This window comes from Salipiger bermudensis, assembly GCF_020171625.1.
Taxonomy (GTDB): domain Bacteria; phylum Pseudomonadota; class Alphaproteobacteria; order Rhodobacterales; family Rhodobacteraceae; genus Salipiger; species Salipiger bermudensis_B.
This window is the reverse complement of sequence record NZ_JAIUZY010000003.1, coordinates 445,153-644,351: the sequence shown is the minus strand read 5'-3', so window position 1 is coordinate 644,351 and position 199,199 is coordinate 445,153. Positions and strand designations below refer to the sequence as shown.

Sequence of the window (199,199 nt, the reverse complement as noted above, 5' to 3'; positions counted from 1 at the left end):
TGTCGGCTCTGCATCGACCAGCCGACGACACGACGCGAGAACAGATCGATGACCACGGCGAGATAGGCAAAGCCTTCCTGCGTGCGGATGTAGGTGATGTCGGTCACCCAAACGCTGTCTGGTGTCGCCACTTCAAACTGCCGGTCCAGTGTGTTGTCGACGACCATCGAGGGTTTGCCGCCATACTTCCCCGGTCGGCGCTTGTAGCCGATCTGCGCCTTGATGCCGGCCAAGCTGGTCAGGCGGGCGACCCGGTTCAGGCAGATGCTTTCGCCCTGCTCGAGAAGGTCATCATGCAGCTTGCGATGGCCGTAGACCTTGCCGCTGTCCACCCACGCCTCCTTCAGCATCTCGGTCTGCCGCTTGTCTTCTTGAGCTCGCTTACTCAGCGGTGCCTTCAGCCAGGCATAGAACCCGCTCGGCTGTATGCGCAGACAGCGGCACATGGCCCTGACAGAGAACTGTCCGCGATGCTCGGCCACGAACGCGTATCTCACTTTGCATCCCTGGCGAAATACGCGGTCGCCTTTTTTAGGATATCCCGCTCCTCCGTCACTCTCAGAAGCTCACGCTTGAGCCGACGGATCTCCGCCTCTTTCTCAGCGTCACCGGATGACGCCTTCGCGAACTTCTTCTTCCAGGCGTAGAGCGAATACGCGCTGACCCCGAGACGCTCCGACACTTCCCTGACCGGATAGCCCCGCTCGGTGATCTGCGCGACGGCGTCTCTCTTGAAATCGTCGCTGAACTTGGTGCTGCTCATCATGGCCTCCTCGCCTCAAAATTAGCAAAGAAGGCGTCCACGTTACACGGGGCTATTCAGGATGACACACCTTCCTGTCAGCCAAGTATCTGCCGCCCGGATGGCGGATCGGGCCGTCTTTCATTGCGGACGAGCCGAAGTTTTCGGCAGCCCCTGCGTAAGAGAAGATATGCTCCTCGTGTCGCGGGCGTGCCAAGCATTTCCGCCAGATAAGGGAACCGCGACAAAAACTGCGTCCAGAAACGCTTACCCGCTGCAGGACCAGAAACCGCGGTAGGTCGCCTCGGGGCCGGGATCGAGCCTGAAAGTCAGCTGGCTATCCGAACGCATTGCGTCCACCGGCTCGACGGCCATCTCCAGCCCCTCGGTGCTGTAGGACAGCTCGGCATCGCCTGCATTCAACGAAAGGACGACGCCGTTGAGCTTGGTGACGGCTGCGCTGCCATCGGCGGCGGCAATCAGTACCGGGTTCTCGGTGCGGGTACGGCGGAAGGCGCAGGTCTCTCCCTCGGGCATCGCCTCACCGGCCTCTTCGGGACTCAGCGGCGCCGGATCGAGCGTCGACAGGAGCGTGTTGCTGAGAGCGTCCTGCAGGCTGCCCTGCTGCGCAGGCGGATCCTCGTAGATCTCGCGCACCACGTTGCCCGCGGCGACATCGGCGATCAGCGCGCGCATCTCGGCAATCTCCTTCTTCTGGGCCGTGGCGATGCCGTCGGCGAGCTTGCGCACCCTTGCGTCCTCGATGCCGGCCCGCTCGGAGGTCATGATGGCGATCGAATGGTGGGGGATCATCGCCCGCATGTAGCTTGCGCCATTCACGGTCACCTGGCTGCGCACCAGCCAGAGCGTGCCGGCGAAGACGACGATGCTGCCCGCGAAGATGGCGATATTGACGGCCCGACTGGGATACATCGCTGCCATGAAGGCAAGCATCACGAACGCCATGGTCGCCCCCATGACGATCGCCATGTAAACGCGGGTCTCGCTGAAGAAGACATGCTCGAAAGCGTAGGTGTTGAGATACATCAGCCCGAACATAATCACCGTCGAGGCGAGGATCATGAGGGCGAAACGGGAGTAGGTCATCGGCACCTCCAGGCCTGTCGCTTTTTGGCTCAACGGCCTTCCAGCGCTGGAGGGTTCCCGGAAACTGTCCAAGAGACGGGGAGTGGCTCAGGATTCCGCAATGGCGAGCACTGTCTCAATGGTGGAAACGCAATGCCCGAAGCTCGTGTCTTCCACCTTGCAGGTGCTCATCCGAAGCTTCTCCGGTTGTGACCAGATAAAAATGCGACCTTTGCCCACTGGAAGGTCACGACGCCCAGATGCATTCCGCATCGACGATCATGAGAACACCCGTTTGAACTGGTTGGAGCCCGAGGACGTGCCTCGTTGACGGGAAGTGCAGAAGAGTTTGCCAGTGGGAGAGGCATGGGAGCAAACCCGCCATGGAGTGACATCTTCGGGACCCTTTGGCCGAGCGGCATGGCGTCCGGCGGGCAACCAGAGCGACCGGCAAGTCGGGCGCCGAATATCGCTCAGAGCGGTGAATGACCGCGGCGGCATGACAGGATTGGGAGCCTCTCGCCGCACTGTGTCGAGCCATCACAGCATCAGAGGAACCTCAGGAAATATGCGCGTCATCCAGGGCATCTTGTGGTCCCTCGAGTGCTACGGACTTCCGGAGGCACATATTGGCGCGGCCTTGACTGTCGAGGCGCGCCCCTGCGATATGACCGCATCGGAGGAGGTCCCTTGCGTCTCGTTTGGCTCATCATTCTGCTTGCGGCTTTTTCGATCGGGCCGTTGACCGCTCGGGTTTCAGCTGCGTCGGCGTCGATGCATGACGGCACGTGCTGCCTGACGGAAGAGGGAGACGCCCTGCATTCGGATGGCGTGTGTGCGCACCACACCGCCTGTTGCGCCGCGACCGAAGCATCGCCGCTGCACGACATTGACCTTCCCGGAGTCGGAGCGCTTTCCACCTCCCTTCCAGAGGCAATCTTCGGCAATTCGATCAGCTCCTGCGCAGAGCCACCACCCCCGCGCGCCTGACGCGGTTGCAGTTGCCGGATTTCGTCCGGTCATCCCAGCAATCCAGGTCAGTCAAACTGGCCGCGATCAGGACAAGTCATGAAAAAATACGCCTTTCCCGCCCTCGGTGCCGCCTGCATCGGGGCCATCGGCTACGCCTTCTGGCCCGCCACGCCCGAAACCGCCACGTCGCAGGAGGGCGCCGCCGTGGTGACGGTTACGCGACCAAGCGCCCTTACACCACAGGCCGAGCTCGGCAAACGCGCCTTTGATGCTGTCTGCGCCGCCTGCCACGGTGAGAACGCCGCCGGCAAGATGGGCTTCGGTCCGCCGCTGGTTCACAAGATTTACGAGCCATCGCATCATGGCGACATGGCTTTTCTTGTCGCGGCGCAGCAAGGTGTCAGGGCACACCACTGGGAATTCGGGAACATGCCGCCGCAGCCCCAGCTGACCCAGGCCGAGGTGAAGACGATCATCGCCTATGTCCGAGAGCTGCAGCGCGCAAACGGGATCAACTGAGATGAGCTTCACACGACGCGCCTTCTGCGCCGGACTTGCCGCGGCGCCGCTGACACGGCCCGCATGGGCACAGGCGGAGTCGTCCCGCCTGACGGCGCGCGCGGCCACCGTCCAGCTTGCGCCCGAGGGTTATCCGGCGACCGAGGTCTGGAGCTATGACGGCTTGCTTCCGGGACCGCAAATCCGCTTGCAACAGGGAAGCCGCCTTTCGCGGCGCTTGGTCAACGATCTGGAGGTGCCGACCTCTGTGCATTGGCACGGCATCCGCATCGATAACGCGATGGACGGCGTTGCGGGGCTGACGCAGGACGCCGTGCCGCCGGGCGGCACCTTCGACTATGCGTTCGAGCTGCCGGATGCTGGGACCTACTGGTACCACGCGCATACCAACTCCATGGAGCAGGTCGCGCGCGGCCTCTCCGGCGCACTGATCGTCGAGGAAAGTGCGCCGCCCGACGTTGATCGGGACGAGGTGCTGATGCTCGACGATTGGCTGCTCGACCCGGAGACCGGCAGCTTCGCCGGGAACTTCGGAAACCCGATGATGCGCAGCCACGCTGGGCGCATGGGCAATCTTGTGGGGATCAACGGCCGGTACGACTTCTCGCTCGAGGCGCAACGCAACGAGCGCCTGCGCCTTCGGCTGATCAACGCCGCCAATGCCCGGATCTTCGTGTTGCGGCTCGAGGGGATGAGGGGCTGGACCGTGGCGCTTGATGGCATGCCGCTTGCGCAGCCCGAGCAAGTGAGCGCCGAGATCATCCTCGCTCCGGCGCAGCGCGTCGATCTGATTGTTGATGTCACCGCCGACGAGGGCACGCCCGCCGCGCTGCTCAGCTACGCCGACGATGACAGCTGGCAGGCGCTGGCCGAGGTGTCCGTGACCGGCCGCAAGAGCCGCGCCACGCGCGGGGCACCCGCCCCTCTACCGCCGAACCCGCGTATGGAGGTGACTGGGCTCGCCGATGCGGAAATCCGCCAGATGCGGATGGAGGGTGGCGCTATGCGCGGCATGGCCTCCGCCCGCTTCGAGGGTCAAGACATGGGTTTCCAGCAGCTGGTGCAGCGCGGGCAGTTCTGGGCGCTGGCCGGCCAGGTGGGACTTGGAGATGCGCCTTTTGCCCGCTACGCGCGGGGAGAGACCGCCCGCATCCGGCTGGTCAACGACACCGTGTTCCCGCATGCGATGCATCTGCATGGCATGCATTTTCGCACGGTCGCGGCGGATGGGTCTCTGGGCCCGATGCGCGACACGGTGCTGGTTATGCCGCAGGAAAGCGCGGAGATCGCCTTTGTCGCCGACAACCCCGGTAAATGGCTGCTGCATTGCCACATGCTCGGCCATGCGGGCTCGGGGATGACGAACTGGATCGAGGTGGCCTAAAGGGCCCCCTCGACGGCCGCGGAAGTGAGCGGTGCGGGGACCTCCCCCGTGCCGCCGGACCCACGGTCAGGCCGTGGTCAGCACCCGCAAATTGGTCATCTTAGTGGTCGGCTGATGTCCAATGCGATAGCAGCACGACGGCGATTTGGGTCTGCCGTCCATCAGCGGCAGTGAAAGGAGTTGCCGCTCCGGGGTGGGCTCACGTTTATGGCCCATGCAGCGAAGGTCGGGAGCGAGCCCTTCCACGACGTTTCGCGAAAGTGCCGGTCGCGCCCGGGCTACGCAGTTGCGCCATCGACCATCGACCCTGACCGGAAGGCCCCGGCGATCAGTGCGACGGCGGTGAAACCTATGACGGCGGAGGCGAGGCCCGGCCCCGCCAAGAGACGTCCGAAGAGAGGAGCGCCGACGGTCTGGCCCACGGCGATGGTCAGGAAGCCGACCATGAGGCCGGTTGCAGGCCGGTCCGGTAGGGCGTGAGTGCCCCAGATGAGGTAGACCCCCGTGAGCATCACGTAGGCCGCGCCGAAAACGGCTCCTCCGACGAGCGTAGGGATCGGGCCGAGGCCGAAGCCGACCGACAGGATGCTGGCTGCCATCAGGCTGAGGAAGGCCCAGTGGACGCGGTCGAGACCGAGTGAGCCAAGGAGCGTGCCGGCCCCGGCTCCGGCCAGCCCCCCGATGCCGATGCAGGTCCAGAGAAGGCCGGTTCCGGTCGCCCCCCAGCCCATCTGCTCCGCGACGAGTTGGCCCCCGAAGGACCATAGCGCGGTGCTCGCCGCCCCATCAGGAAGGAGGCGGAGATCAGCCGCAGGACCGGTCCCGTCATCGGGGGAAGGCCACCTGCGCGACCGCCGCCCGAGGCGGCAGGAAGAGAGTTGGCGGACGCGACGGCCAGCGCCAGCGCGACGGCGGCGAAAGCCCCGAAGGCCAATCTCCATTGTCCCGCGAGGCCAAACGCGATTGGCCCAGACAGCGCCACGCCCGCGCTCACACCCGCATTGATCACCGTGTTCGTCAGGTCCTGCCGGCTCTTGTCGACGGCAGCGGCGACCGCGGCGGCCACAGGGCGCTTTGTCTATGAGACTTAGAGATGCAGGCGTGGCCCTCTTGGCGATGCCGCACGAGTTGAGCAGACTTTTCTGACGTGGCGGTGTGTGCGCCTACATGGCGACCGAGCAGTAGTATTCGGCCCAGAGCGGACCTTCGCTGTCCTGGTGGGCGCCGCGGCGCGGTTCCACCAAAGCGGCCAATAGGGCCTCGCCGCAGCATTCCCAGCGATCCAAGGTCGGCAGTGCGGACCTTCCCGCCGTTCGGCGCATGTGCTCGACTCGCGCTGCGCCCGCGAAGTTGCGAAAGAGGCGGGCGGACAACCGACCTTCGCTGCGTCCTGGACGAATGGCAGCGATGTGCATGAAAGCGGACGTGGCTCCTCTGAGATCATGATCCTTTAGCTGCCGGCAGGGCGGGGCGGGGCACAGCGATAGGCCTCGCTGAATTCCTCAAGCTGTTGAAACAGATTACCATGACTTTACTGGCCAACTCTTCTTCTTCGGGCCTGCCGAGCGAGGATGGCGCCGAGCTCGAGAACCCAAGCATCTTCCGATACGGGTTCATGTCGTTCGCCGACATAGAATGTTCACTTGACTCAAAGGTGAGCTCAGGTCCAAGCTTAACAACTATGAGTATAACGTACTGAGACACATAACCTTCCTCGGCAGCTCAGGTCCCGTCATCGACCATTGAATGGCTGAACGTCTGGTGAGGAGAGGTGGAGGCGACCATGAGATTTTTTGGAAGAAACCCCTTCGGTTTGATCGCCATTGCAGCGCTCACGACATGCATCGGCGGCGCCGTCAGCGCACAGGATGACACAAATCCCCCGAACATCCTCGTGATTTGGGGCGACGATGTCGGCATGTGGAACATCTCTGCCTATCACCGGGGCATGATGGCCGGCGAAACCCCCAACATCGACCGCATCGCCGAGGACGGCATGCTGTTCATGGATCACTACGCGCAGGCGTCCTGCACCGCAGGTCGCGCAGCCTTTATCACCGGCCAGTATCCACTGCGCGTGGGCCTTTCGACCGTCGGTCTTCCGGGCGCTCCGCAAGGGCTTTCGGAAGAAGACCCCACCCTGGCGGAAATGCTCAAGGCCGAAGGCTATCGCACCGGCCAGTTCGGCAAGAACCATCTTGGCGACCAGGACACGCATTTGCCGACGAACCATGGCTTCGACGAGTTCTTCGGCATCCTCTATCACCTCAACGCCGGCGAGTATGTCGAACAGGATGACTATCCCGCGCAGGCTTTCGAGGAGGCGGGACTGGCGCAACGCGGCATCATCCACAGCTTTGCCACCGAAGACGGCGGGCAGGAGATCGAGGATCTGGGCGACTTCGGCCAGGACGTGCAGCGCAATCTCGATCAGGACGTGCTGGAAGAGAGCAAGCGGTTCATCACCGAGGCCGCCGAGGCCGATGAGCCGTTCTTCGTCTGGCACAACACCACCCGGATGCACTATCGCACCAACCTCAATGAGCACTACGACGGCATCACCGGCCTTGGAAACGTCTACGCCGACGGCATGGTCGAGCTCGACGACGACGTGGGCGAGCTGCTGGATCTGCTCGACGAGCTCGGCATCGCCGACAACACGATGGTGATGTTCTCGACCGACAACGGCGCGGCATCGAATTCCTGGCCGGACGGCGGCAATCAGCCGTTCCGTGGCGAAAAGGGCGTGGGTGGCTACGAGGGCGGCTTCAAGGTCCCGATGATGGTCAAGTGGCCGGGGCTCGTTCCCGAAGGCAGCACGACAGGCGAGTTGATGAGCATGGAGGACTGGATCCCCACCATCATGTCTCAGCTCGGCAAGCCGGACATCAAGGAGCAACTGCTCGAAGGCGCCGAGATCGGAGACAAGACCTTCAAGGTTCATCTCGACGGCTACGACCAGACCCCGATCCTGACCCAGTCGGGCCCATCCAACCGGCAGGAGTTCTTCTTCTTCACCGAGACGACCTTCCACGGTCTGCGCTATGGCGAGTGGAAATTCCTCTTCACCAGTCAGGATCGCTGGTTCAATGGCCATCAATACGAGATGACCTCGCCGCTGATCACCCGGCTCGACCTTGACCCGTTCGAGCGTTTTCACGACGCCCGGGGGTTCGACGAGTGGCAGGAGAACCATTCGTGGGCAATCGGCCCGGCGCTGGGGCTCGTGAACAATTTCGTGGAGTCCTTCGAAGAGTTCCCGCCGCGCATCGCCAGCTTCTCGACCTCGGTTGAGGACATGTCGCAACAGATCATGGAAGCTGCGCCGCCGCCGCAATAACCGGCAGTCTCAAGCCTTCGGCTGCCACTGATGCTGTGTCTCTCGGCCCCAACGGGCCGGGAGATTTTCGATTCGAGGGGGGAGGGCCCGCTTCGCCGGCCTGCGCAACTCGAGACTTATGGCGAGTTAGGGCTGCAAGCTGTGCGGCGGGGCGCAGACACGTGCCCCAGGTGTGCCGTCGATCCCGGCCCTTTGCCGACCTGCGGCGCACACTTTCTAACGTCAGCTCAGCGGTTCCTGCTTTGAATTCCTTTGCTCCACATCAGAGGATAGAAGCGAAGAGTATGAGCCAGCCCCTTTGAAGTGTTCCACCCACGAAGCCTGAAATTCGATAGGATTTCGGCGAACAGGAGGACTACGGAATGGTTGGAAAGCGAGAGAAGCCGGAAGACATTGTCCCCAAGTTGCGTCAGGTCGAGGTGTTGCACGGCCAAGGCCTGTCGATGGCCGATGCGGTGCGCCAGATCGGGATATCGCAGCACACGTTCTACCGCTGGCGGAAGCAGTATGGCGGGATGGACCGGGCTCGGTTGTCGCGGCTGAAGGAGCTCGAGAAGGAGAACCTGTGGCTGCGGCGGGCGGTATCTGACCTGACGCTTGAGAAGCTGATCTTGACCGAGGCTTTTCAGGGAAACTTCTAAGCCCTTCGCGCCGCCGCGAGTGCGTGGAGCATGTGTGCTACACACTCGGCATATCCGAACGCCGGGCCTGCCGGGTGCTTGGCCAGCACCGCTCCACGCAACGCAAGCCACCACAGGGCCGGGAAGACGAGGCGCGGCTGACCGCCGACGTCATCGAGCTGGCCCGGGAGTATGGCCGCTACGGCTACCGCCGGGTCGCCGTGCTGCTGCGCCGAGCGGGCTGGCAGGTGAACCACAAGCGGGTGGCGCGCATTTGGCGGCGCGAAGGGCTCAGGGTCCCGCACAAGCAGAAGAAACGCGGCCGCCTCTGGCTGAACCCTCTCGTGACATCACTTCGTGATGCACTGCCGGGCAGTGGACGGCTCCTGCGTGCGGCTGAAGCCTGAACATCCCAACCACGTCTGGTCCTACGACTTCGTGCAGGACCGGACCAGTGATGGCCGGGCCTACCGGACGCTCAACATCCTCGATGAATATACGCGGGAGACGTTAATGATCCGTGTCGACAGGCGACTGAACTCCACCGATGTCATTGACGCCCTGACCGATCTGTTCATCCAGCGCGGTCCGCCGCGGTTCATAAGGTCTGACAATGGTCCCGAGTTCATAGCGCAGAAGGTCCGCGACTGGATCGAGCTGGTGGGGTCAAAGACCGCCGACATCGAGCCGGGGTCACCTTGGGAGAACGGCTATTGCGAGAGCTTCAATGCGCGCTTCCGGGATGAGCTGCTAAATGGCGAGGTCTTCTACTCGTTAAAGGAGGCGCAAATCCCCATCGAAAGATGGCGAAAACACTACAACAGGGACCGGCCGCATAGCGTTTTCGGATATCGGGCGCCGGCGCCAGAGGCCTTCATCCCTATAGATCGAAGGCCGACCATGCATTAGCATTTAACCTGGACCACCCGATGGGGGCAGCTCAGGATCGTGCGGTACCGGGGGCTGGCGCGTGCGGCGCCGCGTGCCATCGAAAAGCAGGCGACGGCCATCGCCGCGCCCAGCGCGTACACGAGATAGGTTTGGATCACCCAGCCATCGTTGTCATTGTCGCCGTACTCGTTGCGGCCCCCGATCAGGAAGACCAGCAGGCCAAAGACAACGACCGAGATGATCCCGATGCTCCAGTCCCATGCGCCGAGGTGGACATGGGCGGCCAGGACGGCGAGGCCGATCAATGCGGCTGAAAAGGCGTAAAGCCCGGTGTCGACGATGAGTTCGTAGCGCCCTGCGCCGAGATCGCTGATCGTGTCGGCGATCCAGTCATGGTGGGGAACGACGATGTCCGCGATCAGGATGGACGCTGCAAGCGCCAGGCAGCCGAACATGGCGAACACAGAGAGCGCATAGAGCAGAAGCGGCTGCTCGGCGGCTTCGGCGGACATCTGGCGAGCGGTCTCTTCGGTCGGGCGCATTAGACCTCCTCGTGACTGAAGGACCAACAGTCCTGCGGCCCATTGGTTCACTTCTGATCGACTTGCTCTGATCGCCGCCATTCGCGGCCGCAGGTTTCGCGGCCGGAGCAGGGCGGCAGCAATTGCACGTGAGGGGCAACTGCTGCGCGCGATATCGGCTCGGGCCTAGTGCTCCGGCGGCGCGGTCAGCTGGATGGGCTGAAGAAGAAGCGCACCATCTCGGCGCTCGCATCCGGACCTTTCGGATCGGTGTAGCTGCCTCCGGCCTGCCCCCCGGACCACGCATGTCCCAGGCCCTCGATCACCCAATGCTCGACTGCTTCCGCCCCGTCGGCGTCGTAGGTCGTGCTGAGCCGATAGCTCCGCCCTCCCGCAGCGCGCTCGGCGTCGGTCTGAAGGCTCTGCGCCGGGCCGCCCTCGAGCGCCTGCCGGACGATCGCTGCGCCGTTGGACGGGTGAACGGTGGCGTCGGCGTCACCATGGAAGACGATCGTCCGGGTGGGCGTGTCACGTGGTGCGCTGCCCGCCTCGCGTCCGGCCATCGCCGAGAACGCTGAGGTGACATCTTTTGCAGCCCCCGCGGGCAGACCCGAATGCGCGCCCACCGCGTGGAAGAGATCCGGGTAGGCGCCGCCGAGGATGACCGCCATGGCGGCCCCCGCCGACAGGCCCGCCACGAAGACCTTGTCCGCGGGAATGGCATGGCGGGCGATGACCTCGCGCGTCAGGCCGGCGAGGATGGCAGGCTCGCCCCTGTCGCGCATCTGGTCGCCGCGGCTGAACCAGTTCCAGCAGGACTGTGCGTTGTCGCCGCGCGATTGCTGCGGATAGACGACGACGAACCGGTGCTGCTCGGCCAGGGCATTCATGCCGGTGCCGGCGGCAAAATCCTCGGGGGTCTGGGTGCAGCCATGAAGCATCACCACGAGCCCGGTGATCCCTTCCCGCGCGGAGGCGGGCAAATAGGTGCGGTAGCGGCGCGTTCCGGCGGCGCAGGTGAACGCGTCTTCGGCAAAGGCGGCGCCGTTCGGAATGTCGGCGGGCGGCGTCGCGGGCCCTCCATCGGGCTGCAGGCGCGCCATCAGCCCCGAAAGGGCCGAGCGCATCGTCTCACTGCCATCCCCGTGGGAGGACGCGGTCCCCGATCCGCTCGTCAGGCCGTGCTGGGCGAGGGTTCGGGTCACGAGGTCGTTGGCCGAGGCAAGTCGCGCCGCGCGCGCCTGTCCGGTCGCCGGGCGCCATGCGCCGACGTTGAAATTGATCATCTGGTCCGTCCTTGTGAGAGCCGACGTTACAGGATGCGGTCGGCGAGGGCCTTCTTGATGTCCGCGGAGGCTTGGAGGCTGCCGAGGACGGTGATCGAGCCGATGGTCGCCCGGGCGAGGTCGGGCGTGACGTCTGAGCCGATGCGGGCAAGGCCCACCACCTTGATATGCAGGACCTCGCCGGCCGCGCGCAGCTGCTCAAGCTCCGCCCGGTCGAAGTCCCGAAGGCCAAGCTCCATGGTGTGGCGCTCGATGGAGCGGTCGACGGCCTCTCCATGGGTATCCAATTGCTTGCGGATGGCCGTGCGGATGAAGTCGCTCCGGTTCGAGTAGAACCCTTCCTGCACGAGCAGATCGATGCGACCCAGATCGACAAATCCGAGATTGATGGTGATTTTCTCGTTGTCGGGCTGCTTGCCCCTGAGCTGTCTGATCTCGGCCATCATCCGTTCTCCATCTGCATGGATGGTAAATGGATGTTCTTTCCTGAACCGCAAGAGGCACGGCACATCTTTTCGCGGTACCATCTGCTGAACAGTTGTCTCGAGCACGGGCCTGAGCCTGTTTGCTGGGGCAGACGCGTGCCCGCTTCGCTGCCTGAGAGGTCGCCGTCGCAAAGTCCTCCGTTGCCCGGTGGTTTCTGGCCGCTTGGCCGGGCGCAGACTGGGGCGCGATGATCGACTGCCCGTCCGCATGGCCAGTTCGGGGGGACTTGCCTCCTTCCGCGCAAGGTAAGGCCCCGGGTCCCGAGGGCCTCCGGCCGGAAAGGGAACGGTGTTTCGGTATGGGCGTTCGACTTGTAGCGCGTCAGCGAGGCCCGGCAGGGGACATTCTTGAACGCTGAGTGCTGAACAGGTCGACTGCCGCAAAGGAGGCGATGGATGAAAGGCGAATGGTCTGGCAGGCCGGAACGCGCGACTGTAACGACGGTCCCGAAGGCCGTTGGAAGCGATTTGACGGAACAGGACCGGCGCGGCGTCGTGCGGCGGCTGGAGCCGGACTCATGGGAGCTGTTACGTGCCGCCTGTTCCGAGATACGACTGCTCGACGCGCGCGAGATGCTCTCGCGGGCCGGGGAGAAGCTCGATGTTAGCGCGCTGTTGCTGGACGGGTTGATGGCGCGGTACGTCCGCGGCTCGAACCGGAACGAGCCGCAAAGCGCCATCGTTGCCCTGTCCGTGCCGGGGGATTTCGTCGACCTGCACGCCCTGCCGCTGAAACGTCTGGACCACGATATCGGCGCCTTGACGCCGGCGCGGATCGCGATCTTCCCACACGCCGCGTTGGACCGGATCATCGAACGATCCGCGGATCATGCGCGGCAGTTCTGGGGTCTGACCATGATCGACGCCTCGATCCATCGGCACTGGATTTTCCGCTCCAGCCGCTTGCGCGCGTTGGCCTCGGTGGCCGATTTCGTGAGCGAGATGGACCTGCGGCTGCAGGACGCCCGAGAGACCAAGGTCGACCGCTTCCCCTTGCCTCTTCTGAGGTCCGATTTGGCCGAGATTGCAGGGATCTCTCCGGTGCATGTCAGTCGCGTTTGCCGCGAGCTGCGCGAGAGCGGCGCCTGCACGATCCGGGACGGCTATGCCGAGATACACGACAGGGCGCTGTTGCATCGACTGGCGCATTTCGATCCGTCCTACCTCTACGCCCCCGAAGACTGAGGGCCGTGGCAGGCGAAGACCGCCGCGATCCAGGTGGTGTCCGCATCGCGGCGAATGTCGTGTTCCGGGCGGGCGGCTGAGAGCGCGGCCAGCAACCGGCTTTCGACCTCGGGCGCGCTTAGCGTCGTCTCGGCTGGGCCGAGGTAGCCCGCGATGAGGCACGCACCGTCGGGCGCGAGGCTGTCGACGACCTGACGGATGACCACGTCGAGCGTGTCGGGGGAGAGGTAGTAGAGCACTTCCGACAGCACGATCAGGTCCCATTGACCCTCGGGCCACGCGTCTGGAACCGCGGCAACCTTGAACCGGGCGCCCGGGATACGCCTGGCGCGCGCCCTTTCGACAGCGGTGGGGGCGAAATCAAGCCCGAGAAGGCTGTCGCAGCGGCGCGCGATGCTCTCGCTCATCACCCCGATCGAACATCCGACCTCCAGCGCGCGGGCGAAGCGGCGGGAGGGCAGCAGGGCGAGGCAACGGGCGTATTTCTCGGCCTCGTAGGCGCTCGTCTCATAGTCCCACGGGTCCGCGCTCTCGCGGTAGAGGCGGTCGAAGGAGGCGGCGTCGCGGGTCATGCGGGTATGAAGATCTCATCGGTCGCGACGAAATGCGCGGCGAGGTCCCGTGGCATCCGGAAGCCCGACGGGTCGTCGTCGATCAGCCCGGTCATCTGCGAGACGTGGGCGGCAACGGCGCGCGCCTTGAGGTCGCGGAACGCTGTCGTCTCGAAGCGCCTGAGACCGACACTCGAAGCGCCTGCCACGGGCGGTTGCACCTGTCCCCAGACCGGACAGGCGAACATCGCACAGCCCAGCCGCTCCGCCATCCAAGCCGCCAGTCGCCAGACACGCTGGTGGTCACTGTGCGGATCGCCGTTCCAGGTGGTCCAGATCGCCGTGACGCCCCCGAGATGTTGACCCAGCCGGGCCTCGACATCGCAAAACCCGTCGGGATGGTCCGGCGCCCCCTGATCGGGATAGCCCAGCCAGATGGGGCTCTCGCGCCCGTCGGTGAGGATTTGAACCGCCGTCTCGACCTCCGCCTTGCGCAACGCCGAGAGGGCCGCGGCGGGATAGGCCTTGGAATTGGGGTGCGACATCGCACCATCGGTCACGACCGCGATGTGCAGGCGGTGGCCGGCGGCGGAGGCCGCCGCGATGGCGCCGCCCATCGCCAGCGATTCATCATCGGGGTGGGGCGCCAAGACCAGCACGTCCCCGGGGCCGGTCAGCTCTGCGAGCTGGGCATAAGGCGCGCCTTCGGCCTGCGCGACAATCTCGGTGAAGGTCATCATTCTGCCCAGACCTCGCCGATGGGGGCCTTGGCCGCGCAAAGCGCCGCGCCGACCTGCCGCAGCTTGCCGTCGAGATCCGCCTGCCGCAGGAAGAACCCGAGGTCGCGGCGGACCAGTTCGGCCCGCTGCCCCTTGGCGAAGGACCGGGTGCCAAGCGCACGGTCGGCCAGCGCGATTCCGTCGAGGCAGGCCTGCTCGACCTCCTCCCGCGCGGCGAGGCTGAGCGCGACGGCCTCCGGCCCCGCGCCGGGTGTCTCGACCCGAAGTGCGGCGTCCTCGACCATCAGCCGGGCGCGATGGGCCAGCCCGGCGATCCGGGCCAGACGGTGCAGTTGCGCCTCACCCGGAGAAGCCGTGGCGCTGACGGCGCGACGCACCTCCTCGGCCAGCGCTTCTAGCCCACCGGTCTGAACCGCGGCATAGCGCCAGACGCCACCCTGAAAATGCGGCTCGCGCAGGTACGCATCCGCCGCGCCGAGAGCTTCTGCCGTGAGGCCGTTGAAATCGTAGCTGCCCGAGGCCGTCGCCCGCATTCCCGAGGTGTCCCACGCGCTCGCATCCGCGCGCTCTGGGTGCGTCACCTCCGCGAGGGCAAGGCGCAGGCCATCGACATACTGCGCCGTCACCACCGCATGGCTGACTGTTCCAAGGCCCGAGGCAAAGCGCTTGCCCCCGGCAAGGCGGAGCCGTCCGTCGAGTTCCGCCGAGACGGTGACCGGCGGCGCGGCATCGGCGCCCCAGACGCCGTAGATCGCCCCATTCCGTGCATTGCTGATGTGGCGCTGCACCTGTTCGGGGGTGCCGTAGAGGGTGACGAGTTTGAGGGCGTTCATGTGCCCCTCGGCCAGACGTCCGACCGACAGGCTCGCGCGCCCGATGCGGCGCAGCAGGGTGGCCTGCGCCCGTATCTGCTCTGGACCTCCCTCGAAGGTGCAGAGCCGTGCGAGGATGCCGGAGTCGGCAAGCCGGCGCATGTCTTCCGAGAGGTCGCGGGCGCCTGCATCGGCGTCCAGCGCCCCCTCCGCGACGGCCTTGAGGGCGTCGGCTTCGGTCGGTGTTTCTGTCGCTGTCGCGGGGCCTTGTCTCATGCGGTCAGCCTTTCCATGTCGGCTTGCGCGGCGCGGACCGCCGCGGCGAGACGGGGCAATTCGCGCTCCACGTCCGACAGCCGCATTCGGCGGTGTTCCAGTTCGGCCAGTTGCTTCGCGATCCGCGCCACCTGCAGCGAGTCCGGGCCGAACTGCACCACGCCCTCCCGCCGCGCACGCCGCAGGCGCAAGCGCTGCACCGTCTGGTCGGCGGGTTCGAGCGCGCTGTCCACCATGGGATCGGGGTCGGAGATGCGCTGCGCCAGCGCGTCGGCCATCCCGCCCGGCGCCCGCCCGTCCAGCCGGCAGGAGGTCGAGACGCGCACCTTATGACTATAGCGGACGCGCCAGCCACGATCCTCCGCGAGGGCGGCAAAGGCGCGGTCCTCGTTGCCGGGCAGCGCCGGAATGCCGCCGGTATCGCTATAGAGCGGCATCCGGAACGCGAGGCTGGCGCCCGCCGCCCCGATCCCACCGGGGTCGGGGTCGTGCGCCAGCGGATCGATCAACTGGCGGAGCGCAAGGGTCAGCGCGACGTATTCGCCCTCGGCTGCGCCGCGCTGCGAGATGATCAGGGGCAATTGCGCGAATTCCTCTGGGTCCGGGACAACGGAGCCGCAGATTAGGTCGGCTTGAGTCAGCCCGGAGAGGTTGGCATCCAGCCAGTCCGGAAACACCCGGCTGTCGGCATCGGTGGTGAGCACCACGCCGTCGTCAGTAAGTCGGGGAGCAGCGGCAGCGACCGCCTGCCTGCGCACCGCGCCGACACCCCCCTCCGGGGTGTCGGCCAGATCGAACAGCAGCCCTGCCGTGCCGGTGGCCGCGAACCAGTCCCGGGCACGCGGAAAGGTCGCGTCGTCCGAGCCGTTGACCACCAGCACGAGGCCACCGCGACCCTGCAACGCCCTGCGCGCCGCCTCGAGGCAGGGCACGATGCGCTCTGCCTCGTTTCGCGCCGGCACCGTGATCGCCGCCGACCACGGCGCCTCCGGTCCGAACGCAAGGCTGCGCGCAGGGCAGGGGCGGCGGTTCACTCCGCCCGTTCCCAGAAGCGCAGGGCTTTGCATGCGGCGATGAAGTCGTCCGGCTCGCCCTCGAGGACGAAGACGCCTTTGTCGGTCTCGTCCGGGATGGCGGCAGACCAGAAGCCTGATTTGGCCTCTGCCGTCAGCGCGATGAACTTCATGTGCGCAAACGCGTCGCCCAGGAAGTTCCGGGCACCGTGCATCCCCGCAAGCCGGGCCGCGCCATCCTCGGAGGCGAGGACCGCCACCGCGTCGAACAGGACCGACGGCGCACCGTCGAGCTTTTCGTCTGCGGCGATCGTCTTGCCGCGCGCGGTGGTCACGCCGCCGACCTTCTCGGCGATCACCGTGACCTGCGCTCCGGCGCTCTTGGCTGCCGATTTGAGCGCCTCGAACACGCCGCCGTCGATCCCGTCGGTCACCAGGACACCAAGCTTGCGGCCGGCAAAGCTGTCGGGCGCGTTGGCGAGGATGCTGAGCGCGGGCGACGCCTTGGTCTCGACCACGTCACGCGCGGGCTTGGCGGGGTTCGGCAGGTCTGCCATCCCCAGACCGTCGGCGACGGTTTTCGCAAGATCGCCGTCGACGACCATCAGGTGGCTGACCATGCGCTGCCGGATCGACAGGTGCTCAACCTTCGAGAGCTCGAAGACGAAGGCGTCGGCGATATGCCCTTTCTCGACATCGGTCTGGCTGAGGTAGAACTGGCGGGCCTGACTGTAGTGGTCGGCAAAGGTCTCGGACCGGACGCGCTGCTTCGCCCCCGCCTCCTCGGCCGGGTAGGAGGTGAACCCGCGCTCGGGGTCCTCGCGCGGGCCCTCGCCGAAGCTGTTCGGCTCGTAGTTCGCCCGGCCCTTGGGATTGTGCATCGCCATGTGACCATCCTGTTGCAGGTGGGCAAACGGGCATTTCGGCGCGTTGATCGGAATGTGGTTGAAGTTCGGCCCGCCAAGCCGCTTGAGCTGCGTGTCGAGGTAGGAGAAGTTCCGGCCCTGCAGCAGCGGGTCGTTGGAATGGTCGATGCCGGGAACGATGTTGCCGGTCTGGAACGCGACCTGTTCGGTCTCGGCAAAGAAGTTGTCGACCATGCGGTTCAGCGTCAGCGTGCCGACGCGGCGCACCGGGACGAGCTCCTCGGGGATCAGCTTGGTGGCGTCCAGCACGTCGAAATCGAAGCTCTCGGCGAACGCCTCGTCAAAGACCTGCAGGCCAAGATCCCACTGCGGGTAGTCGCCCTTCTGGATTGCGTCCCAAAGGTCGCGGCGGTGGAAGTCGGGGTCCGCGCCGTTGATCTTGACCGCCTCGTCCCAGAGAACGGATTGCATCCCCAGCCGGGGCTTCCAGTGGAACTTGACGAAGCTCGACTTGCCCTCGGCGTTGACCAGCCGGAAGGTGTGCACACCGAAGCCCTCCATGAAGCGGAAGGAGCGCGGGATGGTCCGGTCCGACATGATCCAGAGCGCCATGTGCATGGCTTCCGGCATCAGCGAGATGAAATCCCAGAAGTTGTCATGCGCCGTCTGCGCCTGCGGAAATCCGCGGTCGGGCTCCTGCTTGGCGGCGTGGATCAGGTCCGGGAACTTCATCGCGTCCTGAATGAAGAACACGGGGATGTTGTTGCCGACGAGGTCCCAGTTGCCTTCCTTGGTGTAGAACTTCACCGCGAAGCCGCGCACGTCACGGGCCAGGTCGGCGGAGCCCTTGTTGCCGGCGACGGTGGAGAAGCGCACGAAGACCTCCGTCTTCTCGCCCACCTCGGTCAGCACCTTCGCGCGGGTGATGTCCGAGAGGTCCTCGGTCAGCTCGAAGGTGCCGTGGGCGCCATAGCCGCGGGCGTGCACGACGCGCTCGGGAATGCGCTCGTGGTCGAAGTGAAAGATCTTCTCGCGGAACACCTGGTCTTCGATCAGGTGCGGTCCGCGCTGCCCGACCTTCAGCGTGTTCTGGTCGTCCGAGATCGGCATGCCGACCTGCGTCGTCATGGTCTCATGATTGTCGTCTGCGACCTGATGGGTTTCGCCGCCGGTGCCCTTGCGGGGGGTGGTGTCGTCTTTCATGGTAAGAACTTTCCCTTTTCAGTCTGTGATGGCGTGGAGTCGGGGGTGATCGGCCGCGGCGGGACGAAGCAGGTCCGCCCATTGATCCGCGACCGGGCTCAACCGGAATTCCGGCCGCGCCGCGGCGAGGGGGCGCAGGCCGGTGGCCTCGCGCCACTGCAGGATCTGCGCGGCGACGGCGGTGCCGTCGGCGGTGTCGATGCATTGGCTCTGATCCGAGGCGACCTCGTCATTCGCGCCGAGGCCCCGGTGAAGCAGCGCCGGACAGCCGACGGCATTGGCCTCGGCGATCACCAGGCCGAAGGTCTCGGCGAACTGGTCCTGCGGGTAGAACAGGCAGAGCGCGCGGCGCATCCAGCCGATCAGGCTGGACGGCTCGAGCCGCCCGAGCGGGATGACCCCGTCCGGCACGGGCCCGGTCGACCATGCGAGGTAACCGGGGTCGGCCACGGCGAGCCGCAGCGCGGGCAGTTGGCGCTTCAGCGCCTCGAACCTGCGAAAGACCTGCCCAAGCCCCTTGTGGGGCGAGGAGGCGAACAGCAGCAGGTCGCGATCGCGCGGCGTGTCGTCGGGGTGAAGATCGTCGGCGATGGGGTTGTGGATATGACCGATGGCGGGCGCATCGGGCCCGAGGAACCCGCGCAGCCAGTTGGCATGGGTGGCAGACACGCAAACGAGCTCCACCCCGGCGGCGCGCAGGGCAGGGGCCAGCGCCCGGTTGTGGCGACCGGGAAAGACGTGCTGCCAGACGATGACCCGCGCCCCGGGATGCAGGCGCGCCAGTCTGGGCGCCACCTTCCAGGAATTGATCACGACGATGGTTCCCGGCGCCTCGGGCAGGGGATGGCTGAGGTCGAGCCCGCCGTACCTGACGCCGCCGGTCAGCGCATCGTGCCACAGCCTCGCGGATTGGCGCACGGTGACACGACGGGCCGGGGCCAGGCGCTCGGCGATGCGCACCAAGGTCGCCTCGGTCCCGCCAAGCCCGCTCAGCGCGCCCGGCGCCCCGCTATAGGGGCGGGGCGCGAGCACATCGACGAAGGTGATCCCGCCGCTCATGCCACACGGTCCCGAGGCGCGGTCAACCGGGCCAGCGCGCCGCGGTCACACAGGGCCGGGTTGGTGCAGGACCGGATGCTGATGCCGGAAAGGTCGATCGGCACCGGATCGACCTCGCGGGTGGCGAACCAGCGGGCCACCGCGTCCCAGACCCGCTTGCGATCGGCAATGCGCTGCGGGCTGTCGTAATCCGTCGCGCCCGCCTGGGTCAGGCTGTCGGGGGTCTCGATCTTGGTCAGCAGGATCTCGGGAATGACCCAGAGCACCTCGCCCGCCATGATCAGCCGGTTGCGGAACTCCCGGTCCTCTTCGATGCAGTCCGAGAATCCGCCGAGCCGGTCAAAGACCGACCGGTGAAACAGGCCGGAGTTCACATGCGTCCAGTCTCCCGGCACGCCGGCGGCCATCTGCAGATTCGGGAAGAAGTCGTCGACGAGGCTGAGGGTGCGGCGGATCTCGACGCGCTCGCCATCGGGCAGGATGAGCTCATGGTGGGACAGCACACCGCCCACTTGGATGCGTGTTTCAGGCTCCCGGCCCGACAGGCGCCAGTTGAGGCAGGGATGCGCGCCGATGGTCTCGTTCCCAAGAACGCGCGCCTGCCGCATGACCTTGTCGCGGTGGGGCAGGTCATCGGAATCGTGGAAGGTGATGGCGTCGGTCGTGCTGAGGGCGATGCCCACGTTCTTTGCCTGCGCGGTGCCGACGTTTCCGACAAGGCTGACGCCGACGAACCGGGGATGATCGGCGTATCGCGCGAGGACGGCGCCTGTCTCGTCGCGGGATCCGTCATCGACCACCATCACCGTGGTCTGGGGGTGCGACTGCCCCAGTGCCGCCTCGATGGCCTGCGGAAGCGTGAGGGCGCGATTGTAGGTCGGAATGACGATCGTGACGCTCGGTGTCATAAGATGGTCCTCAGGCGGTGGCGGGAAGGGCGGAGCGGTAGGCGACCAGTCGGCGGCGCGTGGCGAGGGACAGCGGATAGGGCAGCGCCACGAGGACCGCGCCAAGTGCGGCGGCGGCAGGCAGGTGCGGGATGGCCAGCAGGACGCCTCCGCAGAGCGCCAGCGCAGGCAGCATCGGCCCGACGGCATCGGAAGCCTGACTGACGTCCTTCGCGGTCCGCTGGAAACTGCCGGGCCGGCCCATCAGGGCGTCCACGGTCCCTAGCGCCGATGGCAGGATCATTGCGGCCCGCGCCGTCAATGCCACCCCGAAAGCCCTCACCGACGGGCGGCCGCGGGCGACCATGCCGAGGACCATGGGCAGGCACGCCGAGAGGTACACCAGCACGAGGCCGATCCCCGACAGCGTGACCAGCAGGCGGCTTGCCTCGACGTGGTGCCCCAGCGCCAACGCCGCGCCGCCGCCGATCAGCGTGGCGGTGCAGGGCAGCGCGAGGTTCGTCCAGGCGGTGAGCTGGGCGAAGAGCTGAAGCGTCGTGCGCCCCGGAAGCCCGCCGAAGACGCCACGGGCCGTGTCGATGTTGCCAGCCGCCCAGCGATACCGTTGCAGGCTCAGGCCGCCAAGATCGAGGGGCAGCAAACCGCGTCCGACGATCCGGTCCACGAACCGCCCGCGATACCCCATGCGGTGGAGGCGCAGGCCAAGCTCGGCATCCTCGGTGAGGCTCCGCGCGCTCCATCCGCCGACAGTCTCGAGCGCGGGCCGACTGATGACGCTGAGGGTTCCGGTCAGCAACATCGCCCCTGCGAGGTTCGCCTGCCGTGCGTGGCGCAGGAAATAGTCCGCCAGCTCAAGTGACAGGCCCTGAGCGGGGCCCGCGTCGCCATGGTAGGCCTGCGGGAACTGGACGAAGGCGTCGCCGCCGCGCTGCAGCTCCTGGGCCGCGATGGCTAGGAAATCCGGCGTGACCTCATAGTCGGCATCGACGACGACGACGTGGGTGGCGGCGGGGCTTGTCCGTGCAAGCGCGATATTGAGCGCGCCCGCCTTGGCCCCGGTGACGCCCTCTTCGTGGTAGAAGCGGAACGCGGGGCCGAGGGCGTGGCACAGCGTCTCGACCGGGCGCCAGAGTGCCGGATCGGCGGTGTTGTTGTCGAGCACGATGACCTCGAACTCCGGGCAATCATCCTGCCGCGCGAAGGCATGCAGGGTGCGCGCGACCACGGCGGAGGGTTCGCTATGGGTCGCCAGATGCACGGAGAAATGCAGCCGCTGTGACGCGGCCGGCCGGGGTGCCGCTTCGGGCGCACGGCGCTTCAGGCCAAACCCGGCATGGAGGTTCAGCGCCCCGAGCATGGCCTGCAAAAGAATGGCCATCGCGACCACCGGAAGAGCCAGTGTCGGCAACAGCATGGCAAGCGCCATCAGTCCCAAAAAGGCGCATCGCCCGTCGGGTGGTGACATGGTGTGGTTCCTTGTGAAGCGCGCCACCGTTCGGTGGGAGGCAGCGCTGCAAGGAAAACTGCGGCTTCGATCCAAGGTTCCGGCAACATTTGTTACCTTGCGCGGCTTCGCGCGCACCGCTTTTGGCGCGGCAGAATTTCTCCTGCGTTTTTCGCGCTATACGGGTTTCAGTGCCGTGAGACGCCCGCGAGACCTTTTGTCTTGCGCGCCGCCTGCTGTCTGAAAGGGGGGGCTGATAAAGCCGAAAAGCCGGGTGAGCGAAGAGCGGATCATTCGCTTTCCGGCCGTGCATTGCGGAGCTCTGTCAAGAAAGCGGGCGCTTCAAGCCATGCTCTGAGGGGACGCGCTGGGCACGGAACCGGGAGACGCTCAACCGGAGAGACCGGAAGGAAGGCTTGTCAATTGAGAGACGGAGTCGGTCGCTTTGGGCCTTCGATCACCGGCCCCGGCTGACGACGCTTTGCTGCTCTCCACCGAAATCGCCCGAGAGATGAGCACGGCGCGCGTCGGGCGTTCGCCCAAACTCACGGACCGGCGCAAAGGCCAATCGGGGGCAGGTCGCGGGCGTGGAGGGGAAGGGGCCGTGGCAGGTCACCGACGGCCCGGCCTTTCGCAGGAGATCGGAAGCGTCGGCGAACCTGACGCTTCCGAGGGGAGGGGCGGTCTTACACCGCCTCGTGATTGAGGGCCTCGACCAGGCACAGCAGGGCCATCGACTGGCCGTAGCCCGTCGGCTGGATCGGGATGTCGCGATAGAACTGCAGATCGTGGCCCATGCGCGTGCCATAGGACACCTGTTGCACGACCCCGTCCTTGTCGATGTTGGCGAGGACGGCCTTGAGGGCCTTGATCCCGCCGTCGCGCCAGCGCGCGTCTCCGAGGCCAAGGCGGTGCGCCTTGAGCAGCGCGTAGCCGATCGCGGCCGTCGCGGAGATCTCTTCATAGGAGGTTTCATCGTCGACAAGCGTACGCCAGGCACCGCTTTCGCACTGATAGCTCAGCAGGGTTTCGAGCTGCGACGTCACGATCCACGACAGGAAGCGCTTGGTGGCCGGGTCGAGCTCTGCCAGATCGAAGAGGTCGAGCACGCCGGCGGAAATCCAGCTGTTGCCGCGGGCCCAGCGGGCGCGGGCGAAGTTGTGGTTGCCGTCGAAGGTCCAGCCGTGGAACCAGAGCCCGGTCTCGCGCTCGGCGAGGTAATGGGTGTGCACGAGGAACTGGTAGGCCGCCTCGTCGACGAGCTCGCTTTGGCCGCTCGCCTGACCGTAGCTGGCAAGGAACAGCGCCAGCATGAAGAGCGTGTCGTCCCAGAGCTCGCCTTCGTTGATCTTGTCCGACACATCGTGCTGGAAACCACCGCCCGCGGTGCGCGGGGCCTCGGTGAGCAGCTTCTGCGCCCAGTCGCGCATTGCCGGCTCCCATTTGGGGTCGCGGGTTTCCGACCAGAGGATCGACAGCGCCAGCATCGGCGCTGTCGTGTTCACGTTCATTTTGGGCAGGCCGCGGGAAAACTGGGTGTCGTACCAGTCTTCCAGCAGCGCCCGCGCATCGGCATCCCCGGTCTGTTTCCAGAGCTGCGCGATGCCATAGAGGCCAACCCCCTGCGGCCACTCCCAACTGTCGAAGCTGACGTAGTCCCCCGCTGTGCCATCGAGGTTGGGTTCGTCGAAACGCCCCTCGTCTCGAAGGTTGCGCAGCCCGGAGACGATCAGGGCGATCTTCTCTCGAATGTCGTCTTGCAGGTTCACAGTCTCGGTCATCATGTCGCTATTCTATTCTTCCGGGGGCGGCCCAGTCGGGCGTGCGGCTTACTCGGTTTCGAGGATCTGGGTGAGCACGTCGCCGAAATCGGGATCGTCGCGATACTCATCGAGCAGTGGCATGACTTTCTCGCGGAACGGCGCTTGGTCGGGCTCGACGAAGGTCACGCCCATTTCTTCGGCTTCGGCGCGGGCGTCAGAGATCGCCTCGGCCCAGATGCCGCGGAACGCTTCGGTGGCGTTCACCGCAGCTTCCTTGATGATGGCCTGCTGCTCTTCGGTCAGCTTGTCCATCGCCGCGTTCGAGATCACGAGGAAGTCGGGAACCCGCAGGTGCTCGTCCTGGCTGTAGTACTTGGCGACCTCGCCGTGACGGCCGATGGTCAGCGCAGTGACGTTGTTCTCGGCGCCGTCGATGACCCCCTGCTGAAGGGACGTGTAGATTTCAGCGTAGGGCATCGGGGTCGGGGTGCCGCCCATCATCTCGACCATGCGGATCGAGCTGTTGGAGTTCATCACCCGGATCTTCTCGCCTTCGAGGTCGGCGGGAGTCTCGATCGGCTTGTCGCTGGTGTAGAACGAGCGCGCGCCGCTGTCGAAGAAGGTCAGGCCGGTGAAGCCGCTGCCTTCGGTCGCGGCGTAGACCTCATCGGCCACCGGTCCCGTCATCACGCGATAGAACTGGTCTTCGCTGGTGAAGATGTAGGGCAGGGTGAAAGCCTTGAAGACCGGATCGAAGTTCTCGAGGTTGCCGGCACTCACGCGGGTCATGTCGACGGCGCCGTTCTGCAGCTGCTCGAGCACCTCGCGCTCGGAGCCGAGAACGCCGTTGAGGAAAACGCGGATGGTGACTTCACCGTCGGTTCTCTCTTCCACCTCATCTGCGAACTGTTGCAATGCGGTGCTCGTGGGGTGGTCCTCGGAAAGCGAGTTCGCGAGGCGCAGGCGAGTTTTCGCATCCGCGCTTCCGGCAAACAGGGCCAGCGCTGCGGTCGCGGAAAGGGCAAGTGTCTTGAATGTCATGTCGTCCTCCCTTGGAAAAGCGCCCCCCCTCCAGCGGATGGCGCCGGGTCATCGTCCGGCGTGATGCCGAAGACGCCGGAAACATGAGGATCATGAAAACAAATTGCTATATGTAATTATTTTGCATGCTCGCGTTTTGCTGCTCGCGCTTGGGAAGTGCGGCCTTAAGCCGCTATTATGGTTCGTACTTTTCAGTCATGGCGCGGGGGTGAAGCGAACAGTGCTTGGGCTTTTGGTCTCCCGCTCGCTAAAAAATGCCAAAACCACCACCAGTATGGAATAATTTTTCATGTTGCACGCACGGTTTTCACATCCCAAGGTCGCGCCGGGGCCGCACCGCGGGAGGGTGCGGGAGGAGACCTGTGCCCCAAGGCCCGCCGGAGAGGAGCCAAACACATGCTTTTATTCAAAAAGGGACTGGAGCGCGCGCTTCTGGTCCTGATCTGCGCCCTGCTGGTCATCATGGTCTGCCTGATGCTGTGGCAGGTGTTCACGCGCTACGTGCTGGCGACACCGGCCCTGTTCACCGAAGAAACCCTGCGGTTCTCGATGATCTGGATGGCGCTGCTCGGTACGGCCTACTGCTTCGGGACCCGCAAGCACCTGTCTCTCGAGCTTCTGGTCCATATCAGCCCGCCCTGGGCGCAGAAGACGCTCGGCGTGTTCAACGGGCTGGTGACGATCGCATTTGCCGGGTTCGTCATGCTGATGGGGGGCTGGCACGCCAGCCAGTCGGCGATGTCCCAGCTCTCTCCGATCATGCAGCTCTCGATGGGCCTGATCTATCTCGCAGTTCCGGTCTCCGCTGGGCTGATCATTGCACTGCAGGCGATCAATACGATCCTGATCGCGACCGGCCGCATAAGCCCGGTCGAGCTGCCCGAGGAGGCCGTCTGACATGGATTTCCTGATCGACTACATGCTCGACCCTGCCGGGGCGGCGGTCTCGCTCTTCGCGCTGTTCTTCGGGCTTCTGGCGCTTGGCACCCCGATCTCGATCGCGATCGGGGTCTCGTCCCTGCTGGTCGGCATGGTCTACCTGCCGACCGACGTGATCTTCTTCGTCGGGGCGCAGAAGATGTTCTCCGGGATCGACAGCTTCACGCTGCTGGCCATCCCGTTCTTCGTTCTGGCCGGCAACATCATGAACAAGGGCGGCATCGCCATTCGCCTCATCAACCTCGCCAAGCTGGTGGGGGGGCGTATGCCGGGGGCGCTCGCGCACACCAATGTCATCGCCAACATGCTGTTCGGGTCGATCTCGGGCTCGTCCATCGCCGCGGCTGCGGCGGTTGGCGGCGTGATGGGTCCGCTGCAGGCCAAGGAGGGCTATGATCGCCGGTTCTCCGCCGCGGTCAACATTGCCTCGGCCCCCACCGGCATCCTGATCCCGCCCTCGGGGCCGCTGATCCTGTTCTCGCTGGTGTCCGGTGGCACGTCGATCTCGGCGCTGTTCATCGGGGGCTACGGGCCCGGCCTGCTGATGGGTCTGTCGGTGATGAGTGTCATCACCGTCATCGCGTGGCGCCGCGGCTACCGCAGCGAGGCCAGCACGAGCTTCGGTGAAGCGCTGCGCACCTTCTGGGCGGCTCTGCCGTCGCTGCTGATGGTGGTCGTGGTCATCGGCGGCATCGCCATCGGCGCCTTTACCGCGACCGAAGGCGCGGCGGTTGCGGTGCTCTATTCGTTCCTGCTGTCGCTGCTCTACCGGATGGCCAGCTGGCGCGAGTATGTCGAGGCCCTGGTCTCGTCCGCCGTGACGAGCTGCTCGATCCTGTTCCTGATCGCGGCGTCCGGCATCATGTCCTACGTCATGACGATCGCGGGCATCCCGGACATCATCGCAGAGGGCATCCTGTCGTTCGACAACCCGATCGTCATCCTGCTGGTGATGAACATCAGCCTGCTCATCATCGGGTTCTTCATGGACCTGACGCCCGCCGTCCTGATCTTCACGCCGATCTTCCTGCCGATCGCTCAGGAAATCGGAATTCATCCCGTCCATCTCGGGATCATGATGATCTTCAACCTCGGGGTGGGATCGATGACGCCTCCGGTCGGGAGCGTGCTGTTCGTCGGCTGCGCCGTGGCCGGTCTCCGCATCGATCAGGTGATCCGCCCGATCCTGCCCTTCTTCTTCGCCACGAGCCTTGCGCTGGCGCTGGTGACCTACGTGCCGTGGTTCACCCTGGCGCTCCCGCGCTTCCTCGGCCTCATGTAACCATGATGGGAGACGTCTGATGTCTGCTTTTTCTCTCGATAACCGTCACGCCCTGGTCACCGGTGCCAACACCGGCATCGGTCAGGCGATCGCCGTCGCCCTTGCCCGTGCGGGCGCTGCGGTGACCTGCGTCGGCCGCCGCAGCTGTGCCGAAACCGTCGACAGGATCACTACCGCCGGAGGGCAGGCCACGGAAACGCTCGTCGACTTCAGCGATCCGATGGCGGGCGTGGGCCTCTTCGAGGGGGCCGGGATCGACATCCTCGTCAACAACGCCGGGATCATCCGGCGGGCCGATGCGGTCGATTTCACCGAGGCCGATTGGGACGATGTCATGGACGTCAACGCCAAGGCGGTCTTCTTCACCTCGCAAGCGTTCGCCCGCGAGGTCTTTGCCCGCGGTGGCACCGGCAAGATCGTGAACATCGCCTCGCTCCTGTCGTTTCAGGGCGGCATCCGCGTGCCGTCCTATACGACCTCCAAGCACGGGGTCGCCGGGATGACCAAGCTGCTGGCGAACGAATGGACCAAGAGCGGCATCAACGTGAACGCCATTGCCCCCGGTTACATCGCGACCAACAACACCGAGGCGCTGCGCGAGGATCCCGAGCGCTCCAAGGAGATTCTGGGGCGTATTCCGGCGGGACGCTGGGGCCGTCCGGAAGACATCGGCGAGACCGCCGTGTTCCTTGCCGCACCGGCAAGCGATTACGTCTCGGGCGCGGTGCTGAACGTCGACGGGGGCTGGCTGGCGCGCTGAGGTCTCAGCGCTCGGCAGCGGGCCCGGCGCTCGCGCGGTGGAGCAGTTCGCAGGCCAGCTCGATTCTCCGGGACGGCATGGGAACGCCCGCCGCGCGCAGCTTCACCGTTTCCACCAGAAGATCGAGCGACAGGCTGCCCACGGCCTGCATCGGGATGCGCACCGATGTCAGGGCGGGCGACATGTACTGCCCCTGCGGCAGACCATCGATGCCAACCACGGAGATATCGTCGGGAACCCTCAGTCCGCGGGTCTGCAGCGCCTGAATGGCCCCCGCGGCGAGGATATCCGCCGCCGCGACGATCGCCGTGAACTCCTGACCCGCGCGGAAAGCCTGATCGATCCGGGCCGCCGCGGCTTCGGCGGTCCAGTCTTCCACGTCCAGCTCCAGAGCCCGCTCCGCCCGCGCGCCGAGCGCATCGCGCCAGCCTTCGAGACGCCGCGTGATGGTGCGCCGCCCCGGTCGGCTGAGAAAGGCGATGCGCGCGTGCCCGAGCCGCACCAGATGGCGGGTCGCCAGCGTCGCGGCCGAGCGGTTGCAGGGCGTCACGGAGCTCAGGCACATTTCCGGATCGTCGCCGTTGACCAGAACCGCGGGAATGTTGAGGCCGCGCACGAAGTCGAGCACGGCATCGTCCACCGACACCAGCAAGAGTCCGATGACCTCGTCGGACGCGGCGGCGACGCGCAACTGCTCCATCGCCCTGTCGCCCTGGTAGATGTGGGTCTCGAGGACGATGTCCTGCGCGTCGGCGCGCTCCTGCAGGCCTTCCAGCACGTACATGGTGAATTGGCTGCGCTTGAAATCGATCATCGCCTCTTGCGACGAGACCAGCAGCGCCTTCTTACCCGGCGCCATGCCGGGCAGCGCATAGTTCATCTCGATCGCCGTCGAGCGGATCTTTGCCGCGAGGGCTTCCCGCACGTAGCCATTGCCGCTCAGGGCGCGTGAGACGGTCGCTGTGGAGACCCCGAGCTTGCGTGCAATATCGCTGATCCGGGGGCGGCTGGGGCCTGCCATGAGGGGCGCCTCGCTGTTGGAAACATGCTGAATGTGCGATCCACTGTGCAATAGATTTACATATTGCACAAACGTTTTCCTAGTGGGAAGGCTCGGGACTGAAAGCGCGGGAGGACGCGCTTACGGGAGGATGACGCGTCGCGTCCGGCATTGGCCGACCTGTCGCTGTCCCTCCTCGAACGCAACGTCGCGGGCCGGTGCCCGCGCGCCTGAACGTCGGAAGGAGTCTTTCCATGGGAATGCTGCAAAAATACGGGGCTGGCCCGGATCAGATCGACGCGATGAACACCGATCGCCTGCGCGACAACTTCATGGTCGAAGGGATGTTCGCCCCCGGCAAGATCGGGTTCGCCTACACCCATTTCGACCGCATGATCGTCGGCGGCGCCGTGCCCACGGACGCTCCGCTGTCGTTCGGCGGCGGTGAGGACGTCGGAACCGAGACGTTCTTCGAGGCCCGCGAGATGGGCGTCGCCAACCTCGGTGGGGCCGGCTGGATCGAGGTCGACGGCACCCGCTATGCGCTCGCCAACCGCGATGTGCTCTATATCGGGCGCGGCACCAAGACCGTGACCATGGGCAGCGACGACGCCCAGACCCCGCCCTGGTTCTACATGAACTCGGTGCCGGCAGGGGCCGACATTCCGACCCGCCTGATCACCCGGTCCGAGGCCAAGGTGCTGAACCTGGGCGAGGCCGAGAAGGGCAACGTCCGCTCGCTGGCGATGTACATCCACCCCGAGGTGTCGCCGTCCTGCCTGCTGCTGATGGGCATCACCGACCCGGCCAAGGGCTCGCTCTGGAACACCATGCCGCCGCACCTGCACGAGCGTCGCATGGAAGCCTATTGCTACTTCGACATGTCGTCCGAGGATCGGGTCATGCACTTCATGGGCCGTCCGGACAACACCCGCCATCTGGTGGTGGGCGACGGCGACATCGTGCTGTCGCCGGCATGGTCCATCCACATGGGCGCCGGCACCGGACCCTACGGCTTCGTCTGGGGCATGACGGGCGAGAACCAGGCCTATACCGACGTCGACCCGGTCCAGATCTCGGAGCTGCGCTGAGCCATGCTGACCACCGGAGCCCCGATCCCCTACTGGCAGGTGACCCGGCTTGATGAAGCCGAATACAACGTCGCGGACACGCCCATGGAAGGGGAGATGGATTCCACCTTCTTCCTGACCAAGGACAAGAACTTCATCCCGCACACCTATCCCTGCCGCACCGCCTATATCGAAGAGCGCCGCGGCAAGGAGCTGGCGGCGGAGGATCTTCCCGACTGGGCAGAGGCGCGCAACGTGCTGCCCTTCGGCTCGCCCTTCGTCGATCTCTCGGGCTTCTGGTTCCGGGCCACCAAGGTCCGGGGCTGGGCGCGGACAGCCGTCAAGGCAGAGCAAGGCGGCTTTGCCCGTCTTCGCCTCGGCATTTGTGGTGCCGCACGCGCCTTCGTCAACGGACGGGCCGTGGCGTGGATCTCGCCGGCCACCCGCAACGCCATGGACGAGGTCGAGTTCGACGCCGAACTGACCGAAGGCCACAACGAGATCGCGGTGCAGTTCGAAGACCTCGCGGAGCGCGATGCGGTCATCCGGATCGCCCTCACGTGGCTGGACGGTCCGGCGGCGCAAGCCAGTCACACCTTCCCGGCCTCGGATGATCTGGTGGCCGGCGTCGAGGCGGCGCTCGAGGCCATGCATCTCGACAGGAAACTCTACGACGGGCAGGACATCCACCTGCAACTGCCGGTGCCGTTCCCCGAAGGGGTTCGGGGTCGCGTCCGGGTCGCGGGGCACTTCATGTCGCATGACCACCATGACGTCGATGTCGAGATCCCGGAAGGAGCAACGCAAGTCCGGATCGCGTCGTCCTCGGACTTCCCGGCAGACTACCGGTATTTCGACTTCGCGCTGTCCTGTGGCAGCTTCACGGCGCAGGCGCGTCTCGGCGCCGAGGTCACCTGGCGCAGCGAGACCGGGGCCGCACCCGCAGGCGCGCAGGACCGCATCGCCGAGGCGCTGAACTGGATCGCGCGCCATGGCGAGACCGACACCGAGACGGCGCTGGCCTGTGCTGCGGTGGGCGACGCCGAGGCGCTGACCCGCGCGGAGCAGATCATTACGACCAATCTGCCCGGCATCGAGCGCTGCTTCGACTGTGCCGACTTCGCGCTCGTGCCGCTGCTCTGGACGCGGATCGTCTACGCCGACCGGCTGCCCGCCGCGCTGGTGGAGCGGATCGACGCCGCGACCCTCGACTTCCGCTTCTGGATGGACGAGCCCGGAAACGACGTTCAGTGGTATTTCTCCGAAAACCACGCGCTTCTGTTCCACACCTCGGCCTATCTGGCCGGCAACCTCCTGCCCGACGCGCAGTTCCGCCGGTCGGGCCGCTCAGGACGTGAGCAGAGCCGTGTCGGCTTTGAGCGGCTGACGGAGTGGTTCGATCACTTCGAAAAGGCCGAGATGGCCGAGTTCAATTCGGCGACCTACTTCCCGATCGACCTCAAGGGCATGACGGCGCTGTTCGCGCTGGCTCCGGATGCGGAGATCCGCCAGCGCGCGGGTGCCGCGATCGTCCGGCTGATCACCATGGTGGCGCATTCCGCGCATCACGGCGTGATCACCGGGGCGCAGGGGCGCAGCTACGAGCATTCGCTCTGCGTCGCCGACACGCTCGAGCTGACGGGGCTGGCACGGCTTCTCTGGGGGCAGGGGCAGTACGGCGCGCACGTGAACTGCCTTGCGCAGCTGGCGCTCGCGCTGCGGGATCACGGGCTCGAGATGCCCGACCTCGCCGAGATCGCCAACTGGGAGCGCGAGGACACGGCGCAGGAGTGGACGTTCTGGCAGGGCGAAAACGCCTTCTGCAAGCTCTACCACTACAAGACCTCGGAAACCGCGTTGGGGAGCGCCGCGCTCTACCGCTGGCAGGATTGGGGCTATCAGGAAACCCTGATCCAGGCGCGGATCGGGCGGGAAGCGTCGGCCAGCCTGTTCATCAACCATCCGGGCGAGATCGTTCAGTCCGGCTTCGGACGACCGTCGTTCTGGGGCGGCTCGGCGAGCGTGCCGCGGGTGCAGCAGTATCGGGATCTGGCCGTCGTGCGCTTCGATGGCGTAGCGCCGCAGCCGAACTTCACGCACGCGTGGTTCCCGACGCCTGTCTTCGATGACTGGAGCGTCGACGGGAACCGGGCCTCGGCCAGAAGCGGGCGGGGCGCGATGCTTATCCAGGCATCCGGTCCGTTGCAGCTCATGTCCGAAGGCGGGTCTGCGGGCCACGAGCTGCGTCTGGCGGGGCGCCAGGGCATCTGGATCGTCCGGCTGGGCAAGACCGACGACCTGGCCGGGTTCTCTGCGCAGCATCGTCTCGAGGTGGCCGAAACTACGGACGGCAGCCTGGTGGTCGAGGATGCGACCTATGGCACGGTGCAGTTCCGTCGCGATGGCAAGGTGATCGCCGAGGGCCGGACGCTCGACCCGATGACCTGGACCCTCGAAGGCAACCGGAGCGAAATCCCGCTCTGACGGGCAGGCGCCCGAGGGAAGGCCGCGGCCTTCGCACATCATCGCTTGCTGCGGATCGCGTCTGTGGCAAGCGACACCGGAAAAGCCCGCTGCATTGCGCAGCGGGCTTTCTCATTTTCCAAACCGAAATCCGGTGCGCCGCACATTATATGCGCTGAAGGGCTGGCGCCGCTGGGCAATGTGGAGTCGTGCTCGGGCGAACAGCCTCACCATATGGGAGTCAGGCTCCCCACACGCGTTCTTCGACGCGACGGTGGCGATCAGGCCGCACGGGCGAGCAAGGGGCATGGCGCTGCACAGCGCTGCACAGCGCGCTCCAGTCGCTCCGCTTGGCACATCCGGCCCTTGCACCAGAGCGGGCCCGAAGGCCCGCTCCGAAAGGTCAGTAGTCTTTTTCGAAATAGATCCCGATACCGCTGTCGCCGCCCGTATCGGCCCTGGCGCGGGCCTTGACGTTGCGATTGATCTGGTAGTTCAGGTTGATCGCCGTCTCGCCACCTGAATCGACCTCCACGTCGGTGTAGAGCTCTTCGCTGAGGTACTTGCCAAAGCGCAGCCCGGCATTGCCCTCGGCGTCCGTGGTGACGTCGAAATCATCCAGCCCGAAGCCCCGGCGCAGATTGCCGACGATGCCTTCGCCGCCCTTGCCGGCAAGCGTGTTCACCGCCGCGGCGATGCGCAGCGCCTGCAGCGCGGAAAGCTCGGTCACGTCGCGCCCGAAGAGCAGCAGCGCGAGCACCTCTTCCTCGGGCCGCGAGGGGGTCGAGCTGAAGGTCACCTCGGGCTCCGTCGCCTCGCCCTCGATCGTCACGGTGACCACGGTGCCGTCACGTTCGGCGGTCGCCTCGACCTCGATGGTCGGGACGAAGTCGCCGGTCAGGCGCAGGATCGCGGTGTCGAGCGTCAGGCGCTGGCCGAGGATGTCGAGCCGGCCCCGGATCAGGTCGAAGCGGCCCACCGGCACGATGTCCTGCGAGGTGCCGGTGATCCGCACCCGGCCGCCAAGCTCGGCATCAAGGCCGCGGCCGCGCACGAAGATGCGCGAGGGCGCGCGGATGTCGAGATCGAGCGGCAGGGTGTAGGCCGGGCCGCTTCTGGCGCTCGGGGTCTCGATCAGTCCGGCGCGGGCGCGGGTCGCGCGCACCGCGGGCGGCTCGGCCAGATGGGTCAGGGTGAAGCTGCGGCTGCCCGGCCCGAGGCCGGTCTCGGGGATGCGCAGCTCGGCCTTTTCGATGTCGATCCGGCCCGCGATGGTCGGCCCGGTGAGCAGGGGGCCCTGAACGGTGACACGCCCGCTGGTGGTCGCCTGATAGAGACGGCGATCCTCGAGCAGCAGGTCGCGCATCCTGACCACCAGATCGGCGGTGTAGGGCGTATTGAGCCCGATGGTGCCGGTGGTCTCGAGACGCCCGCCGGTCGAGAGCTGGCCGTTGACGTCGAGCCGGGCCTGCCCGCCGCCGAGATTGGCGGTGAGATTGATGCCGTTGATCGAAATCCCCGGCCCCGGCAGCACCACCTCGGCACCGTTGACCGTCACCGTACCCGACAGCGAGGCCGGCGCGAGGGGTCCGTTCAGGCGCAGGTTCAGCCGCGCCATGCCCGAGAGCAGGTTGGGCTCGGCGATCTGGTTCACCAGCGCCAGCGGCGCGTTGCCGTCGATGGACAGGTTGGCGCTGTCGAAGCTCTGCGCCAGCGTGCCCGAGACCGTCGCCTGTGTGCCGCCCGGGGCGTTGATCCGGGTGTCGACCTGCCATGGCCCGTTGCCATTGCCGCCGATGGTCCCGGTCGCGGTGGCGCGACCCGGAAGCTGCGGCACGATCACGCCCAGATTGTTGAGCGCCACGTCGAAGCGCAGCGCGCTGGCGCCGGACTGGCTCAGCGTGCCGTTCATCGTGGCGGTGATCTGCGAGGTGGTCACATCGAGCTCTTCGACCGTGATGTTGCCCGCGTCGTCGCGCCGGGCAGAGACCACGGCGCTGCCGCTGCCGCCGGCAAGCTTGTCGACGATCTCGATGCCCGTGGCGAGGTTGCGGGTGTTGAGCGTGCCGTCGGCGCTGAAGGCGCCGGTGGTCAGCGTGTAGCTGCCTTCGCCGTCGAAGCTCACCCCGCCGCGCAGGTTCTGGCCAGTCAGCGGCGCATAGGCGGCCAGCGACCCCACCGAGGCGGTGCCGTCGAAGCCCACGGTGCCGATCTGGCCCTCGTCGGTCTTGCGCGCGGTGACGATGCCGCCGGCCTGCGTCTGCCCGGGGCCGCTGGCGGTGAAGTCGAGCGTATAGGCCTCGGCGCTTTCCTGCAGCTCGCCCGAGACCGAGACGCTGCCGGACATGCCGGGCGCGACGGGGCTCAGGTCGGGCAGGGTGAGGTTGAAGGTGGCGGTGCTGCCGTCCCCCACGAGTCGGCCATCGGCGGTGAGCTGGATGCCGGGGCCGTCGACATCGGCGCGCCGGATGGTGATGCCCTCGGCATCGCGCGACACGTCGATCTCGGTGCGGGTGGTGCCGCGCAGAAGGCCGTCGACCTGCTGGATGCCGATCGCCAGATTGGTGGTCTCGAGCGTGCCGTCGGCGTCGAAATAGCCGGTCTCGAGCGCATAGGCGCCTTCGCCGTCGAAGCTGAAGGCGCCGTCGAGTTCGCGGCCCGCGAGATCGGCAAAGGCCGAGAGATCGCCGCCCGCCGCCGTGCCGTCGAAGCCGACCGTCGCGATGCCGCCATCTTCGGCCTTGGTTGCGGTCACCTCGCCGTCGATGCTGGTCTGTGCGGGGCCGGTGGCGGCGAGGTTCAGAAGATAGGCCTCGGCGCTTTCCTCGAGCGTGCCGCGCAGGATGGCGCGACCCGAGAGCCCCTCGGCGCGCAGCCGGGTCAGATCGGGCAGGGTGATGTCGAAGCTCGCCGAACTGCCGGCCTCGAGCAGCGTGCCGCTGGCGGTCATCTCGATGCCCGGCCCGTCGACTTCGGCGCGGCGGATGGTGATGCCATCCGCATCGCGGGTCACGTTGACCTCGGCGTCGGTGGTGCCTTCGAGCAGGCCGTCGACCGCGTCGATTCCGATCTCGACTTCGCGGGTCTGCAGCGTGCCGTCGGCGTCGAAATACCCGGTCTCGAGGATGTAGCTGCCGGTGCCCTGAAAGCTCGCGGCGCCGGCAAGCGGGCGGCCTGCGATGGCGGCGAAGGCCGCGAGATCGGCGGCCGAGGCATCGCCGGTGAAGCCCACCGACACGATGCCGCCGTCTTCGCCCTTGCCGGCGGTGACGACGCCGTCGAACTGGGTGTTGCCGGGGCCGGAGGCGACGAGGTCGAGCGCGTAGGCGTTTTCGCCCTCGTCGAGGGTGCCGGTCAGCGTGGCCTCGCCGCTCATCGCGGGATCGACCAGTGACAGGTCGGGCAGGGTCAGGTCGAACTTGCCACTGCTGGCGCCGGTCTGGAGCTGCGCATCGGCGGTGACGACGATGCCCGGCCCGTCGAGATCGAGGTTGCGCAGGAACGTGCCCAGCTCGGTCCGTGCCGCGGTTGCATCGAGCGTCAGGTCGCCGGCCAGAAGGCTGTCGAGCTGCGGAATACCGGCGGCGAGATCGGTGGCGTTGCCCGCCACGGTGATGTCGAAGCGGCCCGAGATCGGCTCGGCCCGGCCGGAGACACGCACATCGGCATCGCCGCCGAGCTCGCGCCCGGCAAGACCCGAGAACCGGGCAAGGTCCTCGGCGCGGATCTGCAGGTCGGGCTCGATGGTGGGGTCGGCGCCCTCGGTCAGGCCCGAGAACAGCATCTCGCCCTGCACGTCGATGCCGGCGCCGTTCAGGTCGATGCCGGTGATCTCGAAGGGCGAGCCCTGCTGCCAGTCGAACTGCAGCGCGCCGGTCATCGCGTCACCGGTGGCCTCGGCCAGCGAGGCATCCGAGAAGGCCAGCCCCGCCACATCGAGGTCGAGCTGTCCGCGCACCGCGCCGGGCAGGCTGCTGGTGTCGTTCTTGGCGATGATGCCGGTGCCGGTAAGCTGGGCGCTCTGCAGCGACATCTCGGGGCGGTCGAGCCCCTGCAGTGCCAGTTCGAGGCTGAACTCGTCGCCTTGTGAGGCGTCGAAGAACAGCGACAGAGTCGCCTGCTCGACAAGCGTTCCGTCCTGCGCGAAGGCGAGTTGCACCGGGCTGCCATCCTCGGAGGCGATGCGCCCCGACAGGCGCAGCCGCTCAGGCCAGCCTTCGGCACCGATGCGGGCCTCGCCGGCGAGCGACATCGCGGCGGTCTCGAGCGTCAGCTCCTCGAGCTCGAGCGCGCCGCCGGTCTCGAGGATGCCGCGGGTGCGCAGAAGCTGGTTGTCCCCGAGGAAGGCGCGCTGCTCCTGCGGCAGCAGCGGCCGCAGGTCACCCTCGAGATCGGCCGCGAAGCGATGGCCCTGATCCTCGATGCCCTCCAGCGTGATCTGACCGGCGAAGCGGTCCTCGCCATCGGTGGCGAGCGTGAGATCGGCGGTGAAATCGTCGACCACGCCTTCGCCCTGCACCGCAAGGCGGATCGGCGGCGCGCCGGGCAGGCCCATCCGGGTGGTCAGCAGGCCGCCGGAGCCTTCCTCGAGCACGAGATCGACCAGCAGTTCCCGGGTGTCGTTGGCGTAGCTGCCGGTGAAGGTCAGCGCGTCGGTGGGGCCGTTCGCACGCACCACGGCAAGCTCGACATTGCCCTCGCCATCGGCGAGCTGGGCGGTGCCCTCGATATTGAGCGTGACATCCTCGCCGATCACCGGCGCGCCAAGCTCGACCGTGTCGATGGCGAAGCGGCCCACGTTCACCGAGACCGGCAGGTCAGGCAGCGCAAAGCTACCACCGCTGGCCTCGGGGGCGGGCGCGGACGAGCCGGAGGCGGGCAGGCGGGCCAGTTCCAGCCGCTCGGCGCTCAACTCGTCGACCTGAAGCCTTCCGCGAAGCAGCGCAAGGCGGCTCCAGTCAAGCGTGGCATTCTCCAGCGTCAGCCAGATGCCCTGTTCGTCGGCAATGGTGAGGCGCTCCATGGTGGCCTCCGAGCTCAGCGCGCCGCGTAAGCCGCGCACCGTCACGTCCATCCCTTCGCCCGAGAGCGCGTTCTCGATCAGGCGTTCAAGCCGGGTGCCCTCGTCTTCCTCCTGCGCCATCGCGGGCAGGGACAGTCCGAGAAGCAGGGAGAGGAGGAGGAGAAACCGTTTCAAAATGCCTGACCTATGCCAATGTAAACCTGTACCCCTTCGCTTGTGTCGCCCGAGACCGGGCCGGCGACGTCGAACCTGAGCGGACCGATCGGGGTTGAGTAGCGCACGCCGAGGCCGGCGCCCGCGTGCCAGTCGCCCTCGGTGCCGGGGGTGCTGGCTTCGCTGATGTAGCCCGCGTCTGCGAAGGCGACCACGCCCCACGTCTCGTTGATGTCCTGCCGCAGTTCGGTGGACAGGCCGAGGAAGCTGCGGCCGCCGATCTCGTTGCCGTCGAATTCGACGTTGAGCGACTGGTAGGGCTGGCCGCGCACGGTGCCGGCGCCGCCGGAATAGAACAGGAACTCGGGCTGCGTGTCCTCAAGCTCGGAGCCAACCACCGAGCCGAGCTGAAGCCTGCCGGCGAGCACGGTGCTCTTGCTTTCGCCGAAACCGTAATAGCCGCGCAGGTCGGAGTAGAGCCGCGCACCGTGGCCGTCGCCGTCGAGATCGAAGAACGGTGTCAGCTCGGTATCGAGATACCAGCCCGAGGTCGGGTCAAGGTCAACGTCGCGCTTGTCCCATGTCAGCGAGAGCGGCAACGTGAACAGCAGGAACTCGCGCTCGCCAAGATCGTCTTCGGTCTGGGAATAGAGCAGCCCGACACCGATCTCGCCGCTCAGATCGTCGTTGAAGCGGCGGGTGAGACCGGCGGTCAGCTGGGCGGTATCGGCCGAGTAGGTCGGCTCGTTCAGCGCCCCGATCGATGCCTCGAAGAACGCATCGGTCTTGGGGCCGAGCTCGGCGATGGCGGCCGGAACTTCGAGCCGCGCGGTCAGGCTGGCATCGAGCGCGTCGCTGCCGGAGGCGCCGATATCGCTGACCTCTGCGTCGATGCGCAGCCGCTCGGCGCCGCCCCAGAGGTTGCGATGCAGCCAGAAGGCGGTGAGGCTCAGCCCCTCGAGCGACGAGACCTCGGCGCCGAAGCCGAAGCGGCGGGGTTTGTTGTCGACCAGGTCGACGATGATGTCGAGCGTGCCGTCCGCGTTCGGCTGCTCCGCCTCGCGCACGGTGACGCTGGAAAAGGTGCCGGTGCGGGTGAGACGGTTGGTGACCTCCTGAACCTCGTCCGGGTCGAACCTCTCTCCGGTGGGCAGGCCGGCGATGCGGCGCTGCGCCGCGCTGCGCACGGCGCTCGAGCCGTCGGTATCGAGCTTGCCGAAGCGCAGCTGCGGGCCGGGCGTGATGCGCATCGCCACGTCGAGCTCGTTGCTGCGGTGATCGGCGGTGACCTGCTGGCCGGTGATCTCGGCCTTGGCGTGGCCAATATCGCGCCAGCCGTCGACGCCGGCGTCAGCGGCATCGCCCACCACCGAGGCGCGAGCGGTCTTGCCACGTGCGAAGCCCTCTGGCAGCACGGTTTCGGGCGCCAGCGGGGTCAGCTCGGTCCGGCCAAACTTGAAGGAGGGGCCGGTGTCGATCCGAACTGTGACCGTGCCGACGTTTTCGGGTGTGCTGAGAAGCGGGATTTCCGACGCCTCGCGACCGTCGATCAGGATGCTGATCACGCCGCCGTAGTAGCCATTGGCATAGAGCGTCTCGAGCAGGATGCCGTAATCCGAAAGCGCCGCGGCGAGCACGTCCTGTCCCGAGATCCGGCCGTCTTCGGACTCGGCCTCGGCGGCGGCCAGCGCAGAGTTGTTGCGAATTTGCGCGCCCAGGTCGTCGGACATGGCCGGGCTCGTGAAACGAACGTCATCGAGCGCCGCGACGGGGCCGGAGGCGAGGCAGAGGGCGGTGCCGGAGGCGGCAGCAAGACGCCGGATGGTCACTGAAACATTCCTTTCTCGGGCCACGGGGCAGGTCGCCCTGTGGGCGAGATCAGCCCACCGTAACCCAGTGCAATCGTGGACGCTAGGGAAGGCAATATCATCGCGGCCCTCGTCCCGCGGTTCACGTTTCAGCCACCCGTTGAATCGTCGGGCTGTTGTGTCTCGTCTGCATCGCTTGCCCCGTCCCCTTGGGCTGTCTATCCCGGTTTGGCGCCATCTAGCGCGGCGCGGCGGAACGTGAAGGAGACGACATGCCCGACATCATCGTGATCGGCGGCGGAATGGCCGGGGTGAGCGCCGCGGCGGCGCTTGCTGCGGACGCCGAGGTGCTGCTGCTCGAGGCCGAGCCGGGGACGGGGCGGCATTCCACCGCGCGTTCCGCGGCGATCTACATCCGCAACTACGGCAACGCCGCGCTCAGGGCGCTGAACGACCGTGCCGCGGGTTTCTTCGAGGCCCCCGACATCGATGTCGAGGCGCCGCTGCTGACGCCGCGCGGCGAACTGCTGCTCGCAACCGGCGAAGAGCTCGACCTGCTCGAGGACTATGCCGCCGGCAGCGCCGGGCTCGACCGGTTGAGCGCCGCCGAGGCCGAGCGCCTCGTGCCGATCCTCAGACCCGGCCATTTCGCCGCCGCGGTTCTCGAGCCCGAGGCCCGCGACATCGATGTCGACGCGATGCTGCAAGGCTACCTGCGCCAGTTCCGGGCGCGGGGCGGCCAGCTGCGTTGCGATGCGCCGGTCTCGGCGCTGAGCCGCGAGGCGGGGCTTTGGCAGATCGTGGCGGGGGGCGAGACCCACGCCGCGCCGGTGGTGGTCAACGCCGCCGGTGCCTGGGCGGGCGAGATCGCCCGCATGGCTGGCGCCCAGCCGATCCCGATCCAGCCGTGCCGGCGCTCGGCGGCGGTCCTGCCGGCGCCCGAGGGCCACGAGGTCGGCGACTGGCCGCTTTTCGGCTCGATCGCCGAGACCTGGTACGCCAAGCCGATGGGCGGGCAGCTCATGGTGAGCCCCGCCGATGCCGACCCCGTTCCGCCGCAGGACGCCTGGCCCGACGACATGGTGCTGGCCGAGGGACTGGACCGCTACGAGCGCGCGGTGACGGTGCCGGTGACGCGCATGGTCTCGAGCTGGGCCGGGCTGCGCAGCTTCGCGCCGGACAAGACCCCGGTCTGCGGCTTCGATGGCGCGGCAGAGGGGTTCTTCTGGCTCGCCGGGCAGGGTGGGCACGGCATCCAGACCGCCCCCGCTTTGGCCGGGGTGACGGCGGCGCTCATCGCCGGGCGCGCGGCCCCGATCGACGATGCAAGCCTCGGCGCGCTGTCGCCGGCGCGGTTTGACTGAGGGGGCGGGGATGCGCATTTACGTCACCGGCAGTTCCGGCGTTTTGGGCTGCGAGATCCTCTACCACCTGCGGGCCTCGGGCCATGATGCGACCGGGGTCGCCCGGCGCGCCCTGCCGCGGCAGGCGACGGGCCTGCCGCAGATCTCGACCGCCGACGTGCTCTCGCCCGGCTGGCTGCCGGAGCGCGACACCGAGGCGACCATCGTGCACTGCGCCGGGCTCGCCAGCCCGCGGGTGCCGTTCGACAGCTACGCCGAGCTCAGCCGCCGCGAGATCGAGCCGCAGGCCCGCTTCGTCGAGGCCTTGCTGGCGCGCGGCTGGCGCGGGCACATGGTCTATGTCTCCTCCGCCGGGGTCTATGGCGACACCGATGCGCTGCCGATCCCGGAAGACGCGCCGCTCAACCCCAAGTCCTTCTACGCGTTGCAGAAGATGGCGGTGGAGCAAGCGCTGGTCATGCTTGCCAACCGGTCCGGGTTCCGGCTCACCATCCTGCGGCTGGCCAATGCCTATGGCTCGCCGCTGGCGGGGCCGAGCTATGGCGTGGTGACGATCCTGCTCGATGCGCTGGCGACGGGCCGGCCGTTCAAGGTCTTCGGCACGGGGCAGAGCCTGCGCGACTACATCCATGTGTCGGATTTCTGCGCCGCCGTGGCGCGGACCTGCGCGGCGGACCTGCCCGAGCGGGTGACGACACTGAACATCGGCACCGGGCAGGGCACCTCGCTGGCGGATCTGGTGGCGCTGGTGCAGCAGGTCACCGGACGGCCGCTGACGCTCGAGCGCGCGCCGCTGGAGAGCGAGCTGAAATCGAGCGTGCTCGATATCTCACGCGCAGAGCGGCTGCTGGGCTGGACGCCCGCGCTCGGGATCGAGGAGGGGTTGCGCCGCACGGTCGAGGTGATGGGCGGCTGAGCCCCGCCTCGCGCGGAACCAAGGCGCGGCCCGCGCGGCCGCGGCGATCGGATTGGCCTCCGCAAGTCCATCTTCCTCGGATAGAGGCTAACAGCGCGGAATTAAGGCGCGGCACGCGCCGCCGCGCCATCACCTGCCCGCCCCGACGGGCTGGTGATTTGGTGACGCAAGCGCGCTGTGTCGAGATCTTTCGGACGTGACCGCGATAAAACGAGAGGCTCACTGCTCGGTTCACCATCCCGCGGGCAGGTGATGGCGCAGCGACGCAGCCGGGCCCTATGACGGGCGGATTTGCCCCGGCGGGTCATTCCTCCTCGAACGGATCCCACTCGTCCTCGACCTCGGGCAGCGCCTCGGCAGTGGCCTCCATCGCGGCCTCCTCCGGGGTACGGATCTCGACGATCTCGGCCTTGGGGAAGATCGCGAGCGCGGCCTGGATCAGCGGGTGCTCCGCTGCCTCGGCCTTCATCGCCAGCTCGGCGGCGTGGGTCTGCTCCCAGATCGTCGCGCTGTCGCAGCCATTGACCAGAGACACGCCCCAGCGGTTGCCGGTCCAGCGTTGCAGCGCGCTGCCGAGGCGCTGGGCGAGATCGCCGCGGGCCTTGTCGGTCGGGGTGAACTCGATCCGGCCGGGCTGGTAGGCGGCAAGGCGCACGCAGCGCTCGACCTCCATCAAGAGCGTCATGTCGCGATTGGCGCGGATCAGCTCGACCACGTGCTCGAAAGTCGGAAAGCGGGCCAGCGCGTGATCGGCGGCCACCGCCAGCACGGCGTTGCCCTGCGTGGCGACCGGCCCTGAGGGGGCGGGGTGGGTCGGCTGCACGTGGCCGCCGGTCTGCGCCTGTGCGCCGCCGCCGGCCGGGGCATGGGCATAGCCACCGCCACCACCCCCGGGGCCCGGTGCGGGCGGCGGGGGCGTGTCCTGCAGCTTGCGGAGCAGCTCTTCGGGCGAGGGCAGCTCGGCCACGTGGGTCAGCCGGATCACCGCCATCTCGGCGGCCATCATCGCGTTGGGGGCCTGTGCCACCTCGTCGAGCGCCTTGAGCAGCATCTGCCACATGCGGGTCAGCGCCCGCATCCCGAGATTGGCGGCCATGGTCTCGCCGCGGGCGCGCTCGTCGGGCGAGATCGTCGGGTCCTCGGCGGCCTCCGGGGTGATCTTCACCACCGACGTCCAGTGGGTGATCTCGGCCAGGTCGCGCAGCACCGCCAGCGGATCGGCGCCGTCGGCATATTGCTGCGACAGCTCGGTCAGCGCGCCGGGCGCATCGCCGTACATGATCTTTTCGAACAGATCCATCACCCGGCCACGGTCGGCAAGGCCCAGCATGGCGCGGACCTGCTCGGCGGTGGTCTCGCCGGCGCCGTGACTGATCGCCTGATCGAGCAGCGAGGTGGCATCGCGCGCCGAGCCCTCGGCGGCGCGGGTCACCAGCGCCAGCGCGTCGTCGGTGATCTCGGCCTGTTCGGCGGTGGCGATCCTGCGCAGCAGCGAAATCATCACCTCGGGCTCGATGCGGCGCAAATCGAAGCGCTGGCAGCGCGACAGCACCGTCACCGGAACCTTGCGGATCTCGGTCGTGGCGAAGATGAACTTCACATGCTCCGGCGGCTCTTCCAGCGTCTTGAGCAGCGCGTTGAACGCGCTGTTCGAGAGCATGTGCACCTCGTCGATGATGTAGATCTTGTAGCGCGCCGAGGCCGCCCGGTAATGCACGCTGTCGATGATCTCGCGGATGTCGCCGACGCCGGTGTTCGAGGCGGCGTCCATCTCGATCACGTCGACATGGCGGCCTTCCATGATCGCGCGGCAGTGCTCGCATTCGCCACAGGGCTCGGTGGTGGGGCCGCCCTCGCCATCGGGGCCGATGCAGTTCATGCCCTTGGCGATGATCCGGGCGGTGGTGGTCTTACCGGTGCCGCGGATGCCGGTCATGATGAAGGCCTGCGCGATGCGACCGGCCTTGAAGGCGTTCTTGAGCGTGCGCACCATCGCGTCCTGACCGACGAGATCGGCAAAGGTCTCGGGGCGGTACTTGCGGGCGAGAACCTGGTACTTGGGCGAGTGCTCGGACATCGGGGGCCTTCCGGGTGACGGGACGCGCTCAAGGTACGCGCGCGGCCTTCCAAGGTAAACCTGCCCCGGCGCGGAAAAGCGGGCTGAACCAAACCACCGCTCACGGCGTTAGGCGATGTTGGCTCACGATGGCGTGATGGTCGCGCCGCGCCACTCGGAGGATCTGCCCATGCGGCTCAGAGGTATCAGACGCAGCAGCAATATCGAGGATCGGCGGGGCAGGGGCGGCGGCATCGCGGTCGGCGGTCTCGGCGGCGCGGGCCTGCTGCTGGTGCTGGCGATCGGCTATTTCACCGGGATCGACGTGACCCCGTTCCTCGAGGGCAGCACGCAGAGCAGCACCCAGCGCGAGATCTCTCCGCAGGAAGAGGCGGCGGCAGAGTTTTCCTCGCAGGTGCTGGCCACCACCGAAGAGGTCTGGGGCGAGATCTTCCCGCGCGAGGTCGGCACCGCCTACGAACCGCCGGTGCTGGTGCTGTTCTCGGGCACGACCTCGTCGCCCTGCGGGGGCGCCAGCGGCGCGACGGGGCCGTTCTACTGCCCGCTCGACGAGAAGGCCTATCTCGACACCGCCTTCTTCGCCACGCTGGCGCAGCGGCTGGGCGCGAAGGGCGATTTCGCCGCCGCCTACGTGATCGCCCACGAAGTGGCGCACCACGTGCAGAACGAGCTCGGCATCCTCGATCAGGTCAACGCGGCGCGCCAGCGGGCGAGCGAGACGCAGGCCAATGCGCTCACCGTCCGTCTCGAGCTGCAGGCCGATTGCCTGGCCGGGGTCTGGGCCCGCCATGTCGACGGCCTGCTCGAGCCGGGCGACGTCGCCGAGGCGCTGAACGCGGCGCGGATGATCGGCGACGACCATTTGCAACGCAGCGCCGGCCGGGTGCCGCAGCCGCATACCTTCACGCATGGCACGTCCGAACAGCGCGAAAGCTGGTTCGCAAGCGGCTACGAATCGGGCAGCATCGGAGCATGTGACACGTTCAACGCATCGAGCCTCTGACCATGCTGCACGCGCTTCGGGTTCTGGACGGAATTCTCGCAATCTCGCCCCTGCCCGGGGCTGAGGGAGATCTCGTCGGGGACCTGCAGCACGTGGCCGACTGGCGGCCCTCTCTGGTCCTGTCGCTGGTCAGCAGCGCCGAGTTCGAGGCCGTGGGCGCGGGCTCCGTCGGCCGTTTCATCGCCGATCACGGGGCGCGCTGGGAGCATCTGCCGATCGTGGATTTCGGTGTGCCCTGCGCGGCTTTCGAAAAGCGCTGGCCCGAGGTCAGTGTCGCGGCGCGACACGCGCTGCGCGGCGGCGGTCGGGTTCTGGTGCACTGCCGTGGCGGCTGCGGGCGCTCGGGCATGGTGGCCTTGCGGCTGATGATCGAGGCGGGCGAGGCCCCGGACGAGGCGCTGTCGCGGCTGCGGCACGTTCGGCCCTGCGCGATCGAGACCAAGGCGCAGATGCGCTGGGCGATGGCCGCCGAGCGGGACGCGGCGGTGTTCCACAGGCATGGCGACTGAGCTGGGCCAAGAAAATTCGGCGAATTTTCTTGCACCTGGCGGCACCGGTGGGCGCAAGTCATGCGCCTCGAGAGCGGTCCACGCCGCACGATGCTATCGTCTCTGTCTGAAGCAATCGGCTGCACCGCACGCAAGGGCGACGTGCCCCATCCGGACACGCGACATAATTCTGCCGAGGGAGCTGAAGTGAGAGGCTGGACAACGACCCAAGCGGGGCTCGTTACGGCTGCTTCCTTCCGGACCTGACCGGGTTGGCGAGGCGCCTGCCCGCGCCAACCTCTCAAGGGGTCATCTAGGGGGTTCGCGACGGATTCGCAACCCCGGCCCGCAAAGACGAGCCGGGGCGGTGCTCACAGCGTGATGCGGAACCGCGCGAAGCCCGCCTCGGTGTCGCCGGCATCCTCGAGGCTCAGCCCCGGCACGCTGTCGACATAGCCGCGCGCGGCGGGGCCGGTCTCGAACAGCACGGTGGTGTCGGGCAGGGGGGCGAAGGACCAGTTGCCGTCGGCGTTCGGGTTGATGGTGCCCTGCTCGACGATGTAGCGCACGATGACGTCGCGGTTGGTGTCGGGGCCCTCGAAGATGATGGTGTCGCCGGTGCCGGGGAAGCTGCCGCCGCCGGAGGCGCGGTAGTTGTTGGTGGCGATGACGAACTCCATGTCCTCGGTCACCGGCGCGCCGTCGGAGGTCAGGTCGGTGATGCGGTTGGCCTCGGGGGCCACGACCGCGCCATCAGAATCGAATTTCGAGGGCTGCGACAGGTCGATCCGGTAGCTCACCCCGTCGATCACGTCGAAATTGTAGCTCGGGAAATCGGGGTTCAGCAGGGGCGCGTCCTGCGCGCCGGGCTCGATCCGGTTGAACATCCCCGCCGAGCGCTCGAGCCAGTCCTTGAGCTGGGCGCCGGTCACCTTCACCGCGCGCACGGTGTTGGGGTAGAGGTAGAGGTCGGCGACGTTCTTGATCGCGATGTCGCCCGCGGGCACGTCGGTGTAATACTCCGGCCCGCCGCGGCCGCCGGCCTTGAACGGCGCTGCCGCCGAGAGGATCGGCAGCCCCTCGTGCTCGGTCCCCTTGAGCATCTGCTCGATATACCAGGTCTGTGCGTTCGACACGATCTGTACGGACGGGTCGTCCGCCACCAGCGCGAAATAGCTGTAGAGCGGCGCCGAGGTCTTGCCGACGGCGCGGCGCACATAGGCCAGCGTCTCGTCATGCGCCTGTTCGACCGAGGCCACGACCTCGGGCGCATCCTCGACCAGCGCGGTGACCGAGCGGTCCTCGTTGCGTTCGGCGATGGGCCGCGCCTCGGTGGTCGCCGAGACCACGCGCCAGCCCGCGCCGTCGCGCTCGAGCAGCAGGTCGATGAGACCCATATGCGAGCCCCAGAACCCGCCCATCACCGCGGGCTTGCCGTGGATCGTGCCGGCCGCGGCGTCGACGGCGTCGAAATCGGCATAGGTCGGCGAGGGGAAGACGAGGTGGCTGTGCCCGGTCATCACCGCGTCGATGCCGTCCACGCCCGCGAGCGGCACCGAGGCGTTCTCCATGCCGTCCTCGTGATTGGCCGAGCCGATACCGGAATGGCTCAGCGCGATGACGATATCGGCGCCTTCCTCGACGATCTGCGGCACCCAGGCGCGGGCGGTCTCGACGATGTCGCGGGCCTGAACGTTGCCCTCGAGATGCTTGCGGTCCCAGTTCATCACCTGCGGCGGGGTGAAGCCGATCACGCCGACCCTGATCGGGTGGCTGTTGCCGGCCCCGTCGGTGAGCTGACGCTCGAGGATGACGTAGGGCTTGTAGAGCGTCTCGTCCTCGCGCGGGTTGGCGCCGAGGCTCTTGGAGACGTTGGCCAGCACCACGGGGAACTGCGCCCCGGCGGTGGATTTCATCAGGAAGTCGAGCCCGTAGTTGAACTCGTGATTGCCGATGGTGGCGGCATCGAAGCCGACGGCGTTCATCGCGTCGATCACCGGGTGGGTGTCGCCTTCCTTCATGCCGCGCTCGTAGGCGACGTAATCGCCCATCGGGTTGCCCTGCAGGAAGTCGCCATTGTCGAGCAGCATGGAGTTGGTCGCCTCGGCGCGCACCCCGTTGATCAGCGTCGCGGTGCGCGACAGGCCGACCGTGTCGACCGGCTTGTCGGAATAATAGTCATACGGCATCACGTGCACGTGCAGATCGGTGGTTTCCATGATCCGCAGATGCGCCTGATTGGCAGCGGCTCGGGCGGAATATGGGTGCAGTGCGATCAAGGCGGAGCCCGCGGCTGTGCCCGCCAGGAACGAACGGCGGGTGAGTTCGGAAGGTTGGAAACGGGCCATTGGGGCTCTCCTGCTTATAGATGATTCGCTCTTAGTCCAGTTTTCCAACAGCAAGATCACACGAGAAGACAAAACGCCCGGACTCAACCTTCGGAAGAGGCTTCCGTTGGGGAAGCGCTCCCGGGAAACAGGTTTGCCACGTCGCGGCGGGCATGTCATGGAATTCCGTGCACCGACTGGCGGTTGCCGCGGATGTGCCACGGGCGGGCCATCGGGCCGTCAGGGCCGGGGCCGATCGGGCAGGCCCGCCATGGGCCGGCTGGGCCAGGTGCGATGCAAGACAGGGGCAGGGCGACCATGAGACATGCGGAAGAGGTGACATTCGGCGGATCCGGGCTCGACCGGGCGGCGGAGCTGCGCGGCGACATCCCGGCACTGGCGGCGCTGATGCAGGCCCCCGGGGCGCGCACGATCCTGATCTGGCGGGGCAAGGTGCTGATGCGTCAGGACGGCGCCGGCCTTTGCCGCCTGCCGCTGGATCACCCGGTGCTGGCAGAGGCGCGTGGGGAGCCGCTGTTCCTTGGCCGGGACGAGGAGGGCGCGATCTTCTCGCATGACATCTCGGGCTGGGAGCCGGAGGGCGCGGCGCCCGGCGAGGGCGGTTTCCTCGACAGCACCGAGCAGACCCATCCGGCCTGTCCGGGGGCGCAGTTCGTCGAGCTGCGGGCGCTGCTGACCCAGCTCACCCCGCGCGACGCCGAGCTTGGCGCCACCGCCCGCGCGCTCTTCGGCTGGCACCAGAGCCACGGCTTCTGTGCCCGCTGCGGCACGCCGAGCGAGGTGTTCATGGCCGGCTGGCAGCGCATCTGCCCGTCCTGCGGCGCCCACCATTTCCCGCGCACCGACCCGGTGGTGATCATGCTGATCACCCGCGGCAATGCCTGCCTGCTGGGCCGCTCGCCGGGGTGGCCGGAGGGTATGTTCTCCTGCCTCGCGGGCTTCGTGGAGCCGGGAGAGACGCTGGAGGCGGCGGTGCGCCGCGAGGTGGTCGAGGAGGCCGGCATCAAGGTGGGCGCGGTGCGCTACCTCGCCAGCCAGCCCTGGCCGTTCCCGGCCTCGCTGATGATCGGCTGCCATGGCGAGGCCGAGAGCGAGGAGATCGAGATCGATCCCAGCGAGATCGAGACCGCGGCCTGGGTCAGCCGCGAGGAGCTGGCCGCCGCCTTCGACGGCTCGAACCCCGCCCTGCAGCCGGCAAGGCGCGGCTCTATCGCGAATTTCCTGCTGCGCAACTGGCTTGCGGACCGGCTGGATTGAGGCAAGACTGACCGCCAACACACCCACGGGCAGAACGGGGCAGAGAGCAGATGGAATTCACCACCCGCGAGGACATCGAGGCGCCGCTCGAGCAGGTCTTTGCACAGGCCACCGACTTCGATCAGATCGAGCGTCAGGTCATGCGCCGCGGCATCGACGCCCGCCGCACCTCCGAGGGCGGGGCCGGCACGGCCCGGGGCATGAGCTGGCAGGCGACCTTCGGCTTCCGCGGCAAGACCCGCACCGCCGATGTCACGCTGACGGAGTACGATCCGCCTAACGCGCTCAGCTATCGCGCGGTGTCCGGCGGGCTCGAGGTCGTGACGCAGATCGACTTCGTGGCCTTGTCGCGCAGCCGCACGCGCGTCGGGATGAAGATCGAACTGCTGCCCAAGACGCTCTCGGCGCGGCTGATGGTGCAGTCGATGAAGCTCGGCAAGTCGGGCATCGAAAAGCGCTTCCGGGTGAAGATGGCCGAGTACGCCAAGGCGCTCGAGGACCGTCTCAAGCGCGCCTCCTGAGGGCGCGTTCAGGCGTCCAGCTCGATCACCGCGCCGCCCGAGGCAGCGGCATCCTCGCGGTCGTGGGTCACCAGAAGCACCGGCAGGCGCTGGGCCTTGGCGCGGGCGAAGACCAGCTCGCGGACCTGGCCGCGCCGCGCCGCATCGAGGCGTGAGAAAGGCTCGTCGAGCAGCAGCGCGCGGGGCTCGGCCAGAAGCGTGCGCATCAGCGCCACCCTCGCCTTCTGCCCGCCCGACAGTGTCGCCGGATCGCGGCGCGCAAAGCCTTCGAGGCCGATCTCCTGCAAGGCACGTTCGATGCGCGCGCGCCGGGCTGCCCGGCCACGCAGCGAAGGCGGCAGGCCGAAGGCGAGGTTGCCGCCCACCGAGAGATGCGGGAACAGCAACTCGTCCTGAAACAGGATGCCGATGCGCCGCCGTTCGGTCGGCAGGGCGGTGACGTCCTCGCCATCGAGCAGGATACGGCCCGACAGCGCGAAGGCCGGATCGAGCGCGCCGGTGATCGCCGCCAGCAGCGTCGACTTGCCCGAGCCGGAGGGCCCCATCACGGTGAGCACCTCGCCCGGCGCCACATGCGCGTCGAGCGCCACCATCACGCGCCCGCCAAGGCGGATCTCGAGCGTGTCGAGCCTCAGCCCGTCAGCCATGTCTCAGTCCTTTCCGGTTGCGCCAGACCAGAGCCGGGATCAGCAGCGCCAGCGCGAAGGGCAGGAAGGCGCTCGCGGTCTGGGCCAGCGCGGTAACGCCGATCACCCGCCGCGCCCCGCCGGAGGCCAGCGCCACCGCCTCGGTGGTCAGCGTCTGCACCCGACCGCCGCCAAGCAGCAGCGTCGGCAGGAACTGCCCGACCGAAACCGCGCAGCCCACCGCCACGGCGGTCAGCACCGGGCGCAGCAGCATCGGCAGGCGCAGCCGCCAGAACACCCGCGCCGGGCCGGCCCCCAGCGCGTGGCCCACGGTGGCGTGGCGAACGTCCCAGCCGCGATAGGGGTCGGCCAGCGACAGGAACACGTAAGGCAGCACGAAGATCACGTGCGCGGCGATCACGGCGGTGATGGTGCCGTCGACCCCGGCCACCAGCGCGAGGATCTGCAGCCCCGGCAGGAAGGCGATCTGCGGCACGATGAGCGGCAGGTAGAGCAGCCAGAGCGCCCGCGCCGAGGGCCGCAGCCCGAAGCGGTGCTCCGCCTCGAGGCAGGCCAGCACCAGTGCCAGCGCCACGCCGGTCGCGACCAGCGCGATCAGCGCGGTGTCTCCCGCGGGGGAGAGCAACTGCGGCCCCTGCTTCATCCAGCTTGTGGCGGTGATGGCGTCGGGCAGCATCGCGGGAAAGCCCCAGAACCCCGCCACCGACCACGCGCCGAGTGCCGCGAGGCCAAGGATGATCGCCAGCGCCGACAGTGCGCCCGCCCCGAAGGAGAGCGCGCGCAGTGGTGCGTCGCGCTGGGCGCGGCCTCCGGCCTCGATCCAGGCCCGCCCGAGCCGCGCCACGACAGCCTCGCCCAGACGCCAGAGACCCAGCGCGCCCAGCGTCAGCAGCAGTTGCAGTATCGCGCCTGCCGCGCCGCGCATACGCAGCGCGAGGTCGGGGTCGTTCATCCAGCGCAGCACCTGCACCGCCAGCGTCGGCGGCGTGTTCGGTCCGAGGATCAGCGCCACGTCGACCACGCTCATCGAGAAGGCCAGCACCGCGTAGACCGGCAGGCGGATCTGCGGGTAGAGCCGGGGAAACACCGTCTTGAGCCAGCCGGCGCTGCGCCCGTAGCCCAGGCTGCGCGCGGTGGCGAGGCTCTGGCCCGGCCGCAGCGCCGGCAGGGCGGCCAGCGTCATCAGCAGCAGGAAAGGCAGCTCCTTCACCAGCAGCCCGGCGATCAGCGACAGCCCCCACGGGTCCTGCAGGATCAGCAGATCGGGCGGACGCTCCCATCCCAGAAGCTGCGCCAGCGCGCGGGCGATCCAACCCGAGGGGGCGATCAGGAAGGCGAGTCCGAAGGCCGCGGCGGCGTGCGGCACCGACAGAAGCGGGGACAGCACCCGTTCGAGCCAGCGAAACGCCCGGGTGCCCTGCCAGCCGGCGCAGATCAGCGTGGTGAGGGCCAGCGCCAGCAGCGTGGCGCCAAGTCCGGTGCCCACGCTCAGTGCCACGGCGCGTGGCAGGCCCGGCCAAGCGGCGAGCTCGGAAACCGGCGTCAGCCCCGGCTCGATACCTCCCAGCGCCGGCATGATGCCGAAGGCGGGCAGCACCGTGCCCGCCAGCCCGGCACAGACCGGCCCAAGCATGACCAGCAGCGTCAGGGCCGGGGCGCGCCGTAGCAGCGACATGAATTATTGCGCGACGCCGTAGCGCGCGGTCCAGTCCTCCTCGAGCTTGACCATCCACGACGGGTGCGGCTCGGGCAGGATCTCGCCCAGTTCCTCGGGCGACAGCGTCGCCGGGCCGAACTCGATGCGGTCGAAGAGCAGCAGCTGCTCCGGCTCGAGCGAGGTCACGTCGAGCACGGTGCCGAGGCCCCAGACCTCCGGGTCGGCCATGCGGGCCTGCGCCTCGGGCGAGAGCAGGATGTTGGCCACCACCATGGCGCCGGCCTTGGCGTTGGCGTTGTAGGGGATGGCGACGAAGCTCGCATTGCCCAGCGTGCCGCCGTCGAGCACATGGCTACGCACGGTGTCGGGCAGCTGGCCCTTGGCGATGGCGTTGGAGGCGGCGTTGGGGTTGAAGTCGAAGCCGATATCGATCTCGTTGTCGGCCATCAGCTGCAGCATCCGCGCGCCGTTCTGCGGGTAGGCCCGGCCCTGCCGCCAGAGGTTCGGCGTCAGCTCGTCCATGAAGGCCCAGAGCGGCGCGGTGGTGGCCTCGTAATCGGCGTCCTCGACCGGCCCCTCGAGGGCCATCATGTCGGGCGAGAACGCGATCAGCGCCTGTTTCAGGAAGGTCGCGCCAAGGAAATCGGGCGGCTGCGGAAAGGTGAAACGGCCGGGATTGGCCTGCGTCCACGCCAGCAGCGTGGGCATGGTGCGCGGCGGCTCGGCGAGGCGGGCGCTGTCGTGGTAGAACACCAGCTGCGCCATGCCCCACGGGCTTTCCATGCCCTCGGTCGGAACGGTGAAATCCGCGGTGAGGGCGGTGTTCTCGGGATCGGTCAGGGCGCGGTTGGGCAGCGCCTCGGCCCACGGCCCGAACAGCAGGTCCTGCTCCTTCATCGAGGCGAAGTTCTCGCCGTTGATCCAGATGAGGTCGATCGCACCGCCCTCGTCCTTGCCGGCGGTCTTCTCGGCCAGCACCCGGCTCACCGCCTCTGCGGTGTCGGAGAGCTTCACGTGTTCGACCGTCACGCCCTGTTCGGCGGCCTGCTCGCCGATCCAGGCGATGAAGTCGTTGGTGGTGTCGGAGCCGCCCCAGGCGTTCCAGTACACGGTCTGGCCCTGCGCCTCGGCGGTCACCGCGTCCCAGTCGGTGGGATCGGGATCGGCCAGGGCCGGCATGGCGAGCGCGGCCGCGAGGGCTGCGGCGGCAAGCATGGGTTTCATCTGGGATCCTCCGGGGTCACTGCGGTGTTTTGCCAAGTTTTCCAAAGCTTATGGCAACGGCTTATGGCCGGCGTCAAATGACTTTCCGGTGGGGAAGGTTACAGCGACCCGAGGGCGCGGTCGCCGGGTCTCCTACCGGCAAAGCAGGTGGGGCGGGGCGGGCAACATTTCTGGCCGGGGGCGCGTGCTCGGCACGATGGTCAGCGGCGCGCTTGTTCCCGGACGAGGGCGAAAGCCTAACCGGCAGAGCGAGGTCCGCGCCCTCTGCCGCGCATACGCTCGGACGCGAGCCCGCGAGCGCTGGTGACGGCCTCACCAACGCTCACTGAGGGGTTCTAACGGTGCACGCCGTGCCACGGCCGTCCCGTCCAGCGCGCGCCGGGAATATGGCAGATGACCGACGGGAGCGGCGCGCTCACGCCTCGACGGAGGGGCCGTGGCGCGCCACGATGTCCGGCAGCTGGTCGAAATGGTCGAAGACATAGGTGTGGTAGAGTTCCGAGACCGGTGTCTTGCGGTAGCCCTCGGTATAGAGCGCGAAGGGCAGCCCGGCGCGCCGGGCGGTCTCGGCATCGACCTCGCTGTCGCCGATATAGAGCGCCCGGCTGGCGCCGAGGGCGCGGGCCACGTGCTGCAGGGGCGCCGGATCGGGCTTGCGCTGAGGCAGGGTGTCGCCGCTTGCGACGGCCTGTATGAACCGGTCGAGGCCGAAATGGCGCAGCGCGATGCGCGTGGGCGCGTCGGGCTTGTTGGTACAAAGCCCCATCGGATGCCCCGCCGCCTCGAGCCGTGCCAGCGCGTCGACCACGCCGGGATAGAGCACGGTGTTGGCGGGTTCGCCCTCGTAATGGGCCATGAACTTGGCAAGCAGGCGGGCATGGTCGTCAGGGTTCTCGCCCAGTCCGACCGCCGCCATGACGCGGCTGATCAGGTTGGCCGCCCCCTTGCCGATGAAGCTGCGCGTCTGCTCGAAGGTGATCTCGGGCAGGCCCTCGTCGCACAGCACGAGGTTGGTCGCGATGTGCAGGTCGGGGGCGCTGTCGATCAGCGTGCCGTCGAGGTCGAAGATCAGGGCGGTGCGGGACGCGGTCATGGGCTGTCCTTCCTTGGCTTGGCGCAGGGCGGGCGCGTCGGTCAGTTGGGCTTCCACTTGATCGAGCAGCCCATGGAGGGGATCTGCTCCGCCGGTCCGTGCCCGGTCTCGGCGACCTGTTTCATCGCCTCAAAGAGGTCGCGGCGCAGATCGGCCGGGCCGGCCTCCCGGCGCGAGGCGTCGAGCCGGCCGCGATACTGCAGCCCGCCGGCGGCGTCGTAGCCGAAGAAATCCGGCGTGCAGGCCGCACCATAGGCGCGGGCCACGCCCTGTTCTTCGTCGTAGAGATAGGGGAAGGGAAAGCCCTTCTTCGCCGCCATCGCCCGCATGTTCTCGAAGCTGTCCTGCGGGTAGGCCTCGGCATCGTTGGCGCTGATCGCCACGACGCCGATGCCGAGGGCCTGCAGGTCACGGGCATCGCGGATGATCCGGTCGAGCACCGCGAGCACGTAGGGGCAATGGTTGCAGATGAGCATCACCAGCGTGCCCTTTGGCCCTGCGATGTCGCGCAACGTATGGGTCCGGCCGTCCGTGTCCGGCAGCGAGAAGCCGGGCGCGGGCCGTCCGAAATCGCAGAGGGGCGGGACGACCGGCATGGCTCAGGCCGCCTTCACGCGGGCGCCTTCGGCGGCCTCGCGGATGGCGCGCATGTTCTCGCCGTAGACCTCGGGCGTGTCGACCGAGCCGCCCTTGAACACGGCGGAACCCGCGACCAGAACATCGGCCCCGGCCTCGACCACCAGCGGCGCGGTCTCGGGCGTGATGCCGCCGTCGATCTGGATGTGGATCGGGCGATCGCCGATCATCTGGCGCACCTTGCGGGTCTTCTCGACGCCGGAATGGATGAACTTCTGACCGCCGAAGCCGGGGTTCACGGTCATGATCAGCACCATGTCGCAGAGGTCGAGCACATCGGCCACGGCCTCGGCCGGGGTGCCGGGGTTGAGCACCACACCGGCCTTCACGCCCTGCGCGCGGATCGCCTGAAGGGTGCGGTGAATGTGCGGTCCTGCCTCGACATGGGCGGTGATCATGTCGGCGCCCGCCTCGGCATAGGCCTCGATATAGGGGTCGACCGGGGCGATCATGAGGTGCACGTCCATGAAGGTCTTCACATGCGGGCGGAACGCCTTCACCGCCGGCGGGCCGAAGGTCAGGTTGGGCACGAAATGCCCGTCCATCACGTCGACATGGACCCAGTCGGCGCCCTGCGCCTCGATGGCGCGGATCTCGGCGCCGAAATTGGCGAAATCTGCCGACAGGATCGACGGAGCGATCTTGATCGAACGGTCGAAGCTCATGCGCATGTCTCCCTTTGCGCGCGGTCCGCGTCGCGCCCGCCCCGGAAGACGCGGCTGGCGCGAAGGTCCGCCTTCGTGATGGTGCCCGGCGCCAGCGCGTCGAGCAGCCGGTTTGGCCTGCCGCAGCAGCGCCCGGTCGGGCGCAGTGAGTGCGCCTTCAAGGTGCGGCGGCGCGCTCGCGGCCCGATATACGCATCCTTCGCACGCTTGCCACCCTCGGCAAAGACGTAATTCGGCTCCACCGACAGGCTGTCGGGCCTGTCACCGTGGGACACTCGCTGCGGGAGAGGAGGTCGGGACGGTCTTGGCGCGCCGGTCTGTCCGTCGGCACATGTTGACGGAGCGATTGCGCGATCGTTGTGGCTGGCCCGCCTCATCCGCATGAGGATCTCGATCGCCGGCTGTCCGTCGTTCTGCTTCGAAAGCTGGGGTGCGGGCGCCTCAAGATTTTTCGTACGAAAAATCTTGAGGCCAAGAATTTTAGCTAAAATTCTTGGGCGCGCCGTTCAGCCGCCGGGGCCCTTGCGGATGTTGTCGGGCAGCCAGGTGGCGAGTTCCGGGAAGGCGATCAGCACGAAGACCATCACCACCATGATCAGGAACATCGGGATCGCCGCCTTCGCGATGAAGGTCATCTCGTGCCCGGTCATGCCCTGCAGCACGAAAAGGTTGAAGCCGATCGGCGGCGTGATCTGCGCCATTTCGACCACCACCACGATGAAGATGCCGAACCAGATGATGTCGATGCCCTGCGCCCGGATCATCGGCTCGACCACGGCCATGGTCAGCACCACCGACGAGATCCCGTCGAGGAACATGCCGAGGATGATGTAGAACACCAGAAGCGCCATCAGCAGCTCGAAGCGTGTCAGCTCCCAGCTTGCAATCAGGTCGGCAAGGCCGCGCGGGATGCCGGTGAAGCCCATCGACAGCGACAGGAACGAGGCCCCGGCGAGAATGAGCGCGATCATCGCCGAGGTGCGCACGGCACCCATCAGGCTCTCGCTGAAGCTCGACCAGGTCAGCGACCCTTGCGTCGCGGCAAGGATCAGCGAACCGATCACGCCGAAGGCAGCGGCCTCGGTGGCGGTGGCGATGCCCATGTACATGGAGCCGATCACCACCAGGATCAGGCAGATCACCGGGATCAGGAAGCGCGAGTTCTTGAGCTTCTCGAGAAGGCTCATCCTCGGCTCGGGATCGGGGTTGAAGCCCTTCGAGGCGAAGGACATCACCGCCACGTAGCCCATGAACATCAGCGCCAGGACGAGCCCGGGCAGGACGCCGGCCATGAACAGCTTGGTGACGCTTTCGTTGATCGTGACGCCGTAGACGATGAGCGTCAGCGAGGGAGGGATCATCAGCCCCAGCGTGGCCGCACCAGCCAGCGTGCCGATCACCATGGTCTCGGGGTAGTTGCGCTTGCGCAGCTCGGGGATCGACATCTTGCCCACCGTGGTCAGTGTGGCCGCCGACGAGCCCGAGACCGCGGCAAACACCGTGCAGCCGACGATGTTGGTATGCACCAGCCCGCCGGGCAGGCGCGCCATCCACGGGCTGAGACCGCGGAACATGTCCTCGGACAATCGCGTCCTATACAGGATCTCGCCCATCCAGATGAACAGCGGCAGGGCGGTCAGGGTCCAGCTCGAGGACGAGGCCCAGACCTTGGTGATCATGGCGTCGCCCGCGGGGCGCGAGGTGAAGAGTTCCATGCCGACATAGGCCACGCCCATGAGTGCGAGGCCCACCCACACGCCGGAGCCCAGCAGCAGGAACAGCACGAAAAGGAAGATCGCGATCGGGATCATCTGTTCCATGTCACTCTCCCTGGCTCTGATCGACGAGATCGGTGGAGATGCCGTGCGAGCCGGTGACGATCAGGCGCACGAGGTGATCCCAGAAGGCGATGGCCAGCAACACGGTGCCGATCGACATGGACAATTGCGGGATCCAGATCGGCGTCGCGTCGAGCCCCTGACTGAGCTCGTTCCAGCGGTGCGAGATCTGGTTGCCCCGGATGGCGTACCACGCGAACCAGGTCGAGATCGCGGCGCCGAGGCCGAAGCACCAGAGCTCGCCCCACCAGCGCAAGCGCCCGAGCGCGGTGAGAAACAGCGACACCCGGATATGGGCGCCGTGGTTCAGCGCATAGGCGAAGGCAAAGAACGATGCCGCCGCCATGCAGTAGCCGGCATAGGAGGTGGCGCCGGGAAACACCTGCCCGGTCCAGCGCGCCAGCATCTGCAGCACGATGATCGACAGGATCGCGATCAGGAAAAGCGAGGCGATCACGCCCCCGATGAAGTAGAGCGTGTCGAGTATGCGCCTGAGCGCCTTCGCGGCCGCCATGTCCTGTCCCTCGCTGTCGGTTCTGGCGCTTTTGTCCCGCCAGGGCGGGGAGGCGCCTTGTCTTGTGTGGATGGCCCCGAAACAGGGGCAGGCAAATACGGGCCCGCGCCGTGGCAGGCCCGTGATCCGTGTTTCGCTCTCGCGCGGTGGGCGCTTATTCGCCCTTGTAGGCGTCGATGATCGCCTTGCCGTCTTCTCCGGCCGCCTCGAGCCAGTCGTCGGTCATGGTGGCGCCGAGGTCCTGCAGCTGGCCCATCACGTGATCCGAGGCGCGCCCGACGGTCATGCCGTTCTTCTTCAGCTCCTCCAGCGTGAAGGCGGTGTACTCCTTCGACTTGGCGAGGCCGTCGGCGGCGGCGGTCGCGGCGCAGTCCTCCATCACGGCCTTGGTCTCGTCGGGCAGGTCGTTCCACGCGTCGAGGTTCACGAAGACCGCGTTGCGCGGCAGCCATGCGTCGACCTCGTAGAAATGCGACAGGTGCTCCCAGACGCCGCGGTCATAGCCGGTGGCGCCCGAGGAGATGAAGCTCTCGGCCACGCCGGTGGCCAGCGCCTGGCTCAGTTCCGCGGCCTCGACCTGCACCGGCAACATGCCGGTCAGCTCGGCCATGCGCGCGGTCGCGGTGGAGTAGGAGCGGAACTTCACGCCCCGGAGGTCCTCGATGTCCTCGATCGCCATGTCGGTGTAGAGGCCCTGCGGCGGCCACGGCAGGGAGTAGAGGTAATGCAGGTTGTCTTCTTCCAGCGCCGCGGCGACATAGGGCGATGCGATCTCCCAGAGCTTTTCGTGCTCGTCGAAGGAGGACACGAGGAACGGGATCGAGTCGACGCCGTAGAGCGGGTTCTCGTTCTGGTGCGCCGAAAGCAGACGCTCGCCGATATTGGCCTGCCCGGTCATCACCGCGCGCTTGATCTCGGCACCGCCGAACAGCGAGCCCGACGGGTGGGTGACGATCTCGAGATCGCCGCCGGTCCCCTCGGTGACGCAGGCGGCGAAGGCGGCGCCGATCTCGGAGTGGAAGTTGGTGGCCGCGTAGGCCATCGGCATGTCCCACTTCTCGGCCTGCGCCGTGGCGCCGATCCCGGCCAGCGCGGTGGCGGCGAGCAGTGTGTTGATGGTCTTCATGCTGAAAGTCCCTGTTGTTCGTGTTCTAACGTTATTGTGCGAGTTCAGTGAAACCGATCCGGGGCGTAGGGCGCAAGGTTGATGTTCGGGGTCTGGCCCGAGATCAGCTGCGACAGCAGCCGCCCGGTCTTGGGGCCGCCTGTCAAACCGACATGATCGTGGCCGAACCCCATGTAGGCGCCGCTCACGACGGGGGATTCGCCGATCACCGGCAGGGAATCGGACATCGAGGGGCGGTGCCCCATCCACTCCACGGTCTTCTTCCAGGTCAGTCCGGGGATGGCGGCGCGGATCTGCTTCTCAAGGAGCGCGAAGGGCGCACGCGACGGCGGCAGGTCGAGCCCGCCGAGCTCGACGATGCCCGCGAGCCGCAGCCGGCCGTCCATCGGGGTGGCCACGAACTTGCCCGAGGCGATCATCACCGGCGAGCGGGGCATCACCGAGGGCTCGTAGAGCTCAAGATGGTAGCCACGCTCGGATTCGAGCGGTGGCTTGACGCCGAGCTTGGCGGCGAGCGGGCCGGACCAGACCCCGGCGGTCAGCACCGCGGCGTCGCAGGCGATGGTCTCGCCGCCGATCCGTACGCCGCTGACCTTGCCCTTGTCGCGCGCGATGTCGCTGACCTCGCCGATGATCAGCCGGCCGCCCTGCGCCTGCACATGCGCGGCGAGATCCTTCACGTATCGGCCGGGATCGCTGATGCGGCCGTGATCGGGAAAGCGGGCGGCACAGGTCATCTGCGGGCTCCAGATCGGGTCGTAGTCGCGGAACGCCTGATCCTCGAGCAGCTCCCACGCGAACCCGTTCTCCCTGCGCACCGAGAAGCCGAAGGCGTCGGCCTCGTAATCGGCGCGGGTGTTGTAGATGAACACGTAGTCGCTTGGCACGATCCATGATTCAGCCCCGGTCCCGGTGGCGAGGGCAAGGTGGTCCGACAGGCTGTCGCCGATGATCGGGGTCGCCGCCGCGGCCCGCCTGCGGGCGCTGTCGGCATTGGCATGGCGCATGTATTTCATCAGCCACGGCGCGAGTTTGGGCAGGTAGGACCACTTGAGGAACAGCGGCTGGTCGGGATCGAGCAGCATCTTCGGGGCCTTGGCCCACAGGCCCGGCCCCGGCACCGGCATCACCGAGCAGGAGGCCAGCACGCCGCCATTGCCGTGGCTGGTGCCCTCTCCGGGGCCGGCCTTGTCGATCAGGATCACCTCGTGCCCGTCGCGCTGCAGCCAGATCGCGGTCGAGACGCCCACGATGCCGGCGCCGATCACTGCCACTGTCTTCTTCATCTTGCCCCTTTCCACGGCGGCTCCCGCGCCGCCGCCCGTTCCTGCTGCCGGGATCAAGCGCAGCTTCGCCGTGCCTGTCAATCAGGCGAGGCGGGGAAAGGGGCTGGTCTCGGGGGCGGCTCCGGGCGTAAGCCTCGGAAGACAGCACGAGACACGGGAGTTCGCATGAGCCTTGTCATCCCCCCGATGGAGACGCCCTCCATCGCCATCGCCGGCCGCGACGACCGCTTCCCGGTGCGCCGCATCTTCTGCGTCGGGCGCAACTACGCCGCCCATGCCCGCGAGATGGGGCGCGACCCGGACCGCGAGCCGCCGTTCTTCTTCACCAAGCCCGCCGATGCGGTGGTGGCGGACGGGGCGACCATTCCCTATCCGCCGCAGACCGAGAACCTGCATTACGAGGCCGAGCTGGTGGTGGCCATCGGCGCCGGCGGGCGCGACATCCCGGCGGACCGGGCGCTCGAGCATGTCTGGGGCTACGCGGTGGGCAACGACCTCACCCGGCGCGACATGCAGAACGACGCCAAGGAACTGCGCCGCCCGTGGGACCTGTCGAAAGGGTTCGACCGCTCGGCGGTGATCGGGGCGCTGGTTCCGGCCGGCGCGATCGGCCACCCCTCCGGGGGGCGCATCAGCCTGTCGGTCAACGGCGCGCTGAAACAGGACGGCGATCTCGGCGAGATGATCTGGCCGGTCGCGGACGTGGTGGCCTTCCTGTCGGAAAGCGTCGAGCTGGCGCCGGGCGATCTCATCATGACGGGCACGCCGGCCGGGGTCGGGGCCCTTGTGCCCGGCGACACATGCGTCGTCGCCATCGAAGGGATCGGCGAGATCACCACCACCATCGGCCCGCGCGCGTAACCGCCGGACGCCTTTGCATCACACGCCCCGCAGCGGTGGCGGGGCGGCCGCAACCGGTGCGCATGTCGCGCGGCCCGCCGTCCCGAAGGCCCGGCACGCGCGAGTTGACCGGGCCGACAGGGCCACGCCCCTGTCTTCTCTGGTTCGAAAATACCTCGGGGGTGAATTGGCGCTTGCGCCAAGAGGGGGCAGCGCCCCCTTGATCCGCCCGCGCAAACCGCCCGCACGGACCGATCGTGGCGCGATCTCGCCGCGCCACGACATCGCTTTACCAGCCCTCAGGCGGCGATGCTGCGGCTGCCCGCGGCGTCCGGGGCCGGGCTTCGGGCGGCGGCATAGCTCGCAGCGCCCTGTCTCGGCGGGGTGGAGAGCGCGGCGGCGGTCTCGCCGGTTCCGGCGCTCATGCTCGCCACCAAGAGGCTTTTCTTGAAGCTCTCCTGCGCGGCGATGGCCTCGGCGCGGGCCGCGGCGATGTCCTCTTCCGGAGCGGTTTCGGCTGCGGGTGCCTTGCTGGCAGTGTTGGATGCTGCGCCCGATGCGGGGGAGGCGGTCTCGGCGCGGACCGCGGCGGAGCGGTCGGACCGGGCGAGGTCGTCGGCTTTCGCCGCGCGGTAGGAGCTGGCGGTGCCGTTCTCGGTGCCGGCGTTGGAGGTCTTCTGCGCGGCGCCGGTTTCAGTCACGGGCAGCGCCTCGGGCCCGGGTTTTCCGGCGGCTGCCGGCTTGGTCACAGGCTGCGCCGCGGAGGGGGAGAAGAGCCCCGCCGTGGCACTCGTTATCATACCTAGCATTCTATTCACCTTTCTGGTCGCTATGGCGATCTGCCTGAGCGCGAAGCGTGGAGAAAGTTGGGCGACAGATAGACCTTTAGACGCCACGATCGTTTTTCATGCCGAAATTGTGTAGCCGCCGGGCGCGTGTCGGCTGATCCCGCAGCGTGACGCGAGAAACTGCGGGCGAGGGGCAGCGAAAAATGCGTGTATAGCGTGCGCGCGCGGCGTTCCGGGGGCATTGCCAGATTCGAGATTCGACATCGGGCACGGCAGCCGGCCCCCCTCAAAGCACCGCTACATCTTGATAAACGCACAATGACGTGGCGTTTTGCCCCTTGTCTGCGGGCGCGAAATCGGATGTTGGTCCGCCTCATGTCATCGAGCCCGCAGACCTCGTGGTTTTGCAACGCGCAGCTGCGTTATTCACGTAAAGATTGCTGCGGCTCGAATTCACTTTACCTTGGCGAGAAGGGAGCGGACTGCTCTCGACCCCAAGACAGGGAGGCACATGCCATGACGCGATTGACCCGATTGACCCTGACCACGTTCCTCAGCGCCGGCCTTGCCGCAGGCGCCGTGGCGCAGGAGACCCATCCCGAGACCGGCGACACGCTGGCGGCGGATCAGACCTTCACCTACCGAATCCTCGACAACATCTCCTCGATCGACCCGCAGATCGTCGAGGACACCGACGGCTCCGACGTCGTGCGCGACCTCTTCGAGGGCCTGCTGAACCAGGACGAGAACGGCGAACTGGTGCCCGGCGTGGCCACCGACTGGGAGGTCTCGGACGACAAGATGACCTACACCTTCCACCTGCGCGACGATGCCAAGTGGTCGAACGGCGATCCGGTCACCGCCGGCGATTTCGTCTACGCCTGGCGCCGCGCCGCGGATCCCGCCACCGCCTCGCCCTACCAGTGGTTCATCTCGCTGATGTCGCTCGAGAACGGCGATGCCGTCGTCGCCGGTGACATGGCCCCCGAGGAGCTTGGCGTCGAGGCCATCGACGACACCACGCTCGAGGTGCGCCTGACCTCGCCGCTGCCCTATTTCCCGCAGATGGTGGTGCACTCGACCACCTTCCCGTCGCCGCAGAGCGTCATCGAAGAGCATGGCTCGGCCTGGACCAACCCCGCGAACTTCGTCGGCAACGGTGCCTTCGTGCTGACCGAGATGAACCCCGGTGAGTCCATCGTGCGCGAGAAGAACGACCAGTACTGGGATGCCGAGAACGTCATCCTCGACAAGTCGGTGGCGCTGATCATCAACGACGAGAACGTGGCCCTGACCCGCTACCGCGCCGGCGAGCTCGACATGACCGACATCCCCGCCGGCCAGTTCCCGCGCCTGCGCGACGAGTACGGCGAGGAGGCGCACAGCTTCCCGAAGCTCTGCAACTACTACTACACCTTCAACCTCTCCGACAGCGGCCCCGAGGCCTTCAAGGACCCCAAGGTCCGCAGGGCGCTGGCGCTGGCGGTGGACCGTGACATCATCGTCAACAACGTCATGGCCGGTGGTCAGCCCCCCGCCTACGTCTTCACCCCCGAGGCCACCGCGGGCTTCGAGGCGCCCGAGACCGAGCTGGCGAGCATGACCCAGTCCGAGCGTGACGAGCGCGCCCGCGAACTGCTGGCCGAGGCCGGCTACGGCGAGGACAACCCGCTGACCTTCGACATGGTCTACAACACCTCCGAGGCGCACCAGAAGGTGGCCGTGGTGCTGTCGCAGATGTGGAAGCAGAAGCTCGGCGTGCAGGCACAGCTCTCCAACATGGAGTGGAAGGTGTTCCTCGAGGAGCGCGGCAACCAGAACTTCGAGATGGCCCGCGGCGCATGGTGCGGCGACTACAACGAGGCGTCGTCCTTCCTTGACCTGCTGCAGTCCGACTCGGGCTACAACGACGGCAAGTATTCGAACCCCGAGTACGACCAGCTGCTCGAGGACGCGCTGACCGCCGACGACACCACGCCGCTCTACACCCGGGCGGAAGAGATCCTTGCCGAGGACATGCCGGTGATCCCGCTCTACCACTATGCGGGCGTCTACATGATCGATGAGTCTCTGAAGAACTTCCCGGTGAACAACATCCAGTTCAACTGGTACTCCAAGGACCTCTACAAGGCCGCCGAGTAAACCGACCCGAGCGCCCCGCCATCCGGCAGGGGCGCTCGCCCACGGGGACCCCTGACATGCTGATCTATATCATCCGGCGGCTTCTGGTCGCCATTCCGACCATTGCGCTGCTGGTGATCGCCGCCTTTTGCATGATGCACCTCGCGCCGGGCGGGCCGTTCACCTCCGAGCGCCCGCTGCCGCCCGACGTTCTGGCCAATATCGAGGCCCGCTACGGGCTCGACCAGCCGCTGTGGAAGCAGCTCTGGGACTATTTCGTCAACATCGTGCTGCATTTCGATTTCGGCCCGTCCTTCGTCTACAAGGACCGCGACGTGAACGACATCATCGCGACCGGCTTCCCGATCTCGCTGACCTACGGCTCGCTGGCCTTCCTCGCCGCCACGCTGGTGGGTGTCGCGCTGGGCATCGCCGCCGCGATCCGCCACAACACCTGGATCGACTATTTCGCCGTCAGCCTCGGCATCGCGGCGCAGGCGCTGCCCAACTTCATCATGGGCCCGATCCTGATCCTGACCTTCACGCTCTGGCTCGGCTGGCTGCCGGGCGGTGGCTGGAACGGCGGCCAGTGGGAGTATCTCATCATGCCGGTGATCGCGCTCTCGACCTCCTACATGGGCTCGATCGCACGCATCACGCGCTCCTCGATGCTCGAGGTGATGAACGCCAACTTCATCCGCACCGCGCGGGCCAAGGGCCTGCCGCAGCGCTCGATCATCTGGCGCCACGCGATGAAGCCGACGCTGCTGCCGGTGGTCTCCTATCTTGGCCCGGTCTTCGTCTACGTGCTGACCGGCTCGGTCTTCGTCGACCTGTATTTCTCCACCGGCGGCCTCGGGCAGGCCTATGTGAACTCCGCCCTGACCCGCGATTACGCGGTGCTGCTGGGCGTGACGATCCTCTACGGCGCCCTGACCGTCATCGTGAACCTTCTGACCGACCTCGCCTATGCGTGGTTCGATCCCAAGATCCGGTACTGACATGGCAATCTTCGGCACTTCCCCCAAAGCCGCGGAGCTGGCGGACGACATCACCGATTTCACCGCCGTGCGGGGCCGGTCGCTGTTTCGCGACGCGCTCAACCGCTTCCTGCGCAACAAGGCCGCCATGGCGAGCCTCTTCATCCTCGTGCTGATCGTGGGCTTCGTGATCTTCGGTCCGTTCTTCTCGCAATGGTCGAACGAAGAGATCGACTGGGTCGTGATGGGCGACGTGAAGGGCATGGGCGGCCCGTCGCTCGAGACCGGGCACTATTTCGGCGTCGACGACCTTGGCCGTGACCTCTTCGCCCGCACCATCCAGGCGACCCAGACCTCGCTGCTGGTGGGCCTGATCGGCGCCGCCATGGCGCTGCTCGTCGGCACCTTCTGGGGTGTCGTGGCGGGCTATTACGGCGGCAGGCTCGACAGCATCATGATGCGCTTCGTCGACATCCTGCTGGCGATCCCGCTGACGCTGGTGCTGATCCTGATCCTCGTGGTGGCCGGGCGCAGCTTCACGGCACTGTTCCTCGGGCTCGGCGCGGTGTCGTGGCTCACCATGAGCCGCATCGTGCGCGGCCAGACGCTGGCGCTCAAGAGCCGCGAGTTCATCGAGGCGGCGCGCGCCACCGGCGTGTCGGAAGGCACCATCATCTGGCGCCACATCCTGCCCAACCTCGCCGGCGTGGTGATCGTCTACGCCTCGCTGCTGGTGCCCGAGATGATCCTTGCGGAATCGTTCATCTCGTTCCTCGGCCTCGGCATCTCCGAGCCCAACACCTCGCTCGGGCGGCTGATCGCCGAAGGGGCAGGGACGATGGCCTACGGCACGCTCTGGCAGCTGCTCTTCCCGCTCTTCTTCTACGTCGCGCTGATCATTGCGATGTTCTTCGTGGGCGACGGCCTGCGCGACGCGCTCGACCCGAAGGATCGCTGACATGACCGTACTTTCCGTATCCGATCTGAAAGTGTCCTTCGACACGCCCGACGGCACCGTCGAGGCGGTCAAGGGCGTCTCCTTCGACATCGCGCCGGGCGAATGCCTCGGCATCGTGGGCGAGAGCGGCTCGGGCAAGAGTCAGAGCTTCATGGCCGCGATGGGGCTGATGCCCCCCAACGGGCGCGCCACCGGCTCGGTGACGCTGTCGGGGAACGAGATCCTCAACCTGCCGATCGGCAAGCTCAACAAGATCCGCGGCGCCGATGTGGGGATGATCTTCCAGGACCCGCTGACCGCGCTGACGCCGCATCTCAAGATCGGCGTGCAGATGGCCGAGGTGCTGCGGGTCCACAAGGGCCTGCGCGGCGCGGCGGCGCGCAAGCATTGTCTCGACTGGCTCAACCGCGTGCAGATCCCCGAGGCCGAGCGCCGGCTCGACCAGTATCCGCACGAGCTTTCGGGCGGGATGCGCCAGCGCGTTATGATCGCGCAGGCGATGCTCTGCGAACCCAAGCTGCTGATCGCCGACGAGCCGACCACGGCGCTCGACGTGACGGTGCAGGCCGAGGTGCTCGACCTGATGGCGCGGCTGCAGACCGAGCTGGGCACGGCGATCGCGCTGATCACGCACGACATGGGCGTGGTGGCGCGGATGTGCGACCGTGTGAAGGTGATGCGCAAGGGCGCCTTCGTCGAGGAGGGGCCGGTGGAGCGCATCTTTGCCGCGCCCGAGCACGAGTACACCCGCAAGCTGCTCGAGGCGATGCCGCGCATCGACACCGGCGACGCGCCGGGGCAGGTGAGCGGCAAGACGATCCTCGATGTCGACGACCTCAAGGTCCATTTCGACATTCACCAGAAGGGCGGTCTGTTCGGTCACAAGGTGCCGCTGAAAGCGGTGAACGGCGTGAGCTTCTCGCTGCGCGAAGGCGAGACGCTGGGCATCGTGGGCGAGTCGGGCTGTGGCAAGTCCACGCTGGCCCGCGCCGTGCTGCAGCTGATCGAGCCCTCGGCGGGCGCGGTGTCGTGGCTGGGCAAGCCGTTGAACGAGATGGACCGCAAGGCGCTCACCCGCGAGCGCAAGGATCTGCAGATCGTCTTCCAGGACCCGCTGGCCAGCCTCGACCCGCGGCTGACGATCTCGGACTCCATCGCCGAGCCGCTGAAGACCCACCGCCCCGAGATGACCGGGCGCGAGCGCCGCGAGACGGTTGTCGCGATGATGCAGCGGGTCGGGCTCGATCCGATCATGTACAACCGCTATCCGCACGAGCTCTCGGGCGGGCAGAACCAGCGGGTGGGCATCGCGCGCGCGATGATCACCAAGCCGCGGCTGATCATCTGCGACGAGGCGGTGAGCGCGCTCGACGTGTCGATCCAGGCGCAGATCGTGGCGCTGCTGAAGGAGCTGCAGGCCGAGTTCGGCATGTCGATGCTGTTCATCAGCCACGACCTGTCGGTCGTGCGGGCGATCTCGAACCGCATCATGGTGCTGTATCTGGGCCGCATCGTCGAGCTGGGCGATGCCGGCGCGGTCTGTGACGCGCCGCGCCACCCCTACACGCAGGCGCTGATCTCGGCGGTGCCGATCCCCGACCCCGAGGCCGAGCGGGCGCGGGCGCGGATCCGCATCCCCGGCGAGCTGCCCTCGCCGCTCGACCCGCGCGCGTCGCTGCGCTTCCTGCCCTCGAAGCTGAAGGATGGCGAAGAGGCGGTCTACGTGCCACGGCTCCACGACGTGGGCGGTGGCCATCTGGTGGCCGAGCACGACCCGCTCGAACGGCTGCTGGGCCGCGCTGTGGTCTGATCCTGCGGAGGCCCCGTCGACAGGCGGGGCCTTTTCTCTTGAGCTGACCGGGCGGGGCAGGGGAGTCTGATCGCGGGGATGCGGAGTTCCGTATATGGGCCGCCGTCCTAGGACGATGCACCGCTCGGGTACGCATTTCGCAGAGTTCGTGGGATAGCTGCGTCTGGCAAAGGCGGCCTCCGGACGTCCTGTGTGTTGCGCAGCAGTCCCCGATGCCGGACCCGGCACTTCGATCACGGAAATCTTGCTATAAGTCTGTGCGGTGAATGGGTTATCCTTCCCCGACACCTCATCTGTGGACCAGCGCCGGAGCAGACCCTCGACCCAATCCGCGACGTCATCAGATCAGCCAATGCGCCGGGCAATGGCCCCCCGTTACAGGCGCCGTGCGACCGGTGGTGGCCAGTCAGATGACCGGCATCCCATACCGCAGCCCCGCACCGCCCCATTGCCGTGGAGACCTCCGGCCCCCGAGGCGAGATCGCCCTGCCGTTAAGCCCGGGGCCAGCGCGAACCCTGCCGGCTTTGCAAAAGCGCGACCCTCACCACCAAGTACCACTGGACGAACATGCCTTACGACCGCCACTCGAAACTACGATCCCTGCTCACGCCGCTTCTGCTCCTCGCCGGTCTTCTGCTCTTCGGCCAGCCGAGTTCGGCCGCTGAGCGGATCGTCAGCTTCGACAGCGACATCACGCTCGCGACATCCGGCGAGCTGACTGTGACCGAGCGCCTCGAGGTCGCAAGCCAAGGCTTCGAGATCCGCCACGGCATCTTCCGCGACTTCCCGACCGTGCGCGCCGAGCAAGGCGGGCTCGATCGCAGCAGCTTCTCACTGCTGTCGGCCTCGATCGACGGTGCGCCCGCCGAAACGCGCGTGGTGAAGGAGAGGGACTTTGTCCGGGTCTATGTCGGCGACGAAGACACCATTCTGCGCAGGGGGCGACACGTGGTCGAGATCCGCTACCGCACCGACCGACAGGTGCAGTTCGGAGAGGACCGCGACGCGTTGATCTGGAACGTCACCGGCACCCGCTGGAGCTTTCCCATCGGCCGCGCGCAGGCGACCCTGCATCTGCCAGACGGCGCGGGGGCGACGGAGATTGTGGCCCATGCCGGCCCTTACGGCGCCGAGGGCGGCCCGGCCCGGTGGGACGCGTCCGCGGACGGCAGAACGGTCCGGATCGAGACCACGGCGCCGCTGGACCGGCAGGAGGGGCTGACCTTCGACGTGTCCTTCCCGCAGGGCATCGTGGCGCAGCCGACCCTGCTCGACCGCTTGATCTGGAGCGTCCGGGATCGGGCCGCCGACTGGGTGGCATTGCTCGGGACCGTGCTGCTGCTGCTCGGCCAGCGGCTCGTGCAGAGCCTCGTGGGCGGCGCGCCGGCGCCGCATCCGGTCCGCGAGCGCCGCGCCCCGCCCGAAGACGTCTCGCCGGCGCTTGCGGCCTATGTCGCGTATAACGGCCACCTCGGCGACCAGACCATGATCGCCGCAGCCATGAACCTTGGCCGCAAGGGGCTGGTCACGATCGATCAGGACGGCAAGCACTGGTCCCTCGCGCGCACCGCCAAGGCGCCGGGGCCTCTGCCTGCGGGAGAGGCGGCGCTTCTCGAGGCGCTCGAGGCCGCTGGCGGCGGTGTGGAGGTGACGCCCGCGAACCGCGGGGCGGTCGAAACCCTGCTGTCCGCGTTCCGGAGGGCCGTCGAGGGGGAGCATGGCGAGAGCTTCTATCGCTGGAACGGCGGCTGGATGCTGGCGATGGCGATGGCCTGCTATGCCACCGCCGGCCTCGTGGCCTACCTGTGCTTCATTCCGCGCGAGCCGGTCCTCATCGTCGTCGGCCTCGTGCCGCTCCTTCTCACGGGGATCTGTCTCATCCCCGCGCTCGCCCGTGCCGGTCAGAGCCGCGCGCGCGAGGCGGCCTCCGTCCTCGCGCTGGGGCTATCGCTGTCGTGCTTCGTGTGGGTGGTGTTCGGGGTGCTGTCGGGCATCACCGGGATCCTGCCGACCCTCGCCCTGATCGCGCTGCCGGTCTCGTACTGGATCTTCGCGAGCCGGATCGGGCGGCCGACCGAGCTCGGACAGGTTCGCAAGGCGGAGATCGCGGGGCTGAAAGCGTTCCTCACCGCGCCCGATGCGGAGTTTGCCGGTGAAGACCGCCCCCTCGAGCGCGAGGACTTCGAGGCGCTGCTTCCCTACGCCGTGGCCCTCGGCCTCGAGACGCAGTGGTCGCGGGCCTTCGCCCAAGCGTTCGGGGATGCGACGAGTGAGCCGCTGGGCAACCTGCGGTGGTTCCCGTGGTGGACCCTGCACAGCCCCTCCTACGGAAGCCACGGGCTGGCCTCCGCCTGCAACGCGATGAATTCCGGGCTGACCTCCTGCACGAGCGTGTCGACTTCGGGCGGCAGCTCCGGGGGCGGCAGCTATTCCGGCGGCGGCGGAGGTGGCGGCGGCGGGGGCGGCTGGTAGGGCCGCGCGCCGCCTGACGGTCCGGCTTAGGGCGGGCCGCTGCGTGAGCGTCGTCACAAGTGGCCGAGATGTGGGGAGAGAGCGGCGTTGACCCGCTCAGATGCGGTCGCCAATGGGATGTGCGCCGCCGACGTTAAGACCGTGGGTCCAGATGGACATTCCCGGCAGGCTTAGCGCTCAGGCGACTGGCCCGACGACAAGTCTGCCTCGGGCACGGCGTGGTCGGCGCTCCGAGATCCCCGGGCCAAACGCGCCACGCGACCGGCCAGACGAAAGCTCTGCGCTCAAGGGTGGCGAGGCCTGCGCCCCGCCATCCCCGAACTCGACAGGCCACGCGACGGCGCGGCCCGCGCCCTCACGGTGCCGGCGGTTCCTCGACCCACTCAGGGCCAGGTGGCGGGCCGAAGCGGTTCGCCCCCGCCGTGCCGGGGCGGGCCAGCTCGACCAGCAGCCACAAAAGCGCCGCCCCGCTGACGAGAAGCACAAGGGTCAGGGCGATCGAAAGGCCCGGACCGATGAGGTCCTCGGCTGTCGCCTCGCCCATCGCGATCGGCAGGGACAGCGCGGCCAGCGCTGCGGGCCCGGCCCCTGCCACCAGCATCCACCACCCGCGCCGCCCGCGGTCGTGCAGGCGGCGCGACGTCGCCGCAGGTCCGATGACCACGCCGAGCACCGTGACGAAGGTCGTGGCCGAGTAGCCCCCTTCGGAGCTCCTCACGTCGAGCAGGACCGCGAGGCCGAGGGCCACGGCGAGCGCAAGGACGATCCCCCAGTACTCTGCCCGCCGCGCCCGCCCGTCGAAGCGCACGAGGCGACCGGGCCGCAGCACCCGCCGCGTCCCGCTCATGGCGAGACGGCCCCTTCGCCGGACGGCGCCTCCGGCGCGACCGGCTGCCCGTCGCGCCAGAGATCGTGCTGCACCGCGCCGTCGTCGCCGTAGAAGCTGCTGTAGCCGTGGCGCTGCCCGTGACGCCACATCTGGACAGTCCTCACGGCGCCATCCTCGGCGAAGAGATAGGTGGGCCCGTCGCGCTCCCCGGCGGCGAAATCGGCCACCTCGAGGCGGTAGCCGTCGCTGTCGACACGTGTCCAGGTTCCGGTGCGCCGATCCGCCTCGTAGGTGCCTCGCCAGACTTCCGAACCGTAGTTCACGGTCTCCTGCCAATGTCCGGACTTCTGCCCATCGACATAAGTCCCGCCCGTGACCAGTTCGCCCTCCTTCATCTCCTTGTACGGGCCGTCGAGCGTGCCGTGATCGTAGGTCTCGAGGAGGAGGAGTTCATCGCAGCAGCGTGTCATGTGGCGACGTTCCCCGTGCAGCTCGCCATCCGTGTCGTAGCTTTCGTGGATGACGCGACCGTAGCTTTCGGTGCGGATCCAGTCGCCGACGCGGTGCCCGTGTTCATAGCGGCCCTTGTCGAGGGTTTCGCCCTGCCAGACCTTGGTGAACAGGCCGTGTTCCTTGCCGTCGACGAACGTCACGCGCGTCACCTCGCCGTCGATCGAGCCGGTCGCCACGTAAAGGCCTGTATAGTCTCCGTCGATCATCTCGGTCCGGTCGGTCAGGGTGTCGCCCTGTTCTCGGGTGAAGAGGTAGTAGGCGCCGGCCTTGATCTCGGTCTCGACGGTGTCCCCGGCGATCTCGACGGTCTTGAAGCCGGGTTCCTGACCTTCGACCGTCACCGCCTCCCGAAGCCAGATCAGCTCGTCGTCGCGCCAACGGCGTTCGCGCCGGAAAGCGCCGTCGTCGGTGAAATCGACCTGCCGGACGAGCTCACCCTCCTCCGACCACTGCTTTTCGGGGCTGACGGGCGTTCCGCGCTCGAGGGTCCGCTCCTTGCGGAGCTCGCCTGACGGCCAGTACTCCCGCACCGTCCCGTCGAGATTGCCGGCGAGGTACCGGCCTTCCTGAAGGACACGCCCCTCGGTATCGAAGTTGCGGTAGATGCCGTCGCGCTCCCCCGCGCTCCAGTGGGAGACGGAGGCGAGCTGGCCGTCCTCGTGGAACTTCCGTTGCACGCCCTCGAGCCGGCCGTCCACGTAGGTCTCCTCGAGCTCGATCTGGCCGTTGCGGTAGAACTCCTGCCACGGGCCATGCAGCGTGCCCTCCTTCCAGCCCTTGCGCAGGCGGACGTCTCCGGTGTCCCAGTACCAGACTTCCGTCCCGTGCCGGTGGCCATGGCGATAGGGCGTGACCGCGGCCCGACGCCCCTCGGTGTCCCATGTCAGCGCCTCGCCGTGCGGATCGCCGTTCTCGTTGACCGGCACGCGCTGCTTGAGCTCGCCCGAGAGGTGGAAGAGATCGTAATGGTGGGTGAGGTGGCCCTCGCCAAGCTCCGGCTCGGTGTTGCGGACCCGCGCATGAAGGACGCCGTCGAGGTCGCGGATCTCGATGTGGTAGACGCCGTCCTCGGCCACCTCAGTCACCTCGGGCGGCTCGTAGGTGTAGTCGCCCTTCGGGTCGGGGGCGAAGTCCGCGCCGACGCGCTCGGCCGATGCCATCGCGGGAAGGCCGAGGCAGAGGATCAGGGCTGTCGCGGTTCTGCGGATCATTGCGCATCCTCCTCGGTGTCGTCGGTCCGGTCACTGTCACTGTCACTGTCACTGTCGGACGGGCCGGTATAGGGCGCGGGCAGATCCGGGAAAGTCACGTCGAAGCGGCGCGTGACATCCTCCTCCGTCAGCGTCGCCCGCTCGATGCGTACGGGCCGGCCTGTCACCCGCAAGGTCCCGTCGTCAAACGTCGTCTCGGCCAGCGTCGCGTCGCGCGATGCGGCCCCGCCCTCGGGCGCCACCAGCGTCAGCGGGGTCCCTTCGGAATCGACGAAGCGCCAGCGGTCGGTCAGATCGGCCACCGTGGCCGTGCCCTCCAGGCCAAGCGCATCGCGATCGATCAGCCAGGGCCGCTCGGCATCGAGCGCGATCTCCGCCGGCTGCCACGTCACACGCGCCGAACACGCGAGCACGGCGGTTTCGTCGCCTTGGCCATAGAAGTGCCCCCGCCGCCTGTCGTCGGTCCTCAGCTCGAAGATCTGCGAGCCGTCCAGACTGTCGTGCGGTCTCACCACGAAGGCCAGCTCGTGCCCGGCCAGCGGTTCGGCGTCCTCGAGCGTCATGTCGCAATAGGGGGCCTGCAGAGCCGAGAGGCGGAAGCGAAGCGCGGCGCGCTCGAGGCCGTCGGGCGCCGTCGTGTCGAAGGTCGGTGGCGGCCCGTCGCGGAACAGCGGCAGGGGCGTGGGTTCGCGGTCGGGGTCGAGCCGCGCGCCGCGCTCGGTCTGGAACACGACCTGCCGGACCGCCGCGGGGTCCTGCGAGAAGCGGTCGACCCGCAGGGCGATGGTTTGCGGGACCTCGTCGGCCCGCAGCGCAATGTGCAGTGCGGCGGGATCCGAAGCGGCCAGAAGGCGCGCCTGGCTTTCGCTGGGGCTCAGCCAGTCCGGCCCCCGGTCGCCCGCATAGATCTTGCCCTGCACGCCGGAGCCGCCCGGAAAGGACAGGGCAAAGCGGTCGTGGGGGCGTCCGGATATCTCGAGGCTGTAGCCGTCCTCCGACGGGGCGAGGGTGGCCGTCACGCCGTCTTGGGAGACCTCCGCGCGACCGTCGGCGTCGGGACGCAGCGTGAGCACGAACGGCTCCGTCGGGAACCAACGCATCTCGCCGCGCAGCGCGGTCGCGGCGTCGAGCGCAGTCTGCGCGTCACCGAGGCCGGTCAGCCGGGCGAGCGTCGTCGCGCGAAAGGCCGCGTCCCCCTCGAAGGCCGGTATCACCAGGGGTGCGTCGGCGATGAAGTCGATGCCGAGGTCGCGCTCGCCCTCGAAGGCCCGGAGCGGTCCCAGCTCGAACCGGCCGGCGTTTTCGCCGACCTCGATGTCGAGCGGCAGCGCCAGCCCGAGACCGCGATCGAAGGCCTCCGCGGTGCCTTTGGCGTCGGCGAAGATCTCTGCCTCGTCCGGGCGCGGCTCGAGCGGCGCCGGATCGGACGTGCGCATCTCGTTCCAGCGCTCGGGCTCGCGGGCCCAGTCGGCATGGACGGGGCGGTCAGAGCCAAGGGGGGCGATGGCGATGGTCTGGCGCGAGCTGGCAAACTCGCCGTCGCTCATCTCGAACCGGCGGGCGATGGTCATGACCTGCCGCTCCACCCAGCCGGTGTCGCGCTCAATGACCGCGAGCCCGGAGAGCTTCAGCCCCTCGTGGTCGGCGAGATAGCTCACATGCACCGAGGCGTCGCTCACCTCCGTCACCGTCAGCGTGATGTCCGGGATGCCTTCGAGGTCGGTGACCGTCTCCCAGCCTTCCTCCACCGCGATGGCGGTCGGGGCGCCCGGGTGACGCAGGTGGCTCTGCATCTGCTGCACGACGTCCTGCGGCAGATCGGTGTCGCCGTGGGCCTGCACCTCCCCGAGGCGGCCTGTGTCACGCTCCACCGTCGCATCGAGGCCGTTTTGCATGAGGGGCGCCACCTCTCCCCACGCGTCGCCGAGGGCGGAGTTGTAGACCGCGCCGGCGCTCTGCACCGCGAACCAGTCCGGGAAGATCCGCAGCGAGATCTCGTCCGAGCCGAGATCCGTCACACGGAACCGCGTCAGCGCCGAGATATAGGTGGTGTCGGAAAAGCTCTCCTCTCCCTCCCCCGAGCGCACGGAAATCTCGGTGTGGTAGGTGCGCTCCTCCTCGGGAGCGGGGGAGAAGGCGAGGGTCTCGGCGGCGGCGTGACCTGCGCCGAGGCATGTCGCCACACCTGCGAGACAGAGAAGCCGCAAGGTAGATCGCAATGTCATGGATATGTCCCGTTCTTGTTCTTTGGCACCGGGCCGGCGCCGGTCGAAGGCGCCGAGCTCCGTGGCGCGGGCCGAGGCTGGGCGCCGCGCCTATAGAAGCCCCCGATCGCCTTCCAGCGCCCGATTTTGCCTCGGACCGCAGTCCGATGCCGGACCGGACTGCGGTGCCTTGTCTCGTAGGCGGTCCCGTAATGCGTCAGCGGATGCGCTGACCGTTCGCGAGGATGTGTCCCTGATCGTCGACCTCGATCTTCGAGGTCAGGCCGCCGTCCTCGGTCGGGCGGGCGAACATGCCCAGCATCATTCGCGGCCCCATGACCTGGTCCTCGGTCAGGAGACCCAGCTCGACCAGCGCATCGAGCAGCTCGTGCACGCCTTCGGCCCGGAACGTGGCCGCGCCTTCCGGAGCGGGCATTCCGCCGAAGCTCTCGGTGTCCTCGGCGTCGAACTCGAACGCCCCTTCGCCGGTCAGGCGGGCACCGGCGACATCGACGTTGAGAAGGTCGAGCGACACGCTGTCCGGCTCGAAGGGAAGCGGCGACGTGGCCGGGCGCGGCGGGCTGTCGGGGTCCATGACGTTGCTCATCAGGCGCATCGCGCCGCTCACACCAAGCTCGACCGTCGCCGGATCGCGGGCGAGGCGCCCTTGCGGATCGACGATGTTCCAGACCTCATCGTTCACCTTGAGATCCACCAGCCCGAGACCGACCTTGAAGGGTTCGGGGTCTTCCGAAGGCGCGAGCGGGATGTCCCACTCGTAGCGATAGGTGCCGAGGGTCGCATCGATCGGCGCCGGAAGCCGATCGGCTTCTGCGGAGACGGTGATATCCCGCGCCTCGCCGGAATAGAGCATCCGGCCGTCTTCCACGTGCGACATGAACTGGCTCGACGCGAGCTGCCCCGAGGCCGTGACATGATGCTCGGCCTCGGTGAAGGCGAAGTCGTACTCCGATGGCCCGAAGTTGTATTCCATGGCAAAGCCGAAGGCGTTCGTGAACGGGTCGCTGCCCTCGAGCTTTTCCATGTCCGCTGGCAGTTCCAGATGACCTTCCGTCGAGAACGCGTCGAGCGAGGCCTTCGCCGAGACCGTCTCGTCGAGGTCGATGTCCCGCGCGCTGAGGGCGAAGTCCGCACCCTCGGCGCGCAGCGACGAGGAGAACCGCCTCGGATCTCCCTCGGCGGTCGAGAACGAGCCCTCGGGATTGGACAGCGTGAACCCGGCCTCCGATATCTCCGCACCGTCGAAATCCTCGGCCGGGTCGACCTCGAGCGACAGGCGCCCGGCGGAATAGTCGTAGGTCATCGCCTCGGGCGTGCCGCTCACGATGGTGGTCGCATCCTGCTGGCGCAATGTCATGGTCAGGGGCGAGACCTCTGCGTCCTCGTCCTCGGACTCGGTCGGCTGGAGGGCGATCGCGAAGGCGTCTGCGCTCTCGATCCGTACGCGGCCGTCGCCGGTCTCCACGAAGGAGACATCGCCGATCTCGCTCGTGACCTCCATGTCGCCGTCGGAGGCCACCAGCCGCAGGCCGCTCACCTTGAGGCCGTCCTCGGTCTCTTCCTCGGACTCGAAGGTCACGTTGCTGCTGGAGCCGGCAGATCTCTCCAGCACCTCCTGCCAGCTCTCCCAGACATTCTCGGCCGTGACATCGGCCTGTGCCACGCTTGCTCCGACGAGGCCGAGGGCGAGGCTCACGGTGCCGCAGTAGGTCCTGTATGTCATGGAAACATCTCCGCTTTTTGCTCAGTCTGAACACCTGTCCCGATTTGGTTAGACCGGTTCGGCAGCGGAGAACAGAGGGGGCGGCGGATCCATGCCGATCAGGCCCCCGGCGCAGGCCCGCGCCCGGCGTGGCCCGTGAGAGAGCGTGAGATAGGTCTTTCCGGCGAAGGGGGCGCCCGGTCGTCCGCTTGCGCGGTCAGTGGGCCGGAGGTGGCCGCACTGGTTCCAGACGGGCGGCAGGGGTGAATCGCCGCTGCCCTGCGTTCACGCGCTCCGACGATGGCCGAAAGGCGCGCAGAGCTGTCAACATCCGCTCGGCGAGGCCTCTTCTACTCTTCAGGGACCGAGATCGGCGTATCAAGCTCGAACTCGAAGTCGTCGTCGTAGCGGGCGCGCAGGAATTCCATGAACCTGTTGTGAAACTGGCGGGTGTGCTCGTGCGCCAGACGGTCCGCCAAGGCGATGTCTCGTTTTTCGATCGCACCGACCATTTCGTAGTGTTCCGGGTTCAGGAGCGCATCGGTGTCCGAGCGTCGGATATAGTCGAAATGCATGTGCAGAATCCGGCGCCCTTCATCGAGAAGCTGCCCGTAGCTTCGCGCCAGATAAAGATTGCGGCCCGCATTCGCGATGGACATGTGGAAGTCGCGATTGGTGGCCGACATCGCGAGGTAGTCGTTGGCGCGGCAGGCATCGTCGAACGCCTTCGCCAGGGCGCGCATTTTCTTGATGTCGGTCGCGGTGGCATAGCGTGCCGCCAGCCGCGTGTTGATCCGTTGCAGGAAGTCGAGCGCTTCGACGTAGCGTGGAAACTCGGCCAGGTTGATCGGGGCCACCAGCGTCGAGCGGTTCGACAGCATCTCAACCAGCCCGTCGGCCGAGAGCCGGACGAGCGCCTCGCGCACCGGCGAACGCGACATGGCGAATCGCTGGCTGATGCTGGTTTCGTCCAGAGGCGAGCCCGGCTCCAGAGCAAGTGTGAGGATCTCTTTCTTGAGCGTCTCATAGACGTGACGCGCGCCGAGGCCCTTGGCCTGCTTCTGCGTATTCACTTCCACCTTCGACATGAATCCCGGTCCTTAGCTCGATTTTCAGCATCGCTGTAGCGCTGCGCTGATCCCAGTTCAAAAGTATTGACATGTCGACAGCGTGGCGACAAGCTTCCGTGCAGACATTATGTCGACAACAGGGAAAACAATATGAGAAAATTTGCACTGGGCCTGATGGCCACGACCATGCTGACCGGCGTTTCTGCTCATGCTCAGGTCGCGGAAGGCAGCCGTCTGAACACGGTTCTGGAACGCGGTTCTCTCTTGTGTTCGGGTCACAACGGCTCTTTCCTCGGCTTTGCCGAAGTGGACGACCAGGGGACCTGGAAGGGCGTCGACATCGATCTCTGCCGCGCCCTGAGCGCAGGTCTGTTCGGTCAGTCCGACGGCCACCTCGAAATCGTTCCGATCAGCTGGGCGCAGCGCTGGCCGGCCCTGCAATCGGGCGATATCGACGTCGTCATCAAGGTGTCGGGCTGGACGCAAAGCCGCGATACCGAGCTCAACCTCGCCTACTCGACCCCGTATTTCATCGGCGCCTTCCAGGCGATGTCGAAGGCGGATCTGGGCGCGGAGAGCGTCGCCGACCTCGATGGCGGCACGCTCTGCGTCGGCGCCGGGACCTCCACCGAGCGCGCCACCGCCACCTACCTCGAAACCAAGGACATCGAAGCCGAACTGCTGACCTTCGAGAACGGCGACGAACTGCGGAACGCCTATTACGAAGGCCGCTGCGACGCGCTGGTAGAATGGGCGCCGAGCCTTGCCGCGGGCCGGGTCGATGCGCCGGACGGCGCCGACAACCACGTGATCCTGCCCGACGTCATCGCGCTCGAAGCCGAGGGCATCATCGTGCCCGAGGGCGACGCGGACTGGCTCGACGTGCAGAACTGGATGCTGTCCTCGCTGTGGTTCGCCGAGATGGAAGGCATCACCTCGGAGAACATCGACGAGTTCAAGGAAAACCCGCCGTCTGAGACCATCGCCAAGTTCCTCGGCAACACGCCGGGTTACGGCGATCGCCTCGGGCTGGACAACGAGTGGGCCTACAACATGATAAAGGAGGTCGGCAACATGGCCGAAATCTACGATCGCAACATCGGCTCCGGCTCGCCCTACGACCTGCCGCGCGGCATCAACGCGCTCTATAACGACGGCGGCGTCTTCTACCCCTTCATCGTGGACTGAACACGCCCCGCGTCCCGGCCGCACCCCGTCCCGGCCGGGACGACACATTGACCCCTTCCCATGCGAAACCAGTCGAGGAAAAGCACAATGGCGTCTTTCCTGAAGGACAAGCGTGTCCGCGATACAGGCTATCAGGTGGCTTTCGTGGGAGCGATCGTCGCGGTAGTGATCGCCTTCGTCGTGGTCGGCAAGGCGAACCTCGACGCGCAGGGCATGACGTCCGGCTTCGGTTTTCTGGAGCGCTCGACAGGCTGGCGCATCAGCTTTTCGCTGATCGAGTATTCGACCTCGTCACCCTACTGGAAGGCCATCCTCGTCGGCATCCTCAACTCGCTCTTCCTCGGCGCGCTGGCCCTGCCGGTCGCCACCGTGGTGGGGATCGCCGTCGGCGTGATGCGGACATCCGGCAACGGCATGGCCGAGCTGATGGGCACCTGCTTCGTCGAGGTGTTCCGGAACGTGCCGCTGATCCTGCAACTACTCTTCTGGTACACGGTGCTGCTGGGCTTGCCCGCCCCGCGCGATACCGCACCCGTTCTGGGGGTCTTCGCCTTTACCGGGCGCGGCATCTACCTGCCGGGTCTGAACGTGACCGGCGGGTCCGTGGTCCTCGCGGTCTGCGGTCTTGCGGCGGCCTTGGCCGCGCTCCTCTGGCTGCGCAACGGACGCTGGTCCAGGGTCCCGGCGGCGCAGGCGCGCAAGGAGCGCCTGCTGCTGTGGGCCGTCGCCGGGGTCGCCGCCGTGCTGTGCCTGTGGCTTGGCCGCATCCCCGACACGCCGCTGGCCAACATCCCGGAGCAAAGAGGCCTGAACTACAAGGAAGGCATCCGCGTCTCACCGGAACTCATGGCCTGCGTGATTGCCATCGCCATCTACGGGGCCGCCTATATCGCCGAGATCGTGCGCGCTGGCTTCAACGCCGTGCCGCGCGGCCAGACCGAGGCCGGGCACGCACTGGGCCTGACGTCTTGGCAGATCTTCAGCCGCATCCGCATGCCGCTGGCCCTTCGGATCGTCATGCCGACGCTGATCAACCAGTACGTCTGGCTGTTCAAAGCGACCACGATCGGCATCGCCATCAGCTTCACCGATTTCTTCATGGTGATCTCCACCGCCATCAACCAGAGCGGCCAGACCCTTGAGCTGATCGCGATCCTGATGGGTGGGTTTTTGGCCATCAACTACACGATTTCCTTTGTGCTCAATCGCGTGAACGACGCGATCAAGCTCAAGGGCACCCAGCTGAGGATCTGAGCGCATGACCCACGTGATCCCCGCCTCCGTCCCGCAGCCGTCGTTTGCGGAGGCCATCAAGGGCCGGTACTTCTCCACCCGGCGCGATACCATCGTCAGCCTCGTCTTCGCAGCGATTGCGATCTGGCTGGGGTGGTCCCTGGTCAACTGGGCGCTGGTCAACGCGACCTTCGGCGCAGGGCAGGGCGATGTCTGCCGCGAGAACATGCATGGCGGGGCCTGCTGGTCCGTCGTGTCGGCCCGCTGGCGCATCGTGCTGTTCGGTCTCTATCCGTTCGAGGAGCAATGGCGCTCGGGGCTGGCCTGCGCGATCATGGTGATCGTGGCGATCCTGTCCTGCGTGCCGTGGTTCTGGTCGCCGCGCCGGCTGCCGGTGCTGTGGGTCGCAGGCTTCGCCGCCTTCTATATCCTGATGCGCGGCGGCCTGTTCGGCCTGCCCGAGGTGACCGAGCAGAACTGGGGCGGTCTTGCGCTCACGGTGTTCATCTTTGCCGCCGTGGTCCTGCTGGGGATGCCGCTGGCGATCGTCTTCGCCCTGCTGCGCCGGTCCGAGCTGCCGTGGATCGCGAACACCATGGCGCTGGTGATCGACACGATCCGCTCGCTGCCGCTGCTGTCGATCATGTTCACCTTTGCCATCGTCCTGCCCTTCGTGCTGCCGGGCTGGGCCATCGGGGACAAGCTCTACCGGGTCATCGCAGGCTACGCGCTGTTTTTTGCCTGCTACCAGGCCGAGATCATCCGGGGCGGGATGCAGGCCCTGCCCAACGGGCAGGAAGAGGCCGCCAAGGCGCTCGGCATGACCTACTGGCAGCGCATCGGCTACATCATCCTGCCGCAGGCTTTCCGCAACGCCCTGCCTCCGACGATCAATCAGATCGTCATCACCTTCAAGGAAACCTCGCTGGTCACGATCATCGGCTTCTTCGATGTGATGGCGTCGGGCCGGGCGGCCTCCGGCACCGCCGAGTGGAACTTCGCCACCATCGAGATGTACGTCTTCGTCGGGCTGATCTTCTTCGTCTTCGTCTTTTCCCTGTCGCGCTACGGCGCCTATCTCGAGCGCCGCCTGCGCGTCGGGACCCGCTGAGGAGCCCTGAAATGAGCGAACCCGCCATCCGTATCTCTGCCATGAACAAGTTCTATGGCACCTTCCACGCGCTGCACGACGTGGATCTCGAAATCGCCCGCGGCGAAAAGGTGGTGATCTGCGGCCCCTCGGGCTCTGGCAAGTCGACGCTGATCCGCTGCATCAACCGGCTGGAGGAGCATCAGGCCGGGGAGATCGAGGTCAACGGCACGCCGCTGGACGACAATCTCGATCATATCGACGAAATCCGCCGCGATGCGGGCATGGTGTTCCAGAACTTCAACCTGTTCCCCCACATGACGGTGCTGGAAAACTGCACGCTGGCGCCCGTTCTGTCCGGTCGCCTGAACCGGGCCGAGGCGGAAAAGACCGCCATGCGCCTGCTCGAGCGGGTGAAGATCCCCGAGCAGGCGCACAAGTACCCCGGCGAATTGTCGGGCGGCCAGCAGCAGCGCGTGGCGATTGCCCGGGCGCTGTGCATGTCGCCGCAGATCATGTTGTTCGACGAGCCGACCTCGGCGCTGGATCCCGAGATGATCTCCGAGGTGCTCGACGTGATGGTGGGCCTCGCCGAGGAAGGCATGACGATGGTCTGCGTGACCCACGAGATGGGCTTTGCGCGGCGGGTCGCGGACCGGGTGATCTTCATGGCCGAGGGGCGGATCATCGAGCAGGGCCCGCCCGACCAGTTCTTCGACAACCCGCAGAACGACCGCACCAAGGCCTTCCTGAGCCAGATCGTCGGTCACTGACCCGGAACACCAACCACCTGCGCCCGGGCAACGCCTTCCGGACTGTCGAACGGCGCGGCGACCTTCCTGCCAAGAAAAGGACAACTCCATGAGCTACAACGTCAAACTCTCGGGCGTCATGCCTGCACTGGTCACGCCCTTCGATGCTGACAACAAGATCGACTTCGACGCGTTCGGCAAGCTGCTGACCCATTTCCGCGACAGCGGCGTTACCGGCTGGGTGCCCAACGGCTCCACCGGGGAATATTTCAGCCAGACCACCGAAGAGCGCCGCGCGGTTCTGCAATTCGTCAAGGACTTCGCCAATGACGACGAGATCCTGATCGCGGGCACCAACGCGCCCGCCACGCGCGAGGTGATCGAGCAGACCGCGATGGCCAAGGAGATCGGCTATGACAACGTGCTGCTCGCGCCGCCCTTCTACACCCGCCCGACGCAGGACGAGCTGATCAAGCACTACGAGACGGTGCTGGCCGAGGTCGACGTGAACCTCGTGCTCTACAGCTACCCGGCGAAGGACGGCGACGACATCTCGTTCGAGCTGATGGATCACTTCGCCGACAACCCGCGTGTCATCGGGATCAAGGAATCCTCCGGCGTTCTGCAACGCGCCATCGACATCATGTCGCGCTACGAGGGCAAGATTCAGCTGATCTCAGGCTCGGATGACATCGCGCTGGACTTCATGTTCTGGGGCGCGGAATCCTGGATCTGCGGTCCGTCCAACTGCATGGCCAAGGCCTGCTGCGAGCTGGATCGCCTCTACAAGGCCGGTGATCTGGTGGCCGCGAAGGCGCTGATGACGAAGCTCTACCGCGCCATGAACATCCTCGAATCCGGCAAATTCGTGCAAAAGATCAAGTACGGCGCCGAGCTTCAGGGCATGCCCGTGGGCGAATGCCGCGCGCCGCTCGGCCCGCTGACCGAGGCCGAGAAGGCCGAGTTCAAGGAGGCGATGGCGCCCATCCTCGCCATGTGAGCACCTTCGGGGGGCGCGGCGTTTCGCGCCCCACAGTCCTCAAGGGGTCGACCATGACCAAACCCACACTCGTGATCGGCGCCGGCGTCATCGGCGCGGCCATAGCTTTGGAGCTTCAGCGGCGCGGACGCCGCGTGATCCTGATCGACCGGGAGGCGCCGGGGCGCGGCGCCAGCTATGGCAACATGGCGTCGATCGCCGTGACCGAGTTCATGCCGGCCTCGCGCCCTTCCGTCTGGCGGCAGATCCCCGGCTGGCTGCTGGATCCCGAAGGGCCGATCTGCGTGCGCCCGGCGCATATGCCGCGCCTGATCCCGTGGTTCTGGCGCTTCCTTCTGGCCTCGCGCCCGTCGAAGTTGCGCGAGCTGGAAGCGCAGGGCGCGGCGCTGTGTTCGCGGGCCCTGGCGGACACGCAGGAGATGCTGCGCGACCTGGGCCTGTCGGATCACCTGTCCGACACCGGCTGCCTCTCGCTTTATGCCGACGAGACCGAGTTCGCGGCGGATCGCGAGCGGATCGAGATGCTCGACCGGTTCGGCTTTGACTACGAGGTGCTCGGGCACAACCAGTTGCACGATCTGGAACCCGAGATCGACGGGCGGATCACCAAGGCGCTGCTGCTGCCCGACAACCGCACCGTGCGCGATCCGTTCCGCATCGTGACCGAACTGGTCGCGAGGTTCGAGGCGGCGGGCGGCAAAGTCGAGCGCGCCGCGGTCGTGGGCTTTGACCGCTCCGATCGGATTGAGGCCGTGCGGCTGGCGGATGGTCGGCGGCTCGAGTGTCAGGAGGCCGTGCTGGCCGCGGGGGCGTTTACCGCGCGCATGGCGAAGCAGCTGGGAGAGCCGATCCCGCTGGAAACCGAGCGCGGCTACCACACGCAGATCATGGACCCGGGCGTCAGCCTGAATCATTCGATCATCTGGCCTGCCAAGGCGTTCATGGTCTCACCGACGGCGGGCGGCCTGCGCATCGGCGGCACCGTGGAGATGGCGGGCCTCGACACGCCGCCCGACTGGCGGCGCTCGAAGATCACCGTGCGCCGCGCGAAAGAGGCGCTGCCCGGACTGCGGGTCAAGAACAGCACCGAGTGGATGGGGCACCGCCCGGCCATGGCCGACACCGTTCCCGTGATGTCCGCCAGCGCCAAAACGCCGGGCGTCTTCTACGCCACGGGGCACGGCCATCTGGGTCTGACCTATGCCGCGACGACGGCAAAACTCATGGGGCAGCTGATCGCGGGCGACCGGCCCGAGCTCGATCTGCATCCCTATCGTATCAATCGTTTCTAAGGAGAGCGCTATGACCGAGAAAACATGCCTCATCATCGGCGGCGGCAGCGGCATGGGCGCCGCGACAGCCCGTGAAATGCACGCGCGCGGCTACAAGCTGACGCTGATGTCGCCGTCGGAGAGCTGCGAGACCCTGGCCGCCGAACTGGGCGCTGTCGCCCACCGTGGTCGCGCCGAGACGGCGGCGGATACGCAGGCGGTGTTCGATCTGGCGATGTCCACCTATGGCCGCATCGATGCCTGCCTGATCCACGTGGGCGGCCCGCCCAAGGGCGACCTGCTCGACATCGCCGAAGAGGATTGGGACCGCGCCAACGAGATGGTGATCAAGCCGGTCCTGCGCATGGCCAAGCTGCTGACGCCGGTGATGGAGGCGCAGGGCGGCGGGTCGATCGTGAACATCACCACCTTCTCCGCGTTCGAGCCGTCGCTGATCTTTCCGACCTCCTCGGTCTACCGCGCCGGTGTGTCGTCCTTCACCAAGCTCTATTCCGATCGCTACGGCCCGGCCAACATCCGCATGAACTGCCTGCTGCCCGGCTTTACCGACAGTCTCGACCTGCCGCAGAAATACGCCGACATGTCGGCCCTGGGCCGCCTTGCCCGGGCCGAGGAGCAGGGCAAGGTCGCGGCCTTCCTGCTCACCGATGACAGCAGCTACATCACCGGCCAATCCCTGCGCGTCGATGGCGGCGTGACCCGGCACATGTGAGGTTTCCCATGAAGACCCAGATTTTCATCGACGGCGCCTATGTCGCGCCGACCGGCGGCAAGACCTTCGATGCGGTCGATCCGTCGAACAATTCGGTGTTCCACCAGGTGCCGCGCGGCGGTGCAGAGGATATCGACAAGGCGGTCAAGGCCGCCCGCCGCGCCTTTGACGAAGGGCCGTGGACGCGCATGAGCGGCGCCGAGCGCGCCGCCTGCCTGCGCAGGATGGGCGACCTGATCGCCGCACGCACCGATGCGCTGGCCCGGATCGAGGTGCAGGACAACGGCAAGCCGCTGCCCGAAGCGGTCTGGGACATCGAGGACACCGCCGGGGTGTTCCACTTCTACGCCGACCTGGCCGAGGGGCTCGACGGTCACGAGCAGAACGTGCCGCTGGGCATGGAGGGCTTCACCTCCAAGGCGGTGAAGGAACCCATCGGCGTGGCCGGGGCGATCATCCCGTGGAACTTTCCGCTGCTGATGGCCTCGTGGAAGGTGGCCCCGGCGCTGGCGGCGGGCTGCTGCATGGTCCTGAAGCCGTCGGAGCTGACCTCGGTCACGGCGCTGGAACTGGGCGAGATCGCCAATGAGGCCGGCCTGCCGGCGGGCGTGCTGAACATCGTCACGGGCTTTGGCCCCGAAGCCGGGCAGCCGCTGACCGAGCATCCGCTCGTGGACAAGCTGGCGTTTACCGGCTCTGTGCCGACCGGATCGCGGATCATGGCCACCGCCGCCCGCGACATCAAGGCGGTGTCGCTGGAGCTGGGCGGAAAGTCCCCGCTGGTCGTCTTCGCCGATACCCCGGTCGAGGAAGCGGTGGAGTGGATCCTCTTCGGCATCTTCTGGAACCAGGGCGAGGTCTGTTCCGCCACATCCCGCGTGCTGATCGAGGACAGCGCTTATGAGGCGGTGATGGAGCGGCTGGTGGCAGAGGCTCGCAAGATCAAGATCGGGCACGGGCTTGACGAGGGCGTCCTGCTTGGGCCGCTGGTCAGCAAGTCCCAGCAGGAAAAGGTGCTGGACTGGATCGAAACCGGCAAGCGCGAGGCGCGTCTCGTGTCCGGTGGCGGCATTCCCGCAGGTCTCGAAGACGGCTGCTATGTCGAGCCGACGATCTTCGCCGACGTGCCGGAGGATGCCACGATCTGGACCGAGGAGATCTTTGGCCCGGTGGTCTGCGTGAAACCCTTCAAGAGCGAGGACGAGGCCATCCGCCTCGCCAATGACACCCGCTTCGGCCTCGGCGCTGCGGTCATGTCCAAGGATCTTGAGCGGGCCGAGCGTGTCGCGCGTGCCTTCCGCGCCGGGATCGTCTGGATCAACTGCTCGCAGCCGACCTTCACCGAGGCGCCCTGGGGCGGCTACAAGCAGTCGGGTTTCGGCCGTGAACTGGGGGAATGGGGTCTGAACAACTACCTCGAGACCAAGCAGATCACGACCTGGGACGCGCATCGCCCCTGGGGCTGGTACATCAAGGAATGACGAAGCCGCTGTCGGGCAGATGCGTGCTGGTGACAGGCGCGACCGGCTCCATCGGTCGCGCCATCGCCCGTCAGCTTTCGCAGGATGGGGCGCGCGTGGTGCTGCACTATGCGCGCAGCGGCGATGCCGCGCGGACGCTGGCCTCCGAACTGGGCGAGGCCATTGCCATTCAGGCCGATCTGTCGACGCCCGATGGGCCGACGGCCCTGTGGCAGGAGGCCGAGGCAAAGATGGGCCGCCTCGACGCGCTGGTGAACAATGCGGGGCAGTTGACGGCCTCTTCCGTCGAAGATGCGCTGAACGACTGGCACAGGGTCTGGGCCTCCGACATTCAGCTCAACCTGATTGCGGCGGCGGACCTGTGCCGCGCGGCCATCGGCCATTTCCGCAGCCATGGCGGAGGCCGGATCGTCAATATCGCCTCGCGCGCAGGGCAGGGGGGCTACCGGGCCGAGGCGATGTCCTACGGTGCGACCAAGGCGGCGCTCATCAACCTGACGCAGAGCATTGCGCGCGGCTTCGGTCCGGACAACATCCAGGCCGTCGCCATCGCGCCGGGCTGGGTCAGGACCGCGATGTCCGACGCCTATGTGGCACAGCACGGGGCCGCCGCGGCGCTGGCGGGCATTCCGGTCGGCCGCATGGCGGAGGCCGACGAGATCGCGGAGCTTGTCGGGTTCGTCCTGAGGCCTTCGCAGGTGTCGCTCTCGGCGGCGGTGCTGGACGTGAACGGCGCGAGCCAGATGAGGTGAGGCGATGATGCGTTTCAAGGACAAGGTGGCCATCGTGACCGGCGGAGCCGGGGGCATTGGCTCTGCGATCTGCCGGCGGCTGGCCGCGGAGGGCGCGCTGGTGCGCGTCGTGGACATGAACGGCGACGCGGCGGAAGGCCTCGCGCATGAGATCGGCGGCACGGCGCATGACGTCGATCTGACGGACCCCTCCGCCATTCGCGACTTCGTCGACGGCATCGCGGCGGGCGGCATCCACGTGCTGTGCAACAATGCCGGCCTGATGCGGCGCGGCGCGCTGATGGAGCTGACAGACGACGACTGGCAGGCCTCGTTCGCGGTCAATGTCGACGCGCTGTTTCACATGTGCCAGGCCGTCATTCCGCAGATGCAGGCACAGGGTGGTGGGGCCATCGTCAACACCGCCAGCCAGTGGGGCCTGCACCCGGCGCCGGGCCATATCGCCTACAACACCACCAAGGCGGCGGTCGTGGCCTTCACCCAGAATCTCGCGCGCGATTACGCGCCCGACAGGATCCGGGTCAATGCGGTTGCCCCCGGTGAAGTCCGCACGCCCATGCTCGAGAGCAACCTCGCGCGGTCGGGTCGCAGCCTCGACGATCTCAATCGTCTGGTGCCCTATGGCCGGATCGGCGAGCCCGACGAAATCGCCGCGCTGGTGGCCTTTCTGGCCAGCGACGAGGCAGGCTATCTGTGCGGCTCGGTGGTCGAGATCACCGGCGCCCAGGCCGTGGCATAGGAGAGCGACATGCGTTGGACCCGAACCCTGCAAACCGTGGACGTGCACTGCGCGGGCGAGATTGGCCGCGTGATCACCGGGGGCGTGCTGAACGTGCCCGGTGCCACCATGGCCGAGAAGCTGCTGCATCTGAACACGGTGGACGACAGCCTGCGGCGCTTCCTGTGCTCGGAGCCGCGCTCCGGCCCGGCCGGGTCGTTCTGCCTGCTGACGCCGGCCTGCGATCCGGCGGCGGATGTGGGGCTGATCATTCTTCAGCCGGATCAGGCCCATGCCATGTCCGGCTCGAACGCCATGTGCGCCACGACCGCCCTGCTGGAAACCGGCATGATTCCGATGGTTGAGCCGGAGACCGTCGTCACCTTCGACACCGCCGCAGGGCTGGTGCGTGCGGTGGCCCGCTGCGAGGCCGGCAAGGTCACGCAGGTGGCGTTGGACATGCCCGCGTCGTTTCTGGCCAAAACCGGACGGATCGACACGCCCGAGCATGGCACCGTCGGCTACGACCTCTGTTTCGGCGGGGTCTTCTATGCGCTCGTGAACGTGACGCAGGTCGGCTTGACCATCGCCCCGGAAAACGCCCGCGCCTTGGCAACCGTCGGCGTGGCGCTGCGCAACCGCATCGCCGAACAGGAACCCGCCCCGCATCCGACGATCCCGGCGCTGAGCGGGCTGGCCTATGTCATGTTCCGCGACACCGACCCCGACGGAGCGCTGCGCACCTGCACGACGCTCCGCCCGGGCCGCGCCGACCGCTCGCCCTGCGGCACCGGCTCGAACGCCAACATGGCCGTGCAGAGCGCCCATGGCCGCGTCAGCCCGGGCGACGTGATCGTGTCGCGGTCGATCATCGGCGGCGAATTCCGGACCGAGTTCCTCGGGGCCACCGAGGTCGGCCCCTATGCCGCCACCCGCAACCGGATCTCCGGCCAGTGCTGGATCTACGGCATGACGCAGATCGGGCTCGACCCCTCCGACCCGTTTCCGCAGGGGTTCACGCTTTCGGACACATGGGGCGGCTGACGCCCGTTCTTCAGGAGACCAAGATGCTCGACGCAAAACCAAACGATCTGAACGCCTTCTGGATGCCGTTCACGGCAAACCGCCAGTTCAAGGCCAATCCGCGCATGTTCACCGCCGCCAAGGACATGCATTACACCACCTCCGATGGCCGCCAGGTGCTGGATGGCACCGCTGGCCTGTGGTGCTGCAACGCCGGCCATTGCCGCCCGAAGATCACCGAGGCGGTGCAGCGGCAGGTCGCCGAACTTGACTATGCGCCGGCCTTCCAGATGTGCCACCCGCTGGCCTTCGAGTTGGCAAACCGGCTGGTCGACCTTGCGCCGGACGGCATCGACCACGTGTTCTACACCAACTCCGGCTCCGAGTCCGTCGAGACGGCGCTGAAGATCGCGCTGGCCTATCACCGGGCGCGCGGCGAGGGGCAGCGCACCCGCCTGATCGGGCGGGAGCGCGGATACCACGGGGTCAATTTCGGCGGCATCTCGGTCGGCGGGATCGTCAACAACCGCAAGGTCTTCGGGTCGCTCCTGACCGGCGTCGATCATCTGCCGCACACGCATATCCAGGAAAACCGCATGACCCGGGGCCAGCCGGAGCATGGCGCCCATCTGGCGGACGAGCTGGAGCGCATCATCGCGCTGCACGGGGCCGAGACGATCGCCGCAGTGATCGTCGAGCCCATGGCCGGTTCGACGGGCGTGCTGCTGCCGCCCAAGGGCTATCTGCAGCGCCTGCGCGAGATCACCGCGAAGCACGGCATCCTGCTGATCTTCGACGAGGTCATCACCGGCTTCGGCCGTCTCGGCAGCGCCTTTGCCGCCCAGCACTACGGCGTGACGCCCGATATGATGACCACGGCCAAGGGGCTGACCAATGGCGTGATCCCGATGGGCGCCGTGTTTGCCTCCGGCGCGATCCACGATGCCTTCATGCAAGGGCCCGAGCATCTGATCGAGCTGTTCCATGGCTACACCTACTCCGGCAACCCGATCGCCGCGGCGGCCGGCATTGCCACGCTCGACACCTACCGCGACGAAGGCCTCTTCGAGCGTTGCGCCGAGCTGGCGCCCTATTGGGAAGAGGCCCTGCACAGCCTGTCAGACGCGCGTCACGTCATCGACATCCGCAACGAGGGGCTGATCGGCGCGGTCGAGTTGGAGCCGATTGCCGGGCACCCGACGAAGCGCGCGTTCGATGCGTTTCTCAAGGCCTACGACAAGGGCATCCTGATCCGCACGACGGGTGACATCATCGCCATGTCGCCCCCGCTCATCATCTCCCGCGATCAGATCGCGCAGCTGGTCGACACCCTGCGCGACGTGCTGAATTCACTGGACTGATTGATCGGCAGACACACCTCCCCGCCGGTCAGGCTGGCCGGTGGGGGGGCGCCGAGGGTGGTCAGGGCCGTCCGCCGGTCGCGAACCGGCATCTCGCGACGTCAAATCATGCGACTTCTGGCCTGAGCAAGGACGCAAAAATCGCGCTTTATCGTGCTGGCTGCGACCGGGATATGCTGGACGCTGCCACCGGTCATTCTGATGCCGAGAAATTCAGGACATACGGTGGGAGTGTGCGTCAACGTGAGTTGGTGACGCGGGCACAAAGCACCGAAAACAGACTGGACCGGAGCACGCCCGGAGCGGGAAAACTCCAACGGATTTTCAGATTTCAGGGAAGAGACCAAGCAGGGTGACGCAAGTGCTTGGAAATAAATGGAGGCGAGTACCGGAATCGAACCGGTGTACACGGATTTGCAATCCGTCTGGATGTATTGAATTTACTGGTTTTTTCTGTAAACGCGCGCTGTTTGTTCACGGTGAAAGATCAGGGACTTACCGGTCAGATGTAAACCTATTTCCACCGTTCTGCTGGCGAAGAAAAACCGCCGGGGAAGCTGCAACTTCCACCGACGGCAATTCAAAAGTAGGTCTACCCACAGCGTACCGCGTCTTGTCCCCTCTCGCAAGCATCGGGAGGGCGGCATGAGCACCACGCTGACCCATTCCGGCCTGCCCGCAGGCGTTAAGCCGTTTGAGCTGCTCGACATGCTCGCCAAGCTGCGTACGGAGCTGGGCCTGCGCGACGAGGATCTGGCCTATATGCGCAGCCTGTTCAGGCTCGTCCGCGCAGAGGACTTCCTTCCCGGTCGCATCTGTGCCGTTTGGGAACGCGTGGCGGGCTTGGCCGATCGCATGAACTTCCACATCCGCAGGATCACACGGATTGAGACCCGGCTCGAAGAGCGCGGTCTTGTTTTGAGGACCGGCGCGGCGAATGGCCGGCGCTTCGGACGACGCGATGACGACGGCCGCATTGTCTCGGCGGGCGGGATAAACTTCGCGCCGCTCATTGACCGCGCCCCGGAGCTTCTGGCGCGCATCCGGCAGACATCCGTTGCAGCGCAGGGACTGAAAGAGCATCGGAACCAGTTGAACGACCTGATCCGGCAGATCCGGAGCCTGGATGCACCGGAAGCGCTCAACGCCGCCCGTGAAGCCTTCCCACGCCTACGCCCATCTGAGGTCAGGGACGCGGGCCGGATGAATGCGCTCATCGACGCGCTGCAGGTCATTCTTGCCGAGTTTTCGCCAGCATCCGGTCAGACAGTTGAGACCGCGCGGTCGGACAGTTCGGTCCGACCTGATACTGATCCGAAAAAGAAGATCGAAATCTGTAGAACGCAAGCCAGCGTGACGATCACACCTGCGCAAGTTCTCACGTTGGCTGGCGACGACTTGCGGGAAGTCATCGCAATCTACGCTGAAGCGGCTGGAGAGACCTACCTACCGAGCTTGCCAACGATCTTTCTGGCGGCGCGAGAGCGAGCGCAGATGCTCGGCATATCCTGCATGGAGTGGGATGTGGTGCGCGACCAACTTGGCGAGCTAAGGGCCGTTCTCTGCCTGCTAATCGCAGATCGAAACTCCGTTCGCGTGGGGCGTTTCGCCGTGCGCAATCCAGCTGCGGCTTTCATCGGCCTAGCGCGGAAGACCACTCGTGGAGACGCAGTGATTACTGCGCTGATCGCCGAACTTAGAAACTTCACAGGCGGAGTGCCCAGTCATGACCGGTAGGCAAAGAGCAAGGCGACCCATGTCATACGCTGACGCTTCTGACACGGGGCCTTGCGAGGGGTGGCAAGCCTCCCCTTCGAACCCCACCGGCGCGGCCCAAGGCCGCGCAAAAGAGCCGCGCACGGAAACCTTCGTTTTCCGATGCTCGACGCAAGAGAAGGCCGCGCTTCGGGCTAAAGCCGAAGCGGCGGGTCTGCCAGCCGCCGAGCTTCTGCGGGAGGCCCTGTGGGCCACGCAGTCTCGGCGGCGCAAGCCTGCGCCCCGTGTTGATCCCGCGCTCGTTCTGGCTGTGTCCCGCTATGGCGGCAACCTCAACCAGATCGCGCGGTGGCTCAACACGGCGGCCCGCACGGGCCGGGCCAGCGAGGTCGAGGCCTTGCGAGTTGCGGCGGCGCTGGTCGGTATCGAGCGGCGGTTGGCGGAAATCATCGCCCAGCACCGTAGGCCGCCCGGATGCTGATCAAGTTCTTCCCCAACGGCAAAGGCGGCGGCGCGGGGCCGGTCGAATACCTGACCGCCCGCACCGTGCTCGCCTATGACGACAACCGAGACCTGATCCGCGATGCGTCCGGTCAGCCCATGACCGTGACGCGCGAACCGCTGCCGGAGGTCGTGCGCGGCGATCCCCAGGGCATGATCGACCTGATCGACGCCTGCCCGCACAAATGGACCTATCGCGCCGGCGTTGTCAGCTTCGCCCGCGAGGACGCCCCCACCGAGGACCAGCAGCAGGAGGTGATCGACCGTTTCGAGGAGATCGCCTTCGCCAGGCTCGATGCCGACCGCTACGCCTGCCTTTGGGTGCGCCACATCCATGAGGATCGCGTCGAGCTGCATTTCTGCACGCCACGCATGGAGCTCCACAGCGGACGCAGCCTCAACATCGCCCCGCCCGGCTATGAGCGCGCCTTCGACAGCCTGCGCGACCTGATGAACAAGACCCACGGCTGGGCCGACCCCATGGACGTGGAGCGTGTGGCCGAGGTCAAGCCGGTCTCAGAAGCCCCGGACCGCGCCGCCGGGCGCGACGGGCTCCATGCCTGGATCGCCGACCAAATTTCCATGGGGCTGATCGAGGATCGGGCGGGAATGGTCGCCGCCCTGACCGATGCAGGCTTCGAGGTGCCCCGCGCGGGCACGAATTACCTGACAGTCAAAGACCCCGAGACCGAAGAACGATTTCGCCTGAGAGGAGAGATTTTCCATGAAGACTGGAGAGCCGAAGCAACGGCTGAGCGAGAAGCTGAACGCGGACATGGAGCGGATCAGGGCAGAGAACGCCGCCTCGATCGACACACAGTTGCAGAACTTCAGGACCGATTTGACGGTCATTGCCGAAAACGCGCTGGCTACAATCAAGACCGATACGGAAGGCTACCTGCTGCGCGTGAGGAAGCACCTCTTACGGCAGAGCGCGAACGCAGCTCGACCGGAATGGAAGGCTCTGATGTGGCCGATGCTGGTGGCCTGCTGCCTGATGATCTGCACCGGGATTTCGACCTGGTCAGTCATGACATGGCTGACGCCGAACTTGAACACGATGGGGCTCAGGGTGATCGAGCGGCCGGAGGCGGTCTATCTGATCCCGCGCAGCGGTCGCGCGGCGCTGACACGCTGTTCGCTGGCAGGGGAACCCGTGGACTGTCTGACGATCCCGGAGGAGTGAGTGATGGATGGTCTGACGCCACTCGAACGCGAATTGTTGGGCTACGTCGAGCAGTTGACGGAAGCCTCGAAGGCATCCGCGCAGGAATTGACCACCTCTGGGCAGGACAGGCGGACGGAGCTGGATGGGTTACGCGGCTCCATGATCGCTTTACTCAGGTCGCAGCTCTCATTGGTCGAAGCCTTGAACGGCTGGATGCAGGATGGCCCCGACACCGCGCAGGCACCGTCGAAGCTGAAAGACAGCCTGTCGCTCGCCCTGGAGGCGCAGAAGCGCCTCTGGACGCGGTGACAGACGAGATCGAGGAGGACGTGCATGGCCTTCGCCATTGAGGGGCAAATCCAGCTCTCCCCCCGGACACGCAACACTGCACAAGCAACACGTAACACTGAACAGGGGACAGGTAGCACCGGACACGCGACACGCGACACGCGACACGCGACACGCGACACGCGACCGTGGCCACTCAATACCGGACAGTCAACACGCAACAGACGACACCGGACAAGCGACAGGCGACACCGAACAAACGACGGGAGTAACCGTATGATTTATCGAGCTATCTTATTTCTGGCTTTGACTACTGATCCGGTGATGGCGGACCAGATCGAGTTGAGAAATTCCATCCAATCCGCAGAGACCGACCGCTACGGTTGCGCGATCCGCCCGCGACCGGAACATCTGACTTTCCGGTCATTTCGAGATTCATGGCGCTCAGTGGCAGCGGACGACCTCTATAGCTTGAAGCGGCATCAGATGGCGCTGGAGGCCGGTTCTTGCGATTGCGAGGCTCTATGGCCCGACTGGGCGATCATCGAGGACGAGTACGCGGAGCTGGGTTTTGCCGCCCCGACCGCCACCGACAGCCTGCACATCGCATGGTCGGCGGAAGAGTATTTCCCTGTCATTTCCGATCTTCGGGATCGGTTACGTACTCAGTGCCAGGAGCCTGAGTGATGGGTATCGTTAACTTTATCGTATCAGCCGCAGACGAGGGTCTCGAGAAAGTGGCTACCTCGCAGTTCGCGGCGGTCGCGGAGGTCTCCGGCACGATAGTTGTCGGGGCCGCGACCCTCGCGATGATCGTTTTGTTTATCAACATGGCATGGCAAATCCGCCCCATGGACGGGAAAGAGCTGCTGGTCTTGTCATTCAAGATCGCTTTGATCAACACATTCGCGTTCAATTGGGCAAATTTTAACTTCGTCAGCGGTCATATCATCGACGGCCTCGACGAACTGGCTGGGCGCTTGGTCGGCTCGGCAATCGGGGTAGACCTCGCGGGACCCAGATATTTTGCTCTTCGTTTTGACCTTCAGCTCGACAGGCTGGCCGAATACGGCAACTCGGCCACATCGCATATGGGGGCGGTCAGCAAGGCTGTGATGGGAGTCTTCTTCATGGCTCTTCTGGCAGTAATCGGCGGCGCGGCGGGCGCTGTTCTCGTCCTGGCAAAAATGATGATGACATTCCTGATAGGCATCGCGCCCATCATGATCCTCTGCTCGATGTTCCCGGTGACGAAGGACTATTTCCACCGATGGGTGTCTTCGCTGGCGAGTTTTGCCCTTTACCCGGTCGTGATGGCTGGCGTCTTCTCGATGGTCTTCGGCCTGGTGAGCCAGCTGGTCGGCCAGATCGGATCGCCGGATTCTGTCAAGCAGGTTGGAGCGACGCTCCCCTTTCTGGCTGTAGTCATACTTTCGCTTGTGATGGTCGTGGCGATCCCGTTCATCGTGCCGATGATATCGGGCAACTTGCAGGCAGGCTGGGCAGCCGCAACCGTTGGAGGCAGTGTCCGGCGAATGATGCCGCAATCCCGCCCGATGCAGCCGAACCGAATGTCCTCAAACGCAAAGAGCGATGCAAGCCGGAGGATGAACCCAGGAGCGGACGCGACCCGTTCCTCAGCCGCCGCAACAGATCCCCGCCCCTCAACCGGTACAGGGGCCAAGATGCAACGCATGATGGACCGCGCGGAGCGCCTCAGTGCGGATGAGAAGAAGAAACGGTGATGGTTCGACGACTGGCAACTGCGCTGCGTCAAAGGATGCAGTACTTTGCCTTTGCTCGTTTTCATCTTCCCTTAAATATCCTCGGGGGAGCGCCGTCGGGCGCGGTGGGCAGACAGCCCCACCTCTTACTCAACCAAAATGTGGCACAGACGATCGGCGACACCATGGATGCAAGGAACGATTTGGTTGAGAATGCGTGACGATGCTAAGCGGCGCCAGCGTTTGCGTGCATTTGTTCAGTCCCAAGCCGTAGACGAGCTACCTGCCAGAGCGCATCCAGACAGTCACCTCCTGGATGACTGGGTCCTTTATGGACCCAAAGACGCACGGATCGAACGACTGGTGCGCCGCTTGGCGCTGGACCATGGCCTGCGGGTGGCCGATATTGAAGACTTCATCGTCGCCACGCTTGAGCAGCTCTCGGCAGACTACTCGGATGACGGCTAGCCTTCCAAAGTCCTACGAGCCACAGTCGGTGCTCTCCCTGTTCACTTGACATTCATGGTTCCAAGGTACATATCTCGGACAGCTCATCTGCCATGTGTAGAAGGAGTATTCGAGGCCGCTCCGGGAAACCGGCGCGGCCTCAGTCGTAGAATTTGCACAGATTTACGTATCGCGCTCTCTCCTCAGTTTTTCGCGACGGTGCTCACGATCGGTGCAGAAGGCCGTTCTCAACAAAAAGTATCCCGTCCGAGCGGCTAGGATAACCAAGTACTCTTCACGATACCAAAGTAACCAGTTCGTTTCTCCATTGCGGCGGTTCTGCCAGACATCGATATCCCCGCAGACGTCAGCGTTTTCGATCACCCATCTGACCCAGCGGATGCGCTCGCATCTGCGTAAATCGGGAAGTCGGTCGTCCTCGACACGACCTTCGGATATCAGGTGCCAAAAGCAGGCCCATTTACGCTCATGTTCTGGTGCCCGCCTCGCGTTGACTGGATGGCCGCGGAAACTCAAGTCAAATTCAATGATATCTTGCTCAAACACTTGGTAGAGGGCCGCTTCGTAGCGATCCCAGTCACCGTCAAGATCTTCGAAATGTAGTAGGTCTGGTGCACTCATGCCGCGTCACCATTTGGCTGCCAACGCAACAGGTTGAACTTCGTCGCTCCAAAAGAGGACGTTCTTGTTAGAATTTTGTCCCCCAAGCCAGATTTTAGATCGTCGATTAATTGCAGTTTAGCCGGGCTGCCAACCATTTCCCGATTTTCATATGCAATGGCTCCAATTAGCAAGTCCGCAAGCTGAAGGAGAGAGCTCTCGTGCGAGCGAATTTGCTGTACTTTCCTGATCGTTTGATGGTCGAAGTCGTGAATGCTGTTGCAAAGGACATCGTGCAGGTTTCGCGTTTTTTGCGCCCCTTGAGTATCCTTAATGTCGATGTAAACAGAGTACGCGTGAGGTGCAGAGAAAACGTAGCGCAACATATAATAGTACATTTTATAGTACCAATCATCGTGCGTCTGCTCATACGCTTTGTGGTCGAGGATGGATTTATCTGGAATGAGTACGCCGCGAAATCTCACAGATGGGTCATTCAGGAAGAATGCGACAATTTCTCTATAGAAAGACAGAGCGCCAGGAGATACTTTCGTCCATTTTATTTCAAACTCAGGAGAAACTCCATGGCGATCCTTTATGCCTCTTATAGCGCCAGAAACTCTCCTTACGTCAGATTCGTCGCAATAAATCCCCCCAAGTACCATTACCGCCTCCCTGTCATTTTCAAGGTGGCAACTCTCGTCGCAGTATATATTAATATTCTTGAGCGGCATATCTCATCTCGTTGCGCGTTTTTGATTTTTTGGGGTCGAATTTAGCAAGCCTAGCTTTTCACCGCTGACCTTCGCCACCCCGTCACCCAACGTGACGAGCTATTATATCCTCAATGTCAGATGGTGCGAAAGCTACATCCCAACACCAAGTGCCAAAGCCACCAGTTTCATTTACAGCTTTGACCCATTCAGCCAACGCGGACCGTTTAGCTTTGTTTTGAGGGCTATCCTTCCCCTTGATCTCAAGGGCCAAGATTTTCCCATTGGAGTATCTTACGAGAAAATCTGGCACATAGCGCCTGCGGGAGCCGGACCACAGATACTGAACTTGAAAACCAAGATGGTCATTCTTTGCATAGGAAAGAACTTCACTCGATTGTTCGAACAGATTGGCGGCATGCCCTTCCCAAGAAGAGTCCCCAACTAGATGGCTGATATGTGACTTAATAGCAGGAAAATTGGGCTTGGTAGTGTACCAAGTGCGCATCTGTCCCGTAGACCCGATTGGGTTTTCTTCGTCGAATATCGGCGTCAACTTGGTTCTGTTCTGCTCAAACACACTTTGCATAAGGTGCTGAACAACCAGATCTATGTTGAGAGCGATCAGAATGCGGCGCCGTAGAGGATCGGAGTGAAAGAGCGACGGAATTTGCAGCGCTCCGGACTCGATGAATTCCTCGACAATCCGGACGAGCTGCGCGGCAAGCAGATCTTCTGACCCTTTAAAGCTATGATGCAAGCCAGCGAACCCTTTTCGGGCCGCTTGAAACACGAGGCGTTGAAGCCTGAAGCCGTCTGGGAGCTTTTCCAAGTCAATCGAGGAGACTTTGCCTAAGTCCGTTGCTCCGCCTAAAGCAGGGGCTAAGTCCGCGCTGATAGGCGTGGAGGCGGGATCAAGATTTAGCGTTCCAACACTCGACCAGTTTACGGACAGTTCGCGTCGCACGACGGACTCCACACGAACCACGTTCGGCCATTTGATCTCAAGGTTGGCGCGTTCGGGTATAACTTCGATCTGCGTCGTCGGCTTGGGCGGGGGTGGGGCTTCACCGGGGTCCCCGGCTTCTGAGATTGACAGGGGAACACCAAAGACATTCACGTATTCCGGCAAAAACAGACCATTTTCGTCAGTGTCGTAGGAAACGCGGCGAAGCCCCCGGCCGACAACCTGTTCGCACAGCAACTGCGACGTGAATGCGCGCAAGCCCATGATATGGGTGACGTTCTTCGCGTCCCATCCTTCAGATAACATCGCCACGGAAATTACGTTCTGTAGGTTTTGACCGGCCTGACCGCGTTTGCCGACATTGTCGATGATTTCGCGAAGCAGCTCTTCCTTCTTAAGGCTGACCAACTGCCGCTTGCGGGTTTCCGGTATATCAGATGCTTCCACTATATCCTGAAGCCGCTGGTCGTAGGCTTTGTCGGACGTCGCCGATTCACCGATTTCAGCCTTGTCCAGAACCTTCGAGTCCACGCGCAAGGTTTTGTTCGGAGCCTGTAATTCAGGCCAATGCGCATCGCCCTGGTTGAAGTAGTGCTCGATCCGGGCGGCGGTTTCTGTCCGGTTGCAAACCGTCAGCATGACCGGCGGAGAATGATGCCCGGCTTCGGCCCAATCTCTTGCTGTTTCACGCCAATCTGCCCCTAGAAGGGTGTAGGCGTCCTGCACAAGCTTTGGTAGCGCCTCATGAGCCTCCGCCTTGGCGCGGTTCAGATCCTCGGACACCGATTTGTCCCGATAAATGTGGTAGAGCTTTGATTGCAGGGTCTTTGAATCCGGCAACGCATCGTCCCGCACCACCACCCGCGGCGTCTTCACCAGCCCGGCCTCAATGGCGTCGTTCAGACCGAAATCCGAGAGGATCCAATCGAACAGCGCCGTGTCGGTGCTGGCTTTGCCGGTGGGAGCGAAGGGCGTGGCGGAGAGGTCGAAACAACGCTGAATGCGGCGGGTCTTGTGGATACGGTCCAGACCTTCGATCCAGCGTGTGGCCTCGTCGAGGTCGATACCCTGTTCCTCGGCCTGCTTTTTCGAAATCTTGACTTCGGGTGGTTTGCGATAGGCGTGATGCGCCTCGTCGTTGATGACGATGATGTCTTTGTGTGCTGCCAATTTACCGAGGACACGGCGGGTGAAGGCTTCGTCGGATTCCTTGCCCTTCTTGACGACGGACCGATCCTGTTCCTTCAGCGGCATCAGAGTGTGCCAGTTCTCTATCAACACCTCGGCTTGGTTCAGCTTCTGGCGCATCGACTCTGATGGGCACAAATTGAACTCGTCGTAGTAGCTGCCCTCAGACGGCATCAGCACCTGCAACCGGCCCTTCACCGTCAGACCAGGGGCCACAATGAAAACCGCGCGGCTGAAATCCTTGTTCCGCTTCGGATAGGTCAACGCGTTCAGCACCTGCCAGGTGATGATCATCGCCATCACGGTGGTCTTGCCCGCGCCTGTGGCCATCTTGTTGCAGAGCCGCTCCCAGGCTCCACCATCGCCCGGCACGTGGATGCCCTGTTTGTAAGCCTCTGCCCCTTCGACCCACCAGATCAGCGTCTCGATCGCCTCCAATTGGCAGAAATAGAACGGGTGTTGGCGCGCGGTCTCGTCATGCCAATGTTCCAGCAGTTTGCGCGTAACGATGGTTACGCCTAGATAGCCATCATTGCGCCACTGATCCACGCGATCGCGGATCGTATTTACCATGGCCAGCTCTTCAGTGCGCTTAGTGTTGTTGCGAGCATCGAAGACTTCGTAGCTGGCAGGCCGACGCTCCGGCTTGATTTCTAGCTTGCCGCCTTTTCCTTCGACCCAATGCTGCTCTGGCCGCTCCCACGGGCGGTTGATAATCAGGGACATGGCTTATCCCTCCAGCGCGATGATCTTGAGGGATTCAATCCCCCGGTCATCTACGATCTTCACCGCAATTCGCTTGTTGTCACCGGCCTCAAACGGCAGTGACACCGTGCCGTGAAACTGCTCTAGCAGGTCCTCGTCCAATTCGGCCCGAATTGTCTTTTTCAGCCGGTTCCAGCCACCCTTGGCATCAGCCATAGGGAAAAATACCTGATGCGGCATCAGCGAGCGTTGGTCATAATCCGTGTCCAGTGACCACATGGCAATCTGTTTGGTACCGCCACCTTCGATCTCGCCGGTCTTGGGGTTGAAGTAATCGAAACCATGCACCTCGACCTGCCACAGCCCATCATCGCGCTTGCGTACCTCAACCTCGGGCTGACCCATAAGCCAGAAACTTTCATTGCTGGCACGCTTCTTTTTAAGATCTTCGGTAAGAAGGTCGGTGTTCATTTGCACCTTGAGGAAAGTCATGCCGGGCACGTTCATCTCGTCGACATCCTTCGCCGCCTCCGGATCAAAGGTGAAGGCGCAGAACAGCAGGAACTTGGGCTTGGGCATCAGCGTGTAGGCTTCGTTCATCGCTTCTTCGACTTGGCGCTGCTCAAGGGCTGCGTGTTCGGGGCCGAAACTGACCACGACCCGTTCGCCCGTATCAGCGACTGATCCGCTGGCATGCAGGAACTTCGTGCCCGGGATCACCTCGAACTCCGCAAAGCGCATCATGTTGCCGCCCTTACCGCGCACGCCGGTTTTCAGCAGCTCATCGCGCCAGAGCGATTGTCGCGAAGTTTCGCCAGAGCGGGCGACGGTGCTATCAGCCTCTTCCGCTGGCAGACTTTCATCGAGGGAGAGCACAGTGGGGGCAGGCACTGCCTCGACACTGAAGGGGCCGGTGATACGCAGCTTATTCTTGTCGATACCGGGCTTGTCGTAGAGCGTTTCTTGTTCGGCGTGATCGGAGATGGACTGATCCATACGGCGCTGCATGGCCTGACGGGCCTTGTGGAAGTCTTCAAACGGAGACTTCGCCGCTGCGGGCCAGAGCGGCTTGCGATCTTTGTCGAGGGGCCAGTCAAATGGCACCTCCCATTCCTCCAGCACGTCGCCATCGCGGAAGGAGACCTGTTTGCCCTTGCGATAACCTTGGCTGGGCTTGACCGGCAGCGGGGGCGCGGATGTGAGCGCGGCGTTCAGATCGGCCAGCGCCGCCGCGATCTTTGGGTGATCCTCGTCATAGATCGTGTCGATGTCGGGGTTGTTGGCGATGCTCTTCAGCGTGATATGCGGCACGGTTTCATAATCGAACCCGCCCTTCAGCCCTTCATGGGGATAGCGCAGGGCGTAATAGTCGAAACTGGCCGTCATCAGCCGCTGCTTGGCCAGTGTGATCGCCACGCGGGAGGTGTCGCAGGTGATCCATCGCCGCCCCCATTTCTCGGCGACAAAGGCAGTGGTGCCGGAGCCGCAGGTGGGGTCGAGCACCAGATCGCCGGGATCGGTGGTCATCAGGAGGCAGCGTTCGATGATCCGCTGGGAGGTCTGTACAACGTATGTTTTTGGCTCAGCAAAGCCAGTTATCAGAACATCACGCCAAAGAGTGTTAACCGGACTAACGGGGAAATCCTCCAAATACCGACGATACATTGGCGTATTGCCAATCGGGATAATTCGATCCGCCTTCTTAACGCGGCAGATGCCAGTGGTGTTGGATTTCCAGCCGCCTTTGCCGGGCTTGAAGGTTTTCCCGAAAGCGTCGAATTCGAAGAGAGTTGTTTCGCCCGCTGATTGGCTCGTCAGATTGTCCGGAGCAAACACCCTCCAGTCTTCGGCCTCGGAGTACTCAATATCCTTCGCCATGCGTTCTTCCGGGCCAGACGGGCCCTTTCGAGCAAATTTGTATTGCGTGGTTCCCTCCGAGCCGAGAGTTTTGAATGAATAGAGTTGACGATACTTCAGCTTTTCGCGGTCTTTGGCGAACCAGAGAACGTAGTCAGAAACAGTTGCAAGGACCTTCGTTCCGATCGCAGGGCTTCCCGCGCCCGTTGTCTTTTGGGCTATGATCTCCGAGCAGAAATTCTCAGAGCCAAAGATTTCGTCCAGCATTTCACGAACGTGATGCACATTGTCATCCGAAATCTGCACGAACACTGACCCGCTCTCGGTCAGCAGTTCCCGCGCCAGCATCAGCCGGTCGCGCAGATAGGTGAGGTAGGAATGGATGCCCAACTCCCAGGTGTCCCGGAACGCCTTAATCATCTCGGGCTCTTGCGTCAGATCGGCGTCTGACCGGTCCTTCACATCTCGCTTGTTGGTAAATGGCTGAAAATTCGACCCGTATTTGATGCCATAGGGCGGGTCAATATAGACCATCTGCACCTTGCCGCCCATGCTCTCCTTGGTCAGCAGCGAGTTCATCACCAGCAGGCTGTCTCCCGCCACCAGCCGGTTCGACCAACCCTTTTCGTGGTGGTAGAAATCCAGCGCCTGGCGCAGCGGCAGGTTCTCGAACGGGGCCGCGAACAGGTCCGCCTGCCGCCATTGCGCGCTTGCGTCTTTGCCCTTCAGCCGCTTGGCCGCATTGGCGAGGATCGTCGCCGGGTCCACCCGTTCATGGACGTGGAGCGAGACGGTATCGACCTCAAAGCTCGTCTTCTCCGCCTTGCCCGTCCAGTTCAGGTAAGGGGCCTGCAAGCGTTTGAGTTCTTGAAGCGCGTCCTTCATCCGCTCCGGATCGTCACTGGCCAGTGCGTCGTCAATCAGCGTTTCAATCGCCCCCCGCGCGCTGTCAAAGTTCAGCACCGGGTCCAAGTGCGGGTCATGGGCCCAGGTCGATCTCACCCCATCCGGGTCGGTGTCGGCGTGCACCATCCCCACCTCGGGGTTGTTCACCCGCGTCTCGCCATGGCGGTACGAAAGCACCTCGGTCGGCTCATCCGATTTGCGGCTGGCCTTCTTGCGAGTGCTGCTGGTGCTGGTGCTGGTGGCTTTAGGTTCCTTCGCCACGGGCGCGGTCAACTCCAGATCAGCCACATCCGCCCGATAGACAGAACCGCCACGCCCCTTGCCCCGACCAAGGATGCCTTCATCAATCAGCGCGTCCCGTGTTTCGGTATAACTCTCATCGGAAAGGGTCGGGATATGGTCGCGCAACCGAGCCATCATGGCTCCATTTCCGATGGATGAGCCGTCTTCGGGCAAAAGAGAGAGAATAAGGCTGCGGAGCGTGTCGGACATAGAGGCGGTCTCACTAGATATGAAAAGGTATGTGCGCGCCCGAAGGGGGCATCTGGCTATTAGAATGTCTGCTGGTCGATATCTGTATTCTTGCGGGTTAACCGGAGCAGATAATCTCCGACAAAGGCTGCCGTGACGCCCGAGGCAAGTAGCGCCGCCGATAGCACCAGCCCAAAGGGTGGAGTAATACTAGAACTCAAGATGGCAATAATCGCGCCTAAAGATCCGAACCCGATCCCCATGATGCGAAGACGGCCCGCCAATCGATTTACCTGCTGTGCGTATTCCAAGTTCGTTATTCCTCCGCCTCATCTTGAAAGATTGAGAGCACTTCCTTCACTTCCGTTTGCGGGTCTGTTCCCTTTGCAATGGTCTGCTCGAGCACATAACGAGCAATGCGGCCAAACTTTTTTGGCGTAAAGGCTCCCGCCGAAACTTGCTCAAAAAGCGCTGCGGCTATTTCTTCCGACAGGTCGATAAGGTTGTTTGTCGGAACCGTTTCCTCGCCAAGAATTAGCCAGCTCAAATCAACCTGCAGGCGCTCAGAAAAGTCAACGGCTGTCCTCAGTGACGGTTCACGTTTGCCTAGCTCATAGCTTTTGTAAGACCGCTCCGACACATCGAGGAGCGCGGCGCACTTCACTTGGGAGTAGCCGGAAGCTTCTCTCGCTGAGCGCATTCGTGCGCCAATGAACTCCAGTCCCGTTGACGTATGCTTCATTTTTCCCTATCGTGTAAAAAGTTACACCGTTGCGTTGCTCTTAGCCTAGCATCGCGAAATTTTGCACGAGAGGGAAGAGCTGTGTCGAGTTGCTCATTACTTTCACCGCGCGAACTCGCAGAAAAGAGCGGGTGGCCGGAACGTCGGATCAGAAATCTGATGGCCGCACGCCAACTGAAGCACATCAAAATCGGTGGGGCGTTCTATCTGCCGGATGATGCAATCACCGAGTTCATCGAACGGAACATGGTAACGCCAGATGATCGCTGTGAGGAGCAAGGACATGAGTAAGGAGGCGATTGCAGCAGAAATAGCCTTAGTCAGCGCCAGCGAGTTGGCGCAGATGTTTGGCTTTTCTTCTCCAAATGACGCTTTTCGCACATTCTGCCGTCGTCTGGATGTCCGGCCAATCCGTCGAAATCCCAACTACTTCGACGCCAAGCTTGTTCGGTTCAAGCTTGATGCGGCGCAGGGGCTAACATCCGTCACAAGCAGCATCAGTCAGGAACATGACCTTGTAGCAAGAAGGAGAGCGCGCCGTGCCTCGGAGTAATCTTCCTAAAGGTGTCCACCGCGTGCGCCGGGGCACGAAGGAAGGCGTCTTGCACCACTTCTATGCCTGGCGGGGCGGCCCTAAATTCTGGGCGTCAAGAGAACGCGAGCCACGCGATCCAGGCTTCTCGCTGGCCTATGCCGAGGTGATGAATAAGCACCAGCCTTCCGAATACATGACGTCTCACATGGTTGATGACTTCTTGGATAGCACTGCCATGCCCAAAGGGGTGCGCACGAGACAAGACTATCGAAAGTGGGCCTTGCGTTTCGCCGATGAGTTCGAAGAAGACCCCGCCAAACTGTGGGAAAATCCAAGATCGCGGGGAGAGCTGAACGAATGGCGTGCGAAATGGAAAGATTCCCCGAAGCAGCATGATTACGCGGGCACTGTCGCCGTGAGAATATTGAACTGGGCGCGGAATGAAGGCAAAATCTCAGCTCACTACTGTGACCGACTGCACCGTATCTACAGCGTCGATCGGTCCGAAATTGTTTGGACCGATGCTGATCGCCATAACTTCTTGGAGGTTGCTCCCGATTGGGCTGGACGCGTCTTGACGCTGGCTTGCGAAACCGGCCTGCGACCATCTGACTTGGTGCGACTCACGCGTGACAATCTGGAGAAGTTCGATGGCATGGAACGCTTCAGGGTGCGGACCCAAAAACGTGGCCGAATCGCGCACATCCCGGTGACGCCGGAGCTACGCACGCTGATTGACGCGACGCCTTCTGACCAGTCCATACTACTCGTGAACGACCGCGGCAGCCCTTTGAATGCTGTGTCAGCCAGCCGCGCGATTGCTCGATATCGTGAGCGCATCAAGGACAAACTGAGCGATCCATCGCTTCGCTTGCAAGACACACGTGGGACTGCCGCCACACGGCTACTCCGCGCAGGTTTGGCGCTCAATCAGATTGCCAACCATATGGGGTGGTCACTGCGCTACGCGGCATCGGTAATCGAACACTATGCCGCTGTTTCACCCTCAGAAAGCGCCGAGGTTTTGGAGCTTCTTGGGCGAGAAAAGCGGCGTCGCGAGAGCAAAACTGTAAACGCTATTGTAAACGCCCAATGACGGGCAGAACTTGGAAGGTGTTAAGTGCTTGAAGTTAAATGGAGGCGAGTACCGGAATCGAACCGGTGTACACGGATTTGCAATCCGCTGCGTCACCACTCCGCCAACTCGCCAGAGTGATGCACTCTCTAGGACCCCGCAGCGGGGGCGTCAAGCGGTTATGGCCGCATGCGGAAGATTCCTCGGGCGTGGATTGTCTCTTCACCAGTCGCGGGCTCTGCGGTTAGGATTCCGTGCTGTGTTGCGTACCCGGTGCCCGTTTCCGACACCCCGCCTGTCGCGCCCGGCATACCGACAGGTCAGCCGCGATTGTGGCGGAAATAAGATTGTGGAAACCGCCGCAGGGGTGGTCTAACCCTTGATCGAAAAGGTTTTTTGCCCGTGTTGAGGAGTGATCAAACGTGAGTGATGCATATTCGGCAACGTTGAAGCTGCTGCAGGGCAGGTTCATCGATGGGCTCCCCGAGATGCTGCGCCCGGTCAAGGAAACGCTCGGGCGCGAGACGGTCGATCTCGCCGAGATCCACGATCTCCACCGCATCCTGCACGAGGCTGCTGGCAACGCAGGAATGCTTGGGTTTACCGAGCTGCACGGCCTCCTCAAGGAGGCGCTCAGGATGATCGAGACCGCCGAGGCCGAGAACCGCACCCTCACGGAGCCCGAGCGCAATGCCCTGATCGTGGCGCTCGCGGGCATCATGCGGGCGCGGGAGGCCGCGCTTTGAAGCGCTCTTACTGCCTGCTATCGGCGCTGCTCGCCGCACAGATCGGCTGCGCCCTGCCTGCGCTCGCGCAAGGCGCCGGAGAGGCGCCCGCCGCGCAGGGCCGTGCCACCGAGACGCTGCGCCGCACGGTGCGCTTCGACGAGATCGGCTTCAATGCCGGCATCGAATTCCGCCAGCTGTCCGGCGACGCCACGTTCTTTCTGCCGGCGGCGCGTGCCGAGGCCATCGAGGGCGCGATGCTGCGCATCGAGCTCGAGCATGGCGAGAGCCTGGAGACCGAGCGCTTCCTGTCGGTCTCGCTGGCCGATCGCGTGGTGAAGGTGGCGTCGCTCGAGGGCAGCTCCGGTCGCATGACCGTCGAGGTGCCGGTGCCCGAGGGCGCGATCACGGGCGGGTTTCTCAAGGTCACGCTCAGCTATTCCGGCGCGCATTCCGAGCAGCTCTGCATCGACGAGCGGGCCTCGGGCGATTTCGTCTACATCCGTCCCAGCTCGGCGCTGGAGCTCTATGTGCGTGGCGGCGCGCTCGACAGCCCGCTCGACGTGGCGCGGCTGATGCCGCGCAACAAGCGGCTGGTGCTGGACGGGGAGGGGGCGGAGATGCTGCCCTTCGCGATGATGGCCGGTGCGGCCTATGACGCCGAGTTCGGCGCGGTGCGGGTCGGCGGCAGCGACGCCGGCGGGCGGGAATGGGCCAGCGGTGCCCTGGTCGCGGGGCGCGACGGCACCCGTGGCGGCCGCGTCGAGGTCACGGCGGTGGACGGGCGCCCGGCGCTCGCGTTCGGCGGCAGCGATCCGGCGCTCGGCCTGTCGCTGCTGGAAAGCGAGTGGCAGTCCCTGGCGGCGGTCGACGGCATCGCGCCGGTCGCGCTCGGGGGCGCAGACGATGCTGACTCGCAGATCACCTTCGCCGAACTCGGCGCGCCCAGGCTGCGGCAGAACGTGGTCGGCAGTTCGACCTTCAGCATGAACTTCGCCGCCGATGCGCTGCCCTCCGGCACGCTGCCCACGCGGCTTGAGCTGCTGGTCGCGGCGGCCAACTCCGCCTCCGGGCAGGGCGTCGCGGTCAGCGTCTTCGTCAATGACGCGATGATCGGGTCGCGACCGCTCGACAGTGCCGAGCCGGAGTGGCTGGATTTTGCCGTGCCTGAAGGGCTCGTCGGGCGCGACAATCAGGTCGACATCCTCGTGCAGAGACAGGTCGAGGGCGGCGGCTGTCGCTACGCGCCGCAGGGCTTCCCGACCGAGATCCTGCCGCAAAGCCGTTTCGTGCTGGGCGACGCCCCTGCCGCGGGCGACGACTTCTTCCTGATGCGGCAGGCCTTCCGCGATGGCGTCACCGTGGTGGCGGAGCCGGGCGTGGCCGAGGCCGCATGGCCGCTGCTGCTGCCGCTTGCGGGCGCGCTGATCCCGGATGACGCGACCGTCACCGGCGCGGCACAGCTGTCGCAGGCCGAAGGGCCGTTCATCTATGTCGGGGCCAATCCGCCTGCCGGCAGCGATCCGGCGCTGCTCTTCGATCAGGGCGCGGTCGAGATCCTCGATGGCGACGGCGGCGTGATGTTCGCGGGGGCCGGGCTCGAGACGCTGAGCTTCGTGCAGGTCGTCGAGACCGCGCAGGGCGCCGGCATCTGGATCCGCCCGGGTGATGGCCCCGCGCCGGAGCCGACCCGCGCCAACCCGCTGCAGCTCGATCGCGGGCAACTGGCGATCCTCGACCGGGACGGGCTGGTCCTGTCGGTGGCACGCAGCCGCAGCGACCTGCTGCAGGTGCGCTATCCCGACCAGCTCGATGTGATGCAGCTTCTCGCGAAGTACCGCCCGTGGATCGTCGGCGCGGCGTGGCTGGCGCTGACACTTCTGCTGATCCGCTTCCTTCAAGGCGTCTACCGGAAGCGCCGGGACGGCTCCGAGGGCTGATCGGTGGCGCTCGACGCGGAAAGCGAGGCCATCGGCAACCTGCTCTACGATCGGGGTGTCCTGACCGACGCGCAGCTTGACGAGGCCGAGGACCTTGCCGAGGCCTGGAATCTGGGCCTCGTCGAGGTTCTGCTGGGCAAGCGCTGGCTGAAGGCCGCCACGATCTATCGCGAGCTTGCCTATTACTATGACGTGCCGCTGCTCGACCTGTCCGAGACGCCGGCCGACACCGCGCTGCTGCGCCGCTACGACGTCACAGCGATGACCGAGGCGCAGGTGATTCCGATCCGCGAGGGGAACGGTCGTCTGACCGTCGCGACCGCGCGGCCCGGGCCTGTCACGCTGGTCAGGATCATCGAGATCTTCGGCAACGAGGTCGACATCGCCGTGGCCACGCGGCTCGACATCTCGCTGGCGCTGCAGGCCGCGTTCCGCGAGGAGCAGTCGCACGAGGCGGTCTACGGGCTGGCCGAGACCGATCCGGTGATGTCGGCGTCGAACGTGATTCTGCCGGCGCAGGTGGTGGTGCTTTACGCCTGCATCAGCCTGTTCCTGTTGGGGCTGGCGCTCGCGCCGGTGGCGACGCTGATCGCGCTCAACGTCGTGATGACGGTGTTCTACCTCGGCAACTTCCTGTTCAAGGCAACGCTGGTCTGGGTCGGGAGCGAGGCGCAGGAGCGCATGTCGCAGTCCATCGCCGCCGAGGCGGCCCTTCTGCATGACGACGAGTTGCCGGTCTACACCGTGCTCGTGCCGATGTTCCGCGAGCCCGAGGTGCTGCCGATCCTCACCAACGCGCTGCGCAACCTCGACTACCCGCTGGCCAAGCTCGACATCAAGATCGTGCTGGAGGAGAGCGACCACGACACCATCGAGGCGGCGCGCTCGCTCGACCTCGAGGGGGTGTTCGAGATCGTGCTGGTGCCGGCCTCGCACCCTCAGACCAAGCCCAAGGCCTGCAACTACGCGCTGCAATACGCGCGCGGCGAATTTCTCGTGATCTTCGACGCCGAGGACAAGCCCGAGCCCGACCAGCTCAAGAAGGTGATCGCCACCTTCCGGCAATCGGCTCCCAACACCGCCTGCGTGCAGTGCCGCCTGAACTACTACAACGCGCAGGAAAACTGGCTGACGCGGATGTTCACGCTCGACTACTCGCTGTGGTTCGACCTGATGCTGCCCGGCCTGCAGCGCCTCGGCGTGCCGATCCCGCTGGGCGGCACCTCGAACCATTTCCGCATGGACGTGCTGCGCCAGCTCAAGGCGTGGGACCCGCATAACGTGACCGAGGATGCCGATCTCGGCATCCGGCTCACCCAGAAGGGCTACCGGGTGGGGGTGATCGACTCGACCACCTTCGAGGAGGCCAACGTCTCGATCCCGAACTGGATCCGCCAGCGCTCGCGCTGGATCAAGGGCTACATGCAGACCTTCCTCGTGCACACCCGCCGCCCCGTGCATCTGGCGCGCACGGTGGGGCTGTCAGGGGTGATCGGCTTCGTGTTTTTCATCGGCGGCACCTTCCTGTCGGGGCTACTGAACCCGATCTTCTGGGGCATCTTCGTGCTGTGGATGATCTTCGGAGCGCAGGTGATCGAGCCGTATTTCCCGCCTGCCATCCTCTACATGTCGTTGATCAACCTGCTCGCGGGCAACGCACTGCTGATCTACCTGACCATGGTGGCCCCGTTCCGCAGGCGCTGGACCTATCTCGCGCCCTGGGGCGTGACGGTGGTGGGCTACTGGGTGCTGATGACCATCGCCTCCTACAAGGCTCTGAAACAGCTGGTGTCGAACCCGTTCTACTGGGAGAAGACCCAGCACGGCCTGTCCAAGCACACCGCCGCCGAACTGAAGGCGGCGGGCGACGAGGGCGAGGCCGCGACGTGAGGGAACTGGTCTGGAAAATCGCCCTTTGGCTGCTGGTCAGCGCGGCGATGCTGCTGCCCATCGCCTGGGTCGAGGGGCATGGCTTCCTCTCCTCCGCCACCATCCAGATGTGGGCCAAGGCCATCGTCCTCACCGACGGGCCGGCGGTGTTTCGGGCCACCGACGCCTTCTTCCCCCCGCTGCCCTTCGCCATCGTGCTGGTGATGCAGTGGCTGAGCGGTGGCACGGGCATCCCGCTGCCGCATGTGCTGAGCGCGGCGGTCGGAGGGCTGCTGGCGGTGGCGTGGTACCACAACCTTCTCAACCGGGCGGCCTATGACCGTGTCTCGGCGGCGCTCGTGGTGCTGCTGCTGTTGCTGAACCCGATCTTCCTGCGCGCCCTGAGCGACGGGCCGAGCATGATGTTCCTCATCCTTGGCGCGTGGCTCTTCTTCAGGGGGCTTGTGAACATCCGCCTGTTCGGCACCGCGCCGGACATGATGAAGGTGGGACTGGCGCTCCTGATCGCGACCATGTCGCACGAACTGGGCGTGCTCTTCGCGCTGGCGACGCTGCCGGCGCTGGTGCTGGCAGCGCGTCCGAGCCTGATGATGGTCTCGCCCTGGGGCTATCTGGTGTCAATGTTCTTTCCGGTGGTCGCCGCGGTGCTGTCGCTGTTCTTCATCAGCGCGGTTCTGAAGACCGATTTCTTCGCGGTGCAGATGCTGTCGCCCGACATCGCATGGGCCGACGCCACCTTCGTCGCGATCCTCTGCCTCCTGCCGGTGCCGCTGATGGTGATCCTGCGGCTGTTGCCGCAGGCGCGCTTCTCGATGCCGCTGGCCGGCATCGTGCTGACGCTGGCGGGCATGGCGCTGCTGAACCGCGTCTACCCGGTGCAGCCCGACCCGGTGCTGGTGGCCGCGCCTGCGCTCGGCGCGATCCCAGTGGCGGCGCGCTGGTGGCCGCGCTCGGCGCTGCGCGCGCTGCCTCTGACCGCGCTGCTGCTGGTCTCGGCGGCGCTGGGTGGCTGGGCGATGGGCGCGCTCGGCGGGCCCGAAAGCCGGGCCTGGCTGCAGGCCGCGCGCGGTGGGACGGTGACGAACCCCGTGCAAGAGGCTGCCCCCGTTGCCGCCTTCCTGCGCGACCGGGAGCAGGTGTTCGCGGATGTCGAGCGCCATCCGGATCTCGTCGCGGCGCTTGGACATGCGCGCAACTTCATCGCGGCGGGCGATCCGGCGTACGATCGGGTGCTGTTCGGAGGCCGCCCGGCCGGGGAGTTCGTGGTCGTCGGCGTGGACGAAAACGCACCGGTTGTCCGCGACCGGCTGTTGCGAGCGCTACCAAGACTGAAGAATAACAAGGATTCGAGATTCGATCTCGTATATAACTCGGAGAACTGGATGGTTTACCGTGTGAACAGAGCAGGAGACACCTAAGTGCGCAAGTTTATCGCGGTCGACGACTCCGAGATCGCGCGAGAGCTGATCAAGGCGACGCTGGCTGATTTCGGCTATCATGACGTCTCTTTCTTCGGGAACCCGAAAGAGGCGCTCGAAAGCATGACGGCCGACGAGGTCGCCGCCGATCTGGTGCTGCTCGACGTGATGATGCCGGAAATGGACGGGGTCGAGCTTTGTGCGCGGATCCGGGCGCTCGACAAGTGGCGCGATGTGCCGATCGTTATGCTCACCAGCCGCGAGGACAAGGGCACGCTGTCGCGGGCCTTCATGGCGGGGGCCAACGATTACCTGACCAAGCCGTTCGACCGCATCGAGTTCCAAGCCCGCCTACGGGCGCAGCTGCGCCTCAAGGCCGAGCTCGACCGGCGCAAGTCTGGTCCGCGCAGCACGCGCGCGTCGCGCCGGACGAGCTCTCAGTTCTCGCTGCCGGGTCTGCTGTCCGATCGCGACGCGCTGCAGGACGCGCTTGCCCAGCTGGGCGACGACCGGCTCGACTCGCTTGGTGTCTTCGCGCTGTCTGTCGACGCCACGGCGCGCAACACCGTCGATTTCAGCTCCCGCGAGCGGCAGGAGATCCTTGCCGCGGTGGCCGAGGTGCTGGCGCAGGTGCGGATGCCGGCGGGCAACATGCTGGCGCATTGGGAAGGCGATACCTTCTGCGGCGCATCCCTCGTGCACGACGACGATGCGCTGCTCGCGGATGTGCGCGACCTCGCGATGTCGGTGAAGCGGGCGCTGGAAACGATGCCGGGCAAGCTCAAGGGCGCGGTGCCGGGCGTGAGTGTCGGGGTCGCGCTGCCGGGCTCTGCCGGAACCGTGTCCGAGGCGCTTGGCAAGGCGTTCGGCGCGCTCGAGGAGCAGGGCCAGAAGGGCGGCAATGGCATCAAGGTCGCGGGTGCCGGCCGGCGGAACCAGTAGGGAGCGACAGGTCATGCCCAACCGACTCGCCCGCGGCTTCCGAAGCAGCTTTTCTGCGCTTGTCCTGACAAGCGGAGCCACGCTGCTGTTCTTCCTGCATTACGATTACGAACGCACCTTGCGCGAGGGCGAGGTCCGCCTGAGCCATGTCGCCGACCTCTTCAATCAGCATTTCCTCGGCGCGCTCGAGCTCGCCACCGTTCGCGCGGAGGCGATGACCGTCCGGCTGGGCGACTTCAACCTCTACCAGGTCCCAGCGCTTGAAGCCGAGTTCGGTGACGAGCTGCGGCAGTTCGTCGAGGATGTCGACCAGATCTCGGCGATGTTGGTCTTGGACCATGACGGGGCGGTGCGCTGGGCCTCGATCGAGGGCTTTCTCGGCCTGTACCTCGATAATCGGGACTATTTTCAGGGCACGCTCGACGGGGGCGGCAACGGCTACGTGATCGGCGCGCCGTTGAATTCGGCGGTCAGCGGACGGCGCGTGACCCCGATCGCCTGGCCGATCATTTCCGAGACCGGGGAGATTGCCGGCGTGATGGCGTCTTCGCTCGAGTCCGGCTACTTCCGCCGATTGCTGGAAGAGACGCGCTTCGACCCAGAGATGCTGGTCGATATCCGCGCGATCGATGGCACCGCCGCCTTCAGTTCCGAAGGGTTCGATGAACTCGCCGAGACCCGGCTCGTCTCCGTGTCCTCGCCCATCGAGGGCACCGGGCTGGAGACCGTGATGGCGCTGCCGCGCTCGGTGGTGATCCGCAGCTTCCTGCTGCGGGCGGTGGCCTTTACCGCGGTCTACGCACTGCTCTCGGCGCTGGCGCTCTACGCCGCGATCCTGGCACATCGCCGGATGCTGGCACTGCGCGTGAGCCTCGCGCAGACCGAGCACGAGGCCTGGAATGCGAAGCAGGCGGCGAAGCAGTTTCAGGCGATCTTCCAGAACGTGGAGGACGGTATCATCGTCTTCGATGCGCTGGGAGAATTCAGGACCTCGAACCTGCGCGCGCAGGAACTGTTCGGCGTCGACAATGCCGAAGACGCGGTCGAGCGGTTCCGGGCCAGCGCGCCGGTCGATTTCGAGCATCTGGCCGACAGCACCTCGTTTATCTTCGTCCCCGATGCCGGCAGCAAGGACGGGGTCATCGGTCGTGAGATCCGCTGCAAGGTGAGCCGGGTGGAGGCCGTCGAGGGACACACGCTTTACTGCGTGCTGACCGACGTGTCGGCCGAAGAGCGGCTGATCCGGGCGCGCACGGTCTTTGTCGAGACGGTGAACCACGAGCTGCGCACGCCCCTGACCTCGCTCAACGGCGCCATGCGGCTGCTTAGTGCGCGCTTCAGCAATGAGCTGCCGCCGAAGGCGCGTCAGCTGCTCGATCTGGCAGAGCGCAACGCCAACCGGCTGATGATGCTGGTCAATGATATCCTGACGCTTCAGGCGATGGACCAGGGCCGGCTCGACGTGACCCTCGAGACGGTGCGCGCCAACGACATCCCGCGCGAGGCAGTGACCAACATGCAGGGCTATGCCGACGGGTTCGGCGTCGGGCTGTTGCTCGAGCTGCCGGACACCTCCGCCCACGTGCATGTCGATCCGCAACGGATGCAGCAGGTGATGGACAACCTGATCTCCAACGCGGTGAAATACTCGCCGAAAGGGGACAGCGTCGAGGTCTCGAGCGCGGTGGCCGATGGCGAGGTTATGATCAAGGTGCGCGACCACGGGGTCGGCATTCTCGCCGCCGCTCAGGACGCGATCTTCGAGCGCTTCGCCAAGCCCGCCCATGGCCCGGACACGCAGGCCAGCGGAACCGGGCTCGGTTTGGCGATTTCCCGCGAACTTGTCGAGCGCATGGGTGGGACTTTGTCGCTGGAGAGCGTACATCGGGATGAAGCCCTTGGCGATCAGCCTCATGGGTCCACCTTCATCGTGCGTCTGCCGCTGGCGCAGATCGAGCAACGGAGTGCCGCGGAGTGAAAGTTCTATTCGTCGACAACGAAACCGACATCGTCACGCTGGTCGAGCTCGCGCTCGACGGCGAGGATGACATCGAGCTGACGGCGGTGACGTCCGGCGAGGCCGCCATGGGCGAGATTGCCAGCGGCCGCTACGACATGTTCGTTTTCGACCTGATGATGCCGCCGCCCGACGGTCGCCAGCTCTTGCGGGCGGTGCGCAGCGATCCGGCCAACGCGGACAAGCCGGTGCTGATGTGCACCGCCAAGTCCGATGCGGTCGCCAACGAAGACCTGCGCGAGGCCGGTGCCACCGAGGTCCTGTCCAAGCCGTTCGATCCGCTGTCGCTGGCCGAGGTGCTGCGCGGGGTTCACGCCAATGGCTGAGGTTCGGCGGGGCGTATTGCCGGGCGCACTGGGTTTGCTGGTGATGTCGGCAATGCAGGCCGGGGCCGCTGCTTGGCCGCGGGCCGAAGGGCAATCCTTCCTGTCCTATTCCTACCAGTTCCAGATCAACGAGACGACGGATCGCAACTATTCGTCGCTGTATTACGAACATGGCGTGACCGAACGGCTGACCTTCGGCATCGACGCCGGACGGAGCGACGGCTCGGGAGACCTCACGGGGCTCCTCTTCCTGCGCAACCCGCTGCTCTCGACCGATGCCGGGACGTGGATCTCGGCGGAACTGGCGGTCGGTGCCATCGAGATCGAGGACGAGATCTATGGCGTGCTGCGCCCCGGCCTGTCCTGGGGACGCGGGTTCGAAACCGGGCTCGGAAGTGCCTGGGCCGGGGTCGAAAGCACGTATGCGTTCCGGGGCGATGGCTCCGAGGAGGGCAAGATCGACGCCACGGTCGGGCTCAACCACGCGTCCGGATCGTTGTCGCTCGTGCAGCTGCAGTATGCCGCGCCCACCGGCGGCGACGACAGCCTCTCGATCGCGCCGTCGCATGTGATCGACCTCAACCGCGGGCTCTTTCTCGAGCTCGGCGGCGCCTACAAGTTCACCAACGAGGCAGCCTCTCTGAAAATCGGGCTCTGGAGCGAATTCTGAGCCCGGTTTCCATGACGTAGGATGTGCCGCTCAAATCCTCGCGATGTGTCGGAACCTTTGTCGAAGTCGCTCGTTGACTTGTCAAAGGACATACTGATTAAGGGATTCAGGACAATGGCGAACTCCACCGCACAAACCCCGACCGGCGCCACCGCTTCGACCGGCACCAGCAGCAAAGAGCGCGATCTCGACGCGCTGAGCGATCAGATCGCAACCCTCCGCAATGACCTGTCGGCCCTGACCGAGATGGTCGGCGACATCGGCAGCCGTCGCGGCCGTGAAGCCAAGGCCAAGGCCAAAGCCAAGGCGGACGACCTGCGCGGGCAGGGCGAAGAGATGCTGCATGAGGCCGGCCGCCGCGTGGCGGATTTCGAAGATCAGGCCATTGGCCAGATCCGTGCGACGCCGCTGCAGGCGGTGGGCATCGCGGCTGCCGCCGGCTTCCTGATGGGCTACCTGAACTCGCGGAGGTAAGATCCGCTTATGTTCTACGCGCTCGAGCTTCGGCTGCGTCTCGCCATCCGCCGCATCGTCTTTGGCGCGCTCGCGCTGATCGCGGTGATCGTGTCGGCGGTCTACTTTACCCGTGCCGGGCTTGTTGCATTGGCAGAAACCTACGATCCGCAGACCGCACTGCTGATCGTGGGTGGGATCTATCTCGCGATTGCGCTGATCCTGTTCTTGATGGGGAACCGCCCGCGGGTGGCCGCGCCTCCGCCCCCGGTGACGCCGGCCGCGAGCCTCGCCAGCCTGCTCGAAGCCTTCCTCGCCGGACGCGCGGCAGGCTCCGCCGCAGGTGGCCGGCGTAGCGATGAAGACGACGACTGACAGGACATGACGTCCGACGAATGAAGGGGCGCCCCGCTGCGGGCGCCCTTTTTCGTTGCTGCAAATGCGACCTCTTCCGACATTGCGGCACCGAAGCAAGTGTGGCAGAACCGTCCTTGACCATACTGAACGGAAGAGTTTCGCGGATGACCGATTTCGCCACGCGCCGCCGCATGATGGTGGATACGCAGGTCCGGCCCTCGGACGTCACCAAGTTCCCGATCATCGACGCCATGCTCCGCATCCCGCGCGAGGCCTTCGTGCCCGCGTCCGAGAAGGAAGCCGCCTATGCCGGTCGCAACGTGCGTCTGGCCAAGGACCGGGTGGTGCTCGAGCCGCGGACGCTGGCCAAGATGCTCGACGCCGTGAACATCGACAACGACGACCTCGTGCTCGATATCGGCGCCGGCTTCGGCTACTCCTCGGCGGTGATCGCCCGCATCGCGGAGGCGGTCGTCGCGGTCGAGGATGACGAGACCTTCACCGCCGAGGCGCAGAGCCTGCTTGTCGAGCATGGCGACAACGTGGTGTTCCACGAAGGCGCGCTCGCCGAGGGTGCCGCCGAGCATGGCCCTTACGATGCCATCGTGATCGAGGGCGGGGTGGCGCAGCTTCCCGAGGCGATCACGGATCAACTCAAGGATGGCGGACGCATCGTGTGCCTGTTCATGGACGGCGCGCTCGGAACGGTCCGGGTCGGATGGAAGATCGACGGTGCAATCACCTGGCGCTTCGCTTTCAACGCAAGTGCGCCGGTCTTGCCCGGTTTTGAAAAACGGGACGCCTTCGTTCTCTGAAGCGCCCGCGGTATGTAGGTCTGGAAGGGGGCAGATGGCGCGCAAGTCCGTTCTTGGGATGCTAGCCGGCGTCTGCCTCGCGGCAGCGATGTCGGCACCGGTCGCGGCCGAGACGCTCGCCAGTGCGCTCTCGGGCGCCTACACCACCAGTGGCCTTCTCGACCAGAACCGCGCCGTGCTGCGCGCAGCAGACGAAGACGTCGCACAGGCCGTGGCCGCGCTGCGTCCCGTCATCAGCTGGACCGGCAGCGTCACCCGCAACTACGGCGCCCAGAACGCGGCGTCGACCGGCGGGATCTGGGTCGACTACGCCACCAACACCGCCAGCGCCAACCTCGTGGCCACGCTCGTGCTTTATGCCGGCGGCGCGCGGGTGCTGAACCTCGATGCCACCCGCGAGGCGGTGCTGGCCGCGAGGGCCGGGCTGGTCGGGGTTGAGCAACAGGTGCTCTACGACGGTGTTTCCGCCTTCATGGAGGTCCGCCGCGCCCTCGAGACGGTGCAGTTGCGCCGCAACAACGTGCGGGTGATCGGCGAAGAGCTGCAGGCCGCGCGGGACCGCTTCGAGGTCGGAGAGGTCACCCGCACCGACGTGGCCGCCGCCGAGGCACGGCTGGCTGCCGCCCGCAGCCTGCTGGCCGCTGCCGAGGGCACGCTCGCGGTCAATCGCGAGGTCTACAACGCGGTGGTCGGGCGCTATCCCGACAACCCGCAGCCCCCCGGCGGCCTGCCGCGCCTGCCGGCCGATCCCGCGACAGCCAAGGCGCAGGCGCTGCGCGAGCACCCCGACATCGTGCAGCTTCGCCACGTCGTCGCGGGCAGCGACATCGCCATCGCCATCGCCAAGGCGCAGATGAAGCCGACGGTCAATCTCGAGGGGCGCTGGGGCATGAGCGGCACCTTCGATTCGCCCTATGCCAGCGAGGGCGGCTCCGTGACGCTCGGCCTGAGCGGTCCGATCTATCAGGGCGGGGGGCTGTCGTCGGGCGTGCGTCAGGCGATGGCGAACCGCGATGCCTCGCGCGCGCAGCTCTACACCGCCGGCCAGCAGATCGAGCAATCGGTCGGCAGCGCCTACGCCCGGCTGCGCATCGCGCAGGCGTCCATCGTCTCCACGCGCGAACAGGTGCGCGCCGCAAGCGTCGCATTCGAGGGCATCCGCGAGGAGGCCGCGCTTGGCGCGCGGACCACGCTCGACGTGCTCGATGCCGAGCAGGAGCTTCTCGACGCGCGGGCGGCGCAGATTTCGGCCGAGGTCGATGAGACGATCGCGGCCTATGCGGTGCTCGCCTCGATCGGCCAGCTCACGGTTGATCGGCTCGGGCTCGACGTGCCGCGCTACGATCCGTCCGTCTATTTCGACCTCGTGAAAACCGCCCCCGTCACGTCCCGGCAGGGCGAGGACCTCGACCGTGTCCTTCGTGCCCTCGGAAAAAACTAGGCATTTTGCATCTGTTGTCTGGAATCGTCCGTCGCGGTAGAGTTTCCGTGAGGCAAGAGTGGAAGATGAATGTCCGATCCCGTGACGAATGTGGAAATCGAGGACGTGCTGTCCTCCATCAGGCGACTCGTCGCCGATGATGCACGTGAGAAATCCGCCCCGCAGAGCGGGCAGGGGAAGCTTGACCGGCTGGTCCTGACCCCGGCGCTGCGCGTGCCCGAGGATCGTACCGCGCCGTCTCCGGCGGCGGACAAACCCTCGACAGTGCGTCATGCCTCCGAAGACCTCGCGCTGGCCGAGCGAGGCCCCGCATCCTCCCCCGCCGCTGATGCGCGCGAGACCGCGGCGGTGCCCTTCCGCCTGCATCGCGCGCCGACAGACGAGTCGTCGCCCGAGAAGCAGCCTGGCGCGCCCCGTGCTGACGCTGAACCGCTGGCCCCCGCCGCGTCTGCGCGCCGCCTGACGCTTGGGCTGCCCGCCTCGGACGAGGAGTTCGAAGAGATCTACGACGACGGCGGCGATGAGCCGTCCTTCGATACCTCCACCCTGCTCGGCAAGCTGGTCGAGGAAGAGCTGGCACGGGCGCTGGCCTCCGAGACCGAGGCGCGCCCCAAATTCGCACGCTCCAGACCCGCGCGGACGCAAGAGGCTGCGACCGGGCCGCAAGGCCGGGGTGCCGATGACGAGGGTCGCGGCGCCGCCGATGACGGCATTCCCACTGCCGAGGCGCCGCTGCCGGAGCCCGAACTGCCCGAGATGTCTGCGCACCTGCATGACACGGTCGGCGAGAACGCGCGCGACGGGGAGGCCAGTCTCGCGCAGAAGATCGCAGCGCTCGAGGCCATGATCGCGCGTCACAAGGCCGAGGAGGCGGAGGCGCAGGAGGATGCGTCCACCGCGACGGTCGGGCAGATGTCCGACGATGCGGCGCACAGCGTCGACACCGTCCGCGCGGCCTTTGTCCACCGCCCGCAGAAGCCTCTGGAATGGCAGGACCATACGCCGAACGAGGTCGGCGCCGCGTCCGCTGCGTGCTCGGATGCGCTGGTGCTCGAGGGGCCGATCTGGAGAGGTGCGGACCGGCATGACGTGCCGGCGGCCTCCCGGCATCTTCCCGATCTGGCGGTGCCCGAGCATGGCGATGCGCTGCCCGCGCCGGTGGATCTGTTCGATGAAGAGATGCTGCGTGATCTGGTGACCGAGACCATCCGTCAGGAGCTACAGGGCGCGCTCGGTGAGCGCATCACCCGCAACGTCCGCAAGATGGTGCGTCGCGAGATCCATCGCATGGTGACCAGCGAGTATTTCGACTGAGAATGCTCTGCGCGGCGGGCTGACTGCCACGAAAACATGGCTGTAAAACCGAAAGGCGCTCCCCTTGCAGGGAGCGCCTTTCGTTCAACGTGCCGATCGTCTGGGTAGTATCAGGCGGCCTCGGCGCGATCCGCCGCGGCTGCGGCGTTGCGGCGTTCGCTCTCTTCGCGCGACAGCGCGACAGAGGTACGGATTCCCTTGCCGACAAATTCCATCAGGCCCTGAACGACACGTTCGTTCGGATCGATGCCGGCACAGCTCAGAACTTCACGGCCGTCGCGCGACCGCGCCCAGCGGGCGATCTGCTCGGGGCCATTGCCGTATTTCTTGTCGTCGGCGATCGCGTCGTCGAGCGCAGCCAGAACCACGGCAGCAAAGAGCTTGCGTGCCCGGTTGCCCTGTTCGGCGTTGAAGGCTGTGCTATCCACGAAATCTTTCATATTTCGACCTTTGATTATTGCTCTTGTCTTTTCCGGCGTGTGTGGCGTTATGGACCATTCCGTTCGATTCGGATACACCACATACGCATGGCTGACATGCGCTCACAACATTGCTCAATTCTTACGCACACGATATTCGCTGTCTTGCATGGGCAGGACTGGCCAGATATAGGACCGGCCAGACAATCATCAACCTTTTGGCGAGGTTTCGCTCCTTATGCCCAAGATCAACGGTAACGAAATCCGCCCCGGCAACGTGCTCGAGCACAATGACGGCCTGTGGGCCGCGGTGAAGGTCGACCACGTGAAGCCCGGCAAGGGCGGTGCCTTTGCACAGGTTGAGATGAAGAACCTGCGCAACGGCTCCAAGCTGAACGAGCGCTTCCGCTCCGCCGACAAGGTCGAGCGCGTGCGCCTCGAGCAGCGCGACATGCAGTTCCTCTACGAGGATGACGGCATGTTGATCTTCATGGACACCGAAAGCTACGACCAGGTCCAGCTTCCCGCCGACATCCTCGGCGACCGGCGCCCGTTCCTGCAGGACGGCATGACCATCGTGGTCGAATTCTACGATGCCGAGGCGCTCAACGCGACCCTGCCGCAGAAGGTGATCTGCAAGATCGCCGAGACCGAGCCGGTGGTGAAGGGCCAGACGGCCGCCAACAGCTTCAAGCCCGCGGTGCTCGACAACGGCGTGCGCATCTCGGTTCCGCCCTTCGTGGGGCAGGACGAGGACATCGTCGTGAACACCGAAACCATGGAGTATTCGGAACGCGCATAACCCGCGCGCCGACCACTCTTGTCCCCGTGCGATCCGGGGGCAGACATGACGAGATGACCAAAGGCCTCCGGCGCAAAGCCCAGGAGGCCTTTTTCATGATCGATCACTTTCTCCAATCGGATCTGCCACAGGTGGCCAGCCTGCTGCGCGGGCTGAACGCCCTGCATGTGCAGCGGGTGCCGCACCGGTTCCACGCCGAGGCGGACGATGCCACGCTGGCCGGGATGCTGGCGCAGGACCTCGAGGCCGGCGCAGAGGCGTTGGTCTACCGGGCCGAGGGCGTGGTGCGCGGCTACCTGCTCTGGCGGCTGCGCGAGGTCCCCGAGAGTGCGGTGGAGCGCCCGCGCTGCCTCGCGGTGCTCGATCACATCGCGGTGGCGCCGTCCTGGCGGCGGCGGGGCATCGCGCGTCGCTTGGTGGCGGGCTTCGAGGCCGAGATCACCGCGCGCGGCTGCGAGAGCTGGGTGGCCCATGTTCACAGCTTCAACGGGGCGTCACGCGGGCTCATGCAGCGCGCCGGTGCGGCGCGGGCGGTGGAGGTCTATGAAAAGCGCCTGTTCTGAGCGAGGCGGCGGGCTCAGACCCCGGAGGCGTCGAGCAGGCCGCTGACCATGCCGCGGTAATTCGCCCCGAAGAGCCGCAGATGCACGAGCGCTGGAAAAAGCTGGTAGATGGGGCGGCGCTCGGCCCGGCCCGGCTCGGTGCCGCCGTAGCCCGCCCAGAAGGCGTCTGGCGGGGTGCCGAACAGTTCCAGCATGGCGAGGTCGACCTCGCCGTCACCGTGATAGCAGGCGGGATCGATCATCCACGCGGTGTCGCGCCCGAAGAGCGCGTTGCCGGTCCAGAGGTCGCCATGCAGCAGGGCAGGGGGCGGGGATGCGGGCAGACGCTCGGGCAGCGCTGCGGCGAGCGCTTCGACCCTGTGGGCCAGATCAGCGGGAAGGTGCGGCAGGAACGGCAGCAGGCGATGCTCGGCCCAGAAGCCAGGCCAGCTCTGCGCCGCGCCGTTTTCGATCGGGAGCGGCCCGAAGGCGTAGGGCTCGGGCCAGCCATAGCCGGTGCCGCAATGTTCGTGCAGTGCCACCAGCCCGGCGCCGAGCGCCTCCCAGCCGCGCGCAGAGGCCTGCGACTCCTCGAGCCATTCGAGGCAGAGCAGGTCTCCGGCCTGATGCAGCACCCCGGGCACCGGGGCGCCGGCAGTGGCCATGGCGGCAAGCATCCGGGCCTCGGTATCGACCCGCACGCCGCGCTTGACCGCCATCACCCGACCGTCGCTCAGCGTGACCTTCAGCACCTCCGAAAGGTCGCCGCCATGCAGGGGCTGCGCCGACGTGACCTCGGCCCCGAAGACCGGCTCGAGCGCCGCGAGCGTCACGGCGTGTAGCGCACCGTTGCGCCCTCGGCCGTCATCTCGCCCTTAGCTCGGTCGAAGCGCAGGTAGGCGATGCCGTGGCCCTCTGCCTGGGTGTAGAGCGTGCCCGCGGCCTTCTCGCCGGCGAGGATGTCGCTACCGACTGGCGCGCTGCCGGACACCTCGACCTGCGCGAGCCCCTTGCGCAGCTCGGTCTTGTGCTTCATCCGCGCGGTGACTTCCTGCCCGACATAGCAGCCCTTGCGGAAATCCACGCCGTTCAGGCGCTCGAACCCCGCTTCGAGGATGAAGGTGTCGGGCGTCAGCTCGATACCGCTCTCGGGCACGCAGGCGGCGACGCGCAGCGCATCCCAGTCGGCGTCTTCCCCGGTCTGGCCGTCATAACCGCGCCAGCCCATGCGCGGGTCGCGCGGATCGACGAAGGCGCCCTCCGGCTCGGGGCCGGTGCCGCGGGTCACGGTGATGTCGGTTTCGGAGACCTCGACCTTGGAGCGCAGCTTGTACATGGTCAGCATTTTCTGGAGGTCCGGCGCCAGCGCCGCATCCACATCGATCAGGATGTCCTCGCCCTTGGGCACGAGGAAGAAATCGGCGCGGTATTTGCCCTGCGGGGTCAGCATGGCGGCGTAGACCAGCCCGTCCTTCAGGCGGGCCACGTCATTGGTCACCAGCCCCTGCAGGAATTGCTCCGCCTCTGGGCCGCTCACCCGCAGCACCTTGCGTTCGCTCGTCATCGTACTCTCCCGATCGGTCCGTCGTGTCGTCTGGACGCAATCTAGGATGCCTGGGCGGCGGGTGCGAGGGGGAGAGGGCTCAGGTTTCGGAAAACTGCAGCGCGTGCAGCCGTGCGAAGGTGCCGCCGCGCGCCAGCAGCTCGTCATGGGTGCCTTGCTCGACCACCCGGCCCTGATCCATGACGACGATCTTGTCGGCATGGCGCACGGTCGAAAGCCGGTGCGCGATGACCAGCGTGGTGCGGCCCTTCGCAAGCGCATCGAGCGCCTTCTGAACGACCGCTTCGGACTGCACGTCGAGGGCCGACGTGGCCTCGTCGAGCAGCAGGATGGGCGTGTCGCGCAGGATCGCGCGGGCGATGGCCACGCGCTGGCGCTGGCCACCCGAGAGCGACGATCCGCGCGGCCCGACCTGTGCGTTGAGCCCGCCCTCGAGGCGGGGCAGGAAATCGGCCACGTGCGCGGCCTCGAGCACCTCCTGCAGGCGCGCGTCCGAGATGTCGCCGCGGCCGAGCAGGATGTTCTCGCGCAGCGACTCGTCGAACAGCAGGGCTTCCTGGCTGACCACCGAGAACAGGCTGCGCAGCTCGGCAAGCTTCATGTCCGAGACCTGGGTGCCGCCGATCTCGACCCGCCCGCTGGCCGGATCGACCAGCCGGGTCAGCACGTTGAAGATCGTCGATTTGCCGGCGCCCGACGCGCCCACCAGCGCGGTGGTCTTGCCGGCCTCGGCGGTAAAGCTCGTGCCACGCAGCACGGGCGCGTCGCCGTAGGAGAGGTGCACGTCCTCGAGCACGATGCCCGGCACGCCCTCCGGTGCGGCTTTCGGCGCGGCGGGGTCGCGCAGCGCGGGCACCATTTCCATCAGCTCCTTCAGGCGCTCGATCGAGGCGGCGGCGATCTGCCAGGTGCCGCTCACCGCGCCCAGCCGGCGCAGCGGCTCGAAGGCCAGCGCGATGGCGGTGAAGAACGCCATGAAATCGCCGACGGTCTTTTCGCCCGCGATGATCTCGCGGCCGCCGTAGAACAGCACGCCGATGAAGCCGATGCCGGCCATGATGTCGATCAGCGCCGGAATCGCGGCGCCGCCGAACGAGGATCTGACCTCGGTGCGGATGCGCTTCTTGGTGAGATTTGCGTAGCGCCCGGCCTGATAGTCTTCGAGCCGGTTGAGCTTGACCGGCACGATGCCGTGGAAAATCTCGTTCAGGCGGGTCGACAGGCCGGCCGAGATGTCGCGCGCCTTGCGGGCGTTCTTGCGCACGTAGCGTTGCGCGAAGGTCGAGGGCAGCACCATCAGCGGCGCGCCCACCAGTGCGACGAGAGTCCAGCGCCAGTCGATCGCAAGCGCCACGCCGAAGAGCGAGAACAGCGAGATCACATCGCGCCCGGCGCCGGAGATGATGATCTTCCAGACCTTGGCAATGCTGCCGACATCGCCTTCGATGCGCTGCATCAGGTAGCCCGGCCCGTAGGACTGGTGGAAGGCGCCGTCGAGGGTCATCAGATGGCCGACAAGGTCGTTGCGGATATCGCCCACGGTGACCTGCGAGATCTGCGACATCAGCACCTTCTGGACCACGCTCGCCACCGCACGCACGAGGAAGCTGCCGAAGATCACCAGCCCGACCCACCAGATCGCGTCCCCGTTGCCCCCGACGAAGACAGTGTCGAACATCGGCTTCATCATGTAGCTGAGCACGCCGAACATGGCGCCTTCGACGCTCATGAAGGCAAGCGCGACCATCAGCAGCCAGCGGTGCTGCCAGAGGTAGTTGCGCCACAGCCAGATGAACAGGTAGCGCGAATTGTGGTTCGGCCCGCTCACGCCAGCTCTTCCGGCGGCCGCTTGGCGTCGAACCCGGCCTGAACGGCCTTGCCGTCGTATTCGGTCCGGACCCAGTCCTCGAACGGGATCGGCGCACGGCGATTGCGCGCGGCATAGACATCGAGAATGTAGCCCTGAACCCCGGTGCGGGTGAACTCGAGATGGATGTATTTCAGCCCGAGCTGCTTGCGGGCGACCTCGACCGGGACGCCCTCGAACACCATCAGGTACACCGCCGAGGCGAAGCCCGCGCGGTCGGCGCCCGACTTGCAGTGGAACATCATCGGGCGTTCGGCATCGCGCAGGGTGTCGATCAGGGTGAGGATGCGCTCGCGCTTGGGCGCGGAGCGGGCCCAGAGCTTGGCGTGCTCCAGGGTGAGCCCGAGCTTCGCGCAGCTCTCCTTTTCAAAGAGGTAGTGAGAGAACTTCTCTTCGCCGCGCAGCGTGATCACCGTCTTGATGCCCATTCTGGCGTATTTCTCGAAGCGCCGGTGGGTCGGGTGGTTCGAGCGCCAGACGCCGGGCGCGATCTGCCAGAAATTGGTCCAGACCGTGCGCAGCCAGGCGTGATCGAAGAGGTTGTAATGGAACTGCGACAAGGCCCGTGCCGCCGGGGTCGAGATATCCTTGCCGAACGACCGGCGTATGCGCCGCTCGCGGTGTTCGATCTTTCCCCAGAGCTTTGAGAGCATGAATGACGTCCCGATGGCCTTTCGGCGGTTTAGTGGCCTTGGGCGCGCGTGGCAAGCGGCGGGGCGGATTGACGCCGCCGCGCCCATGCTTAGGTTGGCGCAGACCCCGGAATTTCAAGGGGGACTTTCACGGAGAAAACCCATGTCACTTGCCCACGGTCGCCCGTATCTGGCCATTCCCGGGCCGTCGGTCATGCCCGATGCCGTGCTGCGGGCGATGCACCGCGCCTCGCCCAACATCTACGAGGGCGAGCTTGTCGACATGGTGGCGGGGATGATCCCCGACCTGCGCTACGTGGCGCAGACCGAGGGCCATGTGGCGATCTATATCTCCAACGGCCACGGCGCTTGGGAGGCCGCGCTGTCGAACGTGCTGGCCGAGGGCGACAAGGTGCTGGTGCCCGCCACCGGGCGCTTCGGCCATGGCTGGGCCGACATGGCGCAGGGGCTGGGGGTCGAGCCGCAGATCATCGATTTCGGCCGCAAGACGCCGCTCGACCCGGCGCGCGTGGCCGAGGCGCTCGAGGCCGACACCGGGCACGCGCTGAAGGCGGTGCTGGTCACCCATGTCGATACCGCGAGCGCGGTGCGCAACGATGTGGCGGCGGTGCGCCGCGTTCTTGACGATCTCGGCCACCCGGCGCTGTTGATGGTCGATTGCATCGCCTCTCTGGCCTGCGATGAATTCCGCATGGACGCCTGGGGCGCCGACGTGATGGTGGCGGGTTCGCAGAAGGGGCTGATGGTGCCCCCGGGGCTGAGCTTCGTGTTCTTCAACGACCGCGCCGCCGAGCGCCGCGCCGCGATGACCCGGGTGAGCCGCTACTGGGACTGGACGCCACGCGCCAACCCCGAGATGTTCTACCAGTATTTCGGAGGCACGGCGCCCGCGCATCACCTCTACGGTCTGCGCGCCGCGCTCGACATCATTCGCGCCGAGGGCATCGAGGCGATCTGGAAGCGCCATGCCACGCTCGCCCGCGCGATCTGGGCGGCGGCGGATGTCTGGGGCTCGGACGGGCCGCTGTCGATGAACGTGGAGGACCCGTCGGTGCGCAGCCACGCGGTCACCGCGCTGCGCGTGGGCGCGCCCTACGGCGCCGAGCTGCGCAAGTGGACCGACACGACGGCGGGGCTGACGCTCGGGATCGGGCTGGGCATGTCCGAGCCGGACGACCCGATGGGTACCGGCTTTTTCCGCATCGGTCACATGGGGCACGTGAACGCGCATATGGTGCTGGGCGCGCTCGGGGTGATCGAGGCGGGTCTGCACGCGGTCGGCATTCCGCACGGTCGCGGCGGCGTCGCGGCGGCGGCCGAGGTCATCGGCTCCGCCGTCTGATCACGTCGATCGCAGGCAAGGAGGCGCGGCTCAGGCCGCGCCGTTCATCCGTCGGTCGAGCAGGGTGATGAGGTGGTTCACCGCCACCCCCGCCAGCGCCACCACGCCGAGACCCCAGTTCACCCAGATCACGCCGAAGATCCACAGCATGTTGATGAACAAAAAGAGCAGCGCGGGCGAGGTGTAGTCCGGGGCTGACTGGCGCGTGCGGTTATCCATGGGGCTGATCCTCAGAAATCGTCGCGGGTCACCCGCCTGACACGGGTGACGCCGCAACTTTGGGATCGAACCCTTTACGCAAGGTAATGGTTCCGCGAACTTCCTGCCGCGAGGGGCGTCAGCCCTTTGCCTGGCGTGTCTCTGCCAGCGCCTTGGGCAGGGCCTCGGCCAGAATGTCGAGATCGGCCTCGGTGCCGGCGCTGATCCGGATGCAGCGATTCTGCGGCGCCACGAAGGGCATCCGCACGAACACCCCATGCCGCGCCAGCGCCTCGAGAACCGCCCGCGCGTGGTCGCCGTCGCGGCCGCAATCGACCGCCACGAAGTTGGTGGCCGAGGGCAGGGCGCTGAGTCCGTTGGCGTCGGCAATCGCGGCGATGCGCTCGCGGGCCGCGACCACGCGCGACCGCACCTCGGCGAGCCACGCATCATCGAGCAGCGCGGCCAGTGCGCCCTGCTGCGCCGAGCGGTTCATCGAGAAGTGGTTGCGGATCTTGTCGAAGGCCTTGATCAGCGGCTCGGCGCCGAAGGCATAGCCCACCCGCGCGCCCGCCATGCCATAGGCCTTGGAGAAGGTGCGGAAACGGATGACGCGGGGGTCCTCCGGGTCGATCTTCGGCGCGGTGCCCTCGGGGGCGAACTCGATATAGGCCTCGTCGAGCGCCAGGACCGTGCCCTTGGGAAGGTCGTCGAGCGCCGCCTCGATGGTGGCCCCGTCGATCCAGCTGCCCATCGGGTTGTCGGGATTGGCGAGGTAGACGATCTTGGCATCGACCTCGGCCGCCTTGGCGAAAAGCGCCGAGATATCCTCGGCGTCGTCGCGATAGGGCACCTTGTGCAACACGCCGCCATAGGCGTTCACGTGGTAGTTGAAGGTCGGGTAGGCGCCCTCCGAGGTGACCACCGCATCGCCCGGCTCGACCAGCAGGCGCACGAGGTAGCCGAGGCAGCCGTCGATGCCCTCGCCGAAGACGATGTTCCCGTGCCCGCAGCCAAGCCGCTTCGACAGCTCCGTCTTCAGCTCGAAATGGCTGGGGTCGGCGTATTTCCAGATCTCCCGATCAGCGGCCTGCAGCGCGGCGATGGCCTTGGGCGAGGGGCCGAAGACGCTCTCGTTGGCGCCGAGGCGGGCGCGGAAGACGTGGCCGCTGGCGCGCTCGTGCTCTTCCGGTCCGACGAAGGGCACGGTGGCGGGAAGGCGGGCGATGAGGTCGGGAAATCTGGGTCCGTGGGTCATGGCGGGGATTTACGGCCTGCCGTGCTTCGCGGTCAAGCGGATGCGTCCTAGCGCAGGAACTTGCGCCGTGCGTCGCGGGCGATCTCGTAGCGCATCTGCAGATCGGCGAAGCGGCCCATGTGCCGCCGCTTCTCTGGCTCGGTGGTGGCCGCCTGCCAGTCGGCGCGGGCGGCGTCGAGCCGGGCCTTGAGGCGGATTTCCTCGGGCAGGGCACCGGCCTCGGCCATGATGCGATAGCCCGCCGCGTCCCCGGCATCGATCAGCGCATCGCCCGGACGGTGGGGAAGAGGTTCACCCTCGCCAGCGAGGCCGGAGAGCTTGCCCTCGGCCTCCGCCTTGCGGATCTGCGCTTCGGTGAGTCGCTGCCAGCCAGTCATGCCGCCAGTTTGCGCCCGGAACGAATGCGGTGCCAGCGTTATCGCACCAGCACCGGCGCCTTGCCGATCATCTCGTCGGCGCCCGCGGCGCGGACCACGAAATCTGCCACGGCGCGGCGGCTGACCAGCCCCATGCGCCAGGTCTCGGGCTCGACCAGCACCTTGTAATGCCCGACGCCGCCATTGGTGAGAATGGTTGGGCGCACCAGCGTCCAGTCGAGATCGGAGCTGCGGATCATCTCTTCCTGAATGTCCTTGTCGGCATAGGCGCGGCCCAGCAGCGCCTGATGCGTCATCCGCTCGGTCCACGACAGCGCCGAGCGCGAATCCCCGGTGCCGATGCCGGTCACGGCGATCAGGCGGCGTACGCCAGCCTTCTGCATTGCCGGGAGCAGCGCCGCGGTGGCCTCCGAGAACAGCTTGGTCCGGGTCCAGACGACCGAGCCGTTGCGCGGCAGGCCCAGAGTCATGGCGACCGCATCGACACCGGCGACCGCCTCGGCAACACAGGTCGGGTCGGTGGCGTCTCCGGGGACCGGCTCTAGGCCGGGCTGCAACGCCATCTCACCGGCGCTGCGGGCAAGTGCGCGGACCGTATGGCCCTGCGCGAGCGCGGTTTCCACCGTCACCGCACCGATGCCGCGGCTGGCTCCGATCACGAGAAGTTTCATGCGCCGTGCTCCCTCCTATTTCGAGGCCAACGCGGGTGTGCTTGACCCCGTTCCGCCAAAAGGCCACTTTCCGCGCCGAGCAGACCTGCGTGCATCAGGCCCTTCGGCACAGAAAGAGATTATGGCAAATACACCAGCCCCCTTCGCCCCGTTCGAATGGATGATCGCGTGGCGCTACCTGCGCGCGCGCCGCGCCGAAGGCGGGGTCAGCGTGATGACCTGGATCAGCCTCGTCGGCATCACGCTCGCGGTGTTCGCGCTGATCGCCACGCTGGCGGTGCGCTCTGGCTTCCGGGCCGAGTTCGTCGACACGATCCTCGGTGCCAACGCGCATGTCACGGTCTATTCCAGCCAGCAGTTCGACGAGAACGACCGCCCGGTGCGCACCTTCGACGACTATGCCGAGCGCGCCGCACGCGTGGCCGAGGTGCCGGGCGTGATCCGCGTGGCGCCGCTGGTGAAGGGGCAGGTGATGGGCACCGCCGATGGCCGCAACGCGGGCGTCGAGGTGTTCGGCATCGCCAAGGACGACCTCAAGGGCATCCCGCGCGTCGCCGACCCCGAGACCGGCGAGGGCGACATCGACAGTTTCGAGCAGGGCATCGCCATCGGCTCCGGCGTGGCGCGCGAGCTGGGCATCGAAGTCGGCGACCAGCTCAAGCTGATCTCGCCGGACGGCGTGCGGACGGCCTTCGGCGTCAGCCCGAGGGTCAAGGCATACGACGTGGTCTACATCTTCACCGCCGGGCGCTACGACATCGACCGCACGCGGGTCTACATGCCATTCGAGGAGGCGCAGCTCTATTTCAACCGCGAGGGCGTGGCCGACGAGCTCGAGGTGATGATCGACGACCCCGAGCGGGTCGAGCGGCTGGCGCTGCCGGTTCTGCAGGCGGCGGGCGAGGGCGCGCTGATCTGGACCTGGCAGGACGCGTCGGGGGCCTTCCTCCGCGCGCTCGAGGTCGAGGACAACGTGATGTTCGTGATCCTCTCGGTGCTGGTGCTGATCGCCACCATGAACATCGTCTCGGGGCTGATCATGTTGGTCAAGAACAAGGGCCGCGACATCGGCATCCTGCGCACGATGGGGCTGACCGAGGGCGCGGTGCTGCGGGTGTTCTTCATCTGCGGCGCCTTCACCGGCGTCATCGGCACGCTGATGGGGGTGGTTCTGGGTTGCCTCTTCGCGATTTATATCGACCCGATCTTTTCCTTCGTGAACTACGTGGCAGGCGGCGGAGTCTGGGACCCTGCGGTGCGCGGCATCTACGCGCTGCCCGCCAAGCTGCAGGTGGGCGACGTGCTCAGCGCCATGGCGTTGTCGCTCGGCCTGTCCTTCATCGTCACGATCTTTCCCGCCCGCCGGGCGGCTCGCATGAACCCGGTGGAGGCGCTGCGCTATGAGTGATCCCGTGCTGTGCCTTCAGGGCATCGAGAAAGTTTACAACCCCGGCCAGCCGAACGAGATCGCGGTGCTGCGCGGCGCCGACCTGTCGGTCGCTCGCGGCGAGGTCGTGGCGCTGGTCGCCCCCTCGGGCGCCGGCAAGTCGACGCTGCTGCACATCGCGGGCCTGCTCGACACCGCCGATCAGGGTCAGGTGGCCATCGCCGGCGAGACCGTGACCGACGCCTCGGACCGGCGGCGCACCATCCTGCGGCGGCAGGAGGTGGGCTTTGTCTACCAGTTCCACCACCTGCTGCCCGAGTTCACCGCCCGCGAGAACATCGTGCTGCCTCAGCTCGCCAATGGCGTGGCCAAGGCCGAGGCCGAGGCGCGGGCGCAGGAGCTTCTGGAAAGCGTCGGCATCGGCGCGCGCGCCGGGCATCGCCCTGCTGCCATGTCGGGCGGCGAGCAGCAGCGCGTGGCGTTCTGCCGGGCGATGGCTAACGGGCCGAAGCTGCTTCTGGCGGATGAGCCGACCGGCAACCTCGACCCCACCACCTCTGACACGGTGTTCGGGGCGCTGGTGCGGCTGGTGCGCGAAACGGGGCTTTCGGCGCTGATCGCGACCCACAACCTCGAGCTTGCGGCGCGCATGGACCGTCGGGTGCGCCTCGAGGAGGGACGTCTCGTCGAAGGCTGAGGCTGGTTGCGCCTCAGCCGCGCTGGGCCAGCCAGACCCCGATCGCCATCATCGCAAGTCCGCCCACACGCGATGCCGAGAGCGGCATCTGCCGCGCGCCGAACAGGCCGAAATGATCGATGATCGCGGCGCTGATGAGCTGGCCGACGAGGACGAAGAAGATCGCCCGCCCGACGCCGAACTGCGGCGCGACATAGGTGATGCTCAGCACGTAGAAGGCGACGAAGAGACCCGCGAGGAAGAGGTATTTCGGGGCGTCCACCGCGCGCGCAACCGGCCGCGGATCGGTGACGAACATCACCACCGTCGCCGCCGACAGCGCCACGATGAACAGGATGAACGCCGCCGCCGCAGGCGAGCCGATATATCCGCCCAGCCGCGCGTTCAGCGCCGCGAGAACGGGGATGCCGATGCCGGCGGCAAGCATGGTGAGCGCGTGGATGGGCATGGGGTCTCCTTCGGGCGGACAGCGGTCTTGCGGCACCATGCGGCGGCGGGGCGGGGCTGTCACCCGGAAAAGGTCTGAGACTTTGACTTGCACCGCAAAGCCTGACAGGCGAGACATGAGGCAACACGACGAGGGGAGCGCATCGGGCATGAAACGCGTACTGATCGGAACATGGCTGACAGCGGGGCTGGCCATCGCCGCCTGCACCACCGACGAGATGCCGGAGGCGGCGGACGGGCGCGGGCTCTACATGGAGTACTGCTCGGTCTGTCACGGCTCTGAGGGCAAGGGCGATGGCGAACTGGCGCGCAGCATGTCCGTGGCGCCGAAGGACCTGACGCTCATCACCGTGCGCCACGGAGACGCATTCCCCCGCGCCGAGGTGCTGTCGATGATCGACGGCTACGCCCGCTCGGATCTCGACGGGCCGTCGATGCCCGAGTTCGGCGAGCTGCTGAAGGGCGATCTCGTGCCGCTCGACACCGGCGACGGGGTGCTCACGCCCACACCGCGCAAGATGGTGGCGCTGCTGGAATACCTCGAATCGATCCAGGCCACGCGCTGATCCTGCGCGGGGGAGGGGCCGGGGCCGCCCGGCCTCAGCCCGCGGAGACCGACTTGCGTACCATGTCCCAGTAGATGTCGGCGACCTCGTCGATCGAGAGCCGCCCGCCGGCGCGGTACCACGTGTTCACCCCGGTCAGCATGGCGATGAGCGCGTAGGAGGCGAGCCGCGTGTCGGGCACCGAAAAGGCGCCCTCGGCCTGCCCGTCGCGCAGGATCGCCTCGAGCGCGCCCTCGTAGAGCTTTCGCTGCGCTTCGATCACCGCGAAGTTCTCGGGCGCGAGATTTCGCAGCTCCATGTAGGAGATGAAGATCGCCTGCGGCCGGTCGAGGTTGAAGCGGATGTGGAAACGCACGAAGGCCTCGAGCCGCTCGCGCGGCCCCTCCGGGCGCGGCTCGGCCTCCCAAGTCGCGAGAAGCTCGTCCATGTGGCCCTTGAGCAGCGAGAACAGCAGCGCCTGCTTGTCGGGGGTGTAGTTGTAGAGCGCGCCCACCTGCACGCCGACCTCGCGGGCGATCTGGCGCATCGACACGGCGGCATAGCCGTGCTGGGCGAACAGCCGCAGCGCGGTCTCGCGGACTTTGGGTCCGGTGATGTCGGAATGGGAGCCTTGGGTACGTGCCATGGCGTCCAGATTAACTGAACGAGCGTTCAGAACAAGGTCTGGTGCTTGCCCCGCCCGCGCTTGTGCGGCAAGAGGGTGACAGACCAGACGGATCCGCCCATGCGCCTCTCGCCTCTTCTGCTGCTGCCCGTCGCCCTGCTGGGCTGCGCCACCTTTCCCGAGCTCGATGCCGCCCGCACCCCGGGCGTGGCGTCGCAGCCGTTTCCCGCCCTGTTGCCGATCGACGATCTGATCTCCGCGCCGCCGCCGCGCGCCACGCCGGAGCTGCGCGCGGGCATCGAGGACCGGGTCGCGGGACTGCGCTCGCGCGCCTCGCGGCTTCAGGGCGAGGTGGTCTCGGACAGGGACAGGCAGCGGATGGATGATGGCGTCGATACGTCGGAATAGGCGGCGCGCGTGACGCCCCAGCCGCCCCTTCACGCCTGCCGGCTCTACGATGACGGCGACCGTGAGACCTTCGGTGCGCCCGGCCTGCTGTTTCCGTGGTGGAGCGTCACCAAGACGGCCATCGCGATCTGTGCGCTCCGGTTGGCAGAGCAGGGGCGGCTGGATCTCGACGCGCCGCTGCCGGACCAGCCATTCACCTTGCACCAACTCCTCACCCACCGCGCCGGGCTGCCGGATTACGGCAGTCTGCCGAGCTATCACGCGGCAGTGCGCGCGGATGAGGCGCCCTGGCCGCGCGACGTGCTTGTCGAGGCGGTCCTGGCGCAGGGGCAGCTCTTCGCGCCGGGGCAGGGCTGGCGCTACTCCAATCTCGGCTACCTGCTGGCACGGGAACGGATCGAGGCGGTGACCGGGCGGGGACTCGGGGAGCTGGTGGCGGCGCTGATCGCGGCACCGCTCGGGCTCGACAGCGTGGGGCTTGCGCAGACGCGGGCGCAGTTCGCACAGACCCCGTGGCCCGGCGCGCGGCGCTATCATCCGGGCTGGGTCTATCACGGCTGCCTGATCGGCACTGCGCCCGACGCGGCGCGGATGATGCAGGCGCTGTTTGCGGGGCGGCTGCTGCGGACCGAGAGCCTGTCGCGAATGCGCAAGACGCACCCTCTGGGCGGCGCCCTGCCGGGGCGTCCGTGGACCGAGCACGGCTACGCGACGGGGCTGATGAGTGGCAGGGCCGGTGCGGCGGGGCGCGCCATCGGGCATTCCGGCGCGGGGCCGTTCAGCGTCAACGCCGTCTATCACTTCTCCGACCTGCCCCGCCCGGTGACGGTGGCCTGCTTCACCGACGGAGGTGACGAAGGCGTGGCCGAGCACGCGGCGGTGCGGCTGGCGCTCGCGGGCTGAGCAATGCTCGCCCGGCGGCGCAGCGGTTTCGCCGCAGCAGGACCGAATCCCGCCAGCGCGCCGTTGCACCGGCGCGGCCTTGGGGATAATGCGGGCCGAACACCTGCCAAAAGCGCGCACAGCTAGAAGGAGCACTCCCATGTCTGACCCCCTCCGTCTCGGAATCGCGGGCCTGGGCACCGTGGGTGCCGGCGTCGTCAAGATCGTCCGCCAGAAATCCGTCCTGCTGGAGGCGCGCACCGGGCGCGGCATCGCGATCTCGGCGGTCTCGGCCCGCAACCGCGAGAAGGATCGCGGCGTGCCGCTGACCGATTACGGCTGGGAAGACGATCCGGTGACGCTCGCCACGCGCGACGATGTCGATGTCTTCGTCGAGCTGGTCGGCGGCTCGGACGGGCCGGCCAAGGCGGCGGTCGAGGCGGCGCTGAAGGCGGGGAAGGACGTGGTCACCGCCAACAAGGCGCTTCTGGCCCATCACGGTCAGGCGCTGGCGCAGCTGGCCGAGGACAATGGCTGCGTGCTGCGCTTCGAAGCGGCGGTCGCGGGCGGCATCCCGGTGATCAAGGCGCTGACCGAAGGGCTTGCCGCCAATGACATCACCCGGGTCATGGGCGTGATGAACGGCACCTGCAACTATATCCTCACGCGGATGGAAAGCGGCGGTCTGAGCTATGCCGAGGCCTTTGCCGAGGCGGACGGGCTGGGCTTCCTCGAGGCCGATCCCGAGCTCGACGTGGGCGGGATCGATGCCGCGCACAAGCTGTCGCTGCTCTCGGCCATCGCCTATGGCACGCAGGTCGCGTTCGACGCGGTCGAGCTCGAGGGCATCGGCCGGGTCAGCATCGACGACATCCGGCAGGCCTCGGACATGGGCTACAAGATCAAGCTTCTGGGCGTGTGCCGGATGACCGGGCGCGGGCTCGAGCAGTCGATGTCGCCCTGCCTCGTGCCCGCCTCGTCGCCGCTGGGGCAGCTCGAGGGCGGCACCAACATGGTGGTGATCGAGGGCGATCAGGTCGGCCAGATCGTGATGCGCGGCGCCGGTGCGGGCGAGGGCCCGACGGCGAGCGCGGTGATGGGCGACGTGGTCGACATCGCGCGCGGCACCCGGGTGACCACCTTCGGTGCGCCGGCCAGCCGGCTGGTGCAGGCGACGCCGGCCAAGGCCGCGACGCCGGCGCCCTATTACCTGCGCATGAGCTTGGCGGACAAGCCGGGAGCGCTGGCCAAGGTGGCCTCGGCCCTGGGCGAGGCCGGGGTGTCGATCCACCGGATGCGTCAGTACGACCATGTCGACAACGCCGCGCCGGTGCTGATCGTGACCCACAAGACCACCCGCGCGGCGCTGGATGCGGCGCTCGACGCGATCCCGGCCACCGGCGTGGTGCAGGGCGATCCGGTCGCGCTGCGCATCGAGCAGGTCTGAGGCCGATCTGGCGGTGCGCCCCTGACGGGGCGCGCAGGTTTTCCCTCGCCCCGCCGTGGCGGGCCGAGGCGGGCAGGGGGCGCTGCCCCCTGTCGCACTGGAGGTGCGTGTTAGGAAGAGAATGAGGCGGCGCTGTCCCCTGTCGCGCCGGAGGTGCGCGTTAGGAAGGAGAGGGGGCGCTGCCCCCTCTTGGCCCGTTGGGCCAATTCACCCCTGAGGTATTTTCGAACCAGAGAAGGGGCGGGCGCCTGCGAGGATGGGGCGGGCGCTTTCGGGGTCAGGGGCGCTCGATGGCGATGGCGGTGCCTTCGCCGCCGCCGATGCAGATCGCGGCGATGCCGCGCTTGAGGCCGCGCCGTTCTAGCGCGTTGAGCAGCGTGACGATGATGCGCGCGCCGCTGGCGCCGATCGGGTGGCCCAGTGCGCAGGCGCCGCCATGCACGTTCACGATATCGCGCGGCAGGCCCATCTCCTTCATGAAGGCCATCGGCACCACCGCGAAGGCCTCGTTGACCTCCCACAGATCGACATCGGACTTGCGCCAGCCGAGGCGCTCGAGGAGCGCCCGCGCGGCCGGGATCGGCGCGGTGGGGAAGAGGTTCGGGGCCTGCGCGTGGCTGGCGTGGCCGAGGATGCGGGCGCGGGGCGTCGCCCCGGCGGCCTCGGCGCCGGCGGAGGTTGTCAGGACCAGCGCCGCCGCGCCGTCGGAGATCGACGAGGAATTGGCCGCCGTGACCGTGCCGTCCTTGCGGAAGGCCGGTTTCAGGTGCGGGATCTTCTCGGGTCGGGCGCGACCGGGCTGCTCGTCGCGGGTGATGATCTCTTCGCCGGTGCGGGCGTGCACGCTGACCGGGGCGATCTCGGACTCGAAGGCGCCGGAGCGTTCCGCGTCGAGCGCATTGTCGAGCGAGGCGATGGCGTACTGGTCCTGGGCCTCGCGGGTGAACTGGAAGGCCTCGGCGCAGTCCTCGGCGAAGGTGCCCATCAGGCGGCCTTTGTCATAGGCATCCTCGAGCCCATCGAGGAACATGTGGTCGATCACCTCGCCATGGCCGATGCGGGCGCCGCCGCGCATGTTCGGCAGCAGGTAAGGCGCGTTGGTCATGCTCTCCATGCCGCCGGCGATCATCGTCGTCGCGTGGCCGAGGACGATCTGGTCGAAGGCCATCATCGCCGCTTTCATGCCTGAGCCGCACATCTTGTTGAGCGTGGTGGCGGGCACGCCCTCGTCGAGCCCGGCGCGGAAGCCGGCCTGGCGCGCCGGCGCCTGGCCCTGTCCGGCGGGCAGCACGCAGCCCATCAGGAGCTCGTCGATGGAGGGGCTGCCGGCTTCGGCGCGCGCCGCGCGGATCGCCGCGCCGCCGAGATCGGCTGCGGCCAGATCCGAGAACACGCCCTGAAAGCTCCCCATCGCGCTGCGTGCCGCGCCGGTGATCACCACGTCAGTCATATGTCGTCCTCCCTCTCTCCTGCACATCCTTACCGAATGCTAAGGATTGCCGTCTAGCCATGGTGGCAGAAACCGTTGCAAGGGGTCGAGATGCAACTGACCGTTGTTCACAACGCGGTGGCAGCGCAGAACCGCGCCGCAGCGACAGGCGGCGCAGGGCCAGAGGCCGCGCCCGGCTGCGACGCGGCGGGGAATGGGCATGGGGATGGAGCCGAGCCATCCGCCACCGCGCCGGACCGGGTGCAGGTGATCCGCGTCGAGGAAGAGCGCATCGATTCGCTGGTGGCGATCCAGTTCAAGGACGCGGTGCGCGCCATGGTCGATCCCGCGGCAAGCCGGGTGGTGCTCGATCTCGGGCCGGTCACCTTCATCGATTCCAGCGGGCTCGGGGCGGTGATCGCCGCCATGAAGGGGCTGGGCGCGGGGCAGAGGCTGGAACTCGCGGCGCTCAGCCCGGTGGTCGACAAGGTGTTCAGGCTGACCCGGATGGACACCGTCTTTACCATTCACGACGTGGTTCCGCCGCTTGGCGAATCCGGGCCGGCCTGACCTGGCCGGCGGGAGCGAGGGTTCATGTTGGAGGCGCATAACCCCGACCTGCCACTGATCCTCGATCTCTGGATCGGCGCGCACCCGGCCGAGGTGCGCCGGGCCGTGGGCCATGCAAGGCGGGCGCTCTGCGCGGTCGGATTCGACCCTCGCCGCGCCGACGAGGCGGAACTCCTGCTCGCGGAGGCGCTGAACAACGTGGTCGAGCACGCCTATGCGGATCACACAAGCGGGCGCATTCACCTGCAGATCCTGGCCGACGGTGGAACCGCGTTGCTGCGCCTGTGCGATACCGGCGCGGGGATGCCCTGCGGTGTGCCGCCGGACGGGCGGATCCCCGCAAGCGCAGATCCGGGCGACCTGCCCGAGGGCGGGTATGGCTGGCACCTGATCCACCGGCTGGCCGATACGGTCCGCTACGATCGCAGGGGCGGCAGGAACAGGCTCGAACTGCGTCTTGCAGGCCGGGTGGGGCGAGGCGGGACAAATCCGCGGGGCTGTTCATGAAAGCGCCCAGATCCGATCTCATTGGCGCCCGAAATGCCGGCGATACAGAGAGGGTAGCTGCAAAAGGCTTCCCTCGGCGCGGCGCCGTTTCAGCCCCCACCCAGTGCGTGGCGCCGAGGACTTTGCAGCACTGGAAACGTCCCCCACAGACTGACCGATCGCGCTGCCGGGCCTCACGCCCGCGCAGGCCTTTGGCCGTGGCGCCGCGGTGTCGGGCTCGGGAAAGGCGGCCCTGGATCCGACATCTCAATTCCTTCAAGCGATCATATTTCCGCCCGAATGACCGGCGATACAGACAGGGTAGCTGCTAAAGGCTTCCCTCGGCGTCACGTCGTTTCAGCCCCCACCCAGTGCGTGGCGCCGAGGAACTTCCCCCAAACGCGATCCTCCCAGACCAGCCGCGCCTGCTGCGCGCGGGCAGGACGGGATGGCGCCCTGCAGGGGCCCATGCGGCGGTCATCCCGAAACCGAGAGCACAGCAAAAAGGGCGGCCCAAGGCCGCCCTTTGCAGGTCCGGGATCGGATGGGTCAGTAGCTGTACTGCGCGTAGATCGGGCTCAGATCGCCGTTCCAGTCGCCGTGGTAATGCTCGAGAAGCTCGTCCGCCGGCACCTTGCCGGTCTCGACGCTCTCCTTCAGCGCATTCAGGAAATGGGTCTCGTCGGGCAGCATCCCGCCGGCGCCGGTGCAGGCGCGTGCCTTGAGACCGGCCTCTGCGATCTCGAGCGTGCGCGCCGCGAGGTCGTGCATCCGGATGCCCTCGACGTCCGCTGCAAGCGCGTCGTCGGCGGCGGCGACGCGCAGGGCCTGCCGGGTCGGGGCGTCCCAGCCCTTTACCAGATCCCAGGCGGCGTCGAGCGCGCCGGAATCGTAGGTCAGCCCGACCCAGAAGGCCGGCAGCGCGCAGAGCCTGCGCCACGGGCCGCCATCGGCGCCGCGCATCTCGATGAATTTCTTCAGTCGCGCTTCGGGGAAGATGGTGGTCAGGTGATCGGCCCAGTCCGACAGGGTCGGCACCTCGCCGGGCAGGGCCGGAAGCTGACCCTTCATGAAGTCGCGGAACGACATGCCGAGCGCGTCGATATACTTGCCGTCGCGGTAGACGAAATACATCGGCACATCGAGCGCGTAATCGACGTAACGCTCGAAGCCGAACCCGTCCTCGAAGACGAAGGGTAGCATCCCCGTGCGGTCCTCATCGAGATGGCGCCAGACCCAGGAGCGGTAGCTCTTCATGCCGTTGGGCTTGCCCTCGAAGAACGGCGAATTGGCGAACAGCGCGGTGGCGACCGGCTGCAGCGCCAGCGCCACGCGCATCTTCTTGACCATGTCGGCCTCGGAGCCGAAATCGAGGTTCACCTGCACCGTGCAGGTGCGTCGCATCATGGTGGTGCCGCTGGTGCCGACCCGGTCCATGTAGGCATCCATCAGCTTGTAGCGCCCCTTGGGCATGAGCGGCGTCTCGTCATGCATCCATTCCGGCGCGGCCCCGAGGCCGATGAAGCCCACGCCGATCGCGTCGGCGATGCTTTTGACTTCGCGCAGGTGTTCGTTCACCTCGTCGCAGGTCTGGTGGATGGTCTCGAGCGGAGCGCCCGAGAGCTCCAGCGCGCCGCCCGGCTCGAGCGAGACATTGGCGCCGTCCTTGGTCAGGCCGATGAGCTTGCCGCCCTCTTCGACCGGCGCCCAGCCGTAGCGGTCGCGCAGGCCTTCCAGAACCGCGCGGATCGAGCGTTTGCCCTCGTAGGGCAGGGGCGCGTGGGTGTCGGTGAGGTAGCCGAATTTCTCGTGCTCGGTGCCGATACGCCAGTCTTCGACCGGCTTGCAGCCGGCCTCGAGGTATTCCGCGAGCTGTGTGTGGCTCTCGATCGGGCCGCCGCCGGTTTGGGGAATGGACATGAGGGCGCTCCGAATTGTCTGGCCGTATCGCTTTGAAGGTCAGGCATGGGCGCTGCGCCCTGGCTTGTCAATGCAGACGGAGGTGTGTGGATTTGCACGAAGCCTTGCGCCAGATCTCCACCGGGCGGGTGCCGTCGCGGCGCATCTCGGCCAGCATCCGCTCGGTCTGCAGGCCGGGCAGGGTGGCGAAGGCGTCGAACAGCGCGTCGGCGCCTTCGGCGTTGAGCGGGATGGCAAGCGGCTCCTGTCCGGGCTGGTGCAGCATCCAGTGCGGCGGCTTGCCGGTCGGGTCGAGGCTCAGCGCGCTCAGCGCATCGAGATCGGCCACACCGCCCGTCAAGGGGCCGAAATAGGTGATGCGCCCCTCGAGCACCTGAACGATGCCGGGCCCGCCGCTGCCGATGCGGAAGCGGCCACGCTGGATGCCCGCGACGATCAGCAGCACCCCGGCCAGCGCCACCGCGTAGCCGATCCAGTGCAGCAGCCCGCCACCGGTGAAGAAGCCCCAGTACAGCCCCAGCGCCAGCACGCCCAGCCCGACAAGCGCCTCGCGCCATCGTGACAGCGCCGCCTTCGCCCCGGGCCGGATCATGCCCAGTCTCCGCTCTGCGCCTGCCACAGCGTCAACGCCGCCACCGCTGCCGTGTCGGCGCGCAGGATGCGCGGACCAAGGGCGATGACGCGGGTCTGCTCCATGCCACCAAGGCGTTTGCGCTCGGCATCCGAGAACCCGCCCTCGGGGCCGATCAGCACGGCGGCGGGGGCCGGGGCGCCCGCAAGGGCCGCGGCGCGGCTGCCCGCCTCCGCTTCGTCGCAGAACAGCAACCCGCGCGCCTCGGGCCAGTCCGCCAGCAGCCGGTCGAGCCGCACCAGCTCGGCCACCTCGGGCACGAACAGTGCGCCGCATTGTTCTGCCGCCTCGAGCGCGTGCGCCTGCAGCCGGTCCTGCCGGATGCGCTCGGAATTGGTGAACTGGGTCTGCACCGGGAGGATGCGCCGCACCCCCAGCTCGACCGCCTTCTCGACGATGAAATCGGTGCGGGCCTTCTTGATCGGGGCGAAGAGCAGCCAGAGATCGGGCGGCATCGTCTGAGGCCGCGTCTGCGTGTCGCAGACCGCGGTGCCGGCCTTCTTGCCGGCCTCGGTGATTTCGGCCCGCCATTCGCCATCGCGGCCGTTAAACAGAAGAATCTCTCCGCCCGTGGCCATGCGCATCACGGAAAAAAGATAGTGAGCCTGCTCCCGTGTCAGCGGGACAGGTTGTCCCGCGCCCAGCGGGTGCTCTACAAACAGGCGAACCTTCGCAGTCATGAGGCGCACCATATGAGCCAACCGGAACCAACGCCAGAGGCAGACGGACAGGTCTCCGACGCCGTGCGCGGCAACTGGGTGGATCACTACGCCCCGGGCTGGAGCCGGCCCTACCTGCGCCTGTCGCGCGCCGACCGCCCCATCGGCACATGGCTGCTGCTGCTGCCCTGCTGGTGGGGGCTTTTGCTGTCGATGGTGCATGACGGGCGGGCCTCGCTCTTTGATCTCTGGATCTTTGCCGGCTGCGGCATCGGCGCCTTCCTCATGCGCGGTGCCGGTTGCACCTGGAACGACATCACCGACCGCAAGATCGACGGCTCGGTGGCGCGCACGGCCTCGCGACCGATTCCCTCCGGGCAGGTCAGCACCAAGCAGGCGCTTGGCTGGGCGGTGCTGCAGTCGCTCGTTGCCTTCGGCATCCTTGTAACCTTCCCGCCCATGGCCATCGCGCTTGGCGTGCTGGCGCTGGCGCCGGTGGCGATCTACCCCTTCGCCAAGCGCTTCACGTGGTGGCCGCAGATCTTCCTCGGCATCGCCTTCAACTGGGGGGCGCTGCTGGCCTGGACGGCGCATTCGGGGAGCCTTGGCTGGCCGGCGGTGCTGCTCTACTTTGCCGGCATGGCCTGGACGCTGTTCTACGACACCATCTACGCCCATCAGGACAAGGAGGACGACGCGCTGATCGGGGTGAAATCCACCGCCCGCCTGTTCGGCGACGCCGCCACGCCGAGATGGCTGGCGGGCTTTCTGGTGATCTGCATCTCGCTGATGGGGCTGGCCATCGTCGCGGCGGTGCCGCGCGGCGAGATCCTGCAGCTGGTGATCCTGATCGGCGGACCGTGGGCGATGGGCTGGCACATGCTCTGGCAGATGCGCCGGCTCGAGGTGAACGATCACGACCGGCTCCTGATGCTGTTCCGCTCGAACCGCGATGCGGGCCTTCTGCCTGTGCTGTTTTTCGCCGTAGCCCTTCTGGCTTGATTGCGTGACCGGGGGGCGGGGCGTATCACCTCCGCCAGACCGACAAGAAGACCAATAAAAAAGGAAGGAAGGCCGATGCGCCTCTCCAGAATCGCCATTCCCGCCGCCGCGCTGCTGATCGCTGCCGTGCTCTGCGTCATCACGGCGTTCTTCTCCGTCAGGCTGGTCGAGGACAGCTCGATCTCCGGTGTCGAGGAGGCGCTCGACATAGCCGAACTCGACTGGGCGGATGTCGACGTGAACGGGCTGCAGGTCTTCCTGATCGGCGAGGCCCCGGACGAGGCGGCGCGCTTTCAGGCGGTGACGGTGGCCGGAACGGTGGTGGATTCGGCCCGGGTCATCGACCAGATGCTGGTGGCCGAGGCCGCCGATATCCGCCCGCCGGACTTCTCGGTCGAGATCCTGCGAAACGATGACGGCATCTCGGTGATCGGCCTGATCCCGGCCAGCACCGACCGCGAGGACATGCTGTCGCGCTTCGAGGACATCGCCGGCCGTGACGGCGAGGTGGCGGACCTGCTCGAGGTGGCCGACTTCCCCGCCCCGGAGGGCTGGGAACGGGCGCTGAGCTTCGCGCTGCGCTCGCTGTCGGACCTGCCGCGCTCCAAGCTCTCGGTCTCGGGCGAGGAAGTCGCGATCAAGGCGATGACCGAGAGCGAATCCGAGCGCCGCAAGCTGCTCTCCAACCTCGAGCGCCGGGCGCCGGAGGGGCTCGAGCTGACACTGGATCTGTCGGCGCCCCGTCCGGTGATCACCCCCTTCACCCTGCGCTTCGTGATCGACGAGAGCGGACAGGCGCAATTCGATGCCTGCTCCGCCGATACCGAGCAAAGCCGCGATGCCATCCTGGCCGCCGCGCGAAGCGCCGGCGTGAGCGAGGACGAAACCTGCCGGCTTGGCCTTGGCGTGCCGAGCCGGCGTTGGGCCGATGCCGCCGTGCAGGCGATCTCGGCGGTGAAGGAACTGGGCGGCGGGTCGGTGACCTTCTCCAATGCCGATGTCGCGCTGCTGGCGCTCGAAGGCACCGATCAGGGCCTCTTCGACCGCGTCGTGGGCGAGCTCGAGTCCGGCCTGCCGGAGGTCTTCGCGCTGAAGGCCGTTCTACCCGAGACGCCGGACGCCAAGGACGAGGGGCCGCGCGAGTTCACCGCGACGCTGAGCCCCGAGGGCTCTGTCCAGCTGCGCGGCCGGGTGCGCTCGGAGATCGCTCGCCAGACCGCCGACAGCCTTGCGCGCGCGCTGTTTACCTCGGCCTCGGTCTATACCGCCGCGCGCGTCGACGAGACCCTGCCGGCAAGCTGGTCCCCGCGGGTGCTGGCCGGGCTCGAGGCGCTTGGGGCGCTGTCGAACGGCGTGGTGCGGGTGACGCCGGATCTGGTCAGCCTGTCGGGCAACACCGGCAACCCCGATGCCGAGGACGAGATCTCGGGCCTGCTGGCGGACAAGCTGGGTGAGGCCGGCGGCTTCGAGATCAGCGTCACCTACCAGGAGAAGCTCGACCCGACGCTCGGCATCCCGACCCCGGAGGAATGCGAGGCGCAGATCGTCGAGATCATCGGCGACCGGAAGATCAATTTCGAACCCGGCTCGGCCAATCTCGACGCCTCCGCCAAGGACGTGATGGACGATATCGCCGAACTGCTGAAGCTGTGTGGCGACATCCCCCTCGAGATCCAGGGCCACACCGACAGCCAGGGCCGCGAATCGATGAACGAGCAGCTCAGCCAGGACCGCGCGCAGGCGGTGCTCGATGCGCTGCGCAACCGGCGGGTGCTGACCGCCTCCTACCGGGTCAAGGGCTATGGCGAGACCCAGCCCATTGCCGACAATGGCACCGAGGAAGGCCGCGAGGCCAACCGCCGGATCGCCTTCCACCTGATCCGCCCGGAGGCGGTGGAAGAAGAAAAGACCGCGCTGGAAGAGCTTGAAGAAGCGGGCGCAGAAGGCGATACGGAAGTCCCAGAGGCGGAACAAGGGACGGGTGAATGAACAGGGCCGAATTCGTGATCGCCACGGCGATCATTCTCTTCGTGGCCTTCTGCATGGGCTGGTTCGCCAACTGGCTCGTGCACCGGTTCAAGCGGGTCAGCCAGTCGGATGTCGACCAGCTCGAACGGATGAGCCAGGAGCTGCACGAGGCCGAGGAGACGCGCGACCAGGCCATCACCTATCTGCAGCAGCGCGAAGCGGAGCTGACCAACCAGCTGGCGCAGACCGAGGCAGAGCTCTCGGCGGCCATGGAAGGCCTGCGCGAGGCGCGCCACGAGGCCGAGGAAATGCGCGGCTGGATCGATCGCAACAAGGGCGGCGCCGCCTGAGCGCGCGTCACGTGCCGGTCGCTGAATGCGCCGCTTTCGCGGCACTCTATGAGCCACGCCCCGCCTGCGGCAGGACGTGGCGGCGGGCGATTGTGGCACGGGTTGTCTGCCTGCCGTGGCGTCTTGCGCGTGGCTGTCGGGTTTTCTTGAGTATTTGGGACGTAGAGAAGCAGGGGCTCGGGGCCCTTGTGGGCGCGCCGTGCATGGGCGTGCGGGTTTCCATTCCGGGAGCGGCCTCGTAAGAGGTGGGCGAAAGGAAGGTGACCGATGTCCCATGTCACGCTTGTGCGCCACGGCCAGGCCAACACCGCGGCGCGCGACGAGCGCTCTTATGACCGGCTCAGCGATCTTGGACGGCAGCAGGCGCGCTGGCTTGGTGAGCATATGCGGGGCACCGGCGAGCGCTTCGCCCGCGCCTATCGCGGAACGCTGACCCGGCATCGCGAAACCGCCGAGGAGATGGCGCTCGGGCTCGAGGTCGTGGCCGATGCCCGGCTCAACGAGCTGGAGTATTTCACCCTGGCGCAGCTCTGCGCCGAGCAGCACGGTGTGGCGGTGCCGGAGAACCGGGAGGCCTTCGTCCTGCACCTGCCGCGGCTCTTCACGATCTGGCGCGAAGGCGGGCTCGAGGGCGCGCCGGAGAGCTTCGAGAGCTTCGAGAGCCGGGTCGGGGAGGCGCTGCGCGAGATCGCCGACGGCGAGGGCCGCGCGGTCGTCGTGACCTCCGGCGGGCTCATAGGCATGGCGATGCGGGTGACCATGGGGCTCGGCATGGGCGCGCTGGCCCATGCCTGCCTCGCCGTCGAGAACAGCTCGGTGCACCGCTTCCAGCCGCTGGCCACCGGGCTGGCGCTGACCCAGTTCAATGCCGTGCCGCATCTCGAGGCGCCGGGCCGGGCCTACGCGCGGACCCATCTCTGAGCCCCGGCTTTCGCTCGGGGGCCGGCTGGGATAGTTTGCCCGCAAACGGACGGAGCTGACACATGACACATCTCTGGGTGCGCGCGGAACAGCGCCCGAACGAGGAACGCGTGGGGATCACCCCCGACGGCGTGGCCGCGCTGATCGCACAAGGTCTGCGCGTGACCGTCGAGGACAGTGCCACGCGCATCATCCTCACGCAGGCCTATCGCGAGGCCGGGGCCGAGATCGCCCCGGAGGGCAGCTGGCCGGAGGCGCCCGACGACGCCCTGATCTTCGGCCTCAAGGAGCTGCCCGAGGACAGCACGCCGCTCAGGCACCGCCACATCATGTTCGGCCATGCCTACAAAGGCCAGCCGGCGGGGCAGGTGCTGCTGCAGCGCTTCGCGGCGGGCGGCGGCACGCTCTACGATCTCGAATACCTGGTCGATTCCGAGGGGCGCCGCGTGGCGGCCTTCGGCTACTGGGCCGGCTATGCCGGTGCCGCAGTCTCGCTCTTTGCGTGGACGGCGCAGCAGAACGGGGAGGTCTGTGCCCCGGTCTCGACCTGGGGCGACGCCGCGGCGATGGAGGCCGAGCTTGCCGCGGCCCTCGCCGCGACGGGGGCTGAACTGCCACGCGCCATTGTCATCGGCGCCCTGGGGCGGGTCGGCACCGGGGCGAGCGATCTGTGCGAAAAGATGGGCGTCGCCGTCACCCGCTGGGACATGGCCGAGACCGCCAGCGGCGGGCCGTTCCCGGAGGTGCTCGACCACGGGCTGTTCCTCAACTGCATCCTTGCGCGTCCGGGGACGCCGGTCTTCGTGCCGGCCTCGGCGCCCACCGATCCCCGCACCCTCGCGGTGATCGGGGACATCGCCTGCGATCCCGACAGCGACTTCTCGCCCGTGAAGGTCTATGACCGGGCGACGAGCTGGGAGGCGCCGGTGCTGCGCGTGCACGACACGCCGGTGCTCGACGTCATGGCGATCGACAACCTTCCCTCGCTGCTGCCGCTCGAAAGCAGCCACGACTTCGCCGGGCAACTCCTGCCCTGGCTGAAGCAGCTCGATGCCCTCGACGCGGGCGTCTGGGGCCGTGCGGGAGACTCTTTCAACACTTACAAACCGGAGGCATGAGCATGATTCACTGGTGTGGAACGGGGCTCTCGGCGGTGCCTGGGCTACGGCGCCTGATCGAGAACGGCCACGATGTCATGGTGTGGAACCGCACCGAGACCAAGGCGCGCGAGGCGGTGGGCGACCTGACCAACCGCATCCTCGCCTTCGCCCCCGAGGCGGTGGAATCGGCGGTGCAGCCGGGCGACGTGGTGGTCTCCATGCTGCCCGCGGACTGGCACGTGCCGCTGGCCAGGATCGCCATCGCCAAGGGTGCGCATTTCGTCTCGTCGAGCTATATCTCGCCCGAGATGCGAGCGCTCGAGGACGAGGCCAAGGCCGCCGGGGTGGCGCTGGTCAACGAGGTCGGGCTCGATCCGGGGATCGACCACCTGATGGCGCATGACCTCGTGCGCGCCTATCGCGAGTCCGATGCCTTCGATCCCGAGAACGCGCTGAGCTTCCTGAGCTATTGCGGCGGCGTGCCGAAACAGGCCAACGATTTCCGCTACAAGTTCTCCTGGGCGCCGGTGGGGGTGCTGAAGGCGCTGCGCTCGCCGTCGCGTTCGATCCGGGACTTCTCGGAGCTGAACGTGTCGCGCCCGTGGGATGCGCTCGGACGCTACGATGCGCCGCTCGATCCGCCCGAGACCTTCGAGGTCTATCCCAATCGCGACTCGCTGCCCTTCATGCAGGAGTACGGCTTCGAGGACGGCTGGCAGGTGAAGGACTTCGTGCGCGGCACGCTGCGTCTGGAGGGCTGGGCCGAGGCGTGGAAGGAGATCTTCGCCACGGTCGAGACAGCGGACGATGCGGCGCTGTCGAAGCTGGCCGACGAGCTGCTGGCCGAGAATGCCTATGACGAAGGCGAGCCCGACCGGGTGGTGCTTTGCGTCTCGCTGAAGGCCGAGAAGGATGGCGAGGCGGTCTGGCACAAGACGTGGGTGATGGACGCCTGGGGCGACGAGCGCGGGCTGGCCATGGGCCGTCTGGTCTCGGTGCCGGTGTCGCTGGCCATCGAGGCGGTGCTGAACCGCGAGATCGCGCCGGGTGTTTCGGCGGCGCCGTCCGACCCCAAGCTGGTGGGTCGCTGGCTGGACGAGGTGCAGGGGCTGGCGCAGCGGCTGATGCGGGTCGATCTGGTCTGATCGGCTGACATGTGAGGCGACAGGGGCCGGGGCGCTGAAAGGCGCTCCGGCCTTTTTCGTGTCCCGGGGGCAGGGCGGTGCCGGCGGCGCAAAAGAAAAGCGGGCCCGAAGGCCCGCTTTGTGAAAGCGTGTCGCTGGTGAGCCGAGGCTCAGCCGCCCCAGACATAGATGGCGGCGAAGAGGAACAGCCAGACCACGTCGACGAAGTGCCAGTACCAGGCAGCGGCCTCGAAGCCGATGTGCTTGGTCGGGGTGAAATCGCCCTTCATCAGGCGCAGCAGGCAAACGAACAGGAAGATCGTGCCGATGATCACGTGCGCGCCGTGGAAGCCGGTCGCCATGAAGAAGTTGGCGCCGTAGATGTTGCCCGAGAAGCCGAAGGCGGCGTGGCTGTATTCGTAGGCCTGGAAGACCGAGAAGACCACGCCGAGAACGATGGCGATGATCAGGCCCCACTTCATGTCCTGGCGGTTGTTCTCGTGCACGAGGGCGTGGTGCGCCCAGGTCGCGGCGCAGCCCGAGCAGAGCAGGATCATGGTGTTGATCAGGGGCAGGTGCCACGGGTCGAAGGTCTCGATCCCGGCCGGCGGCCAGACGCCGTCGACCGCGGGCGAGTCGGGGCCCATCGGGTACATGGCGTGTTTGAAGAACGACCAGAACCAGGCGAAGAAGAACATCACCTCGGACATGATGAACAGGATGAAGCCGTATTTCAGGCCGATCTGCACCACCGGCGTGTGGTCGCCCACGCGGCTTTCCGCGATCACGTCGGACCACCAGCCGAACATGACGTAGAGCACACCGACAAAGCCTGCGAGGAAGATCCAGGGGCCGCTGCCGTGCATCCAGAGCACCGCTCCGAACAGCATGACGAAGGCCGCCACGGAGGCCACGAAGGGCCAGACGGAGGGGTTCAGAATGTGGTAGTCGTGGTTCTTAGCGTGCGCCATCTCGTTTCCCTCGTTGGATCGGCGTTCAGTTCACGGACTTTTCGTCCGCGTTGTTGGTATCAAGCGCGGCCTGCACGCCTTCGGGCAGGTCGATCTCGTAGAAAGTGTAGCTGAGCGTGATGTGATTGATGTGCTTCGCGTCCGGGTCGTCGACGATCTCGGGGTCGACGAAGAAGTTCACCGGCATCTGCACCCGCTCGCCGGGCATCAGCACCTGCTCGGTGAAGCAGAAGCACTCGATCTTGTTGAAATATCCGCCCGCTTCGTAGGGGTAGACGTTGTAGCTCGCCTGACCGGCGATCGGCCTGTCGGTGGGATTGTAGGCCTCGTAGAAGGCCAGCCCGTCCTCACCGATCTTCATCGTCATCTCGGTTTGCGACGGCTTGAATTCCCAAGGGAAGTCACGCGCCTTGGAGCCGTCGAAGCGGATCTTGATCTCGCGGTCGAGCACGGTGCCGGTCGTGGCCGAGGCCACGTTGGTCGTGCCGCCAAAGCCGGTGACCCGGCAGAACCAGTTGTAGAACGGCACCGCGGCCCAGGCCATGGCGCCCATGAAGACGACCACGCCGACGAGCTGCAGCAGGGTCTTGTTCCTGTTGTCAGCCGCCATCCTGCACCTCCCTGTCGCCGTGTAGCGCGCCGGAGATGTCGCCGCCCGTGACCTTGACCATGGTCATGCCGAAGACGATCACGATGAACGCCACCAGCAGCAGGCCGACGCCGACATTGCGGCCAAAGCGGCGCTTGTGCAGGTCGTGTTGCTTGGAAATGCTCATGCCCAACCTCCCAGGCCGAACCGCGCAAGGCCGGCCTCGAGCAGGATGGCACCGAAATGTGCGAAGAGATAGAGCAGGGAAAGCTTGAAGAAGGCTTTCTCGGTCTTGAAGTTGTCCGCCTCGGAGGCGTCCTCGTCGCGGCGGAAGATGTCCCACGCGCCCTTGAGGAACAGCCCGTTCAGCACCACCGCCACGGCGAGGTAGACCGGCCCGCCGATCGAGGTGAAGCCGGTGCCGATGGCCAGCGCGGCGAGCAGCACGGTATAGACGAGGATGTGCACGCGGGTGGCGCGGCGACCGTGGGTCACGGTCAGCATCGGCACACCGGCATCGTCGTAATCCGAGCGCATGAACAGTGCCAGCGCCCAGAAGTGCGGCGGGGTCCACATGAAGGTCAGGCAGAACATCAGCACCGCCTCGATGCCGACCGATCCGGTCGCGGCGGCCCAGCCGATCATCGGGGGGAAGGCCCCGGCGGCGCCACCGATCACGATGTTCTGCGGCGTCGAGCGCTTCAGCCACATGGTGTAGACCACCGCGTAGAAGAAGATCGTGAAGGCCAGCAGGGCACCGGCGAGCCAGTTGGTCGCAAGCCCGAGGAAGACGCAGGAAAACGCCGACAGCGCGAGGCCCAGACCCAGCGCCTCGCCCGGCTCGACGCGACCGGCGGGGATCGGACGCTTGGCGGTGCGCTTCATGACCTGATCGATATCGGCGTCCCACCACATGTTCAGCGCGCCCGAGGCACCGCCGCCCACGGCGATGAACAGAACGGCGCAGAAGCCGATGAACGGATGCACCGGCACCGGCGCTGCCAGCAGACCGACCAGCGCGGTAAAGACGACAAGCGTCATCACCCGGGGCTTCAGCAGGGCGAAATAATCGCCGAACTGCGCCTCGCCGGGCTGCGTGGTCTCGAGGGTGCTGTTGGTGCTGAGATCGGTCATCGGGGTCTTTGCTGGGTCAGACAGTCAGAATACCGGCGCCCCGCCTCCGGGGCGCCGGTCAATGGGATCAGGAGTTGGCCAGGAACTGGCGCACGTCGACATAGCCGCCGTCTTCCTGCGACGCCGCGAGCCAGGCGTCATAGGCTTCCTGGCTGACCACCTTCACGGTGATCGGCATGTAGGCGTGGCTGATGCCGCAGAGCTCGGAGCACTGACCGAAATACACGCCTTCGCGCTCGGCGTTGAACCACAGCTCGGCGATGCGGCCCGGCACGGCGTCCTGCTTCACGCCGAAGGCGGGAATGGTCCAGGAGTGGATCACGTCGGCGCCGGTCACCTGCATCACCACGGTGGCGCCCACGGGCACGACCACTGAGGTGTCGGTGGCCAGCAGCCAGTCCTCGCGGCTGTAGCCGGCCTCGACCAGCTGCGCCTCGACCTCGTCGGTCAGGCGGTTGTCGCCGCCGGTGGCGGGCGAGCCGATCAGGTAGCCGTCATAGGCCAGATCGGTGCCGACATATTCATAGCCCCAGTACCACTGGTAGCCGGTCACCTTGATGACCACGTCGCCCTCGGGGATCTCCTGCTGCTTGAACAGTACCGGCAGCGAGAACGCACCGATGACCACGAGGATCAGGATCGGGCCGATCGTCCACGCCACCTCGATCGGGGTGTGGTGGGTGAAGCTTGCCGGGGTCGGGTTGGCACGGCGGTTGAAGCGGATGAAGGCAAAGATCAGAAGGCCCACGACGAAAAGACAGATCGCCGTGATGATGACGAGAAGCATCCCGTCGAGCCAATGCAGATCGCGCGCCAGCTCGGTGGCGGCCGGCTGAAAGCCGATCCCCCCCTGCTGGGGACGGCCGACCACTTCCAGGTCCTGGGCGATGGCGGGCGCGGCCAGAAGGCTGGACGTGAGTCCCGTCAGCATCGAAATCTTACGCATGTGTCACCTGATCCGGTTGTCGTTCTTGTTCGTTCGCAGGAGGATGCAATCCGGGCGTCGCGCCCTGGAACAGTCCTCCTCCCTCTTGTTCCGCTCTTTAAAAAGCACAGATCGTGCATCAAATAAACCAGGTCGCTTGCGGCAAAAAGGCGCTTTTTTGATCTGGATCAAATAATACGAGGAAAACATGACCGAACTGCCCTTCCGCCCCTTTGAAACAGCGCTTGACCTCGATCGGTCCCTGGTGCAACTGCGCGCCGCGCTGGAGGGGGCCGAGGACGGAGAGCTGTTTCTCGAGCGTCGCCGCGCCGAGGCGCTGGTGCTGGATGACGGACGAATCAAGACCGCGAGCTACGATGCATCGGAAGGATTCGGCCTGCGTGCCGTGAACGGCGAGGTCACCGGATACGCCCATTCCACCGAGCTGTCCGAAGCGGCGATAAAGCGCGCCGCCGAGACCGCCCGGCTGGCGGTGGGCGATGGCGGCGGGGTTCTCGCCCCGGCGCCCCAGGGCACCAACCGCACGCTCTATACCGATGCCGATCCGATCGCCGGCCAGTCCTTCCCGGTCAAGGTCGACACGCTGCGCGAGATCGACGCCTATGCCCGCGGCCTCGATGCCCGCGTGGTGCAGGTCACCGCCACCATCGCCGCAAGCTGTCAGGAGGTCGCGATCCTGCGCCCCGACGGGAGCCTCGTGACCGACACCCGCCCGATGACCCGCGTCACCGTCAGTGTCATCGTCGAGGAGAATGGCCGACGCGAGCAGGGCAGCGCCTCGGGCGGCGGCCGCTTCCTGCTCGACGGGCTGATGACGCCGGACTCGTGGCAGGGCAAGGCGCGCGAGGCGCTGCGCATCGCCCTGGTCAATCTCGAGGCCGAGGCGGCGCCCGCCGGCGTCATGGACATCGTGCTCGGGCCGGGCTGGCCGGGCATCCTGCTGCACGAGGCGGTGGGCCACGGGCTCGAGGGCGATTTCAACCGCAAGGGATCGTCAGCCTTCGCGGGGCTGATGGGCCAGCGCGTCGCGGCGCCCGGCGTCACGGTGCTGGATGATGGCACCATTCCCGACCGGCGCGGCTCGATCACCGTGGATGACGAGGGCACGCCGGGCGCGAAGAACGTGCTGATCGAGGACGGCGTGCTGGTGGGCTACATGCAGGACCGGCAGAACGCGCGCCTCATGGGCGTGGCGCCCACCGGCAACGGCCGCCGCGAGAGCTATGCCCACGCGCCGATGCCGCGCATGACCAACACCTACATGCTGGGCGGAGAGACCGATCCGGCCGATATCGTCGGCGATCTGAAGGACGGCATCTGGGCAGTGGGCTTCGGCGGTGGCCAGGTCGACATCACCAACGGCAAGTTCGTGTTCTCCTGCACCGAGGCCTACCGCGTGAAGAACGGCAAGGTTGGCGCGCCGGTGAAAGGCGCCACGCTGATCGGCGATGGCGCCACCGCGCTGCAGCAGATCCGGGCGCTCGGCAACGACATGGCGCTCGATCCCGGCATGGGCAATTGCGGCAAGCAGGGCCAGTGGGTGCCGGTCGGGGTGGGTCAGCCCACGGTGATGATTGGCGGGCTTACCGTGGGCGGCTCGGGCAACTGAGCGGAGCGCCCCCACCCGCGAGAGGGGAAAATCGGTTTTCGGTTTACCGGTGATTAAGGATGAGTGCGCTACACCCGTCTTCAGCAAGCAGACGGGGCACGGGATGACCGAGAACAGCAAAAGCTCATCTTCCACTCACCCCCCACTCCCACCCACCACGGAAGAGGATCGGTTCGACCGGCTCCGTCTCTTGCGTTCCCGCCGCGTCGGCGTCGCGACCTACTGGCGCCTTCTGGCGGAACACGGCTCGGCCTCTGCGGCGCTCGAGGCTCTGCCCGGGGTCGCGGCCGCCGCGGGGGTGGAAAATTACAGCATCTGCCCCGAGGGCGTGGTGCAGGCCGAGATCGCGGCGGCGCGCCGGCATGGCGCGCGGCTCGTCTGTCTGGGCGAGGCGGGCTACCCGCCGCTCCTTGCAGAGATCGATGATCCGCCGCCGTTTCTCTGGGTTGCTGGCGATACGGCGCCGCTGATGCGCCCGGCGGTGGCGCTGGTGGGCGCGCGCAACGCCTCATCTCTGGGCACCCGCATGGCCCGGGCCCTGGCGCAGGGGCTGGGGGCCGAGGGGCGTGTCGTGGTCTCGGGGCTGGCCCGCGGCGTCGATGCCGCCGCGCATCAGGCCGCCCTCGACACCGGCACCGTGGCGGTGATGGCGGGCGGGGTCGATATCCTCTACCCGTCGGAAAACACCCGCCTCGGCGAAGAGATCCGCGCCCGCGGCGGGGCGCTGGTCTCTGAACATGCGATGGGCCTTCAGCCGCAGGCGCGGCACTTCCCGGCCCGCAACCGCATCGTCTCGGGCATCTCGGCGGCCATCGTCGTGGTCGAGGCGGCGGCCAAGTCCGGCTCGCTGATCACCGCGCGTTGCGCCCTCGATCAGGGGCGCGAGGTGCTGGCGGTGCCCGGCCATCCGCTCGACGCGCGCGCCGCCGGCTGCAACATGCTGATCCGCGACGGCGCGCGGCTGATCCGCAATGCCGAGGATGTGGCCGAGGTTCTCGGGCCGCTACCCCAGCCCGAGACGCGCCAGCAGAGCCTGCCGCTCGAGCCGCCGGTTGCCCAAGACGCGCAGCCCGGGGCTGATCATGCGCCCACGATCCCCGCGCCCCCGCCCGAGACCCGCACCCTTCAGGAGACCGCGCAGCTTCACCGACTGATCCTCGACCGGCTGGGCCCGGCGCCGCTGGCCGAGGATCAGCTGATCCGCGATCTGGCCGCGCCGTCCGATGCGGTCGCACCGGCGCTCACCGATCTCGAGATCGACGGCCGAATCCGGCGACAGCCGGGCGGGTTGCTCTCGCTCTCTTGAGAGGCACACGGGGTGGCCGGGCGAGCGGCGTCGCCTCGCCGCCTCGGGCGCCGCATTGACATTTCCCCCTTGCACCCCACATCTTCCGCCGCCATACGCCCTCCGCGCTCAGCCTGTGGACGTATTTCCAGGAAAGGTGGTCATTTCATGCCCGTTGTCGTCGTAGAATCCCCGGCCAAGGCCAAGACAATCAACAAGTATCTGGGGTCCGACTACACCGTTCTCGCCTCCTATGGCCACGTGCGCGACCTGCCTGCGAAGGACGGATCGGTCGACCCCGAGGAAGACTTCTCGATGACGTGGGAGATCGGAAACGACTCCCGCAAACATGTCGCCGCCATCGCCGAGGCGTTGAAATCCGACAACGCCCTGATCCTCGCAACTGACCCCGATCGCGAGGGCGAGGCGATCTCTTGGCACCTGAAGGAGGCGCTGACCAAGCGTCGCTCGATCAAGAAGGACACCGATGTCAGCCGGGTGACCTTCAACGCCATCACCAAGGCCGCCGTTACCGAGGCGATGAAGAATCCGCGCGAGATCGACGCGCCGCTGGTCGAGGCCTACCTCGCCCGCCGCGCGCTCGACTACCTCGTCGGCTTCAACCTCTCGCCGGTGCTCTGGCGCAAGCTGCCCGGCGCGCGCTCGGCGGGCCGGGTGCAATCTGTCTGCCTGCGCCTCATCGTCGAGCGCGAGATGGAGATCGAGGCGTTCAAGCCGCGCGAATACTGGCAGGTCAAGGCGCTGCTCAGCACCCCGCGCGGCCAGGACTACGAGGCGCGCCTGACCATGCTGGCGGGCAAGAAGCTCGACCGGTTCGACATCGAGAATGCCACCCAGGCCGAGATGGCGGTGGGGGCGGTGGCCGCGCGCAAGCTCGAGATCGCCAGCGTCGAGGCCAAGCCCAGCTCGCGCAACCCCTCGGCGCCTTTCATGACCTCGACGCTGCAGCAGGAAGCCAGCCGCAAGTTCGGCATGGGCGCGCGGGCCTGTATGAGCGCGGCGCAGCGCCTCTACGAGGCCGGCCACATCACCTATATGCGGACCGACGGCATCGACATGGCGCCCGAGGCGACGGCGGCCTGCCGTGATGCCATCGCCGACCGCTTCGGCAAGGATTACGTGCCCGCGAGCCCGCGGATCTACAAGAACAAGGCGAAGAACGCGCAGGAAGCGCACGAGTGCATCCGCCCCACCGACATGACCAAGGATGCCGCCAGCCTGAAGTTGCGCGAAGACGACCAGCGCAAGCTCTACGACCTGATCTGGAAGCGCACGCTGGCCTGCCAGATGGAGGCCGCCCGGCTCGAGCGCACCACCGTCGAGATCGCCAGCCCCGACGGGCAGATCGGCCTGCGCGCCACCGGGCAGGTGGTGCTGTTCGACGGCTTCCTGCGTGTCTACGAAGAGGGCCGCGACGACGTCGCCGACGATGACGACAAGCGCCTGCCGCAGATCATGCAGGGCGAAGCCGCGAACTTTGCCAAGGCTGGCCTGCGCGACCAGTTCGCCAAAGCCTCCGAGAAGGCCGATGGCGCCACCGGCCCCGCCGCGATGATCTCGGGCAACGAGGCGGTGCTCGGCACCCAGAGCTTCACCCAGCCGCCGCCGCGCTACACCGAGGCGACGCTGGTCAAGAAGATGGAAGAGCTCGGCATCGGCCGGCCCTCGACCTATGCCAGCGTCATCGGCACGATCCAGGACCGCGAGTATGTCCGCAAGGAGCAGAACCGCCTGATCCCCGAGGACAAGGGCCGCATCGTCACCATCTTCCTGCTGAACTTCTTCCGCACCTATGTCGGCTACGAGTTCACCGCCGAGCTCGAGAACGAGCTCGACGAGGTCTCGGCGGGCGAGATGGATTACAAGGCGCTGCTGGGCAAGTTCTGGCGCGATTTTTCGGCCGCGATCTCGGAAACCTCCGAGCTGCGCATCTCCGAGGTGCTCGACGTGCTCGACGAGGCGCTGGCACCGCAGCTCTATCCCCCGCGCGAGGACGGCACCGACCCGCGCATCTGCCCGAAATGCGGGCAGGGGCGGCTGCATCTCAAGACCTCGCGCACCGGCGGCTTCGTCGGCTGCGGCAATTACCCCGAATGCACCTACACCCGCCCGATCGCGGGCGAGGGGGCCGAGGGCGAGGAGAAGATGCTGGGCCTCGACGGCGAGGACGAGATCTGGCTCAAGGCCGGCCGCTTCGGGCCCTATGTTCAGCGCGGAGAACCGACGCCGGAGAACAAGAAGCCGCCGCGGGCCTCGCTGCCCAAGGCGCGCGGCAATTTCCTGCCCGGCTGGGCGCCCGATGACATGACGCTCGAAAAGGCGCTGACGCTGCTCACGCTGCCGCGCGAGATCGGGATGCATCCCGATGGCGGGGTGATCAAGTCGAACCTCGGGCGCTTTGGCCCCTACATCATGCACCAGGCCCCCGACGAGGAGAAGCCGGTCTATGTCAACCTCAAGGAATTCCAGGAGGTTTTCGAGATCGGCATGAACCACGCGGTGGAGCTTCTGGCCGAGAAACGGGCCAATCCGGGCCGTGGCCGGGGCGGCGCTGCCAAGGTCCTCAAGGAGCTGGGCGAGCATCCCGACGGGGGCAAGATCGCGGTCTACGAGGGGCGGTATGGCCCCTACGTGAAATGGGAAAAGATCAACGCCACCCTGCCGAAAGAGACCGAGCCGGGCGATGCGACACTCGAGCAGGCGCTCGAGCTGATCGCCGAGAAGGCGGCCAAGAAGGGCGGCAAGAAGAAGGCGGCGCCGAAGAAGGCCGCGGCGAAGAAGACTACCGCCAAAAAGGCGCCCGCGAAGAAACCGGCGGCCAAGAAGACCCCTGCGAAGAAGCCCGCGGCCAAAAAGGCCGAGGACTGATCGTCAAGACTAGGCGCAGGATGGGCGGAAAGCAGCCTGTCCTGCGCCGCAGGCCGGTTCCATGCCGGGTCTGCAAGTATATGTGATTGGAAATGTCCCGGCCCCTGATCCAGAGTCTGGGCCGTTCCGACGCATTTAGCGAAAGCCATCTCATGACCGATACGACCCTCACCCGCCGTGCGCTGCTCGGCGCCGCCGGTGCGGCAGTGGTGCTGCCGCTGGTGCCGGCGCAGGCCCGCGCGCAGGGGATCCTGCGCAACAACATTTCCAGCTTCGTCATGCAGGACTGGCGTGATCATTTCGAGACGCTGGGCCTCGCGAGCATCGTGGCCGACACGTCGTCGCGCGCGCTGCACTTCTGGAACTCGGACGGCAGCGATTATCGCGTCTATCCGACCTCGGTGCCCAAGACCGACGAGCTGACCAAGCGCGGCTATACCGAGATCGTGCGCAAGAAGGTGGGGCCGAGCTGGACCCCGACCGCCTCGCAGCTCGAGCGCTACCCCGATTGGGAGCCGATCCCGCCGGGGCCGGACAACCCCCTTGGAACGCACGCGATGTACCTGGGCTGGCCGGCCTATATCATCCACGGCACCCACGATACCCGCAAGATCGGCCGGCGCTCCTCGGATGGCTGCATCGGGCTTTACAACGAAAAGATCGCCGAGCTGTTCGAGCTTTGTCCGATCGGAACCCAGGTGCGGGTGATCTGAACCGGGCTTTTCCGGTGTTAGCGCTGAAGGCGGCACCGGCCGGGGCTGCCTTCGTTGACACTTCCTCTGCAGCGCGGCAAAACCGGTGCGACCAGCTTCAGGAGGGGAGAAATCCATGAACAAAGTCTATGGCTCCGCAGCGGAGGCCCTCGACGGCCTGCTGCGAGACGACATGCTGATCGCGGCCGGGGGCTTCGGTCTCTGCGGTATTCCCGAGCTTCTGATCGACGCCATCGTCGAGAGCGGCGTCAAGGATCTGACCATCGCCTCGAACAACTGCGGCGTTGACGGGTTCGGCCTCGGCAAACTGCTCGATACCAAGCAAATCAAGAAGATGATGTCGTCCTACGTGGGCGAGAACGCCGAGTTCATGCGCCAGTACCTGTCCGGTGAGCTCGAGCTTGAATTCAATCCTCAGGGCACTCTTGCCGAGCGTATGCGCGCCGGCGGCTGCGGCATCCCGGGCTTCTACACCAAAACCGGCGTCGGCACCCAGATCGCCGAGGGCAAGGAAGTGAAACAGTTCGGCGGCGAGGATTACATCCTCGAGGAAGGCATCTTTGCCGACGTCTCGATCGTCAAGGCGTGGAAGGCCGACACCACCGGCAACTGCGTGTTCCGCAAGACGGCGCGCAACTTCAACCCGCCGGCGGCGATGTGCGGCAAGGTCTGCGTGATGGAAGTCGAGGAGATCGTCGAGCCGGGCGAGCTCGACCCGGATCACATCCACCTTCCGGGCATCTTCGTGCACCGCATCGTCAAGGGCGAGCACGAGAAGCGCATCGAGAAAGTCACCACGCGCAGCCGGGAGGACGCATAATGCCCTGGGATCGTAATCAGATGGCCGCACGCGCGGCAGAGGAACTCGAAGACGGCATGTATGTAAACCTCGGCATCGGGATCCCGACGCTCGTGGCGAACTACGTGGGCGACAAGGACATCACCCTGCAGTCCGAGAACGGTATGCTGGGCATGGGGCCCTTCCCCTATGAGGGCGAGGAAGACCCCGACCTGATCAATGCCGGCAAGCAGACCATCACCGAGCTGCCCAAGACCGCCTATTTCGACAGCGCCATGAGCTTTGGCATGATCCGCGGCGGCAAGATCGCCGCGGCGATCCTCGGCGCCATGGAAGTGGCCGAGAACGGCGATCTGGCGAACTGGATGATCCCGGGCAAGCTGGTCAAGGGCATGGGCGGCGCGATGGACCTCGTGGCCGGTGTCGGCCGGGTCATCGTGGTGATGGACCACACCAACAAGCACGGCGACAGCAAGGTGCTGAAGGAATGCACCCTGCCGCTGACCGGCACCGGCGTGGTCGACCGCATCATCACCAATTTCGGCGTGCTCGACGTGGTCGAGGGCGGTCTCAAGATCGTCGAACTGGCCGATGGCGTGACCGAGGACGAGCTGCGCGCCGCCACCGAGGCGACCATCGTCAACTGAGCGCCTCTTCACGTTTGAGCAGATCGGCGCGGCCCCTCGGGGCCGCGCTTTTCGTTTGGCGGGTGTGGTAGGGCAGGGCAAAAAAAACGCGACCCGAGGGTCGCGTTTTCCGTGTCGGTACCGTGAGGCCGGATCAGCTCTTGGTCTGGTCCTTGCTCGGCGACGCCTTGGGAGCCTCGGAGGACGCCTTGGGCGCCCCGGAGGCGGCGGCGGGTGCGGCGGCCGGGCTCTCCTCGGCGGCCTTCTTCACCGGCGCTGGCGCCGGGGCGGCGGCCTTGGGCGCGGCTTTCGCGGCGGTGGTGGCCGTCTTCTTGGCTGCCGTCGTGGCGCGCTTGGCGGCACTGGTGCTGCGCTTCGCGGTGGCCGTGGCGGCGGACGCGGTCTGCGTCGCGGCCTTCTCGGTTGCCTTGGCGGTGGTTGCCGCGGTGGCGGTCGCGTCGTTTGCCGCGTCCTTGCCCACCGACATCATCAGCGCCAGCGCGTCGCTCTGAGCCGACTTGGCGACATCGCCATAGGCGGTCATGTGCGCGTTGAGGCTCTGCATCTGGGCCGACGCGAAATCGGACATCGCCTGGGCGTAGTCCGACGGAGCCGGCCGCGCCTTGGCGAGATCGACCATGCGGGTGAGGGTCTCCATCGTCCAGCCGACGGAGATGTCGGTGGTCTTGCCGGCGGCGTCGAGCGCGATCGCCGAAGCCTTCTCGCGGATGCCGGCAGAGGTCTTCCAAGCGTCTTCGAAGGCGGACATATCCATCGGGAAAGCGCCCATCATGTCTTTCATCGCGGCGGTGAAATCTTGCGTCGAGGCCATCGTGTCTCTCCTCCTTGGCAGGGTGATCTGGCGGAGAATCCGCCTTGGCTTACGCTTAGACAACATCGTTGCTGCGCTGCAGCATTGCAAGGGTTCTGACGCGTTTTAGAGGGAAAAATACACGCCATGCGCGCGTTGTTGCCAAGGTGAGTTCGGCCAATTTCTTGAAGAAACGAGATAAAAAGGGCGGGTTCCGGAAGGAACCCGCCCCACGTCATTGCGCCGGTTTGGGAGGAGAGGGGCGCAATTCCGGTCCGGCCCCCGCGGGGGCCGGAAGATCGATCACTTCACGCTGGCTTTCTTGGCCGCGGTGGTCATCTCGTCGGTGGCCTTCTTCATGGCGGCGGTGGCGTCTTCGGAGAAGTCCTTGCCAGCGGCCATCATCAGCTCCACGGTGTCCATCTGGACCTTCTTCGCGATCTCGGCGTAGGCGGCCATGTTCTCGGCGGCAACCTCGGCCTGAGCGGAGGCGAAATCGGTCATTGCCTTGGCGTAGTCGGCCGGCTCTTGCTTCACCTTGGACATGTCGGCCAGCTTGGTCAGCGTGTCCTTGGTCCACTTGGCGGAGATCTCGGTCGACTTCTCGGCGGCTTCCAGAGCCACGGCCGAGAGCTTTTCGTTCAGCGTTGCGGTGGTCTTGAACGCTTCGTCCATGGCTTTGGTGTCCACGGGGAAGGCGCCCATCATGTCTTTCATCATGGCGGTGTAGTCTTGCGTCTTGGCGGCCATTTCAAAAATTCCTGTCTGTCTGCCTCGGGGGCCCACCCCCCGTATTCGTCGGCTGACAACAATATGAATGCTGCAGTGCAGCATTTCAAGGGGAATTTCTGCATCGCGGCATAAACCAGTAGTTGAGCACACTTACTGGTTGGCTTTGACCCGCACATACGTCCCGGGCGCGTCGCAGAGCGGCGGATGCTCCGAATCGCCGGCCTCGCGCGCCGTGACCATCTTGCCCGAGCGCTTGCGCAGCCACGCCTCCCAGACCGGCCACCAGCTTCCCGCGTGATACTCCGCGCTCTGCTGCCATTCGGGGGCCGGGAGGCTCAGGTCGGGGTTCAGGTAGTGGCCGTATTTCTTCTTGCTGGGCGGGTTCACGATTCCGGCGATATGTCCCGACTCCGACAGCACGAAGGTCTTCGAGCGCGAGCCCATCTTCTGCACGCCCCGATAGCAGTCCTTCCACGCGGCGATATGGTCGGTCTCGGCGGTGACCGACATCAGCGGCACGTCGACATCGCGCACGTCGAGGGTCTCTCCCATGAGCTCGAACCGGCCCTCGGCGAACTCGTTGCGCTGGCACAGGCCGCGCAGGTACTGCATCGTCATCCGCCCCGGAAGGTTCGCGCCGTCGCCGTTCCAGTACAGCAGGTCGAAGGCCGGCGGCGTCTCGCCCATCATGTAGGAGCGGATCGCGGGGGTGTAGATCAGGTCGGTCGAGCGCAGGAACGAGAAGGTGCGCGACATGATGAAGCTCTTGAGGATGCCGCTGGCCTCGATCTCCTTCTCGATGCCATCGACGAAATCGTTCTGCAGGAACGGCACGAACTCGCCCTGATCGCTGAAATCGGTGAGGGCGGTGAAGAAGGTGGCAGACTTGATCTGCTTGTCGCCGCGCTTTTTCAGCAGCGACAGCGTGAGCGCCAGCGTGGTGCCGGCGATGCAGTAGCCCACCACGTTGAGCCGGTCGACGCCGCAGATCTCGCGCACCACCCGCATCGCGGTGAGGTAGCCGTCCTCGATGTAATCCTCGAGCCCGACATCGCGGTAGCTTTCGTCGGCATTGACCCAGCTCACCACGAACAGCGTGTAGCCCTGATCGACGATGTAGCGGATCAGGCTGTTCTGCGGCTTGAGGTCGAGAATGTAGAACTTGTTGATCCAGGGCGGGAAGATCACCAGCGGCGTCTCGCGCACCTGATCGGTGGTGGGCGAATACTGGATCAGCTCCATCATCCGGTTGCGCCAGACCACCTTGCCCTCGGCGGTGGCGATGTTTCCGCCGACCTCGAAGGCCTCCTCGTCGACCAGCCGCACCACCAGTTCGCCGTTATTGGCCTCGAGATCCGCGACGAGGTTCTCGAGCCCCTTCACGAGGCTGTCGCCCTCGGTCTCCACCGCCCTTTGCAGCGCGTCGGGGTTGGTGGCGAAGAAGTTCGTGGGCGCCATCATGTCGGTGATCTGCCGGGCGAAGTAGCGCAGGCGGCGCTTCTCCTGCGGATCCATCTCCTCGATCTCGTCGACCGCGTTGCGGATCGCCTCGGCGTTGATCAGGTACTGCTGCTTGATGAAGTTGAAATAGGGGTGGCTGTCCCAGAGCGGGTTCTTGAAGCGCTTGTCGGTGGGGCCGGGGTCGTCGGGCGGGGCGAGGCGGCCCTCGCTCAGCGCCTTCTGGGCCTCGAGGAAGTGGCTCAGCGATTTGCCCCAGTAGCCGACCTGCTGTTCGAAGACCTTGGCGGGGTTGGTGATCGACTCCTGCCAGTAGGCCTGCATCGCCTGCGCGTAGAGCAGCGGCTCGGGGCCGTTCAGGGCCGCGTTGATCGGCTTGCGATGGGCCAGCGCTTCGATCAAACGCTGCGACAATTCCTCGATCTTCGCGAGATTGGCGTCGAGTTTCTCGCGTTCAGGGCCGATCGCGGTGGCTTTTGTTGTCATGCGCTCGAATCCCCCCTATCTTCCTTATCAAGAACGATAACGGCGCTGCAGCCGATGGCAAAGCGGCGAATCCATTTGACGTCGAAGCGGTCCGGGCTGCAAAGGAGGGGGCGGCCAGGGCTCTGAACGCTTGGGCGTGTCACGAGACAGGAGACTTCGCTCATGCGATTCATGGCGACCTACGACCTGATGGAATCCCTTCGCAACACCAATCAATGGCTCGGCGCCACCGCCAAGGCGATGGCCTCCTACCCGGCCTTCGCGGCGATGCCGAACCCGGCGCTGACCTGGATGGCGGCTTGGGGCGAGGTGGCCGAGCGCAGCTACGAGCGCATGGTGGTCAAGCCGAGCTGGGGCATCCGCACCATCACCTGCAACGACGGCAAGGACCACCTCGTGCAGAAGGAGACGGTGCTCGAGAAACCCTTCGGCAACCTCATCCACTTCAACGTGACGGGCCGCGAGGAGAAGGCACGCAAGATCTTGCTGGTCGCCCCGATGTCGGGCCACTACGCGACGCTGCTGCGCTCCACGGTAATCTCGCTGATCCCCGATGCCGAGGTCTACGTCACCGACTGGAAGAACGCCCGCGACATCCCGGTGAGCTGCGGCAAGTTCGATATCGAGGATTACACGCTCTACCTGATGGAGTTCATGCGCCACATGGGCCCCGAGACCAACGTCATCGCGGTGTGCCAGCCGGCGCCGCTGACGCTGGCGGCGACCGCCTACCTGGCCGAGCTCGACCCCAAGGCGCAGCCCCGCACGCTGACCCTGATCGGCGGCCCGATCGATCCCAACGCGACGCCCACCGAGGTAACCGATTTCGGCCACCGCGTGACCATGGGCCAGCTCGAGGAATCGATGATCCAGCGCGTGGGCTTCAAGTACAAGGGCGTGGGCCGTCTGGTCTATCCCGGCCTGCTGCAGCTGACCTCGTTCATCGCGATGAACGCCGAGCGGCACGCCAAGGCGTTCAACGACCAGATCCTGCGGGTGACCCGCGGCGAGGCCTCGGATCACGATGCCCACAACCGCTTCTACGACGAGTATCTCGCGGTGATGGACATGCCGGCGGAATTCTATCTCTCGACGGTGGAGCGGATCTTCAAGAACGGCGAGATCGCCGAGAACCGCTTCATGGTTGACGGCAAGCAGGTCGATATCGGCAAGATCACCGACGTGGCGGTAAAGACCGTCGAGGGCGCCAACGACGACATCTCGGCCCCCGGCCAATGCGTCGCGGCGCTGGATCTCTGCACCGGGCTCTCGGATGCGAAGAAGGCGTCGCACCTGGAGCCGGGCGCCGGCCATTACGGCATCTTCGCCGGCAAGAGCTGGCGCAACAACATCCGTCCGCTGGTGCTCGAGTTCATCGACGCCAACGCCGGCAAACCTCGCAGCGCCGCCAACGCGGCCTGACCTGACGGCGCGCCTGCGGCGCACAGTCTGTCTCGGCCCCCGCCCCGGCGGGGGCCTCGGCGTCTCTGGCGGCGTGACGCGCTTGCCGCTGGTCGTGGCTTGTGGAGAGGGCAGGCCGGTGAGGGGCCAGCCCCTCACGCTCCCCGGAGTATTTTCGACGAAGAGAAGGGCAGGGCGCCGCGCCTAATCTTCTTCACGTTCCAAATACTCAAAATGGTGCGGCCTTGGCCAAGGCCCCGGGCGCGGCGGGGTCAGTGCCCCTCGAAGGCACAGAGCGCGTGCACGTCCATGCCCATGGCCTCGAGCCGGGTACGGCCGCCGAGATCGGGCAGGTCGATGATGAAGGCGCAGCCGATGATCTCGCCGCCCAGCCGCTCGACCAGCTTGATGCCCGCCTCGGCGGTGCCGCCGGTGGCGAGCAGGTCGTCGACAAGCAGGATGCGTTCGCCGGGGCGGATGGCGTCGTCGTGGATCTCCACCACCGCCTCGCCGTATTCCAGCGTGTAGCTTTCGGAGATCACCGCGCCGGGCAGCTTGCCCTTCTTGCGGATCGGCACGAAGCCGGCGGAGAGCTGGTGCGCCACCGCGCCGCCGAGGATGAAGCCGCGGGCCTCGAGCCCGACCACCTTGTCGAATCGCAGGCCGGCATAGGGGTGCAGCAGCTGGTCGACCGCGATGCGAAAGCCGCGCGGGTCGGCGAAGAGCGTGGTCACGTCCCGGAAGATGATGCCCTCATGCGGGAAGTCGACGATGGAGCGGATGTAGTCTTGGACCTGTTTTTGCTGGATCATGTCTCTCTCAGGCGCTGCGGCGAAGGGTGGCGGTCAGAAGCCCCATGCCGATCAGCGCGGCGCCGCCGGCGCGGGTCAGCCAGGCGATGACGGAGGGGCGGGCGATGGCGCTGCGCAGCCGGTCGGCGGCAAGCGCGTAGGCCAGCGCGTTGAGCACGGCGAGGGTGACGAAGGTGGTCACGAGGATCGCGAATTGCGGCAGCAGCGGCGCGGAGGGCGTCAGGAACTGCGGCACGAAGGCGATGAAGAAGGCGATGCTCTTGGGGTTGAGCGCGGTGACCGCGGCGGCATGGACGAAGACGCCCGTCGCGGTGACCTCGGTGGCGGGCAGGGCAAGGCCGCTCGTCGGGGCGGAGCGCAGCAGCTTGACGCCGAGCCAGACGAGATAGACGGCGCCGGCCCATTTCAGCGCGGTGAACAGCGTCGCGGAGGCCATCACCAGCGTGCCGAGCCCGGCGAGCGACAGCGTCATGGCGGTGAGGTCGCCGAGCGCCACGCCCGCGGCGGAGGCCACGGCGACCGAGCGGCCCTTGGACAGCGCGTAGGACAGCACCAGCAGGACCGTCGGTCCGGGGATCAGCAACAGCGCGGTCGAGGCGGCGACGAAGGTAAGCCAGAGGTCGAGGGGCATCACAACTCCTTGTTTGCGCGCAGAGTGTCGCTTTGCGCGTTGACTGGCAACAGGGTTGCGGGATGTCGTCGGAGACTGTCCCGCGGAGGCCTCACTGCGGGCCGGGATCTGTCATGCGCGATCGCACTGCGCTGAGATGGAACGGGCCGCTCAGCCCAGCACCCGCCCGGCCACCGCGTCGAGCCGCTGCAGGAGAGCAGGGTCCCTGTGTCCGGGGGCGGTGAGCAGCGCGTGCTCGAGCGCCCGGTCGCAGCCATGCGGGCAGGGCGCGCGGGAGGGGCCGAGCAGGCCCGGCAGATGCGCGACGAGGCGGCGGGCCTTTTCGGCATTGCCGGTGAGGACACGCACGATGTCCGAGACCTCGACGGCGCCGTGCTCGGGGTGCCAGCAGTCGTAATCGGTGACCATGGCGACCGAGGCGTAGCAGAGCTCGGCCTCGCGGGCGAGCTTGGCCTCGGGCATGTTGGTCATGCCAATCACGTCGGCGCCCCAGCCGTCGCGATACATGCGCGACTCCGCCAGGGTGGAGAACTGCGGTCCCTCCATGGCGAGGTAGGTGCCGCCGTCATGCACGGTGATGCCGGCCTCGCGCGCGGCGCTCAGGCAGGCCTGGCCAAGCCGCGGGCAGGTCGGATGGGCGAGCGAGACATGCGCCACGCAGCCCTGTCCGAAGAAGCTCTTCTCGCGCGCGAAGGTGCGGTCGATGAACTGGTCGACGATGACGAAATCACCGGGCGCCAACTCCTCGCGAAACGAGCCGCAGGCCGAGACCGAGATCACGTCGGTGACGCCCAGACGCTTCAGGGCATCGATATTGGCGCGGTAGGGCACCGAGGAGGGGCTGTGCACGTGGCCGCGGCCATGGCGCGGCAGGAAGGCCATGGGCACGCGGTCGAGCGTGCCGGTGAGGATCTCGTCCGAGGCGGCGCCCCAGGGTGTCTCGACCGCCCTCCAGCGCTTGTCCTCGAGCGTGTCGAGATCGTAGACCCCGGATCCTCCGATCACGCCGATCATGGTGGTGCTCATGGGGCCTCCGTGCCGCTGCCGTGTCTCGGGGGCCAGAGTGCCCGCGGCGGGCGCGGATGAAAAGGCCGAGAAACAGGGCTGGAGGCTCGCGGACAGCCCCCGGGCGCCCGCGCGATCGGTTGGGCGGCTTTAGAAACGGCCTTGGACCGTTGCAGGCGCGGCGTCGCGGGTCGAAACGCTGGCAATTTTTGCCGCGCTGCAGTATCCGCGCAGGCGCGCAGCAGCAAAGCAACAGGACAGACTCATGGCAAAGGCCCTCCTGGCACGATACGCCAGACGCATTTCGATGCCCGATCTCAGCATCGCGCCCACCACCCGGCTGACGCCGGGCCAGATCAAGACCGACCTGCTGTCGGGCCTGACCGTGGCTCTCGCTCTCGTGCCCGAGGCGGTGGCCTTCGCCTTCGTCGCCGGCGTGCACCCGCTGGTGGGGCTCTACGCCGCCTTCATGGTCGGGTTGATCACCGCAGTGATCGGCGGCCGGCCGGGGATGATCTCGGGCGCCACGGGCGCGCTGGCGGTGGTCATGGTGGCGCTGGTGGCCGATCACGGGGTGGAATACCTCTTCGCCACCGTCGTGCTGATGGGCATCCTGCAGATCTTTGCCGGGGTCATGCACTGGGGCAAGTTCATTCGGCTGGTGCCGCACCCGGTGATGCTGGGCTTCGTCAACGGGCTTGCCATCGTGATCTTCATGGCGCAGCTCACCCAGTTCAAGGTGCCGGGCAGCGCCGAGGTCTCGGGGCATGGCACGTCGGGCGGCGAATGGCTCAGCGGGATGCCGCTTTACCTGATGCTGGGGCTGGTGGCGCTGACCATGGCGGTGATCTGGCTGCTGCCGAAGCTGACCAAGATCATCCCCGCCCCGCTCGCGGGCATCGCCGTCACAGCCGTTCTGGTGATCGCGCTCGGGCTCGACACGCCGCGGGTCGGCGATCTGGCCTCGATCCAAGGCGGTCTGCCGGCCTTCCACATCCCGGCGGTGCCGCTGAACTGGGAGACGCTGGAGATCATCCTGCCCTACGCTGTGATCCTCGCCGCGATCGGCCTGATCGAAAGCCTGCTGACGCTCAACCTCGTGGGCGAGATGACCGGCCAGCGCGGCGGCGCCAGCCAGGAGTGCATCGCGCAGGGGGCGGCCAACACCGTCACTGGCTTCTTCGGCGGCATGGGCGGTTGCGCGATGATCGGCCAGTCGATGATCAACGTGAATTCCGGCGGCCGCACCCGCATCGCCGGCATCGCGGCGGCGCTGTTCCTGCTGAGCTTCATCCTCTTCGCTTCGCCGCTGATCGAGCTGATCCCGCTGGCGGCGCTGGTGGGCGTGATGTTCATGGTGGTGATCGGCACCTTCGCGTGGAACTCGCTGCGGATCCTGTTCCGCGTGCCGCTCACGGACGCCTTCGTCATCGTGCTGGTGACCGTGGTGACGGTCTACGAAGACCTCGCTGTCGCGGTGGTCGTGGGGGTGATCGTCTCGGCGCTGGCCTACGCCTGGAACAATGCCCGCCGCATCCACGCGCGCAGCTACACCACGCCCGAGGGCGCCAAGGTCTACCAGGTGCAGGGGCCGCTGTTCTTCGGATCGGCCGAGGGCTTTGCCGAGATCTTCAACGTGGCCGAGGACCCGCAGACGGTGATCGTCGACTTCGCCGACAGCCGGGTGGTCGACCAGTCGGCGCTGCAGGCGATCGAGGCGATGGCGGCGAAATACGAGGCCGCCGGCAAGCGGCTGCAGCTGCGCCACCTGTCGCGGGACTGTCACCGGCTGCTGAGCAAGGCCGGGCACCTGATGGTCGACAGCGACGACGACCCCGATTACGCGCTGGCGGTGGATTACCACGTGCGCACGGGGATCCTCGGCGGGCACTGATCGCCGGATGTGTCAGGAGGGATTGCGCCGCGGGCTTCGCCCGCGTCGCCAGGGGGCGCGCACCTTGCGGTGCGCGCCCCGTTTGGTTGGGTATTCCGGTCTGCCGACGGTTGGGGCTTGTGGCAGGGTCCGTTTCGGGGGCGCTGCCCCCGTCCGCGCGAGGCGCGCGGACTCCCCCGGAGTATTTGCCGGCGTAGAGAAGGGGGGCTGGCCTGTGGTGGGCGCGGGCGCCCTCAGGCGGAGGGGGTCATTCGCCGGGGCGCTTGAGTTCGAAGACGTCGCGGATCACCGAGTAGTCGCGGTAGCCGAGGCGCGTCAGGGGCTGGAAGGTGGTGATGTCGAAGCGTCCGTCGACGAGGCAATCATCGCGGATATGCACGCCGGTGACCTCGCCGAAGGTGGCGAAATTGGCCGCGCCCGGCAGCTTGACGATCTCCACCACCCGGCATTCCAGCGCCGCCGGCGCCGCGGCTACGCGCGGGCAGTCGATGGTCTCGCACTCGGCCTTCTCGAGCCCGGCCAGCGCGAACTCGTCCTTGCCGGCCTCCCATGGGCCGGAGGTCAGGTTCATCGCGTCGCGCATGGCGAACTCGACGATGTTGACGCAGAACATGCCGGTCTCGCGCAGCTGGGCGACGCTGTCCTTGGTGTCGCCGCGGTCGTCCTTCTGGGAGGTCGACGAGAACATCACCTGCGGCGGCACGTAGGCCACGGCATTGAAGAAGCTGTAGGGCGCCAGATTGTCGCCCATGGCGCCGCGGGTCGAAATCCAGCCGATCGGGCGCGGGCTGACGATGGCGTTGAACGGGTTGTGGGGCAGGCCGTGGCCATCCTCGGGACGGTAGAACATTGCTGTCCTCTCAACTGTTTGCAGCTTTGTGCCGAAACAGATAGGCCGAATGACGGATGAATGCACGGGAGAAGCGGCGCTGTTCACGCTGTCACAGGAAAAGCCGGCCGACTGGTGGGAGGTCGAAGCGCTCTACGACCTGAGTTTTGCCCCCGGGCGGACGCTGCTTTCGTCCTATCGCCTGCGCGGCGAGGTGCCGCCGGTGGCCGAGCTGTGCCGGGTGGCCCGCGACGAAAGCGGCATCCTCGGCGGCGCCATCCGCTACTGGCCGGTGCGCATCGGGCCGTGGCACGCGCTGCTCCTGGGGCCGGTGGCGGTGCATCCCACGGCGCAGGGCGAGGGCCTGGGCGCGGCGCTGATCCGCGACACCGTCGAACGCGCCCGTGCGCTGGAATGGTCGCGGGTGCTGCTGGTGGGCGACGAGCCCTACTACAAGCGCTTCGGCTTCCGGCACCTTTCGGGCGTCGAGATGCCGCCCCCGACCAATCCCGAGCGCATCCTCGGGCTCGAGCTGGTGCCCGGCGCGTGGCAGGGCGTGGCCGGCGAGGTCACACGCTACGCTTGAATTCCGGCGACGGGGACCGATCTTCTTATTGAGAAGAAGGAAGGCCGCCATGACCGGAACGGAGCTTGTCGCCGTGGACACCAGCAAGGAGATCGCCGCGCTCGCGCGCCGCTACCGCTCGGCGGGGGGCGTGGGGCTGCAGGTCCTCAACATCATCGGAGGGCAGGCCGAAAACCTGCTCGAGCGGTTGCCGGACAAGGTCAAGGACCGGCTCGAGAGTGCCACCGAACGGGCGCTGGAGACCGCGATGCGCGCCGCCGCCGGCTCGCGCGGGGTGGTGCCGGACCAGAAAAGCTGGCTCAACACCGCGCTGACCACCGCCATGGGGGCCGCCGGCGGGGCCGGGGGGCTGCCGACGGCGCTGGCCGAGCTGCCGGTGACCACGACGGTGCTGCTGCGCGCCATTCAGGGCATCGCCGCCGAGCACGGCTTCGATCCGAACGACCCCGAGATCCGGCGCGAGTGCCTTGCGGTGTTCGGCGCGGCGGGGCCGCTCGAGCACGACGACGGCGCCGATATGGGGTTCCTGTCGGCCCGGGTCACGCTGACCGGCACCACCGTGCACGGGCTGATCCGCAGCATCTCGCCGAAGCTGGCGACGGTGATGGGGCAGAAGCTCGCGGCGCAGACCGTTCCCGTGCTTGGCGCGGCGGCGGGGGCGGCGACGAATTACGCCTACACCAGCTATTACCAGCAGATGGCGTTCGTGCATTTCGGGCTGCTCAGGCTGGCGCGCGACAGCGGGCAGGAGCGTACTGCTCTGGTCGAGGCGCTGCGCGCCGAGATGATCCGGGGTTAACCACTTTTTCGGGTTTCGGCGCTAGTCAGGACCTGCGGGGCGGCAAAGCCGGCCCGTGCGGTGCCTGGGCGAAGGTGCGGGCTGCGGGATGTTCAGCCGGCGCCGGCGGTCTTGTCGACCCTGTTCGCTTCAAAGCCGCTCCCGCGCGAAAGGCGCGGGAGTGTCCGTGGCCAGAACGGCGCACGACGCGTGCATGATCGAGGGGGCGTCCGACCAGAGCGATCATCTGGTTGGGCGCTTTTCAAAGCTCACTTGCGGTGCGGACGACGCGGGCGGGCCGCTTCAGGCGCGGCTGGTTCGAACGGGCGCGCCGATGGGCCAGCCGGCAGTGATCGTCCGGCTCAGCCGTTCCAGCGCAGGTACTCGAGCACTGAGTCGCGCACCGACTGCTCGCCGCGGTCGCGGGCATCGCAGATCACATCGTAGAGCGCGTCGAGATCGGTGCGCATGATCAGGCTCTTCACCGGCCCGATGGAGGCCGGGCGCATCGACAGGCGGTGCAGTCCGATGGCGGCGAGGCAGACCGCCTCGATCGGCCGTCCCGCATCCTCGCCGCAGAAGCTCAGCGGCGTGCCGGTCTCGGAGCAGCGCTGAACGATCTGCTCGAGGAAGGTCAGGAAGCTGACGTTGAGCGTGTCATAGCGCCGCCGGACCCGCTCGTTCTCGCGGTCGGCGGCGAAGAAGAACTGCTTCAGATCGTTGCCGCCGATTGAGATGAACTCGACATCCTCGAAGAACTTCTTCGATGCGTAGGCGAGGCTCGGGGTCTCGAGCATGGTGCCGATGGTGATCTTCTCGGGCACCGCGTGGCCGAGCTTGCGCTCGATGCCGAGAGCCTTATTGACCTCGGCGCGCGCGGCGCGGAACTCCTCGTATTGCGCGACGAAGGGGAACATCACCGACAGCGGCCGCCCCCCGGAGGCGCGCAGCAGGGCCTGGATCTGCATCCGCATCACGCCCGGCTTGTCGAGGCCGACGCGGATCGCCCGCCAGCCAAGCGCCGGGTTGGGCTCGTCGGTGGGCTTCATGTAGGGCAGCACCTTGTCCGAACCGATGTCGAGCGTGCGGAACACCACCGGCTTGTCACCGGCGGAGTCCATCACCCTCTTGTAGACCTCGACCAGCTCGGTGCGGCGCGGCATCTTGTTGCGGATCAGGAATTGCAGCTCGGTGCGGAACAGCCCCACGCCTTCGGCGCCAGAGGATGGCAGCGAGGGCAGGTCGGCCAGCAGGCCGGCATTCATCAGCAGGTGCACGCGCCTGCCGCAGAGCGAGGTCGCGGGCTTCTGGCGGATCGAGGCGTAGCGTTCCTGCGCCTGCGCCTGCATGGCGATCTTGTCGCGGAACGCGGTGACGATGCTGTCGTCGGGACGCAGGTGCACCAGCCCCTGATCGCCATCGACCATGATGTGATCGCCGTTCAGCGCCTCGTTGGTGACACGGCTGGCATGGATGACCAGCGGGATCGCCAGCGCCCGCGCGACGATCGCCGCGTGGCTGCCGACCGAGCCCTCCTCGAGCACGAGGCCCTTCAGGCGGCGTCCGTAATCCAGCAGCTCGCCGGGGCCGATGTTGCGCGCCACGAGAATCGGATCGGCGGGCATCTCGGCGCCGGTCTCGCGGCCCTGACCGGTGAGGATGCGCAGCAGCCGGTTCGACAGGTCGTCGAGATCGTGCAGCCGCTCGCGCAGGTAAGGATCGGCGACCTGGCTCATGCGGGCGCGGGCAACCGATTGCTCTTTCTCGACCGCCGCCTCGGCAGAGAGGCCGCGGTCGATGTCCTCGGCCATGCGGGTGCGCCAGCCCTTGGAGTTGGCGAACATGCGGTAGGCCTCGAGAACCTCGAGCTGCTCGCCGCTGGCGCCCTCGAGCATCTCGTCGACGCTGACGCGCAGCTCCTCGATCGCCACCTCCAGCCGGTCGCGCTCGCGCTGGGGATCGTCGGTGACGAGGTTGGTCACCACGACGCGCGGTTCGTGCAGCCAGACATGGCCCTCGGCTGTGCCTTCCTGCCCGGTGACGCCGCGGATCATCGCCGGCTGGGTATGGCGCGCCTTGAGCGCCGCGCCCTCGCCGATGAAGGCGCCAAGCTCGGCCATCTCGGCCAGCACCATCGCCACCACTTCCAGCGCGTAGATCTCGTCCGAGGTGAACTCGCGCTTGTCCTTGGTCTGCACCACCAGCACGCCGAGCTTTTCCCCGAGGCGCTGGATCGGCAGGCCGAGGAAGCTCGAATAGATCTCTTCGCCGGTCTCGGGCATGTAGCGGAAGCCGCGCTCGGAGGGGGCGTCGGCGGTGTTGACCATCTGACCAGTGCGCGCGACGCGGCCGACAAGGCCCTCGCCCAGCTTCATCCGGGTGTGGTGCACCGCTTCCTGCTTCAGGCCCTCGGTGGCACAAAGCTCGAGCGTCTGCTCATCACGGAACAGGTAGATGGAGCACACTTCGGTGCCCATCGAATCCGCCGTCAGATGCGTGATCTTGTCCAGCCGCTCCTGCCCGGCCGCTTCTTCGGCCATGGTGTCGCGGAGCCGGCCAAGCAGCTTGCGGCTTTCGCTTTCCGTGCCATCCGGCATGGTGATCAGACCTGTCCCCGTCGCAATTCCAGGGCGACCCGGGATATCCTCAGGCCGCCTTCTCGAGTTCGAAGGCATCATGCAGTGCCTGAACCGCGAGTTCCATGTATTTCCGGTCGATTAGGACAGAAATCTTGATCTCGGAAGTTGTAATGACGCGAATGTTGATGCCCTCATCAGAGAGCACCTTGAACATCTTCGCCGCCACGCCGGTGTGCGAGCGCATTCCGATGCCCACGACCGAGATCTTGCAGACGTCGGTATCGGCCACGAGGTGGTGGAAATTGATGTCGCCGGCCTCCTGCGACTTCTTCAGCGCCTCTTCCGCGCGCGCCACCTGGTTGGTGGGGCAGGAGAAGGTCATGTCGGTGCGGCCATCTTCCGAGATGTTCTGCACGATCATGTCGACGTTCACGCCCGCCTCGGAGAGCGGGGTGAAGATTGCGGCGGCGATGCCCGGACGGTCGGCGACCGAGATCAGGGTCATCTTGGCTTCGTCGCGGGAATGGGCGACCCCGGAGACAACGTTCAGTTCCATGATTTCCTCCTCGTCGCAGACCAGCGTGCCGGCCTCGTCCGATTGTTCCTCGAAGCTCGAGAGCACCCGCAGCTTCACTTTGTAGCGCATCGCCAGCTCGACCGAGCGGGTCTGCAGGACCTTGGCGCCGAGCGAGGCCAGTTCGAGCATCTCCTCGAAGGCGATGCGGTCGAGCTTGCGGGCCTTGTCGCAGATCCGCGGGTCGGTGGTGTAGACCCCGTCGACATCGGTGTAGATGTCGCAGCGCTCGGCCTCGAAGGCGGCGGCAAAGGCAACGGCGGTGGTGTCCGAGCCGCCGCGTCCTAGCGTGGTGATGCGGCCCTCGGGCGAGATGCCCTGGAAGCCCGCCACGACGGCCACCCTCATGCCCTCGCCGAACTTGCGGGTGATGTTGTCGGTGGGGATGTCGACGATGCGCGCGGCGCTGTGGGCGCTGGTCGTCATCAGCGGCACCTGCCAGCCCTGCCAGCTGCGCGCCGGCACGTCCATCTCCTGCAGGGTCAGGGCCATCAGGCCGGCGGTGACGTTCTCGCCGGAGCTGACCACGGCGTCGTATTCGCGCGCGTCGAACAGCGGCGAGGTTTCCTCGACATAGCCCACGAGCTTGTTGGTCTCGCCGGACATGGCCGAGACGATCACGATCACGTCGTATCCCTTGGCCACCTCGACGCCGACGCGTTTGGCAGCGCGCCGGATCCGATCGAGCGTTGCCACGGACGTGCCGCCGAATTTCATCACGAGAACGGGCATGGGAGTTTCCCCGGATGGCCTTGAATCAGGCGCGGTTTACGCGGGAGCAGCGTGTCGCGCAAGAGGCTCAAGCGCTTGGCGTTGGGGTGCCCGGGCACCGCGCCCGTCGCTCATGGCGCGCGATAGTCCACCGCGCGCAGCCCGCCGTCGTTGACGTGGGTTTCCTTGCCCGGCACCACGTCGGTGTTCTGCGCCGTCACCGCGCGCCAGCCCTCGGGCCCGCGTTGCAGCACGAAGACGAGGATGGTCTGGCGCGCTCCGGCGGTGCCGCCATCCGGCTTGCGTTGCCCGCTCAGGGTGAAGCGACAGCGCACCACCGCGTGGTCGGGGCCGAGCAGACGCGTCTCGGTGCGACCGGGGCGCAGCTCGGTGTCGGCGAAGAAGCTCTTGAGCGCGTAGTCGTGGGGCTTGGCGATGGCGTCGCGCCCAGTCCACCACAGGCCGGTGACGTTGACGAAATCGGCATCCTCGGTGAACAGCGCCGCAATCTGCGCGCCTTCGCGACTGGCCCAGGCGCGGGCGAAGGCGGCGGGAAAGCCCTCCGGCTCAGTAGGGATGGGCGCGGCCATCCCAGGTCTCGAAGCAGCCGGTGGTGTAGAGGCTCAGCGCCTCGAGGCGGTCGGCCAGGCCGCTGGCCGCGTCCCCGGGAGTGAGATCGGCCGTGGTGCCGCCCATGTCGATCTGCACCCAGCCCGGATGGTAAATGCCGACGGCGATGCCTTCGGGCTTTAGGTCGGCGGCAAGGTTGCGCCCGAGGTTCAGCGCCGCGGCCTTCGAGGCGCGGTAGATGTAGCTGCCGCCCGGCGCACGGGTGTGCGAAGCCATCTGCGACGAGATGATCATGATGCGCGGCGTGGCGCTCCGGCGCAGATGCGGCAGCAGCGCCTGCACGGTCAGGAACACGCCGGTGACGTTGGCGGCGAAACTCTCGGCCCACATCGCGGCGGGATAGCCGCCCTCGAGCGGCTGGCCCTTGTCGAGATAGACCCCCGCATTGCAGACCAGCGCGCCGAGCGCGGTCTCGTCGAGACGTCTCGCCAGCGCGTCGACCGAGGCCGGATCGGTCACGTCGAGGCGCTCGAACCCCTCGCTGTTGCGGGCGGTGCCGATGACCTCGCCCCCGCGCGCGGTGAGTTCGGAGGCGAGCGCCGCGCCGATGCCGCGGTTGGCGCCGGTGATCAGGGTGCGCATCAGTTCGATTTCCGTGTCGGCAGGAAGGGCAGGGGGGCGACGGGGACGCCCTCTTCGATCAGCTTCTTCGCCTCGTCGCCGCGGGTCTCGCCCCAGATAGAGCGCGCCGGGGCCTCGCCGGAATGCATGGCGCGGGCCTCGCGGGCGAAATCGCGACCGACGTAATCCGAGGTTGCCTCGATCTTCTTGCGAAGCTCTTTCAGAGCCTGCTCGGCCGGGCTGGCCGGGGCCGAGAGCGGCGTGTCGGGCGCGGCCTTGGGCTTCTCGCCGCCGCTATTGACGCGCGGCGCCATGAGCTCCTTCTCGACCTCGGTCGAGCCGCAGACGGCACAGGTCACCATATTGGCGGCGTGCAACTTGTCGAAGGCGCTCGCGGACTGGAACCAGCTGTCGAAGCGATGGTCCTGCGCGCATCTGAGGGAGTACTGGATCATTCGATTATTCCGGGATTACCGTGAAATACCTAGTCGTTCGGGCTGGAAAATCAAGCCGCACTAACGGCCGAGCGCGGCGGGGTCGAAGCGCTCCAGAAGCTTTGCGAGCTCCTTTTCCTTGACCATCGAGGCGGCTTTGCTCCGGCTCACCCAGCGCCGCTTGCGCTCCCCGCGCTCGGGAAAGCGCTTCTCGAGCTTGCGCACCTTCACCGGAAAGACCAGCGCGAAATGCGGCTGCGGGTTGGCGCGCTTGCGATAGGCGAAGCCGCCGATGCAATTGTCGGTGGCCTTGCCCTTCACGCCGGCCTCTTCCCACGCCTCGCGGGCGGCGGTCTCTTCCGGCTTGCGCCCGCTCATCGGCCAACCCTTGGGGATCGTCCAGCGGTGCCCGCTATGGCTGGTGATCATCAGGATCTCGACCTTGCCGCCGTTGAGCCGGTAGCACAGGGCCGCGTATTGCAGGCGGCGGATCTTCTTGATGCGGGGGGTCTTCAGGACCTTGCGGACGGAGGCGTTGGGCATGGTGTCGCTTTTCTCGAGTCAAAGCGACCATGCATCCGCTACTCGGGCGGGTCCAGCCGTTGCGTGATCGCCGCGACCAGTTGGGCCATGTCGGTTTCGGGGCGGAGCGTTTCCTGTGCAGCCCGCCCGAACGCCTCGTGCTGCTCGCGGGCGGCGAGCCGGGTCAGCGCGTCGGCCAGCGTTGCCGCGTCGCGCACCTCGACTGCGGCGCCGGCGGCTTCGAGCCGGGCGAAGGGGGCTGCGTGGTTGGCCACGTCGGGCCCGTGCAGCAGGGCCGCGGCATAGGCGGCGGGCTCGAAGGGCGTGTGGCCGCCGCGATCGGTCAGCGTGCCCCCGATGAACAACCGCCCCGCCAGCGGGTAAAGCAGCCCCATCTCTCCCAGCGTGTCGGCAAGGTAGACCTCCGCCGCCTCGGGCGCCTCGCCCCTGCTGCGGCGCGCGCAGCTCAGCCCGGCCTCGAGAACCAGCCGCTCGACCGCATCGCCACGCCGCGGGTGGCGCGGCGCGAGGATCAGCCGCAGCGCGGGCTCACGCTCGCGCGCCAGTCCATGCGCCGCCAGCACGATCTCTTCCTCGCCCTCGTGGGTCGAGGCGGCGAGCCAAGTGTGTGCCCGGTCGAACCCGGCGCTCAGCGTGGCGTCGCGGCGCGGATCGGGGGCGTAGAACTCCTTGAGGTTCAGCACCGGCCCGGCGGCGGCGCGCGGCAGCCCGGCGGCGAGGTAGCGCTCGAGCGAGCCGGCATCCTGCGCCGAGACATAGCTCAGCCGGCGCAGCACGCCCGGCAGCAGCCCGCCGAACAGGCGCCAGCCCTTCGCGGTTCCCTCGCTCAGCCGCCCGCCGATCACGAAGACCGGGCCGGGGCAGGTCCGGACGCGGTTGGGCCAGAGCTCGGATTCCAGCGTGACATGCGCGCGCACGTCCCAGTCGCGGTGCATCCAGCGGGCCACCGGCGCGAGATCGAGCGGCGCCAGCCGCGCGGGCAGGCCCCAGCTTTCGGCCAGCGCCACGCCGCCCTCGGAGTTGCAGGTCACCAGCAGCGGCAGGTCGGGCCGGGCCGCTTCAAGCGCGACGATCAGCGGCTTGGCAGAGGCCAGCTCGCCATTCGAGGCGGCGTGCAGCCAGAGATGCGGTCCGGGCCGGGCGGGGCTGCGCGCAAGCCGCTGGCGCAGCGCAGGCCAGTTGCGCCGCAGCGCGAGGCGCGCCAGCACGAGCGTGGCAAAGATCGAGACGATCAGGCGATAGAGCAGCATGGCACCCCTTTCCGGCGCCCGGCGACGCCCGCGCGGGGCTTAGGACGGGCGGCGCCGCGAGGCAAGCGGCTGAGGCGTTCGCCGGCGCTCAGGCCTCGAGCTCGGCGTCCCAGTAGAGAAAGTCGATCCAGCTGTCATGCAGGTGGTTGGGCGGGAACTTACGCCCGACATTCATCAGCTCTGAGGCACCGGGCTGGCGCGGGATCTTGCGCAGCGACATGTTCGCCTTGCGCAGCGATTTCGAGCCTTTGCGGAGGTTGCAGGGCGCGCAGGCAGCGACGACGTTCTCCCAGCTGGTGACGCCGCCGGCGGCGCGCGGCACCACGTGGTCGAAGGTCAACTCGCCCTTCGAGCCGCAATATTGGCAGCAGAATTCGTCCCTCAGAAAAAGATTAAAGCGCGTGAAGGCCACGCGCTTTCTGGGTTTTACGTAATCTTTCAGCACCACGACGCTCGGGATCCTGAGCGTCATCGAGGGGCTTCGGACCTCCTCGTCGTACTCGGCGATGATGTCCACCCTGTCGAGGAAGGCCGCCTTGACCGCTTCCTGCCACGGCCAGAGCGATAACGGATAATAGGAGAGGGGCCTGTAATCCGCGTTGAGCACCAGCGCCGGATGCTGTTTCAGCGCCGATGGTTCCCTGACGAAGTGCGTTCTGAAGTTGCCGTCCATGGAGTGACTCATTCCCTGCCCTGACTGCCCGTTCGAAGCACCAGAGCGGGACAGCCCGCCCCAGTCTTAAACCACTATATCTCGCGTTCGGCCACTGGCAAGCCTCGCAATATGCAGTGTCGGGCTCTTGGCTACCCTGTTTACGTAAAGCTCATATGACAGGCAGATGCCGGTGGTGGTGGGGGCGCAGCAGAGGTCGCCTGCGATTTAAGGTGAGGTGTGCGCTTGGGCGAGGCGCTCGGGCCTCGCCAGTCAGGACCCGTGCCGCCTAGCGTGCGAGAAGCAGGGCGGGTCGCGGCGAACCGCGCCCCTGTGACGCTTGTGGCCCTGTTGGAGAGACCCGGCTCGCCGGGCGACCCGGTGCACCGGCGTGGTGCGGACCGGTCGGCCCACGCTTCGGCGCAGCTCAGCCCTCGCCGCGCAATGCCTTGCGGAACGCCGCAATGGTCATCTCGATCAGCTGTTTGTGGATCGCCGCCCGGGAGCCGCCCTTGCCATCCGTGCAGATCGGATCCTCGATGCCCTCCTCAAGCGCAATCTCGGCGGCGTTCGGTTTGCACTCGGGGAACATCGAGGCGTGGCTGGCCGCTTCGATGACATCGTACTCCGCCCGAGGCATCGCCCGAGCGATCCCTGAGGCGCGGACGGTCTCGGGGATTTCGGAGGGGGCGCCGAGATTCACGATCGACACCGGTACGGTGATCTCGGCCAGCGACGCCATGTCGAAGATATCGGCCGGGGCCGGATCGATGGCCATGGCGAACGTCACCCGCGGATCGCGGTTGTCACGCCCGGCGAGCGTTTTGTCCATCGCGTGAAGATCGACCCCGCTCTGGCTGACCCAGCTGCAAAGCGAGACATTGCGCGCGCCGGTGTCGCAGTAGCTGGCAAACAGCTCTGGATCGAGCCGCGCTCCGATCAAGGAGAGCGCGCTGTTGCCGCCCATCGACAGCCCCAGAACGCCGACCCGATCCTGCGCGATATGCGGCTGGAAGGTCGGATCGGCCTCGATCGCGTCGAGCGCCGCTGACAGGTCCGAGGGCCGCAGCCAGAGCTTCATGGTCTGCTCCGCCGAGCGATCCGGGCCGGTGTTGCCGGGATGCGTCGGGGCGACGACGATGAAGCCGTCCTGTGCCAGCGGTGCCGCGATCCAGCTCATCGCCTCGGCCCGTCCCGCCAAGCCTGCGCCATGGGACAGCAGGACGACGGGGAATGTGCCGTCACGGATCGGTGCGCCTTGTTGCGCAGGGCTGCCTTCGAAGAAAATGTTTTGGCCGAGGGATACGGACTCGCCGCCGGTCGTGGCAGGATACCAGACCGCCAGATCCAGAGCGGCCTCGCGTTCCTCCGACCGGGCCGTAAGACGTTCGACGCCGGAGACGTCGCTGGCCGCGTGGATCTGGCCTTTTGACGCGATGAAAACCATCGCGGCGCAGGCAGCCAATCTTGTCAGTGAAGTCATGCTCGGGCTCCGGCGCGTTGCCGCATAAGTTGTCTTGGCACAACCGATAGTGCATGGAACGCCGCCCGCCAAGTCCGGCGTTCGTCCCCCTTGAAGAAGCGCGCGCGACGGCCCCGCAGGCGGCCGCTGTGCCGGACCTCCGTTGCGCCAACGCAGCGGCTTGGAAGGGCGGGGCCATCGGGGCGTCTCGTCCGCCGACCCTGCCGGACGTGCAAACGCGCATTGGCGCCGGATCAGTGCTAGGCCACGCGCTTTTCGCGGCGCGACGGGCTGTGGCCGCGGCCTCAGCCCGGCAGGGCGGCCTCTTCGGGATAGGTGGCCTGGCATTGCGCCACATCCGCTTCGGCGGATTTGCGCAGCGAGGGTATGGCCCGGGCCAGCTGGGCCTCGCGCGTCTGCAGCGCCTCCGCGTTGACCGGAATGCGCCGGGTCACCGGCTGGGTGTCGGTGGTCCAGCAGGGGTAGATCCCGTTGCCGCTGCGGCACCAGCGCTGACGCTCGAACCGCCGGAACTCGGTCTTGAAGGTGTAGCCCCGGGCAAGGTCCTGGGCGATCCTCTTGCGCTCGGCCACGGCAGAGCGCCACGGCCCGGCGGCATCGCGAATGCAGGCCTCGCGCGGGGTGGCGCAGGCGGAGAGGGCAAGCAGCCCGATCAAGGGTCCGATCAAGCGGATGGGGGAAGTGAGTCTCATGCCGTCACCATATACCGGAAGGCGAGGGCGTCGATTGTCAAAGAACACAAGGCGGCGATTTTGATCCGCGCACCCGACCGGGACAGCGGGTATCCGAAGCCGTCCGCAGCCCCCGCGGTCGGCGAAGTTGCGCGCAAGTCGGCGGCACCGCGACGGAGGCGCCGGCTGCCTGCGTTTCATCCTCGACGGAACCGGGCGCGGCGGGATAGCAATGAGACGAGGGCCGGACCGATCCTCTGCCGGAGCACTCAGGCCGGCCCCCGATCACCCAAGAACCGCCGCGCCGGGCGGCGGTCCCTGCGGCCCGGCCACGCCGCGCGTGTCACCGAGGGCAGGCCCCTCGCACAAGGAGAAAGACGATGAAGTACTTCGCCCTCATGGCGCTTGCCGCGCTGCCGCTTTCGGCCTGCATCGCAGACGAAACGCCGGGTGCAGCCGATCCCACGGACACATGCGGCAGGACGGGCTACAGCAGCCTCGTCGGCAGCAACATCGCCGCCGTGAGCCTGCCCGCGGACAAGACGATCCGGGTGCTCGAGGAAGGCCAGCCCGCGACGATGGATTATCTCGAGCAACGCCTCAACATCGAGACCGACGAGGACGGCATCATCCTGCGGCTTTACTGCGGCTGAGCGGCCTCTTAGGCGGTGGATTGGGGCGGATGAAAATTCGCTCGATTCCGGCTAGGGGCGGCGGAACCAAACGCTGTCATGGAGGGTTGTCTGGTCAATAACGGGGCCGTGAGCGCCCCGCGGAACCAAAGACCAAAGTGAAGGATATCCGAGATGAAGACCGGACCCGTTATCGCCATTGCCGCCGTTGCCGTCGCCGTTATCGCAATCGGCGCATACATGATCGATTTCGACGTCACCGACGAGGGCTCGATGCCGGAAGTGTCGGTCGAGGGCGGCGAGCTGCCCGAGGTTGATGCCGAGGTCGGCACGATCGAGACCGGCACCACCACCGAGACCGTGGAAGTCCCGGATGTGGACGTTGATGTCGACACCGAGGAAAAGCAGATCGAGTTGCCGACTGTTGAAGTGAACCCGCCGTCGGACAACGACTGATCCCGCATCCCACGGATGTAAGGCACACCGAGGCCCCCTTCGCCCACCGGCGCAGGGGGCCTTTTGCTGTCCGGCGCGGCGTGGACGCTGCCCTAGGCGTGGAACTTGGCCTAAAGGTCCGTTTACCAGTCCTGAGCGATCCTGCGGACAGGAGGCCAAAACGATGCGCCCGGTTGACGAGCGACACCACCTGCGCCCCGACATATCGAAGAGGGCATCGCGGGCCGGCGCGTTGCGCCATCAGCTACTTGAACGCGGCGCACCGCGGCGCAGCAACGCCTAGGAGGCGAAGGTCACAGCCAAGCGGCGTCGGACGTTTCAGATGGAAAGACTGCCGCCCGAGATCCTTGAAGATGCGCGCTTCTGGTCCGTGAGCACGTCGCAAGCACTGCGGGTGGTCGCCCTTGCGGGCGACCGCGGCACCGACGACAGCGCTGCGGATGACTTCGACGTCATCGAGAGGTGGGGCGCGTCCTAGCGCTTCTTCCGCTTCACGTTGCCGCCGCGCTGGCCTGGGCGGCCCGCAGTCGAGCGACCCGCCGCCTTGGTGGCCTCCTCCGATGCGCGGTCGACTGCCTGCTGACGTGCCAGCGGATCGTCGGCCACCGCGAGATCGACCGCCTCTAGCCGCTTGACCTCGTCGCGCAGCCGTGCGGCCTCCTCGAACTCGAGGTTCTCGGCTGCCTTACGCATGTCGGCCCGCAGCCCGTTGAGCACGGTCTCGAGATTGGCGCCCTGACGCTTGGGGTCCACGGTCGCGGTGACGCGGTTCATGTCGACATCGCCCTGGTAGAGGCCGGCGAGAATGTCGTCGACATTCTTCTTCACCGTCTCGGGCGTGATGCCGTGCTCCTCGTTATAGGCGATCTGCTTCTGACGGCGGCGGTCGGTCTCGGCCAGCGCGCGCTCCATCGAGCCGGTGATGCGGTCGGCATACATGATGACCCGGCCATCGGCGTTCCGCGCCGCGCGGCCGATGGTCTGGATCAGCGAGGTCTCGGAGCGCAGGAAGCCCTCCTTGTCGGCGTCGAGGATCGCAACCAGCCCGCATTCCGGGATGTCGAGCCCCTCGCGCAGCAGGTTGATGCCGATCAGCACGTCGAACGCCCCGAGCCGCAGGTCGCGCAGGATCTCGATGCGTTCGATCGTGTCGATGTCCGAGTGCATGTAGCGCACCTTGATGCCCTGCTCGTGCAGGTACTCGGTCAGGTCCTCGGCCATGCGCTTGGTCAGCACGGTGCACAGCGTCCGGTAGCCGTCCTGCGTCACCTTGCGGATCTCGTCGAGCAGATCGTCGACCTGCATCTCCACCGGGCGGATCTCGACCTGCGGGTCGAGCAGGCCGGTGGGGCGGATCACCTGCTCGGTGAAGACACCGCCGGATTCCTCGAGCTCCCACGCCGAGGGCGTCGCCGAGACAAAGATCGACTGCGGGCGCATGGCGTCCCATTCCTCGAACTTGAGCGGGCGGTTGTCCATGCACGACGGCAGCCGGAAACCGTGCTCGGCGAGGGTGAACTTGCGCCGGTAGTCGCCGCGATACATGCCGCCGATCTGCGGCACCGACACGTGGCTCTCGTCGGCGAAGACGATGGCGTTGTCGGGGATGAATTCGAACAGCGTGGGGGGCGGCTCGCCCGGCGCGCGGCCGGTGAGGTAGCGCGAGTAGTTCTCGATGCCGTTGCACACGCCGGTGGCCTCGAGCATCTCGATATCGAAATTGGTTCGCTGCTCAAGGCGCTGGGCCTCGAGCAGCTTGCCCTCGCCCACCAGCTGGTCGAGCCGCTGGCGCAGCTCCTTCTTGATCTGGATGATCGCCTGATTCATCGTGGGCTTCGGCGTCACGTAGTGCGAGTTGGCGTAGACGCGAATGCGATCGAAGCTGCCGGTCTTCTGCCCGGTGAGCGGGTCGAACTCGGTGATCGCCTCAAGCTCCTCGCCGAAAAACGACAGCCGCCAGGCCCGGTCCTCGAGGTGGGCGGGCCAGAGCTCGAGACTGTCGCCGCGCACCCGGAACGAGCCGCGCTGGAAGGCCTGATCGTTGCGGCGGTACTGCTGCGCCACCAGATCGGCCATCACCTTGCGCATCTCGTATTCGGAGCCTGCGTGCAGATCCTGCGTCATGGCGCCGTAGGTCTCGACCGAACCGATGCCGTAGATGCACGACACCGAGGCCACGATGATCACGTCGTCCCGCTCGAGCAGGGCGCGGGTGGCCGAGTGGCGCATCCGGTCGATCTGCTCGTTGATCTGGCTTTCCTTCTCGATATACGTGTCCGAGCGCGGCACGTAGGCCTCGGGCTGGTAGTAGTCGTAGAACGATACGAAATACTCGACAGAGTTGTCCGGGAAGAACCCCTTGAACTCGCCATAGAGCTGCGCCGCCAGCGTCTTGTTGGGGGCGAGGATGATTGCCGGGCGCTGGGTCTCCTCGATCACCTTGGCCATGGTGAAGGTCTTGCCGGTGCCGGTGGCCCCGAGCAGCACCTGGTTGCGCTCGCCCTCGTTGATCCCCGTGGACAGCTCGACGATGGCCGTCGGCTGGTCGCCGGCGGCGTTGAACTCCGTCTGCATGACAAAACGCTTGCCGCCTTCGAGCTTCTCGCGCTGGCGCACGTCCGGGGCAGGGGCGTGCAGCATCGGCTGGGACTTGTCGGAATGGGCATAGGGCATCGGGCACGGCTCCTCGGGCGGACGGAGAAGAGAATTGATGCCGCGGGGCAGAGATTCAAGGGGGCAGGGGGCCGTGTCGCCAAAACGGACGGTGCGTTGGGGGCGAATGACTGGTGTGAAAGCTGGGCGATGGATCGAGAGGCTGGGTGCGGGCGGCGCGGACTCGGCGCGGGCTTGCGCTCGTTGCGAGGCTTGTTCTTCTCGAAGAGCCCCGCGTTTCTTATCCTGCCTGTCGAGTGTGTAGCTGGGCCGTCGCGCCCGAAGGTCCCACTACGGACCTTCCGTGGTCGCAGCGCGCTCCTGTTTGCGCCGGAGACGTTGCGTCTGCCGATGATTTGAGGACAAGGCGCGCTGATCCCTTGCTCTGAGCGGCCAAATTCCGGATAACGCGGGAGATCTTCAGGAGGGATTCCATGCGTGCACGGATCTACCAGCCGTCCCGGACCGCGATGTCGTCGGGGCAGGGCAAGACGAAACACTGGGTGCTCGAATTCGCCGCCAGCGCGCCGCGCGAGGTCGATCCGCTGATGGGCTGGACCTCGTCCTCCGACACCCAAAGCCAGGTGCGGCTGCGCTTCGACAGCAAAGAGGCTGCGCTCGACTATGCCAAGGAACACGGCATCGAGGCCACCGTCGTGGAGCCGAACAAGCGCAAGCCCAACGTGCGCGCCCGTGGCTATGCCGAGAACTTCGCAGTCGATCGCCGGGGCGCCTGGACGCACTGAGGCTATCCCGGTCGCGTCGGCGGCTCGGGAATGAGAAAGGCGCGGCACCGGAAGATGCCGCGCCTTGGGGATGGGTTGAATCAAGACGCGCTTACGATCCTGTCGGATCGGATGGCGCGCTTCTGGAATATCGCCTGACGAAGACAGGGCCGGGGCTTTTGATCAGGGGTGTCTCTCGGATCACCGATCGGACACCCCCGGACCGCGCCGGACCTTACCAGTCGATATAATCGAGGAAGTCCTGCAGGTTCGACACCCAGCGTTCCACCGTACGGTCGAATGCCGGCTCGCCCATGTCGATCACGCCCAGCACGGGGTGTTCGAGGAACGGGTCGCCTTCGCTGTCCATGTGGGCCTTGCCGATCACCCTGTCGTGGTTCCAGCTGTTCATCTCGGCCGGGGTAACGAACTCCGGGGTATTGAATCCTGCGCTGAACTGCAGATCCTGACAGTTGGTATTGTCGCGGCAGCCGTAGAAATTGATCGAGAAGCTGACGCCCGCCGCGCCCGACTTGATCATCGGATCGCCATAGCTGTCGGTGGTCAATTCCGCCCGATAGCCCAGCTCGCGCATACGCTCTGCGATGCTTTCCGGGTCCGACGCGTTCAGCGTCGCCGCGGAAGAGGGGGCCGCAAAGGCACAGGTCGCCACCACGGCAAGGGCAGCACCGGCCTTGATCGACCAGCGGGTCATCGGGCGCAAAGACATCATCGCAATCTCCTATTCTATCCCGCGCCGCCTAGCGCAGAACAGCCAGAGCGGCCACCCGTGTTTTGCCCTCCAAGCAGCGTTTCGCCTAAAAAATTTGCCAGGGTTTGTCTTCATATCCATCATGTTACAGGCCACGCCGTACGCAGCGCCCCTCCGGTGGCGCATCCCGAGGCGCGGGTCTTGGGGGGCTGCGGGCGCCTCGGGCGATGCGGCAGCGAGAGGGTGCCACCCGTCGTGTTCACCGATACGACGCCGCGAGACGAGCTCACACGTATCGAACAACCCTTCGCACCGAGGGAGACAGCCCGCTTAGGGAGTCCTCGGGTCTTGCGGTCGATCCGGTCGCATCTTGCGCCCTTGACCTTCTGGCTGTCAGGTTCAGGAGTCTGGCACGGCATCGAAATCCTCCGACTTGGCCCGGACCTTGTCCGGATCTAGAGGGGGTGGGGCACCCCCGGTCAGGGCATTGCCCCGGCACACACTGGCTCGCCATCGGGCGTCGCTTTCATCACCTGGAGGGGGCATGGAATTTCTTTTCGACGGCGATCCGGCCGCGCCGACGACGCTGCTTCTGGCGCATGGCGCCGGGGCGGCGATGGACACGCCGTGGATGTCCACCGTGGCGGACAAGCTCGCCGCGCGGGGTCTTCGGGTGGCAAGGTTCGAGTTCGCCTACATGGCCGGGCGCCGCAGTGGCGGGGCGAAGCGCCCGCCGCCCAAGGTGGCGCTGCTGGCCGAGGAGTACCGCGCGGCGATTGCGGCGTTGCCTGTCAATGGCCGGCTGATCATCGGCGGCAAGAGCATGGGTGGACGGGTCGCCAGCCTGATTGCCGACGACCTGCACGCGCAGCAGCGCCTCGCGGGGCTGCTCTGCCTTGGCTACCCGTTTCATCCGACCGGCAAGCCCGAGACGCTGCGGACCGAGCATCTTGCCACGCTGCGCACGCCGACCCTGATCTTTCAGGGCATGCGCGACCCGTTCGGAACGCGGGGCGAGGTGGTTGGCTACGCGCTGTCGCAGGCCATCGCCCTGCACTGGCTGGACGACGGCGATCACGACCTCAAGCCGCGCAAGCGCCAGACCGGGCTGACGCTCGACGATCACCTCTCCAGCACCGCCGCTGCCATCGCGCGCTGGGCCTCCGCGCTGGAGTGAGCGCAGGGGGCGTGGTGGGCGAGGGAGCTGTCGCGCGAAGCGGTCATGCCCCCCGGAGGCAGGCAGAGGCGTGAGGCGGTCGGGCGGCGGTCACTCACGCGCCCTCGCCAATCGCGCCGGCGAGCCTGACGCGACCGGGGCCTACCCGGCCTTGTGCCAGCGGCGGCGGCCGATCCGACAGCGGCGGCTAGCCTCCCGCCGCGAGCGCCGCGCGCATGTCGAAGAGGGTGGCACGCAGCGGCATCTCATCGGCGCGCACCAGCCCCTCCTTCGCACGTTGCGTGTCGACGATGGTGAACATCACGACGAACAGGAAGCCCGAGAACACGAAGATCCGCCATGTCAGCCGGCGTCCCAGCAAGCCGGCGCGGTTGCCAAGCAGGAACAGCCCCATCATCCCCGAGGCCAGCAGAACGATGTGAGTGACCTCGGACATCGGGCTGGTGGCCATCTGTAGCCGGAAGAGATGCGCGTCGATGGCCTCGTTCACGGCACCGGCGACGAAGGCCTGTATCGGGGGCGCCACCTCCGGGTCTGTGGTCGCCTCGAGGGTCAGCGGCCAGAGCCGGGCCTGCGCGGCGAGCGAGCGTTCGAGGAAGGCCTGCGCCGCCTCCTGCGAGTCCAGCGCGCCGTTGCCGGGCAGAAGCCGGGTCTCGGTATAGTCGAGCAGGGCCTGTTGCAGCGGCAGGCGTCCGGCCTCGGGCAGGTAGTCGGCGCGCAGGAAAGCGGTGCCGAGCGCTGCCGCCTCCTTCACCGTGGCCGCCTTGCGCGCCTGCGCGAGGCTCAGGGCATCGCCAAAGCTGAACGCCAGCAGCAGGCCGAGCAGGGCGAGGATGGCGGCAAGGGTCGTCTCGCCGACCACGTGGTCGATCTCCTCCCCGGCGCGAAGTAACATCCTGCGGCGCGTCCGCCCGCCCCAGTAGCCGAGCACGGCCATCGCGGGCAGACAGATCAGCAGGATGAGGGCGATCGCGGTGAGCGACAGCGCGGGCAATTCCAACTGCGTATAGAGCGACGCGGCGGTGGTGGCGTCCATGGTTGCATCCGGCTGATGAAGACATTCCGGAGGCCGATGCTACACCGAACCTCCCGTAAGGCCACAAGCTTTGCGACATCGAGGCGATTATTCGGTCGCAGCCGCACTCTCCGCGCGAGCGCGCCGGCGTGTCGGGTGCAAAGCGTATGCGCCGGGGCTTTTCGCCATCGGGCCATGCCGGGCGCCGGGGCGCGAGAGCTTCGTTGAAGGGACAGGCCGGGGGCGTGAAAAGGGCGGTAAGAGAGGGTCACCGATCTCGGGCACGCAGGTGCGGCGAGGGGCGGCGGCGCGCTGCGTCCCAGCAGCCGCGCCGCTTGCCGCGATTGTTCCGCTCAGAGCATCCACTCCACCGGCAGCCAGCTGATGACCCGCACGAGCATCATTTTGACCCACCCGGTTTCCGGCTCCTCGGTCAGCACCCTGCGGTCCCCATCCTCGGCGGTCTCGATCCAGACCAGATCGCCGCTCTCATCGCGCTCCACCTGATAATACCGTGCCGGGTCGTCGAGGGTCGCGGCCAGACCAGCGGCCATCTCGGGGCTCGGGATGAGCAGGCCCATCTCGGTGTTGAGCCGGGCCGAGCGCGGATCGAAGTTGAACGAGCCCACGAAGATCCGCTCGCCGTCGACGGTGAAGGTTTTCGCGTGCAGGCTCGAGGCCGATCCGACGATCATCTCCGACAGCGGAGTCTCTTTCGGACGCTCGGCCGAGGGGCGCAGTTCGAGCATCGTGACGCCGCCATCGATCAGCGCCTCGCGATAGGTCATGTAGGCGCTGTGCACAGGGGCCACGTCGGTGGCGGCCAGCGCATTGGTCAGCACCCGGGTTTCGACCCCGGCCTCGGCAAAGCCGGTGAGCAGCTCGGTGCCGGTATCGCCGGGGATGAAATAGGCCGAGACGAGATCGAACGCGCGTTGCGGGTCGGCGATCTCGAGGATGCGCGTCAGCAGAAGCTGGTCCTCGCTTGCCTCGCCCAGACCCTTTGCCGGGTCGTCGCTGAAGAAGTCGACCTCGCCCCAGTGCAGTTCGAGCGTGCCGTCCTTGACCTTCTGCACCAGCGGCGTGGCGGCGATGGCGCTGTCGTATTGCGCGGCCTCGGCGCTGGTTCTGGCGGTTTCGGCATGGGCCATCAGGCTGTCGAGCCCCGCGGGCGCCTCGGGCAGGATCAGCTCGGCAGGGTAGGCCGACCGGCTGGCCCAGTAGGCATCGAAATTCTCCGAAACCTCGCCGACCACCGGCCCGGCCGCCAGCACGTCGGCGTCGAAGTAGTGCACGCCGGTGCCGTAGTCGAAATAGATGTCGCCGATATTGCGGCCCCCGAGCACCGTGGCGGCGCCGTCGACGATCATCGCCTTGTTGTGCATCCGCCGGTTCAGGCGCGGGAAGTCGAACAAGTAGGACAGCAGTTTCGGGTCGCGCAGGGTGAACGGGTTGAACAGACGCACCTCGACATTCGGCATCGCGTTGAGCGCGGCGAGTTCGGCATCGAGTCCCGGGATCCCGTTGTCGTCGAGCAGCAGCCGCACCCGGACGCCGCGCTCCGCCGCCTTGCGCATCTCGTCGAGCAGGATCCATCCCGTCGTGTCGGTCTGCCAGATGTAATACTGCATATCGATGCTCTGCTCAGCGTTGCGGGCCAGCAGGATGCGCGCGGCATAGGCCTCGCGCCCGTCCGCCAGCGGCCAGATGCCGCTTTTGCCGGGATGCGCGTCGGTGGCGGTCAGCAGCGCGCTGCCAAGCGCGGTCTGCGCGGAGGCGGGCAGATGGGTGCTGTTGCTGCGGCCTTCGAGATCCGGCAACGGGTTGAGCAGTCGAAGCACGCCGATCGCGATCGCGAGGAGGATCACGAGGGCAAGAAGGAACCTCAGGAAACGCATGATGCACCCCGGCAATTGAGCTTTTCCCGAGACGCTAGAACCGGGGCAGCAGGCGGTCAACGCTTTCGCGTTTGTCGGCTCGGCTGCGTATCTCGTTGAAACTGCGCGCTGCCGCCGCTGCGTTCCGGCGATCCTGTCTTTCAGGGCGCAATTCGCGGTGCGGGCCTATCGCATTGGGCTGCCGCATTCGCCCGGTTGCGGTGGGCTCGTCGTGCCGCGCGTCGTAATCACCCGCGAGAAAGAGCGTGGATGCGCGCGGACGGGCACTGTGACGTTGGTGCGCCACGCGGGAACTATTCAACCGAAGGGTGAAATTTCGATAGGAACCGAACGCCTTTCATTCAACACTCAGGGCATTGAAGACTGAACCGCGCCCCATTCAGGAGGAACTCAGATGAAGAATTCGGTTCTTTGGATCATCTTTGGCGTATTGCTTATCATCGGCGGCTTTCTCGCGCTTATGAACCCGTTCGTGGCCACCGTCGCCGCCGAGCAGATGGCGGCCTGGATCTTCCTCATTGCCGGGGTTTTGCAGGTCTTTGCCGCGATCAGGTCCGGCGGCTGGGGCGCGCGCCTCTTCGGGCTGTTGCTTGGGGTCGCCTATATCGTGCTGGGCCTCGGCCTGCTGTTCCACCCGCTCGCGGGCATCGTCACGCTGACCGTGATGGCGGCGATCATGTTCCTCGTGAACGGCGTGCTGAAGATTGTCTTCGCCTTCAGCCTGCGCGGCTCGGGCTTTTTCTGGCTGTCGCTGCTGTCGGGCGTGATCTCGGTGGTGCTGGCGGTGATGGTGTTCGGCAACTTCCTCGCCGCCTCGGTCTCGCTTCTGGGCATCCTGCTGGCCGTCGAACTGATCTCGAGCGGCATGACCATGCTGTCCTACGGGTTCTACATCCGCAAACACCCCGAGGCCGAGTTGGCCTGACCCGGCCAGCGGGCGCTCCGCATAGGCTGCGGCGCGCCTTCGCGCTTTCCGGGCGGGCGGCTTCCCGCATACGCTCGGGCAGGGCGTCCCGATAGGCTCAAGAGGAGGGCGGAGCCAGTGAAGAGAATGTTGCTAGCCGTGCTGCTGGCAGGACCCACCCTTGCCAGTGCGGGGGGCGAAACCCTGCAGGCGGTCAATCGGGCCGAAGACTGGGTTTTGACGAAGGCGACCTGCGCCGAGGCGCGTGGGCTGTTTACGGTCGATCCGGTCGAGGCCGCCGACATGCCGGAAGATGACGTCATCGCGATGCAGTTCATCTTCGTTTACCTGCACGGCTATGCGGCGGCCAAGGGCATGAGCTACGGCACGGTGCTCGCGGAGTTCGGCGCCTTCTGTCAGGCCAACCCCGACAGCTTCTGGCTCACCGAGCGCTAGGGCGCGGCGCGGCGGGCACGCTCGCCCGCCGCGCCGGGGGCGATCACTCGGGCCGTTCGTTCAGCCGCAGCACCGTCACACCGGCCGCGTTGGTCAGGCTCAGCAGGCTGCCGTTGCGCACGTAGCCCGTGGCGGCCCCCACCGCGTCGATCATCGACTGCTCAAGCGCCATGCGCGGCTCGGGGCACATCATGCGGGTGCCGGCGAACGCCTCCGGGAAGGAGATCGTGCCGGCGCCGATCTCGGCGGAGCCGGTGAAGCGATTGCAGCCGCCGTACATGGCAAAGCTGCCGTCCGCGTCGAAGGCAAGCGTCGGCGCGTCCTCGACCACGAGAAGCCGGCCACCGATCTCGGAGACCTGCCACGGGATGCCTGCGATGCTTGGCATGTCCCCCTCCATCGCGACGGGTGCGATCTGCTCCAGAACGATCTCGGGGCGCTCGGGCGCGTTGCGGGTCAGCGCCGGGAAGGCGGTGGTGGTGCGCAGCACCGTCTTGCCGTCCATCGCGACGCTGGCCGCGACCGCGTAGCTCATGCGCGCGTCCACATCGTCGGTGTCGTAGGGCAGGCGGATCTCGACCGGCAGACTGTCGATCCGGTAGCTGCGCGCAGACAGCGTGGTCGCCGCGGCATCGGCGCGCGAGACGTCGAGCAGCTCGACCTGCATCATCGCGGCAGGCGGCAGGCGCGCATCGTCGGCGAGCCTTACCACGACGCCGAGCTCGGCCGGCTCGGCAAGGGCCGGCGCGGCGGCGCAGGCTGCGAGGACGGTGGCCGCAAGGGCGCGGCGCAGGGTCTGGATTGGTGGCATCTTCAGTCTCCCTCTCTTCCGGACAGTGTCGAGATGGGGATGCGCGTTTCCGGTGTCGCCGGGCGCAGACCCATGACCTTGCGTGATGCGGTCGTCTTTCGGCGCGACCTTCCGGTCGCGAGACTTTGACATCTAGGGTGAGTCTATGGCGTCACGCTCCCGTAAAACGGTATCCTCGGACCGTGCACCTGTCCACTGAGTTCTCGGGGCGCTATCAGCCACCGTGAGCCCGACCCGCGCACGTACGAGTGTAGCGGCTCCCTCGCGGCCATGAAATTGGGCTAAAGGCAACAGGCGCTGCCGGAGGTTCGCCGCGCCGCCACCAGGTCCGGCGGAGACTGGCAATACGAAGGATCCATCATCTACCAGCGCCTGCGCTTATTGCTGGTCCAAAACTTGCCACCTGCGACCTGCGCTGCCCGGCGGCGGACCTTCTGGCCGGCTCCTGCGAGCGAGGAATAGCCCGCTGACAGCGACATCCGTTTCGGCGCGGCCCGGTCCCGGCCAGCCGGCAACAGGGGCGGCAGAGCCGGGGCGCCCGGGGGCAGCGCTGCTCGGTCACGCCCTCCTGCAGACCAGAAAGCCTGTGGGGTCGAAGATCCGGGTGGAGAGGCCGGATAACTCTTGACGAAAGCTATGTCGCGGCGGAATGATCAACCTGAAATTGTTTCAGTCCGGTAGGCCAAATGGCGCATCCGACCTCGGCACCGGTCGCATCGGGAGATTTTCGTCTTGGTCAAACTCGCCCTATCCGCCGCCGCCTATCTGATCGCCAATGCCGTCGGGCTGCTGCTCGCCGCCGCACTGCTCGCCGGGTTTCAGATCGATCCGCTTTCGTTCATCATCGTCGTGGTGGCCTTCTCGGTCATTCAGGCGGTGCTCGGGCCGATGATCACCAAGATCTCGCTCAAGCGGCTGCCGCAGCTGATGGGGGGCGTGGCGCTCGTGACGGTCTCCATCGGGCTGCTGATCACCGACCTGCTGCTGGCCGGCATGTCGATCGGTGGCGTGGCGAACTGGCTGGCGGCGACGCTGCTGGTCTGGCTCGGCAGTCTGATCGCTACCCTGCTGATCCCGGTTTACGTGTTCAAGCAGCTGGCCGACGACTCCAACCGCAAGAAGACCGCCTGAGACAAGGTCTGGCACGGGAGCGAGAGCCTTGGCGGAGCGCAGTCTCGGGCGGACCCTCTGGACCCTTGCGCTCGCGCTTCTGAACGCCACACTGATCCTGCTGGCGCTGTGCCTGTGGCTGGGCTGGGCCCTGTTCTCCAGCGTTGCGCAGGTCACCGGGGACGTGGCCGAGATCACCGGCTCTGTCCGCCCTCTGAGTACCGAGATCCGCGATCTGACCGGCCAGATCGGCGAGACCCGCAGCACCCTCGCGGCCCTGCGCGCTGGCGGTGCGGACCTGCAGGTCTGCTCGGCGCTTGAGGCGCAGCTGGCCCGCGCCGAGGCCCGGGTTGCCGAGCTGACCGAAACGCTGCAGGGCTTCGAGGGCGAACTCTATCCGGCCATCGAGCAGGCGGCGGGCACCGCCTTCGGCACATTCGGCACCACGTTCGCGGCGACCCTGCTCGACGCGGTGGGGCGTGATCCCGAACCCGCGCCGCCGACCCGGTAGGGCGGGCAGGCCCGATCCGAGGCTGTCCTCGGCGGGCGGATGCGACTGGCAGGCGCGCCGCCCGCGAGGACCCCTCCGTCTCGCCCAGAAGCGCGAATGACGCGGCGAAGAGGCCCACCATTGGGCCCCGAAATCGGCCCCACCCCGGACGGGCCTGCCGGAGCGGGTCAGGACGCGCTGCCAACGCCCGGGCACACATCGCGCGGCAGATCGCCCAGCCTGCGCCCACCGCCGGGCCTGGTGCCTGTCCTTGCCCCATTGCAGCCGCCGCGCGGGTTTCCTAGGGTCGCGCCAACCCTGTGCCAAGGCGGATGCGCATGACAGAGACCACCTATCGCGGCGGCCCGATCTTCGACGGGCAGCGCCTGCTGCACGGCCACGCGCTTTGCATCAAAGCCGGTCGCGTGACCGTGCTCGCCCCCGAGGCGGCGGTTGCCGCATCAGGCGAGGTCATCGATCTCGACGGCGATCTGCTCGCGCCGGGCTATGTCGATCTGCAGGTCAACGGCGGTGGCGGGGTGATGGTCAATGACGGCCCCACGCCGGCGGATCTGGCGACCGTGGCGCAGGCGCACCGCCGGCTCGGCAGCACCACGATCCTGCCCACCCTGATCACCGACACGCCCGCGCGCAGCCGCGCGGCCATCGAGGCAGTGACGCAGGCCATCGCCGAAGGCGTGGCGGGCATTGGCGGGCTGCATCTCGAGGGGCCGCATCTGGCGCTCTCCCGCAAGGGCGCCCATGACGGCGCGCTGATCCGCCCGATGAGCGACGCCGACCTGACGATGCTTTGCGACGCGGCGCGCCGCCTGCCGGTGCTCAAGGTCACCATCGCGCCGGAAAACACCACACCCGAGCAGGTAGCGACACTGGCCGGCGCCGGCGCGCTGGTCTCCCTCGGCCATACCGATGCGGATTACGACACCTGCCTTGCCTATGCCCGCGCCGGGGCCCGCTGCGTCACCCATCTGTTCAACGCCATGCGCGGTCTCGACAAGCGCGAACCGGGCGTGGTGGGCGCGGCGCTGGCCTGCGAGGGGCTGTCCGCCGGGCTGATCGCCGATGGCGTGCACGTGCACCCGGCCGCCATGCGCATCGCCCTCGCGGCCAGACCGGAGGGGCTCTTCCTCGTCACCGATGCGATGGCCGTGGCCGGGACCGAGGCCCGCAGCTTCCGCCTCAACGGGCGCGAGATCACCCGCGCGGAGGGGCGGTTGGTGCTGCCGGACGGCACGCTGGCCGGGGCCGATCTCGACCTCACCCGCGCCATCAACCTGCTGGTCTCAGAGCTTGGCCTGCCGCTCGAGCGCGCCCTCGCCATGGCGACGTCGATCCCGGCGCGCCTCGCGAAACTGGGGCAGGGCGTGGGCAGCCTCGCCACCGGCGCCCCGGCCCACGCCATCCGCTTCCGCCAAGGCGACGGGGGCCTCGCCCTCATCGCCACCCTCTGACGACACCGCCCCATGCAACAAGGGCGCCGAGCGCCCCGTGCGCTCAACGCCCCTGTCTTCTTCTGGCCGGAAATATCCCGGGGGTCCGGGGGCAGCGCCCCCGGTCCTGCGCTCTCAAGCCCGAGCCGCGCCCGGGGGCTCAGACCATCCCTTCGGATTTCGCCCACTCGAGCGCCCGGTCGAGCGCCCGGCCGAAGCGGGCGAGGATCTCGGTCAGGTCGGCCTCGGTGACGATCAGCGGCGGGCAGAACGCCACGGTCTCATAGACATTGCGCACGATCAGGCCTTCCTCGGCGCAGAGCGCCACGACCTTGGCCGCCATCGAGCCCGCAGGTTCGAAGGCCTCGCGGGTGTCGCGGTTCTTGGCCAGCTCGACGCCCGCGATCAGGCCCACGCCGCGCACTTCGCCGACCAGCGGGTGATCGGCGAACTTGCGCAGACCCTCTTGGAACATCGGCTCGAGGCGCTCGGCATTGCCCATCAGATCCTTCTCTTCGATGATCTTCAGGTTCTCGAGGCCCACCGCGCAGGCGACCGGGTGGCCAGAGCCGGTGAAGCCGTGGCCGAACGTGCCGAGCTTCGCGGTGTTGTCGGCGATGGCGTCATAGACCTTGTCGTTCACCACGATGGCGGCGAGCGGCATATAGGACGAGGTCAGCTGCTTCGAGGTCACGAGGATATCGGGGGTGAAGCCGAAGCGCTCGCAGCCGAAGGGCTTGCCGGTGCGGCCGAAGCCGTTGATGACCTCGTCGGCCACCAGCAGGATGTCGTACTTGGCGCAGATCTCGGCAACGCCCGGCCAGTAGCCCTCGGGCGGCACCATGACGCCGCCGGCGCCCATCACCGGCTCGCCGATGAAGGCGCCGATGGTCTCGGGGCCCTCGGCAATGATCGTGTCCTCGAGCTCTTTCAGCAGGCGGGCGGTGAACTGCTCTTCGGTTTCGCCCTCTTCGGCGAATTTCCAGTAATGCGGCGTGGTCAGGTGGGTGACCGGGATCGCCGGAAGGTCGAAATCCTTCTGGTTCGCCGGCAGCCCGGTGAGCGAGCCCGACGCGATGGTGATGCCGTGATAGGCCTTGTTGCGCGACAGGAACTTCTTCTTCTCCGGGCGCCCGAGGCCGTTGTTGAGGAACCAGACCATCTTGACGACGGTGTCGTTGGCTTCCGAGCCGGAGTTGGTGAAGAACACCTTGTTGAGCCCTTCCGGGGTCATCTCGACGAGCTTCTCGGCGAGGCGGATCGACGGCTCGTGCGACTTGTGCGCGAAGGTGTGGTAGTAGGGCAGCTTCTTGAGCTGCTCGTAGGCCACGTCGGCCAGGCGGGTCTCGGAGAAGCCCACGGCGACCGACCAGAGGCCCGCCAGCGCCTCGTAATATTCCTTGCCCTCGGTGTCATAGACCTTGGCGCCGTCGCCATGGCTCATGATCATCGGTCCCTTTTCCTCGTGCAGGCGCATGTTGGTGTAGGGGTGCATCGTGTAAGCGATGTCGGCGGCGTGAAGCGAGTTCGGGCGCTGGTTCATGTCGATCTCCGTGTTGGCAGTGGCCCCCGCGGGGCCTGAGGGTTCGGTTGGGGGAGAAGGCCGCGGGAGACTCAGGTCCCCGTCGGCGCTCAGTTAAGATGACTTTGGGTCAAAGGTCACGGGGAGAATTTGATCAAATCTTTTCCAGCCCGCACCAGTCCGCGATGAACAGCGCGATCGTGCCGGTCACGCGCTTTACCGAAGACAGTTTGACCCGCTCGTCAAAGCCGTGAATGGCTTCGGAATAGGGGCCGTAGACGAGGCAGGGGGTCTCGCCGTAGATCACGAAGACCCGCCCATCAAGGTAGCCCGGCGTCACGAAGCTCTCGAGCGGCTTGGTGTAGCTCGACATGTGGGCGCGGGCGAGCGTGTCCTCGGCCTCTGTGCCTTCCTCGAGCACGTAGCCCTCCGCGAAGAAGCCGTTGAAGATCACCTCGGGCGGGTTGTTGGCGAGGAACGGGATGCCCTCGGAGACCCGGCGCAGGTGGTCCTCGATCTCGCGCGCGGCGTCTGCGGCCTTGATGCCGGGGTAGAGCGCGATGCGGCAGTCGAACTCGCACCAGGCCGCCACGGTCGACGCCCAGTCGCCGCCGGAGATCTTGCCGACGTTGAAGTTGATCGGGTGCTCGAGCTCCTCGAAATAGCGATGCTCGCCCTTCCGGGCGTTCCATGCCTCTTCCAGTTCGCGCAGACCCTTGATCAGGTCGTAGGCCGCTTCGATGGCGTTGGCGCCCGAGCCGGCCTCGCGTACATGCACCGGGGCGCCCTGCACCCGGACGCGGAACCACAGCACGCCGACATTGGCCCGCACCAGCATGTCGTCCTCGGGTTCGGGAATGATCGCGGCATCGGCGTTGTAGCCGCGCAGCAGCGCCGCGAGCGCGCCGTTGCCGGTGCATTCCTCCTCGACCACCGATTGCTGGTAGAGCGTGGCGGCGGGGCGGTAGCCCAGCCGCTTGAGCGCGTCGACGGCAAAGATGTTGGCGGCGATCCCGGCCTTCATGTCGGCGATGCCGCGGCCATAGAGCCAGTCGCCGTCGCGCTTCGGCTCGAAGGGCGGGTGGCTCCACATGTCGAGCGGCCCCGCGGGGACAACGTCGACATGGCCGTTCAGGACCAGCGACTTCCCGGTCTCCTCGCGCGGGCGCAGCGTGCCCACCACGTTGATGGCGTTGGAATAATCGACCTCGACCGGTGAGAAACCGGGGTGGTGCTTGATGTCGTCAACTTCGATGGTCCAGCGGTCCATCGCGTAGCCGCGCTCCTTCAGCGCGTCATGCAGGAAATCCTGCGCGGTCGCCTCCTGTCCCCGCAGGGACGGGAACCGGCCAAGCGCTTCGGTGAAGGCGATCTGGTCCTCGAACCCCTCTTCGACGGCGGCGAGGATCTGTTCGGTCAGTTCGGCAGAGAGGGTCATTTGGCGTCTCCTGTGAAGCCTTGCATGAACGACACCAGCGAGGTGGTGAGGTCGTCGGAGAGGTAGCCGCCTTCCTGCACGATCACCGTGGGATAGCCGGCGGCGGCGATCATCTCGCCGGCGCGGCGGAAGCCGTCCCAGCTGATCTGCATGCCGAGCAGCGGGTCATTCTCGTGCGCGTCGAGCCCGAGGCTCAGCATCAGGGCGCCCGGCTGGTAGGCGGCGATCCTCTCCAGTGCCTCGGCGATGGTCTTGAGCCAGACCTCGTTGGTGGTGCTGCGGGGCAGGGGGTAATTGGTGTTGAAGCCTTCGCCCGCGCCGGTGCCGGTCTCGTGGGCATAGCCGACGAAGAACGGGTAGTAGGTCTCGGGGTCGGCGTGGATCGAGATCGTCATCACGTCGTCGCGCTCGTAGAAGATCGCCTGCGTGCCGTTGCCGTGATGCACGTCGATATCCAGCGTCGCGACC

At 66.6% G+C, this 199,199-nt stretch carries 177 protein-coding genes, 1 tRNA gene, 1 other RNA gene and 3 pseudogenes (1 of these 182 running past the window's edge); 92 read left to right on the top strand and 90 right to left on the bottom strand.

The features are described 5' to 3' along the window. Together LCM15_RS06560 and LCM15_RS06555 are read right to left on the bottom strand one after the other, a co-directional pair. A pseudogene (locus LCM15_RS06560) lies at window positions 1–766 on the bottom strand (IS3 family transposase); the annotation flags it as partial. A gap of 243 nt (window positions 767–1,009) precedes the next feature. Then, window positions 1,010–1,849 carry a DUF6692 family protein gene (locus tag LCM15_RS06555; RefSeq protein WP_224854546.1) on the bottom strand — a complete coding sequence of 280 codons (840 nt, stop codon included), beginning with the start codon at window positions 1,847–1,849 and terminating at the stop codon, window positions 1,010–1,012. Between the two features lie 1,047 nt (window positions 1,850–2,896). Between LCM15_RS06555 and LCM15_RS06550 the strand changes: the two genes are divergently transcribed. Both LCM15_RS06550 and LCM15_RS06545 read left to right on the top strand, forming a co-directional pair. Continuing rightward, window positions 2,897–3,319, top strand: a complete 423-nt coding sequence (locus LCM15_RS06550) for a c-type cytochrome (RefSeq protein ID WP_224854543.1) — start codon at window positions 2,897–2,899, stop codon at window positions 3,317–3,319. Beyond that, window positions 3,282–4,703: a multicopper oxidase family protein gene (locus LCM15_RS06545; protein ID WP_224854541.1), complete on the top strand. Its 1,422-nt coding sequence runs from the start codon at window positions 3,282–3,284 to the stop codon at window positions 4,701–4,703. Before LCM15_RS06550 ends, LCM15_RS06545 begins: the two co-directional genes overlap by 38 nt. A gap of 278 nt (window positions 4,704–4,981) precedes the next feature. On the opposite strand, the gene LCM15_RS06540 is transcribed toward LCM15_RS06545, so the two are convergent. Further along, window positions 4,982–5,434: a hypothetical protein gene (locus LCM15_RS06540; RefSeq protein ID WP_224854538.1), complete on the bottom strand. Its 453-nt coding sequence runs from the start codon at window positions 5,432–5,434 to the stop codon at window positions 4,982–4,984. 1,052 nt (window positions 5,435–6,486) lie between these two features. On the opposite strand from LCM15_RS06540, the gene LCM15_RS06535 reads away from it, so the two are divergent. Beyond that, window positions 6,487–8,043, top strand: coding sequence for a sulfatase-like hydrolase/transferase (locus tag LCM15_RS06535; protein ID WP_224854535.1), 1,557 nt, complete (start codon window positions 6,487–6,489; stop codon window positions 8,041–8,043). A 362-nt stretch (window positions 8,044–8,405) separates the two neighbouring features. Further along, a pseudogene (locus tag LCM15_RS06530) lies at window positions 8,406–9,572 on the top strand (IS3 family transposase). Here the strand turns inward: LCM15_RS06530 and LCM15_RS06525 are convergent. From LCM15_RS06525 to LCM15_RS06515, 3 genes are all read right to left on the bottom strand, one after another. Then, window positions 9,569–10,096, bottom strand: a complete 528-nt coding sequence (locus LCM15_RS06525; protein ID WP_224854532.1) for a DUF998 domain-containing protein — start codon at window positions 10,094–10,096, stop codon at window positions 9,569–9,571. The pseudogene LCM15_RS06530 and the gene LCM15_RS06525 overlap by 4 nt on opposite strands. A 185-nt stretch (window positions 10,097–10,281) precedes the next feature. After that, window positions 10,282–11,361 (bottom strand): alpha/beta hydrolase family esterase, encoded by a 1,080-nt coding sequence (locus tag LCM15_RS06520; protein WP_224854529.1) that lies wholly within the window; start codon window positions 11,359–11,361, stop codon window positions 10,282–10,284. Between the two features lie 26 nt (window positions 11,362–11,387). Then, a complete protein-coding gene (locus LCM15_RS06515) occupies window positions 11,388–11,804 on the bottom strand; it encodes a CopG family transcriptional regulator (protein ID WP_224854526.1) in 417 nt (138 codons plus the stop codon). A 438-nt stretch (window positions 11,805–12,242) separates the two neighbouring features. Between LCM15_RS06515 and LCM15_RS06510 the strand changes: the two genes are divergently transcribed. Continuing rightward, the gene (locus LCM15_RS06510; protein ID WP_224854523.1) at window positions 12,243–13,031 is read left to right on the top strand and encodes a Crp/Fnr family transcriptional regulator; all 789 of its coding nucleotides are present in this window, start codon (window positions 12,243–12,245) and stop codon (window positions 13,029–13,031) included. Here the strand turns inward: LCM15_RS06510 and LCM15_RS06505 are convergent. The 10 genes from LCM15_RS06505 to LCM15_RS06460 all read right to left on the bottom strand — a co-directional run bounded on the left by LCM15_RS06505 (window position 13,013) and on the right by LCM15_RS06460 (window position 24,707). Beyond that, window positions 13,013–13,603, bottom strand: a complete 591-nt coding sequence (locus LCM15_RS06505) for a class I SAM-dependent DNA methyltransferase (protein ID WP_224854521.1) — start codon at window positions 13,601–13,603, stop codon at window positions 13,013–13,015. The genes LCM15_RS06510 and LCM15_RS06505 overlap by 19 nt on opposite strands. Then, on the bottom strand, window positions 13,600–14,322 hold the full coding sequence (locus LCM15_RS06500; protein ID WP_224854519.1) for a PIG-L deacetylase family protein: 723 nt from the start codon (window positions 14,320–14,322) through the stop codon (window positions 13,600–13,602). Before LCM15_RS06500 ends, LCM15_RS06505 begins: the two co-directional genes overlap by 4 nt. After that, window positions 14,319–15,410: an acyl-CoA dehydrogenase family protein gene (locus LCM15_RS06495; protein WP_224854516.1), complete on the bottom strand. Its 1,092-nt coding sequence runs from the start codon at window positions 15,408–15,410 to the stop codon at window positions 14,319–14,321. Before LCM15_RS06495 ends, LCM15_RS06500 begins: the two co-directional genes overlap by 4 nt. Then, window positions 15,407–16,444, bottom strand: a complete 1,038-nt coding sequence (locus LCM15_RS06490; protein ID WP_224854513.1) for a glycosyltransferase — start codon at window positions 16,442–16,444, stop codon at window positions 15,407–15,409. The genes LCM15_RS06495 and LCM15_RS06490 overlap by 4 nt, the downstream gene beginning before the upstream one ends. After that, window positions 16,441–18,492, bottom strand: coding sequence for a catalase (locus tag LCM15_RS06485; RefSeq protein ID WP_224854510.1), 2,052 nt, complete (start codon window positions 18,490–18,492; stop codon window positions 16,441–16,443). The genes LCM15_RS06490 and LCM15_RS06485 overlap by 4 nt, the downstream gene beginning before the upstream one ends. 18 nt (window positions 18,493–18,510) lie before the next feature. Continuing rightward, the gene (locus LCM15_RS06480; RefSeq protein WP_224854508.1) at window positions 18,511–19,551 is read right to left on the bottom strand and encodes a glycosyltransferase; all 1,041 of its coding nucleotides are present in this window, start codon (window positions 19,549–19,551) and stop codon (window positions 18,511–18,513) included. Continuing rightward, complete coding sequence (locus LCM15_RS06475) at window positions 19,548–20,459, bottom strand: glycosyltransferase family 2 protein (protein WP_224854505.1); 912 nt, start codon at window positions 20,457–20,459, stop codon at window positions 19,548–19,550. The genes LCM15_RS06480 and LCM15_RS06475 overlap by 4 nt, the downstream gene beginning before the upstream one ends. A gap of 10 nt (window positions 20,460–20,469) precedes the next feature. Beyond that, window positions 20,470–21,924 (bottom strand): glycosyltransferase family 2 protein, encoded by a 1,455-nt coding sequence (locus tag LCM15_RS06470; protein WP_224854502.1) that lies wholly within the window; start codon window positions 21,922–21,924, stop codon window positions 20,470–20,472. 665 nt (window positions 21,925–22,589) lie between these two features. Next, window positions 22,590–23,687 (bottom strand): glycoside hydrolase family 105 protein, encoded by a 1,098-nt coding sequence (locus LCM15_RS06465; protein ID WP_224854499.1) that lies wholly within the window; start codon window positions 23,685–23,687, stop codon window positions 22,590–22,592. A 45-nt stretch (window positions 23,688–23,732) separates the two neighbouring features. After that, window positions 23,733–24,707, bottom strand: a complete 975-nt coding sequence (locus LCM15_RS06460) for a TRAP transporter substrate-binding protein (RefSeq protein ID WP_224854496.1) — start codon at window positions 24,705–24,707, stop codon at window positions 23,733–23,735. Window positions 24,708–25,103: 396 nt separating this feature from the next. On the opposite strand from LCM15_RS06460, the gene LCM15_RS06455 reads away from it, so the two are divergent. Genes LCM15_RS06455 through kduD form a run of 3 tightly spaced genes read left to right on the top strand, consistent with a single transcriptional unit; the run spans window position 25,104 to window position 27,688 of the window. Then, on the top strand, window positions 25,104–25,604 hold the full coding sequence (locus LCM15_RS06455) for a TRAP transporter small permease (protein ID WP_224854493.1): 501 nt from the start codon (window positions 25,104–25,106) through the stop codon (window positions 25,602–25,604). Between the two features lies 1 nt (window position 25,605). Continuing rightward, window positions 25,606–26,928, top strand: a complete 1,323-nt coding sequence (locus LCM15_RS06450; protein WP_224854490.1) for a TRAP transporter large permease — start codon at window positions 25,606–25,608, stop codon at window positions 26,926–26,928. Window positions 26,929–26,947: 19 nt separating this feature from the next. Beyond that, a complete protein-coding gene (gene kduD, locus LCM15_RS06445; RefSeq protein WP_224854486.1) occupies window positions 26,948–27,688 on the top strand; it encodes a 2-dehydro-3-deoxy-D-gluconate 5-dehydrogenase KduD in 741 nt (246 codons plus the stop codon). A gap of 4 nt (window positions 27,689–27,692) precedes the next feature. Here the strand turns inward: kduD and LCM15_RS06440 are convergent, their stop codons facing one another. Then, entirely contained in the window at window positions 27,693–28,709 is a 1,017-nt protein-coding gene (locus tag LCM15_RS06440; RefSeq protein WP_224854483.1) for a LacI family DNA-binding transcriptional regulator, read from the bottom strand. A gap of 233 nt (window positions 28,710–28,942) precedes the next feature. On the opposite strand from LCM15_RS06440, the gene kduI reads away from it, so the two are divergent. Both kduI and LCM15_RS06430 read left to right on the top strand, forming a co-directional pair. Continuing rightward, a complete protein-coding gene (gene kduI / locus LCM15_RS06435) occupies window positions 28,943–29,779 on the top strand; it encodes a 5-dehydro-4-deoxy-D-glucuronate isomerase (protein ID WP_224854480.1) in 837 nt (278 codons plus the stop codon). A 3-nt stretch (window positions 29,780–29,782) separates the two neighbouring features. Further along, window positions 29,783–32,242, top strand: a complete 2,460-nt coding sequence (locus tag LCM15_RS06430; protein ID WP_224854477.1) for a hypothetical protein — start codon at window positions 29,783–29,785, stop codon at window positions 32,240–32,242. Between the two features lie 382 nt (window positions 32,243–32,624). Here the strand turns inward: LCM15_RS06430 and LCM15_RS06425 are convergent, their stop codons facing one another. Then, window positions 32,625–37,418 carry a translocation/assembly module TamB domain-containing protein gene (locus LCM15_RS06425; RefSeq protein WP_224854474.1) on the bottom strand — a complete coding sequence of 1,598 codons (4,794 nt, stop codon included), beginning with the start codon at window positions 37,416–37,418 and terminating at the stop codon, window positions 32,625–32,627. Further along, complete coding sequence (locus LCM15_RS06420; RefSeq protein WP_224854472.1) at window positions 37,415–39,226, bottom strand: autotransporter assembly complex protein TamA; 1,812 nt, start codon at window positions 39,224–39,226, stop codon at window positions 37,415–37,417. Before LCM15_RS06420 ends, LCM15_RS06425 begins: the two co-directional genes overlap by 4 nt. 251 nt (window positions 39,227–39,477) lie before the next feature. On the opposite strand from LCM15_RS06420, the gene LCM15_RS06415 reads away from it, so the two are divergent. Together LCM15_RS06415 and LCM15_RS06410 are read left to right on the top strand one after the other, a co-directional pair. Then, a complete protein-coding gene (locus LCM15_RS06415) occupies window positions 39,478–40,569 on the top strand; it encodes an NAD(P)/FAD-dependent oxidoreductase (protein ID WP_224854469.1) in 1,092 nt (363 codons plus the stop codon). A gap of 10 nt (window positions 40,570–40,579) precedes the next feature. Next, a complete protein-coding gene (locus LCM15_RS06410) occupies window positions 40,580–41,485 on the top strand; it encodes an NAD-dependent epimerase/dehydratase family protein (RefSeq protein ID WP_224854466.1) in 906 nt (301 codons plus the stop codon). A gap of 304 nt (window positions 41,486–41,789) precedes the next feature. On the opposite strand, the gene LCM15_RS06405 is transcribed toward LCM15_RS06410, so the two are convergent. Then, window positions 41,790–43,562 carry a DNA polymerase III subunit gamma/tau gene (locus tag LCM15_RS06405; RefSeq protein ID WP_224854464.1) on the bottom strand — a complete coding sequence of 591 codons (1,773 nt, stop codon included), beginning with the start codon at window positions 43,560–43,562 and terminating at the stop codon, window positions 41,790–41,792. Window positions 43,563–43,731: 169 nt separating this feature from the next. Here LCM15_RS06405 and LCM15_RS06400 point away from each other — a divergent pair, with 169 nt between their 5' ends. Next, window positions 43,732–44,565 carry a neutral zinc metallopeptidase gene (locus LCM15_RS06400; protein ID WP_224854461.1) on the top strand — a complete coding sequence of 278 codons (834 nt, stop codon included), beginning with the start codon at window positions 43,732–43,734 and terminating at the stop codon, window positions 44,563–44,565. 2 nt (window positions 44,566–44,567) lie between these two features. Then, window positions 44,568–45,074, top strand: a complete 507-nt coding sequence (locus LCM15_RS06395) for a protein-tyrosine phosphatase family protein (protein ID WP_224854459.1) — start codon at window positions 44,568–44,570, stop codon at window positions 45,072–45,074. Between the two features lie 184 nt (window positions 45,075–45,258). Here LCM15_RS06395 and ffs read toward each other — a convergent pair. Both ffs and LCM15_RS06385 read right to left on the bottom strand, forming a co-directional pair. Further along, an RNA gene (gene ffs, locus LCM15_RS06390) (signal recognition particle sRNA small type) lies at window positions 45,259–45,357 on the bottom strand. A 67-nt stretch (window positions 45,358–45,424) separates the two neighbouring features. After that, window positions 45,425–47,401, bottom strand: coding sequence for a bifunctional 2',3'-cyclic-nucleotide 2'-phosphodiesterase/3'-nucleotidase (locus LCM15_RS06385; protein WP_224854456.1), 1,977 nt, complete (start codon window positions 47,399–47,401; stop codon window positions 45,425–45,427). Window positions 47,402–47,698: 297 nt separating this feature from the next. Between LCM15_RS06385 and nudC the strand changes: the two genes are divergently transcribed. Both nudC and LCM15_RS06375 read left to right on the top strand, forming a co-directional pair. Then, window positions 47,699–48,658 (top strand): NAD(+) diphosphatase, encoded by a 960-nt coding sequence (nudC, locus tag LCM15_RS06380; RefSeq protein ID WP_224854453.1) that lies wholly within the window; start codon window positions 47,699–47,701, stop codon window positions 48,656–48,658. Window positions 48,659–48,708: 50 nt separating this feature from the next. Further along, entirely contained in the window at window positions 48,709–49,179 is a 471-nt protein-coding gene (locus LCM15_RS06375; protein WP_224854450.1) for an SRPBCC family protein, read from the top strand. An 8-nt stretch (window positions 49,180–49,187) separates the two neighbouring features. Here LCM15_RS06375 and LCM15_RS06370 read toward each other — a convergent pair whose 3' ends face one another. The 10 genes from LCM15_RS06370 to LCM15_RS06325 all read right to left on the bottom strand — a co-directional run bounded on the left by LCM15_RS06370 (window position 49,188) and on the right by LCM15_RS06325 (window position 59,865). Then, window positions 49,188–49,826 carry an ATP-binding cassette domain-containing protein gene (locus LCM15_RS06370; RefSeq protein ID WP_224854447.1) on the bottom strand — a complete coding sequence of 213 codons (639 nt, stop codon included), beginning with the start codon at window positions 49,824–49,826 and terminating at the stop codon, window positions 49,188–49,190. Further along, complete coding sequence (locus tag LCM15_RS06365) at window positions 49,819–51,501, bottom strand: ABC transporter permease (RefSeq protein WP_224854444.1); 1,683 nt, start codon at window positions 51,499–51,501, stop codon at window positions 49,819–49,821. Before LCM15_RS06365 ends, LCM15_RS06370 begins: the two co-directional genes overlap by 8 nt. Before the next feature lie 3 nt (window positions 51,502–51,504). Continuing rightward, window positions 51,505–52,707 (bottom strand): ABC transporter substrate-binding protein, encoded by a 1,203-nt coding sequence (locus tag LCM15_RS06360; RefSeq protein WP_224854442.1) that lies wholly within the window; start codon window positions 52,705–52,707, stop codon window positions 51,505–51,507. A 415-nt stretch (window positions 52,708–53,122) separates the two neighbouring features. After that, window positions 53,123–53,800, bottom strand: coding sequence for a phosphoglycolate phosphatase (gene gph, locus LCM15_RS06355; RefSeq protein ID WP_224854439.1), 678 nt, complete (start codon window positions 53,798–53,800; stop codon window positions 53,123–53,125). A gap of 41 nt (window positions 53,801–53,841) precedes the next feature. Beyond that, window positions 53,842–54,396, bottom strand: a complete 555-nt coding sequence (locus LCM15_RS06350) for a thioredoxin family protein (protein ID WP_224854437.1) — start codon at window positions 54,394–54,396, stop codon at window positions 53,842–53,844. 3 nt (window positions 54,397–54,399) lie between these two features. Next, a complete protein-coding gene (gene rpe, locus LCM15_RS06345; RefSeq protein ID WP_224854434.1) occupies window positions 54,400–55,101 on the bottom strand; it encodes a ribulose-phosphate 3-epimerase in 702 nt (233 codons plus the stop codon). Between the two features lie 506 nt (window positions 55,102–55,607). Next, a complete protein-coding gene (locus LCM15_RS06340; protein ID WP_224854431.1) occupies window positions 55,608–56,921 on the bottom strand; it encodes a TRAP transporter large permease in 1,314 nt (437 codons plus the stop codon). A 1-nt stretch (window position 56,922) separates the two neighbouring features. Continuing rightward, on the bottom strand, window positions 56,923–57,453 hold the full coding sequence (locus tag LCM15_RS06335; protein ID WP_224854429.1) for a TRAP transporter small permease: 531 nt from the start codon (window positions 57,451–57,453) through the stop codon (window positions 56,923–56,925). A 154-nt stretch (window positions 57,454–57,607) separates the two neighbouring features. Continuing rightward, complete coding sequence (locus tag LCM15_RS06330) at window positions 57,608–58,579, bottom strand: TRAP transporter substrate-binding protein (RefSeq protein ID WP_224854427.1); 972 nt, start codon at window positions 58,577–58,579, stop codon at window positions 57,608–57,610. Window positions 58,580–58,623: 44 nt separating this feature from the next. Then, complete coding sequence (locus LCM15_RS06325) at window positions 58,624–59,865, bottom strand: NAD(P)/FAD-dependent oxidoreductase (RefSeq protein WP_224854424.1); 1,242 nt, start codon at window positions 59,863–59,865, stop codon at window positions 58,624–58,626. 165 nt (window positions 59,866–60,030) lie between these two features. Here LCM15_RS06325 and LCM15_RS06320 point away from each other — a divergent pair, with 165 nt between their 5' ends. Beyond that, complete coding sequence (locus tag LCM15_RS06320; RefSeq protein WP_224854421.1) at window positions 60,031–60,726, top strand: fumarylacetoacetate hydrolase family protein; 696 nt, start codon at window positions 60,031–60,033, stop codon at window positions 60,724–60,726. A 278-nt stretch (window positions 60,727–61,004) separates the two neighbouring features. On the opposite strand, the gene LCM15_RS06315 is transcribed toward LCM15_RS06320, so the two are convergent. Beyond that, window positions 61,005–61,406, bottom strand: a complete 402-nt coding sequence (locus LCM15_RS06315; protein WP_224854419.1) for a hypothetical protein — start codon at window positions 61,404–61,406, stop codon at window positions 61,005–61,007. 603 nt (window positions 61,407–62,009) lie between these two features. Here LCM15_RS06315 and LCM15_RS06310 point away from each other — a divergent pair. From LCM15_RS06310 to LCM15_RS06290, 5 genes are all read left to right on the top strand, one after another. Beyond that, window positions 62,010–63,635, top strand: coding sequence for a peptide ABC transporter substrate-binding protein (locus LCM15_RS06310; protein ID WP_224854416.1), 1,626 nt, complete (start codon window positions 62,010–62,012; stop codon window positions 63,633–63,635). A gap of 56 nt (window positions 63,636–63,691) precedes the next feature. Then, complete coding sequence (oppB, locus tag LCM15_RS06305; protein ID WP_224854413.1) at window positions 63,692–64,615, top strand: oligopeptide ABC transporter permease OppB; 924 nt, start codon at window positions 63,692–63,694, stop codon at window positions 64,613–64,615. Between the two features lies 1 nt (window position 64,616). Then, window positions 64,617–65,552 carry an ABC transporter permease gene (locus LCM15_RS06300; protein WP_224854411.1) on the top strand — a complete coding sequence of 312 codons (936 nt, stop codon included), beginning with the start codon at window positions 64,617–64,619 and terminating at the stop codon, window positions 65,550–65,552. Window position 65,553: 1 nt separating this feature from the next. Then, window positions 65,554–67,362 (top strand): dipeptide ABC transporter ATP-binding protein, encoded by a 1,809-nt coding sequence (locus LCM15_RS06295; protein ID WP_224854408.1) that lies wholly within the window; start codon window positions 65,554–65,556, stop codon window positions 67,360–67,362. Window positions 67,363–67,930: 568 nt separating this feature from the next. Continuing rightward, window positions 67,931–69,835, top strand: coding sequence for a DUF2207 domain-containing protein (locus LCM15_RS06290; protein WP_224854405.1), 1,905 nt, complete (start codon window positions 67,931–67,933; stop codon window positions 69,833–69,835). A gap of 355 nt (window positions 69,836–70,190) precedes the next feature. On the opposite strand, the gene LCM15_RS06285 is transcribed toward LCM15_RS06290, so the two are convergent. From LCM15_RS06285 to LCM15_RS06265, 5 genes are all read right to left on the bottom strand, one after another. Further along, window positions 70,191–70,682, bottom strand: a complete 492-nt coding sequence (locus tag LCM15_RS06285; protein WP_224854402.1) for a DUF805 domain-containing protein — start codon at window positions 70,680–70,682, stop codon at window positions 70,191–70,193. Then, the gene (locus LCM15_RS06280; protein ID WP_224854398.1) at window positions 70,679–72,388 is read right to left on the bottom strand and encodes a toxin-antitoxin system YwqK family antitoxin; all 1,710 of its coding nucleotides are present in this window, start codon (window positions 72,386–72,388) and stop codon (window positions 70,679–70,681) included. Before LCM15_RS06280 ends, LCM15_RS06285 begins: the two co-directional genes overlap by 4 nt. Next, window positions 72,385–74,613 carry a hypothetical protein gene (locus tag LCM15_RS06275; RefSeq protein ID WP_224854395.1) on the bottom strand — a complete coding sequence of 743 codons (2,229 nt, stop codon included), beginning with the start codon at window positions 74,611–74,613 and terminating at the stop codon, window positions 72,385–72,387. The genes LCM15_RS06280 and LCM15_RS06275 overlap by 4 nt, the downstream gene beginning before the upstream one ends. 196 nt (window positions 74,614–74,809) lie before the next feature. Beyond that, window positions 74,810–76,336 carry a DUF2125 domain-containing protein gene (locus LCM15_RS06270; protein ID WP_224854393.1) on the bottom strand — a complete coding sequence of 509 codons (1,527 nt, stop codon included), beginning with the start codon at window positions 76,334–76,336 and terminating at the stop codon, window positions 74,810–74,812. Between the two features lie 329 nt (window positions 76,337–76,665). Next, window positions 76,666–77,403 (bottom strand): GntR family transcriptional regulator, encoded by a 738-nt coding sequence (locus LCM15_RS06265; protein ID WP_224854390.1) that lies wholly within the window; start codon window positions 77,401–77,403, stop codon window positions 76,666–76,668. Window positions 77,404–77,535: 132 nt separating this feature from the next. Between LCM15_RS06265 and LCM15_RS06260 the strand changes: the two genes are divergently transcribed. The 18 genes from LCM15_RS06260 to LCM15_RS06175 all read left to right on the top strand — a co-directional run bounded on the left by LCM15_RS06260 (window position 77,536) and on the right by LCM15_RS06175 (window position 95,605). Beyond that, window positions 77,536–78,573 carry a transporter substrate-binding domain-containing protein gene (locus LCM15_RS06260; RefSeq protein ID WP_224854388.1) on the top strand — a complete coding sequence of 346 codons (1,038 nt, stop codon included), beginning with the start codon at window positions 77,536–77,538 and terminating at the stop codon, window positions 78,571–78,573. 87 nt (window positions 78,574–78,660) lie between these two features. Further along, the gene (locus tag LCM15_RS06255) at window positions 78,661–79,827 is read left to right on the top strand and encodes an amino acid ABC transporter permease (protein WP_224854385.1); all 1,167 of its coding nucleotides are present in this window, start codon (window positions 78,661–78,663) and stop codon (window positions 79,825–79,827) included. A 4-nt stretch (window positions 79,828–79,831) separates the two neighbouring features. Beyond that, on the top strand, window positions 79,832–80,917 hold the full coding sequence (locus LCM15_RS06250) for an amino acid ABC transporter permease (protein ID WP_224854382.1): 1,086 nt from the start codon (window positions 79,832–79,834) through the stop codon (window positions 80,915–80,917). An 11-nt stretch (window positions 80,918–80,928) separates the two neighbouring features. Next, entirely contained in the window at window positions 80,929–81,669 is a 741-nt protein-coding gene (locus LCM15_RS06245; protein ID WP_318246059.1) for an amino acid ABC transporter ATP-binding protein, read from the top strand. An 88-nt stretch (window positions 81,670–81,757) separates the two neighbouring features. Next, entirely contained in the window at window positions 81,758–82,648 is an 891-nt protein-coding gene (locus tag LCM15_RS06240) for a dihydrodipicolinate synthase family protein (RefSeq protein ID WP_224854380.1), read from the top strand. A 53-nt stretch (window positions 82,649–82,701) separates the two neighbouring features. Continuing rightward, window positions 82,702–83,940: an NAD(P)/FAD-dependent oxidoreductase gene (locus tag LCM15_RS06235; RefSeq protein WP_224854377.1), complete on the top strand. Its 1,239-nt coding sequence runs from the start codon at window positions 82,702–82,704 to the stop codon at window positions 83,938–83,940. A gap of 10 nt (window positions 83,941–83,950) precedes the next feature. After that, window positions 83,951–84,652: an SDR family oxidoreductase gene (locus tag LCM15_RS06230; protein WP_224854375.1), complete on the top strand. Its 702-nt coding sequence runs from the start codon at window positions 83,951–83,953 to the stop codon at window positions 84,650–84,652. 8 nt (window positions 84,653–84,660) lie between these two features. Next, the gene (locus LCM15_RS06225; RefSeq protein ID WP_224854373.1) at window positions 84,661–86,133 is read left to right on the top strand and encodes an aldehyde dehydrogenase family protein; all 1,473 of its coding nucleotides are present in this window, start codon (window positions 84,661–84,663) and stop codon (window positions 86,131–86,133) included. After that, entirely contained in the window at window positions 86,130–86,885 is a 756-nt protein-coding gene (locus LCM15_RS06220) for an SDR family NAD(P)-dependent oxidoreductase (protein WP_224854370.1), read from the top strand. The genes LCM15_RS06225 and LCM15_RS06220 overlap by 4 nt, the downstream gene beginning before the upstream one ends. A gap of 4 nt (window positions 86,886–86,889) precedes the next feature. Continuing rightward, a complete protein-coding gene (locus LCM15_RS06215) occupies window positions 86,890–87,624 on the top strand; it encodes an SDR family NAD(P)-dependent oxidoreductase (RefSeq protein ID WP_224854367.1) in 735 nt (244 codons plus the stop codon). A gap of 9 nt (window positions 87,625–87,633) precedes the next feature. Further along, window positions 87,634–88,647 (top strand): proline racemase family protein, encoded by a 1,014-nt coding sequence (locus LCM15_RS06210; RefSeq protein WP_224854365.1) that lies wholly within the window; start codon window positions 87,634–87,636, stop codon window positions 88,645–88,647. 23 nt (window positions 88,648–88,670) lie between these two features. Continuing rightward, window positions 88,671–89,987 carry an aspartate aminotransferase family protein gene (locus LCM15_RS06205; RefSeq protein ID WP_224854362.1) on the top strand — a complete coding sequence of 439 codons (1,317 nt, stop codon included), beginning with the start codon at window positions 88,671–88,673 and terminating at the stop codon, window positions 89,985–89,987. 645 nt (window positions 89,988–90,632) lie between these two features. Beyond that, complete coding sequence (locus LCM15_RS06200; protein WP_224854360.1) at window positions 90,633–91,724, top strand: helix-turn-helix domain-containing protein; 1,092 nt, start codon at window positions 90,633–90,635, stop codon at window positions 91,722–91,724. 19 nt (window positions 91,725–91,743) lie between these two features. Beyond that, window positions 91,744–92,184, top strand: a complete 441-nt coding sequence (locus LCM15_RS06195; protein WP_224854357.1) for a plasmid mobilization protein — start codon at window positions 91,744–91,746, stop codon at window positions 92,182–92,184. Further along, window positions 92,178–93,722 (top strand): relaxase/mobilization nuclease domain-containing protein, encoded by a 1,545-nt coding sequence (locus tag LCM15_RS06190; RefSeq protein WP_224854355.1) that lies wholly within the window; start codon window positions 92,178–92,180, stop codon window positions 93,720–93,722. The genes LCM15_RS06195 and LCM15_RS06190 overlap by 7 nt, the downstream gene beginning before the upstream one ends. Before the next feature lie 214 nt (window positions 93,723–93,936). After that, the gene (locus LCM15_RS06185; protein WP_152467008.1) at window positions 93,937–94,347 is read left to right on the top strand and encodes a hypothetical protein; all 411 of its coding nucleotides are present in this window, start codon (window positions 93,937–93,939) and stop codon (window positions 94,345–94,347) included. Further along, window positions 94,347–95,405, top strand: coding sequence for a type IV secretion system protein (locus LCM15_RS06180; protein ID WP_224854352.1), 1,059 nt, complete (start codon window positions 94,347–94,349; stop codon window positions 95,403–95,405). Before LCM15_RS06185 ends, LCM15_RS06180 begins: the two co-directional genes overlap by 1 nt. After that, on the top strand, window positions 95,405–95,605 hold the full coding sequence (locus LCM15_RS06175) for a hypothetical protein (protein ID WP_224854350.1): 201 nt from the start codon (window positions 95,405–95,407) through the stop codon (window positions 95,603–95,605). Before LCM15_RS06180 ends, LCM15_RS06175 begins: the two co-directional genes overlap by 1 nt. Before the next feature lie 409 nt (window positions 95,606–96,014). On the opposite strand, the gene LCM15_RS06170 is transcribed toward LCM15_RS06175, so the two are convergent. The 6 genes from LCM15_RS06170 to LCM15_RS06145 all read right to left on the bottom strand — a co-directional run bounded on the left by LCM15_RS06170 (window position 96,015) and on the right by LCM15_RS06145 (window position 104,001). Further along, window positions 96,015–96,473, bottom strand: a complete 459-nt coding sequence (locus LCM15_RS06170) for a hypothetical protein (protein ID WP_224854348.1) — start codon at window positions 96,471–96,473, stop codon at window positions 96,015–96,017. Further along, window positions 96,470–97,186 (bottom strand): DUF3800 domain-containing protein, encoded by a 717-nt coding sequence (locus LCM15_RS06165; protein ID WP_224854345.1) that lies wholly within the window; start codon window positions 97,184–97,186, stop codon window positions 96,470–96,472. Before LCM15_RS06165 ends, LCM15_RS06170 begins: the two co-directional genes overlap by 4 nt. 82 nt (window positions 97,187–97,268) lie before the next feature. Further along, on the bottom strand, window positions 97,269–100,046 hold the full coding sequence (locus LCM15_RS06160; protein ID WP_224854343.1) for a BPTD_3080 family restriction endonuclease: 2,778 nt from the start codon (window positions 100,044–100,046) through the stop codon (window positions 97,269–97,271). 3 nt (window positions 100,047–100,049) lie between these two features. After that, a complete protein-coding gene (locus LCM15_RS06155; RefSeq protein WP_224854340.1) occupies window positions 100,050–103,280 on the bottom strand; it encodes a site-specific DNA-methyltransferase in 3,231 nt (1,076 codons plus the stop codon). Between the two features lie 59 nt (window positions 103,281–103,339). Continuing rightward, window positions 103,340–103,570 (bottom strand): hypothetical protein, encoded by a 231-nt coding sequence (locus LCM15_RS06150; RefSeq protein ID WP_224854337.1) that lies wholly within the window; start codon window positions 103,568–103,570, stop codon window positions 103,340–103,342. A gap of 5 nt (window positions 103,571–103,575) precedes the next feature. Further along, on the bottom strand, window positions 103,576–104,001 hold the full coding sequence (locus LCM15_RS06145; RefSeq protein ID WP_224854334.1) for a helix-turn-helix domain-containing protein: 426 nt from the start codon (window positions 103,999–104,001) through the stop codon (window positions 103,576–103,578). A 283-nt stretch (window positions 104,002–104,284) separates the two neighbouring features. On the opposite strand from LCM15_RS06145, the gene LCM15_RS06140 reads away from it, so the two are divergent. Next, on the top strand, window positions 104,285–104,554 hold the full coding sequence (locus LCM15_RS06140) for a hypothetical protein (protein ID WP_224854331.1): 270 nt from the start codon (window positions 104,285–104,287) through the stop codon (window positions 104,552–104,554). A gap of 49 nt (window positions 104,555–104,603) precedes the next feature. Then, window positions 104,604–105,632, top strand: coding sequence for a tyrosine-type recombinase/integrase (locus LCM15_RS06135; protein ID WP_224854328.1), 1,029 nt, complete (start codon window positions 104,604–104,606; stop codon window positions 105,630–105,632). Window positions 105,633–105,671: 39 nt separating this feature from the next. Here the strand turns inward: LCM15_RS06135 and LCM15_RS06130 are convergent. Further along, window positions 105,672–105,745 (bottom strand) — tRNA-Cys (locus LCM15_RS06130). A gap of 288 nt (window positions 105,746–106,033) precedes the next feature. On the opposite strand from LCM15_RS06130, the gene LCM15_RS06125 reads away from it, so the two are divergent. The 13 genes from LCM15_RS06125 (at window position 106,034) to LCM15_RS06065 (ending at window position 119,919) form a co-directional block, all read left to right on the top strand. Beyond that, window positions 106,034–106,357 (top strand): hypothetical protein, encoded by a 324-nt coding sequence (locus LCM15_RS06125; RefSeq protein ID WP_224854325.1) that lies wholly within the window; start codon window positions 106,034–106,036, stop codon window positions 106,355–106,357. Further along, window positions 106,354–108,276 carry a cellulose biosynthesis cyclic di-GMP-binding regulatory protein BcsB gene (locus tag LCM15_RS06120; RefSeq protein WP_224854322.1) on the top strand — a complete coding sequence of 641 codons (1,923 nt, stop codon included), beginning with the start codon at window positions 106,354–106,356 and terminating at the stop codon, window positions 108,274–108,276. The genes LCM15_RS06125 and LCM15_RS06120 overlap by 4 nt, the downstream gene beginning before the upstream one ends. 3 nt (window positions 108,277–108,279) lie before the next feature. Then, complete coding sequence (locus tag LCM15_RS06115) at window positions 108,280–110,166, top strand: glycosyltransferase family 2 protein (RefSeq protein ID WP_224854321.1); 1,887 nt, start codon at window positions 108,280–108,282, stop codon at window positions 110,164–110,166. Further along, entirely contained in the window at window positions 110,163–111,584 is a 1,422-nt protein-coding gene (locus tag LCM15_RS06110) for a hypothetical protein (RefSeq protein WP_224854318.1), read from the top strand. The genes LCM15_RS06115 and LCM15_RS06110 overlap by 4 nt, the downstream gene beginning before the upstream one ends. Continuing rightward, on the top strand, window positions 111,585–112,526 hold the full coding sequence (locus tag LCM15_RS06105) for a response regulator (RefSeq protein ID WP_224854316.1): 942 nt from the start codon (window positions 111,585–111,587) through the stop codon (window positions 112,524–112,526). A gap of 13 nt (window positions 112,527–112,539) precedes the next feature. Further along, window positions 112,540–114,504 carry an ATP-binding protein gene (locus tag LCM15_RS06100; RefSeq protein WP_224854313.1) on the top strand — a complete coding sequence of 655 codons (1,965 nt, stop codon included), beginning with the start codon at window positions 112,540–112,542 and terminating at the stop codon, window positions 114,502–114,504. After that, window positions 114,501–114,869, top strand: coding sequence for a response regulator (locus LCM15_RS06095; RefSeq protein WP_224854309.1), 369 nt, complete (start codon window positions 114,501–114,503; stop codon window positions 114,867–114,869). Before LCM15_RS06100 ends, LCM15_RS06095 begins: the two co-directional genes overlap by 4 nt. Continuing rightward, window positions 114,862–115,539: a hypothetical protein gene (locus tag LCM15_RS06090; RefSeq protein ID WP_224854307.1), complete on the top strand. Its 678-nt coding sequence runs from the start codon at window positions 114,862–114,864 to the stop codon at window positions 115,537–115,539. The genes LCM15_RS06095 and LCM15_RS06090 overlap by 8 nt, the downstream gene beginning before the upstream one ends. A gap of 114 nt (window positions 115,540–115,653) precedes the next feature. After that, window positions 115,654–116,013, top strand: a complete 360-nt coding sequence (locus tag LCM15_RS06085; RefSeq protein WP_224854304.1) for a DUF883 family protein — start codon at window positions 115,654–115,656, stop codon at window positions 116,011–116,013. 9 nt (window positions 116,014–116,022) lie between these two features. Beyond that, entirely contained in the window at window positions 116,023–116,367 is a 345-nt protein-coding gene (locus LCM15_RS06080) for a phage holin family protein (RefSeq protein WP_224854303.1), read from the top strand. Between the two features lie 146 nt (window positions 116,368–116,513). After that, a complete protein-coding gene (locus tag LCM15_RS06075; RefSeq protein WP_224854300.1) occupies window positions 116,514–117,164 on the top strand; it encodes a protein-L-isoaspartate O-methyltransferase family protein in 651 nt (216 codons plus the stop codon). A 34-nt stretch (window positions 117,165–117,198) separates the two neighbouring features. Continuing rightward, window positions 117,199–118,605 (top strand): TolC family outer membrane protein, encoded by a 1,407-nt coding sequence (locus tag LCM15_RS06070; protein WP_224854297.1) that lies wholly within the window; start codon window positions 117,199–117,201, stop codon window positions 118,603–118,605. Window positions 118,606–118,674: 69 nt separating this feature from the next. Beyond that, window positions 118,675–119,919, top strand: a complete 1,245-nt coding sequence (locus LCM15_RS06065) for a hypothetical protein (protein ID WP_224854294.1) — start codon at window positions 118,675–118,677, stop codon at window positions 119,917–119,919. A gap of 110 nt (window positions 119,920–120,029) precedes the next feature. Here the strand turns inward: LCM15_RS06065 and LCM15_RS06060 are convergent, their stop codons facing one another. Next, window positions 120,030–120,359 (bottom strand): DUF6280 family protein, encoded by a 330-nt coding sequence (locus tag LCM15_RS06060; protein WP_007797315.1) that lies wholly within the window; start codon window positions 120,357–120,359, stop codon window positions 120,030–120,032. A gap of 217 nt (window positions 120,360–120,576) precedes the next feature. Here LCM15_RS06060 and efp point away from each other — a divergent pair, with 217 nt between their 5' ends. Together efp and LCM15_RS06050 are read left to right on the top strand one after the other, a co-directional pair. Continuing rightward, window positions 120,577–121,140, top strand: a complete 564-nt coding sequence (gene efp / locus LCM15_RS06055; RefSeq protein WP_224854291.1) for an elongation factor P — start codon at window positions 120,577–120,579, stop codon at window positions 121,138–121,140. Between the two features lie 95 nt (window positions 121,141–121,235). Continuing rightward, window positions 121,236–121,703 (top strand): GNAT family N-acetyltransferase, encoded by a 468-nt coding sequence (locus LCM15_RS06050; RefSeq protein WP_224854289.1) that lies wholly within the window; start codon window positions 121,236–121,238, stop codon window positions 121,701–121,703. A 14-nt stretch (window positions 121,704–121,717) separates the two neighbouring features. Here LCM15_RS06050 and LCM15_RS06045 read toward each other — a convergent pair whose 3' ends face one another. The 4 genes from LCM15_RS06045 to LCM15_RS06030 form a co-directional block, all read right to left on the bottom strand. After that, on the bottom strand, window positions 121,718–122,515 hold the full coding sequence (locus LCM15_RS06045; protein ID WP_224854286.1) for a fructosamine kinase family protein: 798 nt from the start codon (window positions 122,513–122,515) through the stop codon (window positions 121,718–121,720). Then, a complete protein-coding gene (locus LCM15_RS06040) occupies window positions 122,512–123,246 on the bottom strand; it encodes a YgfZ/GcvT domain-containing protein (RefSeq protein WP_224854284.1) in 735 nt (244 codons plus the stop codon). The genes LCM15_RS06045 and LCM15_RS06040 overlap by 4 nt, the downstream gene beginning before the upstream one ends. A 79-nt stretch (window positions 123,247–123,325) precedes the next feature. After that, window positions 123,326–125,074: an ABC transporter ATP-binding protein gene (locus LCM15_RS06035; protein WP_224854281.1), complete on the bottom strand. Its 1,749-nt coding sequence runs from the start codon at window positions 125,072–125,074 to the stop codon at window positions 123,326–123,328. After that, entirely contained in the window at window positions 125,071–125,766 is a 696-nt protein-coding gene (locus LCM15_RS06030; RefSeq protein WP_224854279.1) for a fused DSP-PTPase phosphatase/NAD kinase-like protein, read from the bottom strand. The genes LCM15_RS06035 and LCM15_RS06030 overlap by 4 nt, the downstream gene beginning before the upstream one ends. 142 nt (window positions 125,767–125,908) lie before the next feature. On the opposite strand from LCM15_RS06030, the gene LCM15_RS06025 reads away from it, so the two are divergent. Continuing rightward, complete coding sequence (locus LCM15_RS06025; protein ID WP_224854276.1) at window positions 125,909–127,108, top strand: pyridoxal-phosphate-dependent aminotransferase family protein; 1,200 nt, start codon at window positions 125,909–125,911, stop codon at window positions 127,106–127,108. Between the two features lie 30 nt (window positions 127,109–127,138). On the opposite strand, the gene LCM15_RS06020 is transcribed toward LCM15_RS06025, so the two are convergent. From LCM15_RS06020 to LCM15_RS06005, 4 genes are all read right to left on the bottom strand, one after another. Next, window positions 127,139–127,327 carry a histidinol phosphate aminotransferase gene (locus LCM15_RS06020; RefSeq protein WP_224854273.1) on the bottom strand — a complete coding sequence of 63 codons (189 nt, stop codon included), beginning with the start codon at window positions 127,325–127,327 and terminating at the stop codon, window positions 127,139–127,141. 118 nt (window positions 127,328–127,445) lie between these two features. Further along, complete coding sequence (locus tag LCM15_RS06015; protein ID WP_224854270.1) at window positions 127,446–128,564, bottom strand: pyridoxal phosphate-dependent aminotransferase; 1,119 nt, start codon at window positions 128,562–128,564, stop codon at window positions 127,446–127,448. A 47-nt stretch (window positions 128,565–128,611) separates the two neighbouring features. Continuing rightward, window positions 128,612–128,941 carry a DUF1992 domain-containing protein gene (locus tag LCM15_RS06010; protein ID WP_224854267.1) on the bottom strand — a complete coding sequence of 110 codons (330 nt, stop codon included), beginning with the start codon at window positions 128,939–128,941 and terminating at the stop codon, window positions 128,612–128,614. A gap of 38 nt (window positions 128,942–128,979) precedes the next feature. Beyond that, window positions 128,980–129,612 (bottom strand): NAD(P)-dependent oxidoreductase, encoded by a 633-nt coding sequence (locus tag LCM15_RS06005; RefSeq protein WP_224854264.1) that lies wholly within the window; start codon window positions 129,610–129,612, stop codon window positions 128,980–128,982. Window positions 129,613–129,733: 121 nt separating this feature from the next. Here LCM15_RS06005 and LCM15_RS06000 point away from each other — a divergent pair, with 121 nt between their 5' ends. Both LCM15_RS06000 and LCM15_RS05995 read left to right on the top strand, forming a co-directional pair. After that, entirely contained in the window at window positions 129,734–131,020 is a 1,287-nt protein-coding gene (locus LCM15_RS06000; RefSeq protein WP_224854262.1) for a lipoprotein-releasing ABC transporter permease subunit, read from the top strand. Next, on the top strand, window positions 131,013–131,696 hold the full coding sequence (locus LCM15_RS05995; RefSeq protein ID WP_224854259.1) for an ABC transporter ATP-binding protein: 684 nt from the start codon (window positions 131,013–131,015) through the stop codon (window positions 131,694–131,696). The genes LCM15_RS06000 and LCM15_RS05995 overlap by 8 nt, the downstream gene beginning before the upstream one ends. A gap of 13 nt (window positions 131,697–131,709) precedes the next feature. Here LCM15_RS05995 and LCM15_RS05990 read toward each other — a convergent pair whose 3' ends face one another. Further along, on the bottom strand, window positions 131,710–132,144 hold the full coding sequence (locus LCM15_RS05990; protein WP_224854257.1) for a DMT family transporter: 435 nt from the start codon (window positions 132,142–132,144) through the stop codon (window positions 131,710–131,712). A 148-nt stretch (window positions 132,145–132,292) separates the two neighbouring features. Between LCM15_RS05990 and LCM15_RS05985 the strand changes: the two genes are divergently transcribed. Beyond that, window positions 132,293–132,709 carry a c-type cytochrome gene (locus LCM15_RS05985; RefSeq protein ID WP_224854254.1) on the top strand — a complete coding sequence of 139 codons (417 nt, stop codon included), beginning with the start codon at window positions 132,293–132,295 and terminating at the stop codon, window positions 132,707–132,709. A gap of 34 nt (window positions 132,710–132,743) precedes the next feature. On the opposite strand, the gene LCM15_RS05980 is transcribed toward LCM15_RS05985, so the two are convergent. Continuing rightward, on the bottom strand, window positions 132,744–133,334 hold the full coding sequence (locus LCM15_RS05980) for a TetR/AcrR family transcriptional regulator (protein ID WP_224854252.1): 591 nt from the start codon (window positions 133,332–133,334) through the stop codon (window positions 132,744–132,746). A gap of 99 nt (window positions 133,335–133,433) precedes the next feature. Here LCM15_RS05980 and LCM15_RS05975 point away from each other — a divergent pair, with 99 nt between their 5' ends. The 3 genes from LCM15_RS05975 (at window position 133,434) to LCM15_RS05965 (ending at window position 136,050) form a co-directional block, all read left to right on the top strand. Then, complete coding sequence (locus tag LCM15_RS05975) at window positions 133,434–133,721, top strand: hypothetical protein (RefSeq protein WP_224854249.1); 288 nt, start codon at window positions 133,434–133,436, stop codon at window positions 133,719–133,721. A 9-nt stretch (window positions 133,722–133,730) separates the two neighbouring features. Next, a complete protein-coding gene (locus LCM15_RS05970; RefSeq protein ID WP_224854246.1) occupies window positions 133,731–134,624 on the top strand; it encodes a serine hydrolase domain-containing protein in 894 nt (297 codons plus the stop codon). A gap of 139 nt (window positions 134,625–134,763) precedes the next feature. After that, entirely contained in the window at window positions 134,764–136,050 is a 1,287-nt protein-coding gene (locus LCM15_RS05965; RefSeq protein WP_224854244.1) for a homoserine dehydrogenase, read from the top strand. A 277-nt stretch (window positions 136,051–136,327) separates the two neighbouring features. Here LCM15_RS05965 and LCM15_RS05960 read toward each other — a convergent pair whose 3' ends face one another. Beyond that, complete coding sequence (locus LCM15_RS05960; RefSeq protein ID WP_224854241.1) at window positions 136,328–137,500, bottom strand: acetyl-CoA C-acyltransferase; 1,173 nt, start codon at window positions 137,498–137,500, stop codon at window positions 136,328–136,330. 219 nt (window positions 137,501–137,719) lie between these two features. Here LCM15_RS05960 and LCM15_RS05955 point away from each other — a divergent pair. After that, window positions 137,720–138,049 (top strand): annotated as a pseudogene (locus LCM15_RS05955) (STAS domain-containing protein); the annotation flags it as partial. 24 nt (window positions 138,050–138,073) lie between these two features. Continuing rightward, window positions 138,074–138,556, top strand: a complete 483-nt coding sequence (locus tag LCM15_RS05950; protein ID WP_224854239.1) for an ATP-binding protein — start codon at window positions 138,074–138,076, stop codon at window positions 138,554–138,556. A 528-nt stretch (window positions 138,557–139,084) separates the two neighbouring features. Here the strand turns inward: LCM15_RS05950 and LCM15_RS05945 are convergent. From LCM15_RS05945 to LCM15_RS05935, 3 genes are all read right to left on the bottom strand, one after another. Further along, window positions 139,085–140,455, bottom strand: a complete 1,371-nt coding sequence (locus LCM15_RS05945; RefSeq protein WP_224854236.1) for a glutamate--cysteine ligase — start codon at window positions 140,453–140,455, stop codon at window positions 139,085–139,087. Between the two features lie 67 nt (window positions 140,456–140,522). Next, window positions 140,523–141,047: a hypothetical protein gene (locus tag LCM15_RS05940; protein ID WP_224854233.1), complete on the bottom strand. Its 525-nt coding sequence runs from the start codon at window positions 141,045–141,047 to the stop codon at window positions 140,523–140,525. Continuing rightward, the gene (locus LCM15_RS05935) at window positions 141,044–141,766 is read right to left on the bottom strand and encodes a 16S rRNA (uracil(1498)-N(3))-methyltransferase (RefSeq protein WP_224854230.1); all 723 of its coding nucleotides are present in this window, start codon (window positions 141,764–141,766) and stop codon (window positions 141,044–141,046) included. The genes LCM15_RS05940 and LCM15_RS05935 overlap by 4 nt, the downstream gene beginning before the upstream one ends. Window positions 141,767–141,778: 12 nt before the next feature. Between LCM15_RS05935 and ubiA the strand changes: the two genes are divergently transcribed. The 6 genes from ubiA (at window position 141,779) to LCM15_RS05905 (ending at window position 148,231) form a co-directional block, all read left to right on the top strand. Then, window positions 141,779–142,747 (top strand): 4-hydroxybenzoate octaprenyltransferase, encoded by a 969-nt coding sequence (ubiA, locus tag LCM15_RS05930; protein ID WP_224854228.1) that lies wholly within the window; start codon window positions 141,779–141,781, stop codon window positions 142,745–142,747. A gap of 75 nt (window positions 142,748–142,822) precedes the next feature. Then, window positions 142,823–144,736: an OmpA family protein gene (locus LCM15_RS05925; protein WP_224854226.1), complete on the top strand. Its 1,914-nt coding sequence runs from the start codon at window positions 142,823–142,825 to the stop codon at window positions 144,734–144,736. Further along, the gene (locus tag LCM15_RS05920) at window positions 144,733–145,065 is read left to right on the top strand and encodes a hypothetical protein (RefSeq protein WP_224854224.1); all 333 of its coding nucleotides are present in this window, start codon (window positions 144,733–144,735) and stop codon (window positions 145,063–145,065) included. Before LCM15_RS05925 ends, LCM15_RS05920 begins: the two co-directional genes overlap by 4 nt. Window positions 145,066–145,332: 267 nt before the next feature. Continuing rightward, window positions 145,333–145,986, top strand: a complete 654-nt coding sequence (locus LCM15_RS05915) for a histidine phosphatase family protein (protein ID WP_224854221.1) — start codon at window positions 145,333–145,335, stop codon at window positions 145,984–145,986. A gap of 62 nt (window positions 145,987–146,048) precedes the next feature. Beyond that, the gene (locus LCM15_RS05910; RefSeq protein ID WP_224854219.1) at window positions 146,049–147,104 is read left to right on the top strand and encodes a saccharopine dehydrogenase; all 1,056 of its coding nucleotides are present in this window, start codon (window positions 146,049–146,051) and stop codon (window positions 147,102–147,104) included. Next, window positions 147,101–148,231 carry a saccharopine dehydrogenase C-terminal domain-containing protein gene (locus LCM15_RS05905; protein WP_224854217.1) on the top strand — a complete coding sequence of 377 codons (1,131 nt, stop codon included), beginning with the start codon at window positions 147,101–147,103 and terminating at the stop codon, window positions 148,229–148,231. Before LCM15_RS05910 ends, LCM15_RS05905 begins: the two co-directional genes overlap by 4 nt. Before the next feature lie 149 nt (window positions 148,232–148,380). Here LCM15_RS05905 and LCM15_RS05900 read toward each other — a convergent pair whose 3' ends face one another. From LCM15_RS05900 to coxB, 5 genes are all read right to left on the bottom strand, one after another. Beyond that, a complete protein-coding gene (locus tag LCM15_RS05900) occupies window positions 148,381–149,181 on the bottom strand; it encodes a cytochrome c oxidase subunit 3 (RefSeq protein ID WP_224854214.1) in 801 nt (266 codons plus the stop codon). Window positions 149,182–149,206: 25 nt separating this feature from the next. Continuing rightward, on the bottom strand, window positions 149,207–149,791 hold the full coding sequence (locus LCM15_RS05895) for a cytochrome c oxidase assembly protein (RefSeq protein WP_224854211.1): 585 nt from the start codon (window positions 149,789–149,791) through the stop codon (window positions 149,207–149,209). Continuing rightward, window positions 149,781–149,957: a hypothetical protein gene (locus LCM15_RS05890; RefSeq protein ID WP_224854209.1), complete on the bottom strand. Its 177-nt coding sequence runs from the start codon at window positions 149,955–149,957 to the stop codon at window positions 149,781–149,783. Before LCM15_RS05890 ends, LCM15_RS05895 begins: the two co-directional genes overlap by 11 nt. After that, window positions 149,954–150,904, bottom strand: a complete 951-nt coding sequence (gene cyoE / locus LCM15_RS05885; protein WP_224854207.1) for a heme o synthase — start codon at window positions 150,902–150,904, stop codon at window positions 149,954–149,956. Before cyoE ends, LCM15_RS05890 begins: the two co-directional genes overlap by 4 nt. Window positions 150,905–150,971: 67 nt before the next feature. Then, window positions 150,972–151,850, bottom strand: a complete 879-nt coding sequence (gene coxB, locus LCM15_RS05880) for a cytochrome c oxidase subunit II (RefSeq protein ID WP_224854205.1) — start codon at window positions 151,848–151,850, stop codon at window positions 150,972–150,974. A 187-nt stretch (window positions 151,851–152,037) separates the two neighbouring features. On the opposite strand from coxB, the gene tldD reads away from it, so the two are divergent. The 6 genes from tldD (at window position 152,038) to LCM15_RS05850 (ending at window position 159,792) form a co-directional block, all read left to right on the top strand. Next, window positions 152,038–153,459, top strand: a complete 1,422-nt coding sequence (gene tldD / locus LCM15_RS05875) for a metalloprotease TldD (protein ID WP_224854203.1) — start codon at window positions 152,038–152,040, stop codon at window positions 153,457–153,459. Window positions 153,460–153,562: 103 nt separating this feature from the next. After that, window positions 153,563–154,765, top strand: a complete 1,203-nt coding sequence (gene dprA / locus LCM15_RS05870) for a DNA-processing protein DprA (RefSeq protein WP_224854200.1) — start codon at window positions 153,563–153,565, stop codon at window positions 154,763–154,765. Window positions 154,766–154,912: 147 nt separating this feature from the next. Then, window positions 154,913–157,633: a type I DNA topoisomerase gene (gene topA / locus LCM15_RS05865; RefSeq protein ID WP_224854198.1), complete on the top strand. Its 2,721-nt coding sequence runs from the start codon at window positions 154,913–154,915 to the stop codon at window positions 157,631–157,633. A gap of 152 nt (window positions 157,634–157,785) precedes the next feature. Then, window positions 157,786–158,346, top strand: coding sequence for a L,D-transpeptidase (locus LCM15_RS05860; protein ID WP_224854196.1), 561 nt, complete (start codon window positions 157,786–157,788; stop codon window positions 158,344–158,346). Between the two features lie 115 nt (window positions 158,347–158,461). Next, the gene (locus LCM15_RS05855; RefSeq protein ID WP_224854193.1) at window positions 158,462–159,166 is read left to right on the top strand and encodes a CoA transferase subunit A; all 705 of its coding nucleotides are present in this window, start codon (window positions 158,462–158,464) and stop codon (window positions 159,164–159,166) included. Further along, the gene (locus tag LCM15_RS05850) at window positions 159,166–159,792 is read left to right on the top strand and encodes a CoA transferase subunit B (protein WP_224854190.1); all 627 of its coding nucleotides are present in this window, start codon (window positions 159,166–159,168) and stop codon (window positions 159,790–159,792) included. Before LCM15_RS05855 ends, LCM15_RS05850 begins: the two co-directional genes overlap by 1 nt. Window positions 159,793–159,925: 133 nt before the next feature. On the opposite strand, the gene LCM15_RS05845 is transcribed toward LCM15_RS05850, so the two are convergent. From LCM15_RS05845 to LCM15_RS05835, 3 genes are all read right to left on the bottom strand, one after another. Beyond that, on the bottom strand, window positions 159,926–160,603 hold the full coding sequence (locus LCM15_RS05845; protein WP_224854187.1) for a phasin: 678 nt from the start codon (window positions 160,601–160,603) through the stop codon (window positions 159,926–159,928). Window positions 160,604–160,885: 282 nt separating this feature from the next. Beyond that, window positions 160,886–161,332 carry a phasin, PhaP gene (locus LCM15_RS05840; protein ID WP_224854184.1) on the bottom strand — a complete coding sequence of 149 codons (447 nt, stop codon included), beginning with the start codon at window positions 161,330–161,332 and terminating at the stop codon, window positions 160,886–160,888. Between the two features lie 132 nt (window positions 161,333–161,464). Next, window positions 161,465–163,258 (bottom strand): PHA/PHB synthase family protein, encoded by a 1,794-nt coding sequence (locus tag LCM15_RS05835; protein WP_224854181.1) that lies wholly within the window; start codon window positions 163,256–163,258, stop codon window positions 161,465–161,467. Between the two features lie 162 nt (window positions 163,259–163,420). Between LCM15_RS05835 and phaZ the strand changes: the two genes are divergently transcribed. After that, the gene (gene phaZ, locus LCM15_RS05830) at window positions 163,421–164,680 is read left to right on the top strand and encodes a polyhydroxyalkanoate depolymerase (protein WP_224854178.1); all 1,260 of its coding nucleotides are present in this window, start codon (window positions 163,421–163,423) and stop codon (window positions 164,678–164,680) included. Window positions 164,681–164,931: 251 nt separating this feature from the next. Here the strand turns inward: phaZ and LCM15_RS05825 are convergent, their stop codons facing one another. From LCM15_RS05825 to LCM15_RS05815, 3 genes are all read right to left on the bottom strand, one after another. Continuing rightward, window positions 164,932–165,471: an adenine phosphoribosyltransferase gene (locus tag LCM15_RS05825; RefSeq protein ID WP_263619562.1), complete on the bottom strand. Its 540-nt coding sequence runs from the start codon at window positions 165,469–165,471 to the stop codon at window positions 164,932–164,934. A 7-nt stretch (window positions 165,472–165,478) separates the two neighbouring features. Next, window positions 165,479–166,102, bottom strand: a complete 624-nt coding sequence (locus LCM15_RS05820) for a LysE family translocator (protein WP_224854175.1) — start codon at window positions 166,100–166,102, stop codon at window positions 165,479–165,481. Between the two features lie 150 nt (window positions 166,103–166,252). Next, the gene (locus LCM15_RS05815) at window positions 166,253–167,128 is read right to left on the bottom strand and encodes an S-methyl-5'-thioadenosine phosphorylase (protein WP_224854172.1); all 876 of its coding nucleotides are present in this window, start codon (window positions 167,126–167,128) and stop codon (window positions 166,253–166,255) included. Window positions 167,129–167,372: 244 nt separating this feature from the next. Between LCM15_RS05815 and LCM15_RS05810 the strand changes: the two genes are divergently transcribed. After that, complete coding sequence (locus LCM15_RS05810) at window positions 167,373–169,001, top strand: SulP family inorganic anion transporter (RefSeq protein WP_224854170.1); 1,629 nt, start codon at window positions 167,373–167,375, stop codon at window positions 168,999–169,001. 247 nt (window positions 169,002–169,248) lie between these two features. Here LCM15_RS05810 and LCM15_RS05805 read toward each other — a convergent pair whose 3' ends face one another. After that, window positions 169,249–169,851, bottom strand: a complete 603-nt coding sequence (locus tag LCM15_RS05805; RefSeq protein WP_224854168.1) for a flavin reductase family protein — start codon at window positions 169,849–169,851, stop codon at window positions 169,249–169,251. A gap of 49 nt (window positions 169,852–169,900) precedes the next feature. On the opposite strand from LCM15_RS05805, the gene LCM15_RS05800 reads away from it, so the two are divergent. After that, window positions 169,901–170,416 (top strand): GNAT family N-acetyltransferase, encoded by a 516-nt coding sequence (locus tag LCM15_RS05800; RefSeq protein ID WP_224854165.1) that lies wholly within the window; start codon window positions 169,901–169,903, stop codon window positions 170,414–170,416. A gap of 49 nt (window positions 170,417–170,465) precedes the next feature. Continuing rightward, window positions 170,466–171,215, top strand: coding sequence for an EcsC family protein (locus LCM15_RS05795; RefSeq protein ID WP_224854162.1), 750 nt, complete (start codon window positions 170,466–170,468; stop codon window positions 171,213–171,215). 341 nt (window positions 171,216–171,556) lie between these two features. Here LCM15_RS05795 and ptsP read toward each other — a convergent pair whose 3' ends face one another. The 10 genes from ptsP to LCM15_RS05745 form a co-directional block, all read right to left on the bottom strand. After that, a complete protein-coding gene (gene ptsP / locus LCM15_RS05790) occupies window positions 171,557–173,791 on the bottom strand; it encodes a phosphoenolpyruvate--protein phosphotransferase (protein WP_224854159.1) in 2,235 nt (744 codons plus the stop codon). 49 nt (window positions 173,792–173,840) lie between these two features. Then, window positions 173,841–175,079: an aspartate kinase gene (locus LCM15_RS05785; RefSeq protein ID WP_224854157.1), complete on the bottom strand. Its 1,239-nt coding sequence runs from the start codon at window positions 175,077–175,079 to the stop codon at window positions 173,841–173,843. A 110-nt stretch (window positions 175,080–175,189) separates the two neighbouring features. Beyond that, a complete protein-coding gene (locus LCM15_RS05780) occupies window positions 175,190–175,648 on the bottom strand; it encodes an SgcJ/EcaC family oxidoreductase (RefSeq protein WP_224854154.1) in 459 nt (152 codons plus the stop codon). Beyond that, window positions 175,626–176,270, bottom strand: a complete 645-nt coding sequence (locus LCM15_RS05775; protein ID WP_224854151.1) for an SDR family NAD(P)-dependent oxidoreductase — start codon at window positions 176,268–176,270, stop codon at window positions 175,626–175,628. Before LCM15_RS05775 ends, LCM15_RS05780 begins: the two co-directional genes overlap by 23 nt. After that, window positions 176,270–176,704 carry a DUF1178 family protein gene (locus LCM15_RS05770; RefSeq protein ID WP_224854149.1) on the bottom strand — a complete coding sequence of 145 codons (435 nt, stop codon included), beginning with the start codon at window positions 176,702–176,704 and terminating at the stop codon, window positions 176,270–176,272. Before LCM15_RS05770 ends, LCM15_RS05775 begins: the two co-directional genes overlap by 1 nt. Window positions 176,705–176,764: 60 nt before the next feature. Beyond that, window positions 176,765–177,226 carry an NUDIX hydrolase gene (locus tag LCM15_RS05765; RefSeq protein WP_224854147.1) on the bottom strand — a complete coding sequence of 154 codons (462 nt, stop codon included), beginning with the start codon at window positions 177,224–177,226 and terminating at the stop codon, window positions 176,765–176,767. 38 nt (window positions 177,227–177,264) lie between these two features. Beyond that, window positions 177,265–178,476 carry a 3-deoxy-D-manno-octulosonic acid transferase gene (locus LCM15_RS05760; protein ID WP_224854145.1) on the bottom strand — a complete coding sequence of 404 codons (1,212 nt, stop codon included), beginning with the start codon at window positions 178,474–178,476 and terminating at the stop codon, window positions 177,265–177,267. Window positions 178,477–178,564: 88 nt separating this feature from the next. Beyond that, entirely contained in the window at window positions 178,565–179,149 is a 585-nt protein-coding gene (locus tag LCM15_RS05755) for an HNH endonuclease (RefSeq protein WP_007797485.1), read from the bottom strand. Window positions 179,150–179,555: 406 nt separating this feature from the next. Further along, on the bottom strand, window positions 179,556–180,683 hold the full coding sequence (locus LCM15_RS05750; protein ID WP_224854142.1) for an alpha/beta hydrolase family protein: 1,128 nt from the start codon (window positions 180,681–180,683) through the stop codon (window positions 179,556–179,558). A 212-nt stretch (window positions 180,684–180,895) separates the two neighbouring features. Next, a complete protein-coding gene (locus LCM15_RS05745; RefSeq protein ID WP_224854139.1) occupies window positions 180,896–181,303 on the bottom strand; it encodes an excinuclease ABC subunit B in 408 nt (135 codons plus the stop codon). 359 nt (window positions 181,304–181,662) lie between these two features. Between LCM15_RS05745 and LCM15_RS05740 the strand changes: the two genes are divergently transcribed. The 3 genes from LCM15_RS05740 to LCM15_RS05730 all read left to right on the top strand — a co-directional run bounded on the left by LCM15_RS05740 (window position 181,663) and on the right by LCM15_RS05730 (window position 182,848). After that, window positions 181,663–181,935, top strand: a complete 273-nt coding sequence (locus LCM15_RS05740) for an I78 family peptidase inhibitor (RefSeq protein ID WP_224854136.1) — start codon at window positions 181,663–181,665, stop codon at window positions 181,933–181,935. 153 nt (window positions 181,936–182,088) lie between these two features. After that, on the top strand, window positions 182,089–182,370 hold the full coding sequence (locus LCM15_RS05735; protein ID WP_224854134.1) for a hypothetical protein: 282 nt from the start codon (window positions 182,089–182,091) through the stop codon (window positions 182,368–182,370). 322 nt (window positions 182,371–182,692) lie between these two features. After that, window positions 182,693–182,848 carry a hypothetical protein gene (locus LCM15_RS05730; protein WP_224854132.1) on the top strand — a complete coding sequence of 52 codons (156 nt, stop codon included), beginning with the start codon at window positions 182,693–182,695 and terminating at the stop codon, window positions 182,846–182,848. Here the strand turns inward: LCM15_RS05730 and uvrB are convergent. Then, window positions 182,845–185,043: an excinuclease ABC subunit UvrB gene (gene uvrB, locus LCM15_RS05725; RefSeq protein ID WP_318246058.1), complete on the bottom strand. Its 2,199-nt coding sequence runs from the start codon at window positions 185,041–185,043 to the stop codon at window positions 182,845–182,847. The two genes, LCM15_RS05730 and uvrB, sit on opposite strands and share 4 nt — an antisense overlap. Before the next feature lie 413 nt (window positions 185,044–185,456). Between uvrB and LCM15_RS05720 the strand changes: the two genes are divergently transcribed. After that, window positions 185,457–185,768 carry an ETC complex I subunit gene (locus tag LCM15_RS05720; protein WP_224854130.1) on the top strand — a complete coding sequence of 104 codons (312 nt, stop codon included), beginning with the start codon at window positions 185,457–185,459 and terminating at the stop codon, window positions 185,766–185,768. Window positions 185,769–185,982: 214 nt separating this feature from the next. Here LCM15_RS05720 and LCM15_RS05715 read toward each other — a convergent pair whose 3' ends face one another. After that, a complete protein-coding gene (locus LCM15_RS05715; protein ID WP_224854127.1) occupies window positions 185,983–186,480 on the bottom strand; it encodes a YbjN domain-containing protein in 498 nt (165 codons plus the stop codon). A gap of 523 nt (window positions 186,481–187,003) precedes the next feature. On the opposite strand from LCM15_RS05715, the gene LCM15_RS05710 reads away from it, so the two are divergent. Then, window positions 187,004–187,636, top strand: a complete 633-nt coding sequence (locus LCM15_RS05710; protein WP_224854124.1) for an alpha/beta family hydrolase — start codon at window positions 187,004–187,006, stop codon at window positions 187,634–187,636. Between the two features lie 187 nt (window positions 187,637–187,823). Here the strand turns inward: LCM15_RS05710 and LCM15_RS05705 are convergent, their stop codons facing one another. Then, on the bottom strand, window positions 187,824–188,672 hold the full coding sequence (locus LCM15_RS05705; RefSeq protein ID WP_224854121.1) for a hypothetical protein: 849 nt from the start codon (window positions 188,670–188,672) through the stop codon (window positions 187,824–187,826). A 332-nt stretch (window positions 188,673–189,004) separates the two neighbouring features. Next, window positions 189,005–190,549, bottom strand: a complete 1,545-nt coding sequence (locus LCM15_RS05700; protein WP_224854120.1) for a phospholipase D family protein — start codon at window positions 190,547–190,549, stop codon at window positions 189,005–189,007. Window positions 190,550–190,943: 394 nt separating this feature from the next. Here LCM15_RS05700 and LCM15_RS05695 point away from each other — a divergent pair, with 394 nt between their 5' ends. Beyond that, entirely contained in the window at window positions 190,944–191,474 is a 531-nt protein-coding gene (locus LCM15_RS05695) for an HdeD family acid-resistance protein (RefSeq protein ID WP_224854117.1), read from the top strand. A gap of 126 nt (window positions 191,475–191,600) precedes the next feature. Next, window positions 191,601–191,909, top strand: a complete 309-nt coding sequence (locus LCM15_RS05690; RefSeq protein ID WP_224854115.1) for a hypothetical protein — start codon at window positions 191,601–191,603, stop codon at window positions 191,907–191,909. 43 nt (window positions 191,910–191,952) lie between these two features. Here LCM15_RS05690 and LCM15_RS05685 read toward each other — a convergent pair whose 3' ends face one another. Beyond that, window positions 191,953–192,720, bottom strand: a complete 768-nt coding sequence (locus LCM15_RS05685; RefSeq protein ID WP_224854112.1) for an META domain-containing protein — start codon at window positions 192,718–192,720, stop codon at window positions 191,953–191,955. A gap of 732 nt (window positions 192,721–193,452) precedes the next feature. Here LCM15_RS05685 and LCM15_RS05680 point away from each other — a divergent pair. From LCM15_RS05680 to nagA, 3 genes are all read left to right on the top strand, one after another. Beyond that, a complete protein-coding gene (locus tag LCM15_RS05680) occupies window positions 193,453–193,851 on the top strand; it encodes a phage holin family protein (RefSeq protein ID WP_224854109.1) in 399 nt (132 codons plus the stop codon). A 28-nt stretch (window positions 193,852–193,879) separates the two neighbouring features. After that, window positions 193,880–194,341 carry a hypothetical protein gene (locus LCM15_RS05675; protein WP_224854107.1) on the top strand — a complete coding sequence of 154 codons (462 nt, stop codon included), beginning with the start codon at window positions 193,880–193,882 and terminating at the stop codon, window positions 194,339–194,341. 311 nt (window positions 194,342–194,652) lie between these two features. After that, complete coding sequence (gene nagA / locus LCM15_RS05670) at window positions 194,653–195,792, top strand: N-acetylglucosamine-6-phosphate deacetylase (protein ID WP_224854104.1); 1,140 nt, start codon at window positions 194,653–194,655, stop codon at window positions 195,790–195,792. A gap of 139 nt (window positions 195,793–195,931) precedes the next feature. On the opposite strand, the gene LCM15_RS05665 is transcribed toward nagA, so the two are convergent. From LCM15_RS05665 to LCM15_RS05655, 3 genes are all read right to left on the bottom strand, one after another. Further along, complete coding sequence (locus tag LCM15_RS05665; RefSeq protein WP_224854102.1) at window positions 195,932–197,314, bottom strand: aspartate aminotransferase family protein; 1,383 nt, start codon at window positions 197,312–197,314, stop codon at window positions 195,932–195,934. 133 nt (window positions 197,315–197,447) lie between these two features. Further along, a complete protein-coding gene (locus tag LCM15_RS05660; RefSeq protein WP_224854099.1) occupies window positions 197,448–198,731 on the bottom strand; it encodes an ArgE/DapE family deacylase in 1,284 nt (427 codons plus the stop codon). Continuing rightward, on the bottom strand, window positions 198,728–199,199 hold the end of the coding sequence (locus tag LCM15_RS05655) for a histone deacetylase family protein (RefSeq protein ID WP_224854097.1). 557 nt of this gene lie beyond the right edge of the window; the window shows 472 of its 1,029 coding nt (coding positions 558–1,029); its start codon lies beyond the right edge, outside the window; the stop codon is at window positions 198,728–198,730. The genes LCM15_RS05660 and LCM15_RS05655 overlap by 4 nt, the downstream gene beginning before the upstream one ends.

Bases quoted from the DNA above. Each gene is read 5' to 3' on its own strand.
- LCM15_RS06555 (WP_224854546.1), bottom strand. From the start codon at position 1,849: ATGACCTACTCCCGTTTCGCCCTCATGATCCTCGCCTCGACGGTGATT.
- LCM15_RS06550 (WP_224854543.1), top strand. From the start codon at position 2,897: ATGAAAAAATACGCCTTTCCCGCCCTCGGTGCCGCCTGCATCGGGGCC.
- LCM15_RS06545 (WP_224854541.1), top strand. From the start codon at position 3,282: ATGTCCGAGAGCTGCAGCGCGCAAACGGGATCAACTGAGATGAGCTTC.
- LCM15_RS06540 (WP_224854538.1), bottom strand. From the start codon at position 5,434: ATGGGCTGGGGGGCGACCGGAACCGGCCTTCTCTGGACCTGCATCGGC.
- LCM15_RS06535 (WP_224854535.1), top strand. From the start codon at position 6,487: ATGAGATTTTTTGGAAGAAACCCCTTCGGTTTGATCGCCATTGCAGCG.
- LCM15_RS06525 (WP_224854532.1), bottom strand. From the start codon at position 10,096: ATGCGCCCGACCGAAGAGACCGCTCGCCAGATGTCCGCCGAAGCCGCC.
- LCM15_RS06520 (WP_224854529.1), bottom strand. From the start codon at position 11,361: ATGATCAATTTCAACGTCGGCGCATGGCGCCCGGCGACCGGACAGGCG.
- LCM15_RS06515 (WP_224854526.1), bottom strand. From the start codon at position 11,804: ATGGCCGAGATCAGACAGCTCAGGGGCAAGCAGCCCGACAACGAGAAA.
- LCM15_RS06510 (WP_224854523.1), top strand. From the start codon at position 12,243: ATGAAAGGCGAATGGTCTGGCAGGCCGGAACGCGCGACTGTAACGACG.
- LCM15_RS06505 (WP_224854521.1), bottom strand. From the start codon at position 13,603: ATGACCCGCGACGCCGCCTCCTTCGACCGCCTCTACCGCGAGAGCGCG.
- LCM15_RS06500 (WP_224854519.1), bottom strand. From the start codon at position 14,322: ATGATGACCTTCACCGAGATTGTCGCGCAGGCCGAAGGCGCGCCTTAT.
- LCM15_RS06495 (WP_224854516.1), bottom strand. From the start codon at position 15,410: ATGAGACAAGGCCCCGCGACAGCGACAGAAACACCGACCGAAGCCGAC.
- LCM15_RS06485 (WP_224854510.1), bottom strand. From the start codon at position 18,492: ATGAAAGACGACACCACCCCCCGCAAGGGCACCGGCGGCGAAACCCAT.
- LCM15_RS06480 (WP_224854508.1), bottom strand. From the start codon at position 19,551: ATGAGCGGCGGGATCACCTTCGTCGATGTGCTCGCGCCCCGCCCCTAT.
- LCM15_RS06475 (WP_224854505.1), bottom strand. From the start codon at position 20,459: ATGACACCGAGCGTCACGATCGTCATTCCGACCTACAATCGCGCCCTC.
- LCM15_RS06470 (WP_224854502.1), bottom strand. From the start codon at position 21,924: ATGTCACCACCCGACGGGCGATGCGCCTTTTTGGGACTGATGGCGCTT.
- LCM15_RS06465 (WP_224854499.1), bottom strand. From the start codon at position 23,687: ATGATGACCGAGACTGTGAACCTGCAAGACGACATTCGAGAGAAGATC.
- LCM15_RS06460 (WP_224854496.1), bottom strand. From the start codon at position 24,707: ATGACATTCAAGACACTTGCCCTTTCCGCGACCGCAGCGCTGGCCCTG.
- LCM15_RS06455 (WP_224854493.1), top strand. From the start codon at position 25,104: ATGCTTTTATTCAAAAAGGGACTGGAGCGCGCGCTTCTGGTCCTGATC.
- LCM15_RS06450 (WP_224854490.1), top strand. From the start codon at position 25,606: ATGGATTTCCTGATCGACTACATGCTCGACCCTGCCGGGGCGGCGGTC.
- kduD (WP_224854486.1), top strand. From the start codon at position 26,948: ATGTCTGCTTTTTCTCTCGATAACCGTCACGCCCTGGTCACCGGTGCC.
- LCM15_RS06440 (WP_224854483.1), bottom strand. From the start codon at position 28,709: ATGGCAGGCCCCAGCCGCCCCCGGATCAGCGATATTGCACGCAAGCTC.
- kduI (WP_224854480.1), top strand. From the start codon at position 28,943: ATGGGAATGCTGCAAAAATACGGGGCTGGCCCGGATCAGATCGACGCG.
- LCM15_RS06430 (WP_224854477.1), top strand. From the start codon at position 29,783: ATGCTGACCACCGGAGCCCCGATCCCCTACTGGCAGGTGACCCGGCTT.
- LCM15_RS06415 (WP_224854469.1), top strand. From the start codon at position 39,478: ATGCCCGACATCATCGTGATCGGCGGCGGAATGGCCGGGGTGAGCGCC.
- LCM15_RS06410 (WP_224854466.1), top strand. From the start codon at position 40,580: ATGCGCATTTACGTCACCGGCAGTTCCGGCGTTTTGGGCTGCGAGATC.
- LCM15_RS06405 (WP_224854464.1), bottom strand. From the start codon at position 43,562: ATGTCCGAGCACTCGCCCAAGTACCAGGTTCTCGCCCGCAAGTACCGC.
- LCM15_RS06400 (WP_224854461.1), top strand. From the start codon at position 43,732: ATGCGGCTCAGAGGTATCAGACGCAGCAGCAATATCGAGGATCGGCGG.
- LCM15_RS06395 (WP_224854459.1), top strand. From the start codon at position 44,568: ATGCTGCACGCGCTTCGGGTTCTGGACGGAATTCTCGCAATCTCGCCC.
- LCM15_RS06385 (WP_224854456.1), bottom strand. From the start codon at position 47,401: ATGGCCCGTTTCCAACCTTCCGAACTCACCCGCCGTTCGTTCCTGGCG.
- nudC (WP_224854453.1), top strand. From the start codon at position 47,699: ATGAGACATGCGGAAGAGGTGACATTCGGCGGATCCGGGCTCGACCGG.
- LCM15_RS06375 (WP_224854450.1), top strand. From the start codon at position 48,709: ATGGAATTCACCACCCGCGAGGACATCGAGGCGCCGCTCGAGCAGGTC.
- LCM15_RS06370 (WP_224854447.1), bottom strand. From the start codon at position 49,826: ATGGCTGACGGGCTGAGGCTCGACACGCTCGAGATCCGCCTTGGCGGG.
- LCM15_RS06365 (WP_224854444.1), bottom strand. From the start codon at position 51,501: ATGTCGCTGCTACGGCGCGCCCCGGCCCTGACGCTGCTGGTCATGCTT.
- LCM15_RS06360 (WP_224854442.1), bottom strand. From the start codon at position 52,707: ATGAAACCCATGCTTGCCGCCGCAGCCCTCGCGGCCGCGCTCGCCATG.
- gph (WP_224854439.1), bottom strand. From the start codon at position 53,800: ATGACCGCGTCCCGCACCGCCCTGATCTTCGACCTCGACGGCACGCTG.
- LCM15_RS06350 (WP_224854437.1), bottom strand. From the start codon at position 54,396: ATGCCGGTCGTCCCGCCCCTCTGCGATTTCGGACGGCCCGCGCCCGGC.
- rpe (WP_224854434.1), bottom strand. From the start codon at position 55,101: ATGAGCTTCGACCGTTCGATCAAGATCGCTCCGTCGATCCTGTCGGCA.
- LCM15_RS06340 (WP_224854431.1), bottom strand. From the start codon at position 56,921: ATGGAACAGATGATCCCGATCGCGATCTTCCTTTTCGTGCTGTTCCTG.
- LCM15_RS06335 (WP_224854429.1), bottom strand. From the start codon at position 57,453: ATGGCGGCCGCGAAGGCGCTCAGGCGCATACTCGACACGCTCTACTTC.
- LCM15_RS06330 (WP_224854427.1), bottom strand. From the start codon at position 58,579: ATGAAGACCATCAACACACTGCTCGCCGCCACCGCGCTGGCCGGGATC.
- LCM15_RS06325 (WP_224854424.1), bottom strand. From the start codon at position 59,865: ATGAAGAAGACAGTGGCAGTGATCGGCGCCGGCATCGTGGGCGTCTCG.
- LCM15_RS06320 (WP_224854421.1), top strand. From the start codon at position 60,031: ATGAGCCTTGTCATCCCCCCGATGGAGACGCCCTCCATCGCCATCGCC.
- LCM15_RS06310 (WP_224854416.1), top strand. From the start codon at position 62,010: ATGACGCGATTGACCCGATTGACCCTGACCACGTTCCTCAGCGCCGGC.
- oppB (WP_224854413.1), top strand. From the start codon at position 63,692: ATGCTGATCTATATCATCCGGCGGCTTCTGGTCGCCATTCCGACCATT.
- LCM15_RS06300 (WP_224854411.1), top strand. From the start codon at position 64,617: ATGGCAATCTTCGGCACTTCCCCCAAAGCCGCGGAGCTGGCGGACGAC.
- LCM15_RS06295 (WP_224854408.1), top strand. From the start codon at position 65,554: ATGACCGTACTTTCCGTATCCGATCTGAAAGTGTCCTTCGACACGCCC.
- LCM15_RS06290 (WP_224854405.1), top strand. From the start codon at position 67,931: ATGCCTTACGACCGCCACTCGAAACTACGATCCCTGCTCACGCCGCTT.
- LCM15_RS06285 (WP_224854402.1), bottom strand. From the start codon at position 70,682: ATGAGCGGGACGCGGCGGGTGCTGCGGCCCGGTCGCCTCGTGCGCTTC.
- LCM15_RS06280 (WP_224854398.1), bottom strand. From the start codon at position 72,388: ATGATCCGCAGAACCGCGACAGCCCTGATCCTCTGCCTCGGCCTTCCC.
- LCM15_RS06275 (WP_224854395.1), bottom strand. From the start codon at position 74,613: ATGACATTGCGATCTACCTTGCGGCTTCTCTGTCTCGCAGGTGTGGCG.
- LCM15_RS06270 (WP_224854393.1), bottom strand. From the start codon at position 76,336: ATGACATACAGGACCTACTGCGGCACCGTGAGCCTCGCCCTCGGCCTC.
- LCM15_RS06265 (WP_224854390.1), bottom strand. From the start codon at position 77,403: ATGTCGAAGGTGGAAGTGAATACGCAGAAGCAGGCCAAGGGCCTCGGC.
- LCM15_RS06260 (WP_224854388.1), top strand. From the start codon at position 77,536: ATGAGAAAATTTGCACTGGGCCTGATGGCCACGACCATGCTGACCGGC.
- LCM15_RS06255 (WP_224854385.1), top strand. From the start codon at position 78,661: ATGGCGTCTTTCCTGAAGGACAAGCGTGTCCGCGATACAGGCTATCAG.
- LCM15_RS06250 (WP_224854382.1), top strand. From the start codon at position 79,832: ATGACCCACGTGATCCCCGCCTCCGTCCCGCAGCCGTCGTTTGCGGAG.
- LCM15_RS06245 (WP_318246059.1), top strand. From the start codon at position 80,929: ATGAGCGAACCCGCCATCCGTATCTCTGCCATGAACAAGTTCTATGGC.
- LCM15_RS06240 (WP_224854380.1), top strand. From the start codon at position 81,758: ATGAGCTACAACGTCAAACTCTCGGGCGTCATGCCTGCACTGGTCACG.
- LCM15_RS06235 (WP_224854377.1), top strand. From the start codon at position 82,702: ATGACCAAACCCACACTCGTGATCGGCGCCGGCGTCATCGGCGCGGCC.
- LCM15_RS06230 (WP_224854375.1), top strand. From the start codon at position 83,951: ATGACCGAGAAAACATGCCTCATCATCGGCGGCGGCAGCGGCATGGGC.
- LCM15_RS06225 (WP_224854373.1), top strand. From the start codon at position 84,661: ATGAAGACCCAGATTTTCATCGACGGCGCCTATGTCGCGCCGACCGGC.
- LCM15_RS06220 (WP_224854370.1), top strand. From the start codon at position 86,130: ATGACGAAGCCGCTGTCGGGCAGATGCGTGCTGGTGACAGGCGCGACC.
- LCM15_RS06215 (WP_224854367.1), top strand. From the start codon at position 86,890: ATGATGCGTTTCAAGGACAAGGTGGCCATCGTGACCGGCGGAGCCGGG.
- LCM15_RS06210 (WP_224854365.1), top strand. From the start codon at position 87,634: ATGCGTTGGACCCGAACCCTGCAAACCGTGGACGTGCACTGCGCGGGC.
- LCM15_RS06205 (WP_224854362.1), top strand. From the start codon at position 88,671: ATGCTCGACGCAAAACCAAACGATCTGAACGCCTTCTGGATGCCGTTC.
- LCM15_RS06200 (WP_224854360.1), top strand. From the start codon at position 90,633: ATGAGCACCACGCTGACCCATTCCGGCCTGCCCGCAGGCGTTAAGCCG.
- LCM15_RS06195 (WP_224854357.1), top strand. From the start codon at position 91,744: ATGTCATACGCTGACGCTTCTGACACGGGGCCTTGCGAGGGGTGGCAA.
- LCM15_RS06190 (WP_224854355.1), top strand. From the start codon at position 92,178: ATGCTGATCAAGTTCTTCCCCAACGGCAAAGGCGGCGGCGCGGGGCCG.
- LCM15_RS06185 (WP_152467008.1), top strand. From the start codon at position 93,937: ATGATTTATCGAGCTATCTTATTTCTGGCTTTGACTACTGATCCGGTG.
- LCM15_RS06180 (WP_224854352.1), top strand. From the start codon at position 94,347: ATGGGTATCGTTAACTTTATCGTATCAGCCGCAGACGAGGGTCTCGAG.
- LCM15_RS06175 (WP_224854350.1), top strand. From the start codon at position 95,405: ATGGTTCGACGACTGGCAACTGCGCTGCGTCAAAGGATGCAGTACTTT.
- LCM15_RS06170 (WP_224854348.1), bottom strand. From the start codon at position 96,473: ATGAGTGCACCAGACCTACTACATTTCGAAGATCTTGACGGTGACTGG.
- LCM15_RS06165 (WP_224854345.1), bottom strand. From the start codon at position 97,186: ATGCCGCTCAAGAATATTAATATATACTGCGACGAGAGTTGCCACCTT.
- LCM15_RS06160 (WP_224854343.1), bottom strand. From the start codon at position 100,046: ATGTCCCTGATTATCAACCGCCCGTGGGAGCGGCCAGAGCAGCATTGG.
- LCM15_RS06155 (WP_224854340.1), bottom strand. From the start codon at position 103,280: ATGTCCGACACGCTCCGCAGCCTTATTCTCTCTCTTTTGCCCGAAGAC.
- LCM15_RS06145 (WP_224854334.1), bottom strand. From the start codon at position 104,001: ATGAAGCATACGTCAACGGGACTGGAGTTCATTGGCGCACGAATGCGC.
- LCM15_RS06140 (WP_224854331.1), top strand. From the start codon at position 104,285: ATGAGTAAGGAGGCGATTGCAGCAGAAATAGCCTTAGTCAGCGCCAGC.
- LCM15_RS06100 (WP_224854313.1), top strand. From the start codon at position 112,540: ATGCCCAACCGACTCGCCCGCGGCTTCCGAAGCAGCTTTTCTGCGCTT.
- LCM15_RS06090 (WP_224854307.1), top strand. From the start codon at position 114,862: ATGGCTGAGGTTCGGCGGGGCGTATTGCCGGGCGCACTGGGTTTGCTG.
- LCM15_RS06085 (WP_224854304.1), top strand. From the start codon at position 115,654: ATGGCGAACTCCACCGCACAAACCCCGACCGGCGCCACCGCTTCGACC.
- LCM15_RS06080 (WP_224854303.1), top strand. From the start codon at position 116,023: ATGTTCTACGCGCTCGAGCTTCGGCTGCGTCTCGCCATCCGCCGCATC.
- LCM15_RS06075 (WP_224854300.1), top strand. From the start codon at position 116,514: ATGACCGATTTCGCCACGCGCCGCCGCATGATGGTGGATACGCAGGTC.
- LCM15_RS06070 (WP_224854297.1), top strand. From the start codon at position 117,199: ATGGCGCGCAAGTCCGTTCTTGGGATGCTAGCCGGCGTCTGCCTCGCG.
- LCM15_RS06065 (WP_224854294.1), top strand. From the start codon at position 118,675: ATGTCCGATCCCGTGACGAATGTGGAAATCGAGGACGTGCTGTCCTCC.
- LCM15_RS06060 (WP_007797315.1), bottom strand. From the start codon at position 120,359: ATGAAAGATTTCGTGGATAGCACAGCCTTCAACGCCGAACAGGGCAAC.
- efp (WP_224854291.1), top strand. From the start codon at position 120,577: ATGCCCAAGATCAACGGTAACGAAATCCGCCCCGGCAACGTGCTCGAG.
- LCM15_RS06050 (WP_224854289.1), top strand. From the start codon at position 121,236: ATGATCGATCACTTTCTCCAATCGGATCTGCCACAGGTGGCCAGCCTG.
- LCM15_RS06040 (WP_224854284.1), bottom strand. From the start codon at position 123,246: ATGACGAGCGAACGCAAGGTGCTGCGGGTGAGCGGCCCAGAGGCGGAG.
- LCM15_RS06030 (WP_224854279.1), bottom strand. From the start codon at position 125,766: ATGCTCTCAAAGCTCTGGGGAAAGATCGAACACCGCGAGCGGCGCATA.
- LCM15_RS06025 (WP_224854276.1), top strand. From the start codon at position 125,909: ATGTCACTTGCCCACGGTCGCCCGTATCTGGCCATTCCCGGGCCGTCG.
- LCM15_RS06020 (WP_224854273.1), bottom strand. From the start codon at position 127,327: ATGGATAACCGCACGCGCCAGTCAGCCCCGGACTACACCTCGCCCGCG.
- LCM15_RS06015 (WP_224854270.1), bottom strand. From the start codon at position 128,564: ATGACCCACGGACCCAGATTTCCCGACCTCATCGCCCGCCTTCCCGCC.
- LCM15_RS06010 (WP_224854267.1), bottom strand. From the start codon at position 128,941: ATGACTGGCTGGCAGCGACTCACCGAAGCGCAGATCCGCAAGGCGGAG.
- LCM15_RS06005 (WP_224854264.1), bottom strand. From the start codon at position 129,612: ATGAAACTTCTCGTGATCGGAGCCAGCCGCGGCATCGGTGCGGTGACG.
- LCM15_RS06000 (WP_224854262.1), top strand. From the start codon at position 129,734: ATGGCAAATACACCAGCCCCCTTCGCCCCGTTCGAATGGATGATCGCG.
- LCM15_RS05995 (WP_224854259.1), top strand. From the start codon at position 131,013: ATGAGTGATCCCGTGCTGTGCCTTCAGGGCATCGAGAAAGTTTACAAC.
- LCM15_RS05990 (WP_224854257.1), bottom strand. From the start codon at position 132,144: ATGCCCATCCACGCGCTCACCATGCTTGCCGCCGGCATCGGCATCCCC.
- LCM15_RS05985 (WP_224854254.1), top strand. From the start codon at position 132,293: ATGAAACGCGTACTGATCGGAACATGGCTGACAGCGGGGCTGGCCATC.
- LCM15_RS05980 (WP_224854252.1), bottom strand. From the start codon at position 133,334: ATGGCACGTACCCAAGGCTCCCATTCCGACATCACCGGACCCAAAGTC.
- LCM15_RS05975 (WP_224854249.1), top strand. From the start codon at position 133,434: ATGCGCCTCTCGCCTCTTCTGCTGCTGCCCGTCGCCCTGCTGGGCTGC.
- LCM15_RS05965 (WP_224854244.1), top strand. From the start codon at position 134,764: ATGTCTGACCCCCTCCGTCTCGGAATCGCGGGCCTGGGCACCGTGGGT.
- LCM15_RS05960 (WP_224854241.1), bottom strand. From the start codon at position 137,500: ATGACTGACGTGGTGATCACCGGCGCGGCACGCAGCGCGATGGGGAGC.
- LCM15_RS05950 (WP_224854239.1), top strand. From the start codon at position 138,074: ATGTTGGAGGCGCATAACCCCGACCTGCCACTGATCCTCGATCTCTGG.
- LCM15_RS05945 (WP_224854236.1), bottom strand. From the start codon at position 140,455: ATGTCCATTCCCCAAACCGGCGGCGGCCCGATCGAGAGCCACACACAG.
- LCM15_RS05940 (WP_224854233.1), bottom strand. From the start codon at position 141,047: ATGATCCGGCCCGGGGCGAAGGCGGCGCTGTCACGATGGCGCGAGGCG.
- LCM15_RS05935 (WP_224854230.1), bottom strand. From the start codon at position 141,766: ATGACTGCGAAGGTTCGCCTGTTTGTAGAGCACCCGCTGGGCGCGGGA.
- ubiA (WP_224854228.1), top strand. From the start codon at position 141,779: ATGAGCCAACCGGAACCAACGCCAGAGGCAGACGGACAGGTCTCCGAC.
- LCM15_RS05925 (WP_224854226.1), top strand. From the start codon at position 142,823: ATGCGCCTCTCCAGAATCGCCATTCCCGCCGCCGCGCTGCTGATCGCT.
- LCM15_RS05920 (WP_224854224.1), top strand. From the start codon at position 144,733: ATGAACAGGGCCGAATTCGTGATCGCCACGGCGATCATTCTCTTCGTG.
- LCM15_RS05915 (WP_224854221.1), top strand. From the start codon at position 145,333: ATGTCCCATGTCACGCTTGTGCGCCACGGCCAGGCCAACACCGCGGCG.
- LCM15_RS05910 (WP_224854219.1), top strand. From the start codon at position 146,049: ATGACACATCTCTGGGTGCGCGCGGAACAGCGCCCGAACGAGGAACGC.
- LCM15_RS05905 (WP_224854217.1), top strand. From the start codon at position 147,101: ATGAGCATGATTCACTGGTGTGGAACGGGGCTCTCGGCGGTGCCTGGG.
- LCM15_RS05900 (WP_224854214.1), bottom strand. From the start codon at position 149,181: ATGGCGCACGCTAAGAACCACGACTACCACATTCTGAACCCCTCCGTC.
- LCM15_RS05895 (WP_224854211.1), bottom strand. From the start codon at position 149,791: ATGGCGGCTGACAACAGGAACAAGACCCTGCTGCAGCTCGTCGGCGTG.
- LCM15_RS05890 (WP_224854209.1), bottom strand. From the start codon at position 149,957: ATGAGCATTTCCAAGCAACACGACCTGCACAAGCGCCGCTTTGGCCGC.
- cyoE (WP_224854207.1), bottom strand. From the start codon at position 150,904: ATGACCGATCTCAGCACCAACAGCACCCTCGAGACCACGCAGCCCGGC.
- coxB (WP_224854205.1), bottom strand. From the start codon at position 151,850: ATGCGTAAGATTTCGATGCTGACGGGACTCACGTCCAGCCTTCTGGCC.
- tldD (WP_224854203.1), top strand. From the start codon at position 152,038: ATGACCGAACTGCCCTTCCGCCCCTTTGAAACAGCGCTTGACCTCGAT.
- dprA (WP_224854200.1), top strand. From the start codon at position 153,563: ATGACCGAGAACAGCAAAAGCTCATCTTCCACTCACCCCCCACTCCCA.
- topA (WP_224854198.1), top strand. From the start codon at position 154,913: ATGCCCGTTGTCGTCGTAGAATCCCCGGCCAAGGCCAAGACAATCAAC.
- LCM15_RS05860 (WP_224854196.1), top strand. From the start codon at position 157,786: ATGACCGATACGACCCTCACCCGCCGTGCGCTGCTCGGCGCCGCCGGT.
- LCM15_RS05855 (WP_224854193.1), top strand. From the start codon at position 158,462: ATGAACAAAGTCTATGGCTCCGCAGCGGAGGCCCTCGACGGCCTGCTG.
- LCM15_RS05850 (WP_224854190.1), top strand. From the start codon at position 159,166: ATGCCCTGGGATCGTAATCAGATGGCCGCACGCGCGGCAGAGGAACTC.
- LCM15_RS05845 (WP_224854187.1), bottom strand. From the start codon at position 160,603: ATGGCCTCGACGCAAGATTTCACCGCCGCGATGAAAGACATGATGGGC.
- LCM15_RS05840 (WP_224854184.1), bottom strand. From the start codon at position 161,332: ATGGCCGCCAAGACGCAAGACTACACCGCCATGATGAAAGACATGATG.
- LCM15_RS05835 (WP_224854181.1), bottom strand. From the start codon at position 163,258: ATGACAACAAAAGCCACCGCGATCGGCCCTGAACGCGAGAAACTCGAC.
- phaZ (WP_224854178.1), top strand. From the start codon at position 163,421: ATGCGATTCATGGCGACCTACGACCTGATGGAATCCCTTCGCAACACC.
- LCM15_RS05825 (WP_263619562.1), bottom strand. From the start codon at position 165,471: ATGATCCAGCAAAAACAGGTCCAAGACTACATCCGCTCCATCGTCGAC.
- LCM15_RS05820 (WP_224854175.1), bottom strand. From the start codon at position 166,102: ATGCCCCTCGACCTCTGGCTTACCTTCGTCGCCGCCTCGACCGCGCTG.
- LCM15_RS05815 (WP_224854172.1), bottom strand. From the start codon at position 167,128: ATGAGCACCACCATGATCGGCGTGATCGGAGGATCCGGGGTCTACGAT.
- LCM15_RS05810 (WP_224854170.1), top strand. From the start codon at position 167,373: ATGGCAAAGGCCCTCCTGGCACGATACGCCAGACGCATTTCGATGCCC.
- LCM15_RS05805 (WP_224854168.1), bottom strand. From the start codon at position 169,851: ATGTTCTACCGTCCCGAGGATGGCCACGGCCTGCCCCACAACCCGTTC.
- LCM15_RS05800 (WP_224854165.1), top strand. From the start codon at position 169,901: ATGACGGATGAATGCACGGGAGAAGCGGCGCTGTTCACGCTGTCACAG.
- LCM15_RS05795 (WP_224854162.1), top strand. From the start codon at position 170,466: ATGACCGGAACGGAGCTTGTCGCCGTGGACACCAGCAAGGAGATCGCC.
- ptsP (WP_224854159.1), bottom strand. From the start codon at position 173,791: ATGCCGGATGGCACGGAAAGCGAAAGCCGCAAGCTGCTTGGCCGGCTC.
- LCM15_RS05785 (WP_224854157.1), bottom strand. From the start codon at position 175,079: ATGCCCGTTCTCGTGATGAAATTCGGCGGCACGTCCGTGGCAACGCTC.
- LCM15_RS05780 (WP_224854154.1), bottom strand. From the start codon at position 175,648: ATGGCCGCGCCCATCCCTACTGAGCCGGAGGGCTTTCCCGCCGCCTTC.
- LCM15_RS05775 (WP_224854151.1), bottom strand. From the start codon at position 176,270: ATGCGCACCCTGATCACCGGCGCCAACCGCGGCATCGGCGCGGCGCTC.
- LCM15_RS05770 (WP_224854149.1), bottom strand. From the start codon at position 176,704: ATGATCCAGTACTCCCTCAGATGCGCGCAGGACCATCGCTTCGACAGC.
- LCM15_RS05765 (WP_224854147.1), bottom strand. From the start codon at position 177,226: ATGCCCAACGCCTCCGTCCGCAAGGTCCTGAAGACCCCCCGCATCAAG.
- LCM15_RS05760 (WP_224854145.1), bottom strand. From the start codon at position 178,476: ATGCTGCTCTATCGCCTGATCGTCTCGATCTTTGCCACGCTCGTGCTG.
- LCM15_RS05755 (WP_007797485.1), bottom strand. From the start codon at position 179,149: ATGGACGGCAACTTCAGAACGCACTTCGTCAGGGAACCATCGGCGCTG.
- LCM15_RS05745 (WP_224854139.1), bottom strand. From the start codon at position 181,303: ATGAGACTCACTTCCCCCATCCGCTTGATCGGACCCTTGATCGGGCTG.
- LCM15_RS05740 (WP_224854136.1), top strand. From the start codon at position 181,663: ATGAAGTACTTCGCCCTCATGGCGCTTGCCGCGCTGCCGCTTTCGGCC.
- LCM15_RS05735 (WP_224854134.1), top strand. From the start codon at position 182,089: ATGAAGACCGGACCCGTTATCGCCATTGCCGCCGTTGCCGTCGCCGTT.
- LCM15_RS05730 (WP_224854132.1), top strand. From the start codon at position 182,693: ATGGAAAGACTGCCGCCCGAGATCCTTGAAGATGCGCGCTTCTGGTCC.
- uvrB (WP_318246058.1), bottom strand. From the start codon at position 185,043: ATGCCCTATGCCCATTCCGACAAGTCCCAGCCGATGCTGCACGCCCCT.
- LCM15_RS05720 (WP_224854130.1), top strand. From the start codon at position 185,457: ATGCGTGCACGGATCTACCAGCCGTCCCGGACCGCGATGTCGTCGGGG.
- LCM15_RS05715 (WP_224854127.1), bottom strand. From the start codon at position 186,480: ATGATGTCTTTGCGCCCGATGACCCGCTGGTCGATCAAGGCCGGTGCT.
- LCM15_RS05710 (WP_224854124.1), top strand. From the start codon at position 187,004: ATGGAATTTCTTTTCGACGGCGATCCGGCCGCGCCGACGACGCTGCTT.
- LCM15_RS05705 (WP_224854121.1), bottom strand. From the start codon at position 188,672: ATGGACGCCACCACCGCCGCGTCGCTCTATACGCAGTTGGAATTGCCC.
- LCM15_RS05700 (WP_224854120.1), bottom strand. From the start codon at position 190,549: ATGCGTTTCCTGAGGTTCCTTCTTGCCCTCGTGATCCTCCTCGCGATC.
- LCM15_RS05695 (WP_224854117.1), top strand. From the start codon at position 190,944: ATGAAGAATTCGGTTCTTTGGATCATCTTTGGCGTATTGCTTATCATC.
- LCM15_RS05690 (WP_224854115.1), top strand. From the start codon at position 191,601: ATGTTGCTAGCCGTGCTGCTGGCAGGACCCACCCTTGCCAGTGCGGGG.
- LCM15_RS05685 (WP_224854112.1), bottom strand. From the start codon at position 192,720: ATGCCACCAATCCAGACCCTGCGCCGCGCCCTTGCGGCCACCGTCCTC.
- nagA (WP_224854104.1), top strand. From the start codon at position 194,653: ATGCGCATGACAGAGACCACCTATCGCGGCGGCCCGATCTTCGACGGG.
- LCM15_RS05665 (WP_224854102.1), bottom strand. From the start codon at position 197,314: ATGAACCAGCGCCCGAACTCGCTTCACGCCGCCGACATCGCTTACACG.
- LCM15_RS05660 (WP_224854099.1), bottom strand. From the start codon at position 198,731: ATGACCCTCTCTGCCGAACTGACCGAACAGATCCTCGCCGCCGTCGAA.